Source organism: Actinomadura sp. B10D3, from assembly GCF_039871695.1.
Classification (GTDB): domain Bacteria; phylum Actinomycetota; class Actinomycetes; order Streptosporangiales; family Streptosporangiaceae; genus Spirillospora; species Spirillospora madurae.
On the sequence record NZ_JBDPLY010000002.1, the window covers coordinates 108161 to 334811 of the forward strand.

Here is a 226651-nt window from a genome sequence, read left to right on the forward strand (position 1 = left end):
CCGCCAAGCCCGACACCCCGTCCCCCGACGACCTCGCTCCTGTGGGGGGACGACCCCCCGCACCCCCCGGAAAAGAATGGTTCCCGGACGCGGCATCGGTCATCACCGAGTTCGAGCCGATCGTGGACGCGGGCGACTTCATGCGGTTCGGCCGCGACATCCTCGTCCAGCGCAGCCACGTCACCAACCGCTTCGGCATCGAGTGGGTGCGGCGGCTCCTCGGCGGCGAGTTCCGGGTGCACGAGGTCGCGTTCATGGACGACCACCCGATGCACCTGAACGCCACGTTCGTCCCGCTCCGCCCCGGCCGGGTGCTGATCAACCCCGAGCGGGTGCCGGAGCTGCCGGAGATGTTCGCCGGCTGGGACGTGCTGGTCTGCCCCGAGCCCGCCATCCCCGCCGACCAGACGATGTACTTCTGCAGCCGCTGGATCGCGATGAACACCCTGATGCTCGACCAGGACCGCATCTTCGTCGAGGCGCAGGAGACCGAGCTGCTGCGGCTGCTGGAGAAGGAGGGCTTCACCCCCATCCCCGTCCCGTTCCGGACGGTCAACACCTTCGGCGGCGGCTTCCACTGCGCCACCCTCGACGTCCGCCGCCGCGGCGGGCTCGACGACTACTTCTCCTGACAGCCGATCGAGGTCCCGTATGACGTACGACGCGCGGGCGGGCGACGAGCGTCCGCTCCTCCTGCTGGTCGCGAGCAGCTACTGGGTGTACCGCCGGTACATCCTGGAGTCGGTGTCGGCGCGCTACCGGCTCTGGCTGCTGAACCCGTCCCACGTCACCTGGGAGGACCCCTACATCGTCGGGCACACCGTCGTCGACTGCCTCGACCTGGACAAGCTGACGGCGGCGGCGCGCGAGGTGGCCCGCGAGCACGAGGTCGCCGGGGTGTTCTGCTACGACGAGGTCTACATCGAGACGTCCGCGCACCTCAGCGCGGCGCTCGGCTTCCCCGTGCTCGACCCGGACGCGGTGGCGCTGTGCCGCGACAAGGCCGCCACCAGGGCGGCGCTGGCGAAGGCCGGGTACCCCCAGCCCGCGTCCCGCGCCGTGTCGTCGCTTGAGGAGGCCCGCGCGTTCGCGGACGGGATCGGCTACCCGATCATCGTCAAGCCGCGGAACCTCGGCGGCAGCCTCGGCCTCAGCAAGGTCGAGCGGCCGGAGGACCTGGACACCGCGTTCGCCCTCACCGACGGCACGCGGATGGGCGGCATCCGCCAGTTCGACGACTACGTCATCGTCGAGGAGTTCATCGAAGGCCCGGAGATCTCCGTCGAGTGCGTGCTGTTCAAGGGGGAGTGCACGCCGCTGATCGTGGCGCACAAGGTCCTCGGCGGCAGCGGCGCCCTGGCGTTCGAGGAGATCGGCCATGACGTCGACGCCAACGACCCGCTGCTGTTCGACGCGGGCTTCCACGCGATGCTGACCGGGGTGCACGCCGCGGCCGGGTTCACCGACGGGGTCACCCACATCGAGTTCAAGCTGGCACCGAACGGCACCAGGCACGTCATCGAGATCAACGTCCGGCTGGGCGGCGGGATGATCCCGTACCTCGGGCTGCTGACCTCCGGCGTCGACGCCCCCCTCGCCGCGGCCGACGTGGCGGTCGGGCGGGCCCCGGCGCCCACGTTCCCGAAGGAGCGCAAGGCCGCGTCGATCCGGTTCGCCTATCCCCCGTACGACATGGAGGTCACCTCGGCGACCGCGCACACGGAGCTGATGCGCCCGCCGATCGCCGAGGTCGAGGTCGGGACACAGCCGGGCGCACGCGTGCGGCTCCCCCCGCACGGCCTCGCCCGCACCGGCTACGTCATCGCGATCGCGAACACGCTGAAGGAGACCCGCGCCGCGATCCCGGACGCCGGGCGGTACTTCACGTTCGAGGGCACCCCGCTGGAGCCGGCGCCATGACCTCCTCCAGCGAGCACCCGACGTCCGGCGAGCACCCGACGATCCTCGCCACGCTGCGGGAGATGAGCGGGACGGTCCGGATCCTCGTCCTCGGCAACCTGGTCATCAACCTGGCCGCGTTCCTCAACGCGTTCCTCGTGCTGTTCCTGAAGGACGAGGGCTTCAGCGCGTGGGAGAGCGGCGTGGTGCTGACCGCGCTGATGGTCGGCCGGATCTCCGGATCGGCCGCCGGCGGCGCCGCCGCCGACCGGTTCGGCTACCGGCGCGCCATCATCGGCGCGATGGCCGGCACCGCCGTGCTGACGGCGGCGCTCGTGCACGTCCCGAACGTCTGGGTCGGCGCGCTGGTCGCCGGGGGAGCGGGCCTCACCGCGCAGGCGTACCGTCCCGCCGCACTGGCGTGGGTCGTGGAGCTGACGCCGAAGGACCGCCAGGTCATCGTCTTCTCGGTGCTGCGGCTGACGTTCAACGTCGGCACCACGGTCGGCCCGGTCGGCGCCGCGCTGCTGCTGACCTACTCCTCCTACGACGCGCTGTTCTACGTGGACGCGGCGACGTCGCTGGCGTTCGGCGTGATCGCCTACGTGGCGCTGCGCTCGAACCCGGAGCCGGAGCGCCGGTCCGGCGACTCCGGCAAGGGGGAGCGGGCCGGGTACCGGCAGGTGTTCGCCGACCGGCGGTTCATGCTCGTCGTACTCGGCCTGTTCGTCACGGCGATCGCCTACATCCAGAGCTCCGCCGCACTGCCGCTGTACGTCACCGGCTCCGGCCACACCGAGAAGGTGTACGCGGCGCTGCTCACGGTCAACGGGTTCATGGTGATCACGCTCGAGGTGCTGCTGTCGAAGTGGACGCAGCGGCTCCCGATCGGGCTGCCGATGGCGCTCGGCATGGCGCTGCTCGGGATCGGCCACCTCGCCTACACCGGGCCGTCCCCGGTGGCCATGCTCGTGTTCGCGACCGTGGTGTGGACGGCCGGGGAGATCGTCGCGGCGCCGTCGATGATGGCCTACCCGGGGCTCGTCGCGCCGCCCGCCCTGCGGGCCCGCTACATCGCGGCGGCGACCGTCCCGCAGCACGTCGGCTACGCCATCGGCCCCATGATCGGCATCGCCGCGTGGCACGCGTGGGGCTCGGGCGTATGGGTGCTGACCGGGTCGATCGCGCTGGCCGGGGCCGTCCTAGTGCTGGCCGGGACGGGCATGTCGCTGCGCCGCGCCCAGGAGGCGCCCGAGGAGGCGCCCGCGATGGCGGCGACCCAACCGACGGATCAATCGACATGAAGGTGAAGAACATGGATAAGCCCGTCGTGGCCGTCGTCCGGCCGTTCAGCTCCTCGGCGCTGCTCGCGCCCGCGCTGCGCGAGGCCGGTTTCAGCCCGGTCGCCGTCATGGACTACGACGGCCCGGCCCTGGCCCCGATGCAGTCGGCCTACGACCCGTCCGCCTACGACGCGGTGATCAACCACCACGGCGACGTGGACGAGACGATCGCCCGGCTCGGCGCGCTGCGGCCGATCGCGATCTTCCATGGCGCGGAGGCGGCGCTCGAACTGGCGCAGCGCTGCACCGACGCGCTCGCGCCGGAGTTCTCCAACGACCCCGCGCTGATGGACGCCCGCCGCCACAAGTACCTCATGCACCAGGCCGTCGCCGCGGCCGGGCTGCCCGTCCCCCGGCAGACCTGCACGTCCGACCCGGACGAGGTCGCCGCGTGGATCGAGCGCGAGGGCCTCGCCGGCGCGGACCTCGTCATCAAGCCGCCGGCGAGCGCGGGCACGGTCGGAGTGAGCCGCGCCCCGGCCGGGCAGGGCTGGCGCGAGCTGTTCGCCGGCATGATCGGCACGCACGACAAGCTCGGCGTGCTCGCCGACCAAGTGCTCGTCCAGGAGCAGATGACCGGCACCGAGTACGCGATCGACACGATCAGCCATCAGGGCCGGCACTCCATCACCGACATGATCAAGTACCGGCGGGTGCCGTTCGGCGAGGGCATCGCGGTCTACGACAGCGTCGAGTGGCTGCCCTACGACCGGGACGCCTACGGCGAGCTGATCGACTACGGGCTCGCCGCGCTGGACGCGGTCGGGCTGCGCAACTGGGCCGCGCACACCGAGATCATGATGACGCCGGACGGGCCGCGGCTGCTGGAGGTCAACGCGCGGCTGTCCGGGGCGGGCAACCCCGCGGTCACCCACATCGCGACCGGGGAGAGCCAGGTGACCCGGACGATCGACCTGGTCCGCGGGGGCGGGCCGCAGATGCCGCCCGGCTACACGCTGCGCACGAACGTCATGGCCGTGTTCCTGATGTCGCACTCGACGGGGATCGTGCGGAACGCCGAGATCTACGACCAGGCCCGCGACCTGCCGAGCTACCACTCGCCCGTGGCCGTGGCGCGCACCGGCGACCACGTGCACGCCAGCACCGACATCTTCGCGAGCATGACGATGGGCTACATCATCCTCGCCCACGAGGACCTGGAGCAGATCCACGCCGACCGCGAGGCCATCCGGAAGATCGAGAAGGACCTGATCGTCGACACGGACGGGGCCGAGTGATGGTCACCGCGAAGTACATCGACGCCTGCGCGGGCCCCCTCCGCGACGTCATGTCGGACGTCGAGCTGCCGCCCGTGTTCGCGGACGCCTGGGGCAAGTACCTGCTGTCGCGCCCGCTCTTCTCGTCCGAGGCCCGGACGCGGCGGGCCGCCGACGACCTCGCCGGGCTGTTCACGGTGATGGCGTCCCTGCCCGACCGGCTGTTCGGCGGCGACCGCCGCGCGTTCTGCGCCGCCATCGGCGCGGACCCGCGGCGCACCGAGCTGATGACGCGGTTCGACGGCGACCCGATCCTGTACGGGCGGGCCGACCTGTACGACGACGGGTCCCAGTACCGGCTGCTGGAGTTCAACATCGGCAGCGAGCTGGGCGGCGTCGACATCAGCGAGACCAACCGGAGCCTGCTCGCCCACAAGGAGTTCGGCGCGTTCGCCGAGGAGCACGGGCTCTCGACCGTCGACACCCCCGGGGAGATCGCGCGCCACTTCGTCCGGGCGACTGGGAAGGAGGCGCCCGTCGTCGCCACGCTGGAGGCGATCGGCGGCATGGCGGCGTACGACGGGCTCCACCGGTCGTTCCAGGACTCGATGAAGCGGTACGGCATCGAGCTGTTCATGGGCGAGGTGGACCAGGTCCAGGAGAAGGGCGGACGCCTATACATGCACGGCCGTCCCATCGACCTGATCCTGCGGTACTTCTCCGCCCACCAGGTGGCACGGGACCCGCGCAACGACGAGCCCGCCGAGACGATCATGCGCGCCCACGAGGACGGCAAGGTCGTCCTCTGGACTCCCCTGACGGCGTCGATGTTCTCCTACAAGAGCTGCCTGCCGCTGGTCTCCGACCCGGACATGCGGGCGGAGCTGTCACCGGCCGAGAACGCGCTGATCGACCGGATCCTGCCGTGGACGCGCACCCTCGGCCCCGACCTGGTCGACCAGGTGCACGCCGAGCGGGACCAGCTGATCCTGAAGCCGGTCGCCGGGCTGTCGGGCCGCGGCATCCGCGCCGGCTGGGACCAGACCGACCGCGAATGGGCCGAAACGGTCGCCGAGTGCCTGCGCGGGGACTACATCGTGCAGCGCCGCGTCGTCCCGGTCACCGAACCGGTGGTGGACGTGGAGACCGGCGCGGTCGAGGACTGGCTCGCGGTCTGGGGGCTCTTCGTCTTCCCGGACGGATACGGCGGCGCGTTCTGCCGGGCCGTCCCATCGTCCGGCGGAGCATCCGTCGTCAACCTCGGCACGAAAGGAGCCCGCGTCAGCTCGGCCTTCCACTACTGAGGGCGGCCTGGTTAGCATCACGCTGCCCACCTCGAAGGAGAGGACCCCCCGCCATGCACAGACGTCTCCTCGGCGTGCTCGCCGCCGCGTTCCTCGGCGCCGCGGCGGTCACCGCCGGACCGTCCACCGCGTCGGCCGCTCCCGCCCAGGCCGCTCCCGCCCAGGCCGCTCCCGCCCAGGCCAGGGCCGACGTCGACTTCACCGGGATCGTCGCCCTCAGCAACTGCTCGGGCTCCCTCGTGCGCGTCCCCGGCGCCGCCGACAGCGACCCGGCGCTGGTGCTCACGAACGGGCACTGCTACGAGGGCGGCATGCCCGGCGCCGGCCAGGTGATCACCAACCGGGCGTCCCAGCGCACGTTCACGCTGCTCGATCCGAGTGGCAGCGGGTCGCTCGGCACCCTGCGCGCGACGACGATGGTGTACGCGACCATGACCGACACCGATGTGGCCCTGTACAAGCTGAACACCAGCTACGCGAACATCCAGCAGTCGTACGGCGTCCCCGCGCTCGAACTGTCGCTGGAGCGGCCGGCGGCCGGGATCGACCTGCGCGTCGTCTCCGGCTACTGGAGGCGCATCTACTCCTGCCGCCTCGACGGCTTCGCCCACCGCGTCCGCGAGGCCGACTGGACGTGGAAGGACTCGCTGCGCTACACGCCCGAGTGCGACACGATCGGCGGGACGTCGGGATCACCGGTCGTCGACGCCGCGTCCGGCAAGGTCGTCGGCGCCAACAACACCATGAACGAGAACGGTGAGCGCTGCACCCTGAACAACCCGTGCGAGGTCGACGAGGCGGGGAACATCACGGTGCACGAGGGCATCGGATACGGCCAGCAGACCGACATCCTGGCCGCCTGCATCGCCCCCGGCAGCGTGATCGACTACGACCGTCCGGGCTGCCTCGTTCCACGCGGCTGACGCCCCTTCCCCTGCAAGGCCCGCGGCCCGGCCGGCCGCGGGCCTTTGCTGTGAGGGAACTAACCACGGCATGTAGTACTACAGCTCGTAGTATGTCTGACAGGATGTAGTACTACAGCTTGTAGTAGTGAGCCGGAGAGGCACGCGCCATGGACTCGGTCGACATCGCACGGTGGCAGTTCGGGATCACCACCGTCTACCACTTCCTGTTCGTCCCGCTGACGATCGGGCTGTCCGCGCTCGTCGCGGTGCTGGAGACGGCGTGGCTGCGCACGGGCAAGACCGCTTACCTGCGGGCCACCAAGTTCTGGGGCAAGCTCTTCCTGATCAACTTCGCGATGGGGATCGTCACCGGCATCGTGCAGGAGTTCCAGTTCGGCATGAACTGGAGTGACTACTCCCGGTTCGTCGGCGACATCTTCGGGGCGCCGCTCGCCATCGAGGGCCTGCTCGCCTTCTTCGTCGAGTCGACCTTCCTCGGCCTGTGGATCTTCGGCTGGGACCGGCTGCCGAAGCGCATCCACAACGCCTGCATCTGGATCGTGCACGTCGGGACGCTGCTGTCCGCGTACTTCATCCTCGCCGCCAACTCCTGGATGCAGCACCCCGTCGGATACCGGGTCGACTCGGAGACCGGACGCGCCGTCCTCACCGACTTCTGGGCCGTCCTGACCAACTCGACCCAGCTCGTCGCCTTCCCGCACACCATCACCGCCGCCTTCGTCACCGGCGGCATGTTCATGGCGGGCGTCTCCGCCTGGCACCTCGCCCGCCGCAAGAACGTCGAGGTGTTCCGGCCGTCGCTGAAGCTCGCGCTCGCCGTCACCGCGGTCGCCTCGATCGGCGTCGCCGTCTCCGGCGATCTCCAGGGCAAGGTCATGACCGAGCAGCAGCCGATGAAGATGGCCGCGGCCGAGGCCCTGTACGAGACCGAGCGGCCCGCCTCCTTCTCGATCTTCACGGTCGGGACGCTGGACGGCGACGAGGAGGTCTTCGGGATCAAGGTCCCGCGCGTCCTGTCGTTCCTCGCCACCGGCACCCTCGACGGCGAGGTCACGGGCATCAACGACGTCCAGGCCGCCGAGGAGGCCCGGTACGGGCCCGGCGACTACCGGCCGCTCGTCCCGGTCATCTACTGGAACTTCCGGATCATGGTCGGGGCCGGGATGCTCACCGCGCTCGTGTCCCTGGCCGGGCTGTGGCTGCTGCGGCGCGGGCGGCTGCCGTCCAGCCCCTGGGTGTACCGGATCGGGATGCTGTCGCTGGCGCTCCCCTTCATCGGCAACTCCGCCGGATGGATCTTCACCGAGATGGGTCGGCAACCGTGGTCGGTGTTCGGCCTGATGAAGACGTCCGCGAGCGTCTCGCCCGGCGTGACGCCGTCGTCGATGCTCATCTCGGTCATCTCGCTGACCGCGCTGTACAGCGTCCTGCTCGTCATCGAGACGGGCCTGATGCTCAAGTACGCCAAGGCCGGGCCGCCCTCGGAGACCGAGGTGCTGCCTCCGCCGCCCGACGACCCCGACTCCGATTCCGACTCCGAGCGCTCGCTCGCGTTCGCCTACTGAGGGCCGGCCATGGAACTCACGACCGTCTGGTTCATCGTCATCGCCTTCCTGTGGACGAGCTACTTCTTCCTGGAAGGGTTCGACTTCGGCGTCGGCATGCTGCTGCCCGTCCTCGGCCGGGACGACGTCGAGCGCCGCGTCGTCATCAACACCATCGGCCCGGTGTGGGACGGCAACGAGGTGTGGTTCATCGTCGCCGGCGCCGCCACCTTCGCCGCGTTCCCCGAGTGGTACGCCACCCTGTTCAGCGGCTTCTACCTGCCCCTCCTCGCCATCCTGCTCGCGCTGATCATCCGCGGCGTCGCGTTCGAGTACCGCGGCAAGCGCGACGAGGCCCGCTGGCGCTCCCGCTGGGACAAGGCGATCTTCTGGGGCAGCCTCGTGCCCGCGTTCCTGTGGGGCGTCGCGTTCGCGAACATGGTGCGCGGCGTGCCGCTGGACGCCGACCACGAGTACGCCGGCACGCTCGCCGACCTGCTCGGCCCCTACGCGCTGCTCGGCGGGCTCACCACGACGATCCTCTTCGTCCTGCACGGGGCGGTGTTCCTCGCGCTGAAGACGTCCGGGGGCATCCGCTTCCGGGCCCGCCGCATCGCGGGCTTCACCGCCGTCGCCGCCCTCGTCGCCGGCGGGGGCTTCCTCCTGGTCACCCAGCTCCAGTACGGCAAGCCGGTGACGTGGCTGACCGCCGCGGGCGCCGCCGCCGGGCTGCTCCTCGCCGCCGCCGCCAACCGGCGCGGCCGGGAGGGCTGGGCGTTCATCGGCACCGGCGCCGCCATCGTGCTCGCGGTCGCGACCCTGTTCACCTCGCTGTTCCCGGACGTGCTGCCGTCCACCCTGGACACCGGCTCGCTGACCACCGTGAACGCCGCCTCGTCGGACTACACGCTGACGATCATGACGTGGGTCGCGGCCGTGTTCACCCCGATCGTGATGATCTACCAGGGCTGGACGTACTGGGTGTTCCGCAAGCGGATCAGCACGTCCCACATCCCCGTGAAGCCGCCGGAGCGGGCCGCATGAAGCCCCTCGACCCCCGGCTGCTGCGGTACGCGCGGACGACGCGGCTCTTCCTGCTGGCGTCCGTGGCGCTCGGCACCGCCACCGCCGGCCTGATCATCGCGCAGGCGACCCTGCTCGCCGCCATGCTCACGCGCGCCTTCCTGCACGGCGCCTCGCTCGCCGACCTGCGCACCCCGCTGCTGCTCCTGCTCGCCGTCGTGCTGGCGCGGGCGCTGGTCGCGTGGCTGGCCGAGGTCGCGGCGCACCGCTCGTCCGCCGCCGTGAAGTCCGAGCTGCGGCGCCGGCTGCTCGCGCACGCCCTCGGCCTCGGCCCGCGCTGGCTGTCCGGCGAGCGCAGCGGCGAGCTCGCCACCCTCGCCACCCGCGGGATCGACGCCCTCGACGACTACTTCTCCCGGTACCTGCCGCAGCTCGTCCTCGCGGTGATCGTGCCGGTCGCCGTCGGCACGCGGATCCTGCTGGGCGACTGGCTGTCGGCCGTGACGATCGCGGCGACGCTGCCGCTCATCCCCGTCTTCGCGATCCTGGTCGGGCTCACCACGCAGCGGAAGATGGACCGGCAGTGGCGGACGCTGTCGATCCTGTCCGCCCACTTCCTGGACGTCGTCGCCGGGCTGCCCACGCTGAAGATCTTCGGCCGCGCCCGCGCCCAGGCCGGCCGGATCCGCGAGATCACCGACCGCCACCGGCGCGCCACCATGTCGACCCTGCGGATCGCGTTCCTGTCGGGCCTCGTCCTGGAGCTGCTGTCCACCCTCTCGGTCGCCCTCGTCGCCGTCTCGATCGGGCTGCGGCTGGTCGAGGGCGGGCTGGGCCTGGAGACGGCGCTGCTCGTCCTGATCCTGGCGCCGGAGGCGTACCTGCCCCTCCGCCAGGTCGGCGCGCAGTACCACGCCAGCGTCGAGGGCCTCACCGCCGCCTCGCGCGTCTTCGAGGTCCTCGAAACGCCGCTGCCCGCGTCCGGGACGCGTTCGGACGTCCCCGACCTGGCCCGCGCGACGCTCCGTCTGGAGGGCGTGACGGTCACCTACCCCGACCGCGACGCCCCCGCCCTCGACGACTTCTCCCTGACCGTTCACCCAGGGGAGACGGTCGCGCTGGTGGGGCCCAGCGGCGCGGGCAAGTCGACCGTCCTGTCGGTGCTGCTGGGCTTCGTCCGGCCGGTCTCAGGTCGCGTCCTGGTCGACTGGGACGACCTCGCCACGTTCTCGCCGGACGCCTGGCGCGCGCAGATCGCCTGGGTCCCGCAGCACCCGTACCTGTTCGCCGGCTCGGTCGCCGCGAACATCCGCCTGGGCCGTCCGGACGCGTCCGACGCCGAGATCCGGGCCGCGGCGGAGGCCGCGAACGCCCTCTCCTTCATCGAGGCGCTGCCGTCCGGGTTCGACACGCGGCTCGGCGACCGCGGCACCGGCCTCTCCGCGGGCCAGCGCCAGCGCATCGCCCTGGCCCGCGCCTTCCTCCGCGACGCCCCGCTCCTCCTGCTGGACGAACCGACCTCGAGCCTGGACGGCGAGAGCGAGGCCGCCGTGATCGACGCCGTAGCCCGCCTGGCGACGTCCCGCACGGTGATCCTCGTCGCCCACCGCCCCACCCTGCTCCCCCTGGCCGACCGCGTGATCCCCCTAACCCCCGCGGAGGTCACAACATGACCCCCCACAACCCTCACACCTTCCGGCGGGGTGGGAGTGCCGATGATTCACGTGAAACCTTGCCGAGCGTTCCGGAGCACGGGGCGGTGAGGGGCAGGTCGGAGAGCGGCGGCGGGATGGTGGTCTTGCGGCTGATCGCGTTCGCGCGGCCGGCTCGGGGGCGGCTGGTGCTCGCCGTGCTGTTCGGCGTTCTGGCGCTGGGGAGCGGGGTCGGGCTCATGGCGACCTCGGCATGGCTCATCTCGCGTGCCGCGCAGCATCCGCCGGTGCTCATGCTGATGGTCGCGATCGTGGCCGTGCGCGCGTTCGGCCTGGGGCGAGGCGTGTTCCGCTACGTCGAGCGGCTCGTCGGGCATGACGCGACGTTCCGCATCCTCGCCGACCTGCGTGCCCGGGTGTACGAGCGGCTGGAGCGCCTGGCACCGGGAGGGCTCCCCGCCTTCCGCGGCGGCGACCTGCTGAACAGGCTCGTCGCGGACGTGGACGCCGTCCAGGACCTCTTCCTCCGCGTCCTGCTGCCCTGCACGGTCGCCGCGGTCGTCGGCGGCGCGTCCGTGGGCGTCGCCTGGGCGCTGCTGCCGTCGGCGGGGATCGTCCTGCTGCTGGCGCTGGTGGTCGCGGGTCTCGCGGCGCCATGGTTGTCGGCAGTCGTCTCCCGCCGGGCCGAGCGCCGCACGACCGACCTGCGGGGCGAACTCACCTCCCACGTCGTCGACACGCTGCAGGGCGCGCCCGAACTCATCGCCTACGGGGCCGCCCCCGACCAGCTAGCCAAGGCGGCGCGGCTCGATCACGACTTCACCCGTGCGACGGCCCGTTCCGCGACGACCACCGGGGCAGGGGCCGCCATCTCCGCCCTCGCCGGCGGTCTCGCCGTCTGGGGGAACCTCGCCGCCGGTGTCCCGGCCGTTCGTTCGGGGGCGTTGGACGGCGTCCTGCTCGCGGTCATCGTCCTGCTGCCGCTGGCCGCGTTCGAGGTCGTGGCCGGGCTGCCGCTGGCCGCGCAGTACATGGAGCGGGTCCGGCGTTCGGCGGCACGGATCTTCGCCGTCCTGGACAGCCCACCCCCGGTGCGGGACCCGGACGATCCCGCGCCGCTGCCGGCGGCGCCGTACACCCTCTCGGTGGAGAACCTCCGAGCGCGGTGGACGCCCGACGGCCCGTACGCCCTCGACGGCATCTCGCTCGACCTGACGCCGGGCCGCCGCTGCGCGATCGTCGGCCCGAGCGGGTCGGGCAAGACGACGCTCACGTCCGTCCTGCTCCGCTTCCTGGAACCCGCCGGCGGGCGGGCGTCCCTCAACGGTGTGGACCTGCGCGCGCTCGCCGGCGACGACGTCCGCCGGGTCATCGGCCTCTGCGCCCAGGACGCCCACCTGTTCGACTCCACGATCGGTGAGAACATCCGGCTGGCACGTCCCGCCGCCACCGACGGCGAGATCCGCGACGTCCTGCGCCGCGCCCGGATCCTCGACTGGGTCGAGTCCCTCCCGCGCGGCCTCGACACCCATGTCGGCGAGCACGGCGCCCAGGTCTCGGGCGGCCAGCGCCGGCGCATCGCCCTGGCCCGCGCCCTGCTCGCCGACCCGCCGGTATTGCTTCTGGACGAGCCCGCCGAGCACCTGGACATCGCGACCGCCGACGCGCTCACCGCCGACCTGCTCACCGCCACGGAGGGCCGCACCACGCTGCTCGTCACCCACCGCCTCGCGGGGCTGGACGCCGTCGACGAGGTCATCGTGCTGGACGGCGGACGCGCCGCCGACCGCGGCACCCACGCCGCCCTGCTCTCCCGCCCCGGCCCCTACCGCGCCCTCTGGGAGCGCGAGCAGGCCGCCGTCCCGGCCCCCGAATTTAGGTAGGTAAAATCAACAGAGATCAGGTAAACCGATCTCGGGAGCAATTCGTCGCGCCATTTTCTTGGATTTATCGAGAACAATTCTGAACCGCCCGCCATCTCACCCAGTACAGGATCCGATCGATGGGAACGGGGGTTCCACAGATGAAGATTCTCGTGCGCGCGGTGCTCGCCATCGCCGCCACGGTCCTGGCCGTCGGCACGAGTTCGGGGGCCATGCAGGCCGCCAACGCCGACGGCCCGAACACCGACCCGGCGGTGGCACGGGCCATCGCCGCCCAGCCGTGGGTGGAGCTCGGGCCCGGCGACAGCGACTACCGCATCGCCTCGGCCCGCTGCTTCCTGGTGCAGCTCGGCTACTACAACGACTGCACGCCGACGTCCGCCGGAGAGGGCTGGCCCGAGAACCTCGGGCCCGCGGTGAAGAAGTACCAGGCCGCGCGCGACCTGCCCCAGACGGGGAAACTCGACGCGGAGACCTGGGGCGCGCTCCGCAACGACAACGGTGAGGTCGGCCAGGGCAACGGCCGCCGACACCAGATCAAGGGCATCCAGTACGCGATGAAGGTCCTGCAGGACCGCTCCCTCGTCGCGGACGGGTACTACGGTCCGGCGACCGTGAAGGCCGTCACCGCCTTCCAGAAGCGCAAGGAGATCGACGCCGACGGCATCTTCGGCCCGATCACCTTCCGCGCCGCGTTCGCCAAGGGCGCCGAGGCCCGGCGCACGCCCGGGCGGTGACCCACCGGCGGCCGCCCCGCGACCCCTCCGGGTCGTGGGGCGGCCGCCGCCTTCCCGCACTGAATACCCTTTCGAGTGATCAGCTCGGCGCGCTCATTTCACGTTCGAGCGCGTCGCGAATGTGGTGTGCGAGTGATCGGGGAGCCTGCGCGTGAGCCAGGTGGCCCTGCCCGGCAATGCGAACGATCCGCGCCTGAGGCATCGCCTTTGAAAATTGCGCGAACGCCGTTCCGTAAGGCGCCTTCCCTTCGTTGTCCTCGCCGAGGAGCAGGGTGACCGGGACGTCCAGCGCCGCGTAGGCGTCCATGGCGGGACGGTGATCGTTGATCGCGGCGAGTTCGGCCGCCGAGGGGCCGGCCAGCGGGCGCAGGACGTCCCACGCCGGGCTCGCCCGGAGTTCGGCGACGTAGCCGGGGGTGAATCCGGAGACCAGGAGGTTCACGACCTCTACGGCCCGGTCCAGATCCCCCTGGTCGACGGCCTCGCGCAGCGGCCCCACCGCCTCCGGGGCGAAGGGGTGGGCCACCGGCTCGTACAGGATGAGCGAGCGCAGATCCGTACGGCCGGCGGCCGCCTCCAGCGCGATCAGCGCCCCGTAACTCCAGCCGAACAGATGCACGTCCTCGCCGAGCACGTCCAGGACGTGCCGGAGGTCGTCCACCTCGGTCCGCACCGAGTACCCGGGCCCGAGAGGCCCGCTCGGCACCCGGCCGCGGCGGTTGAGCACGACGACCGGGTTGGGGAGGTCGATGTGCTCGACGACCGGGCGCCATCCGGCCGCGTCGGCCATGACGCCGGGCAGCAGGACGAGCGGTGGGCCCTCACCGTCGCGGACCTCGGCGGCGAGAACGGTGCCCTCACGGTTGAACTGCATTGGACGCACTGTCGATCCTTCGTGACTGGTCAGAGTGTCGAGACGAACCCGGGCAGGAGACCGAGCACCGGGATGGCGATGAGCGTGCACACGGTCATGGAGACCACGTTGCCGATGAACGGATGGAAGTCGGGCGGCAGCCGCCTGGAGATCAGCGCGGCCAGCGGCGGCCCGGCGACCGCGCCGAACACCGCCCCGAAGACGACCGCCTCGACGGTCGCGCCATAGGTGAGGACCACCGCCGGCGCCACCGACACGACCGGGACGAAGGTCGGGTACCAGCCGAAGGCGGCCCATCGGCGCTGGTAGAGCAGGACGGCCAGGGTGCCCGCCAGCACCTGGGCGGTGAGCATCGCGGGCAGCAGCCCGTGTCCGCTCCCGTACACCGGGGTCAGCGGGTTGAGCAGGTAGGTCGCGAGCGTCCCGCCGATCAGGCCGATGGCGGCGATCTCGTTGCCGTAGAACTGGGCCTCGGTGAAGTCGGCGAGCACGCGCCGGACCACCCAGACACCGCCGCGCTCGTCCGGCTCGGGCGCCGGGGGCTCGGCGGGTTCGGCGCTCTGCTCGGCCGAGAGCGGGCGAGGCATCCACGGCAGGTGCCGGCAGATCAGGAACGCCAGGAGCGCTCCGACCCACATGCCCGTGACGTTCCCGATGACGGTGGGCAGGTGCAGTGGGTGGCAGAAGTAGTTCGCCATGGCCAGCGCCACCGGCGTCGTCAGCGCGGCTCCGAGCACCGCCCCGGTGGCGGCCACCGACCATCCCGCGCCGTAGACGAGCACCACGACCGGAGGAACCGACACGAACGGGACGAAGGTGGGCTGCCACTGGCCGGTCGCCGGGATCGTCCAGCCCCAGGCGAGGTCGGACAGCAGCAGGCCGAACGCGGCGGAGCCCAGCAGCCACGGCCACAGCCCGGTGCCGTAGCTGATCGGGAAGCCCGCCCACCGGCGGCCCCGCCGCCAGGCCGCGTGCGCGAGCCAGCCGCCCGCGATCATCCCGAGCCCGCCGATCGCGGACTTGAAGAACTCGGCCTCGGTGGCGTCCCCGATCCACCAGCGCAGGAACTGCGGGACGTTCGCGTACATCTCGTCCTGCCATGCCGTGTAACCGGGCAGGACGTGCGGCAGCCCGTCCTCGGCGCGCGTGAGGAGGACGGCGAGCACCGCGGTCACCGAGACCAGGACGGCGCCGCCCGCCCATCTCCCGACCGCCGGATGTGCGGCGCGGGGGAACACGGCCGGTGAGGTCTTCGTCGTGTAGCTCATGACGGACTCCTCACCGCGGGAAGGCATCGCCGCCGCGGTAGCCGAGCAGCGGATCGTAGAGGTCGGTGCGCCGGTCGCGGACGAGGTCGTTGAGGTCGTTCCAGATCGGCGCCGACCGCGCCGCCACGACGTCCAGGTCCGCGTAGACGGTCGTCTCGTCCTCGGCCGGGGCGACGGAACCGATCGGCCAGCCGTTGGTCCCCGTGATGAGGGAGCACCCGAGGAACCTGCCGCCCCGTTCCTCGCCCACCCGGTTCGCCGCCACGATCGGGAGGCTGTTCACGTGCGACGCGCTCATCGTCAGGTAGGAGGCCATGCACCGGCCCGCCTCGTCGAACAGCGGGGGCGGCGTCCACACCCAGTTGTTCACGCTGCAGACGACGTCCGCGCCCTGGGTGGCGAGCAGCCGCGGCACCTCGGGGAACCAGACGTCCCAGCAGATCAGCAGCCCGATCCGGCCGATCCGGGTCGGGAACACCGGGAAGCCGAGGTCGCCGGGCTCGAAGATCAGCTTCTCCCGGTTCCACAGGTGGGTCTTGCGGTAGGTACCGACCACCCCGTCCGGGCCGGTCAGCACCGCGGTGTCGTACAGCCGGACGCCGTCGCGCTCGGCCAGGCCGCCCACGATGTGCAGGCCGCGCTCGCGGGCGACCTCCGTCCACGCCCGCGTGGTGGGCCCGTCCGGGACGGGCTCCGCGTGCGCGTAGGCCTCCTCGCGGGTGGCGAACCCGTATCCGGTGTTGGCGAGCTCCGGGAGCACGATCAGCGTGGCTCCGCGGTCGGCGGCCTCGTTGATCAGTTCGAGGCTCCGCTGGACGTTCTTCTCCTTGTTCTCCAGGCCGACCTGGGGGTCGAACTGGACGGCGGCCGCGGTGACCGGACTGACAGCGGACATGAGTGCTCCTTCAGGGGTGGGATGCGGTGGGGGTCGTCTGGTTCGCGCCCGCCAGGCGGTCCGCTACGGCGAGCAGCAGGCGCTCGGCGCCCGGCCCGGCGATCAGCTGGAGGCCGGTGGGCAGCCCGTCCACCTGTGCGGCGGGCAGGCTGACGGCGGGCAGCCCGAGCACGCTCCATGGGCTGGTGAGCGACAGCAGTGCGGCTCGGACGTCGATCGGCGTCCCGTCCAGGGACACGCTCCGGGCGTCCAGTGGCGGAGGGAGGATCGGGACGGTGGGCATGGCGAGAAGGTCATGGCGTTCCAGGAGCGCCGCCACCGCGACGTCGACCCGATCCCGGATCGCCCGAGCCGCTTCGGCGTCCTCCTCGGTGATCCGCCCGGCGGCGCGCAGGCGGGCGAGAACCTCCTCTCCGTAGAGCTCCGGTGCGGCGGCCAGCCGCCCGGCGTGGATCGCGTGGACCTCACGGCCCTGGATCATCTGGTAGGCCCAGCGCAGTCGCGCGATGTCGGGGACGGCCACGTCCCGCACGGGCAGCGGTTCCAGCATCGCGCGGGCCGCCTCGGTGACCCGCGGGTCGGCCGAATGGAGCGCGCCGGGCGCCACCCACCCGACGCGGCAGCCGGAGATGTCCGGCTCTGGACCGTCCTGACCTGCCAGGACGTTCCAGAGCAGCAGGCAGTCCCCGGCCGTGCGCGCCATCGGGCCGACCGTGTCCAGGGAGGGCGCCACCGGGAAGACGCCACCGGACGGCACGGCGCCGTGGGTGGGTTTGAGCCCGACGATCCCGCAGCAGGCGGCGGGGATGCGCACCGAGCCCCCGGTGTCGGTGCCCACCGCGAGCGGCACGATCCCGGCGGCCACCGCGGCGCCGGACCCGCTGCTGGAACCGCCGGGGACGCGTTCCCGCCGGTACGGGTTGCGGGTCGGCCCGTCCGCCGACCGGTCCCCGGTGGGGCCGAACGCGAACTCGTGCGTCGCCGCCTTCCCGACGATGATCGCGCCGGACGCGCGGAGCCGGCGCACGCACTCCGCGTCGTGCCCGGGCACCCGGCCGGCGTGGTGCCGCGACCCCATGGCGGTGCGCAGGCCGGCGGTGTCCACGACGTCCTTGACCGCGACCGGGATGCCGTGCAGGGGCCCGCGGTCCACTCCCGCGGACAGCTCGCGTCCCGCGCGCTCCGCCGCCGCCCGCGCCCCGGACGCGTCGACCGCGGCGAACGCGTTGAGCCCCGGGTCGAGCCTGGCCGCCTCGGCCAGCGACCGCTCCACCAGAGCGGCCGGGGAGAGGGTCCCGGCGCGCAGCGCACCGGCCAGCTCGGTCACGGTGCGCCGGGCGAACCAGCCCGCGTCCGGCGGCGGCCCGATCATGCCCGACCCGCCGCGTCGGCCCGTCCTGTCACGACTTCCTCTTTCCCAAACGTTTGGGCGTTGACCTCCGGCTGACCCAAACGATTGGGTCAAACGTTTGAGTTGTATAAAAGGCACCAGAGGGTCGCCCTGTCAAGGGGTGACGGCGACGGAGAGGCAGGACGGGTGGCCCGAACCGACCGGCAGCGGCCCGCGACACTGCGCACCATCGCGCAGGCGGCGGGGGTCGACGTCTCGACCGTCTCCCGCGTCCTCAACGGCTCCGCGGAGGACGCGCAGCGCGCCGCGTCCCGCGAGACCGCCGACGAGATCCGGCGGTGGGCGGCCCGGCTGAACTACCGGCCGAACCCGCACGCCACCAGCCTGCGCACCGCGCGCAGCAACCTCGTCGGCGTCCTGGTCCCCCGGCTGTCCGACATGGTGCTCGCCACGATCTACGAGGGCGTCGAGGACGCCGCCGCCCGGCACGGCCTGACGACCTTCGTGATGAACAGCCACGACCGGCCGGAGCAGCAGCGCGTGCGCACCGAGCTGGCGCTGTCCCGCCGCGTCGACGGGCTGGTCTTCGGCGACGCGCACACCGACGCCGCGTTCCTGGACGAGATCGCCGAGCGCCGGATCCCGTTCGTGCTCGTCAGCCGGCACGCCGGCCGGCACCCCGCCGTCACCTGCGACGACCACCTCGGCGGCCGGCTGGTCGCCGAGCACCTCCTCGGCCTCGGCCACCGCCGGGTGGGCGTCATCGCCGGCGAGCCCTTCGCCAGCACCGGCGCCGACCGCACAGCCGGCTTCGTCGACCGCTACCGCGAGGCGGGCCTCCCGGTGCCCGGCTCCCACGTCGTCCACTCCCGGTTCGACGCCGCCGGCGGCCGCGACGCCGCCGAGACGCTCCTGCGCCTCGAACCCCGGCCCACGGCCATCTTCGCCGTGAACGACTTCTCGGCCATCGGCGCGCTGGGCGTCCTGCGCGACCACGGCCTCCGGCCCGGCAAGGACATCGCCGTCGCCGGATACAACGACACCCCGCTGGCCGCGGAACTGCCCATCCCGCTGACCAGCGTCCGCTCGCCCATGCGGCAGATGGGCGCCCGGGCCCTCGACCTGCTCGTCGACCTGCTGGCCGGCCGGGCGCCCGAATCCGAGCGGCTCCGCCCGGAGCTGTCCATCCGGGCGTCCACCGACCCCGCAAGGCTCTCCAAGATGATCGAGGAATTCTGACGCCTCGTGAAAACCGTGAAAGGCCTCTGGCCTGAACCGGGAAGGATCTCTACGCTGCCGGGGTCGCAGACGAACCCTGGAGGGCCGCCCTCATGCCCGAGCTCCCCGCCTCCTCGATCGATCGCAGGACGTTCTTCGGCGTGACCGCGGGTGCCGCCGCGGCGTCCACCCTGCTGACCCCGACCGCGACCGCGGCGCACGCGGACGCCCCGGCACCCGGCCGCCACCGGCACCGCCGCGTCCGCTTCGGCGTGAACTACGTCCCGAGCAAGAACTGGTGGTTCTCCTGGTCGGACTGGGACCGGTCATCGATCGCGGCCGACCTGGACGACATCGCGTCCCTGGGCATGGACCACATCCGCATCATGCTGGTCTGGTCGGAACTGCACCCGAACTCCACCTACGTCCGCGGCGAGCACCTCGACCGTCTCGAAGAACTCCTCGACCTCGCCGACCGCCGCCACCTCGACGTCGAGGTGACCGTCTTCAACGGCGCGGTCAGCGGCGTCCTGTTCGTCCCGCCGTTCCTCATCAGCAACAGCGACGGCACGACCAAGAACGTCCTCACCGACCCCGGAGTGATCGAGCGGGAGCAATGGCTCCTCGGGCAGATCGCCGAACGCATCGGCCGGCACCGCAGGTTCATGGGATTCGACCTCTCCAACGAGATCCACTGGTTCGGCAAACCGCTGGGCATGGCGGTCACTCCGGCCCAGGGCGACGCCTGGCACACCGCCCTCTTCGACACCTGCGAAAAGGTCGCGCCGGGCAAGATCCACGTCTCCGGAATCGACCACTGGCCGTGGCAGAACAACGACTACTGGAGCCGTCACGGACTCGCGACCTCCGGAACGATGACCGCCAACCACACCTGGGCGGGCTGGACGCAGGTCATCCAGCGCTACGGGTCGCTCTCCACATCGTCCACGCACTATTCCGAGTTCTTCGTCGAACTCATCAAGGCCTTCCACACCGACCTGAAGCGAAAGGTGTGGATCGAGGAGACCGGCGTCTCCACCGTCTGGATGGACGCCGCCGACATCCCGCCCTGGACCGAAAGGTCGATCCGCGCGATGGCCGACTGCCCGGACCTCTTCGGCATCACCTGGTGGGACTCGCACGACCTCAATCCGAAGCTCAGCGGCTACGTCAACCTCGAATACGACCTCGGCCTGTTCACCAACGACCGGAAACTGAAGCCGATCGGCAAGACCATCCGCAAACTCATCGCCGAATACGACGCCCGCCCACCTGCCCCGGCCCCGCGCGAGACCGCCCTCGTCCTGCCCGACGACATGATCCCGGCGGCCGACTTCACCACCTTCTTCGACCCGTTCATGAAACTCGTCGACGAGGGAAGGCGCCCGGCCGTCGTCCTGCAGAGCCGCACCCAGGACACCGCCTACCTGGCAGCCCGCGGCATCACCACCCTGATCACTCTCGACCAGGTGCGAACGTGACCAGTGCCGGCAGTACCGTCAACGCCGGAAGGCCTTTGACGACCGGGAGCCAAGATGATCGCCCGAACATGGCGCGCGACCGCAACCCCCGAGGGGGCGGACGCCTACCGCGAGCACTTCGCCGACGCAGTGCTCCCAGCACTCCGCCGGGTTGACGGCCACCGAGGCGCCTACCTGTTCCGCCGGGACGCGGACGGCCAGATAGAACTGGAAGTCATGACCCTGTGGGACTCCCTCGAAGCCATTCAGGGCTTCGCCGGAGCCGACATATCAACAGCCGTAGTAGAGCCAGAGGCACAAGCCGTCCTCCTGACCTACGACAGAACGGTCATTCACCGAACGGTCGCGCTGAGCACCCTCGAAAACAGCTAACAAATCCCAGCGCGCCCCCTTGCCCCAGCGGATGGCTGGGCGTGCTGCTCAAAGCGTGGAGGTGCTTCCGGTCTCCGCGTGGAACTCTTCGATGCCGAGGACCCGCAGCAGGTCCACGCGCTCGCGGGTCTCGGCGTTCGCCGGGGTGAGCACCAGCAACTGCTGACGCTGGTCGGGGGTGACCAGGGTTTCGCAGTCCATGAGGAGACGGCCCACGCGCGGATGCAGGATGGTCTTGCGGTCGGCACGGCGGACCGCCACCTCGTGCTCGGCCCACAGCCTTCGGAAGTCGGCGCTCGCGTCCTGCAACCGCTCGACCAGCCCGGCCACCACGGGATCACCGGACCGGCGCCCGGCGACGGCGCGCAGGTCGGCCACGATCTGGCGGCCGTAGTGCTCCCGCTCCTCGGGCGGGCAGCCGGCACGCGCGGCAGCCTCGGTGAACCAGCGGTACACGGTGTACCGCCGGTCGCCGGAGAAGACCGTGTGGTCACCCGCCAGCAGGACCGACATCCGGTTCTGCGCGAGGACCTCCCCCAGGTCGGACAGCACCATGGCCGGGGTGTCGCCGAGCAGGTCGAGCATGCGCACCAGACCGGCACGGGCCAGCCGGGCCACCTCGTCGGCCGGCGGGGGCCGGTGCCCGGCCAGATGGAACAGGTGGTCGCGCTCGTCGTCGGTCAGCCGCAGCGCCCGGGCCAGCGCACCGAGCAGCTGCGTGGACGGCTGGCTGCTGCGTCCCTGTTCGAGGCGCACCACATAGTCCACCGACATGCCGGCGAGCATCGCCACCTCTTCCCGGCGCAGACCGGCGGTGCGGCGCCGGGGACCGTCGGCCAGCCCCACCTCGGCCGGACGGATCGCCTTGCGGCGGCGGCGCAGGAAGTCGGCGAGCTGCTCACGTTCCATGACCCCATGGTCCCTCCGGCCGCCGGACTTATACAGGGAGCGGCTCTCCCACGATGAACGCTCCGCTTTCGCCCGTCCCGTCCGGAACGCAGGGTGGAGGCGCGACATCCAGAAGAGGAGAACCTCATGCAGACAAGAACTCTGGGACGTACCGGGCCGACCGTTTCCAGGCTCGGCCTGGGCGCGATGGCCATGTCAGGCGCCTACGGCGAGGCCGACCGGACGGAGAGCATCGCCACCGTGCACGCCGCCCTCGACGCCGGAGTCACGCTGATCGACACGGCCGACTTCTACGCCATGGGCCACAACGAGTTGCTCCTCGCCGAGGCCCTCCGCGGCCGGAACCGTGACGACTACAAGCTCAGCGTCAAGTTCGGCATGCTGCGCGGCCCCGGACCCGAATTCGGCGGGCACGACGGCCGTCCCGAGGCGGTGAAGAACTTCCTGGCCTACTCGCTGACACGGCTGGGCACCGACTACATCGACACCTACCGTCCCGCCCGGCTGGACCCGGCGGTGCCGATCGAGGAGACGGTCGGCGCGATCAAGGACATGATCGACGCCGGGCACGTGCGGCACCTCGGCCTCTCGGAGGTCGACGCGGAGACGATCCGCCGCGCGCACGCCGTCCACCCCGTCGCCGACCTGCAGATCGAGTACTCGGTGATCTCCCGCGCCGTGGAGGCCGACGTCCTGCCCACGCTGCGGGAACTCGGCATCGGCCTGACGGCGTACGGCGTCCTCGGCCGCGGCCTCATCTCCGGTCACTGGTCCGCCGGCCGCACCGCCGGCCCCGGAGACAGCCGCGCCTTCGGCCCGCGGTTCTCCGGCGGCAACGTCGAGCACAACCTCGCCCTCGTGGACGCCCTGCGCCGGGTCGCCGAAGCCAAGGGATGCACCGTCGCCCAACTGGTCATCGCCTGGGTGGCCGCGCAGGGCGATGACATCGTCCCGCTGGTCGGCGCCCGCACCCGCGAGCGCCTGACCGAGGCCCTGCCCGCGGCGGACCTGGCCCTCACCGCAGACGACCTCACCGACATCGAAAAGGCCGTCCCACCAGGCGCCGCCCGAGGCGACCGCTACCCGTCCGCCTTCATGCGAGACCTGGGCGTAGGCAACTGACCGCCCGACCGCCCCCGTCCAACCTCCGGACGGGGCGTTCTCCACGGCACAGCCGTCACGGCACGTGATGTTCTCGGATGTCTTTCGCTGCCAGGACCAATCACATTCCGGTGCCGATCCCGAGCGTAAATCTGAGATTTTATCGCGACCGCTTCAAAATCGCCGATAGCCCTGGTCACGCCGCCCGGGCAGGTCGATGACGGGCGACGACGATGATCTTGTAAGCTGTCCGGCGACCTGCTCAAGCGATGAAGGATGCCAATGTCGGGCGTTTCTGCCGCCACAACCCCGCACGGAGACGTACTACAGGAGATCGCGCGTCTAGGGGGTGCGATCAGCGAAAATTTCGAGCCGGAGGACTGGCGGGAGGACACACCACTGGGAGAGCGCCTCATCCCGTCGCCGATTCAGGCGATCCTGTCAGTTGAATGGCCGGAAGAGCACGTCCTGGTCACCGAGGAGGACGAGTACGAGGTCACGTTCCCCCAACTCGTCGACGGGGATCCTGTGGCGGAAGATCGCGCCTTCTTCATCATCGCTTTCAATGAGACGACACAGTACTACTGGGTCATCGATCTCGATGACGAGCGTCCGGACGACCCATGGGTGCATGAGATAGATCATGACCTGTATGGCGACGACCGCAGATTCAAAAATCCCGAGCGGTTGTCGCGGATGCTCGCCACTCTCACCACCACCACCTGATCCGCTAGTTGGTCTTGCCGGGTAAGGAGATCTGCCGGGCAACGTGCCCGTTGCCCGGCAGATGCGCCACCGGGCTGCTCTGCGCTGGTCAGGCTGCCCCACCTGGTTCAGAGTGACGCTGGCACCTGGCGCTAGAGGACGGTGGGGCTCCGGCGCTCCAGCAGGACGACGTCGCGCCACCGGCCGTGGAGGCGGCCGATCCGTCGGCGGGTGCCCACCGTGCGGAATCCCGCTTTGGCACGCAGGCGGAGACTGGGCGTGTTCTTGGCGACCCGCTGACCTAGGCCTCCTCACCGATCACCTCGCGACCGACCGCCAGTCCTTGTTGATCACCTTGCTATCGGGCACGCAACGGGCACGGCGCCTCGCCCCCAACCAGTGCATCGGTCACTGAGTCCGATCACCCTCAACGCCCCGCGCGCTGCGGCCTGGGTACCTACGACGGAAGTCGGGCGTGTGGCACAGCATCGGCAAGCGCGTGGGGATGGGAGGGTTATCGGAGCATCGCAGCAGGTTGTCTAGTCGATCTTGTGGCGATTGGATCCGGATTCTGTTATGATCGGCTACCGCCAACGCTGATGACTGGACAGTACCCTTTCATCAGTCGCACCTAAGGCCGCTCGCACGACGAGTTCGACACAAGGTGCAAGGTGACGTCCGGAGCCGTCTTGAAGCAGGCATTCATGCTTGCTCGACTGCCTTCTCACTTCGCCGGAAGGATCATCCATTGAAACTTCGTATCGGTCGTGTCCTCGCAGGAACGATGGCACTCGCTGCCGCCGCCATCATGGCCACCGGCGGCACCGCTTCCGCTGACGAACCACCCGGCGGCATCGTTTGGGATCACAAGTGGTCCGCAACGGGTATCAGAGTCTACGTCGAAGAACACGGCGACATCGTCTCTATATGCGACTCATCGGCGAATGGTCACTCAGCCAAGGCCTATGTCAGTGCCTATTATGGGGGCCACCATAATCCGTCCCAAGAATATTTCATGAAGGCCGCGAATGGCTATGGAAGCTGCAAGACACACCGAGCCAGTGAGGGCGGGGTCTACAATTTGCCCGAGGGGGCAGCTTGGGAGATTGCCATCAACTACGATGGCGACGGGGACGGCAATTACGCACAGAGAAGATTCATAAATGACCATTGATTGAGGAAGTGAGCCTTGCCCAGGGGATTTCATCCCTTGGGCGCCTAGGAGCCGGTGAAAGTTTTTCGTCACAGACTCTTAGTAACCTCTTCGTCATTTACTTTCGTGGCTGCACCCACCGGGCTGAGCAGTTCTGTGCCATCTGGACTTGTCTGACCACCGCCACCCTAAGCCGAATCGCGCTGCTGGGCGCCCTCACTCGGCCCACCAACCGGCGACTCCGACTTTAACCGCACGGCACCAACCATCACGCGCTCTTGGCCAAGAAGCCGCATCCTTATCAGTTCGTTCCACTCCAAGGTCATCACCTCGCGCGGCCGTCCTGACCTTCTGATGAGCACTGATCATGTTCGGCCGCGTCTGCTGGTGTTGCCGTCACGGCTGCCGTCACTGCCGTCATCCACAAGCCGTGCATATGCCTGTGGATCGGCGTAGCCGCACAGACGAACGGACCTGTCCGGAGGGTACTCCCGCGCGAACGGCGCGTACCCCGTGACAGACAGATTCGCGCGGGAGTGCCCTCCGGGTCCAGGAGGGGTCTGGGGAACCACGGGGTTCCCCAGTAGCGCACGCTCAACCAATCTTCCGGCAATCTCCCCCGACGCCTCCAACGGCGGTCGACCAGAGTCACACCCTGGCCCTCGTCGCCGAACTGGTCGAGCAGACTCACGCCCTGGCCCTCGTCGCCGAACCGGCTAGAGAGGCTTCGGCGTCAGCTCGTCAGGGCGGCGGCGCGACCTTGTGGTGAGCGGTTGGAGCGGGGCCGGCGGGCGTGGCGCGGCGCGGTCCGGCGCGGCCGTCCGGTGACCGGCGCCCACGCCGCACGCTCCGGGCGGCCTGGCGCGGGGCCGCGCAGCGGCCTGAGGCGCCGCCGCCACTTGATCTAAAACAGCCAAATTCGGCAAGGATCATGGCTGGTCCGGCGTCGGGCGTCAGTGATGGCCGCGTAGCCGTGCCTGGCCTACGGGGTGCCAGTCCCAGAGGCGTTCTGCTCCGCGTTGGTCGACCAGGGTCACGGTGTCGATGGTGACGTGGCGGGTTGGAAGCTCTCGGCCGAGTGCGGTGATGAGTGGTCCGGCTGGTTGGTCGGTCTCGCTGTAGGCGATGGTCATGTGCGGAGTCCAGGTGTCGGGCCCCTCGGTTCTGCCTTCGCTGCCGGTGACTTTGAGGGTGGCCTCTTGGACAGCCTCGCGGATCCTGACCAAGAGGTCTGCGGGCTGGACGGCAACGGCGATCGCTTCGGGGTGGTAGAGGATCCGGCCGAGCGTCACGTTGGTTGGTGTGATCTTGGTGAGGAGACCCTGTGCTATGGCGCGCATGTCTTGCTGCTGGGTGTCGCTGATCTCGTGGGTAGGTCCGGCGACGTGGGCAGTGATGTGCAGCCACTCGGCGGGGGTCATGTGCAGGCCGGAGAGGTTGGCAAGTCGATCTTGTGCGGTCTGGACGAGTTCCTGTGCTTCGGGATGGTCGCCCATGAGGATGTGCCAGTAGAGCGTGCCCTGACCTGGTCCTGGTTCCGCGCGGTTCCGCCATCGGTCGGCCATGTGCGCGGGTAGCGGACTCATGGGCTCTCCATATCTTCATCATCGGTCAGGGCGGCAGCGTTGAAGTCTCGGATCTGCTGTTTGAGCTGGGCGACAAGCGGACTGCCATGGAAGCGCGGTCCGTTAAGTCGGCGGTCTAGGTCTGCGAGGTAGCGAGTGACGGTCGTAAGGCGCATTCCGGGGTCCAGCGTCAGAAGCTTGGTCAGTTCCTCGGCGGTGCCCTCCAGGTCACCGTTCAGGAGGTGGGCGACTCCGGTTCCTACGCGTATCTGAGCCCAGTTCGCGGGCGAGATCAGGGCGCCTGCGGCCCATGCGCTATCTGCCATCCCGGCGGCTTGTAGCGCGCCGTCGAGGTCACCGGTTCGCATAGCCACCGACAGAGCGAACAAGGCTTGGCGCTCGATCGGGAACGACCACACCGAGTGATCAGAGGGGGTGTCGTGGGTGGCCTCGGCGGATTGCTCGGCGCGGGTCACTGCCTCGCGTGCCCTGTTCTTGTCCCCGAGCAGAACGGCGGCATTCGCTTCGTACCAGGCAAGTTGTGTCTTCATGGGATTGGGAGAGCTGGCCTCAAAGCCTTGCCGGGCGAGGTCGGCTGCCTCGATGAAGCGGTTCTGCCAGCATGCCGTCTTGGCCTGGGCGTACCACGCGAACGACTCGCTTGCTCCGGCCTCCTGGGCCAGGATGAGCGCGGCGGCGGCATACTCCTCGGCGGCGGCGTCGAGGTCGACGTCTCCGAGGATCACAGCAGCGTGGGCAAGTAGGTCTGAATCGATCTTGATCAGCTCCCGCGTGTGGCGGGGCCGGTGGCGTCCGCCCTCCAAGAGCTGCTGAGGTTCCCCCGTAGCACGGACAGCTGGGGTGAGATGGGTCAGGTGCTCGCGCTCTAGCCGTGGCACTGCGCCGGAAAGACATCGACCTCAAGGCCGGCACCGTGCGGGTTGAGCGGACCCTCGTCGAGGTGACTGGCAGGCCGCTCCACTTCGGACCGCCAAAGACTGCGGCGGGCGTCCGGACGCATCCCATTCCGGCAATCGTCCTCCCCGAGCTGAGAGAGCACGTCAAGAAGTTCGCCCAGGACGGCGATGAGGGGCTCATCTTCGTCGGCGGTAAGGGGGCGCTGCTCCGGCGGGCGAACTTCCGGCGCAATTGGGTGCGAGCCTTGGACAAGGCGGGGCTCAAGGACGTGCGGTTTCACGACCTCCGCCACACCGGGAACACCCTTGCCGCCATCGCTGGGGCGACGCTCCCAGAGCTCAAAGAACGCATGGGCCATGCCAGCGACCGCGCGGCCACGATCTATCTCCACGCGACGGACGAGCGGCACCGGGAGATCGCCGACACCCTGAGGGCGATGGCCAAGGCTGAACTCAAGGGAAAGAAGCGATCGGGCACGCAACGGGCACGAAAGCAAAAGAAGAGATCGTGAGAGGCGAGAGCCCAGGTCGGAACATGGCTTCTGACCTGGGCGTTTTGCCTGGTGGAGCCTAGGGGATTCGAACCCCTGACACCCGGCTTGCAAAGCCGGTGCTCTACCAACTGAGCTAAGGCCCCTTGTCTTCTGTTGTTTGACCTGCGGTGACACCGGACCGGCGCAACCGGTGACGATCGTACACCGTCGGAGCAGCACAGGCTTTCCGGACGGGGGCGGCCGGTAGGGCACCGGCGCGCGACTACGGCTCTGGAGGTCTGATGCAAGCCGAGGTCATCCCGTTCACCCCGTCCCGGATCACGCTCACCAGTATCGGGGGCAGCAGACCAGCGCGGTGGTTCATTGTGGGATGCCGCCGATGATGTCGCGGGCGCCCTTGCGGTTCAGGACCCCGGCGACGTACGCGCCGAGCTCGAACGCTCGGTCGCGGGTGTCCCACTCGTGGGCGTGGGCGAAGTTCGCGCCTTCCCCGGTGAACACCATGCCCTACAGGGACAGTTGCCCATCCTCCGTGGTGTGGCAGTGCCCGGCGATCGGGGAATTGCAGTGCCCTTGGAGTCCGTGCAGCATCGCCCGTTCGGCCGTCACGTGGATGCGGGTCTCGGCGTGGTCGATGAGCTGCAGGAGCTTGACCATGCCTTCGTCGGACTTTCGGCACTGCACGCCGATGACGCCGGCGCCGACGGCCGGGCACATCTGGTCCCTGTCCAGGACCTGCCCGACCCGGTGACCCATCCCGACCTGGTGCACGCCGCCGCACGACAGCACCAGTCCTTCCAGGTCGGACTCGTCCAGGCGGGCGATGCGGGGGACGACGTTGCCGCGGAACCGCTCGACTTGCAGGTCGGGCCGGTGACGGAGGATCTGAGCCTTGCGACGGACGGAGGAGGTACCGAGGCGGGCAGCGGACGGGAGGTCGTCGATGTGGGCGTACTTGGAGCCCTCGCGCCAGACGATGCAGTCGCGGACGTCGTCGCGCTGCAGGTAGGCGGCGAACACCAGCCCGGACGGCAGCGGCACGTCCCCGGGGACGTCTTTCATGCAGTGCATCGCGGCGTCGATCTCGCCGATGGTGAGGGCCTTGTCGATCTCCTTCATGAACAGGCCCTTGCCGCCCAGCTCGGACAGGTCGCCCTTGTGCCGGTCACCTGAGGTGATGATCTCGACCAGTTCGATGCGCAGGCCGGGCACGGCAAGGCGGAGGTCGGAGATGACGCGGTTGGCGTAGGCGCGGGCCAGGTGCGACTTGCGGCACCCGAGGCGCAGCGGCCGGTCCGGCAGGTTCCGGGTGAAGTCGCCGAACCATGCGGGCACCCGCGCTGGGCCTCGGCGCTCCTCCACCGGGCTCCCTACCCGGGGTGGTGGGGGGTCGGGGTATCGGTGGTGGGGAGGATGAGGTCGGGGAGGGACGCCACGCTGGGGAGGATGTGGGTGGCGCCGGCGTCGAGGAGGCGGTCGTGGTCGTGGGCGCCGGTGAGGACGCCCGCGACGATGGACGCGCCGGAGCGGCGGCCGGTGACCATGTCGTTGGCGGTGTCGCCGCAGACGGCGATGTGGCGGACGTCGTCCACGCCGAGGCGAAGGGCGGCGGTCAGGACGAGGTCGGGCCAGGGGCGGCCGCGGGGGACGTCGGCGGGGCAGAGCGTCAGGTCGACGCGGTCCCACCAGTCGAGGGCGTCGAGGATGCGGGCCTGGGTGCTGCGGCCGAAGCCGGTGAGCAGGCACACGCGCACGCCGGCGCCGCGGATGCGTCGCAGGGCCTCATCGGCGCCGGGTACGGGTTTGAGGCCGTGCCGGTCGACGAGCTGGTCGTAGGACCGCTCGAACGCCAGGTTCGCGGCCTGGGCGCGGGGTTCGTCGAAGAGCGCGCGGAAGATGGCGATCTTCGAGCCGCCGCGGGAGTCGCGGAAGCGGGTGAGGGCACGGTCGTAGGCCGCCGTGCCGGAGACGATCCCCAGGGTGGCGATCGCCTCGGCGAAGGCGGATTCGACCGTGTCGCCGTCCGCGACGGTGGTCCCGGCGAGATCGAGGCAGGCGACGGTGATCGGCTCTGCTTCGTTCACGCCGGGGCCGGTCGCCGGCGGATCAGTTGTCGGACGACGTGGCCTCGGTCCACAGGTCCAGCTCGGCGCGGTCCTGCTGGAGCTTGCGCCAGACAGCGAAGCCACCGAGTGCGACAACGGCGAGGACGAGCAGCTTCTTCACGGTGGGACCCCTTCACCTCGACTATCAAGTCAATCCCGGGAAATGCGGAACGATGTCTGCTTCCCCCGGCCCTCCGCAGCCTAGCAACCGATGCCGGGCGATCATCACCCACTCGCCGTCATCGGACCAGCAGTCCCAAAGAAGCTGTCACGTTTTCGCCATCTCGCCGGGACGCCGGGACGGTCGCATAATCCGTGGTGACGACCCTTCGGGAGTGCCGATGGCAGAGGATGACTTCCGGCGTTGGGAACGCGAGTTCGACATGGGTGTGCCGGACGAGCGGGCGACGGGAGGCCGCGGGCTGGTGCTCGCCGCGGGCGCGACGGCCACGGGCTGCGCCGCAATGATCGCGCTGGGCGAGGTGGTCCTCGGCGTCTCGGGGCTCGTGCTGTCGTCGATCATCCTGCTGCTGTGGCGCATCGGGATGTGATCCGCCATCATCGCGGCATGGATCTGCGCGGAGCGAACGCCCTGGTGACCGGCGCGACCGGCGGTATCGGCCAGGCCCTGGCGAAAGCGCTGGCCGATCGCGGTGCACGGCTCGTCCTGACGGGCCGCCGGGCGGACGTCCTGGAACCGCTCGCGGAACGGCTCGGCGCCCGCGCGATCGTCGCCGACCTGGCCGATCGTGCCACGGCCGAGTCGCTGCTGGACGAGGCCGGGCGCGTGGACGTACTGGTCGCGAACGCGGCGCTGCCCGCGTCCGGGCTGCTGGCGGAGTACTCGATCGCGCAGATCGACCGGGTACTGGACGTGAACCTGCGGGCGCCGGTCGTGATGGCGAAGCTCGCGGCCGACCAGATGGCCGATCGTGGCCGCGGGCATCTGGTCTTCGTGTCATCGCTGTCCGGCAAGACCGCGTCCGGGAACGCGTCCTTGTACAACGCGACGAAGTTCGGGATGCGGGGGTTCGCGCTCGCGCTGCGGGAGGACATGCGCCCGCACGGCGTCGGCGTCTCGACCGTCTTCCCCGGTTTCATCCGGGACGCCGGGATGTTCGCCGAGGCGGGCGTGACCCTGCCCAAGGGGATCGGTACGCGCACGCCCCGAGATGTGGCGCGGGCGACCGTCCGGGCCATCGAGCGGAACATCGCGGAGGTCGATGTCGCGCCGCTCGGGCTGCGGCTCGGCGCCCGGATCGGCGGGGTCGCGCCCGTCCTGTCGGCTGCGGTGCAGCGGCGGGCGGGCGGTCACCGGGTCTCGCGAAACCTCGCGAACGGTCAGCGCCACAAGCGGTAGCGACAAATCAGGATCTTCCGGCGATAATCCGGGCGGGCCCGCTTGATCAGCGGGCCGAGCCGGCGCAGCGTCCGGGCCGCATCCCGCCCGCCGCGTGCGCCTCCGGCGCGCGAGGAGGGTCTGCGCATGTGGACGGGCAGGACGATCGTGATCGGGACGGCGGCCGCGGCCGTCCTGTCGATGGCGGCGGCTCCCGCGCGGGCGGCCGACCCCGCGGACGCGACAGTGGTGCCGGTCCAGGTCACCGGTGATCCCGCCAAGCGGTTCAACCTGGTCGTGCTGGGGGACGGCTACACGGCGGCGGACATGCCGAAATTCCGCACCCACCTCGCCGAGCATCTGAACGACCTGTGGACGATCGAGCCGTTCAAGTCGTACCGCAGCTACATCAACGTGTACGCGGTCGAAATCCCCTCGGGGGAATCGGGGGTGAGCTGCGACCCGGCGCTGTCCTCACCGCGTCGGAAAACCCCGCTGAGCATGGCGTTCTGGAGCGGTTGCCAAGACGACGGCATTCAGCGTCTCCTCGTCATGGACTCCAACGCGGCCAAGACGTACGCGGACCTCGTCCAGGGGACGACGGCGGAAAACCGGCAGATCCTCGCGCTCGCCAACAGCGACACCTACGGCGGCGCGGGCGGCGCCTATGCGACGGCGTCCGGCGGAAACGCGATGTCCGCTCTCATCGCTCCGCACGAACTCGGCCATTCTCTGGGCGGGCTGGACGACGAGTACGACTACTACCAGCGGGGCGTGCCCGGCGGGACGTACACCGGCCCTGAGCCCGAGTCCATCCACCACACGCTGCTGACAGAGCGCGAAATGAAGGCGCAGAAGGCGAAATGGTGGCGGTGGCTCGGTGAACGGAGCGAGGCCGGCGGCACCATCGGACGGTACGAGGGCGGGCTCTACTCCAGTAAGGGCGTGTGGAGGCCGAGCCAGCACTCGATGATGAAATCGCTCGGCTATTACTACGACCAGGTCGCGCGTGAACGTATGACCCAGCGGGTGTCAGCCAAGGTGAATCTCGTCCAGGCGCACACGCCAACGGACGCCCCTGTGGGCGACGACCGTGTTCTCTGGGTAGAGACGATGCACCCGTCCGGCCACCAACTGTCTCGTTCCTGGACGGTCGATGGGAAGACGGTGGCGCGGGGCGCGAACCTCGATCTGTCGAAGCTGCACCTGAAGAAGGGCACGCACACGGTCAAGGTCACGGTCACCGACCCGACCAGTTTCGTCCGAGACCCGGCCATCAGGTCGTCGGCGGCTCTCACGCAGGTTCGCTCTTGGACGGTCGACACTGGCCTGAGCACGCAGCCCGCCACCGTCCCCGTCGATATCAGTTCGTCCACTCCGACCGACAAGCCCGTTGGGGGCGAGTCCGTCGTGTATGTGGAAACCACCCACCCTGACCAGAGCGTGCCGAAGGTGCGCTGGGAGCTCGACGGGCGACCTGTGCGCGGCGGCGACCGGGACATCGATCTCGGACGGTTCCGCCTGGCCAAGGGCACCCACACGCTGGTCGCCCGCGTCGGAACCAAGAGCCTCACCTGGACGATCGACGCACAGAAACCGACGGTGACCTACGAGCTGTCCAAGGCAGCACAGAGCTCGCTTCGCCCTGGACGCACGCCCGAGTATGTCTTCAACGGTCCCTTCACCATGCGGCTCACCGGCTCGGACGATCGCCCAGGCGTCGTCGTGTCCGAATTCCGCGTGGACGGTGACGGCTGGTTCAACTACTTCGGCTGGCCGACCGACTCGTCCGCCCCCTGGCTCTTCACCGAGAACGGCACGGTCATCGACAGCCTGACCTACGGCAAGCTGGGCAAGGGCCGGCACACCATCGAGTACCGCGCGATCGACCCGTCCGGCAACACGGCCAAGCCCGGCAAGTTCATCGTCACCCTCCGCTGACCCCGCACGCAGGACACCACCACTGCACCGCCCCCAACATCCGCGACGCCCAGGTGACGCCGCAGCCGGCTGAAGTCAGCGGTCGGCGGCTGGTTCGGGGGTGGGGGTGGCGTCGTGCGCCGGAGGCGGGGCGGTCGGGGAGCGCCGGGCGGTGGCGAAGATGGAGCCGCCGAGGATCAGCACGAAGGACGCGATGATCGTCCCGGTGAGGGGCTCGCCGAGGAAAACGACGCCGGCGGCCACCGCGACGGCCGGGTTCACGTAGGTGAACACCATGCCCCGGGACGTGCCGACCTCCCGGATCAGCTCGAAGAAGACGATGAACGCCAGCGCCGTGCACACCAGGCCGAGCGCGATCAGCGCCGCCACGACGCGTCCGCTCGGCATGGTCTCCGGCCACGTGGCGATCGCGGGGCCGGTGTAGACGAGCGCGGCGATCGCCAGCGAGAACGCGGCCATGTGGAGGCTCGGGAGCTCGTGCAGCCGCCGGGTGGCGATCATCGGGGCGATCGAGTACCCGAGCGCGACCAGCATGACCTCGCCGACCGCCCAGGCGCTGCCGCCGCCGAGATGCGGTCCCGCCAGGACGCCGACGCCGGCCAGCCCGATCAGCAGCCCGGCCCAGCGCACCGGTCCCAGCCGCTCCGCGTCGCCGGTGAGCCGCGCGAGCACCACCCCGATGATCGGGACGGCGGCGATCAGCAGACCGGTCATGGAGCTGGTCAGCCGGTTCTCCGCGTCCGACAGCAGCGCCCACGGGCCGAGGATCTCCACCGCGGTGAACGCCAGCAGCGCAAGCCAGTGCCGGCGGACCACGGCGAGCCGCCCCGACCTGACCACCAGCGGCAGCAGGATCAGCGCGCCGAGCGCCGTCCGTGCGAACACCACCATGGGGACCGAGACGCTCTCGACCGCCACCTTGATCAACAGATAGGGAATGCCCCACAGCACGCTCATCAGCGCGAACAGCACCCAGCCACGGCGACTCAACCCGACCTCCGATCCCGCACGGACGTTCAGGATGCGGGACGCCGGGTCAGGCTGTCTTGAACGGAGTTGCGGTAAATGCCCGGAGTGACGCCCACCACGCGGCGGAACCAGCGGGTGAGATGGGCCTGGTCGGCGAACCCGGCGAGCGTCGCCGCGTCGGCCGGTCTGTGCCCCGAGTCCAGCAGAGTCCGCGCGCGGGCCACCCGATGCTGGGCGAGCCATGCGTACGGCGGCATGCCCATCGCGTCCCGGAAGGCGCGCAGCAACTGGTAGCGCGAGAGGTCCAGGTCGGCGGCGACCTCGGCGAGGGTCGGCGGGGCGATCATCTCGTCGGAAAGCCGGGCCGCTACCACCTGCGCTATGCGTGCCGCTTCGGCCCGGCGGTGGCCGGGAGGCGGCTTGGGACGGGACGTCGCATGCCGCCGGACCAGGGCACCGAGCACCCCGAGCAGCCGCGACTCGCCTTCGAGCGGGTCTTCTCCCGTCCTCAGCGCCCGGTGGGCCAGCCGGAGGGACTCACCGAGCCGCGGGTCATCGATGATCGGTTCCCGGAAGTGCGGCGTCGCCTCGACTCCGGCGGTCGTCGCGGCCCCCAGCAGATCGGCTCCGGGATAGAGGCAGAGGTAGGCGAACCCGTCGGGATGCGCCGGACCACCGGTGTGCGCCTCGCCGGGCTCGACCACCACGATGCTGCCGGTCCCTGAGTAGACCTTCTCACCCCGGTACCGCATCGTCTCCGTACCGTCGACGGTCACGCCGATGGCGTACTCGTCGTGGGCGTGCAGCGCGTAGTGCCGGCGTCCGATCCGGGCCGTCAGCAGGTCGAGCGGTGCCCCCTGGACGCCGTCGACTCGTGTCCACAGCGTCCGGTCGCCCCGCCGCGGACCGGCCTCACGCGGAGAAGACGTGCCGAATCCGCCAGCGGTCCTCGTCACGTCCAAGCTCCACGACGGCCACGCCTTCGGCGCCGGTGACCCGCATCCGGTAGACCCTGCCCTCCTGGGCGGTCCCGTAGGTCTTCAGCACCTCGTCCACCGCGTAGCGCGCCCCTCGCCACTCGTACGCGGTGAGCCGCCCCGCCCGGTCGTGCTCCGTGCGAACCGGCTCGTTCAGCAACTGCCCCATGGCGGGAGCGTAGCACGCATTCGAACTGGTGTTCGCAGGTGAGGGCACCTTTTACCTTCTGCTCAACCCTGGCCCGAACCCGCGAAACCCGCGGCCCCGTCGGCGGTTTCGCCCCCTCCGGCCCTCCGCCGCAGAGCCGAATCAAGCGCGTCATACACAAACCAACAGACAACCCCCGACCCCTCATCCTCCGCTCCAAGCTGACCGATCAACACACCCACGAACACCTGAGGGGCCCTCGCCCGGCATATCGCCTTGCCCCACCGCTACCACCCTCGACACCGCGTCGCTGTCCATCGCACAGGGCTGCGCCCAGCCACGCCTCGCTCCGGGAGGACGACGGGCGAGGTCCCCTACGCGATACGCGTGCGGCGAGCACTCGCGACCTCGTCGCTTCTTCCCCGTGCGCCGCGCTGCCGGCCGATGGTTCCTGTCGGACCACCGGACGCGGTTATGGGAGGGCCTCGGCAGGGAGTCGACCGAGCACACTCGCGCTGGGTGGGCGCCCGCCCCCGGCGCCGGATCCAGCGCGCCACTGACCACGATCGCGTCGAACGCGGCGAAGAACCGTGGGCTGGCGACGGGGGTGGGGGTAGGGAAGGATCGCGGGTGATCAAAGGAGAAATCGTGATCAATGGTGCGCATGTCATCCTCTACAGCAACGATGCCGAGGCGTGCGACGACGTCCGGGCCACGTTGGACGAGCTCACCGGCAAGGGCGTCAAGGTGGCCGCGCCCATCAGCGACCAGGGGTGGGGACTGCTCGCGGCGATCGAACTGCCGAGCGGAGCGGAGTTGCCGATCTATCAGCCGCGGCACCCGCTGGCGAAGGACCTGTAGGGCACGTCATCCACAGGCTGTGGGCAACCTTCGCACACACCTCCCTCATCGTCGTACAGGGCGATCCAGAGGCCGCGTCCACAAGCGGATCCCCAGAACAGCGGGGGTTTCCACGGTGCTGACGCGACATCGATCGCCGTTGTGTCCATCATGCCGGGGGTGCCATGCACATCCACAGAATCCACAACCTGTGGATAACTCTCGTGCACAACCTGGGTACGACGGCCCGGCTCCGCGTCCACCATTCTTCCCCAGGTCGCCCCCAACCGTGAGTCAGGTTATCCACGTCGTGGAAAAGCCTCTGACCTGCAACTAGGCCACTCCTGAGGCGGTGCGCCCCACAGCCCGTTCACAGCCTGTGGGCGGATCCCCTCCACACCCTCACCGGGTCGGTGGACAGCGTTGCCCACAGCAATCCCCAGCCGCGTCCCCAACAGAGGCACAGGTGGGGACGCTTCGGATGCCGGGCCGGAACCGTGGTGCCGCCGCTCCGATCCCGCCTCACTCGGCTGGTTCACCTGCCTGTTCTGACGCGCTTTCCAGGTCGGTCAAGCGGTGGAGGTCGTCCTCCAGGCCGGTCGGGTCGAGGAGATCGACCGCGCGGGCCTGCGCCGCGAGTACGCGTGCGCGCGACCAGTCCTCCAGCTGGACGGCCGCGTCCGCGCGCAGGACGAGGGCCTTCAGGCGTTCGGCCGGCGTCAGCGGCTCGTCGGAGGCCAGCAGGTGATCAAGGACCCTGGCCGCGGCCCGCCACGAAACGCTTCATACAGTGCGTCGACGTCCGTTGTGATGACGTAGCACATGTTCATGGACGCCGCCGGATCGTGCTTCTTCCAGCCGAAGAACTGCAGCTCGATGTCACCGCGGCGAACCTCCAGGTCGGCACGTGACGCCCGTCCACCTGGCCCGTCCCGCCTAAGCGCAGCCTGGGGCCAGCCTGCCCGTGAATGCTCAGCCAGGTCTCGGCGACTCTCAGGCCGGTCGGCCGGGTCGGGAGATGCTGTCGACTTCGATAAGTCCGTCATCCTTGCGGTCGCCGTGTTTCCACAGGCAGAGGTGCCATCCGTGGACAAGTCAAGCCCCCACGCACCGTCCCAACCTGATCAGCGCGCACCCATCCAGGAGTTGCCGCACCGCTTGCTATCCGCAGGTCCAGCCGGAAGCCCGGATCGTCCGGTCCCGGCGCTCCGAGTTCGCATCCGCGAGTGGCGGCCGCCGTCCAGCAGACGACGAAACCGTTCACCGCCCGAACCTAAGGATGCGTCCTTCCAGGGCGCTTGACCGGGAAGGTGGAGAATGATGTGAGGGTGATCGCAGCGACTGCCACCGCTTACAGCGATCACGGGCGGGACAGAGACGTGGAAGTGTTCGCCTCTGTTGGGGCCATCCTCCGCTGAGCCACTTCCGTCGCGAGTTATCCACAGGTTGTGGAAAGAGCGGCAAGGAGGTCAGGCGGCGAGCGCCCGGGGGAATCTGGTCGCGCCTGAACGGTGACGCCCTTCCGCCCCCTCTTCGACCTGATTCTGAGCTGGAAACGCACGGTAAATGCCTTGGCCCTGGGACGTCCGCTCCGGGCAGACTTTGCGGATGCCCACCCGCACCCTTTGGCGTCCGGTCGGCCCGGCCGAATTGGAGCTCCTGCGCGCCTCGGACTGGAGGGCGTGGCCGTCGCGTCTTCCAGACCAACCGATCTTCTACCCCGTCCTCAACGAGGAGTACGCGATCAAGATCGCACGCGACTGGAACGTGCCCGCCCATGGCTCCGGTTACGTGACACGATTCGAGGTGGACGCCGCCTTCGCCGCCCGCTACCCGATCCGCCAGGTCGGCGGCCGAACCATCCTGGAACTGTGGGTGCCTGCGGAGGAACTCGAAGAGTTCAACGAGCACATCGTCGGCCGCATCGAGGTGATCCACGAGTTCCACGCCCAGCCTCCGGCCTGACGATTCGAGTTATCCACAACCTGTGGAGAAACCCCCTGCTTCTATGGATAACCCTCTGTGATCTGTCCGCTCAAGGCGGCTTCTGTGGACCGCGAACGGATGACGCTCCCGAGGGCACGGAGGCGGTGAGCGCCCTTCCTGCCTGATGGGACGCCGTGAGGTAGCCACCAGAGACCTCCTCGACTCGCGCAGCGTTCGGATGGCCGTATCGATGGCCAGCGAGCGGCGGTCCCCCAATCTCGGGTGCGCAACCACGCCTCTACCAAGCACCGAGTCCCACTACTCGACCGATCCGAGCGAGCCTTCGAATCCGCCGTTGCAAGATCAACGAAGATCCGGCGAAAGTGCCGTCTGGCCGCTGACTGCGTTCCGTGCAGGCCGTGGCCGCAAGATCACCCACACCGACAGCCAGCAGCCACATCTCAGCAGGCGACCACCTTCTGAACATCGACCTGACCTGTCCACACCTGGGGACTGTCTCCCAGATCCGTCAGTGGGATCGTAGTGATCGTGATCGAGTCCTAGACGGTCGGCCGAGGTGGTGCTGAGGATCCTTCGGGCGAGCGTGCAATGGTGATGCTGTTCGAAGCGGAGGCGTGATCCCGGTGAACACGCTGGAGATCCTGAGGCCCACGGAGCGAGCGGCGGTTTCGTCCTGCCCAACGGGCAACATGGCGAGTACTCAACGGACACCGCGCCGAGCGAGCCTGACGGTTCGCATGGTCGGGCAGCGCCATTGCTTAAGCCGGTCAACGCATCGTTCGGCCGCCATGCGCGCTCGTGTGTTCGGCTGCGCGGACCGGTACGGCCGCGCGGGCAACGGGCCGCCTCCTTCGCTCGCCTACCACCGCCGAGGCGGTGCGACGCGCTGTCGGTGGCGATGGTGGCGGTCCCCAGAATGGGCCGGCAACCGCCGAGGGCGCCCCAGACCTGTCGGTACCGTCGGGGGGTGCCTGCCGTGCGCTCCCGGCAGGCACCGGCGCGGGCCGCCAACTGGTGGCTTGCTGACACCGCCGTAGCCTGCGGCGTCCACTCGCAGGCCGGAGTTACGAAAGCCGCCGAGCGGGACCGACGGCACTGCGGCCATGGAGGCCCGGCTGGCGTTACCACGGTGCGCTGGCCGCCCCCACCAGGCGCTGGCGGCCGCGGGTCGCCGCCGTCCGCTGGCCTCGGGCGAGGGACTCGTGGCGGCGGTCAGCCTGACTGACTCATGCACCGGCTTCAGTGGGTGGTGCTCTTCTGCGCTTGCCGCCGATGCGGAGCGCCGCGACGACCTGCCCGCGGCGTCCCCGCCCGTCTGCGAAGCGTGCCGGTGTCTTGACGTGGGCTTCGCGGCGTCCAGGCCGTGATGGGACCTGCGGCGCAGCCAGCGAGACTTCGGGACGCCCTCTGGCGTCTTGTACCGCCAGCGGCGCCTTCCCTGGGGGCACATGGTGTGCGCGTGCGGCCTCGTCGCGGACGATGGGTGACCCGGTCAGCGGGCTGCGGGATCGCAGCCTGAACGCCGCGTCCGGCGAAGGAGTCTGTGGATCACGCGGGAGGGTGGACGTCTTGGGGCTGATTCACCAACACCGCACATCCCTCGCCTACTGCCCAGTCCCGTCGATCAGCGGTCCTTGCCGCGACGGCGACGGTCAGCGGTCCATGACAAGTCCGCTCCGCTATGACCCTGTGAGCCCCTGTCCCAGGCCCGCATGTCACGACGGTTCTCGCGCGCCTCCTCCATCATCGCCGTACCGTCTCGGAACCGATGCCCCCGCTTTTTGAGACGCCGGTCGAAAATAGCCGCGAACAAGAGCAACAGAGCGATGAAGCCGACAATCACCATCCACCACATGCAGTCATACTCCTTCATCACGCTCAACCCGAGAAGGAACAACTGCACAGAACTTTGGATCACCACAAGAGCCGGCCAACGCACCGGGTGCGCGACGACACGGTGACCTGGGTTCCACGTCACCGCCCCGGGCGGGTCCGGGGACGTCCCAACCTATGATCAGCTGGCTCGGTGCCCGTCCTGCCGGGCGGCTCGCGCTGCGCCCCGCCGTGCCGCCGCCCCGGTGTCGTCGCGCAATCTGTGGCGAAACAGAGAGATGACTGCCGCGTGCCATTCGGCTCCCCTGACCTGCCGAACCTCACCTCCGGCTGATCTGCTCGGGGTCGGAGATCCGGCCGGAGGCGAGTTCGTGGTTCGTCAGGCGGGACCGAGGAGGTCCCATCGGTTGCCGGCAATGTCGAGGAAGACGACGACCCGTCCGTAGGCCTCTGTGCGGGGCTCGGTGACGAAGTTGACTCCGGCGGCCGTCATGCGTTCGTAGGCGGCATCGAAGTCGTCCGTTTGGAGAAAGAATCCGACGCGGCCGGCCACCTGGTTTCCGACGGCACCGGCTTGACGTTCACCGTCCGCACGGGCCAGCAAGATGCCGGTTTCGGCGCCCGGCGGCCGGACGACGACCCAGCGTTTCGGACGGCCGTCGTTGGTCAGTGATGGCGAGTCCTCGACCAGGTCGAAGCCCAGGGACGTGGTGAAGAATTCGATGGCTTGATCGTAGTCGTCCACAACGATCGTGATCAGGCTGAGCCGCACTGCATGAGAGTAGCGCCGCTGCCGAGGGGCGCATGGCTCAGCAGCGGCACGCACCCGTGACCGCCGTCAGCCGGATGTGGACCCATCCCGGCCGCCGTCCACCAAGCCCGGGGCTCGGCAGAGTAGCCGGGGAACTGTTCGGCAACTCGGAAAGCTAGGGCCGTTGCCGTCACGGTTGCCGTCAAAAGACCCCCACCGGTACCCGGTGGGGGTCTTTGATCTGGTGGGCCTAGGTGGACTTGAACCACCGGCCTCATCCTTATCAGGGATGCGCTCTAACCGACTGAGCTATAGGCCCGGGGTGTGCCGCCGCCCCTGGCGGCGCAACGAGAGGTTACCCCATCTGGGCGGGCAACCGGAAATCGTTTCGGGGCGGCGGCGGGTGCGGGTTACTCGGCCTCCTTGAGGGTGACCTCGATGCCGCCGACGAGGTCGGCGGCGAGGTTGTAGATGACGGAGCCGACCGTGGAGAGGGCGGTGATGAGCAGGACGTTCAGGGCGCCGACGAGGACGGTGTAGCCGAAGACGCGGAAGAAGGAGAACCAGTTGCCGGCGTCGACGCTGCTGCTGGTCTCGCCCTGCTCCTTGGTGAGGCTGTTGATCGTGTCGCTGATGGCGTCGAAGACGCCGAGGCCGGACAGGATCGCGTACAGGACGATGACGGCGACGAGGAGGACGACGAAGCAGACCAGCGACATGACGAAGCTGAACTTCATCACCGACCAGGGCTCCAGGCGGGAGAGCTGCAGCTGGGCCTTGCGGGCGGGCTTGCCGTTGGACGCCTTCGCGGGCGTGCTGTTCGCCGGGGTGACGGACGTGGACGGGCGGTCCTTCAGGACGGTGCCGGCGAAGCCGCGGATGCCGCCGCCTCCGGAGTTGGAGCGCGACGACGAGTCGGCGCCCGCCGATTTGAACGGCTTCGAAGGCTTGTCCGTACGTCCTGTCGAGACCGATCCGGACGGCTCGGCGGGTTTGGCCCAGCCCGCCGGGCCGGAGGCGGACGCCGCCGGCGTGGAGGCCGCAGGCTTGGACGCGGCGGGCGGGGCCGGTGAGGAGGGTGCGGACGCGGTCCTCGGCTTGCCGTCCTTGGGCGGTTCGGCGGTGTCCTTGACCGGGGCGATCTCGGGCGTGTCCGGTTCGTCGCCGAGGTGGGCGAGGTCGGTCCTGGTCTCCTCGGCCCCGGAACCGGCCTTGTCGGACTCGATGTCGACCTTCGTCTCGTCCCGTGAGGACTTGGCGGACGCGGCGGCGACCGTCCGGCCCGGCTTCGCGGCCGGTTTGGCGCCGGAGGGTTTCGCCCCCGGCTTGGAACCGCCCGGCTTGCCTGACGCGGGTTTCGCCGCCGGCTTGCCGGCGGACGGCTTCTGCTTCGAGTCGGCCTGCTTGGCGGGTGCCTCGTCCTTCTCGCCCGTGCCGGGCCCGTCCTGGTCGTTGCCGGGCTCGGTGCTCACGTGTCCTCCTGGCCTAGCGGCTCGGTGACGATGCTGGATGCGTCACTCACCGTCGGTCCCTTCCGCGTCGTCCGAGTCCTCCATGGACTCTACGTTCCTCGCGATGGCCACCACGCTGTCACCGTCCGCGAGGTTCATCAGGCGGACGCCCATGGTCTGCCTGCCGGACTGCTTGATCTCGGCGGCGGTGGTCCTGATGACGCCGCCGTTCGACGTCATCGCGAACACCTCGTCGTCCGGGCCCACCATCAAGGCCCCTACCAACATGCCCCGCGATTCCACGATCTTAGCGGTGAGGACCCCCTTACCCCCACGCCCTTGGAGGGGGTATTGGTCCGCGCGGGTGCGCTTGGCGTAGCCGCCTTCGGTGGCCACCAGGACGTCGTCCGAGGCGTCGGTCACGACCAGCATGTTGAGGACCTCCTGGTCCTCGTCGAACCGCATGCCGATGACGCCGGACGTGGCGCGCCCCATCGGCCGCAGCGACTCGTCGTCGGCGCGGAACCGGATCGCCTGGGCGCCGGTGGAGACCATCAGCAGGTTGTCGTCGGACGAGACGAGCCGCGCCGCGATCACCTCGTCGTCGTCGACCAGGTTGATCGCGATGATGCCGCCGGTGCGGGGCGAGTCGAAGTCGCGCAGGGCGGTCTTCTTGACGCGGCCCTTCTTCGTGCCGAGGACGAGGTAGGGGGCGACGTCGTAGTCGCGCAGGTCCATCACCTGGGCGATGTGCTCGTCCGGCTGGAAGGCGAGCAGGTTCGCGACGTGCTGGCCGCGCGAGTCGCGTCCGGCGTCGGGCAGTTCGTACGCCTTCGCGCGGTAGACCCGGCCCTTGTTGGTGAAGAACAGGATCCAGTGGTGCGTCGTGGTGACGAAGAACTGGTCGACGATGTCGTCCTGCTTCAGCTGCGCGCCGCGGACGCCCTTGCCGCCGCGCCGCTGCGCCCGGTACAGGTCGGTCTTGGTGCGCTTGGCGTAGCCGCCGCGGGTGATCGTGACGACGACGTCCTCTTCGGCGATGAGGTCCTCGTAGGACACGTCGCCGTCGAACGGGATGATCTCGGTGCGCCGCTCGTCGCCGTACTTCTCGACGATGGGGGCGAGTTCGTCGCCGACGATCCGCCGCTGCCGCTCGGGCGAGGCGAGGATGTCGTTGTAGTCGGCGATCTCCGCCATGAGCTTGTCGTACTCGTCGGTGATCTGCTGGCGCTCCAGGGCGGCGAGCTTGCGCAGCTGCATGTCGAGGATGGCCTGCGCCTGGATCTCGTCGATCTCCAGCAGCGACATCAGGCCCTGCTGCGCCTCCGACGCCGACGGCGACCGCCGGATCAGCGCGATGACCTCGTCGATCCGGTCGAGGGCCTTCAACAGGGCGCGCAGGATGTGGGCGCGCTCCTCGGCCTTGCGGAGCAGGAACCGGGTGCGGCGGACGATGACGTCGATCTGGTGCGCGACCCAATGCCGGACGAACTGGTCGATGCGCAGGGTGCGCGGCACGCCGTCGACCAGCGCGAGCATGTTCGCGCCGAACGTCTCCTGCAGCTGGGTGTGCTTGTACAGGTTGTTCAGGACGACCTTGGCGACGGCGTCCCGCTTGAGGACGATGACGAGGCGCTGCCCCGTCCGGCCGGAGGTCTCGTCGCGGACGTCGGCGATGCCGTCGAGCTTGCCGTCCTTCACCCCGTCGGCGATCTTGAGGGCGAGGTTGTCCGGGTTGACCTGGTAGGGCAGCTCGGTGACGACGAGGCAGGTGCGGCCCTGGATCTCCTCGACCTCGACGACGGCGCGCATGGTGATCGAGCCGCGGCCGGTGCGGTAGGCCTCCTCGATGCCCTTGCGGCCGACGATGAGGCCGGCGGTCGGGAAGTCTGGGCCCTTGATCCGCTCGATCAGCGCTTCGAGCAGTTCCTCGTCGGACGCGCCGTAGTTGTCCAGGTACCAGCGGACGCCGTCGACGACCTCGCGCAGGTTGTGCGGCGGGATGTTCGTCGCCATCCCCACCGCGATGCCGGCGGACCCGTTGACCAGCAGGTTCGGGTACCGGGACGGCAGGACGTCCGGCTCCTGCGAGCGGCCGTCGTAGTTGGGGGAGAAGTCGACGGTCTCCTTGTCGATGTCGCGCAGCAGCTCCATCGCCAGCGGCGCCATGCGGCACTCGGTGTACCGCATGGCCGCGGCGGGGTCGTTGCCGCGCGAGCCGAAGTTGCCGTTGGGGTCGACCAGCGGGTACCGCATCGACCAGTGCTGCGCGAGCCGGACGAGCGCGTCGTAGATGGCGGAGTCGCCGTGCGGGTGGTAGTTCCCCATGACGTCGCCGACGACGCGGGCGCACTTGAAGTAGCCGCGGTCGGGACGGTAGCCGCCGTCGTACATCGCGTACAGGACGCGGCGGTGCACGGGTTTGAGGCCGTCGCGCACCTCTGGCAGCGCGCGCGCGACGATGACCGACATCGCGTAGTCGAGATAGCTCTTCTGCATCTCGACCTGGATGTCGACCGGTTCGATGCGCTCGCCCGGGTGTCCGCCCTCTGCGGTCACGTCCGTCACTCTCAAGACCTCTTCTGCTCGGTGGGAACGAAGTACTTCCGCCTGCGGGAGTCAGGCCGCTGGGAGCCCGGCCCAGGCGGGTACCTCAGATGTCGAGGAAGCGCACGTCCTTGGCGTTGCGCTGGATGAACTCCCGGCGGGGCTCGACCTCCTCGCCCATGAGCACGCTGAACAGCTCGTCCGCCTGCGCGGCGTCGTCCAGCTGGACCTGCAGCAGGACCCGGTTGTCGGGGTCCATGGTGGTGTCCCACAGCTCGTTGGCGTTCATCTCGCCGAGGCCCTTGAAGCGCTGCACCAGGTCGCGGGGGCGGGGGTCGCGCTTCCCGGCGGCGATGCCGGCCTCGATGATCGCGTCGCGCTCGGCGTCGGAGAAGGCGTAGTCGGCCTCGTTGCCCCGGACGTCCCACTTGATCTTGTAGAGCGGGGGCTGGGACAGGTAGACGTGCCCGGCCTCGATCAGCGGCTTCATGAACCGGAACAGAAGCGTCATCAGCAGCGTGTTGATGTGGTGGCCGTCCACATCGGCGTCCGACATCAGGATGATCTTGTGGTAGCGGAGCTTGGTGATGTCGAACTCGTCGTGCACGCCGGTGCCGAGCGCCGTGATGATCGCCTGCACCTCGTTGTTCTTGAGGATCTTGTCGATCCGCGCCTTCTCCACGTTGAGGATCTTGCCGCGGATCGGGAGGATCGCCTGGAAGTGCGGGTTGCGGCCGCCCTTCGCGGAGCCGCCCGCGGAGTCGCCCTCGACGATGTACAGCTCGGACTTGGCGGGGTCGGTGGACTGGCAGTCCGACAGCTTGCCGGGCAGCGACGTGGACTCCAGCAGGCTCTTGCGGCGGGTCAGGTCGCGCGCCTGCCGCGCCGCGACCCGCGCCCGCGCCGCCTGCGACGCCTTGTTGATGATCTCCTTGGCCTCGCCGGGGTTCTCCTCGAACCAGTCGCGCAGGTAGACGTTGCAGGCCCGCTGCACGAACGACTTGGCCTCGGTGTTGCCGAGCTTGGTCTTGGTCTGCCCCTCGAACTGCGGGTCGGCCAGCTTGATCGAGATGATCGCGGTGAGGCCCTCGCGGACGTCCTCGCCGGTGAGGTTGTCGTCCTTCTCGCGCAGCAGGCCCTTGTCGCGGGCGTACCGGTTGACGATCGTGGTGAGCGCCGCGCGGAAGCCCTCCTCGTGGGTGCCGCCCTCCGCCGTGTTGATCGTGTTGGCGAAGGTGTGCACGGACTCGGCGTACGACGAGTTCCACTGCATCGCGATCTCGACCGACATGCCGGTCGTGTCATCGTTGAAGTAGACGACCGACTCGTGCGCGGCGTCCTTGCGCGCGTTGAGGTAGCGGACGAAGTCCTCGATACCGCCCTCGTAGTGGTACCGGACGACGTGCGGCTCGCCGTTGACGTGGTCGGGACGCTCGTCCCGCAGCGTGATGGACAGGCCGCGGTTGAGGAACGCCATCTCCTGCATGCGGCGGGAGAGGGTCTCGAAGTTCCACTCGGTCGTCTCGAAGATCTCCGGGTCGGGCCAGAACCGGATGAGGGTGCCGGTCTCGGAGGTCTCCTCGCCCTTCTGGAGCTCGGTCTCGGGCCCCTGCCAGGTGTAGGACTGGCGCCAGAAGTGGCCGTCGGTGCGGACCTCCGCCTCCAGCCGGGTGGACAGCGCGTTCACCACGGCCGAGCCCACCCCGTGCAGGCCGCCCGAGACCGCGTAGGACTTGCCGTCGAACTTGCCGCCCGCGTGCAGCGTGGTCAGCACCAGCTCGATGGCCGGGCGTTTCTCCACAGGGTGCTCGCCGACCGGGATGCCGCGGCCGTTGTCGTCCACGCTGACGCCGCCGTCGGCCATCAGGGTGACCACGATGTTGTCGGCGTAGCCGGCGAGGGCCTCGTCGACCGCGTTGTCCACGATCTCGTAGACGAGGTGGTGCAGGCCGCGCTCACCGGTCGAGCCGATGTACATGCCCGGGCGCTTGCGAACCGCCTCAAGCCCTTCAAGGACAGTGATCGAACTAGCGTCGTACGCCAAAGGAGATCCTCCTGCCGGGGATGTTCGCCGCTCCGCGCCCGAGGGAGGCGCGGTGTGCCCCGTAACACACATGAGGGCACCCGGTTGTGCTCTGTTCGTTGTGGTCAGAGCCCCGGGCGCCCCAAGGCGGCGCTGCATCCTGAACCCACATTCATTCTACCGGGTCGGCCGACGAAACGTGGCACTCCCGAGCGCTGTGTGCGCGTGTGGCGGCCCAGTGGCCCTGGAGCCACATCCCCCCATTCGCCCCGGGGGGATCTCTGGCCTACGTGGCGCTCGCCGCTGAACTGGGCGACTCACCCGCCGAACAGATGTTCCCACCCGCCACTCCCGGCTCAGCGGGCGCGCCAGGCGCCCGTCCGGCGCGGCCCGGAGGCCGGGCCCACCACCTTCACCCGCCGGACGGTGCCGTGGCCGAGCTCCTCGTTCAGCCGCCGGACGAGCGTGGACGACAGCAGGCGGAGCTGCGTCGCCCACGTCGTCGAGTCGGCGGCGATCGTCAGCTCGCCGTCCTCGAAGCGGTCCGGGCGGGTGTGCTCGGCCAGTTCGGCGCCCACGATGGCCGCCCAGTTGCCGAACACGCCGCCGACGGCCGCCCGCTGCTCCCACCCGCGCGACGCCAGCAGGTCGCGGATCGCGCTGCCGAACGGCTTCGGGTCGCCGCCGCGGCCGGGCTCCCGGACGCGGACGACCCGCCCGCCGCCCTTGCGCTTCTGGCCGGGGACCGTGCCGCGCTTCAGGGCGTCCGCCTTCGCCTGGGCGAGCGCCTCGCGTGCGAGCTCGATCCCCGACTTGGCGGGAACCGCCCCGTCTCCGGCGGAGTTGTGCACATCCTGTGGATCGTTCACGCGCTCGCCCCCTTGTGGTCCCGGACGACCTGGCCGTCGGAGACGTTATACGAGGCCCCCGTCAATTCGGTGGGGACGTCGGCGGGGACGGCCGCCGTGATGAGCACCTGCTCCGCCGGCGCGACCATCTCGGCCAGCCGGCTCCGGCGGCCCGTGTCGAGCTCGGCGAACACGTCGTCCAGGATCAGCACCGGGTCGTCGCCGTCCGCGCGGAGCAGGTCGAACGCCGCCAGCCGCAGGCCGAGCGCGAACGACCACGACTCGCCGTGGCTGGCGTAGCCGCGCGCCGGGAGCTCCCCCAGGCGCAGGACCAGCTCGTCCCGGTGCGGGCCGACGAGGCTCACGCCGCGCTCCAGCTCCTGCTTCCGGGACTCGCCGACCGCCGCCAGCATCTGCTCGGCCAGTCGTCCACGGTCTGTGGACAACTCCACGTCACCGAGCGAGCTCTTGTAGAAGACGTCGGCCGCGCCACTGTGCGGCGCGAGCTCCTCGTAGGCCCGCCCGATCAGCGGACGGAGCGCGGCGACGAGATCCAGCCTCGCGGCCAGAAGCTCCGATCCCGTCCGCGCCAGATGCGAATCCCACACGTCCAGGGTCGCGAGCACCTCCGGACCGGGGGAGCGCCTGTGCGCGGCCGCCGACTTCAGCAGGGCGTTGCGCTGCTTCAGAACGCGGTCGTAGTCCGATCGCACACCGGCGAACCGCGGAGCCCGCGCGGTCAGCAGCTCGTCCATGAACCGGCGCCGCTCCCCCGGATCGCCCTTCACGAGCGCGAGGTCCTCCGGGGCGAACAGCACGGTCCGCAGCATCCCCAGGATCTCCCGCGGCCTGGGGACGGGGGACCGGTTGAGCCGCGCCCGGTTCGCCTTGCCCGGGTTGATCTCGAGCTCGATCAGCGCCTTGCGGTCGTCCTTCACCACCCCGGCCCGGACGATCGCGCGCGGCGCCCCGTGCCGGACGAGCGGCGCGTCCGTCGCGGCCCGGTGGCTGCCGTGCGAGGCAACGTACCCGACGGCCTCGACCAGGTTCGTCTTGCCCTGACCGTTCGGCCCCACGAACGCCGTGACCCCCGGCTCCAGCGCGACCTCGGCGGCCGGGTAGGACCGGAAGTCCTGCAACGAAAGGTGGGCGACATGCACGACACCCGAGCGTAGAGCCTCCCGCCCGCCCCGGGGCACACCCCGCGGACCCGCGGCCGGGCCGCCCTGTTCCCGGGGCGCTCGTCAGTCCCCGCGCCAGTAGCCGTCCCGGCCGCCTTCGCCTTCGTCGGGGAGGTCCAGCATCTTCCGGATCCTCGCCTGCCGGTCGGCGTCGCTCTCCTCGTCCGCGACCGCGGCCCGGCCGCTCTGCCACTGCACGAGACCGATGCATACGACGATCATCAGCCAGCAGACGGCGATGATGCCTCCGAAGTAGAGAAACCCGGTCATCGCGCCTCCTGGCGGCCGCCCGACGCAGTATTCAGCCCCTCGAAGCTACCGAGGGGCTCTGACAGCACTCAAGTGCCCGCCGCCGCGCGCCGGCCGCCGTCAGACCTTCGGGGGCTTGACGTCGACGCCGGGGGAGTTCCCGTCGCCGGTGGACTCGACGGCGTGGCCGCCGAACTGCTTGCGGAGGGCGGCGACGACCCGCATGGCGGGGGAGTCGTCCTGGCGGGAGGCGAAGCGGGCGAACAGGGAGGCGCTGATGGCGGGCAGCGGGACGGCGTGCTCCACCGCGGCCTGGACCGTCCAGCGGCCCTCGCCGGAGTCGTTCGCGTAGCCGCGCAGGTCGTCCAGCTCGGGGTCGTCGGCCAGCGCGCGGTTCAGCAGGTCGAGCAGCCACGACCGGATGACCGTCCCCTCCTGCCAGCTCAGGAACGTCTCCGGCACCCTGGTGACCAGCGGGCTCGCCTCGATCAGCTCGTAGCCCTCGCCGAACGCCTGCATCATCGCGTACTCGATGCCGTTGTGGACCATCTTCACGAAGTGGCCCGCCCCGATCTCGCCGGAGTGGACGAAGCCGTACTCCCCCTCCGGCTTGAGCGTCTCGAAGATCGGCATCAGCCGCTTCACGTTCTCCTCGTCGCCGCCGACCATGAGCGCGTAGCCGTTCTCCAGCCCCCACACCCCGCCGCTCACACCGCAGTCGACGAACCCGATGCCCTTGGCGGCGAGCTCCTCGCCGTGCCGCTGGTCGTCCACATAGTGTGAATTGCCGCCGTCGACGACGAGGTCGCCCGGCTCCAGGACCTCCCCCAGCCTGTGGACGGTGTCCGCGGTCGGCTTGCCCGCGGGCACCATCACCCACACGGCGCGCGGCGCCGCCAGCCGTCCGACCAGCTCCTCGACCGAGCCGACGTCGGTCACCTCCGGGTCGCGGTCGTAGCCGACGACCGTGTGGCCGCCGCGGCGCAGCCGCTCGGCCATGTTGCCGCCCATCTTGCCGAGGCCGATGATCCCGAGCTCCATGGAACGCTCACTCTCCCCTGTGCGTAACCGCCTGTGCATGACCGCGGGGTCGCGGCTCCCCCGCGGATCCATCGTCCCCGGCGTGCCCCGGGGCATGCCCCGGGGCCTGATCCTTATCCGGACAGCCGGACGGGCATGATCAGGTAACGGTAGTTCGGGTTCTCCCCGTCCTGCGGCGGCTTGCCGGTCAGGACGGCCGGCTTCGTCGGCGTCGTGAACGACAGCCGCGCGACGTCCGAGCCGATCGCGGAGAGCCCGTCCAGGAGGAACGCGGGGTTGAACGCGATGTCGATGTCCTCGCCCTCCAGGGACGCCTCCAGGGCCTCCACGGCCTGCGCCTCGTCCCCGGTGCCCGCCTCCAGCACGACCTCGCCCTGGCTGAACGAGAGCCGGACGGGCGTGTTCCGCTCGGCGACCAGCGAGACGCGCTTCACGGCCTCGATGAACTGGGCCGTCTGGACCTCGGCGAGGCCCGCGTACTCGCTCGGCAGCAGCGACCGGTACTTCACGAAGTCGCCGTCCAGCAGACGGGACGTGGTGCGGCGGCCGCCGCCCTCGAAGCCGATCATGCCCTCGCCGGTGCCGCCCGTCCCGCCGAGCGCGATCGACACCTCCGCGCCCGCCGTCAGCGACTTGGCGGTGTCGGCGAGCGTCCGGGCGGGGACGAGCGCGACGGCGGAGAAGTCGGGCCGCTCCGGCTTCCAGTGCAGCTCGCGGACCGCGAGGCGGTAGCGGTCCGTGGACGCCAGCGTGACCGTCTCGCCCTCGATCTCCACCCGGACACCGGTCAGCATGGGGATCGTGTCGTCCTTGCCCGCCGCGATCGCCACCTGGGAGACGGCCGCGGCGAACTCGTCGCTGCCCACCGACCCCGCGGCCGGCGGCATCTCCGGCAGCGTCGGGTAGTCCTCCACAGGCATGGTGAGAAGTGTGAACTTCGCGCTGCCGCAGCGGAGCATCACCTTCGCGCCGTCCGTCGTCACCTCCACAGGGTGGGGAGGAAGGCTGCGGGAGATCTCGGCGAGGAGCCGTCCGGACACCAGCGCCGTCCCGGCCTCCTCCACATCGATGTCCGTGGACACCTGCGCCGAGACCTCGTAGTCGAACGCGGACAGCTTCAGGCGATCGCCGATGTCCTCACCCCCGGCCACGATGTGCATGCCCGCGAGGACCGGCACCGGGGGACGGACGGGGAGCGTGCGCGCGGTCCAGGCGACGGCGTCGGCCAGGGCGTCTCTGTCGATGCGGAACTTCAAAGGGACCCGCCTCCTGCAGGTGTCGGACAAGGCTGAGCTGATCTTGGCTGGGCCGGGGCGCTCGGGGCGCGTTGTCCCCAGGCCCTGACTTGAGGTGGATCTTTTCTTGGATAGAGAAGTAGTGCAGTACCAGTAATAGGGGCCGTGGATAGTGTGGACAGAGGCCATCGTTGCAGGTGAGAGCGCGTTTCTCTGTCCACGGGCGCTGTGCATGGGGCGTGGACGGCGCGGCGGCGGCTGGGGACGGCGGAATCGTCCCCACAGCTCGTCCTCATGTCATCCCCCGGTTATCCACGAGTTCTCCACGGGTCTTCCGCCGGTTCGCCGCCCGTTCGCCGCAGCTGGGGACAGAGGGACGCGGATCCCCGGGTTCCCTTCCGGACCGTCCCCAGGCCATCCCCAGCTCGTCCACCGGTTGTCCCCAGCGGGGCGGGGGCCCGTGCACAGCGGGTCCACATCCGTCCACTCTTCATCCTCAGCTTCTCCAGGGGTTGCCCACAGGGTTATCCGCGAAAATCCCCAGAGTTTTCCACAACTTGTGAGTAGCGGCGGGGGTCTTCGGGGTAGGCGTGCACTTTGTCGGTTCTTTGCCATGCACCGGCTGTGGACGAGGCGGCCGGCGCCGGTCCACAGGGTGTGCACGGGGCTGTCCACAGTGTGTACGAGCGGGCGCGGTCAGCGCTTGCGGGCCTGGTGCTTGATGCGCCCCGTGAGCTCCGTGACCTGGTTGTATATGGCACGGCGCTCGGCCATCAGCGACCGGATCTTGCGTTCGGCGTGCATGACCGTCGTGTGGTCCCGTCCCCCGAACTGCTGCCCGATCTTGGGGAGGGACAGGTCCGTCAGCTCCCGGCACAGGTACATCGCGATCTGCCGGGCGGTGACGAGCATCCGCGACCGGGACGGCCCGCACAGGTCCTCGATCGTCGTCCCGAAGTACTCCACCGTCTGCGCCATGATCATCGCCGCGGTGATCTCGGGGCCGGAGTCGTTCGGGATGAGGTCCTTCAGCACGATCTCGGCGAGCTTCATGTCGACCGACTGCCGGTTCAGGCTCGCGAACGCGGTCACCCGGATCAGCGCGCCCTCCAGCTCGCGGATGTTCGTCGCGATCTGCGAGGCGATGAACTCCAGCACGTCGGGCGGCGCGGCGAGGCCCTCCTGCCGCGCCTTCTTCTGCAGGATCGCGATCCGGGTCTCCAGCTCGGGCGGCTGGACGTCGGTCGTCAGGCCCCACTCGAACCGGTTGCGGAGCCGGTCCTCCAGCGTCACCAGCTCCTTGGGCGGGCGGTCGCTGGAGATCACGATCTGCTTGCTCGCGTTGTGCAGGGTGTTGAACGTGTGGAAGAACTCCTCCTGCGTCTGCTCCTTGCCCTCAAGGAACTGGATGTCGTCGACGAGGAGGATGTCCACGTCCCGGTAGCGGCGGCGGAACCCGTCGGCCTTGCCGTCCCGGATCGAGTTGATGAAGTCGTTCGTGAACTCCTCGGAGCTCACGTAGCGGACGCGCGCTCCGTTGAAGAGGCTCTGCGCGTAATGGCCGATGGCGTGCAGCAGGTGCGTCTTGCCCAGCCCGGAGTCGCCGTAGACGAACAGCGGGTTGTAGGCCTTCGCCGGCTGCTCCGCCACCGCGACCGCCGCGGCGTGCGCGAACCTGTTGGACGAGCCGATGACGAACGTCTCGAACGTGTACTTCGGGTTCAGGCGCGCGTGCTCGGACGCAGCGGGCTGCGGGGCGGGCGCGGGGGCGGGAGCCCTCGGGTCGGAGTTGCGGGGGTCGGAGCCTTCCTCGTCCCGGAACGCACTCTCGTCCCGGAACGCACTCTCGCCCCGGTAGGGCTCCTCACCGCGATACTGCTGCTCGCCGCCGGGGTAGGGCGGCTCCCCGTTCTGGAACGTGTCCTCGGCGTGGCCGAGTGGGGGGTCGAGCGGGGCCTCTCGGTTCTGCTGCTCCGCGTGGCCGCCGGGACGCAGCGGGCCGAGCGTGCGGTCGTTCAGATGGGAATGCGGCGGGCGTCCTGGCGGCTCGCCGCCGAAACCCTCCTGCCCCCCGTAACTCGGGTAGCCGCGTCCTTCATACGGCGCCGGGCCGCGTCCGCCGGGCCCCGCGCCGTATGCGGGCGGACGGGACGCCGGCGGATACGTTCCACGGTCTTCGTCCTGAGCCTGTGGATAACCTCCGGGCGAACCGGGGTTGTGCGTCTGGGGCCGGTAACCCTGATCGCCGTACGGCTGCTCCGGGTACGGGCGCTCAGGGCGCTCTGTATAGGAGGACGGCTCGCCGTACTGCTGTTCCCCATAGGACTGGTCCGTGTACGGACGTTCCCGGTCGCGATCGTCGTGCTGCCGTTCCCCATAAGACGGTGCGGGCTCGTGCCCACCGAGCCCTGGACCCGGCCCCGGAATCGGCGCGGAAAGCGGCTCGCCCGGCCCCGGACGATTACCCAACGGCGGTTCAGGCTGGACGGTCACCGCGACACGAATTTCCCTGCCCAGCTCATGGGAGAGCGCCTGCGTGATGAGGTTGCGGAGGCGAGTCTCCAGCGCGTCCTTGGCGAACTCGTTCGGTGCGGCGAGCAGCGCCGTCCCCTCTACGAGCGCCAGCGGGCGGACCATGGGCAGCCATGCACGATAGCTCGGCGACAGATCGCTCTCGGAAAGCGCCGTGAGGGTGCGGGCCCAGACCGATTGGAGATCCTGACCGTCCATGCGCAACGTCCCCTCCCGACAACTCCGCCGAACGGAGTACCTGACTGCCCGGCTTCCCCGCGGGATGCGGCACGCCTCGCAGGGCACTGCCGCGACGCGGAAGACTTACTCTCTCACGAGTTGTCCACAGAGTTGTCCACATGCTGTGCATAGGCGTGGGGCACCCTGTGCAAAACCCGTGAGACGGGTTCCGGGGAACAAAGGTCGACAAGGTCCCGGCCGATTTCCGGCCGGTGCGGGGTGGTTCTCGAACGGGGGCTTCGTGGGGCTGAACACCGACATCAGATCGTCGATCTCGTCGAAGAAGCGTCGGCTCGCCCGGACGACCTTAACCCCTGCCGGTCCCACTCGCAACACGGTCCCCACGCCCCCCGCGCGCCCGGCGGCGGCCGCCTCCGTTTGACCGGCCACCCCGCCAGCCCGTAACGTGCTGAGGTCGAGTCGCATCGACGGAGATGCCGCGTGCCCGCCGGCAGCCCCACAGGAAGCTCGGGTGGGCCCCCGCTGCGGGGGACCGGACGCGGCCCTCGGTGCGAGACATCGCGCTTCACCACCTTCAAGCCGAACGACCGCAGCACTGGAGCCTCAAGTGAGCAAGCGTACTTTCCAGCCGAACAACCGCCGCCGCCACAAGAAGCACGGCTTCCGGCTGCGCATGCGCACGCGCGCGGGCCGCGCCATCCTGTCGAGCCGGCGTGGCAAGGGCCGCGCCCGCATCGCGGTCTGACCGACCCTCACTGTGCTGCCGTCCGGTAACCGGATGCGGCGGCGGGACGACTTCACGTTGGCCGTCCGGCGCGGTCGCCGCGCCGGACGGCCAACTGCCGTGGTCCACCTGCTACGCCCGGACGAGGCCCCGGCAGCGGCCGAGCCGCCGCTGGTCGGGTTCATCGTGGCGCGCACCGTCGGCAACGCCGTCGTCCGCAACAGGGTCCGGCGCCGGCTCCGCCACCTCATGCGGCCGCACCTCGACCGGCTCCCACCGGGTAGCCTGCTCGTAGTGCGCGCCAACCCCCGCGCGGGAGAGGCGCGCCCAGACGAACTGGCCGCGGATCTGGAGTCGGCACTCGACCGGCTGCTGCGGCCCGCGTCCAAGGGGCGAAGATGAGGAGTCGGCAGGGGACGCAGGTCCCCGCGCAGCACCAGGCGGGCCGTCCGGGCCTCGCCGCGGCCGTGCTGATCCTTCTCGTCCGCGCCTACCGCCGCTTCTTGAGTCCCCTGCTCGGGCAGCAGTGCCGCTTCCAGCCCAGCTGCAGCGCGTACGGCCTGGAGTCCCTCCAGGTGCACGGGGCGCTGCGCGGCACATGGCTGACGGCCCGCCGGATCGCGCGATGCCACCCCTTCCACCCCGGGGGGTACGACCCGGTGCCGCCGAAGAAGACCTCACGCACGAACCCCTCCGGGGCGTCCGGAGGAGCCGGCCCCCGGACGCGATCCGCGGCGGCACCCCCGAACTCCGGCCGCGCGGAGAGCGGCCCCGCCCTAGCAGAGCCCAAGGAGCTGCCCGGTGCTTGACTGGTTGTACGAGATCGTCGCCCAGCTGATCGTGTGGATTCACACGGGGCTGAGCACCGTCGTCCCCAAGGACAGTGGATGGGCCTGGGGCGGTTCGATCATCCTGCTGACCGTCCTGCTGCGGCTGGTCATGGTCCCGCTCTTCGTGAAGCAGATCCATGCCTCGCGCAAGATGCAGGAGCTGAACCCCAAGGTCCAGGCGCTGCGCAAGAAGTACAAGAACGACAAGCAGCGCCTCAACCAGGAGGTCATGAAGCTCTACCAGGAGAACGGCGCCAACCCGCTGTCGGGCTGCCTGCCGCTCCTGGTGCAGATGCCCGTCTTCATCGGCCTCTTCCAGACGCTGAAGAAGATCTCCGACGCCAAGCCCGGCGAGGGTGTCTTCGGGATGTCGGCCGACCTCGTGTCGAGCGCGCAGCACGCCAGCATCTTCGGCGCGCACATCCCCGACACGTTTCTCAACGCCTGGGGCTCCGACCCCAAGTCCTGGACGGCGATCGTCATCACCGGCATCGCCGTGGTGATCAGCTCCTGCACGACGTTCTTCACCGTCCGGGCCAGCATGAAGCGGCAGCCCGTCACCGACGACGCCAACCCGATGATGCAGGCGCAGAAGATGATGGTCTTCATGGCGCCGCTGTTCGGACTGTTCGGCCTCGGCTTCCCGCTGGGCGTCCTCATGTACTGGGTCACGTCCAACAGCTGGACGCTCGCGCAGCAGCACTACATCTACAAGAAGTACCCGCCGCTCACCACGGACGAGAGCGCGGCCACGGCCAAGACCGGCACGAAGACGGCCGGCACGAAGACCGGCGGCGCCAAGGCGGGCGGCGCGAAGACCGGCGCCAAGGCGTCCGCGGCCAAGAACGGCCAGGCGTCGTCCGGCACGAAGGCGAGGCTGAAGAAGGAGCCGGAGCCCGAGGCCGAGGAGTCGAAGCCGAAGGTCGTCCGCAACCAGCCGACCCGCAAGTCGCGCAGCAAGCGCAGCGGCACCCAGAAGCGCTAGTTTGAACTCCGAGCACGTGGCCGAGAAGGAGACCCCGTTGAGCCAGACCGACACGACCGAGGTCGACGTCCAGGCGCTCGAACAGGAAGGCGAGATCGCCGCCGACTACATCGAGGGCCTGCTGGACATCGGTGACTACGACGGCGACATCGACATGGACGTCGAGGGCGAGCGCGCGATCGTCGCCGTCGTGGGCGCGTCCCTGGACGAGCTGGTCGGCAAGCGCGGCGAGGTCCTGGAGGCCCTGCAGGAGCTGACCCGGCTGGCCGTCCACCGCCAGACGGGCAACCGCACCCGCCTGATGCTCGACATCGGCGGCTACCGCGAGCGCCGCCGCGCCGAGCTCACCAAGCTCGGCACCGACGTCGCCGACGAGGTCAGGCAGGCCGGCGAGTCGAAGCCGCTCGCCCCGATGACCCCGTTCGAACGCAAGATCGTCCACGACGCGGTCGCCGCCGCCGGCCTCCGCAGCGAGTCCGAGGGCGAAGAACCCGACCGTTACGTGGTCGTCTACCCCGCCTGAAGTTCTCGGCTCGCTCGCCAGAGCCATCCACGAACGGCCCCGGTGCCCACCGGGGCCGTTTTCGTCGGTGGGCGCCGCTGCCCTACGGCGGGGGTGTTCGCGTCGCATGTCGGCCACACCCTGTGGATAACTGTGGCAAGGGGAGGGCCCCGCGTCCTGGCCGACGCGGGGCCCTTGGGAGCCCGGTGTGCACCGCCGCCCAAGGCACACCGGGCGGGTTCGATGCTCGGCGTTACCGCCGTACGGTCCGCCGCCACCTGCGACGCTGCGGAATGCGGTCACCGGAGTCCACGACGGACGTGCTGTTCTCCTCCGCCGGATTCTGAGCGTGCGCGGGGTCCTGCGAGTACGCCGGGTCCTGGGCGACGTGGCCGTGCGTCGCCGCTTCGTCCGCTGGATGTTCGATCACACGTTCGACCCGCTCGCTCGGACGGTTCAGGGGCGGCGGGTCCTCGATGATGTGCTCTTCCCGCACGACCATCCCCGGCTCGTCCCCGTAGGCGGGGTCGGCGCCGACCACTCGCCCGGCCCGGCGCCGGGGACGCGTGTATTTGATGGTGAAGCCCATGCTCACCAGCCCCACCAGGATCAGGATCCAGCCGACCATGTGGATGTCGAGGCCGCTGAGGTCGACGCGGATGGCGAACGCGAGGATCGCGCCGAGGGCGATGAATGCGAGGCTGACTCCGATTCCCATGTGTCGGAGCTCCTTCCGGGGGGGGACGGTCGGGCGACACAACCCCTCTACCCGGCGCTCGCTGAATATGCGGAGGGGTCATGTGGTTCTTGCCATAACGCAAGGGTCGTCCAACCTCGCGCGCCCGACCCGTCCACAGGGACGTTGCGCGTGCACGACCCCACCGGTTTTGTGGAACGATTCGTCTGGTGGGGATTGCACGTGAGGTTTTCGGTGACGCGCTGCCCGTCGCGGAGCGCTACGCGGCGTTCCTCGCAGAGGCCGGGGTCGAACGCGGCCTCATCGGGCCGCGCGAGGTCGACCGGCTGTGGGAGCGTCATCTGATCAACTGCGCGGTGGTCTCCGAGGCGGTCCCGCAGGACGCGGAGGTCGTCGACATCGGCTCGGGCGCTGGTCTCCCCGGCATCGTGCTCGCGATCGTCCGGCCCGACCTGCGGATCACCCTGCTGGAACCGCTCCTGCGACGCACCACGTTCCTGACCGAATGCGTCGAGATGCTCGACCTGCGGAACGTCGCGGTGCGGCGGGCGCGGGCCGAGGACGTGACCGACGAGTTCTCGGTGGACGTGGCGACGGCGCGGGCGGTCGCCCCCTTGGAACGGCTGGCGAAATGGGCGCTTCCACTGCTGCGTCCGGATGGTGAACTGCTCGCGCTCAAGGGCGAACGGGCGGCGGCCGAACTGGACGACGCGCAGCCCGTCTTGAAACGGTTCGGGGCGCGCTCTACGGAACTGCTTCAAGTCGGGCGCGGTATGGTCGATCCGCCGACAACACTCGTCCGTGTGGTCGCCGGCCGAGGAGAGGTTGTCGGGCGACGACAGCGCGCCCCCCGGCGTGCCAAAGGGTCGAGGAAGAGGTCTTCATGAGCACGGGACCAGGACTGGGCCGGCCTGACCGCGCCGATGAATCCCCCGACGAACAGCCGTCCGGCCTGGGCGGACCCGGCGAAGCCGAAGGGGCGCAGCCGCCCGCCACCGGCGAGCCGCAGGGAGACCCCGGCACGCCGGCGGGCACCATGCCCTCCGGACACGCGATGTGGGGAAACACGACGTCCGGTACCGCGGAGAACGTCGGCTATGTGCCGACGAACACCGGCGCGAAGCCGCCGCCGGGTCCGCGCAAGGGACCAGATCAGGGGGAGTCAGAACTCGTGCGAGAGGCGCTCAGGGACGCCAAGGTTTCACATGAAACAACCGTCACCGCGCTCAAGGCGATGTCGGGCCGCAGGGAACGGGAGTGGCCGCGCCCGGACAGGTGCCGGGTCATCACCATCGCCAACCAGAAAGGCGGGGTGGGCAAGACCACCAGTTCGGTGAACCTGGCCGCGTCGCTCGCCATGCATGGTGCGCAGGTGCTTGTGGTCGACCTCGACCCGCAGGGCAATGCGTCCACCGCCCTCGGTGTCGAGCACCACGCGGAAGTCCCTTCCATATACGACGTGCTGATCGAGGACATGGCGCTGGACGACATCGTCGTCCCGGCCCCGGAGATCCCGAACCTGTACTGCGCGCCCGCGACCCTCAACCTCGCCGGCGCGGAGATCGAACTCGTCTCCAAGGTGGCCCGCGAGTCGCGCCTCCGGCGTGCGCTCGACGCCTACGAGACCGAAAAGTTCGACTACGTCCTGATCGACTGCCCGCCGTCGCTCGGCCTGCTCACGGTGAACGCCCTCGTCGGCGGCGACGAGCTGCTCATCCCGATCCAGTGCGAGTACTACGCGCTGGAGGGCCTCGGGCAGCTGATCCGGACGGTCGACCTCGTCAAGGCGCACCTCAACCAGAAGCTGAGGGTGTCGACGATCCTTCTCACGATGTACGACGCCCGGACGCGGCTCGCCGCCCAGGTGGCCGACGACGTCCGCAACCACTTCGGGGACGTCGTCCTCAACACGGTGATCCCCCGCAGTGTCCGGGTGTCGGAGGCGCCCAGCTACGGACAGTCCGTCATGACCTACGATCCCGGTTCGAGCGGCGCCCTCGCCTACAGCGAGGCCGCCTCGGAGATGGCCCACGGAGGAGCTGTTCAGTGAGCCAGCAGCGACGCGGACTGGGTAAGGGACTCGGCGCCCTCATTCCCACCGCCCCGCCCCCGCCGACGCCAGCCGAGCCTGGCAGCGCAGGCGAGCCGGGTTTCCCCGGCGGCACCGTGCCGAACGGCACGGCCGCCTCCGATCCGGCCCTCCAACCGGTCGCCGGCGCCCATTTCGCGGAGCTGCCCGTTCGCTCCATCACGGTCAACCCCCGCCAGCCACGCGAGCACTTCGACGAGCAGGCCCTGGAGGAGCTCGCCGAGTCGATCAGCATCGTCGGCCTCCTGCAGCCGATCGTCGTCCGCCGGTCGACGTCGGAGGAGCACGACTACGAGCTGATCATGGGCGAGCGCCGGTGGCGCGCGTCCCAGCAGGCCGGGCTGGACGTCATCCCGGCGATCGTCCGTGACACCGGCGACAACGAACTCCTCCGCGACGCGCTGATGGAGAACCTCCACCGGCAGCAGCTCAACCCCCTTGAGGAGGCCGCCGCGTACCAGCAGCTGCTCCAGGACTTCGGTGCGACGCACGAGCAACTCGCCGGACGGATCGGCCGGTCGCGCCCGCACATCAGCAACACGCTCCGGCTCCTGAACCTGCCGCCCGCGGTGCAACGCCGGGTGGCGGCCGGCGTGCTGTCCGCCGGTCACGCCCGCGCCCTGCTGTCTTTGGACAGCGTGGAGGCGCAGGAGCATCTGGCGCAGCGGATCGTCCAGGAGGGGCTGTCCGTCCGCGCCCTCGAAGAGATGATCGCGCTCCGCGAGGTCGAGGACGAGCCCAAGGCTCCGCGGCAGGGACGCCGGAAGAAGCCCGTCGCCCCCGGCCTCCAGCAGCTCGCCGACCGGCTCTCCGACCGCTACGACACGAAGGTCCGCGTCGACATGGGCCGCAACAAGGGCAAGATCGTGGTCGAGTTCGCCACCCTGGAGGACTTGGACCGCATCATCAAGTCCATGGCCCCCGACGAGGACGGCATGGACGACTCCTAGCCTTCACCCACCCACCCGCGCCCCGGAAGCCACCGCCTCCGGGGCGCTTGTGTGTGCCGCCGCTCCCCCAATGTTCAACCGGCCCCAGCTCGCACCCCCCACGTTTCACGTGAAACGAACGAGAACCGACCGACACAACCCGGCGAGGTAACCGACGGCCCCGCAAATCGGCAGCCGGCCTCCGACCGCTACGGCCGATCAGGCTCCCCAGACCCCCCTTCGAAGCCGCCAAGCGGACTGGTCCGGCGGGAGTCAACCGCACGCGCCGCGGGTGAACTCCATGATCACCTCCACTGTCGACGGATCGATCCCGGCCGTAAGTCCTGATCCATTCCAGGCCTTCCGAGGCGGCCGAAACCGCCGTCCGGACCAGGCGGGGCTCCCCTTGTTCACCCCTGGCGCCGTGGACGCCGTGGACGCCGTGGACGGCGAGGGCGCCGAGGGCGCCCCACACAAGGCGAGCACGCCGACGTCGACCCTTGGTAGAACAACTCGAGCGCGACGGAGTCAGCCGGCCCCGGCCATCATCAGGCCCTGCCGCCCATGCTCATCACCGTCGCCGACCGCACCACCCCGCCGCGCTGCTGCTGGGCCCGCCCGACGGCGGGATGACGCTCGACCCCGGCTCGGACCGGCTGCCGCTGCCGCTGAAGCGGCTGCGCGGCACGCGGTCGGTACCGGTCCGCTGGCCGCCGGCGCGCTCGGCAAGATCGCCACCGATGTGTGGCCATCGGCTGGGCCGCCGTCATCGCCGTCGGGCTCGTCCTCACCTCCCGCACGCGGTGGCCCGGCTGCGTAGCGCTGGCACGCCGACAGGCCGATCGCGCGGCGGACCGCGCGGGTCAAGACCGGGTTCCGGTGGCCGTCCGTCCGGCTGACGCCGGCCGGAACCCGCGCCAACTTTGCCAGGCTCGCCCGGTGGGGCCGCCCGGCACGAGATGTCGATTCTCAGTCGCGGCGCGGGCGCAAAGCTCCCGCTCCCGTCATCCTTCACCCAGTCGGCGTATCGTCCGCTTTCGGTGCGCGACCGCGGCGCGGGCCCCGGGAGCGGATGTGCGATCGCCGAGCTGGCGACACCATCCCTCCGACGACCGCCACCCGTCATCCTGGTCGCTTGGAGGACCGCGTCGGGTGAGCACTCGCGGAGACTCCAAGCCTCCGCACACCCGGCTGCTCGCTACATGGCGAATCGCCATTAAGGGCCGGCCGCGTAGGGGGGACGCTCCGTGCCGGTGTCGTGCTGCATGACCATTCGCCCCTCGGCGCCGTCGGACACGATCTCGACGCTTACCACAGAGCGCGCGGATCTCGGGGCAAGGTCTTCGGGCGGCCCTGAAGACGCGTCGCCTCCGCCCGTACTCCGTCGGCAGTGCGGCGATGTTGTCCTCGTCGAGGTTGGCGTCGATAGGGCGCAGCCGAGCATGGTGGCCTTGGCACGTGTCCGGCTGGCCTCCAAGCGCGAAGTGCCGCGAGGTGCAGGGTGTTGCTCGCGCTGGCGGCGGGACGCGCGCGGCAGCGTCGCCCAACGAGGGGCGCTTCGCCACCCGGCGACGGTGCCCACCAGGGTGGCCACGCCGCGGTTTCACGTGAAACGTGGCCTCCGACCGATACTGCAACACCAGGAAGTGCCGCAGGCTCACCGTCTCAGGCGTCTGACATCCACCTGGCCTCTGGGGGCGTTGGCCGCCGGCGCGCAGGGCGGCGCGGCGGCTTAGAAGCCGTCGCGGCCGGGTGGAGCGCCCGGAACGGAGGACGGGCCGACGCGGAGGCGGCTCTCCCTTGCGCAGCCACGGCCATTCGGCGCGGCCTACCGACCGGCGCGGCCGTGTCCGCACTCGTGTTGCTGAACTTGACCCCCCCTCCATACCTGCGGTGTTGTTGGCGGCGCGGGCGTCGTAGGCATTGAGGGAGTCCCCCATCTCACCCGCGGCGAGTTCTCGGCTCGGCCGCGAATGTGGCTAGGACGTCTGCCGCACCACCAGCGGGTGACTCGATTTGTGCGTGGTCAAATCGACGGCTGCTCGTCTTGTACCCGCCGGTGGCGAAGCACTGGCCAGAGGTCGCCCACACGGAACGCCGCCTGGGGAGTCGCCGTGCCCGTCGGATCGTCCTGGGAGCGCCGGTCGACGACACCAGCGCCAGCGACGTGACGGCACCTCGCCGCCGAGCAGCAGCCGCGCGACTGCGTGCTCGCCTACGACCCCCACAGGCCCGGCAGGCCGGTCCCCGGGCATCCGCAGCAGGATCCAGGCCTCGCAGGGCCTGACGCCGTCCAGGGGAGCCGCGAGGGGGAGTCGGCACCTGTGGGGCACGCGACAGTCCTGGAGTGTAGGCAGGAGGCTTATCTGCGGCAGCGACCGTCGACCATGTCAGCTATGGACCAAGTGGGACGGCTCAGACACCCCCCGGTCGTTTCACGTGAAACGGCCTCCGTTCGAAGTCGCGAGTGCGACATCGCCGTGACCCTCCGCTGCTCGCGCCCACGCGGCCCGCTCACGGCGACTTGTTCGCAGGCTGCCACGAAGGTGTTCAGGTAGTTGCTCGACGTGTGTTCATCGTTTCGGCACCGACCCTCCACCGCCTGCTGGAGCGCCGCCGGGGCCGCGATCGCTGGCGCAGGGGTACGCCGCCACAGCCCGGGCCGTCGTCGCGTCGACGGGTCAACAACTCCGGTCACCGTCGGCGCCGCTGGCGACTCGGCCGTCGGGTAGTTGTCGTCGCCATTGGCAGCCGCCCGGCCTGGCTGGGGCGATCGTCGCTGAGATGGTGTCGATGCCTGGCTGGTCCTTGCCTCCTAGCGGGCGTCCTCGTCGAGCGTGTCGCGCGGCAGTACGCCGGGGAGGGCGGGATGTCACCCCGGGCTGCGGCAGCCGGCTGTCGTTCGACTTCGGGATGCCGACTACGGGCCGCGTTGGTGGGCGGGCCGCCGTCATCGAGGGCGTCGTCCAACTCCGTTGACCATGTCAGCCCTGCAACCCAGCAGCACGGAGCCAGACACCCTCTTTGTGGTTTCACGTGAAACGGAGCCTCCGGTTGAAGCTATGAATCGGCATCCGCTTGACCTTGGACTGGTCATCCGCCGCTCATGTGGCTGCAATGAGGGCCTCACTTCCGCTGCCTCGCCCCCGTGGGTGGCGCATGCGTGACTCGGGAATCGGTGCCGGAGACCAGCCTTCGAGTGACGCCGTGAAGCCACCAACCACTTTGGCGCGAGGACGACTAAGCCTTCTCCCACCACAGGTAGCCCCCGCCGTCGACGGTCTGGACGTGGCCACGTATCGGGGTGCCGTTGCATAGGGCATCGGCGGTTTCCGCGAGCATCGCCGTGACACTGGGCGACCAGGCGCCGTTCTCGGCGCCGCCGGTGCGCTCGAACCACCGCACACAGCCGTACTCCGGCCCCTCCCGCAGGTCGACGAACAGGTCTCCGGACGACGACCCGTCGACGATTGGCAGCCAGACGGGCAGAAACGCGAGTGTGCACGGCGCCCCGGCGGGCCGGCGCAGATGCTCCTCAACGTAGTCGGCGTGTGCTTCGGCATCGCTTCGGCCGTCGGCAGGCTCGATCGGGTCTTCGCCCTCTGCGGCGAAACCGTCGGCGTCGTAGTCCGAAAAGCCGTCGAGCACAGCACGGTTCCAGTGTTCGACCCACGAGTCCCGGCTACGCAGCGCGTCTTCGGCGGAGGCGGGGCTGAACCAGGGTGGAATCACGATCGCGCCGACGGTGTCGGCGAAGCCGTTCTGCAGCCGCACCAGGCAACGAGGTCGGACGGCAGGCTCCCACCCATGGCGGACCGCGCGGCGGCGACGGCGTCGTGGGAGGCGGGCGGCGCGATCTGGGCCGCTTCCTCCGGAAAGTTCGACTCCAACCACTTGGTGATCCGACCCCAGGCCCAGGCGACATTCTGAGAAACCCGCAGCACTGTACTGGATACGGTATGTGACCAACACGACTGAACGGTCAAGGGCGATAGCGGGCCGGCCATCCCAAGGCGGGCGAGAACTGAGTGAAGCGAGTGGTGTGACAGTAGGGCGTGACCACTGAGCACAGGCATTCCCGCTCTGTAGGTCCCGGGGAACTTCCTGCACTCTTGTCGTGCTCAGCGCTTCAAGGCGTCTCGCACCCACCCAGTAGGGAGCGTGGGTGCGGTCGGTGAGCCTGGGGGCGTGGTGGTGTCGCGGACCGGATGGTCGAGCACGTGCCCAGTGCGAATGAACTCAGTGACACTGCCAGGTGAAACGGGCCTTGTCGAACCTCTGGGCGGCGAGGTCCTGGGCGGTGGCCAGCCAGTAGAGGACGCCCGCGTCACCCCACATCATGCCGGCGTCGTCGTCCCCGGCGAACTGAGCCAGGAGCTCCCAACGCGACGCCTCGGCCAGGATGTCGTCCAGATGGGGATTGTCGGGGGTGAAGTCGTCGACGTCCCACTCCGGGGAGAAGTCGGCGACCTCATACTCGACCTCGCCTTGGACATTGCCGGGCAGGCCGCCTATTTGATGTTTGTGGGTAAAGCACAGGTCCCGCACGGCGTCGTTGAACTCGGCGTACATCGGGTCGGTGTCCAGCGTCTCGGGGGCGATGCAAAGCGGCTCATACATCTCGAAGGTCTCGATCAGTGGCAGGGCAACGGCTGGTTCGGCGCGGAGCGGCACCTGCTTGTAGGGCTCCAGCGGACTCGGTGTCCGGCATGGCTGTACGGGTGTTCCCGCAGGGATGTTCAGGACCCGTGATCCGGGCTGGGACTCCGGTTCCGACGGATGAACCCAGCTCTGGTAGTTGTCGGCCTGCCCGTCGAAGTAGAAGAAGAGCAATGTGCCGCTCGCGGGCAGCGCCCCCGTCTGGGTGGTCGACAGTGGACCGCAGTCGAGTGCCGCAACGAAGGACAGCGGGCCGTGACCTTCCCACATCGGCCAATCAGAGGTCTCCGGAAGCTTCGGTTCGCCGCCTAGGAAGCCGACCTGTTCGTCTCCGGGTTGAGCGGCCGAAAGGATCTGGCCGGACGGTCGCAGGAGGGAGCAGTATCGGTCCGCAAGATCGGCGGGGAGCCGTTCCCGGGCCAACCGGCTGATCTCCGGGAGGCTGATCATCATGCGGCGGAAGTATGCCAAACCGGAGTGACAGAGGCTGGGGTGGAGCTTTTGGCCCCGTGTCGATCGAGGCCGCCCCCTCAGTCCCGCACCGCCACTCGCGACACCGGTTTGACGGCGGGTGCCGCCGACCCGCCGTCAAACCAACGTCCAGGGCGTCCGGCCGGTGTCCCGGCACGGCGGCTCTTGGCACGCCGACTCCCGGTACCGGGGCGCGGTACGGCCGCCGCCGGGCGGAGCCGCGGCATAGGGGCTTGGCATGGCGGAAGGGGTGCGGTGTGGCGGTGCGCGTGGCTCCGGTGCTGGTGCTGCGTGCCGCGCCTTCCGCGGCGCTACGCGCGTTACCGAGACGCCGGGCTGGGGGTGCCGCCAGCCCAGGGTCGAACCAACAAACACCTGGCATTCGTCCGGCGGCTCTGCTCGTGTGCTTGCGGGTGCGGCATGGCGGGTGCGGTGCGGCAGCGCCGCCAGTTCGCGTCGAACCGATGCCGCGGCCGGTGGCTCGGCGCGGTGGCTCTTGGGACGCCGACTTCCGGTGTGGCGGGCGCGAGGCGGGGCCCGGGACGGGAGCGTGGCACGGCGGGAGGGGTGCGGTGGTGCGCTTGGCTCCAGTGCTGACGCTTCACGAAGCGCCTCCCTTGTGCGCCAGTTCGGAGGTCGGCGGCGAGGCGGCGGCCTGGCGTGCCGGCCGGCCCCCGCGCGGTGGTCGCCGGGGCTGGGCGAGCGGGCTCGATGGTTGGCCGTAGTAGTTGGACGTCTGGCGAGACAGGCAGGTGGTTTGTGCGGGGTCGGGGGATGCGCTGGGCGGGCTTGGTTGCCGCTGCCTGGCTTCGTGGTGTGCCGACGGCAGCTTCGGTTAGGTCGCCGCTGTTCTGCCTGTGAGGTGCGCGTGGGGTTGTTAGGGGAGGTGGGCCTGGAGGAGGGATTCGCAGACTTCGCCCAGGTCCAGGTCGGCGGCGCTGATGGCTCGGGGGAGGAGGCTTGTCTCGGTCATGCCGGGGGCCACGTTGACCTCCAGGAAGTGGACCTCGCCGTCCTCGGAGACGATCAGGTCGGTGCGGGACAGGTCGCGGAGGCCCAGGGCGCGGTGGGCGGTGACGGCGGCGGCGGTCGCGCGGGTGGACGCCTCGGGGGTGAGGCGGGCGGGGGTGACGAACTCGGTGTCGCCGGCGTCGTAGCGGGCCGTGTAGTCGTAGACGCCGCCGGGGGCGACGATCTCGACGGCGGGGAGGGCGGTGGGGGTGCCGTCGCGGTCGATGACGCTGACGGACACCTCGGTGCCCGCGATGTGGCGCTCGACGAGGGCGGCGTCGCCGTAGGCGAAGCAGCCGACCATGGCGGCCGACAGGCCGGACGCCTCATGCACGACGGACGCGCCGAGCGCCGAGCCGCCGCGGGTGGGCTTCACGAACAGGGGGAGGCCGAGGCTGCCGACGATCTTGTCCATGACCGACGTGGCGCCGAGGTCGTGGAAGACCTCCTTCGGCAGGGCGACGGAGTCGGGTGTCCGCAGGCCGGCACGGCGCACGACGGACTTGGCCGTCGGCTTGTCCCAGGCGACGCGACATGCGTCGGGGCGGGCGCCGACGTAGGGGACGTCGAGCAGTTCGAGCACGTCGCGGATGGAACCGTCCTCCCCCGCTGCGCCATGCAGGACGGGGAACACGACGTCCGGTGGGTCGTCCGTCAGGGCGTCCAGCAGTGTCGCGTCCGCGTCGCGGAGTTCGACGGGGATGTCGCGGGCGCGGAGGGCATCCGCGACACGGCGCCCGGACCGGAGCGACACCTCTCGCTCGTAGGACAGTCCCCCGGCGAGGACGACGACATGTCCGAGTTCCAATGCAGGTGCCCCTCGTTTCACGTGAAACGGTCAGACGACGTCTGGTCCGGGTGTGTGGACGCCGGTGGAGCTGTCGCCGACCGCGCCGCCGAAGGTGTTCCGGAGCTGGATCTCCTGCTCCACCACGCCGGCGAGTCGGCGGACGCCCTCGCGGATCCGGTGGGGTTCCGGGAAGCAGTAGGACAGGCGCATGTGCCGGTGCCCGGTGCCGTCCGCGTAGAAGCCGGTGCCGGGGACGTAGGCGACGCGCTCGGCGATCGCCCGCGGCGCCATCGCCTTGGCGTCGAGGCCTTCCGGGAGTGTCACCCAGACGAAGAAGCCGCCCGCCGGACGCGTCCACGTGCAACCGTCCGGCATCAGCTGGTCGAGGGACTCCAGCATCGCGTCGCGGCGGGCCCGGTACAGCTCGCGGAAGTCCTTGATCTGCTCGCGCCACGGCTGGGTGGCGAGGTACTCGCGGACGGCGAGCTGGGAGAAGTTCGAGGGGCACAGGATCGCCGACTCGGCGGCCAGTACGAGCTTGGCCCGCACCGCGTGGGGCGCCAGCACCCAGCCGACGCGCAGGCCGGACGCGATGGTCTTGGAGAACGACCCGAGGTAGATGACGCGTTCCGCGTCGTCCGCGCGGAGGGCCCGCATCGGCTCGCCGTCGAAGCCGAGGAGGCCGTAGGGGTTGTCCTCGATGACGAGCACGTCGTACTCGGCGCAGATTTCGAGCACCTGGGCGCGCCGGGCCGTCGTGAGCGTGACGCCCGCGGGGTTCTGGAACGTCGGGACGGTGTAGAGGAACTTGACCCGCCGGCCTTCCCGACGCAGCCGCGCCAGGGTCTCCCGGAGCGCTGAGGGGATGAGGCCGCCCTCGTCCAGCGGTACGTGCACGACGTCGGCCTGGTAGGCGGCGAACGTCCCGAGCGCGCCGACGTAGGACGGGGCCTCGGCGAGGATGACGTCCCCGGGATCGATGAAGATCTTCGTGATGAGGTCGAGCGCCTGCTGGGCGCCGACCGTGACGACGACGTCCTCCGCGGACGCGTGCACGCCCTCCAGGGACATGACCTCGCAGATGTGCTCGCGGAGCAGTTCGTCGCCCTGGGCGGAGCCGTACTGGAGCACCTCGGCGCCCTTGCCGGCGACGAGCTCACCGACCATCTGGCCGACGGCGTCGAGGGGGAGCGCCGACACGTACGGCGCTCCGCCGGCCAGGGAGACCACCTCGGGACGGGCGACCATCGCGAACAGAGCCCGGATCTCGGACGGCACCATGCCGGCGGCACGGGCGGCGTAGCGATCGGCGTAGGCATCTGAACGCGAGTGCTGTTCCACGAGGCACCTCCGAGGTGGAAATGGCTTCCCTGCAAACTACGCCATGGTCATCGCGGCGCCGCCCGCGGGTGTGGCGTGCCGCGAGGTTGGGAAAACTCCTGTCCGATACGATGCCCGCGGGTCCCGGATGGTTGCCGGGAACTTCCGCCGCCACGGGTTCCAGGCCCGACGGGCGAGGATCGCAGCAGGGGGTGCCGACCCGGTGTCGCGTCGTCTCGTCAACATCACGCTGGACAATCTCGGTGATCTGCCGCACCGCTGTCGCGGGTGCGTGTTCTGGGAACTCGACCCGGTGAGCCGGGAGCGGGCGCAGGACAGCGGGGACGCCGGTCTGGAGAAGGAGGCGTGGATCTCCTCGACGCTCCTGGAATGGGGCAGCTGCGGAAAGATCGTGTACGTGGACAACGTGCCGGCGGGGTTCGTGATGTACGCGCCGCCGCTGTACGTGCCGCGCTCGGTGGCGTTCCCGACGAGCCCGGTCAGCGCGGACGCGGTGCTGCTGATGACCGCGCACATCCTGCCGGAGTTCGCGGGCGGCGGCCTCGGCCGGATGCTCGTCCAGGGCGTCGCGAAGGACCTGACGCGCCGGACGGTGAAGGCGATCGAGGCGTTCGGCGACCTCAAGGGCGAGGAGGGCGGGTGCATGGTGCCCGCCGACTACCTGCTGTCGGTCGGGTTCAAGACCGTCCGGCCGCACCACCGGTATCCGCGGCTGCGCCTTGAGTTGAAGTCGGCCCTGTCGTGGCGTGAGGACGTCGAGGTGGCGCTCGAACGACTCCTGGGCTCCATGACTCCCGAAGGAGCGCTGCGGCCGGTCTGAGGTGATCTGAGCCGGTTTGAACGACGTGTGGCCCGCACTCCGGTGGGAGTGCGGGCCACACGCTTCTTCGCGCTCGCCGCGGGAGGCGGGAGGCGGCTCAGATGAAGTCGGCGAGGTCCTTCAGCAGGGCGGCCTTCGGCTTGGCGCCCATGATCTGCTTGACGACCTCACCGCCCTTGTAGATGTTCATCGTCGGGATCTGCAGGACACCGTACTTCTGCGGCACCTGCGGGTTATCGTCGATGTTCAGCTTGACGATGTCGATCTTGTCGCCGTGCTCCCTGGAGATCTCCTCCAGGATCGGCGCCACCATCCGGCACGGGCCGCACCATTCCGCCCAGAAGTCGACGAGGACCGGCTTGTCGCTCTCGAGGACCTCGGTCGCGAAGTCGGCGTCGGTCACGGCTTTCATGTTTCTCCCTCTGCTCTCGCGCGGGCGGGACCCTTCCCCGCCCGCGATGCGGCTCGTCCGTCCGGTGGTGGTGGCATGGCCGGGAAGGGCGGGGGCCCCGCCCTGCCTCGCGGTGGTGGGTCAGGCCTGCGGGACGGTCTCGGCGGCGTCCTGGTCCTGGAGCCAGCGTTCGGCGTCGATGGCGGCCGCGCAGCCGCTGCCCGCCGCGGTGATCGCCTGGCGGTAGATGTGGTCGACCACGTCGCCGCAGGCGAAGACGCCGGGGATCTTGGTCTTCGTCGTCGGGGCGTCGACCAGCAGGTAGCCGTCGGTGTCGGTCTCCAGCTGCCCGGCGAACAGGTCGCTGCGCGGGTCGTGGCCGATCGCGATGAACAGGCCCGTGATCTCCAGTTCCGACTCTGCGCCGGACTTGGTGTTGCGGACGGTCACCCCGGTGACGCGGTCGTCGCCGTGGATCGCCGTCACCTCGCTGTCCCACAGGAACTTGATCTTCTCGTTGGCGAAGGCCCGATCCTGCATGATCTTGGACGCGCGCAGCTCGTCCCGACGGTGGATCACCGTCACGGAGCGGGCGAACTTGGTCAGGAAGATCGCCTCTTCAATTGCGGTGTCGCCGCCGCCGACGACGGCGATGTCCTGCTCGCGGAAGAAGAAGCCGTCACAGGTCGCGCACCAGGAGACGCCGCGTCCGGAGAGCCGCTTCTCGTCCGGCAGGCCCAGCTCACGGTAGCCGGAGCCGGTCGCGACGATCACCGTCCGGGCGAGGTAGGTCTCGTCCCCGACCTTGACGACCTTGGGGTCGGCGGTCAGGTCCACCTCGGTCACGTCGTCGGTGACGAGCTCGGCACCGAACCGCTCGGCCTGCTTGCGGAGGTTGTCCATGAGGTCAGGACCCATGATCCCGTCGGGGAACCCGGGGAAGTTCTCCACGTCGGTGGTGTTCATCAGCGCACCGCCGGCCGTCACCGAACCCTCGAAGACCAGCGGCTTCAGGTCGCCGCGAGCCGCGTAGACGGCGGCCGTGTAGCCCGCGGGACCGGACCCGATGATGATGACGTTACGGACGTCGCTCACAGTTCTTGCCTCTCCTCGTTGGCCGCCGGTGCCGCACGTCCGGCCTACCAGTCGCGTCAACCGATCCTAGGGCCCGAGGATTCCCGGCACGCGGAGACCGGCCGCCCACCGGGTCCGTCCGGCGGGGATCAGGGCTGCTCTAGGGTGTGGCTCATGGCACGCATCCTGCTTCTCCACTCGATGTACGGGCTGCGGCCCGCGGTGCACCAGGCGGCCGACCGGCTCCGCGCGGCGGGGCACGAGGTGCACGTCCCCGACCTCTACGACGGACGCGTCGTCGACGACGCCGAGGCCGGGATCGAGATCAAGGAGGAGATCGGACGGGACGAGCTGCTGCGGCGCGGTGTCGCGGCCGCGGCGCCCCTGACGGGCGACGGCGGGCTCGTCTACGCGGGGTTCTCGCTCGGCGGCTCCATCGCCCAGAACCTCGCGTTCGCCGACGAGAAGGCCGGCGGGCTGCTGCTGATGCACGGCACGTCCGACATCGCGGAGGGCGCGTCCACCGACATCCCGGTGCAGCTGCACGTCGCCGACCCCGACACGTGGGAGCCCGTCGACTGGCTGAACGCCTGGTACCTGCAGATGCGCAAGGCGGGCGCGGACGTGGAGGTCTTCCGCTACCGGGGCGCCGGGCACCTGTTCACCGACCCGGACCTGCCCGACCACGACGCCGACGCCGCCGAACGCGCCTGGACGATCGCCCTGGACTTCCTGGCCTCCCTCTGAACGGCCCCATCCGCAACGTCCGGATCCTTCGGTGTGACCGGCGGGCGTGCCTTGCTGCGAGGAAGGCCATGGACGACGGTCGGGGCGTCCATGGCCTTCGGATATGTGTAGAAGCCTGCGTCAGGCGTTGGTGAGCTTCTTCAACAGGTGGTGATTCTGGGCGGTGCAGTTCGGACCGACGACCCAGATGTTGTGCTTTCCGGGCTCGTCGCCCTTCACGGCGATGACGATCGCCGGTTTCCCGTCGTACTTCGCCTGGTCGACCAGCTGGAGCGACCGCTTGTTGGTGACGCTCGTGACGCATCCCCGGAGACGGGCGTCGGGGGGTGCGGCGCTCGCGCGGAGTTCCTGCTCGCCACTGACGACCCGGCCCACCTGGTCACCGAGGGTTCCGGGACGGTAGTCGGTGCCGCTGTGCGCGACCTTGAACGCCGGCTCCGGAGCCGCCAGCCTCGGGTTCATCCCCGACGGGGCCTCGCCCGAGGTGCGGTCCTGGGCCGGGGCCTGGGCCGCGCCGTCGCTGCCGTTCGCACCGTCGAGCGCGATCTTGCCGACGGTCGCTCCGCCGCCGACCACGATCACCGCCGCCGCGGCCGCCGACAGTATCCGCCAATGCCGCCTTCCGCGCCGTTGCTCCAGGCTCACCACGGTGGCGGTGTGCATCGATTCCGCCGCGATGGCGGTGTCGATGCGTTCGGCCAGCTCGGCGGGCATGGACGGCACGGGTGCCTCCGCCAGGATCCGGGAGACGTCCGCAAGGTCGGCGGACAGCTCACGGCACTCGGCGCAGGTGTCGAGGTGCGCGTTGACGGAGGCGGCTTCGTCGTCTTCGAGTAGTCCCTCGGCCAGGTCGGCCAAGACGTCGTAGTCAAGGTGTGCGGGGTTCACTTGGGCATGCCACCTCCTTCCACACCTCCGACGTTTTTGCGTTCCCGTCGGTTCCGGTGGTGCACGAGAAGGGGGGCGAGCCTGGCGCGACCCCGTGCGCACCGGCTCTTGATCGTTCCGGGCGGGACCTCCATCACCTGCGCGGCGTCGTCGACGGAGTAGCCCATCATGTCGACGAGGACGAGCGCGGCGCGCTGCTCGAACGGCAGCTGCTCCAGGGCGGTGTGGACGTCGAGGGACACGCCGTGCGCGTCGGTCGGGTCCGGCATCTTGGGCGCGACGGCGTCGAAGGTCGCGTCGTCGCCCATCGGCGTCGCCGGGCGGACGGACTTGCGCCTGATGCGGTCGAGGCAGGCGTTGACGACGATGCGGTGCAGCCAGGTGGTGACGGCCGCGTCGCCGCGGAACCGTCCGGCCGCGCGGAACGCCGACAGGCAGGCGTCCTGCAGCGCGTCCGCGGCCTCCTCCGGGTCGCCGAGCGTCCGCAGCGCGACCGCCCACATCCGGTCGCGGTGCCGGTGGACGAGTTCGGCGAAGGCGTGCGGGTCCCCCTGGGCGTGCCGGGCGAGGAGCTCCTTGTCGGGCACCTCGTCGACGCGACGCATGCTCACCGACGTCATGAGCGACCGCTTTCTCGTTCGGGACGCCAGGCCGGCGCCGGACGTCCTCGACCGGCTGCTGAGGTAGGCACCAAGGATTCCTGGGGACGAGGGGACAAAGTGCTCACAGGCACGATACAGACATGCGCCGGTCCACGTCACAGCTCATGTGACGGGCGGGGAGAGGGGGTCAGCCCGCCTGGCCGTAGACGGTGATCTCGCCGAGCCGTCCCCGGAACTTGCCGCCGGGAAGCTCGGTGAACCACACGAGCACGTACCGGCCGGTGGCCTGCGGGTTCGCGGTGATGGTCAGCTCGCCGCCGTTGGGGGCCTGCTCGCCGACGCGCTGCAGGGCGGTCGGGGTCTGGGAGTCGCCGACCCGGACCTGGAGCGTCCCGCCGCTGACCGGAGAGTGGATCTTGACGTTGGCGACCTTGACGGGCTTGCCCATGTCGAGCAGGACGCCGAGGCCCTTGGACAGCCTGCCGAAGTCGGTGCTGGTGTATCCCTGCGTCTCCCACGCGCCGCCGGGCTTGCCGTCGATCAGCGTGGACAGGTTCTTGCCGATGTTGTCGTCGCCGTTGCCCGCGGGGGCGCGGAGCTCGGCGGGCTCGATGTTCTGCGGGGTGAGCTTCACGACGGACGGCGCGGCCGGAGCGCTCGTCTTGCCTTTGTCGGTGACGCCGCCGTCCTTGGGGTCGCCGTCGCCGCCGCTGCTGGACAGCGCCCAGGCGCCGAGACCGACGATGACGGTCAGCGCGGCCGCCGCGACGCCGAGCAGGGCCCGGTTGGCGGGACGTTTCGATGCGGCATGCCCGTGCGCCGGGCTCGTCCGGGTGGACGTGGCGGGCGGAGGAGGAGGGGCTGCGTGCCGCTGGGAACGGGACCGCGGCGGCGGGACGTGCGAGGACGCCTGGGTCTCGGGCGCGGGCGGCCGGTGCGGTTGCGTCGTCGCCGCCGTCGAGGGGGTGGCGGGGCGCCGGGGCGGGGTGGTCCGCGGGGGCGTGGGGGATGCGTGGCCGAGGCCCGCGAACAGCGGCAGCGGGGTGCGCGGGACGCCGCGCAGCGCCTTGGCGAGGTCGGCGGGGGCGGCGAGCGGCTCGGCGGTGCCGATGCCGAGGCAGCGGCAGACGATCGCGTCGATCGCGTGGGAGATGCCGGCCTGGACCTGGCGAGGCGCGTGCGGGACGCCGTCGGCGGCGGGCGCGGCGGGCAGGCCGGAGCCGTCCTCGTCGCCGGGCCAGTGGGCGGTGAGCGCCGCGTACAGCATCCGGCCGAGGCCGCGGACGTCCTCGGCGGCGGGGTCGTCGGACTGCCGGTCGCCGAGGACGGCGTCGATCGCGACGCCGAGGAGCTTGACGGTGCCGCCGGTCGTCCAGACGAGGTCGCGGGGGGTGAGGCAGAGGTGGGAGAGCCCGGCGGCGTGTGCGGCGGAGATCGCCTCGGACGCCTCGTACAGCAGGGTCGCGGCGCGGCCCGGCTCCAGCGGGGCCTTGCCGAGCATGCCCTCCAGCGTCTCGCCGGCGACCCATTCGCTGACGATGTAGGCGCTCTCGCCGGAGTCGTCGGCGTCGAACACCTGGGTGAGGCGGGGGTCGGTGAGCCGGCTGGCGGACCGTGCGGAGGTGACGGCCTCGGCGATCCGGGGGAATTCGGGGTCGAAGGTACGGACGGCGACCGCCCGCGCAAGGATCTCGTCGATCGCCTTCCAGAGCGACGATCCGCCCGAGTCGCTGATGCGCTTCTCAAGCCTGTAGCGGCCGGCGAGACGGGTGCCGGGCTCGATGACTGACGTGCTCACGGCAACGTCCTGCACAGGTGGTCAGATCCCATGTTCGTGGCGTGGCAGCTTACGCCTCCGACCCTCCTCTTTGCGTTCCCCAGGGTGTCGCCCCGCAAGCCGTAGTCCCCCACATGGTAGTGGTTACTCGCATCGGTGGCCCGTCTTATCGCCGCGCGTCCTTTTACTTTGCTCGACCCGGCAGGCGCCGGGCGAACGTGGCCAGCGTGGTCTGGATCTCCTCGACCCGCATCAGCCTGGCGAAGAACACGTAGAGCAGCCCGCCGCCTACGGAACCGGCGACGAGGGTGGCGAGTGCCGGGAGCAGCGTGTCGGTGCCGGCCAGCGCGTCGGCGACGGTGTGGGCGGCGTAGGCGAACCCGACGAGCGGCCAGATCGCGACGAGGAGCTTCAGGTGGCCGCCGACGATGCGGCGGCCGTCGATGCCGCCGAGCTTGCGCCGCAGCACCAGCCAGCAGGTGATCGTCCCGACCAGGTTGGTGATCGCGAACCCGCCGGCGATGCCGGTGACGATCCATTTCACGTCGAGGACGTTGTAGGCGGTGAACGCCATCACGATGTTGGACGTGGTGACGACGAGGCCGACGAGCGCGGGCGTGCGGGTGTCGCCGTGGGCGTAGAAGACGCGCAGCATGAGCTGGTAGACGGAGAACGGCACGAGCGCGATCGCGAACATCTGCATGACCCGCGCGATCACCAGGGCGTCGTCGGAGGTGGTGTTGCCGTGCGCGAACAGCACCGTGGTGATCTCCGGGCCGAGCACCAGCATCAGCGCCGCCGCGGGCATGATGATCACGGAGGAGAGCCGCAGGCCGCTGGAGAACGCGGCGCGGACGTCGGCGGTCTTGCCCTCGGCGGCGAACCGGCTCATCCGCGGCAGCAGCGCGGTGATCACCGACACCCCGACGATCGCGTAGGGGAGCTGGAAGAGCTGGTAGGCGTTGAAGTAGGGGGTGTAGCCGTAGCCCTCGCCGAGGCCCTCGTCGACGGCGAGGTTCCCGGCCCGGTTCGCGAGGGCGGTGACGACGGCGAGCGCGGCCTGGGTGGCGATGACGTACAGCAGCGTCCAGCCGGCCATCTTGCCGACCTCGCCGATCTCGCCGCGGCGGAAGTCCAGCCGGGGCCGCCACCGGAACCCGACGCGGCGCAGTGACGGCCACAGCGCGACCGTCTGCAGGACGATCCCGCCGGTCGTGCCGACCGACAGCAGCAGCATCTGCCCGTCGGAGATCGAGGACGGGTCGACGCGGCCGGTGGTGATCGCGAGGAAGGCGCCGCCGATGGCGATCACGACGATGTTGTTCAGGACCGGCGCCCACATCGGCGCGCCGAAGCTGCCGCGCGTGTTGAGGATCGCGCCGGCGAACGCGCCGACGCCGTAGAAGAACAGCTGCGGCAGGAAGAACCGGGCGAACAGGACGGCGACCTCGCGCTGGTCACCGGTGTAGCTGCCCGCGAGGGCGCTGATGAACAGCGGCGCGAGCAGCACCGACACGACGGTGAGGGCGCCGAGGCCGATCACCGCGAGGGTGAACACGCGCTGCTCGTACTGCTCGCCGTAGACCTGGTCGCGCTGCTTCGCCCGGACCAGCAGCGGGACGATGACGCTGGTCAGGATGCCGCCGAGCAGCAGGTCGTAGATCTGGTTGGGGATCGTGTTGGCGGTGTTGTAGGCGTTGGCGAGCAGGCCGGTGCCGAGCGCCGCGACGATGACGGCGGTGCGCAGGAAGCCGGTGACGCGGGACGCGAGGGTGCCCACCGCCATGATCGCGCCGGAGCGCAGGATGCCGGACGCGCCCTTCCCGGACCCGCCGGACCCGCCGGACCCGCCGGGACCGGGCGTATCGACGATCGTGGTGTCGGCGACGGGGGAGCCGCCTGCGGGGAGGGGCAGGTCAATCGCCGTCTCGGCGGCGGTGCTCGCCGCGCCGGGCGGCCTGCCCGTCGGCGGCGGGCTCGGGTATCCCTGCGGTGGCTGGGGGTTCTGGTACGGCCGGCCCGGCCGCCCCTGGTCCGGTGGGCGCGGCGGCGGGGGCCCCTGGGGGGGAGGAGGTCCCTGGGGCGGGGGGCCCTGCGGCGGGCCCTGCGGGGGTCCCTGGGGAGGGCGGGGCCTCTGGGGATGGCCCTGACCCGGATACCCCGGGGAGTTCGGCGGCGGGTATCCCGGCCCCTGAGAGCCCGGAACCGGGGAACCCGTCCCCTGGTTCCCCTGGCCCTGCCGATCCCATTCCGGTCGGTCCGTCACCGGCTGCCTCCGCTTTCCGGCGGCGCCTCGCTCTGAGGGCCCGCACTCCGACGCCCACGAAGAGTACGGCAAGTCCGCCGCCCGTGATGAGCAGGGCGATGCGCCCGTAGCCGGTGACGGTGACCGTGATGGTCTCGCCGCTGCCGTACGTCCGCCCGCGCGACTCCGGGATCTGCAGTTCCAGGTTGACCTTGAAGTTGCCGTTGCCGGCGGCCTGCGCCGGGATCCACCGCTGGGCGCGGTCGCCCGGCTGCAGCTCGATCAGCGCCTCGTCGGGGTTCAGCCCTCCGAGCCGGAGCTTCGCGGCGTTCTCCGAGGTCACGACGAGCCTGACCGCCACCGCCTGGTCGGGCAGCGTGTTCTCGATGAGGACCGGCAGCCGGCCCGAGCTGCCGCCCATCAGCACGCGCTTGTTCTTGGTGGTGACGACGCGGACCTTGCCCATGTCGTCCTTCAGCTCGGTCTCCAGCTGGTTGCGGGCCCGCTTGGCGCGTCCCGGGGAGGACCGCCACGCCACCGACTCCAGGCGCAGCAAGGCCCGTTCGTAGGAGATCTTGATCGGGCCGGTCATGACGGCGCGGAACGCCGCCGCCCGTTCCGCGATCGCCTGGGTGTGGTCGAGGTGGGCGTCGCCGAGCTCGTAGCGCTGGTAAGGGTCCGGGTAGCCGTTGAAGACGCGCTGCTGCGGCGCGGCCGACTCGATCTTCCGCAGCGGCACCTCGCGCAGCCAGGACGCGCCCTTGGTGTAGCTCAGCAGGCTCTTCGCGAGCCCGTCGGCGGGGTTCCAGTGCCGGTCGGGGGCGACGACGACGGTGCGCTGGGCGTTCGGCGCCTCCCCCGCGATCACCGCCGTCTCGGCGAGGAAGCGCTGCTCGCCGAGCAGGGCCCCGGACGCCGTCCGCGGCCCGTCGCTGACGATCTGGTTCATCGTCTGGTCGAAGATGAGCGTCTTCTTGACGCCCAGGTGGGTCTGGAGCGCGCTGGCCGCGTTCGGCTGCGTGCCGTTCGCCGGGTTCTGGAACTGCGAGCTGTTCATCAGGAACGCCCCGCCGTCCTTCAGCGCGTACTTGGCGAGCTGGTCGAGCGTGCCGGGGCCGCCGGCGCCCCCGGCCGGCCAGGCGACGTGCGCCTCGGGCGCCCGCCCGAGGATCTGCGCCACCAGCCCGGTGTTGCGCTGGTCGAACGCGATGCCGATGTCGCGGGTCGTCTTGCGGCGGACGAGGGCGGTGACGTCGGGGTCGCCGTACGGGAGGACGAAGTAGGGGTCGCCCTTGGCGGCGTTCTTCAGGGCCGTCAGCCATTCCGCCGCGACCGCGCTCTTCTCCTTGCGCGTGGCCTTCTTCGCGCCGGGCGCCCGGACGTAGTAGTGGCCGGACGCCATCCGCTGCACGTCGTCCAGCAGCGCGGGGTCGATCGCCCAGGTGAGGGGGGTGCCGGTGGCGGCCGCGGCGTCGACGATCCGGCGGAGCCGGCCGCCGGGCGCCAGGTCCTTGCTGAGCCGGTCGTCGATGAAGGTCTGGTCGTTGGTGCGGTGCATCCGGTCGATGAGCGGCACGATCCAGCCGACCGCCACCGGCTTGAAGCGGCGCTGCTTCGGCATGAGGGTCAGGAAGGTCGTGATGCCGCCGACGACCTGCTGGGCGGAGTTCAGCACCTCGACGCCCACCGGGTAGACGCCGGGGGTGCCGACGGGCGGGCGCAGCCCGAGCTGCTTGGTGCCGGTGCGGAACGTCCAGTTCTGTTTCGCGCCGGGCGCGGCCGCCTGCGCGAGCGGCTGCTGCGGGCCGACGTTGGGCAGCGAGCTCGGCTGGCCCTTCGCGATCTGGTCGAGCTGGATGCGGCTGGTGACGGGCTGCGCGCTGTACCGCAGCCGCAGGGTGAGGCCGGCCAGCTGGCCCTCGGTGCGGTTCTTGGCCGCCCCGGAAATCTCGATCTTGGAGTTCTCGCCGAGGGTCTTGGGGGTGACCTTCGTCAGCGCCAGCCCCACCTGCGCGCGGGCGAGCGCCTGCGCCCGGTTCGGCGGCCGGGCCCCGGACGGGTGCGCCAGGGCGGCGGGCGCCGCCATCGCGAGACAGGGCAGCAGAGCGGCCAGCGCCGCCACGCGTTGGACCGTCCTCACGCCGCGCCCGCTCTCACTCCGCGTCCGCCCGGGGGCCGTCCGGCACCGTGCAGGCTTCGGGACGGCGGGCATGGTTTTCCCGCACCACGGCGTCGAGTCTAGATGCAGTGCCCCGCGCGCCGGGCCCCGCCGACCGGTTCGCGGGAAGGCTCAAGTGGCCGCGCGGTCGAGGTTCGGGGCGCGCGCGGGCGGCGGGGAGAGGAGGTCGGCGGGCTTGGCGTGGCAGAGCGCGAACAGGGTGCCGGCCCGGATGCCGAGCGCGGTGGACGCCTCGCCCGTCGCGGTGTAGACGACGTCGTCGGCGGGCAGCCGGTCGGTGAGGCGGTGGTCGATCAGCAGGGTCACCGAGTCCGGTAGGAGCAGCGGGCAGACGAGGCCCGCCGCGTACTCGGTGACGGCGTTGACGACGTCGGCGTGCGCGGGGCGGGCGGTGCGGGCCCCGGCGGCGCGCCGCACGGCCTCCGCGGAGGGCCGCCGCCCGGCCGGGACGAGCACGCCGGTCAGGAACGGCCGGCCGCGGGCGTCCTCGCAGGAGTAGACGCGCGTCACCAGGCACCGGTCCGCCGGGAGGCCGAGCGCCTTCGGCAGTTCGTCCGCGTTGCTCATCGCGACGGGGAGCCGCACGATCTCGTGCACGGCCTCCCATTCGAGCAGCGCGCGGTGGATGACGAGAGCGTCCTTCATGTTCGGCTCCATCCCGCGGGGTGGCTCCCCGCTCACACCTGGAACGTGGTTCGCTGTGTCCCCGTGCTTCGCACTCTGCGGGGGGAACCCCCACATACCCGAAACGACCGACCTAACCCGCGTCATACATCACGTAAAACCCTCACGATGCGCCTCATCCGCAGGTGCGGCGGACCGTGGCCTTTCGGATCCCGCTACCGTTGTCGTGCGGGGGGCTCACCGGGTCGCGCAGGCGTCATCGGGGTGTCCGCAACGTAACCCGGGGATCGCGGCATGGGAAGGGCTCCGTCCTCCTTCGGCCCCCGAAAGTACTCCCGCCCGACCCCCCGAAGATCGCCAGAAAGTCCTTTGTCAGCCCGTCAACCAAGGAAATACGCTCGATGGCCGTGCCTGACCAGAACGTGACCCCAGAGTCCTCGCGCCGCACCGCGATCGCCGAGCTGCTGCGCGGGATCGCGCCCGTGGCCGACGACCTCGGCGCCCGGTTCGCCGCGGCCGGTCACGAGCTGGCACTGGTCGGCGGGCCCGTCCGGGACGCGCTGCTCGGCCGTCCCACCAAGGACGTCGACCTGACCACCGACGCGCCGCCCGAGCGCACCCTGGAGATCATCCGCGGCTGGGCGGACGCGCACTGGACGATCGGCATCGAGTTCGGCACCATCGGCCTCCGCAAGGACGGCGTCGAACTGGAGATCACCACCTACCGCAGCGAGTCCTACGACCCGAAGTCCCGCAAGCCGGAGGTCGCGTACGGGACGTCCCTCGTGGAGGACCTGCGCCGCCGCGACTTCGCCGTGAACGCGATGGCGGCGCGGCTGCCCGGGCAAGAGTTCGTCGACCCGTTCGGCGGCCTCACCGACCTGAAGCGCAAGGTGCTGCGGACGCCCGGCCTCCCCGAGGACTCCTTCGGCGACGACCCGCTGCGGATGATGCGCGCCGCCCGCTTCGCCGCGCAGCTCGGCTTCACCGTCGCCCCGGACGTCGTCCGCGCGATGAAGGACATGGCCGCCCGCATCGAGATCGTCTCGGCCGAGCGCGTGCGGGACGAGCTGTCCAAGCTGCTGTGCGGCGAGTACCCGCGGCAGGGCCTGGCGCTGCTCGTCGACACGGGCCTCGCCGCGCACGTCCTGCCCGAGCTGCCGAAGCTGCGCCTGGAGATCGACGAGCACCACCGGCACAAGGACGTCTACGAGCACTCGCTGATCGTCCTGGAGCAGGCGATCGCCCAGGAGGAGGACGGCCCCGACCTCATCCTGCGGCTGGCGGCGCTGCTGCACGACATCGGCAAGCCGAAGACGCGCCGGTTCGAGCCGGGCGGGCGGGTGTCGTTCCACCACCACGAGGTCGTCGGCGCGAAGATGGCCCGCAAGCGGCTCACCGCGCTGCGCTACCCGAAGGACGTCATCAACGACGTCTCCCGCCTCGTCGAACTGCACCTGCGGTTCCACGGCTACGGCACCGGCGAGTGGACGGACTCGGCCGTCCGCCGCTACGTCCGCGACGCCGGGCCGCTGCTCAGCCGCCTGCACAAGCTGACGCGCGCCGACTGCACGACGCGCAACAAGCGCAAGGCCGACCGCCTGCGCCGCACCTACGACGACCTGGAGGCGCGGATCGAGCGCCTGGCGCAGGAAGAGGAGCTGGCCGCGATCCGCCCGGAGATCGACGGCAACGAGATCCAGGAGATCCTCGGTATCACCCCCGGCCCGCTCGTCGGGCGCGCCTACCGCTTCCTCCTCGACCTCCGCCTCGACCGCGGCCTCATCGGCAAGGACGCCGCCGCCGACGCCCTGCGCGCCTGGGCCGCCGAGGAGGGCATCACGACCGGCGGCGACGCGTGATCCCGCTCCAGCTGGGGCGGATGAGCCCCCGCGAGGCCGAGCGGATCGCGGAGTTCGACCGCGAGCACATCTGGCATCCGTACGCCCCGATGCCCGCGCCGGTGCCCGCCCTGCCCGTCGTGTCGGCGGACGGGGTGCGGCTCACCCTCGCGGACGGGACCGAGCTGATCGACGGCATGTCGTCCTGGTGGGCGGCCGTGCACGGCTACAACCACCCGAGGCTGAACGCCGCCGTCACCGGGCAGCTCGGGAAGATGGCACACGTGATGTTCGGCGGGCTCACGCACCCGCCGGCCGTCCGGCTCGCCGAGCGGCTCGTGGAGATCACCCCGGAGCCGCTGACCAAGGTGTTCTTCGCCGACTCCGGCTCGGTGGCCGTCGAGGTCGCGATCAAGATGGCGCTGCAGTACTGGCGGTCGCAGGGGCGGCCGGAGCGCCGCAGGCTCCTCACCGTCCGGGGCGGCTACCACGGCGACACGTTCGGCGACATGGCCGTCTGCGACCCGGTGAACGGGATGCACCACCTGTTCAGCGACGTCCTCGCCCGGCACGTGTTCGCGCCGCCGCCCCCGCTCGGGTACTCGGCCGACCCCGACGAGGCGTACCTGGACGAGCTGTCCCGGCTGGCGGCCGAGCACGCGGGCGAACTCGCCGGGATCATCGCCGAGCCGATCGTCCAGGGCGCCGGCGGCATGCGGTTCTACGCCCCCGAGTACCTGAGCGCCCTCCGCGACATCGCCGACGAGCACGGCCTGCTGCTGATCCTGGACGAGATCGCCACCGGATTCGGCCGGACGGGTGAGCTGTGGGGCTGCGACCACGCCGAGGTCGTCCCCGACGTCATGTGCCTCGGCAAGGCCCTGACCGGCGGATACATGACCATGGCCGCGACGCTGTGCACCGACCGCGTCGCGCACGGCATCACGTCCGGCGAGGCGGGCGCCCTCATGCACGGGCCCACGTACATGGCCAACCCGCTGGCCGCCGCCGTGGCGTCCGCGTCCATCGACCTGCTGATGTCGCGCGACTGGCGGGACGAGGTCGACACCATCGAGGCGCTCCTGACCAGCGAACTCGACGGCGCCGCCGCGTTCCCGGGGGTGGCGGACGTCCGCGTCCTCGGTGCGATCGGGGTGGTGGAGGCGCGGGAGCCGGTGGACGTCGCGTCCGTCCAGGAGATCGCCATGGCGCAGGGCGTCTGGCTCCGCCCCTTCGGCAAGCTGATCTACACGATGCCGCCCTACGTCTGCACCGAGGACGAGGTCCTGCACATCGCCGCCGCGCTCCACGCGATCGCCGAATCGCTCTGAGTCAGCGCAGGGCATGGGCCGGCCGGCGCACCCGGGACGCGGCCGTCCGGTAGGCGACGGCGCCCGCGGCGTAGGCGGCGATCACCGCGATGAGGGTGACGGTGGCGCGGCCGTCCTGGGGCAGCCACGTGGCGGCGGCAGCGGCCGCCGCGGCGAACGTCGCGTTGAACAGCATGTCGTAGACGGCGAACACCCGGCCCCGGTAGGCGTCCTCGATGCCCTCCTGCAACGTCGTGTCGACGCACAGCTTCACGCCCTGTGACACCACGCCGAGCAGGAAGGCGCCCACCGCCCACGGACGCTCCGCGAACGACGTCCCCAGAAGCAGAAGGCTCAGCGCCGCCGCGGCGAGCAGCCACGCCACCCACGCCTGCTTGCTGATCCGCCGCACCACCGGCGGCGTGATCAGCGCCGCCGCGAAGTACCCGGCGCCGGACACGCCCAGCATCAGCGCGAACGTCTCCAGCCCCCGGTCGGGGTCGTCGGCGAAGTGGTTCCGGCACAGCAGCAGCGTCATGATCAGGACGACGCCGTACAGGAACCGGTGGAACGAGATCGCGCCGAGCGCCAGCGCCGCCTGGGGCCGCCGCGCGATGTGCCGCGCCCCGTCCGCCAGGCCGTGCAGGACGCCGCCGAGCGCCTCCACGATCCGCGGCAGCTCCGCCCGCGGCGCCCCCGGCAGGGCGTCCTCGGCCGGGTGCGGACCGAGCAGCCGCCTCGGCAGCGTCGTCGCCGTCGCCCCCGCCAGCAGGAACAGCGCCGCCGCGACCACGAGGATGGACGCCGTCCCGTCATGCCCGGAGCCGAACAGCCGCCGCAGCAGGTAGCCGGCGCCCGCACCGGCGAACGCGACGACCGTCCCGGACGTCACCGTGAACGCGTTCGCCGTCACCAGCTGGTCGCGCCGCACCACATGCGGCAGCGCCGCGGACAGCGCCGCGAGGAAGAACCGGTTGACCCCCAGCACGACGAGGACGCCGAGGAAGAACCCCAGCCCGTCCTGCCCCGCAGCGACGAGGGCCGCGACAAGAAGCACCAGGACAGCGCGGAGCACGGGCGTCCACACGAGGATCTGCCGCCGCTGCCACCGGTCGATGAACACGCCCGCGAACGGTCCGAGCGCCGAGTAGGGCAGCAACGTCACCGCGAACGCCGCCGCGGCCTTCGTGGCCGTCGTCTGCCGCTCCGGCGAGAAGAACACGTACCCGGCCAGCGCCACCTGGAAGACGCCATCGCTCAGCTGCGAAGCGAGCCGAGTCCCGTAGAGCCGCCGGAAGTCCCGCCCCCGCAAGATTCCCCGCAACTCACCCGCTTCCACGCGATCACTGTACGTCCTCCCCCAACCCCCCGAACCCCGCCAGACCCGGAGCGGGAGGCGGGCGCATCGACCTCAGCCACCGGCGCGACCACGCGACGACCTCAATGGTTGCGATCGCGTCCGAAGGCAGGGGCGAGCGGAGCGAGACCCTGATCGCGCAGCGAGCCGCAAGGCGAGTCGTCGCTTACTGCAAAGACAACACCGTGTAGTCGTAGGCCATGGTCGTGGGGAGGAACACGGCGCCGTGGACGCGGGAGGAGCGGAAGAGGGTGTGGGAGCGGTCGAGGAGGGGGATGATCGCGGCGTCCTCCATGATCTTCTGGTCGGCCTGCTGCCAGTAGCCGGCGGCGTGCTCGGCGTCGGGGGCGGTGAGGGCGGCGTCGATGAGGGCGTTGACCTGCGGGTTGTCGTAGCCGCCGTAGTTGGTGGAGTTCTGCCCGTAGGTGCGGCCGTCGAAGAGCGGCTGGACGGTGGTGCGGCCGTTGTTGCCGTACCAGTCGGGGACCCAGCCGGGGGCGGCGATGTCCCAGGCGCCTTCGCGGGCGCGGGCCGGGGTGGAGAGCGTGCCGGAGTAGAAGGAGCCGCCCGAGTCGGCGGTGAGTTTCGTCTTGACCCCGCAGGCGGCGAGGTTCTCGGCGATCGACTGGGCGATCAGCTTGTGGACGCTGTTCGTCCGGTACGGGAACTTCAGTTCGAGCCCGGAGTACCGCGTCTTGCCGAGCAGTTCGCGGCATTTGGCCGGGTCGCCGGACTCGCCGGGGGTCGGGTAGTGGTTCAGGGCGGCGTATCCGGCGTTTCCGGGCGGGATCACCGTGTGCAGCGGCTTCGCCACCGAGGGCCCGCCGACGATCTTGATGAGGGCGCTGCGGTCGATGGCGTACTCCAGGGCCTGCCGGACGGCCCGGTCGCCGAGCGCGCCGCCGTTGTTGGGGCTGCGCATGTTGAAGACGAGGTAGGGGCTGTTGTTCGGGGTCTCCCTGATCGCGAAGCGCGGGTCGTCCCGCAGATCGGGGATGGCGGACGTCGGGACGGGCTGGTCCCACGCGAGGTCGGCGACGCCCTGCTCGATCTGCTGCTGGACGGCCTCCGGCGAGTCCTGCCCGAGCGTGATCCGGATCTTGGCGACATGGCGCTCGCGGAGGGGGTCGCTCGCCGCGCGCCAGGCCGGGTTGTGGGAGAGCACGTACGAGAGCCCCGGACGGTACTCGGTGATCTGGTACGGGCCGTTGGAGATCGTGTGCTGCCGGAACTCGGCGCTGTCCGGGACGTACGCGTCGTACTCCTTCGGCGCGGCGGCGGTGAACGGCAGCGACAGCAGGTTGAGGAAGTCGCTGGCGGGGCGCTTCAGCGTGAAGACGAGCGTCCTGTCGTCTTTGGCGCGGACGCCTTCGATGTCGTGGTCGCGCTGGTAGGCGGCGATCGCCGTGGCGCTCTTCGCGTCGACGGAGCCGAAGCCGCGGCAGAACTCGTCCATCCCCTTGAGCGTGGAGAGGTAGTAGCCCTTGCCGGACGACGGCGACGCCGGGTTGCAGAGCCGTTCGAAGCCGCGGACGAAGTCGGACGCGGTGACCGGGCGCGGCGGGCTCGCGTTCCACTGGACGCCGTCGCGGAGCCGGACCGTGTACGTGCGGCGGTCCTTGGAGATGTCGCCGTTCTCGCGCGTGGGGATGCGCACGGCGACATCGGGCCGGACGGGGATCGTCTCCTGGAAGTCGTTGGACGCGCGCGTCCCGAACAGCGTCCGGGCGAAGGTGCGCGCGAGCCCGTACGCGCCGACGCTGGACACCGACGCGGGGTCGAGGTGCTCGACGTCGGACGAGCCGATGACCCGGAGCGTGCCGCCCTGTCGGGAGGCGCCGTCCGCGGAGGCGTCGTCACCCCCTCCCGCGCACCCGGCGATGCCCATCACCAGGCCCGTCAGCCCCACCGACACCTTGAAGATCTCGCGTGCCATCACGTTCCCCACCTCGAAGACTCGGCACTTGGCGCGCAGTAACCGGCGGTGTCACAGTAGGGCCAGAGCGTGACAAAGGGCCGGTACATCACCGTTTTCTCTACAGAAGTAAGGACGCCCTGACAGTGGGATGTCCACTGCCAGGGCGTCCTTTGGGAACTTTGTGATCAGACTCTCAGGGCTTAGCGGCCCACGTCGCCGCGGATGAACCTTTCGACCGCCTCGTGCGCCTGGTCGTCGTTGTACTGCTCGGGCGGCGACTTCATGAAGTAGGAGCTGGCCGACAGGATCGGGCCGCCGATGCCGCGGTCCTTGGCGATCTTGGCGGCGCGGACCGCGTCGATGATGACGCCGGCGGAGTTCGGGGAGTCCCAGACCTCCAGCTTGTACTCCAGGTTGAGGGGCGTGTCGCCGAACGACTTGCCCTCCAGCCGCACGTACGCCCACTTGCGGTCGTCCAGCCACGGCACGTGGTCGGACGGTCCGATGTGCACGTCGGCCTTGGCCATCTCGTGCGGGATCTGCGAGGTGACCGACTGCGTCTTGGAGATCTTCTTGGACTGGAGCCGCTTGCGCTCCAGCATGTTCATGAAGTCCATGTTGCCGCCGAAGTTGAGCTGGTACGTGCGCAGCAGCTCGACACCGCGGTCCTCGAACAGCCGGGCCATCACGCGGTGCGTGATCGTCGCGCCGACCTGCGACTTGATGTCGTCGCCGACGATCGGGACGCCCGCGTCGGTGAACTTCTGCGCCCACTCGGGGTCGCTGGCGATGAACACCGGCAGCGCGTTCACGAACGCGACCTTGGCGTCGATCGCGCACTGAGCGTAGTAGCGGTCGGCCTCCTCGGAGCCCACCGGCAGGTACGACACCAGGACGTCCACCTCGGCGTCCTTCAGCGCCTGCACCACGTCGACCGGCTTGGCGTCGGACTCCTCGACCATGTCCAGGTAGTACTCGCCGAGCCCGTCGAGGGTTTGCCCGCGCTGTACGGTCACCCCGGTCGGCGGCACGTCGGCGAACTTGATGGTGTTGTTCTCACTGGCGTGAATGGCCTCGGACAGGTCCATCCCGACCTTCTTGGCGTCCACGTCGAACGCCGCCACGAACTCGACGTCGCCCACGTGGTAGTCGCCGAACTGGACGTGCATCAGGCCGGGGACTCGCGTGTCGGGGGCCGCGTCCTTGTAGAACTCGACACCCTGGACGAGCGAAGAGGCGCAGTTGCCCACACCCACGATGGCTACGCGCACCGAACCCATCCGGTTGCTCCTTCTCTGTTGCGGAACATGTGGTGTTTCACCCGCCCCCGAAGGCGCCGGGCCGCTGCTCAGCGGCCCTCGTCCCGAGGCATGTCCTGATCAATTCGCTTAGCTGACTGTGCTTGCTGTTCCTGCTCGGCACGCTCGCGCCCGATGAGCTCGTTGAGCCAACGGACCTCGCGCTCCACCGACTCCAGCCCGTGGTTCTGCAGCTCCAGGGTGTAGGAGTCGACCCGCTCGCGCGTCCGCGCCAGGGCGGCGCGGACGCTCTCCAGACGCTCCTCCAGCCGGCTGCGCCGGCCTTCGAGGATCCGCAGCCGGACGTCGGCGCGGGTGTGCGAGAAGAAGGCGAAGTGCACGCCGAACCCCTCGTCCTCCCACGACGCCGGACCGGCCTCGGTCAGGAGCTGCTGGAGGCGCTCCTTGCCGTCGGCGGTGAGCTTGTAAACGATCTTCGACCGGCGGCTCTGCAGTGCCAGTGGCGGGTTCGGCTCCTCCGGCCGGTCCTCCATGATCAGCCCGTTGGCGAGCAGCTGCTTGAGGCACGGGTAGAGCGAGCCGTACGAGAACGCGCGGAACATGCCCAGCAGGGCGTTGAGCCGCTTGCGCAGCTCGTAGCCGTGCATCGGGGACTCGTGCAGCAGCCCGAGCACGGCGAGCTCCAGCACGCCCGCGCCCTTCTTGGCAGCCATCCCGGTCCCTCTTCCGCAGAGCCGATGTCTCGATCCGATGTATCGAGCGAATGTATCGGCTCGATACATCGACAAGATACGTAGCCCAGCCCGTCCTCGCAAGTGGCGATCTACCTGGGACGGCCCGGCGGAGGCCTCCGTCCCGCCTCCCGAATGCGGCGATTTCAGGGTGTATGTGGCGCAAATATGTCAAAGTTGCGCAAGGCGCTATCGGCCACGTCGTACGTACTCAGGACCGGGGACCCGATCCCCGAGCGAGAGACGAGGAAGGAGGATTCGCCTACTCCGGGGGCGTTGACCGGCCGAAACGCACCTTCGCCGTGCACGCGCTCCCCCCGCTCACCAGCCCGCACAGTACTCTTCGGACGGCGCACGAGTCGCAACAAGGCCGGGGAGCCACCCCCGGCCCTCGGCAACACCCGTTGTCCCCTGTTGATGAGGTCGCGTGAGTAATCCAAGCCAGCCCCGACCGGAACCCGGGTCGCAGAGGCCGGGCGGGCAGCAGAACCCCCGTCCCGGCGACTCCGGCGACCCCGGTATTCCGGGTGCCCACCGTGAACCCGCCGGGTCGAACCCCGCGGGTCCGTCCGGCACGCCCCAGAACCCTGTCCCGCCCGGCCCGTCGGAGAGCCCCGGCTTCATGGCCGGCTCCTCCGGCCCCGCCGCGTCGCCGGGACCGCTCGGCGGTACCGCGCCAAATCCCGCGATCCCGTCCCCGCCGTCCAGGGGCCGCCACGCGGCGCAGCCCCCCGCGGAGCCGAGCCCGATGGGCGGCCAGGACCCCTTGAGCGCCCCACCCGGCGGCGCGCCCGCCCAGGGCCCGCTCGGCGGCCCGGGCGGCTCGGGCCCGATGGGCGGCCAGGACCCGCTGGGCGGCCCTGGCGCCGGTCCTGCCGCTGGCGGGCGAGGGCAGTTCGGTGGTCCCGGTGGCTCGGGGCCCATGGGGGGCGCGGGTGGTCGGGAGCCGCTGGCCGGTCCGCCCGGCGGTGTGCCTGATCAAGGTGCTTTCGGTGCCCCTGGTGCTCAAGGCGCGCCCGGTGGTCAGAGGGCGCTGGGCCCGGGCGGGGCTGCTCCGTCCGGTCCCGGCGGTTCTGGGGCGCCTGTGCCTTCGAACGGGCCCGGGATGGGCAATGCGCCCGGAGGACCGGGTAACCCGCCTAACGGTCTTGGCATGGGGGGCGTTCCGGGTGGGCCCGGGGCGTTCGGTGCGGCCGGCGGCGGTATGCCCGGGGCCGGGCCAGGGATGGGCGCCCCGGCGGGGTTCGGCTCCGAGCCGAAGCCCGGGGTGAAGGAGAAGCTCGGCGGGCTCGGGAAGATCGGGCAGGACCTCGGGTCGAAGGTGACCGCGAAGTTCCGTGGTGGAGGGGTGCGCGCGGCCAACCGGTCGACCGGCAGTGGAGGCCCCGGCGGACCCGCAGGGCCTGGCGGTCCTGGCGGTCCAGGGAGACCTGGCGGGCCGGGTGGGCCTGGACCGCAGGGTCCGCCCGGGAAGAAGGGGTTCCTCGGGCATCTGCGGTCCCGGGAGACGGGGTGGCGGCGGTTCATCCCGTCCTGGAAGATCGTGGCCGGGGTCTGCGGGCTCGGCATCGCGGCGTTCGTCACGCTGATCTGGGTGGCGTACGCGAACACGCCGACGCCCAAGGAGCCGACGGTCGCGGGCGTCGAGGACCAGGCGTCGATCTTCTACTACACCGACGGCACCGAGATCGGACGGATCGGTAAGAAGCGGCAGAGCGTCGAGCTGAGCAAGGTGCCGCCGCACGTCCAGAACGCCGTGCTCGCGGCGGAGAACCGGAGCTTCCGCACCGACCCCGGGTTCTCGATCAAGGGCACGACGCGGGCGGTGTGGGACAACCTGACCGGCGGGTCGGGCGGTGGGTCCACGATCACCCAGCAGCTCGCGAAGAACTACTACTCCGACCCGAACAACCGGACGGTCAGCCGGAAGTTCCAGGAGCTGTTCATCTCGCTGAAGCTGGAGGACGAGCACTCCAAGGACGAGATCCTCAAGCTCTACCTGAACACCATCTACTTCGGCCGCGACACCTACGGCATCCAGGCGGCGTCCCGCGAGTACTTCGGGACGGACGTGTGGAAGCTCCGGCCGGACCAGGCGGCCCTCCTCGGCGGCATCATCCAGAACCCGAACCGGGACCCGGGCGCCAAGGCCAACAAGGCGTGGGTGACCGCGAGGTACCAGTACACGCTCAAGGGCATGGTCGCGATGGGCAAGCTCAGCGAGGCCGACGCCGCCAAGTACTCGCAGCGCCTGCCGAAGATCAGCAGGGCCGGCACCAGCGACCAGCTCTACGGCGGCCAGCGCGGCTACATGCTGATGCGGGCCAAGGAGGAGCTCCGCCGGCTGAAGATCGCCGACAAGGAGCTGACGACCAAGGGCCTGCGCGTCTACACGACGTTCGACCGCAAGAAGATGAAGATGGCCCAGCGGGCGGCCGAGCGCACCGTCCCCCAGGTGAACCCGAAGAAGCTGGCGAAGAAGAAGATCCGCGTCGGCCTCGTCTCGGTGAACACCGCGAACGGGGAGGTCGTCGCGTTCTACGGCGGTCCCGACTACCTGGACCAGGCCTTCAACAACGTGTGGCAGGGCTCGGCGCAGGCGGGGTCGGCGATGAAGCCGTACGTCCTCGCGACGGCGCTGAAGCAGAACTACAGCCTGAAGAGCCTTGTGGAGGGACGGTCGAAGACGCCGATCGACCCGGAGGGCAACGTGGTGTCGAAGGACGACCCGAACGCGGTGATCGTCCCGAACAGCCATGACGTGGGCCCGGCGATCAACCTGGTCAAGGCGACGCAGGACTCGGTGAACACCGCGTTCATCCAGCTGATGGGCAAGGTGGGCATCGAGGAGGTCGTCAAGACCGAGACCGACGCCGGCATCGCGCCCGACCTGCTGAAGCCGCACGAGTGCTGCCTGAACCTGGCGCTCGGCGTCAACAACATCCGCCCGATCGAGCAGGCGGCGGGGTACGCGGTGTTCGCCAACGGCGGCGTGTACCACCAGCCGCACGTGATCCGCACGGTGAAGGCGTCCGACAACAAGACGGTCCGGCTCAAGCCGAACTGGGAGAAGCGCCGCGTCTTCAGCCCGAAGGTCGCCGCGGACGCGACGTACGCCATGCAGCAGGTCATCCGGGGCGGTACCGCGACGGCGGCGGCGCTGCCGGACGGTCGCCAGGCCGCGGGCAAGACCGGCACGACCGACCGGAACGTCTCGTCGTGGTTCGTCGGGTACGTCCCGCAGATCTCGACGGCGGTGACGATCTTCAACGACTCGGTGGGACCGGACGGGAAGAAGAAGTCGGTGATCCTGCCGGGGATCGGCGAGGTGGAGGGCGGCACGATCCCCGCCCGCATCTGGCGGTCCTACATGGCGAACGCCGTGAAGGGCATGGATCCCCAGGCGTTCCCGCCGCCGGCGTGGGGCGGGATCGTGCAGAAGTGGGCGAAGCCGCCGGAGAAGAAGAAGGACAAGCGGCCGCCGTGGTGCGACAGCCCGATCGGCCAGTTCGACCCGCGCTGCCAGGGCGGCAACGGCGGCGGTCCGGGCGGTCCCGGCGGCGGCAACCTGCCGCCCTGCCAGTCGCCGTTCCAGAACGGCAACTGCGACCCGAACAAGCCGCCGAGCAACCCGCCGCCGCGGTGGTGGTGCCAGGCGCACCAGGGCGACCCGGCGTGCCGGAAGAAGCGGGGCGGTCGCGAGGCCGAGACCGAGAGCCTGCGTCCGCTGTCCCTGTTGTCGAGACCGCCGGAATGAACCGGCGGACCCTCCCGAGCCGAACCGTCCAGTGGAGATTGGGGGTGTGACATGGAGCATCTTCGCGAATTGCCGCACGCCAGCGGCCATGACCGTGTGCGTCCGTCCGCTCTGGGGGAGGCGAGCCTCGCCTCATCGCCCCCCGCGGCTCCGGGGGCACAGTACGCTCGGACGACGCACAGCCGTCCCCCAGTTGATGAGGCCGCGTGAGTAACCCAAGCCGATACGGACCGGATTACGGAGAGAGCCCCGGCCGGAGGGGCGCCCCCCGCCCCGGCTCATCCGGCATGCCCGCGGGCGGGCAGCGCGGCGGGTCGGCGGGCTCGCCGCCGCCGGGTCGCACGCCGGCGCGCCCCGGCGCCAGGCCGGGCGGGCGCGGCGGCCCCGCGCGGGCCGCCGGCGCCCGCCGCCGCGGCGCGCCCTCGGCGATGCGTTCCGGTGGCGCGGGCCGTCCTGCCAAGCGTCCCGGCGGCCCCGGTGGCCCTGGAGGCCCCGGCGGCCCGCCCGGTCCCGGCGGGCCCGGCGGCGGCCGCGGTGGCGGTGGCGGGGACGACGGTTTCTGGGGCGACGACGACGGCGGCCGCAGGGGGCTGAAGAGGAAGAAGCGCCCCGACGGCGAGGCCAAGACCGGCTGGCGGCGGTACGTCCCGAACTGGAAGATCGTGGTCGCCGTCATCAGCGTGATGATCCTCGGCCTGGCCACGCTCACCGTCGTCGCGTACGCCAACACCCCGCTCCCGACCCAGGCGCAGCAGGCGGCGCTGCAGAAGGAGTCGAGGATCACCTACAGCGACGGGTCGACGCTCGCCCGGATCGGCACGCACCGCGATCCCGTCCCGCTCAAGGAGATCCCGAAGTTCGTCCAGGACGCGGTGCTCGCTGCCGAGGACCGCGGCTTCTGGCACGAGCCCGGCATCTCCCCGGCCGGCATCGTCGGCGCGGTCTACCGGGCCGGGACCGGCGGCGGTGTCGCGGGCGCCTCGACGATCACCCAGCAGCTGGCCCGGAACTACTGGGCGAACCTCAGCCAGGACCGCACGGCCAGCCGCAAGATCAAGGAGATCTTCATCTCCATCCGCATGGGCAAGGAGATGGAGAAGAGCGAGGTCCTGGAGCTGTACCTCAACACGGTCGCGTTCGGGCGCCACTCGTACGGCATCCAGGCGGCGTCCCGCGCCTACTTCCGCAAGCCCGTCAACAAGATCAACGAGTCGGAAGCGGCGATGCTCGCCGCGATGATCCAGCAGCCGTACTACTTCCGCACCCGCGGCCCGGAGTCGCACCCGGCCAAGAAGGCTCTGGTCGACCGCTGGAACTACGTCCTCGACGGGATGGTGGAGGAGGGCTGGCTCGACCAGTCCAAGCGCGCGGCGGCGAAGTTCCCGCTGACGCAGGAGGACTGGAGCGACGCCCCGGACGACCCCAACGTCGGCTACCTCCAGGACCGTGTGATCGCCGAGCTCAACGCGCTCGGCATCGACCAGCGGATGCTGGACCAGGGCGGCCTGCAGATCAAGACCACGTTCGACAAGCGCTTGCAGCAGTACACCAACAAGGCCGTCAGGCAGATCAAGAAGGAGAACCGGCTCGGCAACGACATCAAGTTCGGGCTCGCCGCGGTCAACCCGGCGACCGGTGGCGTGGTGGCCGCCTACGGCGGTCCCAACTACCAGAAGTCGCAGTTCGACAACTCCTTCCAGGGCAAGGTGCAGCCGGGCTCGTCGTTCAAGCCGATCGTGCTCGCCACGGCGCTCGACCAGGGCATCAGCCTGAAGACGACGATGGACGGCAGCTACAAGCGGAACATCGCCGGCGCGACCTTCACCAACGACGCCCGTTCCGAGAACGGCGTCTACAACCTCAAGCAGATGACGGCGATGTCGATCAACACGGCGTACGTCGAGCTGGGGCAGAAGGTGCAGCTGGGCAACGTCGTGGACATGGCCAAGAAGATGGGCATCCCCGCCGACACCCCGAGCCTCAAGGACGACATCACGTCCCTGCCGCTCGGCGTCATCGACACCACCCCGGTCACGATGGCGTCGGTCTACTCGACCTTCGCGGCGGGCGGCAAGCACCGCGACGCCCATGTCATCGAGGAGATCAAGCGGAGCGACGGCCAGCCGATCGTGAGCAGCAAGACCCACAAGGTCGTGGACAAGAACCCCTGGGGCAAGAAGGTCACGACGGCGTTCTCCGAGGGCGTCGCGGCGGACGCCACGTCCGCGATGCAGGCGGTCGTCCAGTCCGGTACCGGTACCCGCGCGGGCCTCGGCTCCCGTCCGGTCGCCGGCAAGACCGGTACGACGGACGAGAACAAGTCGGCCTGGTTCGTCGGCTACACGCCGGAGCTGGCGACGTCGGTGGCCATGTGGCGCGAGGACAAGAAGCAGCAGCGCAAGTCGCTGATCGGTGTCGGCGGCTACAACCAGGTCTACGGTGGTACGGTCCCGGCCGAGCTGTTCAAGACCTTCATGCTGAAGGCCCTGGAGGGCAAGGACGTCACCCAGTTCCCGCCGCCGGTCAACGGCGGCGAGATCGCCCCCTGGGCGAAGGCGCGGCCGCAGCCGACCACGTCGCCGACGCCGACGCCGTCCAACACGCCGACCTGCCAGCCCGGCCAGCAGCAGCCGGGCCAGCAGCAGCCCGGCCAGCAGCAGCCGGGGTGCGAGCCGCAGCAGCCGGGACCGTCGAGCACGCCGACGATCAACCCGCCCGGTCAGGACCAGCCGTGCAACCAGTACAACATGCCACTCGGCTGCAACCCGGACATCCCGCCCAACGGCGACAAGTCCTGGTGGTGTGCTAAACCCGAGCACCGGGACCACCCGGCCTGCCGGAACGAGAACGACAACCAGAACGGCACCTAGCCGCGGCGTCGACGGGACGGCCCGGAGCCTTCGACGGCTCCGGGCCGTCCCGTTTCGCTCACGGAAAACGGTCCGTGTTGATCGCCCCCGGGGCGGGACCAATAGTCTTGCTGTCCATGTCGTCGTCTATCGAAAAGGTCGCGATGTCCGCCGACGGCGATCCGGCGGAGGGGCCGGGCCGGCTGAAGCGGCTCGTCCCGGTGCTGGCGGGCCTCACCGTCCTGGTCTGCCTGCTCGGCCGGCTGCAGAAGCAGCCGTGCGCGTCGGTGCGGTTCGACTTCCTGAAGACGACGACGAACGCCTGCTACACCGACATCTATCCGCTCTACTACGTGCGCGGGCTCGCCGACGGGAAGGTCCCGTACTTCGACACGCTCACCGGCTCCGACATTCACTACGTCGAGTACCCGGTGCTGAGCGGCGGTTTCATGCAGCTGGTCGCGTGGCTGGTGAAGCCGTTCGGCGTGGACGAACGCGGGATGGCGTTCTTCAACGTCACCGCGCTCCTCCTCGCCGTCCTCGCGGTCGTCACCGTCCTCGCCACCGCCTACGTCGCCGGACGGCGCTCGCTGCGGGTCGGGCTGATGGTGGCGCTGTCCCCCGCGCTGCTCCTCACCGCGTACATCAACTGGGATCTGCTCGCGGTGGCGCTGTCGGCGCTGGCGCTGGCCGCGTGGTCGGCGCGCCGCCCGGCCCTCGCGGGAGGCCTGCTGGGGCTGGCGATCGCGGCGAAGTTCTACCCGCTGCTGTTCCTCGGCCCGCTCGTGCTGCTGTGCGTCAGGGCGGGGCAGTGGCGTGCGATGGGACGGATGCTCGCCGGCACCGCCGCCGGCTGGCTCGCCGCCAACCTCCCCGTGATGCTCTTCGCGTGGGACGGCTGGAAGGAGTTCTACACCTTCAGCCAGGAGCGCGGCATCGACTGGGGCTCGATCTTCTTCGTCCTCCAGAACCACGGGCTGGAGAAGCCCGCGACCGACACCGACCAGCTCAACCTCCTCGGGACGGGAACGTTCCTCGTCCTCGCCGCCGGGATCGCCGTCCTCGCGCTGACCGCGCCGCGCCGGCCGCGCCTGCCGCAACTGATGTTCCTCGTGCTCGTCGCGTTCATGCTGCCGAACAAGGTCTGGTCGCCGCAGTACGTGCTGTGGCTGCTGCCGCTGGCGGTGCTGGCGCGGCCCAAGCTGCCCGCGTTCGTCGTCTGGCAGCTCGGCGAGATCACCTACTTCTTCGGCATCTGGTGGTTCCTGCTGTCGGTGTCCGGGCAGACGCCGGGCGCCGACCTGTCCGGGACGGTGTCGGCGGTGCTGAGCCTGGACGCGCCGGAGGGCGGCATCAGCCAGGACGTCTACTCGCTGGCGCTGCTCGCCCGGTTCACGACCGTGCTCCTGCTGGCGGCGCTGGTGGTGTGGGACATCCTGCGTCCGTCCAGTGACGCCGTCCGGTCGGACGGGGTGGACGATCCCGCCGGCGGCGTGCTCGACGGGGCGGTCGACCTGGTCTCCCTGGGACGCTGGCGCGGCGCCCACCACGCCGGCGTCCCGGTGACACCCTGACTCAGGCGCGCAGCGCCTCGATGAACCACTCGAACGCCGGCGTCAGCGTCGGCGGGACGGGCCAGCCGTTGATCACGGCGAGCAGCTGCCAGTACCGCTCCGCCCGCCGGTCGTTGCCGACCTCCATGCGGGCGAGCAGCTCGCGGCGGAAGGCGGCGCCGTCGGTCGCGCCGGACGCGCCGGCGTAGGCGCGGGCCAGCTCGTCCACGATGGGGCGGGCCTCGTCCGAGCCGGGCGCGATCCCGTCGGCGATGGCCTGGCCTGCCTTCTCCGCGGTCAGGTCGGCGAGGTGCTTCGGGTCGTCCGGGACGGTCTGCCGTCCCATCTCGGCGGCCTGGAACTCGGCCATCCGCCGCACCGACGCCCGGAAACCGGGGTCGCCGACCAGTTCGGCCAGCTCCACCCAGGCGTCGACCTGCTCGGGCTCGGGGTCGTCCGGCAGGTTCGGCAGGGCGGCCCGCATCTTCTCCGCGAAGCCGGGATGGACGTCGAGACCGGCGAACGACGCGTCGATGAAGTCGGTGATGATGCGCCGCCGCTCCTCGTCGGACAGCCGGGCCAGCTTGTGCATGAGTTCGATCTCCTCAGGGTCAGATCCACGTTTCGCCACCGCCCGCAGCACGGCCCGGCGCAGCCGGAGCGTGCGGATCTGCACGTCCAGCGCCTCCGCGTGCGCCGCCGCGACCTCCCCGACGCCGACCTCCCGGTCCAGCACGCGCCGGACGGTGCCGAGGTCGACGCCGAGGTCGCGCAGCGTCCGCACGAGGTCGAGGCGCGCGGCGGCGTCCGCGTCGTACAGCCGGTAGCCGGCGCCGGTGCGGCGGGTGGGCGGCAGGACACCCGCGTCGGAGTAGAACCGGATCGTCCGCACCGAGAGCCCGGTGCGCCGTGCCAGCTCCCCGATCGTGTACACGGTGTCGCCTTCAATGCCCTCCACCCTGGGGCCTCCAGCCACTGGAGACTCAAACCCGGATTCATCATGCCTTCGGAAGCGGCGCCGGGCCCGCATGGCGGAGGCCCGCCCGGCTGGAACGCCGGACGGGCCTCGGGGCGTGCGGGTCAGCCGGCGTGCTCGGGGTCGGCGACGGCCGGGGTGGTGCCTTCGCGGCGGGCGCGGCGGACGTCCTGGACGAACTCGCGCGAGAACATCGCGGACAGGGTGGCGATCCCGCCACGGTGGACGCGGATCTCCCCGTGCCGGATCTCGCCGGTGACGCGGACGGTCCGGCCGCCGCCGTTCTCGCCGGTCCAGTCCTTGACCCGGCCGCGGCCGGTGTAGCGCAGGTCCCAGTGGTCGATGCCGGCGTCCTGCGGGACGAGCAGCTTCACCATCGCGTGGTCGAGATCGACCTCGACCTCGATGTCGCCGTCCGGGATGCGCGGCGAGCGCAGGTCGAGGACGACCATGCCGCGGCGGGCGCGCACCTCGAAGCGGCGGTCGTCCGTCCAGTGGCCGAGCTTCTTGACGGTCTCGTAGTGGGCCTGGACGCGGGTGGTGGTGGGCGTGGTGTTCATCTCTGTGTTCCTTCCGGAATCGGGCAACTACCTCGCTCCTAGAGTTGCTCTCAGATTGAGCATCTCTATATTCGAGAGAATACGGAACGGCGAGAGACGGTGTCAAGGTCGGGGAAAGGGTGCTGCTCAGCGCGTCATGGACGGGACCGCGCCGGGTGTCCGAGCGACGATCGCCGGGGCGCTCCGGTGGTCATGGCCGGAATGTGCCCATGTTGGGGGATTTCGCAGCGAAGGTCGGGGAAATGATCGCCGCGGGCGGGTCGTCCCGGACCCCGCGCACCGCAGGAACGCACGACACTCCCGGGAGATGACGTGGACGCGAACCAAGCACTGACCGAGCTGCTCGCGGGACGGCTGGAACCGGGCGTCTACCAGTGGCGGACGCCGCCGGTGCCGGGCGCGGTCGGCGACACGAGCTGGATCGACCGGGCCGAGGAGGCCGGCTGGCGCGGCTTCTACCTCGACGGGCGCCGCGCGCGGACGGAGGAGTCGTTCCTGCGCCTGTGCGGCGGCGTGTTCGAACTGCCCGAAGGGGCAGGAGTCGGCTGGGACGACCTCGGCGAGTACCTCAAGGACCTGTCCTGGACGCCGGCGAAGCACGGCTACATGGTGCTGTACGAGTCGTGGGCCGAACTGGCCGACACGGACCCGGCCTCGCTGCGCGCCGTCCTGGACGTCTTCGCCGGGGTGGTGAAGGCCTGGCGGGACACCCCCACCCCCATGACCGTGCTGATGTCGAGCGTCGGTGTAGAGGTGGCGGGCGTTCCCCGGCTCGTCTAAAGGGTGATCAGTACGTGCTGCTGGTCGCGGCTCCGCTGCCCACGATCATCGCCCAGAGACCGATGTAGAAGATCCAGAAGATGACCCATCCCGCGGACACGATGTAGCCGAGGATGAGCCCGGCGACGGCCATGCCGTGGCCGCCCTCGCGCGTCCGCTTAATTTGATTCAGCGAGATGTGCCCGAAGATGACCGCCAGGATCGACGTCAGTCCGCAGGCGAAGAAGCCGATGAGCCCGCAGACCAGTGACGCGGTCGCCATCCCGTTGGTCGGCGCGGCGGCCGGCACGGACGCTCCGTAGTAGTGGTGCTGAACCGCGGGCTGCTGTGAGTAGGACTGGGCGTAGGGGTCCTGCGCTCCGTAGCCGTAGGGGTCGTAAGGGGGCTGTGCCATGAGCATCCCGATCGGTCTGCGCGCCCGCCGCCAGAGTGAACACGCGTGCGCTGAGGGCTGGGTTCCGGATTATGCCAGTGTGACGCGACCTTCGGATTTTGTCGTCCGGCTTGACCTACACGGTTTCGTCACGACCCGTTAGATGCCGTGCGCGGCAGGCTGGTTCCCGGCCCGCGACGAAGATCCATCCGTCGCCCTGGTCAGATCTTCGACCGCAGCCACGCGATGTCGTCGGCCTGGCCGGCCGCGGGCGTCTCCACCACGACCGGGGCGCCCGCCGCCCGGACGACGCCGAGGATCAGCTCGGGGTCGATGCTCCCGCTGCCGAGGTTGGCGTGCCGGTCGGCGCCCGACCCGAACGCGTCCCGGCTGTCGTTGCAGTGCACCAGGTCGATGCGGCCGGTTATGGCCTTGATCCGGTCGACGGCGTCGACGAGCTCCTCCCCCGCCGCGTGCGCGTGGCACGTGTCGAGACAGAAACCGATCTTGCCGTCCAGCCCCGGAACCCCGGACAGCACCTCCCACAGCCGGGCGATCCGGTCGAACTTGCGCGCCATGGCGTTGCCGCCGCCCGCGGTGTTCTCGATGTAGACCGGAATCGGACACTCGACGCGCTCGAACACCTTGCGCCAGTTCTCGAAGCCGGTCTCCGGGTCGTCGTCCTTCAGGACGTGCCCGCCGTGCACGATCAACGCCTTCGCACCGATCGACGCCGCCGCCTCCAGCTGCTGCGTGAGGTTCTTGCGGCTCGGGATCCGGATCCGGTTGTTGGACGTCGCCACATTGATCGTGTACGGAGCGTGCACGTACACGTCCACACCGGAACCCGCCAGCGCCTCGACGCCCTCCGGCAGGACGGGCTTCTTCCACCCCTGCGGATCGCCCAGGAAGAACTGGACGACGTCGGCGCCGACCGCGCGCGCGTTGTCGAGCGGGTTGGTCTGGTCGACATGGGCTCCGATGCGCATGCCCACGAGCCTAGCCGCGCGCTGCGACAGCGCGGGCGGGCTCCGCCGTCAGAGCGAGAACCCGCCGTTGCTCAGCGCGAACCCGGCGCCGATGAACGAGGCGATCATCCCGATCACGTTCAGCCAGCGCTCGTTCGTCGTCGCCGACACCATCTGGGAGTACAGGGCCAGCGGCAGGCCGATCGTGCCCAGCACCGCGCCGAAGAAGTGCGTGTCCGGGATCCACCCGAGGACCAGGGCCGCGAGCCCGATGATGATCGACGCCAGCGCGAGCACGACCTGCATCCGATGCGGCTGTGACTCGGCCTGCGCGCGGGCGGCGGACGGCCGCGAGCCGGTCGCCTCCTGTGGCATGGACTCCTCCTCGTCAGCTCATGGCTCCCGCGCCTGGGGCAGATGGTGTGCGCGGGACCGCACGGACCGTGTGGGTAAAGAAATGCCCAGCCGAGCGGAAGATCAACCGGCGGGGGCGCGCGATAAATGTCGGCGGCACCCGGTACGGTCGAACATGGATTCGAGAACACCGGGCTCGGGTCCGTCCGGGGGAGGAGCAGGAGGTGCACACCGTGACGAAATCGGAGTTGGGGCTCATCGGCGACGCGGAGCTCGTCGAGGAGCTCTCGCAGCTGACGACCCAGGCCGCCCGCATGCGCGCCCGCATGGCCGACATCATGGCCGAACTCGAACGCCGCCGCTGCGCCCGCCGACCACCCCACCCGACCCCCACCCGATGACCCGAGCGTCGGCTCGAGTTGCTTGTGGGGGGCGACCCCCCACGCCCCCCGGGAAGGCGGTACGAGCCGGATCGCTGCGTTCCGCTGCGCTCCACTCCGCGAACCGGCTCGAGTTGCTTGTGGGGGGCGACCCCCCACGCCCCCGGGAAGGCGGTACGAGCCGGATCGCTGCGTTCCGCTGCGCTCCACTCCGCGAACCGGCTCGTACGCTGCTGAGTGTTGGTAGCCTGTACCGGTCTCGCGGCAGGTGCGCCCGGCGATCCGGGGTCCGACACCGCCGCGGGAGACGCAACAGCCCTCCTGTCACGGAGAGACCGTGACCGCATCAGTCCAGAGGAGGTAGGGACACAGCATGCGTCGTTACGAACTCATGGCAATTCTCGACCCCGCCATCGACGAGCGCACCGCCAACACGGCGCTCGACCCGTTCCTGAAGGTCGTCAAGGACGGCGGCGGCAGCGTGGAGAAGGTCGACGTCTGGGGCCGCCGGCGCCTGGCGTACGACATCCAGAAGAAGTCCGAAGGCATCTACGCGGTGGTCGACCTGTCGGCTGAGCCTGCCACGGTCAAGGAGCTCGACCGGCAGCTCAACCTGAGCGAGTCGATCCTCCGTACCAAGGTCATCCGCCCCGAGGTCCACTGAGCCTGGCTCAGCCCTCTCAGCAGCCGGAGCGAGCCCCATGGCAGGCGACACCGTAATCACGATCGTCGGGAACCTCGTCGAGGACCCGAATCTGCGTTTCACGCCGAGCGGCCAGGCGGTCGCGTCCTTCCGCATCGCCTCGACGCCGCGGTTCTTCGACCGCCAGTCGGGCGACTGGAAGGACGGCGAGGCGCTGTTCCTGACCTGCAACGTCTGGCGGCAGGCCGCCGAGAACGTGGCCGAGACCCTGCAGCGCGGCATGCGGGTGATCGTGCAGGGACGCCTCAAGCAGCGCTCCTACGAGACCCGCGAGGGTGAGAAGCGCACCGTCTTCGAGATCGAGGTCGACGAGGTCGGCCCGTCGCTGCGCAACGCCACCGCCAAGGTCAACAAGACCCAGCGGCAGGGCGGGAGCGGCGGTGGCTTCGGCGGCGGAGGCGGCGGCCAGGGCGGCGGCGGTTTCGGCGGCGGCGGCCAGCAGGGCGGCGGCTTCGGCGGCGGCCAGCAGGGCGGCGCGCCGGCCGACGACCCGTGGGCCACCGGCGGCGGCGGGGGCGGCGGAGGCTTCTCCGACGACCCGCCCTTCTAACAGATCAAGTACACGTCCATTCCCGCGTGAGCGGGGCTCTCCCAAAGGAGCACCACGATGGCGAAGCCACCTCCCCGCAAGCCGAAGAAGAAGGTTTGCGTTTTCTGCCAGGAGAAGATCTCCTACGTCGACTACAAGGACACGGGCCTGCTGCGGAAGTTCATCTCCGACCGCGGCAAGATCCGTGCCCGGCGGGTGACCGGCAACTGCACCCAGCACCAGCGCGATGTCGCCACGGCGATCAAGAACGCTCGCGAGATGGCGCTGCTGCCGTACACCAGCACCGCGCGCTGAGGCAGGAGGAACGATCATGAAGCTCATCCTGACCCAGCAGGTCTCCGGGCTCGGCGAGCCCGGTGACGTCATCGACGTCCGCGACGGCTACGGCCGCAACTACCTCGTCCCCCGCGGGTTCGCGATCAGGTGGACCCGGGGCGCCGAGAAGGAGATCGAGTCCATCAAGAAGGCGCGTTCGGCTCGCGAGATCGCGACCGTCGAGCACGCCAAGGAGGTCGCCGACCAGCTCGGTGGGCTGCGCGTCACGCTGCGCACCCGCACCGGCAGCAACGGTCGCCTCTTCGGCGCCGTGACGGCCGCCGACATCGCCGATGCCGTCCGCGCCGCCAACGGCCCCGACCTGGACCGCCGCCGCATCGAGATCGGCAACCCGATCAAGACCGTCGGCACCCACCGTGTCAGCGTCCGCCTGCACAGCGACGTCAACGCCACGATCGACGTCAACGTCCTCGAAGCCTGACACAGCTCCACCGACGGCCCCCGCCCACCCGGCCGGGGGCCGTCGCCATGCCCAGGCCCCCACACCCCCGCCACACGCGCCCACTTCTCGCCGACCCATGCTCGTTCCGGGCCACCTCGCGCCGCCGCATGTCATTCACCCGCGTCGCGTCCCGCCCGCGCTTCGTGCGGCCCCTGGGCGGGTCCTGCGCTTCACGTCGAGGTGTTCGGCGGGCGGGACTCGTACGGGTTATTGGTCCGTTCCGCTGCTTGTGCTTCCGTCGTGGGTTGCGTTGTGGGGCTTTGTCTGGTGCGCAAGTGGCGGGGACGGGGGTGTGGGGTGGGGTGCTGTTGGGCGGCGGGTTGTCCTGGGTTGGGGTGGACGGGGGCTTGCGGGGCCTTCGGGGTGGGTGGGGTGGATGTTATGGCCATGGTTTCGCGTGAAACGTCCGTGAATCGCCCTGTGTTTGGGTGGTCAACTTTGGGGCGATTACGTTCCGTGATCACATTATCGCGGAATGAAAGGGGACGGTGGTGAACGCGCATTCGGGGGAGGGCGCGAGCGACCGGGAAGGGGCGGCCTGGCGCGTGACGCGCCGGTCGCTCATCGGGGGTGCGGTGGGAGCGGGGCTGCTGGAGATGCTGTCCTGGGGGACGTCCCACCACAATGTGGCCATGGCGGACGAACGTCTCGCCCGGCCGTCGGCCGGCGACCAGGTCATGTTCAGGGCCGAGGCCCCGCACGTGTACACGCGTGCGCAGTGGAACGCGAGGCCGCCTCGGCGTCCGGCGAGGATCCTCGGCCGGGCGCCGGACCGCATCATCGTGCACCACACGGCCACGGCGAACTCCAAGTCCGGTTCGCTCGCGCACGCGTTCGGCCTGTCGCGGGCCATCCAGAACATGCACATGGACAGCAACGGCTGGGACGACACCGGCCAGCAGCTCACCATCAGCCGCGGCGGCATCGTGATGGAGGGGCGGAACCGGAGCCTGAAAACCGTCCGGGCGGGGAGGCTCGCGGTCGGCGCGCAGGTCCTGCACCACAACGAGCACACGATCGGCATCGAGAACGAGGGCACGTACATGACGAAGGCGGTTCCGGACCGCCTGTGGAGTTCGCTGGTGGAGGTGTGCGTGTGGCTGTGCCAGCAGTACAGCCTCGACCCGTCCAGCGCCATCATCGGGCACCGCGACCTCAACAACACCTCGTGCCCGGGGGACGTCCTCTACGCGCGGCTGCCCGAGTTGCGCAAGGCGGTGGCGGCTCGCCTGGGGAGTTCGGCGGCGAAGGCGGCCGACGGCTCGGGTTCGGTCCTGCAGATCCTGCCGCCGCTCGGCAACCTGGGCTGAGCGGTCACGTCTCGGGGGTCGTGTAGCGGGTGCGGCGGCGGGCGATCTCCGGGTCGATGCCCTCGACGAGCGACCAGATGCCCGCGACCCGTTCCACCAGGGTCTCCGGGGGCAGGCCGGCCAGGCCCTCCGCCGCCAGGTCGTCGATCGCCTGAGTCAGCCGGGCCATCCGCTCGCCGTGTGTGGAACACATGTTCGAATGGTAGCGAGTGCGATGGCCGGTGCGGGTGTGATTCCGCGATTTCAGCGGACCGCGCCGGTGACCATCCAGCGGTCGCCGCGGGCGCGGAGGCCGAGGGTGAGCATGCGGGTCAGCATCCACAGGCCGATCGCCGTCCACAGCCCGACGAGGCCCGCGTCCACCCGGTAGAGGACGATCGCCGCGGGCATGAAGACGACGGTCGCGAGCAGCGTCGTCATGGCGAGGTAGGGGCCGTCGCCGGCGCCGATCAGGATGCCGTCCAGGACGAACACCACCCCGGCGACCGGTTGCAGGACCGCGACGAGCAGCAGGGACGCGAGCAGGAGGTTCCGGACGTCGTCGTCGGACGTGAAGAGGTTCGGCAGCCATGGCCGCACCGCGAGGATCGCCAGCCCGAACACGATGCCGCACCCGATGCCCCACCCCACCATCCGGCGGGTGACGGCGCGGGTGCCCGCGATGTCGGACGCGCCCAGGTAGCGTCCCGTGATGGCCTGCCCGGCGATCGCGATGGCGTCGAGCGCGAACGCCATGAGCGTCCAGACCTGGAAGCCGACCTGGTAGGCGGCGATCTCCGGGTCTCCCATCCGGGCCGCGATCGACGTCCCGACGATGAGGACGATGCGCAGCGCGGCCGTCCGGACGAGGAGGCCGAAGCCCGCGGTGGCCGACGTCCACAACCCGTCCAGGTCGGGACGGACGGGGGCGCCGTGCTCGCGCGCGCCGCGCAGCACCACGGCCACGTAGACGGCGGCGCTGCCGGTCTGGGCGAGGACGGTCCCCCATGCGGAGCCGGCGATCCCCCAGTCCAGGACGAGCACGAACAGCGCGTTGAGCAGCAGGTTCAGTGAGAAGCCGCCGATCGACACGACGAGCGGGGTGCGCGTGTCCTGGAGGCCGCGGAGTACGCCCGTCCCGGCGAACACGAGCAGCATCCCCGGGATGCCGAACAGGCTGATCTTCAGGTACGTCTCGGCGTGCGGCGCGACGCCGGGGGACGCGCCGAACGCGTCGACGATCCAGGAGACCAGCGGCCAGCCGGCCACGACCAGGGCCGCGCCGATGGCCAGCGCGAGCCACAGGCCGTCGATGCCCTGCCTGATCGCGGCCCGCATGTCCCCCGCGCCGACCTGGCGCGCCACCCCGGCGGTCGTGCCGTAGGCGAGGAAGACGCAGACGTAGACGATGGTGGTCAGGGCTTGCCCGGCGACGCCCAGGCCGCCGAGCTGGGCGGTGCCGAGATGCCCGACGATCGCCGAGTCGGACAGGAGGAAGAGCGGTTCGGCGACGAGCGCGCCAAAGGCCGGCACGGCCAGGCGCAGGATCTCGCGGTCGTGCGGGGTCGCGAGCCGGCGGGAGGGGGTCATCGCGCCGAGCGTACCAGGCTGTAACGTTCGTACGAAATTCAAGCCTTACATCGGGACGATCGGCCGACTTTCTTTCCCACACACCCGGTGGATGACGTTCTCGCAGTTCAACGGGATGCCGTTACCGTCGTCCACGACGAATCCACAAAGTTGTCCACAGGTCGTGCACAACCGATGCGGCGTGTCTGCACAGGGAGTCCACAGGGTTGTCCACAGGCTGCTTTGCCCGCGGCGGCGCGGGGTCGGGAGAATGTCGGACGCGTCAGGTAGACGTGAGGTGAACGGGTCGGCGACGGGGCGGACGGCGACCACGAGAATGGGGGTGCGGCGGTGAGCGTGGCGGACATCGGCCCGCAGGACCACGATTTCGAGCGCACCCCTCCCCACGACATCTCGGCGGAACAGGGCGTCCTCGGCGGCATGCTGCTCTCCCCGGACGCGATCGCCGAGGTCGTCGAGCTGCTGCGCACCCCCGACTTCTACCGTCCCGCGCACCAGATCATCTACGACGTCATCCTCGACCTGTACGGCCGCGGCGACCCGGCCGACGCCGTCACCGTCGCCGGCGAGCTCACCAAGAACGGCGAGATCGGCCGCATCGGCGGCGCCCCCTACCTGCACACGCTGATCTCCCTGGTGCCGACCGCGGCCAACGCCGGGTACTACGCGAAGATCGTCCACGAGCGGGCGATCCTGCGCCGCCTGGTCGAGACCGGCACCCGCATCGTCCAGATGGGCTACGCCGCCGACGGCGCCGACGCCGACGAGGTCCTCGACCGCGCCCAGGCCGAGGTCTTCGCGATCGCCGAGAAGCGCGCCGGCGAAGACTACGTCGCCCTGTCGGAGATCATGCCGGGCGCATTGGACGAGATCGAGGCGATCGGCAGCCGCGGCGGCCAGATGGTCGGCTGCCCCACCGGCTTCGCCGACCTCGACGCCCTCACCAACGGCCTCCACCCCGGGCAGATGATCGTGGTCGCCGCGCGGCCCGCGATGGGGAAGGCCCTGAGCCTCGACGTCGCGCTCCCGACCCCGTCCGGGTGGACGACCATGGGAGAGGTGTCGGTCGGCGACCACCTGATCGGCGCCGACGGCAGGCCGACCCGCGTCGTCGCCGCGACCGAGGTCATGCACGGCCGTCCCTGCTACGAGATCGAGTTCTCGGACGGCGAGGTCATCGTCGCCGACGCCGAGCACCAGTGGCGGACCACGAGGTCCGGCGCCGCCTCGCCTCGCTGGGGCGACTTCTCCGGCCGGACGGCGTCTCCCGCGCGCGCCCTCGCCGGCCGGTGCGGCACACCCGGCCGCGTCCCGACGGCGGTCCGGCATGGCGACACCGCGCGCTGGGACGAGTTCGTCCAGCGCTTCCGCGGACAAGCCCGGGGGCACGCACCGACGCCCGGTCGGCGCCGCCTTCCGGGCAAGCACGGCACGGCCACCTCCGCGGACGAGCCCGTTCCCCCGCTCACCGGGGGCCCGCGGATCCGGACGACCGACCAGATCCACGCGACGCTCCGGCACGAGGGGCGTCCGGCCCACACCGTCGAGGTCGCCGCCGCCTTCGACCTGCCCGAGGCCGACCTGCCCGTCGCCCCGTACGTCCTCGGCGTGTGGCTCGGGGCCGGAGACGAGGACGAGGCCCGCATCACCTGCCTCGACGGCGAGGTCATCGCCCGGGTCGAGGCGGCCGGTCAACACGTCGTCGCGGAACCGATCCCCGGCTGCCACCTCCTGCCCGGCCTGCGTGAACGGCTCGCCGGCCTCGGCCTCCTGGACGGCGCGCACATCCCGGCGGCGTACCTGCGGGCGTCCGCGGCCCAGCGCCGGGCGCTGCTCGCCGGGATCCTCGACGTCGCCGGCCACCTGTCCGGTGACGGGCGCGTCGACGCGGTCTTCTCCAGCGCCCGGCTCGCCGGCGAGGTGCGCGAGCTCGTCCTCAGCCTCGGCCACCCCGCCGAGCTGACCGCCGACCCGGCCGGGGAGCCCCTGTCCGAGCCGATGCACCAGGTCGGCTTCACGCCGCGCGAGCCGGTGTTCCGGCTGGCGCGGAAGGCGGCCCGGCAGCGCGGCATCGTCCACCCGGGCGCGCCGGTGCGGCACATCGTGGACGTGCGGCCGGTCGAGAGCGTGCCCGTCCGCTGCGTGCAGGTCGACAACGCCGACCACCTGTACCTGGCGGGCCGTTCCTGCATCCCCACGCACAACTCGACGCTCGCCCTCGACTTCGCCCGCGCCGCGTCCATCAAGCACGGCCTGACCTCGGCGTTCTTCAGCCTGGAGATGGGGCGCAACGAGATCACGATGCGGCTGCTGTCCGCCGAGGCGCGGGTGGCGCTGCACGCGATGCGCTCCGGCACCATGCAGGACGAGGACTGGACGCGCCTCGCCCGCCGCATGAGCGAGGTGGCCGAGGCGCCGCTGTTCATCGACGACTCGCCGAACATGTCCATGATGGAGATCCGCGCGAAGTGCCGCCGTCTCAAGCAGCAGCACGACCTGCGGCTCGTCATCATTGACTACCTGCAGCTGATGACGTCCGGCAAGCGGGTGGAGAGCCGCCAGGTCGAGGTCTCGGAGTTCTCCCGGTCGCTGAAGCTGCTCGCGAAGGAACTGGGCGTCCCGGTCATCGCGCTGTCACAGCTCAACCGAGGCCCCGAGCAGCGAACCGACAAAAAGCCCATGGTGTCCGACCTGCGCGAATCGGGGTGTGTTACGTCCTCCACCCGGATCATGCGCGCGGACACCAACGAAGAAGTCACCATAGGTGATCTGGTCGCGGACGGTTCCCGGGATATTCCCGTGTGGGCTCTCGATGAACGATTGAAGTACGTGCCGCGCACCATGACGCACGCGTTCTCCAGCGGACGCAAAGAAGTGTTCCGCGTGCGGCTGGCCTCTGGCAAGGAGGTCGAGGCGACGGCCAACCATCCATTTCTCACCTACGCCGGCTGGACGGCTCTCAGCGACCTGAAGCCGGGGTCCCGTGTCGCCGCGTCCAGGCATGTGCCGCCTCCTCTCCAGCAGGAGAGCTGGCCTGAAGACCGCGTTGTCCTGCTTGCACACCTCATCGGGGACGGTTCTTTCGTCAAGCGTCAGCCGATTCGCTATGCCAGTAGAGACGAAGCCTGCTTGCAGGCTGTCACCCGTGCGGCTGAGCATTTCGGTATCAGCGCGGTCCGGGACGAGTATGAGGCCGCACGCGTCACGACGCTCCGTCTACCGGCGCCCTACCGGCTGACTCATGGTCGGCGAAACCCGATCGCGGAGTGGCTCGACGAGTTGGGTCTGTTCGGGCTGCGTTCGCATGAGAAATTCGTCCCGGGGCAGGTGTTCAGCCTCCCCAAGGAGCAGGTGGCGCTTTTTCTCGCGCATCTCTGGGCCACTGACGGCTGCGTTCACTGGGACGCTGAGCGGGAGCAGTGCCGGCTCTACTACGCCTCAACGAGCAAGCCCCTTGTTGATGATGTGTCGCGACTGCTTCTGCGGTTCGGCATCCTGTCCCGTATCAAGACGGTGAGGAAGGGCAATTACCGGCCCGGCTACCAGCTCCATATCTACGGTGCGGAGAATCAGCTCGCGTTCTTCAGTGCGGTCCAGGTGCCCGGGGAGCGTGGACTCAAGGCGGTGTCCGCCCTGCGAAGCTTGCAGGGAAAACGGCCGAACACGAACCTCGACACCATCCCACGTGATGTTTGGGACGACGTCAGGACGATACTCGTGGATCGGGGCATGAGCCATCGCGAGTTCTCCGCGGCCATAGGGACGCAGTTCTGCGGCAGCGCCTTGTGGAAGCGTTCGCCGAGCCGGGCGCGCCTCGGCCGGGTGGCGACGGTTCTCGACTGCTCCGATCTGGAGTTGTTGAGCGTCAACGACGTCTTCTGGGATGAGATCGTCGAGATCGAAAGTATCGGCGAGCAAGAGGTCTACGACGCGACGGTGATGGGCCTTCATAATTTTGTTGCGAACGGAATAGCCCTGCACAACAGCATCGAGCAGGACGCGGACATGGTGATCCTGCTGCATCGCGAGGACGCCTACGAGAAGGAGTCGCCGCGCGCCGGTGAGGCCGATCTGATCGTGGCCAAGCACCGCAACGGCCCGACCGCCACCGTCACGGTCGCCTTCCAGGGCCACTACAGCCGCTTCGTCGACATGGCCCAGTAGCCCCTCCCACCAGCTCACTCCCCGCCCACCAGCTCACCCCCACCCACCACGCACGCCGCCCCGCTGGCGATCGTTGCGGGCGGCGGGGGTGGCCGGGGGCGGTCATCGCGGGGTGAACCGGGGTGGGGCGGGAAGACGTACGTCGGGGTGAGGGCCGCGGGGGCGGGGCTCGCCTTCTCACGGGTGGTGGCGGGCCTTCGGGTCTCGTGGTCCTTTGCGGGCGGGGGCGAGCGGGCGACCCTGCCTCGGCGGGGGACGGGTGATGCGGCATGTGGCTGCGGGAGCACGGGCCTACGGCGCCGGGTGACGGTGCGAGGCTGCTGGTCGGGATGGCGAGCGGGGCGGTGTCGGGGCTCGCGGTCGGCGGGCTGATGGCGTGGCAGGACCTGCTGGCGGGGCACGGGACGTACGGGTGGGCGGTGTTCGCCGTGTACGCGGCGGTCACCGGTGAGCTGCTCGGCGGGTTCGTGGGGCGGCGGCCGTCCGGGCCGGCGGTGTCGGCGGCGGGCGGGCTGCTGCTCGGGCTGCTCGGCTGGGCGTTCTGGTGGCTGACGGTGGATCCCCTGATCCAGGGGACGGCGCCGACGTGGTCGATCGCGGCGGCCACGGCCGTGTATCCGGAGCTGGTCGGCTCCCTGTTGCAGGGGACGATGGCCGGGCTGCTCTTCCACGCCGCCGTGCGGCGCTTCGCTGATCGGCCCGCCAGGGAGAGGCCGCGGTCGCCGCGGGTGGTGATCGTCGGGGGCGGGTTCGGCGGTGTCGGGGCCGCGCGCCGGTTCGAGCGGCTGAACCTGCGGGGGCATCGGATCGACGTGACGCTGGTCAGCGACTCCAACCACCTGCTGTTCACGCCGATGCTGGCGGAGGTCGCCTCGGGCGGGCTGGAGGAGCGGCACATCACCTCGCCGGTGCGCGCGGCCGTGGCGCACACGCGGTTCCGGCACGGGCGGGTGGCCGAGGTGGACGCGGCGCGGCGGGTCGTCCGGCTGGAGGCGGGCGAGGCGCTGCCGTACGACCATCTGGTACTGGCCGTCGGGTCGGTTCCCCATTTCCCGGATTCGCCGGGCGTGGCGGAGAACGCGTTCACGTTGAAGTCGCTGCCGGATGCGGTGCGGCTGCGGGACCGGGTGCTGATGCTTCTGGAGCGCGCTGACCAGGAGGAAGATCCCGCTGAGCGGGCCCGGCTGCTGACGTTCGTGGTGGCGGGCGGCGGGTTCGCCGGGACGGAGATCGTCGCCGAGCTGTACGACCTGACCCATGACGTGCTGCATTTCTATCCCGGCATCGATCCGGGCGAGCCGCGTTTCGTGCTCGTCCACTCGGGGGCCCGCGTCCTGCCTGAGCTGTCGGATCGGCTCGGGGAGTACGCGCAGGGGAAGTTGAGGGCGCGCGGGATCGAGTTCCGCCTCGGTGTCCGGGTGGCCGCCGCGGGTGCCCGGGACGTGCGGCTCAGCGATGGGGCGGTGATCCCGGCGGGGACGTTCGTGTGGACGGCGGGCAACCGGCCGAGCCCGCTCGCCGGCGCCGGGCCGGTGCCCGTGGACCGGACGCTGCGGGCGTTCGGGCTGGACGGGGTCTGGGCGATCGGCGACTGCGCGCGGATCCCGGCGCCGGACGGTTCGCCGTACCCGCCGACCGCCCAGCACGCGGCGCGGGAGGGGCGGGCCGTGGCCGACAACATCGCGGCGGTGCTGAAGGGGCGCAGGCCGGCGCCGTTCCGTTTCCGGACGCTGGGCGTGTTCGTCGCGCTCGGCCATCGCACCGCGGCCGGGCAGATCCGCGGGCGGCCGTTCTCCGGGTTGAGCGCCTGGCTGCTGTGGCGCGGCATCTACCTGGCCAAGCTGCCCGGCATCGACCGCCGGGTCCGGGTCCTGCTCGACTGGGGGCTCGACCTGGTGTTCCCCCGCGACATCGTGGTCACCGGCCCGTCCGCCGAGGCGCCGGTGCCCGCACGGGGCGTCCGGTGACGGCCCGCGCCGGCCTGGCGGCGGTCCCCGCGCCGGGCGTGCTGCGGGGCGCGTGGACGGGCGGTGCCGCGGGGCTCGCCGGAGGTCTGGTGCTCGGGGCGGCGATGCGGTCGCTCGGCATGCTGCCGGCCGTCGCGGTGCTCGCCGGGTCGGGGTCGCCGGGCGTCGGGTTCGCGCTGCACATGGCGATCTCGGTGCTGGTCGGCGCCGGGTTCGGGCTGCTGGCGGTGCGGCAGCGGATCCGGTCGAGCGAGCTGGTGTTCTGGGGGCTGGCGTACGGGGTGTTCTGGTGGTTCCTCGGGACGCTGACGCTGCTGCCGCTGCTGACCGGCGTCCCGATGACGTGGAGCCTCGCGAGCGCGCAGGCGGCGATGCCGAGCCTGCTCGGCCACCTGTACTACGGCGGGATCACCGCGGTCGGGTTCGCGCTGCTGCACCCGGACGGCCGGTTCGCGGTCAAGGACCATCTGCGGCCGAGGCCGCTGCTGCGCGGGCTGATCGCCGCCGGGATCGTCGCGGGCGTCCTCGCCCTGGCGTTCGGGGGGCGGGTCGGCTGGCTTCCCGCCGTGGCCGTGGTCATGGGCGCCGGCTACCCGCTGGTGTTCACCGGACGTCCCGAGGGGACGGGCCCGGCGCTCGTCCGCGGCACCGCGTACGGGTTCCTGTGGTGGGTCGCGGCCGACCTGACGCTGGTGCCGCTGGTGCAGGACGGCGCGCTCGGCTGGTCCCAGGCGGCGGTGGCGGAGGAGGCGGCGAGGCTGCCGGCGTACCTGCTGGCCGGTGCGGGCATCGCGGCCGTCTTCGGCTGGCTCGGGGCGCTCGCCCGCGGCCTGTTCGTGGACGACGTCCGGCTCCTGCCCCGCGGCGCCGGGACGCGCGGGCTGCGGGCCGTCGGCTACGGCGCGCTGGCGGGGCTCGCCGGCGGTGTCGTGTTCGGCGTGCTGTGGGGGAGCGTGGACGCGCTGCCGACCGTCGCCCGGCTGGTGGGGGCGCGCGGCGCCGGGGCCGGCTGGGTCGTGCATCTCGTGATCGCGCAGGTCATCGGGGTGTCGTACGCGCTGTTCTTCCGCGGACGGAGCTACGACCTCGTGTCCGGGGTCGGCTGGGGGCTGTCGTACGGGTTCCTCTGGTGGGTGCTCGGGGCGCTGACGCTGCTGCCCGTCCTGCTGGGCCAGCCGCCGAGGTGGGAGGCCGCGGCGATCGCGGCGGCGTTCGCGAGCCTGATCGGGCACCTCGCCTACGGCGCCGGGCTCGGCACCGTGTACGCGTGGCTGGAGCATCGGGAGAACCCGTGGTGGGTGGCGCGCAGCGACGTCGAGGCCGTCCGCGCGACCGCCCGGCGGGAGCAGGTGCTCGGCTCGGCGCCCGCGCTGTGGACGCTGACCGTCCTGATCGCGCTGGCCGTCCCGGTGATGGTGGCCTGACGCCTACTCCGCGCGGACGCGGGACTCGGCGCGCCGTTCGAGGATGGCCAGGGTCTCCTGGCACCAGCGGGCGTTCTCGCGCTCGAACGCCATGCCGCGCATCAGCGTGAGGTAGGGGCCGATGCGTTCGGCGGTGGCGAGGTGCTCCTCCTCGGTGCGGCCGTTCAGGAACCGGGCGCGGATCCGCTCGAAGCGGGCGATCTTCGATTCGGCCCAGGTCAGCTTTTCGCGGAGGGCGGCCATGACGGCCTGGACGTCTCCCGCGTCCACCGCCTGGACCTGCACCATCAGCTCCTCGCGGATGGCGCCCGGGCGGGGCGGTCTCGCGGTGAACTCGTGCAGCGCGCGGCGGCCGGCGTCGGTGAGGGAGAAGAGGCGCTTGTTGGGGCGGCGTTCCTGCTGGACGACGCGCGCGCGGATCAGGCCTTCGGCCGCCATCCTGTCCAGTTCCCGGTAGAGCTGCTGGGGAGTCGCCATCCAGAAGTTGGCCACTCCGGCGTCGAAGCTCTTCGAGAGGTCGTATCCGGAGGCCTCGCCCTCCAGGAGCGTGGCCAGGACCGCGTTCCGCAACGACATGTGCCCGAGCGTACTGCCCGCAGGTGGACATCACGGCCATTAATCGCGTGTGCTCTGGGGGGCGCCCCCCACACCCTCCGGGTATGTGTATGTGACCGTCCACACGGCACAGATCGCTGGCGATCTGCCCTGCTCAAAGATACTGTTATTCGCACCTATTCAACTTGTTTAATATGGGGGTGTGCGCGCATGCATCCGTTCCGGCGGGCCGTGGAAGCCGGTGACATTTCGGCGGTCGAGGGACTGTTCGCCGACGACGCGGTGTTCACCAGCCCGGTGGTGTTCAAGCCGTACCACGGCAAGGCGATCACGGCGGCGATCGTCCGCGGCGCCGCGCGGGTGTTCCAGGACATCCACTACGTGCGGGAGATCGTCAGCCCGGACGGCCGCGACCTCGCCCTCATGTTCAAGGCGACCGTGAACGGCCGCCAGGTGCACGGCTGCGACTTCCTGCACCTCGACGAGAGCGGCCTCATCGACGACCTCACCGTCATGGTGCGGCCCCTGTCGGCGGCGACCGAGGTGGCCCAGGCCATGGGCGCCGAGTTCGAGCAGATCCAGCGCGAGGCCGCGCAGACCCCGGTCACCGAGCCGCAGTAGGGCGCGCTACTCGCCGGTGGTGCCGTCGACGGCCTCGCGCAGCAGGTCCGCGTGGCCGTTGTGGCGCGCGTACTCCTCGATCATGTGGAGGTACACCCAGCGGAGCGTCAGCGTGCCGCCGTCCCGGCCGGAGAACTCCTCGTCCAGCGAACGCCCCGCCGCCGTCGCGCGCGCCAGCTCGACCTCGCGGGCGTAGGTGGCGAAGTCGGCCTCGGCGCCGTCCGGGTCGCCGAGGTCGAAATCGCCGTCCGGATGCTCCTCGTCGCAGTAAAGGTCCACTGCCGAGGTGTCTTTTCCGAACCTGTTGCGGAACCACCATCGCTCGTTCTCGGCGAGGTGGCGCACGAGGCCCAGCAGGCTCAGGCTCGTGCTCGGCAACGGCTTGGCCGCGAGTTGTTCGCCGTTCAGCCCGGCGCATTTGAGCAGGAGGGTGCGCCGGTGAAAGTCGAGAAAGGCTTCGAGGGACGTCGATTCGTCGGCTGCGGCGGGGAAACCGCCGCGCTCCACTTCGGGAGCCGTCCAGATCATGCAGCGATCCTCGTCCTATGAGGGCTCTTACTCAACGGAATTAACGCTCGGGCGGGACGCGAGCATGCGGGTTCCGTGCGTGCGGAAGTCACGCCAGCGGGCGTTCAGGCCCTGGCCCTGGAGAGAGCGGCTGCGGCCGTCGCGGGGCGGCAGCATCGTCCAGATGCCGAACCCGATCTGGACGCGGTCCGGGACGAACGTGCCGGGGGTCTCGTACACGGTGTGCCCATCGACGCGCCAGGTCGCGGTCGACGCGCTCCGGTCGAGCGTGATCTCGCACGTCCGGAGCCGGGTGAAGTCGTCGTCGAAGTCCTGGTACGGCGACTTGGCGACGTGGTAGAACGGCCGGTCCGCTCCCCAGGCGCCGAGCTGCTCGTGCAGCGCCAGCACGCGCGTGGACGTGCCGCAGACGGCGAACACGCGCTTGCTCACGTCGAAGTCGAAGACGTGGAAGGCGGCCATGCCCAGGCGGTAGTCCCCGGGGTCGCCGCCGACGTTCTCGACCGCGAGGTCGACGGCGAACGTCGCGGGCCGGTCCGGGGGCACGTCGAACGAACGCGTCGAGAACACGAGGTACTTCGCGCTGTCGGCGGGCTGGAACGTGTCGTCCGACACCGAGAAGCGCGGGATCGCCACCCGCACCTCGCCACCGCCGACCACCGTCTCCGCGCCCGGGTCGATCGCGACGTGCACCCCGCCCTCCGGACGCGGCAGGTGCACCGGGCCCCAGAACGCGGCGTCGAGCTCCGGTCCCCCGAGCCCGCCGTACGTGACGAATCCGTTCCGGACCTCGACGGACATGCGATCGGTCGTCATGATCGTTCCCCCTTCGGTTACCCTCTCAACGGACAGACCCCCGGTGGCATGCAGATGTGACGCCGCGCCCGGCGTCCGGAACGGGTCCGCGGCATATGGACGAGAGCGACCGGCTGGCGGCGCGGTTCGAGGAGCACCGGCCCCGGCTGCGGGCCGTCGCCTACCGGCTGCTCGGCTCCGGGAGCGAGGCCGACGACGCCGTCCAGGAGGCGTGGATCCGGCTCAGCCGCTCCGACGCCGCCGCGATCGGCAACCTCGAGGCCTGGCTGGTCACCACGGTCGGCCGCGTCGCGCTGAACATGCTCCGCGCGCGCAGGACGCGCCGCGAGGAGCCGCTCGGCGCCCACCTGCCCGACCCGGTCTTCGGCCGCGTGGACGGCCCCGACCCGGAGCGCGAGGCCCTCCTCGCCGATTCCGTCGGGGTCGCGCTGCTCGTCGTCCTGGAGACCCTTACCCCGGCGGAGCGGCTCTCCTACGTCCTGCACGACATGTTCTCCGTCCCGTTCGACGAGATCGCCGGGATCATCGGCCGGTCGCCCGACGCGGCGCGCCAGCTGGCCAGCCGCGGCCGCCGCCGCATCCGCGACGCCGGGACGGCACCCGGCACCGGCGCGGCCGCTCAGGAGGAGGTCGTCAGGGCCTTCCTCGCGGCGGCGCGGGAGGGCGACCTCGGCGCCCTCGTCGCCGTCCTCGACCCCGGCGTGGTGGTGCGCGAGGACGGCGGCACCGGCACGCTCGTCGAGGTCCGCGGCGCCGAGAACGTCGCCCGCAGGGCGCGGAGCGTCACGCGGCTCGGCCTCGACGCGTGGCCCGCGCTCGTCAACGGCGGCGTCGGCTGGGTGTCCGAACTCGGCGGGGAGCCCTTCGCGGTCGCCGCCGTCATCACGCGGGACGGGCGCATCGCGGCGATGGACATCCTTCGCGACCCGGAACGACTCGCCCGCCTCGACCTCGCGAGCCTCCGGCCGCGCCCGTGACGGCCCTCGGATGGTCCTGAGCCCGCGACCGCGCCTACGCTGCGGGTATGCCTGGAGAGGACCGTCCGGCCCGGGTCGAGGACGTGCACGACCTGGGCATGCCCCATGTCACGGTCGAGCGCGCGTCGGGCGGCAACCCCGTCTACCAGGTCGGGGGCAAGTCGTTCGTGTTCTTCCGCAACCCCCGTCCCGACGCGGTCGACCCCGAGACCGGCGAGCGCTACCCGGACGTGATCGTGTTCTGGGTGCCGTCGGAGTCCGACAAGCAGGCGCTGGTCCAGGACGAGGCGTCCCCGTTCTTCACGACGCCGCATTTCAACGGCCACCGCTCGGTGCTGCTGCGGGGAAGCCGGATCGGTGAGCTCACCCTGCGGGAACTCACCGAGGTCGTCCAGGACGCGTGGCTCTCCAGGGCGTCGCGGCGGCGGGCCGAGGCATGGCTGCGCGAACATCCCGCCCCGCAGGGCTAGCCCCGAATTTCAGCGGGCCGGGCGGTCGAAGATGAGTTCGCGCCCGTCCTCCTCGTCCCACTGCTCGCCGATGAAGGTGAAGCCCTGGCCGGCGATCGTGGCGAGGGACGCCTGGTTGTCGGGGCTGATCGTGGCGCGGACGGTGGTGACGGACGGGTCGGCGGCGGCGCGTTCCTGGAGGGCGGCGAGCATCGCGCGGGCGTAGCCCTTGCGGCGGTGGGCCGGGTCGACGGAGTAGGCGATCGTGACCGTGCCGTTCTCGGGCGCTCCGTGGAATCCGGCGTGGCCGACGACGTGGCCGTCCGGTTCCGCGACGGCGGCGCGCACGATCCACGGGGCGTGGGACGGGTCGCGCGCGATCTGGTCCAGGCGGAAGCACCAGAGCGACTTCGCCTCGTCGGTGGTGAAGTAGTCGGTGAGGGCGACGCCGGCGGCGGTGCTCGCCTTCGCGAGGTCTCCGTCCAGCAGTGCCGTCATCGCGGCGGGCGGCAGTTCGACGAGCCGGAGAACGGGTGGCACAGGCGCCTCCTTGAGCGGGGGGCGCCAAGCCTATGGCCGGGTTTCCGGTGGTCGCGACCGGTTTATCCGGCCTTCGCGTGGTGGTCGGCGAGGCGGGTGAGCAGTGCGGTGAACTGCTCGCGTTCCGCCGAGGACAGCGGGGCGAGGAGGTCGTCCTGGATGCCGGCGAGCACCTCGTCCAGCTCGCGGAGGTGGCGGGCGCCGTCCGCGGTGAGCGTGATGACGTTGCGGCGCCGGTCGGACGGGTCGGGGGAGCGGTCGACCAGGCCCTTGGCGGCGAGCTCGTTCAGCGCGGCGACGACGTCGCTGCGGTCGATGCCGGTGGTGCGGCCGAGGGCGGCCTGGCTGGACGGGCCGTACTCGTGGAGGGCGGCGAGCAGCCGGTAGTGGTAGCCGCGGGCGCCGGCGGCGGCGAAACCCGCGCCGACCAGGCGGTGGCTCTGCGCGGCGACCAGGTTGATCAGCCAGCTCGCGGCGTGCCGGAGGCGCGCGGGCGTCCGCGCTTCGGCCGTCATCATGGCGTCCACTCTAGCGGGTTGTTGGCGTCGCCAACGGTATGTAATGTTGGTGGAGCCAATATTGGTGTCGCCAATGAATGGAGTCCGTCATGGACGATCGTCAGCAGCTCTCCGCGCTGGTCAGCCGCCTTGGGCGGTGGCTGGACGACAAGAGTCCGGGCGACGGGCGCGCCCTCTTCACCGAGGACGCGGAGGCGCACACCCTCGGCGGCGTCTCCCAGGGGGTGGACGCCCTCGTCGCGCAGGCTCGCCGCAACCACCAGGTGCCGACCCAGCACTTCATCACCGATCCGCTGGTCGACGTGGACGGCGACCGCGCCGAGGTCAGCGCGAACCTGCTCGTCGTCTTCGCCCACGAGGGCGGGCCGCGCCTGCTGGGCGAGCGCTACGAGCTGGAGGCCGCGCGGACGCGGGACGGCTGGCGCATCTCCCGCGTCCAGGCCCGCGCCGTCTGGGACGTGGAGCTCGCCTAAGGCGAGGTGAGCTCGTCCGAGAGGGCCTTCAGGCGGACGCGGGCCTCGGTGTCGTAGGCCTGGGCGTCGGCGCGCGCTTCCCGGAGGCCGTTGAAGAACCGGCCGGACACCTCGTCCAGGGCCGGGTCCGTGACGAGGCGGTGGGTCGCCCGCACCCCCTCCTCCAGGGTGCTGATGGGCGTGGAGACCATCTTGGTCGGCATGTAGGTGGCCGGGTGCAGGGCGTTCGCGGTGACGCCCGTCCCGGCGAGCTCCCCGGCGAGGTCGATCGTGAAGAGGATCTGGGCGAGCTTGCTCTGGCGGTACGCCCGCATCCCGCTGTACCCGCGGGTGATCATGACGTCGTCGAAGTCGATCGCCTCCTGGCCGAGGCTGCTGACGTTGACGATCCGGGCCGGCGCGGACGCGACGAGGGCCGGCAGCAGCAGCCGGGTGAGCAGGTAGCCGGACAGGTAGTTCACCTGGAACGTCAGCTCGTGGCCGTCCGCGCTCTCCTGGCGCGGGCCGTCGTTGCCGATGCCGGCGTTGTTGACGAGCACGTCCAGGCGCGGGTGGTCGGCGCGGACGGCCTCGGCCAGGGCGCGGGTCTCGGCGAGCGACGCGAGGTCGGCCCGGTACCAGGAGGCGCGGCCGCCGATCTCCTGGAGGGTCGCCTTGCCGCGCTGGTCGTCCCGTCCGTGGACGAGGACCGTGGCGCCTTCGGCGGCGAGTTCGGCGGCCATGGCGCGACCGAGGCCGTCGGTCGCGCCCGTGATGAGGATGGTCTGCTGGCCGATGGGACGCATGGTTCCCATGGTGCTCGACGCCCGCGCCCGCTGACAGGGGCGGCCGGGCTCCGGCTAGGCGCGGTCCAGGAAGTCCCGGACGAGCTTGGTGAACTCGTCGGGGCGCTCCGCCATCGCCACGTGCCCGGTGTCGAGCTCGGCGTACTCGCTGCCGCGGATGGCCGCGTGCAGCTCCCGGTGGTTCTCGACCGGGATCACCTGGTCGCGCGTTGCACCGACGACCAGGGTGGGCGCCGCGATCCTGGGCAGCAGCGCCCGGATGTCGAGCCGCCGGACGAGGTCGACGTGGCGCAGCACCCCGTCCGTGGGCCGCATGAACGCGGTCGCCTGCTCGACCGCCTCGTGCCCGATCTGGTTGAGGAACTGGCGGCTGTAGGAGGTCATCGTGGCGAACCGCCCGAAGGTTCCGGCGTCGCCGCCGAGGGCCGCCCAGGTGGTCATGTACTGCTGCACGTACTCGTCGCCCGCGTGGGTCAGGCCCGCGACGGGGACCAGCCGCCGGACGAGGTCCGGGCGCAGCGCCGCCGCGGCGGCCGCGGTCGGGGCGCCGAGCGAGAAGCCGACGATGTCGGCGGGGCCCGTCCCCGCGTCCTCGATCACCGCGTTGACCTGGGCGGCGAGCGCCTCGATGGTCAGCGGGGAGCCGTCGTCCTCGGCCGGGTCGCTGCCCGCGAGGTCGGGCAGCACGACGGTGCGGTGGCCGGTGAAGCGGTCGAGCAGGGCGTCCCACATGATCGAGCCGGGCCCGGCGCCGTGCACCAGGACGAGAGCGGGCCCCTGACCCTCGACGCGGTAGGGGATGTGCGCGTTTCCAACGGTGAGCTTCGGCATGGCCGGTCGTCCTTTCACGTCGTTCCGTACGTCTCCGACGCTGCCAGCGCTCGGCCGCCAAGAGGAGTGGACCGCTTTGGCTAGGACAACCGATCCCAGTCTCAGCCCTACGGACATACCGGGAGGACCGGGAATCATGGGGGTATGGAGATGGACCGGAAGGAGCTCGCCGACTTCCTCCGCCGTTCCCGGGAGCGGCTCCGCCCTCAGGAGGTCGGGCTGACGGCGGGCCCGCGGCGCCGCACCCCGGGGCTGCGCCGCGAGGAGGTGTCGCAGCTCGCGGGCATGTCCGCGGACTACTACATGCGCCTGGAACAGGCCCGGAGCCCACAGCCGTCCACCCAGCTCCTGGGCGCCCTGGCCCGCGCGCTGCGGCTGACCGCGGACGAGCGCGACCATCTGTACGTCCTCGCCGGGCACCGCCCGCCCGGCGGACCGTTCGAGGGCGACCACGTCCGGCCGGGCCTGCTGTACCTGCTGGACCGGCTGCACGAGACGCCCGCGCAGCTCGTCGGCGACCTCGGCGATCTGCTGGCGCAGAACGCGCTCGCCGAGGCCCTCTTCGGATGCGTGTGCACGGTCGAGGGCGCCGACCGGAACATCGTGTGGCGGTGGTTCACCGACCCGTTCGTCCGGGAGGCGTACCCGGAGGAGGAGCACGAGCCGCACGGCCGCCGGCTCGTCGCCCACCTGCGCGCCGCCGTCGCCCGCCGCGGCCCCGACCCTGTGGCGTCCGCCCTGGTGGGACGGCTGCACGCGGCCGGCGCGGAGTTCACCCGGCTGTGGAACCTGCACGAGGTCGCCGTCCAGCGGAGCTGCCGGATGAAGGTGCAGCACCCGGAGATCGGCCTCATCGCGGTCGACATGGAGGCCCTGCTGACCCCTTCCGAAGACCAGCGCCTCTTCGTCTACACCCCGCCGCCGGGAACGGGCAGCATCGACGCCCTCGAACTCCTGCGCGTCGTCGGCCCGGATACCGCCCACCGCAGCCACGTCTGACCTGGCCCCGGGCGTCAGTGGGGGGTCAGCCGCCAGAGGGACGTCGTTTCGGCGGCTCGGGCGGCGTGGAGGGGGTCGTCGGGGTCGGTGGCCCGCGGATGGCGCGGCCTGGTGTCGAGCCTGCCGGCGACCTTCAGGCCGGACACCTCGAACAGCGCAAGGAGCTCGTCCCGCGTCCGGAGGCCCAGGTGCTCGGCGAGGTCGGACAGGATGAGCCAGCCCTCGCCGCCCGGTTCGAGATGGCCGGGCAACCCGGACAGGAAGCCGCGCAGCATCCGGCCACCCGGGTCGTAGACGGCGTGTTCGAGGGGTGAGCTCGGCTTCGCCGGCACCCAGGGCGGATTGCAGACGATAAGCCCGGCGCGTCCGTCCGGGAACAGGTCGGCCTGGACGACTCGCACGTCCACCTTCAGGCGGTCGAGGTTCTCCCGGGCGCAGGTGAGCGCACGCGGGTCCTGGTCGGTGGCGACGACGTGGCCGACACCGCGGCGCGCCAGGACGGCCGCCAGGACGCCCGTTCCGGTCCCCACGTCGAAGGCCGTGGTCGCCGCCGGCAGCGGCGCCTCGGCGACCAGGTCCACGTACTCGCCTCTGACCGGGGAGAAGACCCCGTAATGCGGGTGTATGCGGTCGCCGCCCAGCGCGGGGATCGGGACGCCCTTGTGGCGCCATTCGTGGGCGCCGATCAGCCCGAGCAGTTCGCGCAGCGAGGTGACGTAGGGCTGGTCGTCCGGGCCGTAGGCCTCCGTACAGGCGTCCTGCACATCTGGTGCACGGCGCAGCGGAATGACGTGGTCAGGATCGAACGGTATGAGCACCATGCCGAGCGTCCGCGCGCGCTGGGCGCGGGCCTGCCGGTAGAGGTGGAACGCCTGTACCTGGGACGGTTCCGGCTTGTTGCGCCGCCTGCGCGGCGGACGGTCGATCCGGCGCGCCATCGCCGTGAGCAGTTGGCGCGCGTTCTGGAAGTCGCCGCGCCACAGCAGCGCGGTGCCTTCGCAAGCCAGACGGTACGCGTCGTCCGCGCGCGTCTCGTCGCCGGCGACCACCACGCGCTGGGGCGGCGGCGCGCCGCTCTCCGATCGCCAGCGGATGCGATGGTCCCGGCCGCCCTCCCGCCAGGAGATCACGTCCACGGCAGTACCGTAGCGGTGTGCGTCTACCTGGGCCATTGCACGTCCTGAACGAGGGCCTCGCCTTCCTCCTGGAGATCGCGGCCATCGCCGCCCTCGCGTGGTGGGGTTTCACGACCGGTGAGAACGTCCTGGTCGGCGCCGTCCTCGGGGTCGGGGCACCGGTGGCGGCGATGGTCCTCTGGGGCCTGTTCGCGGCGCCGCGCGCTCGGTTCACGGTCGCGCTGCCGTTCGTCCTTCTCGTGAAGGCCGCCGTGTTCGGCGCCGGCGCGCTGGCCCTGTACGGCGTCGGCCACCCGGCCGCGGCGGTCGGCTTCGCCGTGGTCGCGCTCCTCAACACCGCGCTGGCGGCCGTGGACCGCGAGGCCCATTTCCGCGCGGCAGGGTGAGGCGGCTACGCGGCGGTCTTCGTCGTGATGTCGCCGTTGTCGGTGCGCAGGTCGAGCAGGTAGGGGGCGGACGCGTCGTTCGGGACGTCGATGTCCCGGTCGCCGTTGCCGGTGTGCGAGGTCACGCGGTACCGGCCCGCGGGGACGGTGACCTTGATTTCGCCGTTGTCCGTCTCAGCGCGGAGGTTCTGGGCCTTGACGGGCGTGAGGTGCACATCGCCGTTGTCCGTCTTCACGTCGATGCCGGTGCCCTTGAGCCCGCGACCCTCGATCGCGCCGTTGTCCGTCCTCGCCTTGACCGGCCCGCCGACCTCGCGCAGGTGGATCGAGCCGGAATCGGCCGACACGTTCACCGCGCCCACCCGCGACAGGTGGATGGACCCGCTGTACGCCTTGCCGGACACCGGGAGGCCCGCCGGGAGGTCCACCGTGTAGCGCACCGAGCAGCGTGAGCCACAGCCGCGCAGCTTCAGCACACCGTTCTCGACCCGGTACGACAGGCCTTCAGGCCGATCACCCCGGTACTTGACGGACCGGCGCAGGGACGCCTTGGACGACCCGCCGTTCAGGGTCACCCGCCCCGATCCGATGTCCAGCTCCACCGAAGTGATCTTGCCCTGCAACGTCGCGCCGTCCTCGAAGGTGGTGGACGCGAAGGCCACATCGCATGCGCTGAGCGCGATCACGCTGGCTCCGGCCAGGGCGAGGGCGGAAAGTCGGCGGTGCACGGGAGACCTCCTGGTCGGTGCGGGTTGATCGCTGCCGAGCCTAAGAAGGCGGGTCCCGGATGGCCGTCACGCCAGGGAGCCGGCTTCGTCCTCATCCCCAAGGGGTTGATCATGATTCCCGGAGTAGTACGAACGGGTGGACGGCCGGCCGGTGGGGTACTGCGCCGGCCGTCCGGGCGCCGTGCGTCAGGCCGGGACCTTGTCGAGGAAACCGGTCACGCGGTCGAAGCGGCCGTCGTCGCCGAAGGTCGCCACGTCGAACCCGACCGCGATCGCCTCGCCGCCCTCGGGGCCGAGCTCCCAGGTGAAGCGGGCCACGTTGTGGTGGGCGTCCACGGCCCCCGCGGGACGGAACACCAGCCCGGGGAACTGCTGCTGCGCGGCACCGACGAACGCGTCGATCGCGTCGCGTCCCTCGGCCACGCCGAGCGGGTCGACGTAGACGGGGTTCTCCGTCCACAGCTCGTCGATCGCGGCGCGCCGCGCGGCCGGGTCGGTCTCGTTCCAGATGGCCAGGTAGCGTTCGACCCGCTGCTGAACGTCGCTCATCATGACTCCCGTTTCTCGATCGTCCGGGACGGTCCGTCCCTGCGCCCACCACGGTGCCAACGGGACGGCCGGAGATCGATTACCTGGGACGTCATCGTGCACCATCAGGAACGCGGCGCGGACGGCCGGATCCTCGCCCGGGTCGGCCACACCCGCCTCCAAGGGAACCGGAGCCGGGGTAAGTGGACGCTCAGAACGTCCGCAACGATGATGTCGGATTTTCGCCAGTGAACCGGCCCGACCATCGGTGATGCTGGAGCAATGCACGAGGACGTGGAAAGGTGCGTACGGGCCGTCCAGTCGAAGGACGCCCGTTTCGACGGCTGGTTCTTCACCGGGGTGGTGACCACCGGCATCTACTGCCGGCCCAGTTGCCCCGTCGTCCCGCCCAAGCGGGAGAACATGCGCTTCTACCCGAGCGCGGCCGCCGCCCAGCAGGCGGGGTTCCGTGCCTGCAAGCGGTGCAGGCCCGACACATCCCCGGGCTCCCCCGAATGGAACCACCGGGCGGACGTCGTCGCGCGGGCGATGCGCCTCATCGCCGACGGCGTCGTCGACCGCGAAGGCGTCCCCGGGCTCGCCGCACGGCTCGGCTACAGCGACCGCCAGATCGAACGTCAACTCAACGCGGAACTGGGCGCCGGTCCGCTCGCCCTGGCGCGGGCCCAGCGCGCGCAGACGGCTCGGCTCCTCATAGAGACGACGCCCCTCCCGATGGGGGACGTCGCGTTCGCCTCGGGGTTCTCCAGCATCCGCTCCTTCAACGACACGGTCCGCGAGGTGTTCGCGCTCACGCCGACCGCTCTGCGGGACCGGGTCGCGAAGGGCCAGCCGCCCGCCGGTTCGGGGACGCTCTCGCTGCGCCTTCCCTTCCGCGCGCCGCTCTGCCCCGACAACCTCTTCGGGCACCTCGCGGCCACCGGCGTCCCGGGCGTCGAGGAATGGCGGGACGGCGCGTTCCGCCGCACCCTGCGCCTGCCGCACGGCCACGGCATCGCCGCCCTCAGCCCCCGTCCCGACCACGTCGCCTGCACGCTCCGCCTCAGCGACCTGCGCGACCTCACCATCGCGATCAGCCGCTGCCGGTGGATGCTCGACCTGGACGCCGACCCCGTCGCCGTGGACGACCTGCTCCGCGCCGACCCCGCCCTGGCGCCGCTGGTGGGCAAGGCGCCCGGACGGCGCGTCCCGCGCACCGTCGACGCCGCGGAGTTCGCGGTCCGGGCCGTCCTCGGGCAGCAGGTGTCGACGGCCGCGGCCCGCACCCACGCGGCGCGCCTGGTCACCGCCCACGGCGAGCCCGTGGACGACCCGGACGGCGGGCTCACGCACCTCTTCCCGACCCCGGCCGCCCTGGCCGAGCTGGACCCGGAATCCCTCGCCTTCCCGAGGACGCGCCGCACCACCATCACGACCCTCGTCGACGCGCTCGCCAGCGGAGAGATCGACCTCGGTGTGGGGAGCGACTGGGATGAGGCCCGCGCGCGCTTGTCCGCCCTGCCCGGCTTCGGTCCGTGGACCGTCGAGACCATCGCGATGCGCGCACTCGGCGACCCGGACGCCTTCATCCCCGGCGACCTCGGAATCCGCGCCGCCGCCAAGACGCTCGACCTCCCCGCCACACCGGCGGCCCTTACGCGCCGCGCCGCCCGATGGCGCCCGTGGCGGGCCTATGCCGTCCAATACCTGTGGGCCACGGGCGACCACGCCATCAACCTGCTTCCCGCGAGCTGAAGGAACCTCTGTGGAACGAACACATGTCGTCATCGACAGCCCTGTCGGTCCGCTCACGCTGGTCGAGACCGACGGCGCTTTGTCCGGCCTCTACATGGAGATGCAGCGGCACCGCCCGCCGGCCGAAACCTTCGGTGCGCCGGGCGATCCCGAGAGCGAACCGTTCGCGACCGTCGCCGAACAGCTCGCCGCGTACTTCGCGGGCGAACTGACCGCGTTCGACACGCCGCTCCGCCTCCACGGCACGCCGTTCCAGCAGCGCGTCTGGGACGCCCTCCAGGAGATCCCCTACGGCGAGACCACCACGTACGGCGAACTCGCCGTGGAGATCGGCAGCCCCTCGGCGTCCCGCGCGGTCGGCCTCGCCAACGGGCGCAACCCGGTCGGCGTCATCGTCCCGTGCCACCGCGTCGTCGGCTCCACCGGCTCCCTCACCGGCTACGGAGGCGGCCTCGACCGCAAGCGCTACCTCCTCGACTTCGAGCGCAAGAACCGCGCTACCGAGGACGCCCTGTTCTGACGCGCCGCGGCACCCCCGCGAGCCGGCCACCGGCGCAGCCGTGCTCGCGAGACGCGTGCGTTTCCCTCGTGCGAGGGAATGTCAGAGGCGCGGGTTACCGTGCGGAACATGGCCGTCCAACCCCGGAAAGGCTGATCGAGGTGGAGTTCCGAATCGACCGCCAGACGTTCGCCGACGCGGTGGCGTGGGCGGCGCGGACCCTCCCGGCGCGCCCCGCCCTCCCCATCCTCGCGGGCATGCTCATCGAGGTCACCCGCGAGGGCGAGCTGACCGTCGCGGGGTTCGACTACGAGGTGTCCGCCCACGCCCGGGAGGACGCCGCCGTCGCCGAGCCGGGCCGCGCCCTGGTCCCCGGCCGGCTGCTGGCCGACATCGTCCGGAACCTCCCGCAGGAGCCCGTGGACGTCGTCATGAAGGGCACCGAGGTGGTCGTGCGCTGCGGCCCCGCCGAGTTCGGCCTCCAGACGCTCCCCGTCGAGGACTACCCCACCCTCCCCGACCCGCCCGCCCGCGCCGGGACCCTCCCCGGCGACCTGTTCGCCACCGCCGTCGCCCAGGTCACCCCGGCCGCCGGGCGCGACGACACGCTCCCCATGCTCACCGGCGTCCGGATCGACATCGAGGGCGACACGATGTGGCTCGCCTGCACCGACCGGTACCGCATCGCCGCCCGCGAGCTGACCTGGTCCCCCGACGACCCCGGCTTCACCGCCGGCGTCGTCGTCCCCGCCCGCACCCTCGCCGACACCGCCAAGGCGATCCGGCGCGGCGCGGAGGTCGCCATCGACCTCGGCGGCACCGCCGACACACTCATCGGCATCGCGGGCGGCGGCCGGAGCATGACCAGCCGCCTCCTCGACGACCAGTACATCAACTACCGGTCCCGCCTCACCGGCACCTGGACGTCCGTCGCCGAGGTCCGCGTCGCCCCGTTCGTCGAGGCCATCAAGCGCGCCGCCCTCGTCACCGAGCGCGGCACCCCGATCCGGCTGGCGTTCACCGACGGCGAGGTCCGCCTCCGCGCCGCCACCGGCGACTCCGCCCGCGCCAACGAGAGCGTCGCCGCCGACCTCACCGGCGACGACATCGATATCGCGTTCGCCCCCCAGTACCTCCTGGACGGCCTCGCCGGCATCGACACCGAGACCGCCCGCCTCGAATGCGCCGGCCCCACCAAGGCCGCCCTCCTCACCGGCATCCCCGACAAGAAGGACGACGAGCCGGAGCCGGCCGAGTCCGACACGGGCTACCGCTACCTGGCCATGCCCGTCCGCCTCACGTCCTGAGCCGAGCGGGCGGCCTCCAGGCCGGTCAGTGCATCGAGCGTTCGTCCGGCGGTGAGGCGTCCTCTGGCCCCGGTCCCTCCCTGGGCGAGCGCGGTTCCCTCGGCCGGGGGACTGGGATGGCGCCCCTGGGGGATCACTGGCCCGACCGGTCCGCGCGACCGTGGTGATCGCTTGCATGGGAGGGCTTTCATGGCGATCACGGATGACGGGCGGGTGCACGGGCGGATCACCGCGGCCGCGCTGTGCTGGTCGGCGGTGGCGGCAGGGCTGGGGCTGTGGTGGGTGCTGTGGCCGTCGGCGTATCTGCTCGGGCGAGGGGACGCGGAGTCTCCCCCGCTGGCCTTCGACATCGCGGCGCGTCCCGGGGCGATCGGGCTGCTCGCGCTCGGCGGGCTGGGCGTCGTGGTCGCTCTCACTCTGCGGGGTCGGCGGCGCGTCGAAACGTTGCGCCGGCCTCTTCTCGCCGTCACGGCCGGATACGCGGTGCTGGGCTTCGTCCTTCCCGGCTACGTCGCGATGGTCGTCGTCGCCTACGCCTTCGCCTTCTCGCTACCGGTCGTCCTGCTGGCGGCGCTGCTGGCGCGCGCCCTGCGGCTCGGCCGGGCGGGAACGTCGGTGCTGGTAGGCGTCCCGGTAGCCGCCGGGATCGGGTTCGCCGCCTACATCGTGGCCTACAAGGGCGCCTACTGGGCCGTGTTCACCGTGGTCGGCGGCGTCATCTGGGCGGCCTGCACCGTGACCGCGTTCCGGACCGGCAAGCGGCGCTGCGCCGGCTGCGGCCGGCCCGGCGCCGCCTGGACGCGGCCGGAGTCCGCGGCGCGCTGGGGGCGCACGGTGACGATCGCCGCCGCGCTCATGCCCCTGCCCTACGGGCTCGCCAGGCTGACGTGGCTGACGCCGTGGCGCATCGCGTTCCCCGAGGACGCCGGCTGGGGGATCTGGATCACCGGCATGCTCCTCGGCTGCGCGTCCGAGGGAGGAGCGATCCTGACCCGCGGGCTCATCCGCCCCTGGGGGGAGGTGTGGCCGCGATGGGTTCCTGTGGTGCACGGCCGCCCGATCCCGGTCGCCGTCCCCACCTCCGCGGCGCTGACGGCCTCCGCCGTGCTGACCCTGTTCACCGTCTACGTGGTCACCGAGATCCCTCAAGGGGAGGGAGGATGGCTCTTCAGCCTGGCGTTCATACCGATCGGCCTGTGGGGCCCGCTGCTGGCCGCCGCGGCGCTCGCCTACTACTACCGTCGGCGCGGCGCCTGCACCCACTGCCCGCAAGAGCCCGCCACACCGATCGGGCGCGGCGCTTCCGCGGAGGTCGCTTTGTGAGTGGGCACCCGGCGCGCGACATCAAAGGTCGAGGACGGCCAAGGTGAAGCGGACCTCGGAGTCTGTCGCGTTGCCGTAGGAGTGGGGGCGGTCGCCGACGAAGACAGCGGCGGCCCCCTGCTCGACGAGGTCCGTCCGGCCGTCCACACCGAGGGTCAGCGTGCCTTTCTGGACGTACACGATCTCCTTGGTGCCGGGGACGTGGGCGTCGCTCTCGCGCGTCTCGCCGGGCTGGAGGACCCAGTCCCACAGCTCCAGCGACGGCCTCGGGTCGCTTCCGGCCAGCAGCGTGCCCGTGCCGCCGTGCTCGCCCTGCCACAGGACGACGTGCCGCTCCGGCCGGAACAGCCGCACCGGCGGCTCCTCCTCGACCTGCACCAGGCGCGTCAGCGGCACCCCCAGGGCGTCCGAGATCCGGATGAGCGTCCCGAGGTTCGGGTTGCCGCGCCCCTGCTCCAGGCCGACCAGCACGCCCTTGCTGACCCCGGCGCGCCCGGCCAGCTCGTCCAGGCTCCATCCGTGCCCGGCCCGCAGCGCCCGTACCGTCCGCGCCACGGCCTCGCCGATCGCCTCCTGCTCGCTCAAACGCCCTCCAGCCGTCGGTCCGCGCGCTCAGTTTCTCGTACCGCGCGATGATCGGAGCATGGACGACTGCGTCTTCTGCGGAATCGTCGCCGGCCGGCTGCCGTCCTACCGGGTCGCCGAGGACGAGCACGCCGTCGCCTTCCTCGACATCGCCCCCGCGAATCCGGGGCACACCCTGGTCGTGCCACGCGTGCACGCCCGGACCATCTGGGACATCAGCCAGGCCGTCCACGGCCAGGTGGCGCATATGGTGCACAAGGTCGCCGCCCTGCTCAGGACGGCTCTGGAGCCGGACGGTCTGAACATCGTCCAGGCGAACGGTGAAGCCGCCTGGCAGGAGGTCTTCCACTTCCATGTGCACCTCGTCCCGCGGAGGCATGGGGACGACCTGCGCCTGATGTGGGATCCGGCACCGGCCGAACCGCACGACCTGGACGAGGTCCTCCAACGGCTCAGCCGGGCGGCCGGCCCTGGGCCGCATCACGAGCGGTCGGTATAGTGGAACGTCGATGTCATTAAAGTGACCGCCCGGAGGGTGAGGAATGCTGGAGCGGGTCGTCGTGGACGAGGCCGTGCGGGAACTCCGTCCCGATTTCGCCGTGCTCGTCACGGTCGCCGAGGGGATGGAGAACGGGCCCGGTGACCGGGCGAGCGAGGAGTGGCTGGCCGCCGCCGCGCGGAAAGCGGACGCGGGGGACCCGCATGTCGAGGCGTGGCGCGAGGCCTACCGCGCGTTCGGAGCCAAACCCCAGCGGACGCGGCCCTCCGTGGACGCGCTGCTCCGCCGCGCCGACGCGCTCCCGTCCATCAACCGGGTCGTGGACGCCTACAACGCGGTCAGCGTCGAGTACGCGCTGCCCATCGGCGGCGAGGACCTCGACGCGTACCAGGGGGCGCCGCGCCTGGTCCGCGCCACGGGCGACGAGCCGTTCGCCGTCATCGCCGGCGGCGAGCCCGCCGTCGAGCACCCGAACCCGGGTGAGGTCGTCTGGCGGGACGACGCTGGCGTCACGTGCAGGCGCTGGAACTGGCGGCAGTGCGTCCGGACCCGGCTGACCGAGACCACCAAGAACGGGCTCTTCCTCCTCGAACGCCTTGAGCCGTATCCGCTCGACCGGCTGGACGAGGCGGGCGCCCGGCTCGCGGAGCTGCTCCGGACGGTCTCCCCCGGCGTGCGGATCGAGACGCGACTGATCGGCGGGCGGTGATGGTCACGGTCCTCGCGCTGAGCGCCGCGCTCGCCTACGGGGTGGCCGACTTCCTCGGCGGGGCGGTGACGCGGAAGGCGGCCGCGATCAGGGTCCTCAGCTGGTGCGTCCCGATCGGGTTGGGGGTCGTGCTGGTGTCCGCGCTCCTCAGCGGTGGCAGCCCCAGCCCGGGGCCGATGACCTGGGGGTTCGTCGCGGGGCTGTGCGGCGGCGCCGGGCTGATGACCTTCTACCGGGCGCTCGCCCGCGGTCCGATGAGCGTGGTGGCGCCGGTGTCCGCGCTGGCCGCGGCGATCCTCCCGGTCGCCGTGGGCGTCGCCAAGGGCGAGCGGCTGGACGCGTCCGTCCTGCTCGGCGTCCTGCTGTGCCTCGTCGCGATCGGGCTGGTCAGCATGGAGGCGGACGGGCGGAAGGCCGCCGCGCCGGTCGCGGACGGGTGGCGTCGCCTGCTCGACTCGGGCCCCATCATGGCCGGCGTGTCCGGTATGTGCTTCGGCATCTTCTTCGTCCTGCTGAAGGAGGCGGGGGACGGCACGGGGCTCTGGCCGATCGTCGGAGCGCGGGTCGGCAACCTGGTGATCGTCCTGGTGGCGCTGCTGGTCCTGGCGACCCGCGGGGGTGCGGGGCCGCGGGTCTCCGGGCGGACGCTGATCGGGTTGGCGCTGCTCTCCGGCGTCCTGGACGCGGGCGCGAACGTCCTGTACTTCCTGGCGGTCAACCAGGGTCTGCTCAGCCTGGCGGCCGTCCTGACGTCGCTCTACCCGGCGATCACCGTCCTGCTGGCGCGGATCGCCTACAGCGAACGGCTCCGCACCGTCCAGCGCGTAGGGATGGCGGTCGCGCTCGCCGGCGTGGCCCTGGTCACAGCAGGCTGAGGAACCGAGCCCGTGAGCCCCCGCACGATTCTTTCCGCCTTGGCAACTCGTCTCTTGCCATATTGGAAACTCCGCGGCTAGAGTTTCCGCCATGGAAACTAACGGGGAGGCGTCCCTGCCGACGCCGGAGCAGGCCCGTGCGGCCCTCGCCGACACCGACGACGTCCGGACGTCCGTCGCGGCGCTGTCCGCCACTCCGTGGCCGACCTGGTTCGTCGCGACGATCACGGCGATGTTCGTCGTACTGCCGATCACCTTCGGCGGTGCGCTGGCCGAGCCCGACTGGCTGATGCCGCAGGGGGCGTGGCTGGCCGCCATGGTAGGGGCCGAGGCGGTGTTCGTCGGATTCTTCGCCGTCGCGGCCAGGAACTGGCGCGCCAAGACGGGCGTGGCGCTACGTCTCGACGTCCTGCCCAAGCGCGCCACTCTGCCGGCGCTCATCGGGTCACCGCTGCTCATCGTGGGCTCCGGTTACGCGTTCAAGTACACCGATCAGCCGCTCTGGCTGTTCGCCACCTCCGCCTTGGGTGCCGCGCTGTCCATCGGCTTTCACCTCTGGTTCGTCCGTCTGCACCGGAAGGCGTCGTGAGCACGAGCACGACCGACCCGATGGACGGCTTCAACGCCACCATCCACGCACCCAATCGGCTGCGCATCTGTGCCCTGCTGGACACCGCGGGCGAGGCGGAGTTCGGCGTGGTGCAGGAACAGCTCGGCGTGTCGGCGTCCGTGCTCAGCAAGCACGTCACCGTGCTCATGGACGCCGGCTACGTCCAGCAGCGCAAAGCGGTCCGCGACACCCGCCAGCGGGTGTGGCTCTCCCTGACCCGCGAGGGACGCGAGGCATACCGAGCCCACCACGCCGCCCTGCGCGCCATCGTCGGCCCCTGAAGAACAGCCGCGACGGTATGCCGGCTGCTGTGGAGTAGCCGGCATACCGCGGTCTTCTGCCGTTCGGGGTCAGGCCCGGTGGCGTCCGCGCCAGTGGTTGTGCAGCTTCAACGCCAGGCCGGTCGCCGCGATGCCGGCGCTGACCGGCAGCCACACTGCCGGCGCGAGCCAGACCAGCGCCGCCACCGTGACCCCGAGGAGGAGGCAGACCGCCGTGGCGATCGCATGCTGCGGGATGAAGACGCCGGGGCCACGCCTGCGGCCGCAAGGCGGGTTGGGTGTACTGGTCACCTGGTGTCCTTCCGATGGGGGGATGCTGCTGACGCCAGGCTCCGGCGGGGGACTGTTCAGTTCCGAGACAGGATTGGTTCCTGTTCGTCGTGCCTGCTCACCGCAGGTGGTGTGTGCTGGTTTCTGCCATGGATCCGAACACTTCGGCGGAGGTTGCGTGGAGATCGACCCCGAACAGATCGGTACCGCCGAACAGCTGGTGGAGCAGCTCGGAGAGCTGTACCGGCGGGGTGGGTGGAGCATTCACCGGCTGGCCGAGGCGTCGGGGCTGAGTACGGGGACGGTGCAGGCGATCGTCACCGGCGCTAGGGGATTGCCGCAGACCGGCACGTTGAAGGCGTTCGTCACCGCCTGCGGGCAGCAGGCCGCTCCGTGGGTGGCGGCGCGAGGTCGTGCGGTCAAAGCGGCCAAGGAGTTTCGCGCGCGGGTGCGGGTTGTGAACGTGCCACGGGTGGAGTCCACATTCGTCGGACGTGCCGAGGAGTTGGAAGAACTCACCCGGGCACTGACCCAACCCCCTGTGGCGCACGTCGTGCACGGGCTGGGCGGTGTCGGCAAGTCGACACTGGTTGCGCAGTGGGCACGTACTCACCTGGACGCCGTCGAGGTGGCGTGGTGGATCACCGCCGACTCTCCTGCCGCAATGGAGACGGGACTCGCAGGGTTGGCGGTAGCGGTGGATCCCGGGCTCGCCGGGCAGCCGATGGAAGCACTGGCGGCGCACGCGGTGAGCTGGCTGGCCGCCACTCAAGGCTGGCTACTCGTCCTGGACAACGTCACCGACCCCCGTGATGTGGCACCGCTGCTGAATAGAGATCTGCCGGGGAAGGTGGTGATGACCAGTCGGCTGGCCGAGGGCTGGCACCGCTTGGGTGCCACCGTGATCCAACTGGATGTGCTCCCCGAGAACCAGGCGATCGACCTGCTCACCGCCATCGCCGCCGGGACCGACGAAGCAGCGGACAAAGGTCTGGCCGGGGCTGCAGATCTGGTGACGGAGCTGGGGTGTTTGCCGCTGGCCGTCGAGCAGGCTGCCGCCTACCTGCATCAGACGCGCCTGACGCCCGTCCGCTACCTGGAAATGCTCCGTGACAACCCGTCGGTGATGTACGACCAGACCGGCGCCGGAGCCGATGGCGAACGCAGCATCGCCCGGATCTGGCGCATCAGCCTCGACACCCTTGCCCACACCCCGATGGCCGGACGACTACTGCGGACCATGGCCTGGTGGGCTCCCGAGGCCATTCCTCGTACCTTGTTCGACCCGGCCGGAGACGCGGCGGAAGTCACCACCGCGCTGGGAGACCTGGCCGCCTACAGCATGATCACCCTTTTCGGGGACTCGGTGGTCGTGCATCGCCTCGTCCAGGCCGTCGCCCGCACCCCCGATGCCGCCGACCCGCACCGGCAGGCCCCCGACATCGACGCCGCCCGGGACGAAGCGACTCGACTACTCCACGAGGTGATCCCTGCCGACCATCGGGCCCCTGCAGACTGGCCGCAGTGGCGCGCTCTTCTGCCCCACATCGACGTCCTCGCCAGTCACGCCTCACCCGCCACCAGCACTACGACCACTGCTCGGCTGCTCAACAACACCGGTCTGTTTCTGAGCGACCAAGGCGACGGCAAACGCGCCGTTACCTACCATGAGCAAGCACTCGCCACCTTCGAACGCCTGCTCGGCACCGACCATGTCAACACATTGGTCTCCGGCAACAGCCTTGCCAGGGCCTACGAGGCGGAAGGGCGATTGGAGCGTGCCCTCTCGCTGTTCAAGCGAGTTCTCTCAGACTGTGAGCGGATCCTCGGGCCCGACGACGGCAACACCCTGGCCACGCGCAACGACCTGGCCAGGGTCTACATGCTGAACGGGGACGTGGCGCGCGCTCTCCCACTGTTCAGGCGGGTTCTCTCAGACTTCGAGCAGAGCCTCGGGCCTGACCACCGCGACACCCTGACCGCAGGCCACAACCTGGCCAAGGCCTACATGGCGGCCGGAAACTTCGCCCGCGCGCTCCCCTTGTCGAGACATGTCCTCGCGCGCTTCGAGCAGATCCTCGGACCCGACGAGCCCGATACGCTGACCGCGCGCTACACCCTGGCCCACATACACCAATCGTTTGGGGATCTGGCTAGCGCCATTCCCCTCTTCGAACAGAACCTCGCCGCTCAGGAGCGGGTCCTAGGGCCTGACCACCCCACCACCCTCGGCTCCCGCAACAGCCTCGCCCGCAGCTACTTGATGGTCGGGGATCTAACCCGTGCCATCCCTCTCTTCGAAGAGACCCTCAAGGCTCGGGAGCGGGTGCTTGGCCACGACCATCCCCACACTCTCGGCTCCCGCGGCAACCTGGCCCACGCCTACGAGAGCGACGGCCGTCTAGGAAGCGCGATCCGCCTGTACAAGCTCAACCTCGCCGACTGCGAGCGAGTGCTCGGCACCGATCACGTGCTCACCAGAACCATGCGAGAGCGCCTCAACGAAGCCGGGGAGTAGTAGACCGTCCCAAAACACCAAATGCGGGACCCACAGGCCCCGCACTCGGTAGGGATGGCGGTGGTGGTGGGATTCGAACCCACGGAAGCTTGCACTTCACACGCTTTCGAGGCGTGCGCCCTCGTCCACTAGGCGACACCACCGCGGAAGAGCCTACCCGACTCTGCGGTGCGTGAAGAACTCGATCAGCAGGGCGGCGCACTCGGCGGACATCACCTCGGCGATCACTTCGGGGCGGTGGTTGAGGCGGCGGTCGCGGACGACGTCCCACAGGGAGCCCACCGCGCCCGCCTTCGGGTCCACGGCCCCGTAGACGACGCGGTCGAGCCGTGCCTGGACGGACGCGCCCGCGCACATCGTGCACGGTTCCAGCGTCACGACCAGGGTGCATCCCGCCAGGCGCCAGCCGCCGAGGGACGCCGCGGCGCGCCGCATGGCGACGATCTCGGCGTGGCCGGTGGGGTCGGCGGTGCGCTCGCGCTCGTTGCGCCCGGTTCCGATGATCTCGCCGGACGCGTCCAGGACGACGGCGCCGACCGGGATCTCGCCTTCCGCGGCGGCTCGGCGTGCCTCGTCCAGGGCCCGCCGCATGGCCGGGTGGTAGGCATCGACGGCGGGATCAGTCACGGAGGCGGTCGAACTCCTCGCCGAAGCCGGCCTGCTCGGCGACGGCGAGGAGGGCGTCGCCGGGGAGGGCGCGCTCGCCGAGGTCGCTGAGGCGCTCCGGGGGGAGCCCGAGGTCTTCGAGGAGGGAGGCGTCGCCTGCGGAGTCGCCGTCGGGCACCTCGCCGACGAGTTGCTGGAACAGCGCGCCGAGGCCGTCCTCGCGGACGGTGGAGACGAAGGCGCGGGGCTCGTCCTCCCGGTCGAGCCGGACGACGGCGAACCAGTCGTCGTCCTGCTCGATGAGCAGCACGACCGGGTCGCCGTAGGACTCGACGGCGGCCTCCCGCATCAGGTCGGCGACGTCGTCGACGTGCTCCGCCTCGGCGAGCACGGCCTCGGTGCCGACCCAGCCCTGCGGTGTCTGTGCGAAGACGGCGGCGAAGTATGACACGTGCTCATTGTGACCCACGGGGTTGGCCCCGACACACCCCAGCGTCAAGGAATCCGGCATCGGGTGCCCGGACGCGCTTATGAATAAACTTCGGGTTTTGTCCGGTGGCGGCCGGTCCACCGCCTTCCCGCGCGCCACAGAAGTTCGCATACTGCTCAGCGGTCACCTTCCTCGGAGGAATGCCATGGGCGCGGACGAACTGACCCGGCGCGGGTTTCTGGCGGGCACGGCGGGCGCCGCGGCGGTCATCGCGACCGGCGCCGCCGGCGGGTCGTCCACGCAGGCCCACGCGGCGGCCCTGGCGGCGGCGAAGCGGGCACCCGTCGCCGAGCTTCCCGATCCGGACGAGTCAGGCATCGACCACATCGTCGTCGTGATGATGGAGAACCGGTCGTTCGACCACTACATGGGCTGGGTGCCCGGTGCCGACGGGCGCCAGGCCGGGCTCACCTTCACCGACGCCGACGGCAACGAGCACAGCACCCACCATCTGAAGGTGCCGTGGGGATGCGGCTTCCAGGATCCCGACCACTCGTATGACGGCGGACGCGTCGAGTACAACGGCGGCGCGTGCGACGGCTGGCTGCGCGCCGGCGACAACGACGTGTTCTCCATCGGCTACTACGAGGGCCCCGACCTCGGCTTCCACGGCCATGCCGCCCTCGACTGGACGGTCTGCGACCGCTACTTCCCCGCCATCATGTCGTCCACGTTCCCCAACCGGATCTTCCAGCACGCGGCGCAGACCGACCGGATCTCCAACGGGCTGACGATCTCGGAGACCGCCACCATCTGGGACCGGCTGAAGGCGAAGGACGTCCCGTGCCGGTACTACTTCAGCGACGTCCCGTTCACCGCGCTGTGGGGGCTCCGGCACCTCGACATCAGCCGGAACATCGCCGAGTTCCGCGCGGACGCCCGGCACGGCCGGCTGCCCGCGGTCAGCTTCGTCGAGCCGGCCTTCCTCGGCGAGATCTTCCTGCCCGGCATGTCGGAGGACGAGCACCCGCTCGCCGACATCCGGTTCGGCCAGGCGTTCCTGAACGAGGTGTACACCGCGCTCGTCTCCTCGCCGAACTGGCCCCGCACGCTTCTGGTGATCAACTACGACGAGTGGGGCGGGTTCTTCGACCACGTCGCTCCGCCGTCCGGGCCCGACCCGCGGCCCGACCTCGGCACCGCGCTGCGCGGCTTCCGCGTCCCCTGCCTGCTGATCTCCCCGCGGGCGCGGCGCGGCGCGGTCGCGCACGAGGTGTACGACCACACGTCCGTGCTGAAGGCGATCGAGTGGCGCTGGGGCCTGGAGCCGCTGACGGTGCGGGACGCCGCCGCGCGCAACATCGCCGAGGTGCTGGACTTCGAGAACCCGCCCGACACGCACGCGCCCCGCTACGACGCCAAGCGGCCGATCAGCCTCGGCTGCCTCGACCCCGGGCACGGCCACACGGGCGACGACTGGGCGGACCTCGCCGGCTACGCCCGCCGCAACGGCTTCCCCGGCTGACCTCTCAGGAGACGGTGTCGAGGGCGCGCTCGAAGGCGTGCGCGAAACCGATGCGGCCGGCGATGCTGAGCAGCATCTCGTCGGGGTAGAGCTCCAGGTCGCCGGAGATCGCGCCGAGCTCCATCTCGTCCAGCCCCAGGTCGGCGAAGATCGACATGTCGCCGACGGGGAGGACCTGGTCGAGCTCCTCGTCGTCGGGGACCGGGATGTCCAGATAGTCGAGGACCTGGCGGGCCAGCGGCCAGTCGACCGACGCCGTGACGTCCGACAGGAACACCATCACGTCGTCCCCGAGCAGGCGGATCGCGACGAAGAAGTCGTCGCCGACCGAGACCAGCCCCACCGTGCCGCCGAGGCTCGGCTGCTGCCGCAGGGCATGGATCAGCCCCGCGAGGTCCTCGGTCAGCGCGACCGGGAGGACGTCGGCCTCCCAGCTCTCGTCTTCCCGGTACACCACGACGGCGAAGTCCGTCGCGTCCACATCCGTCATTTCCACCCCACCGGCGCGTCTCCTGCCAGGGCATGGTCGCAGATGCGAGGCGCACTCGCGTGCCCCACCACCAAACTCGCCGCCGCACCCGGCTGTGAAACCGGAAGTCAGCGCTGCAACCCCTACCCAGCGGGACGAACCTACTCGACTCCCGTCAGTGCAGGCGGAAGGTGCGGCGGCGCAGCGCCGCGTGGATCCGGGCGCGGCGGGACCGGTGCGGCGTCACCCGGCGGCGCAGCTCACGGGCCTCGGCCAGCTCGCGCAGGAAGACGGCCCTGCGGCGGAGATGCTCGCGCACCTGCTCGGGGGAGATGTCGCCCTGCGGGCCGGGACGCTCCGCGGCGTCCTCCTCCCCTGTGACATCGGTCACCGGGGGCCGGGGGGACGGGGAGGTCGGGTCGGGAGGCGGCGCGGGGGCCGCGGATTCGGGAGACGGGGAGGCCTGCGAGGCACCGGCGGCGGGCTCGGGAGGCGGCACCGCGGGTGCGGGCGGATCGGGCACGGACCCCCGGGCACCCTCCGCGCCGTCCGGCTGGTGATCCCTCTCGCTGTTCATACCGCCATACTGCCCAGCTCAACGGCGTCCTATCCAGTCGCGGAAGGCGTCGGCGCGGCGTGGGCTACGGTGAGCCCATGCAGACCCTCGCCGTCGACCACCCGCTCGTCGCGCACAAGCTCACCACGCTGCGGGACGTCCAAACGGACTCCCCCACCTTCCGCCGCCTGGCCGACGAGCTGGTCACCCTGCTCGCCTACGAGGCCACCCGCGACGTCCGGGTCGTCGACGCCACCGTGCAGACCCCGCTCGTGGCCGCGCACGGCGTCCAGCTCGCCAGCCCGAAGCCGCTCGTCGTGCCGATCCTGCGCGCGGGCCTCGGGATGCTGGACGGGATGACGCGGCTGCTGCCGACCGCCGAGGTCGGGTTCCTCGGCATGATCCGGGACGAGGGCACCCTGCAGGCCCAGACGTACGCGACGCGGCTGCCGGACGACCTGTCCGGGCGCCAGTGCTACGTCCTCGACCCGATGCTCGCGACCGGCGGGACGCTCGCCGCCGCCATCCGGCTGCTGTTCGACCGCGGCGCGGACGACGTCACGGCGATCTGCCTGCTCGCCGCCCCCGAGGGCCTGAAGTTCCTGGAGCAGGCGTTCGCCGACATCTCGGCGCCGATCAAGGTGGTGACCGCCGCGGTCGACTCCCACCTCAACGACCAGGGCTTCATCATGCCGGGCCTCGGCGACGCGGGGGACCGGCTCTACGGCGTCGTGTGACCGCCCCGCCCCGTCCCCGGGGCCGATCGCGCTCAAACCCCGTGCGACCTGCGATGTTCGTTCCGGACGGCAGGGGGTAGCAACCCCCTACGGGACGCCTGGCGCGTTCCCCTCCGCCGTCCCGGCACGGGGGACCGGGCGGCGCGAGCGACCTCAAGGACACGACATGGCTCACCACGAGGACGGCAACCTGCCGCGCTACGCCGCGATCGGCGAGCGGCTCGCCGAGGAGTTCGACGGGGTGCACGGCGCCGACACGGTGGACCGGTACGTCGACGCCGCGCGCTACGGCGCCGAGGAGGTCATCGGCTCCGCGCCGCCCGAGCTGGTGGAGCGGATCGCGCGGCGGCACCTGGAGGTGCTCGCGACGGTCGCGGCCGAGAAGCGGCGCCGGACGAGCCGCACGTCGCACGGCAACACGTCCTAGCCGGAGACGCCTCCCTGCGCTGCGTCCGGCCCGGCGCGTGCCGTGTCCAACGCGCTGCTGGGCGTGCTTTGCCGGTCGTGGCGGCTGTGCGAAACTGAACCGGGGTCCGTGGGTCAACGCTCCGGGAGGCAGCCGTGCCCGCAAAGAAGTACATGACGTGGGCCGCTGCGGCCTTCGTCGCGTTCTACGTCATCAAGCAGCCGGACGGCGCGGCCCAGTCGGTGGAGAACGCGGCCAACGGCCTCGCGTCCGCCGCCGGTTCGCTGGCCACCTTCGTCAACGCGCTCGCCTGAGGCCGGCATGAGGCTCGTCACTCCCGGCGACTCCGCGCCGGCATCGGTCAACAAGTACTTGCTCCCCCACGAGAACCAGGTCATCACCGTCCGGCGGCACCCGGCCATCCTGATGGTCCCGGTCGGGCTCCTGCTCGGCGGGCTGATCATCGCGGGCGTGCTGACCAACACGGTCGCCAGCGACGCGGGCACCGCCATCAGCTGGATCTGGTGGGGCTGGCTGATCCTGCTCGCCTGGTTCGTCTGGCGCGTGGCGGAGTGGTCCGTCGACTACTTCGTCATCACCAACCAGCGGATGCTGCTCACCACCGGCCTGATCACGCGCAAGGTCGCGATGATGCCGCTGGCCAAGGTCACCGACATGAGCTTCAAGCGGACGATCGCGGGCCGCATGCTCGGCTATGGCGAGTTCATTCTGGAGTCCGCCGGCCAGGACCAGGCCCTCACCAACGTCGACTTCCTGCCCTATCCCGAGCAGCTGTACCTCGAAGTCTGCGAAATGATCTTCCCGAACAAGAACCCGGCGCCGGAGGAGAAGACGCTGCCCCCGCCCCCGCCGCCGCGCCGTCCCAAGGAGCCGAAGGAACCCGAGGAGCCCGAGGACGTCCCGACCGCGCCGCTGCCGAAGGACGGCTCCGGTTCCGAGGCCTGACCCGAAACTTACTCGGCAGTAATGCCCGGAAAACGCGGTGGACTGGTCAATATCGGCGGTGCCGGGGGTTCCCTGCGGCCGGTCGGGATACCGTCGACGAATGACAGTCGTCGCGACGGCGGGACGATCGGCCGGCCGAAACCGGCGCACCCTGACCTTTCCCCGGTGCGCGCGCGGCGACCTGGGACGGCCGCCCGGCCGGTCCCGACTTCTGCCGCATCATTGCTCTCGATGTGCGTTTACCCGCGATGTGCAATCATGTCGGCACCCCAGCCGCCTGTTTACTTCCGCTAAGTGAGTCCACATGCCGGGTCCAGGCAACGTCGGAGAACGCGTCCGCAACCTGCGGCTGACCAGACGCTTGTCGCAGGCGCAGCTCGCCGGTCACGACCTTTCCGACAGCTATATCTCCCTGATCGAGTCGGGAAAGCGCACACCGACGCCGACCGTCCTGCGGATGCTGGCCGAGCGCCTCGGCTGCACCCCCGAGTACCTCGCCGAGGGGGTCGAGCCGGAGCAGCGCGCCCACCTGGAGGTCCGGGAGCGGCACGCGCACCTCGCGCTGCTGCGCGGCGACCCCGCGACGGCCGAGGCCGGGTTCGAGGAGGTGATCGCCCGCAGCGACGACCCCGACCTGACCGCCCGCGCCCGCTGGGGCCGCGCCCGCGCCCTGGAGGAGATGGGCCGCACCGACCGGGCGATCGCGCTGTTCGAGGAGCTGCGCGAGCAGGCCGAACGCGACCCGGGCCGGGCGAGCTGGCTGCCCCCCGTGATCGCGCTCGCCCGGAGCTACCACACCGTCGGCGACCTGGGGCAGGCGATCGCGCTCGGTGAGCGCGCCCTCGAACGGCTGGACCAGCTCGGCCTGCACGCGGGCCACGAGTACACCGAGGCCGGACGCATCCTGCTGCTCGCGTACGTCGACCGCTCCGACCCCGTCCGCGCCCACGAGCTGGGACGGCGCCTCCTCGGCCCGGGCGGCTCCGCCGACACCGAGCCGGTGAGCGGCCACTACCAGCGGGCGAGCATGCGCGCCCTGGACGAGGGGACGGTCGGCGACTCCCTGTACCTCGCGGACCAGGCCCTGTCGGCGCGCACCGACACCACCCCCACGCAGGCCCGCGCGCGTCTCGCCCTCGCCGGGGCCAAGGCGCTGCTGCGGGGCGTCATGCCGTTCTCCGCCGACGCGCCCGCCGACGTCGCGCCGCCCGGTGAGTTCGGCTTCGAGCGCCCGCGCACGGAGGGCACGCGCGAGGCGGCGCAGGAGGCTCTCGAACTGCTGCGGGAGACGGAGTGCCTTGAGGGCGCGGAGGCGACGGAACGGACCATCGCCCAGGCGCGCGCGCTCGTCCTGACCGGCGACCTGGACGACGCCATCGCCACGCTCGAACAGTTCCTCGACACCGGCCTGGCCCTGTCCGCCCCGACGAGCAGCCACACCGTGGCCCCGGAGCCCGGCACCGACCCGGCCGTGCGGTCCCAGAAGACCGTCCTGGCCAGGCTCGTCCTGGCTCGTGCGCGTGTCGCGCAGGGCGACGGCCCGGCCGCCCGGGTCGTCCTGCGGGCCGCATCGGAGCAACTGGCCACCATGCCCGCGGGCCGTCCCGCCGCGCACCTGTACCGCGAGCTGGGCGAGCTGTACGAGCTCGTCCAGGACACCGAGCAGGCCGCCACCGCCTACCGGCACGCCCTCGAAGCCGCCGGCCTCTCCACCTTCCGCTCGGCCTCCGACGCGAAGGCGCACGTCTGACCGTCCCGCACGTCCGTTATGTCGGACTTGCAGGCGGCGGTGCAGTGGGGGCACCGCGTCCCGAGCGGGCCCGCGCGGACGGTTCACGCGCCCGGTTCGCGGGGGGTCGGGGGCGGCGTCAGCCCCCGAGACAACGGCGCCCAACCGGCCCAGCGCAGCGACCCGCGTGACGTGCGCGGACACGATCACATATCTGATCGCACATCTCGCTCTGCTCCGGAACCGGCCCCCAGGCCGCCGCTCTTGAAAACGCAAAAAAACTTCTCATTCGGCTGGTCGCGGTCCGGGGGATCGCCTGCGAACTTTCGGCGGGGCTCCGGGATGGCCGAGGTGCCGAGGCCCCGGACGGTCTTCTTGGTCAGCAGCAGCTGACGCATCGCGACTCAACTCGAGGTGACAGTCAATGAACCTGACGATGATCTCCACGGTCCCGCCGCAGCCCGGTCCGCCTCCGGAGGAGAGGCCGTTCCCCCACCCGCGGTCGAGGTCCGCAGCCGCTGATCTGATCTGACCGCGACTCGCGGTCTGACCTTGCTGGCCCTCGCACCTTGGTGCGGGGGCCAGCTCTCTTTCGCCCATCGGTCCGGGGTGGGATGCGTCGTAGCCGCTCCGGTCTGGACAGCCAGCGCGCTCTCGGAGACGCCGCCCGGGCCGCTTCGGACCGGCACCGAGGCGCGTCCTGCGCGGCCGGTTCAGCGACACCGCACCCGAGCCCCGACAGGTGTACCGCGCCGGCGCCGCTGGACTGGGCCGGGATGCTGCTCGCGCAGGAGACCCCGCCGCGGATCGCGCTGGAGCTGGCGGGTTTCTGCGACTCCAGCGCCAGGCGGAATAAAACCGGTTGGCCGGGTGTCCTATCATCGAAACATGGGATGACTGGCTGACTGGAGGTTTCGATGACGCTGCGCACGGCCCGCCGGTCGTCGCTGGTCGACCAGGTGATCGACCAGCTGAGGGACGAGATCGCCGGCGGCGGCTGGCCGGTGGGCGCCAAGATCCCGCCGGAGCCGGTGCTGTCGGAGACGCTCGGGGTCGGGCGCAACACCGTCCGGGAGGCGGTACGGGCCCTCACCCACGCCGGCCTCCTCGAAAGCCGCCAGGGCGACGGGACGTACGTGCGCGCGACGAGCGAGCTGTCCGGGGCCGTCCGGCGGCGCCTGGAGACGGCGGAGCTCGTCGAGATCCTGGAGGTCCGGCGCGGGCTGGAGGTGGAGGCGGCCAGGCTCGCCGCCACCCGCCGCACCGACGCCGACATCGCCGCCATCGCGGTCGCCCTCGCGCGCCGCGACGCGGCCTGGGCGGCGGGCGAGCACGCGGCCTTCGTCGAGGCGGACCTCGCCTTCCACACCGCGCTCGTCGAAGCCACCCACAACCGTGTCCTGACCGACCTCTACCACGACTTCAGCGCCGCGCTCCGGGCCAGCATCGGCGCGGCCGGCACCCTCCTGGAGCACTCCGACGTCCCGCACGGCCCCATCGCCGCCGCCATCGAGGCGGGCGACGCCGACGCCGCGACCCGGGCCACCCATGCCTGCCTGGACCAGATCCTCGCCTCCACGTCGGCGTCGGGACGCCGTCCTGTGGGCGCGCAGGAGCACTGATGAGCTGACGACGCGCCAGACCCTCCTACGCGCACGAACCGCCACGTCGTTCACCCAGGGCGAGGCAGGCGTGGCTGGGCTGCCCAGGCCGGTACGGACGAAGACCCACTGACGACAGAGATCGGGCGAGGCTCCCTCATGGGGGCTCACCGTCCGCCGAGTGTTGACGAACAGGTGACATGAACAGCTCTCAGACGACCCCCGTTCCCCGCGCCGTGGCCGTGTGGTCGCTCGCCGGCCTGGTGCTGCTGACGGTCAACCTGCGCGCCGCGATCACCGGGATCCCCCCGGTGCTCGGCGAGTTGCAGGAGCAGTTCGGGCTGTCCGGCGCCGAGGTCGGGATCCTGACCACGCTGCCGGTGCTGTGCCTGGGGGTGTTCGCGGCCGTGGCGCCGGCGGCGGCGCGGCTGGCCGGCACCGAGACCGCCATCGCCGGCTCCCTCGTGATGATCACCACGGGCATCGTCCTGCGGGTGGTGCAGTCGCCGGTGTCACTGTTCGTCGGAACGGTCCTGGCCGGGGCGGGGATCGCCATGGGCAACGTCCTCCTGCCCGCCGTGATCAAGCGGGCGTTCCCGTCCCGGGTGGGCTCGCTGACCGGGCTCGCGATGATGCTGATGGCGGCCAGCGGCGCGGTCGCGGCCGGGCTCGCGGTGCCGCTGGGCGAGGCGGGCGGCTGGCGGCTCGCCCTCGCCGTCTGGGCCGTCCCGTCGCTGGTCGCGACCCTGGTGTGGGGGCCGCTCGCGGTCAAGCGGCGCCGCGCCCCGGCCGCGCCGGCCAATACCTCCTGCGCGGGAGGCTCCCTGCTCCGCTCCGCGGTGGCCTGGTACGTCGCCGCGTTCATGGGGCTGGTGTCGCTGATGTTCTACGTGCTGATGTCGTGGCTGCCGGAGATCATGCGGGACGCCGGGTATCCGCCCGCGGCCGCCGGGATGATGGTCTCCACCATGATGATCGTCGGGATCCCGCTCGGCTTCGTGGTCCCGGTGTTCGCCGCGCGGCTGCGCGACCAGCGTCCCCTCGTCGTCGCGGTCATCGCCACTATGGTGGCGGGCCTCGCCGGCCTGCTGCTCGTCCCCTCCGCCGGCTGGGTGTGGGTGGCGGTCCTCGGCGTCGGCACGGGCAGCGCGTTCCCGCTGGCCTACACGCTGCTCAGCCTGCGGTCGCCGGGCCCGACCACCGCCGCGCAGCTGTCCGGGATGGCGCAGACGGGCGGCTACGTCCTCGCCGCCACCGGACCGCTCGCGGTCGGCGTCCTCCACGGCGCCACGGGTGGCTGGGACGTCCCGCTCGTCCTGCTGCTGGTCCTGCTCGTGCCGGAGCTGCTCGTCGGGCTGCTGGCGGCGCGGCCCGGGCTCGTCCGCCCGTCCGGGCCGGACGCTCCGCTGGTCGAGCCGAAGGAGCTCACCGCGGCCGCGCCCGCCGGCGCGCGCTGATCAGGTCAGGTCGACGGCGTCCAGGTCGAGGACGCGCGCGTGCAGGACGAGGCGCTGGTGCAGCGCCGCCCGGAGCGCCCGGTGCAGGCCGTCCTCCAGGTAGAGCTCGCCCTGCCACTGGACCACGTGCGGGAACAGGTCGCCGTAGAACGTGGAGTCCTTGGACAGCAGCGACTGGAGGTCCATCTCCCGCTTCGTGCTGACGAGCTGGTCGAGGCGGACCTGGCGAGGCGGGATCTTGGCCCAGTCCCGGGACGAGAGACCGTGGTCCGGATAGGGCCTTCCGTCACCTACCGCCTTGAAGATCACCCTACGAGTTTACGGCGTCGTCCTCGGGCCCGAGAAGGCAACGCAACAACACGCGTCACTCGGCTTGCCAGAGTTGGTAAACCAGTTACGCGGCAGCTCAACCGGCCGTTGACTAAGTACGGAACTTGACCCGTGGGTCATGGCCGCTGTGCGAATCCTCAGGCTTCGTCCCTCCAGACGTAGGCGCCGGGCAGCAGCTCCGCGATCGGGACGGTGCTCAGCGCGTCACCGGCGGCGACGATGACCCCGATGGACGGGAAGTAGTCGAAGAGGACCTGCCGGCAGCGCCCGCAGGGCGGCATCACGCCGCGGTCGCCGTCGCCGACCGCGACGATCGTGTCGAGCCGATGGGCGCCCTGGCCGGCGGCGGTGCCGATGACGGCCAGTTCCGCGCACGGGCCGCCGGTGAAGTGGTACACGTTCATTGCGGTGACGATCCGCCCGTCCCGAGCGCGGGCGGCGGCGGCCACCGTGTGCGCGTCGCCGCGGGCGTGCCCGGACGCGACACGCGCCGCCGCCTCCACGAGTTCATGATCAACGGTCGTCGGCATCGCCGCAGCGTACGGCGCGTCGGGCTGCCGATTCGTCGTTTTTTCGTTGTCATTCAGCCATATCCCGCTCCAGCCATACGAGATACAGTCATCTCGTGAAGAACGTGGATGGCATCGATCGTCAGTTGCTCGAACTTCTTCAGCGGGACGCCACCCGGTCCTATGCCGCCCTCGGCACGGCCGTCGGCCTGTCGGCGGGCGCCGTCCACCAACGGGTACGCAAGATGCGCGAGCGGGGGATCATCCGCAGGACGAGCGTGGACGTCGAGCCGGCCGCCCTCGGCCAGGGCGTGCTCGCCTTCGTCATGATCGACTCGTCGGTCTGGATGGGCGAGCGCGCCGCCGACTTCGCCGCCCTCCCGGAGGTGCAGGAGGCCCACGTCGTCGCGGGAAAGGCATCCGTCCTGGTCAAGGTGCGCACGTCCACGACGAGCAGGCTCCAGGACGTCCTACGCCGCCTCTACGACATCCAGGGCGTCAACGGCACCCACGCAACAGTCGTCCTGGAAACCTTCTTCGAACGCCCGGTCTCCCCCAACACCCCGTAGAAGCACGAGATGGGCCCGGATCCCGGCCGGCGTGGGCGGAGAATGCGGATCCGAACCAACCACCGTCCGTAGCCAGGCGCCCGCAAACGACCCCGAACGGCGCCCAACTGAGACTGAGCCGAAAGGTGAACCGACATTGGTGACCGTGGGCCGTTTCCTATGTCGTTCGAAGGTGGGCTTGTTAGCAGTGATCCTGTCTCACTCATCCTCGGAGGAGGTGAAACGGCAGGTGAGCACATGAGGAGTGTCGGCTATTACAACCTCGGTGTGTCGTCCGGGACGGCTCGTATCTCAGCACGGAAGGCGTCGAAGCCGGTGCCGTGGAGCATGCCGAATCCCTCGACGTCCAAGAGGCCGGGCTCCTTGCGCCACCAGTAGTACACGTCCGACTCATCGCCGTGAACGCTGGGTGCCGCGTGGACATGGGCGACGCAGCGCCCTTCCGGCTCCCGTGACGGGGACCAGCGTCGGCCTCGCGACGGCCGGCGTGCTCCACCAGATCCTCAGGTGGGGCTTCGCTGTACCTGCGGGTGAGTGTCCGCTCCGTCCGCCGGCTGAGCGGACGGAGGCTGGAAGCACTGAGGGCGGCGCCCGTGTGGGAGCCGCCCTCGGAAGTTGTGCCTGGTGAGGCGTGGCGGAGGATGCGAGATTCGAACTCGCGAGCGCTTGCACGCAACACGCTTTCCAAGCGTGCGCCCTAGGCCACTAGGCGAATCCTCCACGGGAAAGCCTACCGGTTCTCGGGCAGTGACCTGACCTCAATTACGGCGGAGACCGGGATCGGGCCGTACACGTGCGGGAAGAGCTCGTCCCCGGCGGGTTCGTACCGGACGGGGGCCTCCAGGCGGGACACGTCCACGGTCAGCAGGACCAGGTCTTCGCTGGGGACGTCGCCGTAGAAGCGGCCCAGGACGCCGTTCACCTGCGCCATGTCGGACGAGCAGTGGATGAAGCCCTCCTCGTCCAGCGTCCGGCCCAGCGTCGACATCGAGTAGGACACACCGGTGGCGCGGGCGGATTCCCAGTGGGTTCGTTCGGCGATGTGCAGGAGCGTGTCGCGGGGTGAGGCGGCCATGGGGCGGAGACTACGCGGGAAGCATGGCAATCCGGGGCGGGGGATGCCATAGACTGTGAGAGGACCCCTCGCATGGCGTCATCCTGTGAACCTCCCCAGGGCCGGAAGGCAGCAAGGATAAGCAGGCTCTGGCGGGTGTGCGGGGGGTCCCTTGGTTTGACGGCGACCGGTTCACGGCGACACTGCGCATCCGACGCTCTGCTTCTCTAGGGAGGGCGGACCCCCGATGAGTCTGGCTCTGTACCGCAAGTACCGGCCAGCGACGTTCGCCGAGCTGAAGGGGCAGGAGCACGTCGCCGAGCCCCTGCGGCAGGCGCTGCGCAACGGCCGGATCAACCACGCGTACCTGTTCAGCGGTCCGCGCGGCTGCGGCAAGACGTCCAGCGCCCGCATCCTCGCCCGCTCGCTGAACTGCGAGCAGGGCCCCACCCCCGACCCGTGCGGCAAGTGCGACTCGTGCGTCGCGCTCGGGCCGTCCGGGACGGGGCACATCGACGTGATCGAGATCGACGCCGCGTCCCACGGCGGCGTCGACGACGCCCGCGACCTGCGGGAGCGGGCCTTCTTCGCCCCGGTGTCGGCGCGCTTCAAGGTGTACATCATCGACGAGGCGCACATGGTCACCCGGGAGGGCTTCAACGCGCTGCTGAAGCTCGTCGAGGAGCCGCCGCCGCACCTGAAGTTCGTGTTCGCGACGACCGAGCCGGAGAAGGTCATCGGGACGATCCGGTCCCGGACGCACCACTACCCGTTCCGGCTGATCCCGCCCGGTGTGCTGCAGGAGCTCGTCGAGGAGATCCTGCAGAGCGAGGACGTCCCGTACGAGCCCTCCGCGCTGCCCCTGGCCGTGCGGGCGGGCGCCGGATCGGCGCGCGACACGCTGTCGATCCTGGACCAGCTCCTCGCCGGGTCCGACGAGAAGGGCATCACGTACGCGCGGGCCGTCTCGCTGCTCGGCTACACCGACTCGGCGCTGCTGGACGAGGTCATCGCGGCCTTCGCGGCCGGCGATGGCGCCGCGGTGTTCGCCGCGATCGACCGCGTGATCGAGAGCGGGCAGGACCCGCGCCGCTTCGCCGCCGACCTGCTCGAACGCGTCCGCGACCTGGTGATCCTGTCGAACGTCCCCGAGGCGGGCGGGACGGGGCTGCTGAACGTCCCGCCGGACGAGCTGGAGCAGATGCGGCGCCAGGCGTCCTCGATGGGGCCGGGGGAGCTGACGCGCGCCGCCGACCTGCTGCACACCGGCCTTACGGAGATGCGCGGTGCGACGTCGCCGCGCCTGCTGCTGGAACTGATCTGCGCGCGGATCCTGCTGCCCGCGGCCTACGAGGACGAGGCGTCCCTGCACGCCCGCCTGGACCGCCTCGAACGCCAGGCCTCCCAGGGCGGTTTCGGTGCCGGGCCAGGGGCCGGTTCGCAGGCGGCCGGGGGTTATTCGCTTCCTGCTCCGGGGGGCGATCCCGCGTCTGGCGGCAACCCTCGTCCCAGCGGGGCGCCGCCGCAGGCGCAAGGTGGCCCGATACAAACGGGTGTAGATCACTCCCCGCCCTCCCAGGGGGGCGACCCCACTTCCAGTGTCGACCCCCGCTCCGCCTCGGCGCCCGCAGAACAAGGTTCTGTGGATAACCGCGGTGCCGCGCCCCGCGCCGGGGCGCCCGGCGCCGGCGCCGGCGCCGCCGCGACCGCGAACTCGCCCGCCTCGGCTCCCGCTCCTGCCCCCGGCGGAGGGGTGGATTTCGGGGCCGTTCAGCGGCTGTGGCCGGACGTCGTCGAGGCCGTCAAGCAGAAGAGCCGCGCCACCTGGATGGTCATCATGTCCGGGGTGCAGCCGGTGTCGCTGGACGGGAAGGTCCTCACGCTCGGCTTCGACGCGGAGGGACGCCGCCTGGGGTTCGTCAACGGCGGGCGCGACGCCGTCCTCCGTGAGGTGTTCAAGGAGCGGATGGGCGTCGACTGGCGGATCGAGACCGTCGTCGGCGGGGCGCCGGCCGGTCCCCCATCGGGGAGGCCGGGCCCTAGCAGCGGGTTCGGTGGGGCGGCGACACCGAACCCGGCACCGCAGCCGCGGTCCCCGGCCCGGCCGGCCGCGCAGCCGTCCGCACCGGCGCCCGAGAGGTCCGACAGGTACGAGAGCGCGCCCGAACCGCCGCCCCCGCCGCCCCCGCCGCCGGACGAGCCTCCGCCGCCCCCCGATCCCGGTCCGCTGGACGAGAGCGACGAGGTCGACCCCGAGGGCGACGCCGACGCCGACGGGATCGAGGCCGAGATGAACGGGATGGCGCTCATCGAGCGCGAGCTCGGCGGCCGGATCATCCGTGAGATCGACAACTCCTGAAAGGCAACTCCGGGAAAAGGGGACCGGGGGACCGTCCGCCCCACGTACCGCATCCTGCCCCGAACCCGTAGTCTCGTGGGACGGACGTCCGGTGGCTGGCGGAGCGCCAGAGAGCAGGCCCTCGGGGGCCGGAAGAGGGAGTGCACCGTGGAACCCGGTGGTCAGCTGAACATGCAGGAACTGCTCCAGCAGGCGCAGGCCATGCAGGAGCAGCTTTTCAACGCGCAGCGCGAGCTTGCGGAGGCCGAGGTGACGGGGACCGCCGGGGGCGGGCTCGTCACCGCGACGGTCAACGGGCAGGGCGAGGTCACCGGCCTGTCGATCGACCCGAAGGCCATCGACCCGGCCGACCCGGCCGACACGGCGGAGACCATCGCCGACCTGGTGCTCGCCGCGATCCGCGACGCCGGTCGCGAGGCCCAGGAGCTCCAGCAGGAGAAGATGGGACCGCTCGCCCAGGGCCTCGGCGGCCTCCCCGGCGGGGGCGGCCTGCCCGGTGGCGGTGGCGGCGGGGGCCTGCCCGGCGGTTTCCCGGGCCTCGGCGGCGGTCAGGGCGCCTGAGCGCAGCGACCTAGGAAAGGAGGGGTCCGTTGTACGAAGGGGTGGTTCAGAACCTCATCGACGAGCTGGGCAGGCTGCCCGGCGTCGGCCCCAAGAGCGCGCAGCGGATCGCCTTCCACCTCCTCGCCGCCGATCCCGCCGACGTCGAGCGTCTCGGGAAGGCGCTCAAGGAGGTCAAGGACAAGGTCCGCTTCTGCAAGACGTGCGGAAACGTCGCGGAAGAAGAGGAATGCCGGATCTGTCGTGACGCGCGCCGCGACCCCCACATCATCTGCGTGGTGGAGGAGTCCAAGGACGTCGTCGCGATCGAGAAGACCCGCGAGTTCCGCGGCACCTACCACGTACTCGGCGGCGCGATCAGCCCGATCGAGGGCGTCGGCCCCGACGACCTGCGCATCCGCGAGCTGATGCAGCGCCTCGCGGACGGGACGGTGACCGAGCTGATCCTCGCCACCGACCCCAACCTGGAGGGCGAGGCGACGGCGACGTACCTTGCCCGGCTCGTCAAACCCATGGGCATCACCGTCACCCGTCTGGCCAGCGGCCTGCCGGTGGGTGGCGACCTTGAGTACGCCGACGAGGTGACGCTTGGCCGCGCATTCGAAGGACGGAGGCTGCTCGATGTCTGACACCAACAGCCCGCAGGACTGGAACGCCCTCGCCGAACGCGTGGCGTGCCACGTCGACAACTACCTCAACGGCCTGGAGGCGGTCGCCCGCGGCGACGGCGGGAAGCACACCATCCCGCTGCTCCTCCTGGAGGTGTCGCAGGTCATCCTGGCCGGCGCGCAGCTCGGCGCCAGCGCCGACGTGATCCTTCCGGACAACTGGGAGCCCGAGGTCGGCGACGACCCGGACCTCGACGCCGTCCGGCAGGGCCTCCGCGAGCGGCTCCAGGCGCTGGACGAGTACGTCGAGGTCTTCGACCCGTACAAGGACACCGAGCCCACCGCGTACCGCCTGTCGGACGACCTGGTCGACGTCGCCAGCGACCTCGTCCACGGGCTCCGCCACTACAACCAGGACCGCCCCCTGGAGGCCCTCTGGTGGTGGCAGTACTCCTACTTCAACCACTGGGGCAACCACGCCGGCGCCGCGCTGCGGGCCCTGCACGCCTTCGTGGCGAACTCCCGCCTGGACGTCTCCCCAGAGGTCGCGACCGCCTAGCCGAACCGCCCAGCCGACCTGCTCAGCCGAACCGCCCTAGCCGAACCGCCCTAGCCGACCGCCCTAGCCAACCGCCCTAGCCGGACGTGCCCGGGTTCACGGACGCGCCCAGCGTCCAGGCGATCAGCTCGGCCGCCTTCTCGGCGTCCGGGCCGATCTCCCCGCCCGGCTCGGACGCCCACGCGTAGAGGCGCAGGTCGCCGTCCCAGGCGACGGCCGCGTCCTGTCCCCGGTACGCCACCTGCAGGACCGCTCCGTCCTCGTCCGGCCGCGTCGCGGACACCTGCGGAGCGCGCCGCCGTAACGCCGCGTACAGCGAATGAAGCGGACCTCTGCGCACCCGCGGCAGCTCGTCGAACGCGCCCATCGGCTCTCCCCTCGGCTCGGACATCCCGGCGTACGTGCCCGCGAGCACGGGCACGGCGGACCGCCGGCGGACGGCACGACCCGCGGCACACCGCCCACCCCGCCGATACATAGACGCTTTGCCCTACTTCTGGGTGGTCCGCCAAGAGGGCCGGAAATCGGTGACATCTCCCACCCCGCCCACCTTTCGAGCCGCCCCCGAGCAGGCCACGGGTGTCAGAGGACGGTATGGCGCAGGCGTCGCGAGACGACCAGCTCGGTGGCGACGCCGAGGCCGGCGCGGACCAGCAGGAACGCCGCGAGGCCCCACACGTCCCACAGCAGCGCGGCGATGACCGGCCCGAGGGCCTCCCCGACCGACAGCGCCGTGTCGAGGGTCGCGACGACCCGGCCGGCCCGCGGCCCCGCGCGGCGCGCCGCCTGGGCCAGCAGGCTCCCCCACGGCGGCCGGAACGCGGCGCGGCCCGCGACGTCCACGAGACGGCCGCTCAGCAGCCCCGCGGCGGTCGGGAAGACCAGGTACAGCAGGGAGGACAGCGTGTTGGCGAGCGTGCGCGCCCCCGTGAGCGGCATCGCGCCGAACCGGTCGGCGGCCAGGCCGGCGAGCGGGCCGACGATGAGCAGCACCAGCACGGACGCGGAGTAGATCGCCCCGATCTGCCCGGGGCTCAGGCCCGCGACCTCGGCGGCGAGCACGGGGAAGAGCCCGTGGGTCATGTGGGCGGTCATCCCGGCGAGCAGGCCCAGCGCGCACAGCAGCCGCAGGCGGCCGTCGCGGAACACCCGCAGCTCCGGGTCGGGTCGGCTCCGTCCCGGCGGCGGGTCCTTCACCAGCCGGACGGCGACCGGTTCCTCGGGCGCCGGAGGGTCCTCGGGTCGCGGTTCCGGACGCGGAACCCAGCGCCACACCACGAGGACCGGGACGAGGGAGATCGCCCCGACGAAGCCCCACAGTAACCGGAAGTCGTTGCCGCTCAGGGCCAGGAGGAGCCCGCCGAGCGCCCCCGCCGACACGGCGCCCAGGTCCTTCGCGCCGAACGAGATCGAGAAGGCCCGGCCGAGTTTCCGCGTGCCGGAGCCGGCCACCACGCTGATGGACGCCGGATCCCGCGCCGCCGACGCCGCCCCCTGGACCAGCCGCACCAGGTAGAGGGAGGCGGGCGTGGCGGCGGTGAACAGCAGGATCGACGCGACGAGGCGCACCGTCACCGCCGTGAGGTAGCCGCGGCGGGCGCCCCACCGGTCCACCGTCCAGCCCATGATGGGCTTGACGATCAGCTCGACCAGCGGCTTCAACGCGACGAGGACGCCGATCTCCGCCAGCGACATGCCCAGCTGCCGGGCGTAGAGCGGCATCGCGAAGATCACCACGCCGAAGGCCAGCCGGGTGGTGAAACCCTCCACGACGACGGCCTGCAACGCGCGGGCGGGCGGGGAGCCGCCCGTCCGGAAGACCCTCGGCACGCTCATGGCGCGTGTCCCCGGGACGCGATCGCGAGGGCGGCGTCGGCGACCCAGCCGGCGGCGTCCGGTACCCCGCGGAAGCCGGGGAAGGTGTTGACGTCGACGATCACGGGGCCGTGCGCGCAGGTCACGACATCGATGCCCCAGCAGGTCAGCCCGCACGCCTCGGCCGTCCGCAGGCCCAGCCGCACGAGCGCCGGGTCCGGGTCGGGGACGGGGACGCGTGGCACGTCCAGGCAGCCGGGCTCGACGTGGACCCGCAGCACGGCGGCCCGGTCGCCCACGCCGCACACCTTGTAGTCGAAGCCGGGCCCGTCGACGACGTCCTGGACGAGCCAGGGTCCGCCGCCCGCCGGGTGCTCCCCCGGGTGAAGGGCCCCGGCGCCCCGCCCCAGGCGGCCGCGCAGCGGTTTCACGAACCGGGGCCTTCCCGACGTACGGAGCAGGTCCGCCACCGCGCCGGCGTCGGCCGCCACCGTCGTCGGGGGGACCGGCAGCCCCGCCCGTTCGAGCAGGGCCAGCGTCCGGATCTTGTCGATGGCCCGCAACGTCGCGGGGAGGGCGTTGAGGCAGGCGCCGCCCGCGTCGGCCACGGCCCCCGCCGCGCACAGCACCGCCGGGTCGCCGCCCTTGATGAGGTGGACGTCGGCCTCCGGCAGGTCCGAGGGCTCCCACGGGGCGGTCGCGTCGAAGGACGTGAGGCTCCCGCCGCGCGCGCTCAGGGCGGCACCGAGCGGGCGCAGCAGCGGGTTGCGGCCCGCGTCCGACCCGGCCTCGACCAGGACGCAGACCCGCGGCCCGCTCACCGGGTCACCGTCGCTGGACGGCGGTCGCTCCGGCCGGGCACGCCGGGCGGGAACGGTGCCGACGGCGGGAACCACGGGCCGCCGTCGGCGTACCGGAAGTCGTGGTAGCGGTCGGCGACCGCGGCGGCGAACCCGTCGTCGGCGCCCAGACCGCACACGCCGGTCAGCACCGCGGGCGCGCCCCGCTCGTCCAGCAGCCGGCGCAGCCGGCGCGCCGACGCGTCGGCCGACAGCACCGCCCCGTCGCCGTACCCGTACAGGAGGACGGCGGCGATGCCGAGCACGAAGGGGGCCAGGCCGCGCGGGGCGGTGCGGCCGAGGAGGGCGACCGGCCCCAGCAGCCGGTCGCCGGGCGCGAGCTTGCGGATCGGGTCGCGGGCCACCCGGACGACGGGGTCGGCGAGTTCGGTGTTGCCGTAGCGGGCGAGCACGTCGGCCACGGGGGCGTGCACGTCGTCGACGGGGTCCGGGGCGTGCCCCGGGCACAGGCACGGGTGGGCGGCGAGGACGGCGCGCCGCGCCGCGAGCAGCGCGCCGGTCACGACGGGCCGGACGAACGGGTCGAGGATCGCCGTGTCGATGGTGCGGTGGCCGCGCAGCCAGCCGAGGTAGGCGGTGAAGGCGTGGCCGGTGTTGAAGACGAACAGCTTCTCGCGCAGCCGCGCGCCGAACTGGCAGGTGGCGTGCACGCCCGGCAGTGCGGGCGGCGCCAGGCGCAGCGGGAGGGCGTCGACGTCCAGCCGCCGGGCGGCGTCGCCGACGAACTCCGGCACCCCCGGTTCGTGCCAGCTGCCGCGGCTCACGGCCACCCGGGCGACCGCCCCGGCGACCCCGAGCGGGGGCAGCGTCGTCCCGCCGGCCTCCGCGGTGCCGGCGAGCGCTCCGCGGACCCGGCGGGCGCAGTCGGCGTTCCCCACCACCCACACGTCCAGCGGCCGGTCCCGGCGGGCGGCGAGCCCGGGGACCAGGTGCCGCGCGACCTCGGCGACCTTTCCCTCGCCCACGCTGAGCACGATCAGGTCCGCGTCCGCGACCGCCCGGTCCAGGTCAGCCGTGCCCACCGCCGCGGCGGCGACGCCGCGGACCTCCTCGGGCGGCTCCCCGGTCACGCGCACCCGCCAGCCGCCGGCCGACCGGATGCGGCGGGCGGTCTCACGGGTCCGGCAGCCGAGCAGGATCTCGTGCCCCGCCTCCAGGAACAAGGGGACCAGGTACCCGCAGCCCAGCTTCCCGGAACCGACGATCACTACGCGCATGACTGTGCCCCCCTTCCAGGTGGCCGAGCAGGTGGTCGAAGACGAGGCCGGCGGCGCCGGGGACGCCCTTGAACCCCGGGAAGGCGTTGACATCGACGATCACCGGCCCGTCCGTGCCGCCGATCATGTCGACGCCGTAGGCGCACAGCCCGAACACGCGCCCCGCGCCGAGCGCCAGGTCCGCCATCGCGGCGTCCGGGCGCAGCGGGCGGCCCAGCTTCTCGGCGAGCGACCGGGCCGGCCAGCGGCGCAGCGTCCCGTGGACGTGCGGCCCGACCACGAACAGCTTGCGGTCCCAGCCGTCGCCCGGGATCCGGTCCTGGACGAGCCAGGGCCCCCGGCCGCCGGCCGGGAAGGCGTCCCCCTGATCGAGGAGCGTCACTCCCTCGCCGCGACTGCCCAGCGGCGTCTTCACCACCACCGGCCGGCCGGCGGCGATGCCCGCCACGGCCCGCGGGTCGTCGACGATCCGCGCCGGCGGCACCGGGAGGCCGGCCGCGGCGAGCCGCCGCCAGGTCTCCACCCGGTCGGCGACCGTCGCCGTGGCGGCCGGTGCGTTGCACCAGACGGCCCCCGGCGGGGCGCTCGCCCGCGCCGACGCAGCCGTATCCGGATGGACCGACCGCAGGATGACCAGGTCGGCTCGGGCGAAGACGGCGCCTGGCAGGTCCGGCGCGTCCTGCCAGGTCTCGATGTGAGCGCCCAGCGCGCGGAACTCCGCGAGCACCTTCCAGACGATGGAGTGGCGCGTCGGCTTCTTGCCGTGGACCAGGACGATCCGCACCCCGGTTCTGATCGTGGTCAAGGTGGAACCACCTCCGCGAGACGGGACTGGACGAGGTCGGCGACCGCGTCGGGGGCCTCCGCGATCCCCGTGTAGTTCGGGAAGTCGTTGACGTCGACGACCAGCGGCCCGCCGGGGGACGGCAGCACGTCCACGCCGTACAGCTCCAGCCCGAAGGCGTCACGGCAGGCGAGGGCCAGCGCCCGCAGCTCTTCGGTGACCGGCACGGGCACCGGCTCGTCCCACCGTCCCGGCGCGATCAGCGGCGAGGGCCGCCGCACCGCCCACACCTGCGTGCCCGCCCCGTACAGCTTGACGTCGACCCCCGCGACGTCGACGTAGTGCTGGGCGAGGACCATGCCGTCGGGCCAGGGCAGCCGCTCCAGATCGCGCGGGGAGTCCACCCGGACGATCCCGTCGCCGTTGTCGCCGTAGGGCGGCTTCAGCAGCAGCGGCCACGCCGCGGCGGGAAGGCCCGCCAGCGAGGCGGGCCGGTCGGTGAGGAACGTCCGCGGGGTGGGCACCCCGGCGCGGGCGAGCAGCAGTGCGGCGTGCGGTTTGTCGCGCACCGCCTGGATCGCCTCCCAGCGGTTGACCGTGCGGGCACCGTCGAGCTGCGCGCGGTACAGCAGCGACAGCGCGAACGGGTGCCGGGTGCGCGGCACCACGAGATCACCCGGCCGCGGCGCCGGCGGGACCCGCCGTCCGCCCCGCACCGTGCCGCCGTCCGCCCGCACCTCGGTGACGAGCCGGTCCGCCGGGGCCGCCGCGACCGGCACCCCGCGACCGCGCAGCGCGTCGACCAGGGCGCGCGGCATGAGCTGGCCCAGATAACGCGAGTCGGTGAGCACCAGCACGCGGTTCATCGACCACCCCTCTCAGCGGCTCACGTGAAGGCGGGCTGAAGACGGACCGTCCGGGGCGGGTCCTCCGCCCGAACGCCAGGCAAAGAAGGAAAGTCCAACACTCAGCCTGTGCCACCCATGTGAAACCAGCGTGAAAGGAGCGTGAGCATGTTCTCATGCTTTACTGATCAGTGACCTGACCAGAAAAGAGAAGGGTATGCAGGGCGTGCTGTTCAACCGCACCGGTACCCCATGCCGCGGAGCGTTTTGATCACGTCGGGCCCGAGTTTGCGCCGCAACCGTCCGATGTAGACCGGCACGACGTTCGAACACGGTCCGACGGCGGGGCCCCAGACATGGTCGAGGATCTGCTCCTGCGAGACCACCTGCCGCGGGTGCCGCAGCAGCAGGTCGAGCAGGGCGAACTCCTTCGCGCTGAGATCCACCGTGCGCCCGTCCGGCGTCCGCGCCCGGCGGGTGCGCAGGTCGAGCGTCAACCCGTCGACGCCGAGGGCGGCGGGCGCCGCCCTCGCCGTCTGCGTGCTGCGGAGCCGCAGCCGGATGCGCGCCAGCAGCTCATCGAACCGGAACGGCTTGGTCATGTAGTCGTCCGCGCCGCCGTCCAGGCCGGCGACGGTGTCACCGACCGTGGCGCGCGACGTCAAGATGATCACGGGAAGCGGGGACCGCGCCGCGCGGATCCGCCGGAGGACGTCGAAGCCGTCGCGGCCCGGAAGCCCGATGGTGAGCACGAGAAGGTCGTACTCGCCGGACAGGGCGTGGCTGAGTGCCGCATCGCCGTCGGCGACGACGGTCGGGTGAAAGCCATGGGTGCGCAGTCCCTTGTGGAGGAACCGGGCGATGCGTTCATCGTTCTCGGAAATCAAGATTCTGTTCATGGCCGTCTCCCCGTCTCGGTTCGGCGTCGCTCCTCACCAAGGAGAGCGACCATGGTTTACCCCTGCACCCGGGTTCGATTCCCTCGGCAACGTCGATTTCGTTTTGCCGCGCCTTTTGTGCTGTTCATTGCCCGGGTATGGCCCGGACGGGTCATAGGGTTGCCCTTTTCCTTGCCGTGAAGGAGCATGATCGGATGCGGTTCTCGATCAATATTCCGAACTTCGGTGACTTCGCCGATCCGCGGACGGTGGCGCGGGTCGCGGGGTTCTGCAGGATCGTCCGGAGGCTGAACGACCACCTCGACGCCGACGCAGACCATGTCGGCGTCCAGGTCATCGGGGTCGAGCCCGGCCGGACGGCCATGCCCCAGTGGCGGCGGCTGGCCGAGGCGCTCGCGCCTGAGCGGGCGGCCGTGTAGCGGCCCCGGCCCGGCGACGCGGAGTTACCTGGTCGTGATCCACCGGTGCGGGCTCTGTAGACTCGTCGTCCGGAACGCCTGACCCCGATCCGAGGAGCGCCCGCTCGTGGCTCTTGTCGTACAGAAGTACGGTGGCTCCTCCGTCGCCGACGCCGATGGCGTCAAGCGGGTCGCCCAGCGCATCGTCGCAACGAAGAAGGCGGGCAACGACGTGGTCGTCGTGGTCTCCGCCATGGGCGACACGACGGATGATCTCATCGATATGGCCAAGCAGGTCAGCCCGCTCCCGCCGGGGCGCGAGCTGGACATGCTGCTCACCGCGGGCGAGCGCATCTCGATGGCCCTGCTCGCCATGGCCATCGCGAACCTGGGCCACGAGGCCCGCTCGTTCACCGGCTCCCAGGCGGGCGTCATCACCGACGGCTCGCACGGCAAAGCCAAGATCATCGACGTGACGCCGGGCCGGATCCGGACCGCGCTGGACGAGGGCTCGATCTGCATCGTGGCCGGGTTCCAGGGCGTCTCCCAGGGCACCAAGGACATCACCACGCTCGGCCGCGGCGGGTCCGACACCACCGCCGTGGCGCTCGCCGCGGCGCTGGACGCCGACGTCTGCGAGATCTACTCCGACGTCGACGGCGTCTTCACCGCCGACCCGCGCATCGTGCCCGCCGCCCGCAAGATCCCGAAGATCTCCTACGAGGAGATGCTGGAGATGGCGGCGAGCGGCGCGAAGATCCTGCATCTGCGCTGCGTGGAGTACGCGCGCCGGTACAACATCCCGATCCATGTGCGCTCCTCCTTCAGTCAGAAGGAGGGCACGTGGGTCGTCGACAGCAGTGAGATCGAGGGACAGGACATGGAGCAGGCGATCATCTCCGGCGTCGCGCACGACCGGAGCGAAGCCAAGATCACCGTGGTCGGGGTGCCGGACAAGGTCGGCGAGGCCGCCACGATCTTCACGGTGCTGTCCGACGCCGAGATCAACATCGACATGATCGTGCAGAACGTGTCGGCGGCGTCCACCGGGCGGACCGACATCTCGTTCACGCTGCCGTCGACCGACGGGCAGAGCGCGCTGACCGCGCTGAACAAGGTCAAGGAGCGGATCGGGTTCGAGTCGCTGCGCTACGACGACCGGATCGGCAAGGTGTCGCTGATCGGCGCCGGGATGCGCTCGCACCCGGGCGTCACCGCGACGCTGTTCGGCGCGATCGCCGAGGCCGGGGTGAACATCGAGATGATCTCCACCTCGGAGATCCGGATCTCCGTCGTCGTCGCGCAGGACGACATCGACACCGCGGTCGCCGCCGCGCACCACGCCTTCGACCTCGACTCCGACCAGGTCGAGGCCGTCGTCTACGGCGGTACCGGCCGCTGACGTCCTCGCGGGGCCGCGCGGGCGATCGCGCCCCGCGCGGCCTTTTGCGTCGCCCGACTCAGACCCTCGTCCGCGCCGGTGGGACCATCCCGTCCGGGAACCGGTCGCGGATCGCGGTAGTTCTGAGGATGTGAGTGCGACGATGGACTCGGATTCCGGACGTCCGGCCCTCGCGGTCGTGGGCGCGACCGGGGCGGTCGGATCGGTGATGCGCCACCTGCTGTCCACCCGCCGTGACGTGTACGGGGAGATCCGGCTCGTGGCGTCGGAACGTTCCGCCGGGCGGCCGCTCCAGGTGCGCGGCGAGGACGTGCCGGTGGCCCCGCTGACCCCCGAGGTCTTCGACGGCGTCGGCGTGGCGATGTTCGCCGTGCCGGACGCGGTCGCCGCCGAGTGGGCGCCGGTCGCGGCGGCCCGCGGCGCCGTCGCGGTCGACGGCTCCCGGGCGTTCCGGACGCGACCGGACGTGCCGCTCGTCGTCCCCGAGGTGAACCCGGAGCGGGTGCGGGACCGCCCGCGCGGCATCGTCGCCGGGCCCGGCTGCGCGACGCTGTCGATGATCGTGGCGATCGGCGCGCTGCACCGGCGGTACGGGCTGAAGGAGCTGGTCATCGCGTCCTACCAGGCGGCGTCCGGGGCCGGCCGGGCCGGCACCGACACCCTGTACGGGCAGCTGGAGAAGGTCGGCGGCGACCGGGCACTCGGCAACCGGGCGGGCGACATCCGCGGCGTCGTCGGCGAGCTCGGCCCGTTCCCCGCGCCGCTCGCGATGAACGTCGTGCCGTGGACGGGGACGCACGCCGACGGCGGCTGGACGTCCGACGAGGTCGGCCTGCGCGACGAGACACGCAAGATCCTCGGCCTGCCGGGGCTGCGGGTCGCGGCGACCTGCGTCCGCGTCCCGGTGATCACCGGTCACTCGATGGCCGTGCACGCGGTGTTCGAGGAGCGGACCGGGCGGCGGGAGGCGCAGGACGTCCTCGCCCGCTCGGCCGGGGTCGTGCTGTGCGACAACCCGGACACGCGCGAGTTCCCGACCCCCTCCGACGTCGCCGGCACCGACCCGACCTGGGCCGGGCGCGTCCGCCGTTCCCTGGACGACCCGTACGCGCTCGACCTGTTCCTCAGCGGCGACAACCTGCGCAAGGGCGCCGCGCTCAACACCGCCCAGACCGCCGAGCTGATCGCCGCGGAACTCACCGGCTGAGCGGGGGTGGCGCGGTGCCGGTCCGGTCTGGGTATACCGTTCCCGGACGCGGGGTTGCGCCGTGCGGCGGTTCGTGGCATGAGCGGGACGTCGCACTCGGGCTTTAGGGTGGCATGCGTGACCGAGACGAAGGCCGTGAAGTCCGAGCAGACGCGCGCCCTGATCGTCGAGACGGCGCTGCGCCTGTTCCGGGAGCGCGGGTACGAGGCGACGACGATGCGGGCGATCGCCAAGGAGGCGGGCGTCTCGGTCGGCAACGCCTACTACTACTTCGGCTCCAAGGAAGAGCTGATCCAGGCCTACTACGACGAGCTGCAGGACGATCACGTCGCGGCCTGCCGGGCCGTCCTGGACTCCGAGACCGCCTTCGCGGCCCGGCTGCTGGGCGTGCTGAAGGCGCGGGTCGACACGATGGTCCCGTACCACGAGTTCGCCGGGAAGTTCTTCAAGTTCGCCGCCGAGCCGACCAGCCCGCTCAACCCGTTCAGCGCCGAGTCGGGCCCGGCCCGCGACTCGGCGGTGGCGATCTACCGCGAGGTCGTCGAGGGCTCCGACCTGAAGATCGACAAGGAGTTCCGGGCCGAGCTGCCCGAGCTGCTGTGGATCTACTCGATGGGCATCGTCCTGTACTGGGTGCACGACAGCTCGCCCGGCTGCCGCAAGACCTACCTGCTCGTCGAGCGGACGGTCCCGCTGGTCAACCGGATGGTGTCGATGTCGCGCCTGCCCGGGTTCAAGTCGGTGACCCGCGAGCTGGTGGGCATCATCCGCGAGGTCCGCGCGTGAACCCGGGGCGGGCGGCGCGACCGCCCGCCCCGACGGCTCACGACATGCCGAGGTGCTTCCGGGCGAAGCCGATCTCGGCGGCCATCTGCTTGATGCGCTCCTCGACGACGAGGGAGCCGTGGCCCGCGTCGTAGCGGTACACCTCGTGCGGGCGGCCCAGCTCGGCGAGCCGCGCCAGGTAGTTGTCGATCTGCCGGATGGGGCAGCGCGGGTCGTTCTCCCCGGCGAGGACCAGCACCGGCGCCGTGACCCGCTCGACGTAGGTGATGGGGGACGATTCGCGGTACCGCTCCGGGACCTCCTCCGGCGAGCCGCCGAACAGCGACCGGTCGAACGCCTGGAGCCCCTCCATCTCGTCCTCGTATGCGGCGACGTAGTCGGCGACGGGGACGGCGGCGACCGCGACGCTCCAGTCGTCCGGCCGCGTGCCGATGCCGAGCAGGGTGAGGAACCCGCCCCACGACCCACCGGTCAGGACGAGCCGCTCCGGGTCGGCGAGCCCCGACCCGACCGCCCAGTCGCGGACGGCCGTGACGTCCTCCAGCTCGGTGAGGCCGACGCGCCCCTCGATGGCGTCGCGCCACTGCGACCCGTAGCCGGTCGAGCCCCGGTAGTTGACGCGCACGACCGCGAACCCGTGGTCGACCCAGGCGGCGGCCGTCGGGACGAACGAGTCGTCGTCCTGCGCGGTCGGCCCGCCGTGGACGTCGAAGACGGTCGGGTGGGGGCGGTCCCCCTCCGGCTTGCTGACCAGCGCGTGGATCCGGCCGCCCGGCCCGTCCACCCACACGTCCTCGACCGGGACGGACGGCGGCGCCGGCGGCCCCGGAGGCGTGAGGACGACCGCGCCGGACGTGGAGCGGATCACCGGCGGCTCGGCGGCCGACGACCAGATGTACTCGACGGTCCCGTCCGGCCGCACGGCCGCCCCGCCGATCACGCCGCGCGGCGTGTCGATCCTGGTCAGCGTCGCGTCCACCAGGTCGTAGCGGTACAGCTCGTCGCGCGCCTCGTGCGAGTGGGAGACCAGCAGCGCCGTCCCGTCGGGGTACCAGTCCGCGCCGATCTCGCCGGGCAGGTCGAGGACGATCTCCCGCTCGGTGCCGGCGACCGGGTCCCAGACGAGCATCTCCTCCCGGCCGCGCCGCTCGTGGTTGACCAGGAGCCGCGCGTCGCCCTCGACCGGGGCGAACCCGGCGCCGTAGACGCCCTTGCCGGGGCCGTCCCAGAGGTCGGCGACCGCCGTGCCGTCGGGACGCAGCACGCGCAGCGCCATGTGGCGGCTGTCGCCGTGCTCGCTGTGCCCGATCGCGATCAGGGACCCGTCCCGGGAGAGGTCGGCGACGTGCGCGTCCTCCGCGTGGTGGTAGAGCACCTCCGGCGCCGAGCCGGGCCGGCAGAGGTGGACGGTGTTGCCCTCGTCGGTCGTCCGCCCGATGACGGCGAGACCGCCGCGGCCGAGGGCCACCCCGGACGGGTACGACGGCTCCAGATCGGGCACCGCCGGAGCGCTCCCGGTCTCGCCGAACGGGACGCGCCGCCACACGCCGAACTCGTCCCCGTCGGTGTCGGCGAACCACCACACCGACTCGCCGGACGGGTCGATGGTCCCGATCCAGGTGCCGTTGGGGCGATCGGTCACCTGGCGTTGCTCGCCCGTGTCGCGGTCCCAGGTGTAGATCTCCCACGTCCCGGTCGCGTTCGACCGGTAGATGCTGCGGCTCGGGGCGTCCCGCGCCCATCGGGGCAGGCTCATCCGCGCGGCCCGGAAACGCGCCTTCCAGCGCTCGTCGTCGACCATCCCCCCAGTATCGCCGAGCCGCCGACCCCGGCTCGGCCGATCGGCCGGGACGCCCGCGGCCGCCGCCGGTCAGGGCGCGGGGGCGCCGGCCACGAAGGTGCGTTCCTGGGGGGACGCCACGAGCTCCACCGTGGTGCCGGGGCGGAGCTCCTCGCCGAGGACGGTGGTGATCGCGTCGGTGAGGCCCGCGGCCAGTTTCGCGCTGAACTCGGCGGCCTCGGGACGGTCGAAGGCGGCGGCGCGGACGCCCATCACCAGCGAGACGGTCGTGTCCACGGCCTTGCCGCCCTGGGCGAGGCGGCCGGCGGGGACGCCGGACAGGTGGACGGTCGCCAGCTCGCGGGCCCATTCGCCGTAGGCTCCGACGATCGCCTCGGTCAGCCCGGTGATGAGCGCGGACTCGTGGCCCGCCAGCCTGTCTTCGGAAAGGTGGACGGTCAGGTGCGGCACAGCGGTCCCCGTTCTCTTTGACCTCAAAGGCTTTAATTTCAAAGGCAATGTAACCTCCGGAGGTGCCGATGTCCACCCCCTCGGGCGGTCCGGCCGTCGACGAGGCCGTCCGCACGCTGCTGCTGCTCATGCCGCGGATCGTCGGCCGCGTCAAGCGCCTGCCCATCCCCGCGGCGCTCCAGGGCTTCGACCTGGCGCCGCGCCATCTCGCGCTGCTGGCGCACCTGGAGTACGACGGCCCGGTCACCGTCAGCGAGCTCGCCGCCCGGCTGGAGGTCGCCCCGACCACCGTCAGCCTCATGGTGAGCGACCTGGCGAAGCTCGGCGTGCTGGAGCGCACCGCCGACCCCGCCGACCGACGCCGCCGCATCGTCGCCATCGCCCCCGCCTTCGCCGCGCCGATCGCGGAATGGCTCTCCGGCAGCGCCTCCGCCTGGGAGCGCGTCATGCGCGACCTCGCCCCGGCCGAACGCGCCACGGTCGTCGGCGCGCTGCGCGCCTACGAGGCGGCGTTGGAAGAGGGCCTCACCGACCGTTCATAACGGTGGCTCGCGCGGAGGAGCCGGGGCTCAGGGGGTGGCGAGGCGGGCCAGGAGCTGGTCGATGGCGGTGCGGACCTGGCGGTCCATGGCCCGCGCGAAGCCGGCCTCGACGGTGACCTGGGCGCCGGGCCGCAGCCGCGCGAGGGTCTCGGTGAGCTCGCCGAGATGCCGGTCGTCGATCTCGCGGTCGTCGAGGCGCCCGACGACGTGCGTGGCGATGAGCCGGACGAACATCGCGGCGAGGTCGTCCATGCTGCGCTGCAGCTCCTGCCCGGCCGACAGGACGGCGTCCAGCGGCACTCCGGCCCGGACGAGCGTCACCGTCGCGTCGAGCTGGCGGCGGCTCCAGTGGGTGACGCGGTCGCCGTCCACCGCGATGTGGCCGAGCGCGACGGCCCGCTCGACGGCGTCCGGGCCGACCCCGCCGGGGAACAGCGCCGCGAGCTCGTCCAGCGTCATCGTGACCGGGACCTCGGTGGACCACGGGGTCGTGACGGCCTGCTCGACGCCGAGGACGGTGCCGATGTCGCGGCCCTGCTCCCACGCCGAGAGCAGCTCGCGGATGCCCTCCAGGGTGTGACCGCGCTCCAGCAGGTTCGCGATCATGCGGAGGCGGGCGAGATGGTGCTCGGAGTACAGCCCGATGCGCCCCTCGCGGCGGGGCGGGGGCAGCAGCTTGCGCTCCTGGTAGTAGCGGAGCGTCCGTACCGGGACGCCGGCGGCCTTCGCGAGTTCGCCGATGCGGTACTCGCGGCCGTCGGCACGGGGATGGGCACCCTGGTCGTCCGTCGGCTCCTCGCTCACGGTCGCCAAGCATAGTTCGCGGCGGCGCGCCACCGGGCGGTGCCGGTGGCGCGGTCGCTAGGTGACGCGGCGGACGGTCATGGTCCGGCGTTGTCGGCGCCGGGGCGCTTCCTTGCCGGCCTGGGACGCGTCGGCGGCGATCAGGTCGCGGAGCGTGCGCGGGACGATGTCCTCGCGGCGGTCGGTGAACGGTGAACGCATGGTCCCTCCGGTGGGTCAGGCCGCCGCGGTCAGCTCGGGGTAGGCCGCGGAGACGGTGGTCAGCGCCCAGCGCATGCGGGCGACGTAGGTCTCGGGGTGGTCGCCGGCCTCCTGGGCGACGGCGGCCACGCAGGCGGTGCGGTCCTCGCCGTAGGCGCCGAACCGGTCGTGGATGGCGCTGCGGACCTGCTCGGCGGAGGGGTGGTCGGACTGCTGCAGCCGGGAGGTGAAGAGGATCTCGGCGAGGTCGGCTGCGGTCATCGAGGTGAAGTTCGGCGTGTTCGACATCGGAGTGCCTTCTTCCTGCGGGAGGGTTCCTCGTCGTCCCTTCTGCTGATTACGACTCTGCCCGCCGGGCGAACTCATCGCCATAGGGGAAAACCCCTAACCGGGGTGGAGTAATCCCCCCGTCGCCTCAGGGTCCGGGCCCGGGCCGACCCTCGGTCGAGCGCGGCGGGCGCCTCCTACAGAGCCTAGGTGCGGTGGGCAAATTCGGGCCGCCCGCGCTGCGGGACATTTCGGAGTTAAGCGGCGAATCTCCCTACGCGCCGGTAACATGCGTCTACCGCATCCACGTGGACCGCGAAGGGGACGCGCCATGCAGCCCGACCTGGACACGTTTCTCGCCGACCGCCTCCACGAGATCACCGCCGAGGTCGTCGGCGAGATCACCGCGCGCGTCCCCGCGTACGGGCACCTGCGGGCGGGCGAGATCCGGCCCCTCGTCCGGGACGCCCTCGCCGTCTACAGCGGCGCGCGGGAGGCCGGCTCGGTGATCGAGGTGTTCCGCGACCTCGGCGCGAGCGAGGCGCGGGCCGGGCAGGACGTCCGCCACTTCGAGTCCGCCCTGCGCATGGGCGCCCGCGTCCTCGTCCGCCGGACGGCCGGCGCCGCCGCCCGCCTCTACCCGCCGACGGCGGAGTTCGTCGCGATCATGGAGACCGCCTTCACCGCCGAGGACGAGCTGGTCGGCGCCGCCGTCGAGGGCCACCATCGGGCGCGGCGGCCGCACGTCGCGCGCCGCCTCTACAGCCTCCTCAGCGAGAACTGACGCCCTCCCGCGCCGGGCGCGGCTCACCGAGGCGGCGGAACACCGGTTCGGGACGGGGAAGCCGCTGCCCCGCGCACTGCCGCCGGACGCGTTCGGCCGCGTCGGGCAGGAACGGCTCCAGCAGGTCGCCGACCGTCCGGCAGGCGCTCACCAGCCCGGCCAGGACGGCGCCGAGCCGCGGGTCACCGGCCTTCGCCAGCTCCCAGGGCCGCACCCGGTTGATGTGGCGGTTGGCCTCGTCGACGATCCGCCACACCGCGGCGGTGGCCCGGCGGAAGTCGGCGTCGTCCAGTGCCGCGTCGATCTCGCCGGGCGCCTCCCGGCAGACGGCCTCCAGCTCGTCCGCCTCGGCGGCGGGGACCTCCCCGCCCCGGTACCGGTGGACCATCGAGACGACCCGGTGGACGAGGTTGCCCAGGCCGTTGGCCAGCTCGTCGTCCGCCCGCGCGATCAGCCGCTCGGCGGTGAAGTCGGCGTCGCCCACCCTCGGCACCTCGCGCAGCAGCCACCAGCGGACGGCGTCCACGCCGAACTCGCGGACGAGGCCGACCGGGTCGACCGTGACGTCCCCCGACTTGCTGATCTTCCGTCCCCCGGCCGTGAGGTACCCGTGCACCAGGATCTCGTCCGGCACGGGCAGCCCGGCGGACAGCAGCATCGCCGGCCAGTACACGGCGTGGAACCGCAGGACGCCCTTGCCGACCAGGTGGACGCGGCGCCCGCCCCCGGTCCACCAGCGCCGGTAGCCCGCGCCGTCGCGCCCGTAGTCGAGTGCCGTGACGTAGTTGCCGAGCGCGTCCCACCACACGTAGATGACCTGCGACGGGTCGTCGGGCACCGGAATGCCCCAGCCGCGGGCGCGCTCGGTGGAGCGCGAGACGGAGAAGTCCTCCAGCCCGCCCGCGATGAACGAGAGGACCTCGTTGCGCCGCTCGGCGGGCTCGATGCGGAGCCTGCCGCTGCTGACCAGGTCGTGCAGCCGGCCGGTGTAGCGCGACAGGCGGAAGAACCAGTTCTCTTCGGAAACCTGCTCCGGGACCGTCCCGTGTTCGGGGCAGCGCCCGTCCGCCAGTTCGCCTTCGCCGTAGAACTGCTCGCAGCCGACGCAGTACAGGCCTTCGTAGTGCCGCCGGTACAGGTCCCCGGACGCGGCGCACGCCCGCCACAGCCGCTCGACCCCGGCCCGGTGCCGGGGGTCCCGGCTGGTGCGGATCGCGTCGTCGACCGACAGCGAGAGCGGGCCCACCAGCCCGATGAACTCCTCGGCCAGCGCGTCCACGAACTCCTGGACGCCGATGCCGGCGGCCTCGGCGGCGAGGACGTTCTTCAGCGAGTTGTCGTCCGTCCCGGCCTGGAACCGCACCTCGCCGCGCCGGCGCAGATGCCGTGCGAGGACGTCCGCCTGCACGAGTTCCAGCGCGAATCCGAGATGGGGACGGGCGTTGACGTAGGGGATGGTCGTGGTGATGTAGACACCCATGGGGCTCCTCCATGTGAGACCGGAGCCCCGAAACGAGAAGAGGCCCCGCGAACAGGGCCTCGAACAGCGTCCAGAGTCAGCGGCCCCGCGAGCGGGGCATCATGGCCTGACCGGTGAACGTCGTCATGGGCACAGTGTACCGATTTCGCACCCGACCGGTTCCGGCCGAACCTTGCCAGTGTTCGTTGGCGAGATGAGAATCGGGCGCATGAGGAAACTGAGCATGGCCCTCGGCGGCGCCGTCCTGTCCGGTGCGCTGGTCCTCGGCGCGGCTCCCGCGCAGGCGGCGCAGGAACCGGACGCGGGACAGATCCCCCAGGACGTCATCGAGCGGCTGCCCGCACCGCTCCGGGCGGCCGCCGAGTCCCCCGGCAGCATCGGCTGGGACGACAGGGGGCCCTACATCGTCTGGGGCAACCTGTCGTGCCGCATCCACCTCTTCGTCCCCGAGGAATGGGGATGGGCCTGGGGCACGGGACCCTGCTGGTTCTGACCGGTCATTCCCCGAGGGCGGCGGTGAGATCGTCCAGGTGCCGGGAGACCGGGCCCGCGGTGAGGACGCCGCTGCCCGCCCCCGCCAGCTCGCCGGCGGCGCTGACCCTCGACTGCCAAGCAGAGCAAAGGCACAGCAGCGCGATCGAAGCGAAAGGCCCGGCAGCCAGAAAGGCTGCCGGGGCTTTGGTCGAAGCTCTGATCAGCCGCAGTGCTCCCGTTCGGAGTACCACGTCTGTTTGCCCTTGGCCTTGTCTCGGGCATAACCGCCCCAGGCGACGCACCTGCCTGGGCCCCCTCCATAAACCGGACCGGCGTAGTACTTGTAGTCGCCGGAGTCAATGGCGGGCCATACACCGTCGAAAAGGTATGCCTCTGTGTCGGTCTTGGTGCCGACGAAGTCGGTCTTCCAGGTGACCACGCAGTTGACCTTGCCGTCGTACATCAGGTAGATGACGGCGCCACCCAGGGTGTGGCGGTCGATCACGCGGAAGCCATTGCCGCACGCAGCTGTCGGTGTCGATGCAGCGCTCGCTGCGGTGGGTGCGGCGATGGAGCCGGCGACGATCGCTGCGCTGGTCAATGCCAGCACGGCTGCCTTGCTGAACTTGCGCACGGAATTCTTCACCCATCGTTGAGGGATGCGAACTTGAGACTCTTCTATCTGTCCGGGCATCCGTTTTCCTGGCAACCGCTTTGAGAGTTTAATTTGGCGTTCGCCGCGGCGGAGGTGCCGTGCCAGGACATCCGCCGGCACGAACCCCCACTGGGGACGTGTGTTGACGTGCAGAATGGGCGTGGTGGTGTAGACACCCATGGGGCTCCTCCACGTGAGACCGGAGCTCTGAAATGAAAAGAGGTCCCGTAAACAGGGCCTCCGGCAGCGTCCAGTGTCAGGTGCCGTGCTGGTTTGGCGGGGCTGGTTCTGGTCGGTCAGGTTCTTAGGGCGGTGGTGAGGTCGTTCAGGTGATGGGAGACCGGGCCCGTGGTGAGGACGCCGCTGCCTGCCCCTGCCAGTTCGCCGGCGGCGGGTGCCAGTTCGGTATGTGCGCGTTGCATCATCGTGTGGTCGCCGACGGCGATGGCGGCCTGGGCGGTCAGGGTCCACAGGGCCTCGAAGAGCAGGTCGCGCGGCGGTTCGGGGACGTCCCGCACGGCCTCGGCGGCCTCGTCCGGCCGGTCCCGCGCCAGCAGGAGGAGGGGACGGGCCCAGGGCTCGTAAGGCCCCCAGTCCCCCGGGCAGGTCTGGGCGGGCCGCCGGTGCTGGACGCGCAGGCAGAGGAGCGCGAGCGACAGAAGGCCGTCCTCCAGGCCGGGCATCCCGCAGCCCCGCATGTGCTCGGCCGCGTTCCGGTAGGCGGCCTCCGCCTCGGCCATCGGGGCACCGGACGCGGCGAGCCGCAACGCCCGATACCAGGTGGTGAACACGCCGACGAGCGGGCGCTCGTGCCGTTCGGCCAGCCGGTCGGCGGCGTCCGCGTGCGCGTCGGCCCCGGTGAAGTCGCCGAGCGCGCAGCGGGCCTGGAGCCGGACGAGCCGTCCGAGGACCTCGTAGTTCACCAGGTCGTTGCGCGCCGACAGGTCCACCAGCTCGGCACCGATCCCGTCCCGCCGCGCCGCCCGCCCCGCCCGGTCGAACGCCTGCATGAACGCGCCGTTGAGCGCGAACGCCAGTAGTGCGGGATCGTCCAGGCCGCGGGCGAGGCGCTCGGCTTCCCGGGCCGCCGCCCGGCCGCGATCGGACAGGGCGCCGCGCGACTCCAGCGCGATCGTGGCCAGCAGCCGCGCCCGCGCGGCCTCGTACTCGTGCGGCAGCCGGGCCAGGCACCGCTCGGCCGCCGCGACGACCTCGGCGGCCTGGCGCGGATCGTCCGACCGGGTCCAGATCGCCGGGACGTCGTAGGCGCCGATCACCCGGGCGGTCAGCTCGGCGTCGCCCAGCTCCTCGGCCGCCGTGATCGCCGCCATGCGCTGCTCGCGGGCCGCCACCAGGCCTCCGGCGCCGGTCACCGCCAGGTTCCGCAGGATGCCGACCGTCGATTCCAGCCGCGCCCGCGCGCTGGACGAGACGCTCCGGTCGTACGCCTCCGCCGCCTGCGCCCACACTCGCGAGGCCGCGTCGTGTCCAAGTTCCAGGTGGTCGGCCTGGCGGAGGATGTCTTCCTCCAGGCGACGCAACATCGGGCTGGGGTCGAGGCCGAGGTGCTCTACCAGGAGGCTCCGTGCTCGGCGGAGCACCGCCAGCGCATCGCCCTGACGGCCCGTGCGGTACAGGGCGAGCGCCAGGAGGCGCCACGCGTCCTCCCGCCAGGGGTGCTCGGCGACATGGGCATCGAGGTCCGGGATCGCCTCGGCCGCCTGCCCCAGGGCCATGAGCGCGCCGGCCCTCCGCTCGACGGCGTGCAGCCGCAGCTCGGCGAGCCGGGAGCGCTCGGCGTGCGCCCACGGCTCGCCGGCGAACTCGGCGTAGGCGGGGCCGCGCCACCAGCCCAGCGCCTCGTCCAGCTCCTTGACCTGCTCGGACGGCGGGCGCGTCGCGGTGGCGGCCTGCTCGAAGCGCCAGGCGTCCACCCCGTCCGGGGCGGGGCGCAGCGCGTACCCCGGTCCTTCGGTGACGAGGAGCCTGGACGGCGTTCTTGGTGGACGATCGGGCTCCAGCACGCGCCGCAGCGCCGCCACGAAGGTGCGCACCGCCCCGACCGCGTCCGACGGGGGGTCGGCCCACAGATCGTCCACGATCCGGGACACCGGCACGACGCGTCCCCGCGCGACGATCAGCCGGGCCAGGACGGCGCGGTGCCGCGGCCCCTTCAGGGCGATCGCGCTCCCGGACCCGTCCCAGGCGGTCACCGGCCCCAGCACCCCGAACAGGACCTCCACGCCGACCACGGTATAGCGCTCATCGGATGCTCATCCGCCCCCGGCACGCTGAGGCCATGCCTACGATCTCTGGATTCGACTACATACGCGTCCCCGTCGCCGAGGGCGTCTCCCTGAACGCGGCAGTCGGCGGCTCGGGCTCCCCGATCGTCCTGCTGCACGGCTTCCCGCAGACCCACCTGATGTGGCGGCACGTCGCCGCGGACCTCGCCGCCGACCACACCGTCATCGCGCCCGACCTGCGCGGATACGGCGACAGCGGCAAGCCGTCCGACGGCTACTCCAAGCGCACCATGGCCGCCGACGTCGTCGCCCTCGCCCGCGCGCTCGGCCATGACCGGTTCGCCCTCGCGGGCCACGACCGCGGCGCCCTCGTCGCCTTCCGCGCGGGCCTCGACCACCCCGCCACGATCACGCACCTGGCCTGCCTGGACGTCCTGCCGACGCTGGACATGTGGGACGTCCTGCACGGCACCACAGCCGCGGCCGGGTTCCACCTCTACCTGATGGCCCAGCCGCCCGGCCTGCCCGAACGGCTGATCGCCGGGGAGCCGGACGCGTTCTTCGGGCACTTCCTCGACCTGTGGGGAAACGACCCGTCCGCGATCCCGCCCGACATCCGCGCCGCCTACCTGGACGCCTGCCGCGCCGCGATCCCCTCGATCGTCGCCGACTACCGGGCGTCCGCGGGCGTCGACGTCGAGCACGACACCGCCGACCGCGACGCGCGCAACCGGCTGCGGATGCCCGTCACCGTGCTGCAGCAGGACTGGGGCGCCGTGCTCGGCTACGACGCCGAGGCGCTGTGGAGCGCCTGGGCGTCCGACCTCCGGCACGCCACCGTGAACTTCGGCCACTTCATGGCGGAGGAGGCACCGGCCGACATCGCGAAGGAGCTCCGGGACCTGCTGTCCCGCTAGGGAACCGCCGTGCCGGGGCGGTCTACCACCAGGGCGGACCGCCCTGCGTCGCCGCCCACACCCACAGGTAGAGGAGGAAACCGGACACCGCCAGCCCGAGCATCATCTCCCAGTTGGGCGGTGCGTGCCGTCCTGCCCTGCGGGCCATACCGTCCCCCGATCATCCGGCGTCATCCCGGGACGTAGCCGGACGATCTCCCCCTTAATCCCCGTGAACGGCAAACAGCGTCAACGCAGGTAAGCCTGGAAGCCCTTCGCCAGCGAGTCGGCCATGCGCTGCCGGAACGGGCCGCTGGTCATCTTCGCCGCGTCACCCGGGTTCATCATGTTGCCGCACTCGATGAACGCGACCGGCACCGTGGACAGGTTCAGCCCGCCGAGGTCGTCGCGCCGGTCCAGGCCGTTCTTGCCGAGGTAGGTGGAGAAGGGGATGCCCGTCCCGGACCGGAAGCCGTCCCGGATCGCCACGCCCAGCGTGCGGGACGGGGTGACGATCGGCGCGTTCTTCCCCACCGGCAGCGGCGTGATGACGTGGAAGCCGTGCCCGGACGGCGCCGAGCCGTCCGCGTGGATCGACAGGGTCGCGTCGGCGCGCAGCCGGTTGGCGATCGCCGCCCGCTCGGTGATGCACGGCCCGACGCCCTCGTCGTTCTTGCGCGTCAGCGTCACCTTGGCGCCCTCGGCCCGCAGCACCTTCGCCAGCCGGTTCGCCAGATCCCAGGTGAAGGCGTGCTCGGGATACCCGCCGGTGGTCCTCGTCCCGGTCGTGTTGCAGGGCTTGTAGCCGTTCCCGACGAAGACCTTCCTGTTGATCTGCTCGGGGTGGTCGGCGTTGGCCCCGTTGTGCCCGGGATCGAGCACGATCACCTTGCCCCTCAGCGCCGAGCCGCTGGTGGGACTGCCGTTACCGGTGGCCGTCGGCGGCGGTGCGCTGCCGGCCGGCGGGCCGTCGTCGGACGAATCGGTGCAGGCGGCCAGCAGGCTCAGGGCCACCCCCGCGATCACGGAAGCGCACGCGAATTTCCGCACAGGCCCGTCCCCCCAGAAAGAGCCCTGTCGCCGACCCTGACAGTCTGCACCGCCAGGACCAGGCCAAACGCGACGTGACCCGACAAGTCGTCGGGACGCACGGAGGCGGGCGGGCCTGCCCGCCCGCCTCCGTTGCCGATCAGCCCTTGGTGAACTGGGCGATGGCGCCGAGCACCAGGGGGTCGGCGAGGAAGCCGATGTGGGTCTGGCAGGCCACGTAGTGGTTGTTCGCGCCGGTGAGGCGCGTGCTGGTGTAGGGGATGATGATGCCGTCGCAGGGCGAGTACCAGGTCGCGTACTGCGTGCTCCCGGGCGTCTCGTCACCCGCGGTGATCTGCCGGATGAACGACGAGCCGGGCAGCATCTGGCGGCACGTCGCGTAGATGGTGCAGGCGCTGGCGAAGGTGGTCCCGTGGTTGGCGCCGGCGATGGACGCCAGGTGCGCGACGTTGGAGTTGCCGTTCAGCACCTTCAGGTAGTACTGGCTGACCAGGCCGCCCATGGAGTGGTTGACGATGTCGACCTGGGACGCGCCGGTCCGCGACTTGACCTGGTTCACGTACGACGCGAGCCCCGCCGCGTTCTGCGTGTTGTCGCCGTAGGAGTTGTACTCGTACGCGAACAGCTGGTCACTGCTGTAGCCGGCGGCACGGAACACCGACATGGCGGTCACCCAGTTGGACGCGCTGCCCGTGTACCCGTGCACGAACACCACGGGCCGCGGCCCCGCCGCGTGAGCCGGCGCCAGGCCGGACCCGAACGCCGCCAGCGCCGCGCACAGCGCGATGAGCGATCCGAGGAGCCTTCTCATGAATCCTCCAGGGGTGGGACGAACCAACCCCCGGAGTGTCAACCCACGCCAAAGGCCCCCACATCGGCGAAATCACCAGCCTCCGCGGAAGGCTCAGGCGGACTCGTCGAGAAGGTGCTCGTTCCACACGGCCGCCGCCCGCTCGTGGGAGTCGACTCCGGCGAAGAAGGCGTCGGCCAGCGCGGCGTAGTCCGGCTCTTCGACGCCCGTGACGTCGATGAACTTGGGCCGGTAGACCGCGAACCCCTGCGGCGACGACCGCGGCAGGTACGGAACGGCCATCGTGAGCGCCTGCCGCTCGGTGCCGTACTCGACGGCGTCGACGATCAGCGCGTCGACCTTTCCCCTGTCGAGGTGAAGGTAGGCGTCGACGACGAGTGCCGCGCGGATCCGGCCGTCCCGTCCCTCCTCCAGAGCGGCCTGGCCGGCTCGTGCGGCATCGCCGACGTCGTCGAAGACGAGCCGGTCCATTCCCTGGCCGCCGTCCGCGTCCACGTACCCGAGCATGGGGATCAGCGTCTCCCCGTCGGCGACGCTCCAGACGCCGTGAGCGGCGTAGAACCCGGCCAGCCGTGCGATCTCGTGCATGGCGCGCCAGCGTACCGGTCGCCCCGCCCCTCGATCCGCGGAGTCGAGGACGTCAGGCGCGGAGGTGGGGGAGGTGGCGGTCCAGGTGGCGGGGGAGCCACCGGTTGGCCTCGCCCATCAGGACCATCAGGGCGGGGACGAGGACGAGCCGGACGATCGTCGCGATCAGGGCGGCGCTGGAGATGACCCGTCCGGTGAAGTCGAGCGCGCGTTCGACAGAACTGACCGAACGATCTAAATCTGACCATGCGGTCAAAAAGTGACGCGGGTCCGGCCCTCACCCGCACCCAGAGGGCCCGCCGCGACGACATCGTCGGCGCGGCCATCGCGATCATCAACCGCGACGGCTACGCGGCCGCCTCGATCGACAAGATCGCGCGGGAGGCGGAGACGTCCAAGAGCACCGTCCTGTACCACTTCAAGACCAAGGAGGCGATCAACGAGGCCCTGGTCGGCGCGCTGTTCGAGGACGGCGCGTCCGCCATGGCGCCGCACATCACCGGGGCCGAGACGTACGTGGAGAAGCTGCGCGCCTATCTGACGTCCAACCTCCGCTACATCGCCGGCCACGCGGCCCACGTCAGCGCGGTGCACCGGATCCTGGAGAACACCGACCTCCGGCCTCCAGGGGACGACCCGGTCGCCTGGCTGGCCCGATTCCTCGCCGACGGTCAAGAGGCGGGAGAGTTCGGCGCCTTCGACCCGCATGTCCTGGCCCTGTCGATCCGTGCCGTCATCGACAACGCCTCCTTCTACTTCACGGCCCATCCCGACCTCGACTTCGACCACTACATCGGCGAGATCACCCGGCTGTTCGACAGGGCGGTGCGGTCATGACCGGGGTCTCGGACCGGCCCGCGGCCAGGACGGCGTTCCGCGGCATCAAGCTGCTGGTCGGCTGCTACCTCGCGATCAGCCTCGGGGCGATCGCCGTCCTCGGCGTCCTCCACGGCCACCCGTCGGTCGCGCCGGAGGAGGCCTGGGTCCACGCCGTCATCGTGGCCGTCACCGCGACGCTGATGATGGCGTCCTCCGTCCAGGCCGCCCAGGGCAGCGCCTCGGCCTACCGCCGCCTCCGCATCGCCTCGGCGGTCATGCTCGCCGCGATCGTCGTCATCACCGCCATCCCGGGTGACTTCCCCCTCTGGATGAAGCTCGAAGGCGTCCTCTGCGGCGTGCTCCTCTGCGGCGTGGTCGTCATCGCCAACCGCAGACCGCTGCGGGACGCCTTCAGCGGTTGATCGCGGTCTGGACGCGCGGAGCGTCGAGGAGGGCCGCGAGGCGGGCGGCGCTGTCGGTGCCGCCCGCGGCGAGGATCGTCCCGTCCTGGTCGGTCACGACGGCGAACGGCGGCCACGGAACGCCGTTGGCGTCGAAGACGTCGGGGTCGATCACGAGCGGGAGGTCGACGCCGTGCGCGGCGAGATGGGCGCGGGTCTCCTCCGGCGGCCCCGCGCTCACCAGGACGACCCGCATCCGCCCCGCGACCTCGGTGAACTCGGGGAGCATGGCGGTGCAGAGGCCGCACGACGGTGAGATGAGCGCGAACAGCGTCGGGCCGTCGGTGACCGTCTCAGGCCCGGCCGCCAGCTTGAAGCGGGTGCCCTCGCGCGGGGCGGGAGGCGTCTCGACGGGCGGGAACAGGCGCGGCATGGCCGCGACCAGGGCGAGGGCGAGCACCGACAGGGGAGGCTGGACGACGGAGAAGCCGGCCGGTCCCGCGACCACGGCCGCGACGGACAGGAGCAGCAGCAGGCCCGTCCGCGCAAGGCTCGCCGGACCCACCGGTGTCGGACGGTTCGCGCCGAAACACCCGCATTCGACGCTCATCCCCCGCCGCAGGACGGAGACCATCGCCGTCAGGAACGCGCCGAACAGCAGCGCCGCGAGGAGCGCGCCCCAGCGCCGCGTGACGGGGACCGCGAGAAGCAGCGCCGCGCCCGTCTCGGCGGCGAGGACCAGGACCGCGGCCGGGGTCGCGACACGATCCGGCAGAATCCGGTAGCCGGCGATCACCCGTCCGAAGGCGCCGGCATCACGGACCTTGCCCGCCACCGCCGCCCCCAGGACGACGATCAGTACCGGCCAGGCCGCCGCGAGCACGGTCATGACGCCCCCGGTTCCGCAGGGACCAGGTCGTCGCCGAGCTGGTACGCGGACGCCTGCAGCCGGTACAGATCGGCGTACAGGCCCCCGAGCCGCAGCAGCTCGGCATGGCTCCCGTGCTCGACGACGCGGCCGTGGTCGAGGACGTAGATCCGGTCGGCGAAGCGCACGCTGGCGAGCCGGTGGGTGATGAGGACGACCGTGCGTCCCGCCGCGTGGTTCCGGATCCGCTCGAACAGGGCGTGCTCGGCGCGGGCGTCCAGCGCGGACGTCGGCTCGTCGAAGATGACCAGGTCGGCGTCCCGGTAGAAGCCGCGGGCGGCGGCGATGCGCTGCCACTGCCCGCCCGACAGGTCGTGACCGCCCCGGAAACGGCGGTCGAGCAGCGCGTCGTACCCGGCGGGCAGCTCCCCGACCACCGCGTCCGCGCCCGCCGCCGCGACCGCGTCCGCGAGCCGGTCCGCGTCGGCGGGACGTCCCATCACGATGTTCTCCCGGACGGTCAGCGGCCACCGGGTGTGGTCCTGGGCGATCACCGAGACCCGCTGCCGCAGCGCCTCGCCGTCGATGCCCGCGAGGTCGGTCTCGTCCCAGCAAATCGTCCCGGCGTCCGGGCGGTAGAGGCCCGCGAGCAGCTTGGCCAGGGTCGTCTTGCCCGACCCGTTCTCGCCGACGAGCGCGATCACCTCGCCCCGCGCGACCGTGACGCTGACCTCCGACAGCGCGGGCGCGTCCGCCTCCGGGTAGGTGAACGAGACGCGGTCGGCGGTCAGCCGGTGGAACCCGGCGGGCGGCGCCCCGCCGGACGGCGGCGGCACCCGGTGCTCGGCCAGCTCGCAGAACTCCAGGTAGTCGCCGAAGTACAGGCCCGCCTCGTACAGCCGGTTGACGCTCTGGACGAGCGCCGTCAGCGACGTCTGCCCCGCCCTGATCGCGAGGACGGCCGCGCCCGCGACCGACAGCGGGATCACCCCGGCCGACAGCATGACGCCCAGCGCGCAATACGCGCCGATGTTCGCGACGCCGGTCAGCAGGTCCCCCGCCGCCTTGGTGCGGGTCTGGTCGCGGGCGACGTCCAACTGGACGCGCTGTTCGAGATCGGCGACCCGGTCGTACTGGCCCAGCAGGAACCCGCGCAGCGTGAACGCCCGCACCTCGGCGGCGGGCAGCCGCTCGGCCATCAGGTCCGACAGCATGAACTTGCGCCGCCGCGCCGTCGACAGCCGGTGGAACGCCGCGTACCGCAGCCGCGCCACGCGCAGCGCCGCCCAGCCCGCCGGGACCGCCGTGACGAGCAGCAGCGGGGCCAGCGCGGGATGCAGCAGCCCGAGCGCCACCGCGGGCGCCGCCACCCCGACCGCCCCGGTCGTCGCGGTGACCGTCATCTCCACCACGGTCGCCGAGTCGGGGACGCCGCTGTCGCGCGCCCGCCGCATCGCGTTGTGGAACTCGTGGTCGTCGAACGCGGTCAGCTCGACCCGGGTCGTCAGCTCGAACAGCCGCGTCTCCGCGGCCCGCTCGACCTGCGGTTTCAGCCGGGCCTGCGCCCAGCCCGCCGCGGTCGTCAGCGCGCCGCGCAGCCCGGCCGCCGCCGCGACCAGCGCGAGCGACGGCAGCGCCGCCCGCACCTTGCCGGGCGTCGGTCCGCCGGCGAACAGCGAGGCCAGCACCTCGGACGTGGCGAGCAGCCCGAACGCCGTGAACACCCCGGCCAGCACGTTGCCGCCCAGCGCCACCGCGGTGTCCCGGCGGTTCGCCCGCCACGCCAGCCGCAGCGCGGCGGCGACGAGCGCGGGCAACTGCCGGACCATCGTCCCGAGGCCGGCGGACATCAGCTCCGCGTCGTGGGCCTCCCAGTAGCGGGTCTCCAGCCCTGTCTCGTCGACCTCGTCCGTGGTGGGACGGCGCGGCCGGCGCGGCACCCTCAGCCGCATCCGGTCGATCCCCGCACCGATGACCTGCGCCGGGACGGCCCGCGTTTCATGATCACTGAGCCAAGGTAGATCATCACGGAACGGATGTAAATGCCTGGAACAGGGAAGAGTTTCGTGGCTGGACAGAATGGACAACATCTGCTCATAATGCGTTCGTCATGATCATCCGATACTCGCGAAGGCGGTTGTACCGGATGGTCCGGTGCGGGAAATGGCGCCCACAAAGTGCCGTTTCCCGGCGCAAGTCCCCTCGCCGGCCGCCACGAGCGGCCAGGAAGGAGCCCACCATGTCCGTGCTCGCGATCGAGCCCCGCGACGCCGGCATCCTCGACATCGAGGACCTCGACGTCGACTTCGAGATGGAGCTGACGGAGCTGCTCCACGGGCCGCAGGCCTGTGTGAACACCTGCAAGAAGACGGTGTGCTCCACGTTCCCCTGCTGTCCGTCGATCGTCTGACACACCCCTGAAGCGCGCCGGCCCCCGCGATCCGCGGTGGTCGCGGCGGCCTGCGCTCCTGCGCCGGAGAAAGGCCGCCGGCCCGTCCGGCTGCCTTTCTCCGGTCATATCCAAGTCGACGACACGACGGGGGAGACGAATGGCGACGTCCGGTCCCGACAGTGTGAACACGGCCGTTTTCGATGTGCTGGGGCATCTGGCCGGCATTGCCCACGAGATTGGTAGGGAAGTAGTCGCGGACGATACGTGGGTCAGCGTGCACGACCCCCGCTTCGACATTCCCGCCCAGGGCTGGAAGCTGCACGTCTCGGCACGTCCCGGCACCCTGGCCGCGACGCTCGACCGGGTGCTCCCCGTCCTGCTCGGCACCGCCTGCGACTTCAAAGCCGCCCGCTCCGCGGCCGTCCTCGGCGACCTGAACTCGGGCGACGGGGACGCCGGCGCGGTCGGCAAGGCCGTCACCGTCTACCCGGCACAGGACGAGGTCACCGCCCTCGGGCACGCCCTCGCCGAGGCCCTCGCCGGGATGGCGGGCCCGCGCATCGTCAGCGACCGCCGCGTCCGCCCCGACGCCCCCGTGTACTACCGGTACGCCCCGTTCCTTCCGCAGTACAAGGTGGACGAGAACGGCGAGTTCTCGCTGATCGTCGTCGGCCCGTCCGGCGAGACCCTCCCCGGCGCCGCGGGAGCCGAGTTCACCTGCCCGCCCTGGGCGACCGACCCCTTCCGCGGTGCCCCTTCCGAGGTGGAGGGGGCGGCGGTTGCGGCCGCGGCCGCTGCGGCGGTGACGAAACCCGGCCGCATGATCGGCGGCCGCTACCGGGTGACGTCCGGCGTGATGCGCGGCCCGCGCGGCAGCGTCTACCGAGCCGAGGCCCCGGACGGACGCCCCGTCATCGTCAAGGAGACCCGCGCCTACGTCGGCGAACGCCCCGAGGGCTTCGACCTGCGCATGTACCTCCGCAACGAGCTGCGCATCCTCCGCGCCCTGACCGGCGTCCCGGGCGTTCCCGAGCCCCTCGACCACTTCCGGCACGGCGAGGACGAATACCTCGTCATGACCGACGCCGGCACCACCGACCTCAACCGCCACGTCGCCGAGTCCGGCGTGTACAGGGACGGCGACCTGACCGCCCTGGCGTCCCGGATCCTGGAGGTCCTGGACGCGGTGCACGAGCGCGGCGTGGTCGTCCGCGACCTGTCGCCGAAGAACATCGTCGTGGAGGACGGCCGCTGCACGCTCATCGACTTCGGCACCAGCGGCTACGAGGACCTGCAGATGCCCGGCTGGAGCCGCGGCTTCAGCGTCCCGGACCAGCGCACCGGACGTCCGTCCACCCCTGCCGACGACTACTTCTCCCTGGGCGCGACCCTCTTCTACGCGGCGACCGGACTGAACCCCGTCATCATCGACTCTGACCTCGTGCGCGGGGTGGAACGCACCCTCCAGTGCCTGTCCCGGATCTTCCCGGAACCTACGGGTACCGTCGCCCTCATACCGCGCCTGCTCAGCCTGGACCCGACAGAACGAACGTCCGCCGCCGAGTCGCTCCGCACCGGCGGTGAGGCGCCGGCCCCGCGTTCGTACGCACCGCCGGTACACCTGACCGACGACCTCCTGTCCGCGGTTCTCGCACACACCACCCGCGAGGTCGTGGGCTACGCGGAACGCCTGATGGAGGGCCCGGCCGACGCCCGCCGCTCCGCACCCCCGGTGACCAACGTCTACGCAGGCTCCGCGGGCGTGGGCATGGAGCTGCTCCAACACCCCGAGGGCCGCGCCATGGGCCTCGACCTGGCGCGCTGGACGGCCACGAACCTGCCTCCCGCGGACCTCCTCCCGTCCCTGTACTTCGGCCTAACAGGAACGGCCATCTTCCTGACCACTGCGGGCGTGCCTTCCCCCGTGCGAGCGAAGCTGACCGGCGAAGAACGCGCCGACCAGGCCCACGGCTTGGCAGGCATAGGCACCGGACACCTTCTCCTGGCCTCCCTCGACCCAGACGGCGACCACCTCGCAACGGCCACCGAATGCGCCCGCCGCCTGCTGTCCGGCGACTTCACCGAGCCGGACGCCCTCCCCGAACAACTCCTGGCCTTCGAGCCGTCCGGCGTGGGCCTGGACGTGGACACCGCCTACGCCCACGGCGCCGCGGGCATAGCCGACTTCCTCCTGTCCCACCACCTGGCCACCGGCGACACCGCCTCCGGCGAAGGCGCCCGCGAACGCTTCACCGCCCTGGCCAAGTCAGCCGAAGCCCTGACCGAAGAACTGGCCTCCCCGTCCGGACGTCCCATGGGCGCATCCTGGTGCCAGGGCATGTCAGGCGTAGCAACGGCCCTCCTCCACGCGGCCTCGGCCTACAACGACGACACCTACCTGTCGCTGACCACCCGAATAGCCGACGCCTGCATGCAAGTAGCTCCTCGCGCTTGGGTGACATCCCAGTGCTGCGGCCTAGCAGGCATAGGCGAAGCCCTGATCGACGTGGCAGTCGCCACCGATGACAACACCTACTGGCACCACGCAGAGCAAATAGCCGAACTCATGCTCATCCGAGCCGGCGGCCCCCACGAAGCCCCCACCTTCCCAGGCAACGACCTGGACACCCAAGCCTTCACCTGGGCCACAGGCACAGCAGGCGTCCTAACCTTCCTACGCCGCCTAACAACCCGAACCAGCCCCCGCCTATGGCACCCCAACGAAGCCGCAAGAGATTAGGCCCGGGCCTCTCCGAAGGGCGGCGTCACACCCGAACGACCAGCTAAGCACCGCGACATCCGACAGGCGGCGCCGAGGAGCAGACCGAACGCAACCTCAGACCCGCCCACGCGCCCCCACGGCACAGACACCTCCACCGTGGCGGACAGGTGGCGACGCATCCTGGAGGCTGACGGGGTCCAGGACACCCTGGACCCCGTCATGCTCGCTAACAGCTGCCACCGGGCACTTCCGGCTGATCACCGGGTGCCGCGTCCCGCGCACCTCTGGAACTGTCTAGTCATGTCCGAAGGCGCCGCTCCTGCGATCCGCCACGAGCAGCCGGTGTGCGGTCAGCCGCAATGACCCCATTCAACTGACCCGCCCGACGCATTGCCATAGGCGCCTTGGTACATGATGCAACGGCCCTTGCCATACACCTTTACCGGACCAGCATACGTGCTGTAGTTACCGCTATCCTCGTCGCTCGCGCCAGCATCATTCTGAATGTCAACTGCGACGAACTTGCTGTTCGGTTGATCCTTCCAAGTGACGGCGCAGTTGTAGGTGCCGTTCCACATCAGATAGACGGTGGCCGCACCCAGATCAGTCGAGCTGATCACACGGTACGAGCCACCACCGCACGCCGCGATCGGAGACGACGCCGCCATGGCGGGATTGCTGATGGCCACGGACCCTGCGAGGGCAGCCGCGCTGACCATGGCCAGCGCCGCACCTTTCTTGATTTTCCGCATAGGAAACTCCCTCTCTGACATTGGTGGACCGGCCGTACGCCGCTGCGTCTGACCGACTCATGAAACCGTCCGGTCGCCGGGCACCGCGGCAACATCAATCGACTGATCTGTGCGTTGCCCTAGCGAATAACTTTGAGGCCGCGTCGCCAGAGTGGCGAGGCACCACCGGTGGATGATCGGACGATGTTCACCGCGACCGTGTACGCACCGACCAGCGTGTGCTCAAGATAGGGCTCGTCGAGCTGAACCCGAAGTTCCACCTGAAGGCCGCCACTTCCTGGTCAAGGAATGCCCGAAGGACAAGGAGTACCGCCGCTTCAAGCTCAGCACCCAAATCATCGAGGCCGGCCGCCCCGTGGCGTGCTCTTCGCGTGACTCGTCACCGAGATCGCCGGCCCCAGCCTGGTCCACCCCGCTGACCTGATCAGAAGCCCGTCCGCCGAGCGGCGTGACTCATGACAGATGTGTCCGCGTGGTGACTCCTCCCGGGCCGGAGCCGACCACGCCCCCCGAGACGAATGGGAGCCGCAATGGCGATGCCGTCAGAGAGCACCGATGCCGTCATGGGAGTAGACGCCCACCGCGACAGCCACAGTGCGTCACTGGTCAACCCGGTCGGCGGCGAGCTGCCCGCGCAGGCCGGCAGATCATCGAACCCGACCGGGCCAACGCCTCCAACACCTTCCAGGCGGTAAGGACGAGCCCTGGACGCCCGCCGCGCCGCCCGCGAGGCATGCTGACCATCAAGGGGAACAGGTCGTGATCGTGGCCACCAGCCGGGCCCGGATGTCAGCGGCCGAGATCTGCGGCCACGCCCGCCGGCACTGGGGCCTCGAGAACCTCGGGCACCGGGCCCGCGACACCATCTGGTGCGAGGACGACCAGCAGGCCTACCTCGGCAACGACCCCCGGGCGATGGCCACCCTGCGCAACCTGGCCCTCGGCATCAGGTTGTGAATCTGGGCGATGCCGTAGATCGATCGGGAAACACGAAATCCCTCGGTCGGGCAGGATTGCCGCCCGCCTCAAAGTGGGTCGACCAGAAGAGCAATGAAGGCGAGGGCAAACCCGGAGCCCACGACGACGCATGCGATCAGCACCCAGCCCATCCCGGTGGCATGCGCGCCGAACTCGCCCCTCTTGTGTTTGATCGCCATCATGCCTCCGACCATGATGAGGCCAAGTACGCACCCGCCTGCGGCGAACCAAGTCAACCAGCGAAGCAATATCCCTGCCGTTTCGGCGACTTTGGTCGTTCCTTTCGCGTGGCCGCGCGGTAGAGCGGAGTCGGGCTTGTGAGTGAGAAAATACTTGTCCGACTTCTTTGGGGCCTTAGGAGGCTCAAGTATTTGACTTTCTCTCTTCTTCTCCCCGCCTGCGCACTTGAGTCTTTCCTCTTTGGATGACCTATGATGGCAGTATCCCTCGTCCTCGATGTCGACCTCGGGCCACTGGCGACTGTTGCTGGTGTTGCAGTGCCCATCTTCGTGCTCATCGCTCAGGGCCAGGCAGATCTCGAAGCCGTATTTCTTGCTGCGTTTGTAGTTCTTGATGCCTTTGACGTAGCACTTGTCGTTCTCGCCGGCGCGGATCTGGAGCGGCTTGCCGTCGGTTGCGCGTACTACTTCTCCGTTGAGGGTGACTCTTCCGCGTACGAGGTGCCCGTCGGGTTCGATGTCGCACACTTCGACGCGGCCGGTTTTGGGATCCCACTTGAATGATCCGCCGGGGTCGCGGTCGACGGTTTTCATGGCCTTCTTGTCGCCCCAGTCGATGTCGATGGCGGCTATCGCCGCCACGAGGCCGATGGTGGTCGCCCGGCCGGGTGCCTCGGCGGCCGGGGCCCTGCCGCCTGCGGGCTGTACAGGATCGCCGGGACTCGGGTCGACGGTTCGGGATAGTTCTGTCATTCCGGCCGCCTCTGAGGTGGGGCGGACGGGGGTGTGAAGAAGGCCGATGGCGACGAAGGCGCCCAGCACGAGAAACGCAGCGGGCAGGACGGCTACGCGCCGCCGCGGGCCCACTCGGCCCTGGCGGCGTTGTCCGCCTCTCGCATGGTGGAGCCGGCGCTTCATCACCCGGCGGCTCCGGCGAGTTTCTAAACGATGGAACATGCCGGATCGACGTAGGCCACATGCCGCAGCAGGTCGACCGTTCACGTGAACATCACATCGAGCATGTGCGGCCTCCGAGGTGATGCGCAAAGAGTTTCTGGCAGCCCGTTCGCGAGGTGCGGGGACGCTGCCCGGCGAGCCCCTGGCCCGTATGTCCGGTATGGTTGGCCATGTCCGTTGCTTGAGTGATTGATGGGACCCTTCTGCACCGGGGTCGCCCGCCGGTCCGAGCTGGACCGGCGAGATGAGTCACTCCCGAAAGCACCTTGTTGTTACGTGTCCGGGAAATAGCACGATCGTCAACGGTTGGTTTCCAAAAAAATTCGGGCGCGACACAGGTCAAACACACAAGACCGGCTCGCGGCCCACCACCAGCCCGAAGCTGCCGCACCAAGGTCACCCCGAACTGGGAGATGATGACCGTCCTTCAGCGCCCTTCCCCTGACTTGGGCTGGCCGGCTTCTCCCGTCCCGTGCGGTTCTCCGCCTCCTCGCGAACGCCCGCAGCGTCAACGAGATCGCCCTGCCCGGGGCCGGGTGATGGGTGACAACGTCTTCGCCGCACGCGCGCCCGAGACCAGTCGCAAGAAGTCCGAAACCGTCGCGTGACGGTGGCTCCCCGTTCGGCTCCCCACGGACCTCAAAGATCGAAAAAGGGCCCCGGACGATCGCCGAGACCCTCTCTCACCTGGTACTTCAGTGTCGGGGTGGCGGGATTCGAACCCACGACCTCTTCGTTCCCGACCATCTCCTGGTCGTCAACTCAAGCGTGGTCTCCGACCTGGCTCGGACTCCGCTCGCGCTCCCGACCACGCTAGCTAGCATGCCAACTGGCAAGGTCGTCCGTTCGTCCTCAAGAGTGCCGGTCACGAACGCAGCCCGGCCCGGTCCAGCCTGGCTATGAACGACGTCTTGCGCTTGTGGCGGATCCGGAGGTCTGCCAGGTAGCCGGCGAAGCCGTCTTCGTCACCTGATCGCCGGTACGCCTCACCGAGTCGGGCGATCGTCTTGACCGCCTTGCTGTAGCGGTACTTGTCGCCGGTCATCGCCAACCGCAGCTCGATCAGGTCCTGGTAGGGCGCGATCAGGTCGGCGGGGTGCCCGATCTCCCAGAGCTCGATCAGCCGGAACCACTGCGACTCGTGCAGATCGTTCGGGTGGGCGACCGCGAGGTGCCATGCCTCGTACAGAAGGTTCTCATCGATCAAGACGTTGAGTAGTTCGGTGACGTAGCGGTGGTCGACCTGTGCCCGGCCGCGGATCACGCTCAGCGCCGGGTCGCGCAGGTCGGGCCATTGGTCGGCGCGTTCGGCGGTCTTGCGGAGCGCTACGTAGTCGATGTGCATCGTCCGGTGCTCCAGTGCGGTCTGGGCGCAATGCGATGGCCTCGTCACGGCGGCCGTGGTCCAACAGCAGATCCACCAGCCGGTTGCGCAGCTCGTCGGCCTGGTGGCCCGCTCCGTCACGCGCCAGCCCCTCGCGGGCCCACCGTTCTGCGTCACCGTCCCGTCCGGCCGCCCGCAAGGCGTTCACGATCTCGGTGTAGCGGTAGGTGCCGCGCAGGTCCTCGGCCAGCACGGCGACATGCGCGTCCACATCGCCCGAGACCGCCGCCAGTTGCTCCCGCAGGTCCCGCACGCCTACGGTCACCGCCCATGAGTCCGGATCATCGGTGGCACGACGCTCCTTCACGAGGCGGGCGAGTTCGCTCAGGCCTCGTTCCCCCAGCGCGTCCTTGAACTCCGCCAGCCGGATGTCCGGCCAGCCCGGCCCGTCCAGTCGCGTCCTCACCAGCCAAGCAGCCAGCCGCTTGACATCCGGCGGCGCCGCCGTGCACGCCTGGGCGTACAGGAACATCAGCTCGCGCAATCGGTCGCCCACGATCCCCGACGAGTCGTCCAGATACAGCAACGCCGAGGTGACTCGCTCCACCGCCCGGCGCGCCAAGGGAACCGCCTGAGCCGCCGCCTCGCGTCTGATCAGGTGGTCGATCTCCGCTGCCACCTCGTCGGCCTGCGCCGCGTACTCCCGGCGTCCCCGATAAGGGTCCCGCCGGCGGTCCCACCGCAATCCGTCGATCAACCGCCGCACCTCGTTGACCTGCGTGTCCGTCACAGAGCCATTCAAGCCGAACGGCGGAACCCGCTGAGCGCCGACATCCCGCGCAGCCAGGCATCCGAGCCGAGGAACGGCGCCACCCATTGATCGTCGGGTCGAGCGAAACCTCACATCCCTCAGCCCGGCCTCACTACCCTGACCAGGGTGACAAGCCTGAGCGATGCCGAACTGGACGCCCTGGTTGAGCAGGCCATCGTCGACGCTTACGACGAGCACGAGCAACACGCCGCGTTCCATTGCCTGCTGGAAGAGCATTTGATCGTGCCCTTCCAGACCACTGTCCTGGGCGTCGAGGTGACCGTCACGAAGATCGATCTTTCGCCTGGTGGTGAGATCGTTGGGATCTGCACCCGAGCCAAGCACCGGCAGGCCATCGGGATCCTAGATCTGCCGCTTCCAACGCCACGCCCGGCGGGCGCCGAATGGATCGACGCCTACCGACACTGGACCTGCTGACGACGAGCGAAGATGAGCGAATACCAGTACTACGAGTTCCTGGCCGTCGACCAGCCCCTGGACGAGAAGCAGCAGGCCGAAGTCCGCACTCTTTCCACTCGGGCACGGATCACCGCCACCAGTTTCACCAACGAATACCACTGGGGCGATTTCCGGGGTAGTCCGCGGACGATGATGCGGCGCTACTACGACGCCCACCTGTACGTCACCAACTGGGGCACCCACCAGGTGATGCTCCGCCTTCCCCGCACGCTGCTCCCCCTCAAGGTCGCCGAGCGGTACTGCATCGACCCCTACGTCACCGCCGAAGTTTCCGGAAAGCACCTCATCCTCGACCTGACCAGCCAGGACGAAGGCGGCGACTGGATCGAGGGCGCCGACGACTCCCTGTCGGCGATCATCGGAGTCCGTACCGAACTCGCCGCCGGAGACCTGCGCCCGCTCTACCTTGCCTGGCTCGCGGCCTACGGAACCTGGGAACGCGACGAAGACGCCTTCGACCAGGACGAGGACGACGAACTCGAACCACCGGTACCCGCAGGGCTGCGTTCCCTGACCGCTCCCCAGCGCGCTCTCGCCGACTTCCTCCGTCTCGACTCCGACCTCCTCCAAGTCGCCGCCCAGACGAGCCCGCCCCTGACCGAGACCAAGGACGACCCCGGCCGGCTCGCCAAGTGGATCGAAGAACTGCCCCCGAAGGAGGGGAAGGCTCTCCTCCTCCGAGTCGCGCAGGGCCAGGGGCCCCAGGTCCAGATGGAGCTACTCCGCCGTTTCCGCGGCGAACCCGATGCCGCAAGCGCGGACGGTCCCCGCCGCACGGTGGCCGAGTTGCTGGACACCGCCGCCGCACTCCGCCACGAGCGCGAACGCAAAGCCGAGGCGGCACGTGCAGAGCAGGAGGCCCGCCGCGAGCAACAGCGCGCGGCGGCCCGCGAGAAGAGACTCGACGCCATCGCCCGCGACCCGGAGATCACCTGGGCACGCGTCGACGAACTGATCGACGCCCGCAAACCGTCCGACTACGACGTGGCCGTCGAACTCCTCAAGGACCTGCGGGCCATCGCCGACCGCGACGGCCTCCGCCAGGAGTTCACCGCGCGGCTCACGCACCTGCGCGGAAAGCACCACCGGAAAACGGGCCTCATCGCCCGCTTCGACCGCGCCGCCCTTCTCGCGGCACGGTCATGACCATCACGCCGCCGTCGTGGACACGCTGGCGTCCTGTCCCGGGCGGGCTAGCTTGCTAGCGTGACCACGGCATCGGGTCTCGACATAGAGACTGGATCGCCTCTTGACCCGGTGCCAAGGTGGCGGGGGCGCGGCCTTGCCGGCCTAGACGAGTAGTTCCGAAGTGATCAGTGGTCGAATGCGATCAGTGATCGGGTGATGGGCTGGCCGGTGTGGTGGTTGTGCCAGATGGCGGCCGCCATGGCCAGGATGCGCTGGGCGACCCGGGTGGCGACGCCTTCGACGGTCCGGCCGCCGTGGTGTTCCAGGTCGAGCTGGCCCTTGAGGGTGTCGTTGACCGACTCGATCAGCTGACGTACCGGTTTGAGCAGGTGTTCGCCCGGTCTGGACTGCTCGTTGCGCATCGAGGGGCGCAGCAGCTGGACGCCTTGTGCGGCCAGCTCGTCCTCGAACCATCGAGCTTTGAAACCCTTGTCGGCGATCAGCAGCAGGCCCGGCCGGTCGGCCACCAGCTCGGCATCGACCTCCAGCATCGCCGCCAGCACCTCCCGCTCGTCCAGCTTGGGATCGGCCAGCGCCCACATGATCGGCATCCCGGCCGGAGCGCACACCAGATACAGCCGCAGCCCCCAGAAGAACCTCGAATGCGAGGCGCAGTAGCCATAGCCGGCCCAGCCGGCCAGTTCCGACCGCTTGACCGTGGGCCGGGACCGGCCGCACTCCACCGGGGTCGAGTCGGCGATCCACACATTGTCCAGCCAGAAGTCGGTGTCGGCCGCCAGCATCCGGATGGCTCGCTTGACCAGTGGCAACGCCGATCTGAGCCGCTTGTTGTAGCCGGGCCGTTGCGGCAGATACGGAAACATCCCCGCCAGATGGGAGGCGACGAACCTCAGCCACCGGGCCTCGGACCTGCAACCCAGCAGGGCCGCACCTACAACCACGGAACCCTCAGCGGCTACACCGCCGGCCGCTGCCGCTGCGACTACTGCCGAGGCGCCTTCTCCCTCTACCGAGCCGCCCGCCGCGCGAAAGGCAAGGACAACCCTCGGCCGCGCCGCGTCCGTGAAACCGACGGCCACATCCCCAACGACTGGTTCCGCCGCAACATCTGGAACCCCGCACTGGCCGCCGCCGGCCTCAACTTCAAACCCACCATGCGCGACCTACGCCACGCCCACGCCTCCTGGCTACTCAACGGCGGCGCCGACCTCCAGGTGGTCAAGGAACGCCTAGGCCATGCCTCCATCGCCACAACCGAGCGCTACCTACACACCCTCCCCGACGCCGACGAAACAGCCCTAGAAGCCCTAGCCAGAACCCGCAACCGCTCCACCAGGTCGATAACCGACGGAGGTTAGCGAGAAGGGTCGGAACCCCGGCTCTTCTCGCGCAGACCTCATCGAGGCGAAGCAGGGCAGCCACGCGATTACCGAGGCGGGCCCGAGCTGTTTCGGCGGTGGAGTCGAGCGAAAGTTCCACCGTGCACGTACGCGCCGGACGTTGTTACAGCTCGGGTCCCGTTACGCCCAGTACATCGGCTGGGTGGTGCAGGAGACCGGCGACGACATGGCGCGTTGTGGTGGACCCAGCGCGCCGTCGACCTCGCCGACGCCGGCGACGATCAGCATCTCGCCGCCTACTCGCTGGTCCGGCGCGCGCTCGGCACGCTTACCGCGGCGACCCCGGCGAACGATCGAGCTGGTCCGGCAGGCGCAGAGCACCCGCGCGACGGCGGCGAGGCGGCCGCAATACTGAAAAAGACTGTCCACCAGTTCGGCAAGGAACGGATCTTCCGCGCCACCACGTCCATCCAGCCCGGCCAGGCTCACCCGGCAGAGCTTTTAACGCCGTATGCAACAGCGTGGTTCTTCTGGCCATCATAGCGCATAACTTGACCGTCCTCCCAAAAAGGCCGATAGACCGACCTCGCTTCATTATCGATGAATTAAACGAGGCTAAAGGCTGCTTTCGAAAAGGCCTGGTCAGCGCCTTCCGATGGCATAATCTCTGATCGAGTCGATCACAAATCGCGACCAATTCACCTCTCTGATTGGTCCGACTTCGTGCAGGGCGATCCGGTCCAACTTCATCCACACTCGCGCAGCAGTCCACTCGGTGAAGCGGCGGTGGACCGTCTGCCAGGACGCTCCGAACACCGGCGGCAACTGCCGCCAGGTACAGCCGGTAGTGGCCACGAACACGATCGCCGCGAGTACTTCACGGTCCCCATACCTGGGTCGTCCACCACCTTGTGGACGCGTCGGGGACGGCGGTATCACCCGCTGGAGCGACTCCCACAATTCGTCCGGAACCAAGCGCTCCACCATCGACACGGTCGACCTCTACTAGCTTCACCAAATGAGACGGCACGTTGGGTCAGCAAGTTTATGGGTCATGGAGCTTCGACGTGACGCGTCCTGGCTGCGGCTGCGAAGCCATGCACTGTGCATTGACAGTGAGTCCAATATGCCCTGGCCTGTTCAAGGGCATATGCACGTGCATATGCACGCGGCGGAGTGCTTTCACTAAGGGTAGTCGTCAATGAGAGGGAAGCCGCCGTGGTGGCGGCTCGTGTGCATCTCACCCGCAGATATGGCCTAGCTGTTTTGTCTCAACTGGACACCCTGTCACTGGTTGTAACTCGGACAGAGAGGGATATTTATCGCTTCCGTCCACAAGGCCGACCCAAAATCGGGTGGGAAAGTTCTCCAGCTGACAGATTAGCTGACAGATTAGCTGACAGATCGCCTCGTAGACTCCTCAACGTCGCGCCAAGAGGTTTGGCTCATGCGGCAGATCGATCCCTACGTCGAAAGCGAGGCACAGTTCGATGTCGCCAAAAAGAAATTCATCATGCGAGTCAATTTGGCTGGCGATCATCCTGCTTTCCGCTGCATTTGTCGCCGGTGGAGTCGCTGTCCTGACTCGACTTCACGGAGGTGACGAGCCTGACGTGCTGGCGGTCACAACATTCTTCATGGCAGGAGCGATGGGAATGGCGGCACGCAATTTCCTCCGCTGATACTCCAACCCCCCTGGTGATCTCGATGTGATCGAGACACAGACGAGAGACGGCCACCGCGGCGATCGTGTGTGAACCATTCGGTCGGCGGTGGCCGTGCCGTCTCCCAGTGCGCGACATGGACACAGGGGAGCAGACCCTGGTCCCGGTCGGCGAGCTCGCCGCGCACCTTGCCCAGAGATGCGGCCCGTCGGAATAACCGTACGGCGCCTACCCGTTCGAGGGCCGTACTCAGGCCAAGGTCTTGGGAACGGACGCCTTCGACCCGCACCCCAGAATGCCTTGCGCCTGATCAGGAATTCGGGTCAATCGTTTTTATGGCTATCGTATCGCCCGATACCTGCTGATCGCTTCTTCGTATTGCATACTTCAGTTGGCCCCATCAGGCCATGAACTTGCGACAAGCGTTTCTTCGGGATGTGGTTCGGGTAGGGGCGTCGGTGGCTTCTATCCAGGAGGTTCGCATGAAGGCGACCGGTCGGCTCGGCAAAACGCCTGCTGAGCGCGGTGACACGACCTCGACGACCGGCTCCCCTGATATTCTCACTCTCAGTGATGGTGCATTCGCGGTCATCGGTGTCGACATTACCGAAGAGCTTGGGTCGAATCCGCTGAAAGACGCCCGGTGTGCACCGAACGAACGCATCGTTCGAATCACACGCACCACTCTCATCGCCGCGAAGAAGGACATCCCGGACGAATGATGCATCAACCGCCTGCGTGGGCACTGGACGGCAGCGAGCGGCTCACCCTGGAGGGCTTCCTGGAGTCGTTCGGTGAGGCCTGGGTACGCACTGAGCGGCGTTTCCTCAAGTTGGAGTGCTGGCAGTCATACCGTGAGGCAGACGGTGTCCGATCGCAGGAGGCCTTCCAGGCGGGCGACGCCGCGCTGGCCCGCCGCCTTCTGGAGGAAGAGGCGATGGGGGACCAGCCTCTTCGCGATGAGGTGAGGTCCCGGAACCTGCAGTTCACCCGGGTTCGGCTGCTCTCCTACCCGCTCACCGACTACCTTCACTACGAAATGATCAACTATGAGGTGCGGAGCCGGCTGGGAGAAGACATCGAGTTCTTCGTGCCGCCGTCTCCCGTGGAGAGCTATTTCGACTTCCTGTTGTTCGACTCCCACACCGCCCTCATCCACGACTACGGACCTGGCCCGGTCGGCCACCAGACCGGCGGCTGGCTCACTCATCACCAAGAGACGCTGCACGCCCTGGCGGACATCGCCGACGACTTGCGTACCCGGGGCGAGCAGATGCGGCCACTGGAAGGCATTCCGGACACATCCCGCGCCTAACATGGCGGTGCCATGACAGGCAGAATGAGGCGCGTCCTCCCCACGGGTCTCGCGATCAGCGCGGGGCTCCTCATCGTGGTCCTCTGCGTCCTCGTCCCGGTTCTTCTCCTGCTTCAGTTGGAGGACGACGAGTTGGCGCGCTGGTCGGACGTCGGCGAGGCGGTCAGTCCGGTCGCGGTCTTCTTCTCCGGTGCCGCCTTCCTGGGTATCACCGCCGCGCTCCTGATGCAGGGCCGTGAGCTGCGAAACCAGCGTGAAGAGTTGAGGATCGCCCAGGAAGAGCAGCTACGCAGCAGCGAACTCGCGATGCGCGAGCTGCACACCGACCTGATCAAGATGGCCATTGAGGACAGCGAGCTTCTCTCGGTCTGGCCAGCCCCCGCACCCGGTGAGCAAACGACCCGCAAGGACCACTACTGCAACCTGATCCTCAATCTCCAGAAGGTCGCCTACGAGACTCACACGATCGAGCTCTCAGAACTGCGCAATGCCCTGCGGTTCCTCATGACCAGCCCGGACATGCGCGCCTTCTGGACCCGAAGCCGCCAATCCCGCGTCTCCATCACCGACGGCGACCACGCTGAGGACACCTTCACGGCCGAGGTAGACGCGGCGTACACCGACACCATCGCTCCGTAGGGTTTGCCCGGCGGATACTCGCCCTGCCTTACAACGTGCCGAGCCGGCCTCCTGGATGACTATGCCGCCCGAGTTCCCCCCACTATGCAAAATGGGGCCTCCACCAACTTGCGCAACATCTCTTGCGCTGCGTTCGAGCGGCCTCCGATGGGCTCACCCGCCGCCTGGAGCCTCAGAGGTCGTAATGACCTCGGCGAATCTCATCGACGAGCAGCGTGAACGCCGGACGCGTCATCGTCACGTCGCGTCCGGCAGGGCGCTTGGAGTCGCGCACGGCGATGACGTCGGCCTTGGCGGCGAGTTCAACGCACTCGTTGCCCGTCGCGGTGCTCTTGGAGGCTTTGCGCCATACGACGGAGGAAGGGTCTGCGGAGGGGGTCATACGGTCAGGGTATCTACAGCTCTGCGGCGATTGCGGTGATGAGAGCTGCACTCTGGTCCTCGCCAAGGGCAGCGTCCCAGATGGCATCGAAGGCGGCGTTGCATCGGGCCACGTGGTCTGCACCTTCGATGTAGACGTTGCCGTAGATGCCTTCGGAGTAGCCGATGTCGGGGTCCAGCGGGTCGGAGTAGCTGAGGATGACGAAAGAACCCTCGACCCCGGCGCGGGCGCCGACCGTGTATGGCAGGGCGCGGAGGTCAACGTTGGGACGCTGGGCGACTCGGGTGAGTTCGACGAGTTGGTCACGCATCACCTGTGGGCCGCCGATGAGTTGCCGGAACGCCGATTCAGCGAGCACAGCCTTGAGTGAGGGTGCATCTGGACGGCTGAGCAGTGTCTTGCGTGCCATGCGTGCGTGGAGTCGCTTGTTCACCTCATCCGGGGCGTTGGGGACACCTGCGGAGATGATGGCCCGTGCGTAGTCCTCCGTCTGGAGCAGGCCAGGGATGAGCTGTACGTGGTAGGTGCGGATCTCTGATGCTTCATCTTCCAGGCTGACGTATCCGCCGGTGAAGACGCCGGAGTAAGCGGTCCACCATCCGCGCCGGCCAGCATCGCGTGCCAGTTGGACGAGGGCGGCATGCACGGAGTCTTCGGTGCCGTAGAGGTCGAGGATGCGGCCCACGTCCGCCGCTGTGGCCCTGGTCTTCCCGGCCTCGATCCGGCCGAGCTTGAACCGGTTCCAGCCGAGTGCTGCGGCCGCCTGGTCGAGCGTCATCTCGGCGCGTTCGCGGTGGGCTCTGAGTTCGCGGGCCAGCCTGCGGCCGCGAGCGGTCAGGCTGTGGGGTGCCGGTGCCATGGCCTCAGTCTGCCGGAAATCAGTAGCTCTGTGCACAGATTCAACAACACAAAGCAAGAAAGATCATGCACAGTGCATTGACGCTTGGCTCGGAGCGTGGTCAGATGCTGCCGAGTAAGCAGCGAAAGCACGAACTCGAGCGGACCACCGCACGCACAAGACAGCCGCGCGACCGGACAACGGATTGGAGCCCCTGGCCGGCCGCGCGGCCTCCATCCCCCGTGACGGGAGACCAGATGAGAATAGCCCCAAGGAGGCCCACGCCCTCCGGTCCCAACGACCCGACTGGCTCCTTGCACGTGGTCGAGACGCATCCCGACCAGGCGTCCACCGCGACGGAGGCGGACGCAGTCAGAGCCGTCCGCGATACCGTAACTCTTCGGAGCAACGCCCCTGTCCTCATCACACGAAGGACGGCACCAAGCGAGACCGATCAGTTGTGGTGCATCGATGTGTCGGGCCGTGAAGAGGCGATTCCGCTGGTACGCCGCTGGGTTCGGTTGCTGCTCGCCGAAGAGCCCGAACTGGCCGAGGCGTTCGAGTTGATCGTCAGTGAGTACGGCACCAATGCGCTTTGGCACTCGGCCAGTGGCGCACCCGGTGGCCGCATCAGAGTCGAACTGCTCATCGGCAACCGGCAGACGCTCCTCACGGTGCTGGACGACGGCCCTGTCCCCGTCCGCATTGATGAGGAAGCCGACCCCGCCGAGCATGGACGTGGATTGATACTCGCCGACGCGTACGCCGACGAGACCGGTCAGGACGACTGCGCCGACGGTCACGCCGCCTGGGCCCTGATCAACCGCTGAGACCAGGACACGCGCTACACCCCCTGGTGCGCGTCCTTCGCCGACCGTCCTGGTCGGCCAGTCGTGCGGTCGGTGGCCTGTTCCCCCGGAATCCACCGGCCGCACGACGCCCCATTCGGCCGTCCTGGCCATCCATCACCTGACGAGCCTGTCGCGCTCGCTCTGGAGGTGACGTTGTGACTTACCGTGAGTACGCTGCCCGGCCCAGCGGTCTCCCCGATGCTGCCGCCGTGTGGAACCCCGGCCTGGCAGGGGAACTCGATCTCGACCAGGCGGTGGAAGCCCTGCGGCGACGGTACCCCGGCATGTGCATCTACTGGGGCGAGTACACCAGCTCCCTCTGGGCCTTGCTGCCAGATCGGCTGGTCGAGGCGAAGAACGCCTCTGATCTCGCTCGACGGATCGACTCGTTCTTCGAGTGCTTGGCTCTCCGGAGCGTTGGAAGCCTCCACGTCCAGCACGAGGTATCACCACCTCGGGCGCTCGACGGCACCTGGGACACGCCGAGAAGGAAGGCGCCTCCCGCAAGGGGTCAGTTCTGGCCTGCCCCCGGAGCCACGCCGCCGGAGCAGCCTCCTCGGCTGGCTTCTGGTCGGTTGCCGCCGGATCATGCGAGGCCCACCGCACCTGGCGCCTCCCGTCCGCTGAAGCGACACCGATGGCAGTGTCAACGGCGCCCTCTTGCTCGTGATTGTCTGCAGCCATGAGGCGCCGCGAGGTTCGAGCCGGAGGAAGAGGGCCGCGGCTGTGAGGGGCGGTGCCTTCGCAGTCGCCGACGAAGCACTGTCAATCCCCTGAAAGCGTGGAGACGGTGTTATGCCACTTCGGCCCTGAGCTGGGCCGTTGAAGCTTCCCGTGCTTCTGTCATCCGCTGCTCGAACGTGATCGGGGCGAGCCCGTCGTTGGCGCTGTGCCTCCTGCTGGTGTTGTAGAAGTCGGCGATCCAGGTCGAGATCTTGATGCGGGCCTCGGCACGGGTGGTGAAGTGGTGACGGTGCACGAACTCGCCCGCGCGGCAGACTCCTATGACCGAACAGCTCGCGAACCCTACGGGCGCCAATCACCCCCCACGCCCTACGGCACGAACCTCCGTACGGTTGCGCGAGTTCTGGCTCTGTCCCAGATCGGAGGATCGCACAGTCATCGCCCGAGCCTCGCCAGCGTCCTCTCCCAACTGATCGTGCAGCTCGCTGCCCTCATCGAAGCGATCGCGGAGCATCGGCAATCGCAGCAACGCTTCGCCCAAGCGGCTGCAGCCCGCAAGGCTGCTGCCGAACTCGTCGGACTCCACCAACCGACCACATGGCCAACTACCCCGACGTTGTTCCGAATGCCGGCGAACGACACACCCGAGCACAACGCTGCGCGGCTCGCTGCCGACGGGTTCCCCTTGCCCTTCCCTCAGTTGCAGGCAGACCGCCCCTACCGATCCACCAGACCTGCGGCCGCGCCGCCGGCACGCACCACTCGCCGCCCATCGCAGTAGCGACCAGAGAAGTTGGCGCCACACCGCTAGTGGTCGTGGCGTAACGATCGACGCCGCTGCATGCTAACGGAGCGTAAACAAGCGTAACGATACGCAGATGTGTGCCGGTGCGGCGTTCGAGACAACGAGCCCGCGCACCCTCATCCCACCACACAAGGAAGGCGAAGCCATGACCGACCACAGCCCCCGCACGTGCCCCAACGCCACAAGGAGTGACCCACATGACCGACGAAACGAAGGCTCCCCCGACCGCTCGTAACGACGAAGAGACCACGCGCCTCGCGACCAACTTGTACGAACATGTCCGCCAGCTCAACTACGCCACAGCGGGCCCGCCGAGCCTCACTCTCCCCGGCACTGCGTACACCATCCTCGGCAACCTCAGCGCAGCAACCTACGGCCTCGATCAGGTCCTCGACCAGATCCATCGCTTCTTCCTCCGGGAGTTGCAGGCCGACCGTCTCGGCCACGACCAGGACGGAGAGCTCGCCGACGTGCTGAGCCGCCACGGCCAAGCTCTCGGCGAGGCCAGACAGCACACCCGAGTTCTCTGCGCGGCCCTCAGCGATGCCCAATCGGCCATCAACGCAGTCCACTCCCGCGCCACCCGCGGACGCGAAACGCCCCCAACCATCGGAGGCAAAACCTACGTGGACGAGGCCGGAGTGGCGGCGGCGGCCAACGACTTCCCCAGACCGATCATCGATCCGACACTCCTCCCGCCACCTCCCACCGGCGAACGAAAGCGCTTGATCCGCACTCGCCGCCCGAGCACTCCGGAGGCTTGAGCATGGAACCGATGACCCCGGAGGAGTTCGCCGCCCTGCCCACCACAACAACCATCGAAACCGCCGCCCGAGCCCTCGGCCTAGGCCGAACCCGCGCCTACCAGCTCGCCCGCGAGGATCGCTTCCCCTGCAAAGTTATCCGCATAGGCGCCACCTACCGAGTAGTCACCGCAGACCTACACCGCCTGCTTGCCGCCACCGAGGGATAGCCAGCGGGACAGTACGGTCGACAGGCCAGCAAGTAGCGACAATTTGGTGTTGACACTGCAGGGGCTGTCCTAGCTGTGGCCAGCCCCTGCAGTGCTCACTGGTGAACGCATCGCCGGGCGCCCCATCACGCTCGTCACCAGCCCTTCGGCCTTCCCACGCACACCTCCGCGATCAAGGTGTTGCGATGACCGGTTTGAGCCAGCCCGATGCGCCAGTTTCCGGTACGTCGCCCGCCGAGCCGACGTCGGGCGTGATGGCATCCGTCGGTTCGGTGGTCGGCTCCTATGACGACGCCATGGCTGAAGCCCTGAATGGCGGCTTCAAGCCGCGCTGATCCGCCAACAGACATGGCGCACCCGTGACCAGGTCGAATACTCGTCGAATGGATCGGCTGGTACCCACCGCCGTCTGCACTCCGCTGTCGGCGACGTACCACCTGCCGAATACGAGCTCACACTACGGTCCCATCACCCCCCAGCGCCAACCGCCCGCCGGTAATTCGGACTTCACAAACCGGTACGGCTCGACAACCGAAAGAGAGCGACAGGGGCGCTAACTCGACACGCCCTGGGGTGCCACTGTGTCCGCTCTTTACAGACAGCGCATCCTCAAGAGTTCAACGACCTAGAGAACTTGTGGTCAAATGGTAGAGGATGTGCTGCTGTGGCGCCGGGGCGGCGCTGCGCCCTGGGGAGGGCGACCTGCACAACGGGTGGGGGCAAGATCGTGAAGCAGGGCCACGCGAGCAGCGTAAGGCAGGTTGGCGCCTTTGCCTGGGTGCCGGGGGGGCCGGGGATCGGCAAGGTCGGGGAGATGGATGCGGGACGCGTCCGCGTTGACTACTTCGAGTCGCCGGCTGCGATGATCGCACAGTCGCAGTGGGTGGCGGACCACCTGGTTCAACGGGTCCTTCTGAAGCGCGAGGAGCGCATCTGGTGGAAAAGTCCGGATGGCCTATGGAACGCAGGTCGAGTAATACAGGCAGAGCCCGCCCAGCGTTCTTACTTCGTGCGATTCCCCAATGTGGACTACGACCTACCTGTTCCTGAGGAAGATCTCCACGTGCGGTGGGATCGACCTGTGTTGGACCCCGCAGCGGATCTGACAGTCCGCGGCGGCAGTACGGCGCCGTACCGGGACGCAAGGCTCCCGATCCTTAGAAACCTCGTCCGGCAGCGCGGCGCTTGCGCCGGCATGAGCACGTTCCTGTCGTCGACGGTGGAGATCTTTCCGCACCAGGTGAACGCCGCGCTCACGGTCCTCTCCGACCCGGTCCAGCGGTACCTCCTGGCCGATGAGGTCGGCCTCGGGAAGACGATCGAGGCCGGGTATGTCGTGCGCCAAATCCTCATCGACAAGCCCGAAGCGTCCGTGGTGGTGGTCTCTCCGGCTGCTCTTCGTCGTCAGTGGGTGTCCGAACTCAAGAACAAGTTCCACACAGAGGACTTCCCTGATGCAACGATCGTCGTCAGCAGTCACGAAAATCCCGAAAAGTGGGCTAGCTACAGGCAGGCTGACCTCGTCGTCGTGGATGAGGCTCACGCCCTGGTGCAGGTAGGCCCAGATGAGACGCCTTACAAGGAGTTGCGCGAACTCGCGCACTCGGCCCATCGGCTGCTGCTGCTGTCCGCCACCCCCGTGACGTCCGGATACCTGACGAACCTCGGGCTGCTTCATCTGCTCGACAAAGAACTCTACTCGTGGGAGCGGCGCCAGGACTTCGAGGACCGCTATCGCATGCGCGAGGCTCTGGCCGACTCTGTCTACTCCCTGAACCCGGAGTACACGTACGTCATCCGGGACTCCATCGAGGACATCCAAGCACAAGTTCCCGCTAGTGATGTCCGTCTGGCCAAGCTCGCGGACGAGGTCCTCAGCATGCTCGACGAGGAGGACGAGCTGATCAACCCCGATGCGCAAGATGAGTTTGCCCGTCGGGTCATTGAGTTGCGTGCTCACATCAGTGAGACGTACCGGATCCACCGCCGAGTGATTCGAAACCGGCGTGAGGCGGTGCTACGAGAGGGCAGCGGCCCGGACGCCGAGGCACTTCCCTATGAGGTGCGCGGCCGCCGGCGACCTGAACTCATCCACTCGCCATCGGCGGTTGCAGAGGCCGGGGATGCATTCGTGATGCGCTGGTGGAGCGCGGTGCGCGAGCACCTGGAGAACGAGAGGATGAGCAATCAACTCTCGCAGTTCGCCATGCCCTTGGCGATTCTCACATCGCGGGCACCTGCGCTTCCCTACGACACCATCGATGCGCTCCGGTGGCGAGTGCAGGGCGACGCCTATGCTGGCGAACGTGCGGGGCTCTCACGGCAGGAGAGGGAACTACTCCTCGGCGTGCCAGTGGTTGCGTGTGAGAAGGCCGTGCTGGCTGAAGCGGAGAAAGACTGGCCTGCGGGCGCCGAGCCGAGCGAGGAGAACCTGAAGCACGTCATCCGAGCACTTCTTCCCGTGCTGCGCAAGGCAAAGCGCGCCGTCGTCTTCTGTGGCCCCGGCCGACTGGCTGACGCGCTCGCAGGCAGGTTGCGCCGTGACTTCCCGAAGGTAGTGACCGCTCAGCACACGCGTACGCTGGGCGCGGCCAAAGCGGCAAGCGAGATTTCTCGGTGGGCCGCCCCCACGCCCGCGCAGGCGGCGCTCCTGGCCGACGACACAGCCGAAGATGGCCTGAACTTGCAGGCAGCCGACTGCGTCGTCCATCTGAGGCTTCCCTGGTCGCCCAACCAACTGGAACAGCGTCTAGGCCGCGTTGACCGTTACCCGGGCCCGGCTTTGCTCGGAGCCGCCGGTCCCGCGCCCCAGATCCGGCTGGCCGAGGAACAGGGCCCTGACGGTTCCTTTACTGAGGCATGGGCCACTCTGCTCGGGGAGGCCTACAAGGTCTTCGACGGTTCCGTCTCCACCCTCCAGGACGCTATAGCCCAGTCGCTCATGAGTGTATGGACCGGGGCAGTTGAGGAAGGGCCGGAAGGGCTGACGGCGCAGAAGCAGGACGTGCTTGCCCAACTTGGCAAGGAACGCGACGAGATCCGCAAGATGGATCTCTTGGAATCCATCCACGTGTCGTCGCAGCGTCTGCGCAGCGTTCCGGCCGCGCTGACTGATGTCGAGCGTGACTGGTCCGAGACAGAAGAGGCGCTCCTTGCGTACACAGACGGCGAAGGAGGAGGGATCAAACTGCATTCCCTCGTTCGCACCATCGCGGGATCCCCGGCGCGGCGTTTTCTGATCAACAACGGGTCAAGCCGTCCGCTTCTCGCTCCTCGCCACTGGGAACGGATCAAGAACCGTATCCCGAAGGATGAGATCGCTCATGCGATGTTCAACCGGTCGCGAGCGCTGCGCAGTCGGGACGCACGGCTGTTCCGCATCGGCAATCCCCTGGTGGATATGCTGTCTGATGCCGTCCTCAATGACAGTCTCGGGCAGAGTGCCGCCTTCCGGCGGATCGACCCGGGGATGCCGCCGGGGCACGAACCGCAGCCGTACTTCGGGTTCGATTTCCTCATCCAGGCGGACACCTCTGCCGCGCTGAAGCATGTCCAAGACAGCGCGGACGCAGCAAGGGCTCTGCGTCGCCAGGCGGATCGGATCTTCCCTCCTGTAATCAGGCGCGTCTGGATCGAGGCCGGCACGAATGCGCCCGTGACCATCGAGGGCCAGTTGGCCTTTTTGAATCGTCGCTACGACAAGAGCAAGGGTGACCGCAACTACAACAGTCAGCGCGTCTCGGAGTTGTTTGAGGTGTTCGGAGGTCAGGAGCATGCGGCCACGTACGTCCGTGACGCACAGCAGGCAGCGCTGAGGTTTTTGCACCAACACACGGATCTCGCAGCAGTTTGCCAGGACGCCCAGCAGAAGGCGCTGGAAGTTTCCACCGTTTTGCACTCGCAGGCCCAGGCTCGGCAGGCGGCTGGCCGACTGCTGCGCGACACTGAAAGCCTGGTCACCGATGCGAAAGTGCTGACTTCTCTCGCCGAGGGGCTGTCGCAGCCGGTTGTCGGGGTCGTGGCGGCCGCCTGCCTGATCCGCCGCGGGTTGGAACTGGCCTACTGATGTCTGACGACGCATGGGTGAGCGCTCAGCACCTACTCAACCAATGGCCCGAGGTGAAACAGGACATACTGGCCAAAGGTGCCCTGCGCCGTCTGAGAGATGCCCTGGCTGGGATGGCCAACGGAGGCACAGGCTGGCTGGACATCGTCTCGCTGACTCGGCAACTGCTTTTGCACCACCAGGCACTGGGACGGACAGGCCGGTTGTCGGTGCCGTTGCGAGAGGGGCTACCCAACGTCGATCAGTGGCGAGCAGGCGGTTGCGACGTGGTGGTCCACGGGAGCCGGGTGCTGGTGCGGGGCCAGGAGTGGGCCCCGGGCGAAGGCGCCGAACCTGCGCACGAGGCGGGTCTTGCGCAGGTCCGTGAGGCGATCCTGGGCAAGGACTCCAGTCTGACCCGAGATCTGCAAGCTGCGTCGGCCGATCCATTTTGGACGGACGCTCTCGACTACGAGTACTACCTTTCCAGAGGGCAGCGTCAAGCAGCCCGCGCGGTAGCTCTGATGCCGCCGGGTGAAACCCTTCTCGTCTGCCTGCCCACTGGCCACGGCAAGACACCGGTAGCGCTCGCCGGCGCCATGCTGGCCAGCCGACGCAGTGGCGTATCCGTGATGGTTGTGCCCACCGTGGTCCTGGCTATCGACATGGAGCGGCGTGTCCGTGAGTTGCTGAGCAGACGTGATCCTGGTGCTCTGCACAAGCGGTACGCCTACTTCGGGGAGTTGGGCGAGGCCGAAAAGGAGCAGATGCGATCGGACATCTCAGTTGGACGGCAGGCACTGGTGATCGCTTCGCCGGAAGCCGTGGTCGCCGGCCTGAGTAAAGCCCTGCGCGACGCTGCCCAGGACGGGCATCTGAACTACGTCATCCTGGACGAGGCGCACCTCGTCGAGCAGTGGGGCAACGAGTTCCGTTCAGGGTTTCAGAGTCTCGCCGCCCCGCATCGGGCTTGGCGCAGGGGCGCACCCCCGGGGCGTACCCCAAGGACAGTCGCGATGAGTGCCACGCTCACCGAGCAACAGGTGACAACGCTGCGTGACCTGTTTGGTTCCGGTGAAGGCACCCAGGTGGTTTGGTCTTCCGAGTTGCGCAGCGAACCCGCCTACTTCTTGGATGCCTTCGACTCGGAAGAGGCGCGTTCCCAAGCAGTGCTCCGGGCTGTTGCACGCCTTCCGAAACCGATGGTGCTGTATGCAACCCAGAAGCAGCGCGCCGCCGAGTGGGTTAACACTCTGCGCGCTGCAGGGATGCAGCGTGTCGCCGTGGTGCACGGAGACATCAACGATGCGGGGCGTCGTCGTGCGCTTGAGGGCTGGTCGGGCCGCACGAGCCATGGCGCTGTCGCGACCGAGTACGACGTCGTCGTCGGCACCTCCGCCTTCGGGTTGGGCGTTGACCTCGACGACGTCCGCAGTGTCGTGCACGCCTGCGTGCCCGAGACGGTGGACCGCTACTACCAGGAGGTCGGACGCGGCGGCCGCGACGGCAGTCCCTCGATCGCCTACCTGGCGTCCGCCCCGGGCGACCGATTCACAGCTCAGTCCCTGAACGAGCAGAAGATCCTCATGGCGGACACTGCGTGGGGACGGTGGCGGGCGATGTTCACCAAGGGGCATCACCTGCACGGGAACCGCTACTCGCTCGACTTGACCGTGCGGCCACCGCGGATGTCCGTGGGGTACGCCACGCACAAGGACTGGAACGTTCGCCTACTCAACATGATGGATCGCATCGGGCTGATCCGGATCTTCCCCCCAACACCCCCGATGCACGAGCCCGGCGAAGATGCTGTGGACTGGCAGGCGCGGATTAAAGAGTTCTACGAAACCGCTCGGGACCGGATCGAGATTGAATTGGTGGAGGGGCAGACCAACAATCCAGAGCACTTCCGCGTCGCCTACGAGCGCATCCGCTCGAGTGTCAAGAATGCCCAGCGCAACTCTCTGCTCGTGATGTTTACGGTCTTGGATCACGAGCGGTGCATTGCTGACACCCTGGCCGAGTATTACTCGATCGCGGGAAATAGCGGTGGGCGCCACTACACCATGGCAGCCTGTCGTGGCTGTCCTGCGTGTAGGCGTCAAGGACTTCCGCCTGAAGGAGCGGCGTCTCACTATCGCAGGCCGTTCTCGCCGGATCCGGCCGCTGTCGAGTGGGCCCCGTCCGACAGCCCTCTGGCCCACCTGCATCCTCAAACCTCGCACCTCAGCATCTATTGGCAGGATCCTGCGCAGCGCGCGGAGAACTTGCTGCCTGTGCTGGTGAAACTGGCACGGTCGGGTGTTTCTCATTTCGCCGGACCTGGCCTTAGCGCGGAACTGGCCCGGCAGATACAGGAACAGGCGCCAGGTCATCCGGTGCTCGTCGATAACGACAGCAGCCTGGTGAGCGGTGGCACGCCGGCCACCCTCGCCTGGGTTGCCGACGAGGCGACATCGCTCCTCGAAGAAGAACTCCGGTACCGGCTTGAGGATGGGGACCCTGTCTACCTCCTGATCCCCCGGCAGGTGGAGGACCCGACCAGGCCAGGAGTCCCCTTTGTGACCACTCATCCGTCGTTGAACATCCAGCACGTGAGAAGCGAGTTCAGGTAATGGCATTGCTCAACACGCCCGTACCGTATCCCGGAGAAATCTGGGCCGTCGTGCGCTTCCTGGCCTCGCAGTCCGGGCCGGTGGCCTACGACACGCTCCGCACCTTCCTCGAGCCGCACAACCGCGAATCGACGAAGCCCACCACAGTTCACTACGCCCTTGCCGCCCTGCGGTCACTTGGGCTCGCCGAGGAAAGCGGTGACGGTCAAGGCTGGGTCCTGGCGGGTGACCTTGCGGCGCTTTCTTGGGACGACTATGCCGCCTTCCAACGTGCACTGCGGTCCGCTGTGCTAGGGCTGCGCGGGCACCGACCGGCCGAGACTGCTGACGACCTGCGGCGGGCTCTGGTATGGAGCCTGACCCGCGATCCGTTCTCGGAGTCCTTCAATTGGACCGTGGTGGACAGTCGACACCAAAGGGACGCGCCTGACGGAGAGTTGGTCTTTGTGAACGACACTCGGTGGCCACCCTTCATGGCCTGGGCGACCTCCCTCGGCTTGGGAGCCCCGGCACCGCACATCGCCCAACGCTACATTCCGGACTGCACGCGGGCCGTGCAACAGGTATTGGAAGAGCATCTTCCGCCGGGGGTTCCTGCTGATGCCGTGGGTGTCCTGCGCCTGTTGCGGGAACACCTTCCCGTCCTTCCGGGGGGAGCCATCTCCAACAATCTGGGCTATGGTCTTGCGGACGAACGGACTGCCGGCGCGGCAGTCTCCTTCGCTCTGATGCGAGGCAAGTACGAGAAGTGGCTCGTCTTGAGTAGTGACTCGGACGCGCAGCAACCGATAAGGGTGCAGGACCCCGAGCAGTCGTCCATGCGCCTTTGCTCCTCCATCGCCCGACAGGAGGCTGCCCATGTCTGACTTCCATCGCTACGTCTGCTGGGACGTGGAGAACGTGCTTTCCACGATCCAGACGGAAGCGGTTGTCGCCTCGCCTGCCGTCTTCCTCTCCACGCATACGCGGCTGGGCATCCAGCGTTGCCGGATCAATGGTCGGTCGTTTAACAGCACGGGTGAGAGCGTCACTGAAGAGGATGTCCGGGACGACTTCCTAAACCGGCGCACGAACACCGGGACGTTGCTGCTGCCGGTGGTCGGTGAATCTGGATCCGGAAAGTCCCATCTGGTGCGTTGGGTCAAAGAGAAGATCGAGCACTTCGATGACCGAAAGATTATCTACCTCGAGAAGTCCAAGACAAGTCTGCGACATGTTATCGAATCCCTCCTTGAGGGAGTTGATGACGAAGAGATCGAACAGATCCGCAAGGATATCCGGCAGGTTACCGGGACTTTCACCACTGCCTCGTTGGCGCGCCGTCTCATTAGCCAGTTGAGTGTAACTCTTGCTGACCTCGGCAAAGACTCGGTCCCTGGGAAGAAAAGGCAACTCGTCGGGCCGAGAGGGATCTCCCTGCTCCTGCAGGATCCGCTTCTGCAGGAGCAGATGCTGGAGCCCGGCAACTTTATCCCCCAGTTCGCCGAGCATTTCCTCTGCGACCGAGAGTCCGGTGAAGAGCGTCCTCCACGTTTCTCTCTGGACGACCTCCCCTTGAGCCCAGATGCCATCACCGGCGACATGGCAGCTCCTACGCGACAAATCTTCGGCATGCTGATGTCCAGACCTGAACTCCAGGTACTGGCTGTTGAGTTGCTCAACGCGCACTGGGACAAGGCCGTCCAGGAACTGTCGTCACTGGGAGGCGGACGTCTTCTGGGAGCGATGAAGAAAGTACGTGAGATCTACGCTCGCCAGGGCAAGGAGATCGTCCTCCTGGTAGAAGATTTCGCCCTCATCCAAGGTGTCCAGGGCGACCTGCTTGACGCGATCACCGAAACCTCAGAGCGGTACGGGAAGACGGTCCTCGCGCCCATGCGGACCCTCATGGCGATCACGAGCGGATACTTTCATGACCTTCCAGAAACCGCAGCGACCAGGATAGGCACGTCAACCGGAGGATTCGTCTACAACCTGGACATTGTCCTGGGAGAAGGCAAGACGGGAACAGAAGATATCGCCACTTTCGTGGCGAAGTACCTCAACGCTGCCCGGGTGGGGCGTGAAGCACTGGAGCGTGCCGACGGCGACGTGATCCCTAATGGGTGCGAAGACTGCACCGTAAGTACCCTGTGTCACAGTTCTTTCGGTGCATCCGCCGACGGGTTCGGCCTCTACCCTTTCAATCGTGCGGCTCTGACCCGTGTCGTTCACAGTGTGGCTCCGCAGGAAAACCCCAACGCATTCGTCCCGCGCGCCGTTCTGGGCAACGGAGTCATCCCGATCCTTAACGACGCCAAGAGGTCGATCGAGAAGGGTGAATTCCCGAGCGCCTTTTTCCAGGACAACTACAAGTCCGTAAGGGGCGTCGACAAGGCACTACCCAACAGCGTCAGTGAGGAGGTCGATGCACGTGACCACCTGGACGCCAAGCGCCGACGCAAAGCACTGGAGTTCTGGGCTGATGCCCCAGACCAACTCGTTAATCTGCCGCAGGGCATTGGTGAGGCATTCGCTTTGCCGGAGTTGGACCTAGACGGTCAAGGCGCCGGCCCTGTCGACTCCTTGACCGCGGGAGAGACGTCCGAGCCTGCGATCACCCCCATCGATTCGCCAAAGACTCCGACAGTTCCCCCCGCTCTCCAGCGCAAACTCCAAGTGGTGGAAGAGTGGGCGGCTAGTGGTTCCCGCCTCATCACCGAGGTGGCAAGCATCGTCCGCACCATGGTCTCCCGATCGGTTCTTTACAGGGAGGACTGGCTCACGCCTCCAATCAAGCCGATTGGAGTCAGCGATGCGGAAGGGGCCGGATGGACCAACAAGGCCAACACAGTCTCGATCGACGACGCCAGCGCTGAGAAACTTAGCAAGGGCGCAGCGATCATCCTGAAGCGAAATCCCTCAAACGGTGAGTTCTTCAAGAGCCTGATCCGGGTTAACGCTCAGGACGTCGACGGGATGCGACCCCAAGACGTGGTCAGACTCGCCAGCACGGCCGAGACGCACCGAGCGGACTTGCGTAAACGGGTGGCGCTCAACGCTGAACATTCCGATGAAGACCTGGTAGCTGGACTACGCGTATCTCTCCTCGGGGCAGCCTTTGCCGGGCAGATTGTCCCAGGTATGCCGATCGAGGCCCTGTATATCGCCGCCTTCGAGAAGGGGCAGGGGTGGGCGCGTGCGGATAACTCGTCGCGCACCGAGACATGGGCGAAGCGGCTTGAGGCGCACTTGCAGCATCGCGCTGGGCTTGTGGAAGCTCTGCTGAGTTCTCTGGGGCTGGGCCAGGGCGCGGGTGCTGTCCACGTCCTTGACGGGGCACGTGCCGTTGCCCTCGTGAGGAAGGCCGCGCAGGAGTGGGACCTGTCGAGTGTTGAACTGCCGATGTGGGCCAGGGAGGCCGCACTTCCGTTTCGCTCCGGATTGGATTCCGCGGTACGCGGTCAACTGCAGGAGCTGGCCACTCTAATCCACGAGATCCGAGAACACTTCCCCAAGTCGAGCGGTCCCGGTGACCGTCTCGTCCTACAGGTGTCCACGGCTCTGCAGATGGCCAATGCTCAAGGCCTCACTGGACCACAGGGGCCTGAGTTGGAGATGCGGGCTGCAGCCGTCGAAGAAGCCGACTGGAATTCGGTGTCCGTGCTGGAGAAAGAACTGTCCCGCGTCACCGACAACCTCCAAGACCAGTCGACCGAAAGCCTTCTGGCTGTGGTTGCCGTGCCACGGTCAACGCATCTGCGGGAGATGCGCGACTACCTGAATACCGCCGACGCCTTGCTTGACACGGCCCTCGCGGCAGCGCGGATGCAGAACCAGAACGCCGTCAGCGATGCCGCGGACCAGTTGGCAGGACTGCTCGTGGAGTGGCAGCAGGCCGTAGATGACTCCACATCCCGGATGGAGGCAGGCATATGAGCAACGTGACGGTTCTGGAAAAATCGCAGGAGTTGCAGAACACGGTCCGCAGCATTGCCGAAAGCCAAAAGGAGCGAGACGACCAGGAGCGGGTCCTCCGCCGTATCGATGAGGTGCGGACAGCGTTGCAGGCAGCGATGGTGCAGCAGCGGACCGCGGTGCTGCTACACGAGCGCACCGGTCTAACTCTGGATGTGTCCGGGTTCGACACTGCACGAGCCAAACTCGCATCGAAATCGCGCGGCGGTCTGCCCGGAGACCGGGCTTTCGTTGATGCCAGGCGCGCCTTGGAGGCGTTCACCAGCGAGTTGAGTACCTCCCTCAGGCAGCTTTGGAAGTCGTGGGCCACCGCACGCATTCAGGAGGTCTCTCCTGCTCGCTTCGCCACCCTCAACCCCGATGAGCGGCGGGAGGCGAGTGGACTTTATGACTCGATGAAGGCCAAGGCAAACCGCCCCAAGGTCGACAGCGCTAGCATCCTGGCGTTCTGCAGCGATCACGACACGCTCTTGGCACTCCTTCAGCATGCGCCGACCGATACGCCAGAAGGCCTCCTCGAACTCATCAACCGGCTTGATGCAGGCGGAGTCACTCTCCGAGAACTCACGGACGCGGACATCGCGCTGCTGCGAGCGTATGACCAGGATAATTGGTACACCGTTACTCGGAAGGCGAACTGATTACCTGTGGCACCAACAACACCGCACCGCGCTATTCTGGGCAAGGCACTTAATGCCTTGGAGGAGCGGGAGTTGCCCCTTCTTGAGTGGGGCGTCACCGACGGTGCACTCTCGGAAGAAGAAGTTGCTGACGCTCTGTGGCCGGTACTAGATGACGAGGACGCGGCGTCCTTGTTCTCTGACGCCGACCAGTTGAAGGACGCGCTGATCAACCAGCAACTTCTCTTCTACGTTCCCTTCGGTGGAGCCGGACGATATCGGACGAGGTTTGCCGAGGGGGTTCGTCTGACTGCCTCTCTGCGGCAGATATTCGCCCCTTGGCCGGGGACGGCATTGCAGGCCGACTGGTGGGAGAAAGGCAGGCCTCTGGTCGCCGACTACCGCCTGCACGTGTCCGAACGCCGCTATCCGACGCGTAACATCTCAGCCGCACAGGCGATTGCCGAGATGGAAGCCACACCGGGATGGACTGAGAAGCATTCCACGGTGGCCGGCGTGCTGATCGGTTCATACGCACTCTCACGCTTCCAGGTCGACGCCACCAAGGCAGTCACCAGTTCCTTGGCTAACGGGGGTTCGCGTGGCGTCGTGGTCGGTGCCGGTACGGGTAGCGGCAAGACCCTCGCGTTCTACCTCCCCGCCTTCGCCGCAATGGCCAACCACAGGGGCTCGGGGGTACATACTCTCGCACTGTATCCGCGCATCGAACTGCTGCGCGACCAGTTGCGTGAAGCGATCAAGAACGCCCTTGAACTGCGGCGGCGAGGTCTGCCAAGTCCCCGAATCGGTGTGCTCTACGGGCGTACACCGTACCGAGGCAATGATGTAACACATGGAACCTATGAGTGGCCCGCCGCACAGGGAGGGGCCCGTGTCTGTCCCTATCTGACCTGTCCGACAGGGGACGGCGGCGCCATGCTCTGGTCCGACAACGACAGGGTTCGCAACGTGGAGACGTTGCGGTGCTCGGTGTGTCAGAGGGAGATACCTCGCGACGTCATGGCTCTCACCCGAGAGTCGATCAAGAAGATTCCGCCCAAGCTGCTTTTCACCACAACGGAGATGCTCAACCGTAACAGTGCTGGGTCGAAGTTGAGCAAGACTCTCGGCTGGACGGGGTACGGTCCCCGCGTCGTCCTGCTTGACGAGGTGCACACATACTCCGATTCCACAGGTGCCCAAACAGCCCTGCTGCTGCGCCGTTGGCGTCACGCACGCCGTGGCCCCGTCGCCTTTGTCGGGCTCAGCGCCACCCTGCGCCAGGCCGACCGCTTCATGGCGGAACTCGTCGGACTACCCGCGGAAAGCGTCACACTCATTGAGCCACACAGCAGGGACATGGAATCGGAGGGCCGCGAGTATCACCTCGCGCTGCGCGGTGATCCTTTGTCGGGCACGAGCCTTCTGTCCACCACGATCCAGACGGCGATGCTCCACGGACGTCTGCTCGACAGGAATCGTCCAGCAGGAACGACGTTGCACGGCACCAAGGGATTCCTCTTTACCGACGACCTAGACGTCACCAACCGCCTGTATGACGACTTGCGAGACGCGGAGGGTGGGCAGTACGGGAAGAGTCGTAGAAAGCAGGGCGCCGCGGTTCTTGCGGCTCTGCGTTCCATGGACCTGCCGGCGGAAGAGGAGCGTTTCCTCGCGGGCCAGTCCTGGAACCTCCCGGAGTTGATCGGGCACAACCTCAGTTCTGATCTGAGCCAGCGTCCTTTGACGATCGGCAGGACCACCTCCCAGGATGCAGGCGTCGACGGGGACGCCGACCTCGTCGTCGCGACGGCCTCTCTCGAAGTCGGTTTTAACGATCCCGACGTCGGGCTGATAGTCCAGCACAAGGCACCTCGCGATCCAGCTTCCTTCCTGCAGCGCCGGGGCCGTGCCGGCCGTGAGAGGGGCACGCGCCCGCTCACGATCGTCGCACTGTCCGACTTCGGGCGAGACCGGCTGGCCTACCAGGCCTACGTGTCTCTCTTTGCTCCCGAGGTAACTCCCCGGACCCTGCCCGTGCACAACCGCCACATCATCAAGATCCAAGGTGCTCAAGCCTTCATTGATTGGCTCGGCAGCCGACTGCGTAACCGGCGGCTCTGGGTTAGTGCCCGAACGCTGGCTACAGGGGACACGTGCCCCGACTATGACGATGAGCAGTTGCCCGACGCCCGCAGCGCGATCATTGGGGACCTGGAGAGACTCCTCGAGGGGGACGAGACTCTCCTTCGTGCACTGGCCGAACATCTACGAGGAGCGCTGCGCCTGAGCCCCGACGAAGTGCAGGCCTTGTTGTGGGAGCAGCCCCGGTCCTTGCTGTTGGCAGTCGCTCCGACCCTCTTGCGGCGTCTTAGCGTCGGCAAATCGCCAATCCATCAGGATCCTGGCACGGACGACCGGCGGGCTTTTCTCCCAGAGTTCGTCACGACTTCCCTCTTTGCTCCGCTGAATCTTCCGGAGGTGAGCTTTGCGCTTCCCTTCGCCACGTCCGACGACGAGGAGAAACTCCCCGTTGGCCGGGCACTGCGTGAAGCTGTGCCTGGCCGTGTCAGCCGCCGCTTCGGCTATCGAGATGATCGCCACCGTACCTGGCTCGATGTTCCCACCGGGGTCGATGATGCAGTGATCGATTTGAGTGAGATTCTCGACGCGGCGGACCGGCAGGGCCGTTGGGACACCGGCCGCGCGGATGTGAAGACGGTCGAGGTCACTCGCCCGCGCCGCATCAATCTTGCACAGCCAGACAAGGTGATTGCGACTTCCTCGCAAGGAAACCCCTTGTGGGCAACCCAATTCATGGACAACCCTGCGGGTGCTCCGGTTGCAGCGGACGTACCCAAGGTGCCTGAGTGGCGTGATCGGGTTTTGTCAGTCGGGTTCGCTACTCACGCTTCAGGCAACCCCATCGAAGTGCGCCGCATGACCTATGGTGCTGTGGCTGAAATGATCACGGGCAGGCCCGCTAAGCGGCACAAGGTAAAAGTCAGCTACGCCCTCGAAGGAATGAGAGCGGCCATGGGCTTTACCTCATCCGTCGACGCTGTCCGGATTCAGGTCAATACCCTGGAGACCTCTGAGCCGGGCGTGGTGGAGCATCTGAACTCTCCCCAGTGGCGTTCGAAGGCCTTTATGAACACCGTCCTGGAGGACCAGCGGATCGCCGATGCAACTAACTCGTTCCAGCGCGGATGGTTGTCATTGGTTTACCTCTCCGCATTCGCACTCGAGGGACTGGAGGGCACCAAGCCTGAGACGATTCACGCGCGACTGGCGCAGGGCGCATGGCGGGCTAGCATCCCGAAGGTCATCCCGCTGCTGTATAGGCAGGACCCCTCCGCCTCGCCTACGGACGCCGGCAGTCCTAGCGACCGCGTCATCAGCAATCTGCAGGAACTCAGCAAGAACCCCGATGTCGTAGCTGTACTGGACGACGCTGGCTCACTGCTGTTCGGCGAGAACCTTCAGGACCGTACGGCTGGCCTCGCACGTCGTGCCTACAGGGACACCTTGGCCGCCGCGATCCTTGAGGCGGTGACCCGCGCCTGTCCCGACGCACGCGAACAGGACCTGATACTCGACGTGGTGCCGGGTTCCGGATCAACGCCAGATCACATCTGGATCAGCGAGACGTCCGAGGGCGGGCTCGGAGTGGTCGAGAAGTTGGCGGAGACCTACGGGCGCGATCCTGCCCGCTTCTGGAGCCTGGTGAGCGCGGCTCTGCGTCCCAACAGTTTTGAGCAGACCGACACCCGGCTCACGAATCTGCTCCGTCATGTGGTGGAGGCCGCACCGGACGGCGAGTTGGCGCAGGCGATGAGCGAGATGCGGGCTGCGACGTCGGCTCAGGACAGCCGGGATGCACTCCAGCGCATACGTTCGGCCTGGAACGAACTGGATGGTGCGCCGCGGCACGGTGATGTCGCCTCCCTCGCGATGCGCCTGCTTCGCCGCGGCTCCGACAGCCTGACCGATGCGACGGCCCTTGCCCTGGTGCAGGCTTGGGATCAGTTGGAAGAAACAACCGGGATCGAGGTCGACTCCCGGGTCATTGCCTACGCTGTGGGCGCGTCCAAAATCCAGTTGCCTCGCAAGATCAGCCCGGACCAGGCCTTCAGCATCCTGTGGCCCCGGGGAGACCAGGCACGGAACTACCACCTGGACTCCTACCAGCCATACCGTGCGGTAGACAACCCGCAGATCTTGGACCGGCTACTAGCAGCCGCCGTGCACACGCAAGCATGGCCGCGCCTGGATGTCACATCGCCTGACTGGCAGACCAGGTATGCCCAGGCGCTCTCGTTGCATCCTGCAGTCGAAGTGGTCGTTCCCTTGGACCGGCCCGATCTGCTCCGCCGTGTGCTGCTGAACATCCCCGCCCTGCGTGTGGACCGCGGAGATCTCAAACTGTTCGGGGAGGTGGCCCAGGTGTACAGGGACAGCCGTGACGTCGTCGTGAAGGCCATCATCAAGGAGGCTGAGCAGTGACTGTCCCGGCTCGTACACTCCGCACCAATGCCCGCAGCGCCCTGCGTGCGGACTCACTAATTCGGACAGCACTGCTGGCTCAATTGTCGGCGCCCGGTGGGGAAGTTTGGCTGGTGTCTGCATGGGTCAGCGATGTGGACCTGGTCGATAACGCTGATGGCGCCTTCGACTACCTTCTGGGTGAAGATGCCCCACTGCAGTGCAGGCTCTCCGAGTTGCTGCTGATGTTGGCGAAGAGTGGCACCGCTGTGCGCGTGGTTACACAGGGCGCACCTGCGAACGCGCCCTTCCTGGAACGCCTCACCTTGGGCCGTGACGAGAGTACGGACCTGGAGGTGTTTCTGGATCAGGTGGTTCACGAGAAGACCCTGGTGGGCCCGGAGTGGATGTTCGAGGGCTCCATGAATTTCACGCGCAACGGCCTTGCCAGAAACAAAGAAAAGATCACCTACTCGTTGGATGATCCGGCCGCGGCGCAGGCAATAGTGGACTATCGGCATGAATGGACGGCACGTGGCGTCTGAGGAAGAAGTGGCGGAACGGGCGGGCGGTACGCAGGAGTTCGTGGATCACTTTCTTCATACGGATCGCAACGACGCTGGCAAATACCCGAGCGGCATCGCGCTCCTTCGGGAGGCCGCCATCAATTACCGTAAGTCGCCGATGGTATTGCCATGGCTGAATGAGAGGACTCAGCGCATGGCCTACTATGTGATCCCTCGTCGGCGCGAACACTTGAGTTCTGTACGTGACCTCCTAGTTGCGTTTGTTGGGCCCTCATTTGCGAAATACGGCTACGACACACCCGCCGCGCTCGACAGGCCGCACGAGACTGCGATCCTTGAGCGCTATGGGGCAGGAAGCACCTTCGTCGTCCAGGCGACCACCGACACCGTTGAGAGGAAGCGCCTGCGGACTGCTCTGGAACGCATGGTGAAGATGGTGGAGCGGAGTCCCGCGCGGTCATGGTCCCCACCCAAGCCTTTGGGGCGTCTTCTGGCGGATTTCGAGGCAGCCCTCCTCAGCGGTGCACCACAGACCGCCAAGGCTCTTCTTCAGCAGCTCGACCGCCAGGGCGGCCTCTCGCCGACCAATGTCAAACATCTGGAGATCAGACTTCTAACTGCCCAGGGAAGAGCAAACGAGGTCCTGGCACTGCGCGGGCTGCGCGAAGTGCTGCTTCAGGACCCGCCGGTTCCGGTGAAGGATATGGTGCTATCGGCTCTCTACACGGCGTACGTTGAACCTGCGCTTGCTGAAGGTGACCTGTTTTGTGCCGTAGACGCACTGCAGGCGCCCGACAGCCAATTCTCGTTGCTGGCTGATGGAGACCTACTGGCTCTCAGCGAGCAGGCCGTCACGGTATTGCTCGTCGGCATGCACGGACGAGGCGATGGGGCAGAACTAGCCCGAAGTATCGCGCTGCTCGACGCCGAGGGCCGCGGGGATATCGTTCCTGAGGCGCTGGCCTCGTATCGCCACCAGTCGGTGCACGCAGACACCGTGACAGCGGAGTTGGCTGAACTCGAGTCGGTAGTCACAACGGAGCCCGAGCCCGAAGAGACGACGGGCGAGCTACCGCTCAACACATGGGCAGACATAGTCAAGGCGGTCGCTCAGGGCGACAAGACTGCCTTCGAACTTTGTCGCGGAATGGACGTCCGCCGAAGCGACATCTCGATCCAGTTGGAGGCGGTGTCTGACACGGAAATGGCAGACGTCTTCGCTGACCTCACCGATCCCGAGTACGAAGCCGTGTGGCAGTATGCACTCGGGCCCTTCCTGCAGGAAATCACCCGCTCAGAGACCTTCTATCCGCAGGCGCTGACCACGGTAATGCGAAGCATCGTGAACCAGCGCTGCGACCCTGCGAACCTCGCTGTCCTCGACCTGCTTCTGGAACTGTTTCTCCGTACCGCCCCGAACACTCAGGAGTACACCGAGTTCCTGGAACAAATGAGCATCGGATTCGACCAGTGGGTGGCACCGGAGACTGCCGGACAAGCCCTCGACTTTGTCGACCGACTGGCGGCTTTCGCTTCCCCTGCGCCAGAGGTCCGTTCTCAGACGGCCCAGATGCTGCTAGCTCCTCTGCGCGCCCACGCGCGGCGCCTCGATGAGGCATACCTCTGCACTGCCCATTCCCTCAGTGATGAACTCGGCCTGAGCTTGGAATGGCCAGAGCGGACCTCATCGGAAAGCGCCGACGATAAGCCCATTGTAGGGGCGGCGCAGATCCTCATTTATGGCTTGGACGAAGGTGTACTTCAGCGCGTCCAGAAGCGCATTATCCAACGGTTCCCCCAGGTCGAGGTAGTGCTCTCGGCAGAGAAGGTCGCATCTCGGCGCCTCAAAGAGGCGGCACGCAATTCAGACTTCAGTCTAATGATCACACAGTGCGCCGCACATGCGGCGACCCACTGCATTGGACAGTATGCCAAGAAAGTCGTGTATCCCCGAGGTGCAGGTTCTGCATCCGTAACTCACGCAGCCATCAGTGCTCTGGACGACTTGGCAATCCGGCAGCAGAACCTTTCTTCGCGGCGACGGCGCTAAGGCCCAGCGCAGCCCTGGTGAATTCACAGTGAATCCGAAATCGCGCCCAGTTAAGGATTGCTCAAGTATGGGTGTTTCGCATTCTAAGTCATAGGAAAACCCTGCGAATGCTCTTCTGCTGCTATCGCTGCTCCAGCAACCCTGCGAAAACTTCCATCTCCTGCCATTTTGCGAAACCGCCGCACGTTGAAGCGCTCAATAAAGGATCAGAAGAGCGGGGCCTGGTCGACCATGACGAGGAGGCCCTTGGTCAGCCACTTCACGTCGTTGGGGGTGTTCTGCAGGCCGTTCCACTTTCGCTCATCGTCCCTGCCGAAGTGCCAGCTTCCCTCGGTCCAGGCCGCTACGACCTTGATGTTCCTTAGCTTCTCGAGGATGTGGTGACGGTCGAGCTCTTCGGCCGGCTCGTCCTCGGTGAGCTTGTCCATCACGTAACCCATGGCTTGGATGCCGACGCCGTGAGTTAGCCGCGACGTGCGGGGCGGCTTGCTCCAAGCGTCCGGGAAGACGTCCCTGACCAGGCCCCAGAACGTGTTGAGGTGGAGCAGCATGCGTTCGACGTCTCCGCCGCCTTGCTCGTCGCGGTACTGGTAGAGCGCCCCCTCGTACATGCTGTTCTCGATCATCTTCAGGACGCTGTTGTCCTTGATGTAGCCGTCCGGCGAGGTGGGGGTCGCGATCGCCTTGTAGAACGGGCCGGCGCCGGTCCCGTTGAGACGGGTCATGAGCACCGCTGGCAACTGGCGGCGGGCGTATGCCGGCGGCAGGTGGCCTCTGGTGTTGGGGAGCAGTTCGTGGATCAGGCCCTTGGGCAGGGGCTTGGTGTTGTTGACCAGGATGAACTGGGCTCGCTGCTCAGCCTCGTTGTCGGCGATGAAGCCTACGGCCGCGACGGGAAATGTGTCGATCTCTGCTTCCCTGATGGCAGCACTGCGCTGCTGGCCGTCCACCAGCCAAGCGGGTTTCTGGTCCTCGGGAAGGTCCTCGTCCACGGGTATGACGAGTTCTCCGGGCACCGAGTAGCCCTCCCCTGTCTCAGGGGTTGTCCCGGCCTCGAACTTCACCCTGCTGTCGAATGCCAGCACGATCGCGTTCGGCAACATCGCCGAGGGTGACTCAAGATAGCGCTTGATCGCTCTGATGTGGTTGGCTACCTCCGGGCGCTGGTAGCCGTGGAGTTCCTCCTGGTCATCACGTCGGATTCGAGACACAGCCGCGAACTCATGCAGGCGCTTGCCGTCAACCGCGAAGCAGTAGATGCGGCGATCACCCTGCCGGACCTCCAGCGCCGGAAGACGAAGCGTGTGCTGGTCGGTCATTGGTTCTCCTGACTAGGCGCACGGCCGATGTGCTGAATCTTAGCGGCGAAGACCGCAAGGTTGTGGAAGCCGCGGCTCTTGTTCCGTTCCGTGCCTCGGAATACGGCTATCTCAATGCCAAGCTTGCTGCACAGTCCACAGTTGCATGTCTTCCATGGTTTCTCTTGAAGAAGGATCTCATACTTGGGGATACGAGACTTCTTGGCGCCCTTCTTAGGATCCAGCTTGTCGCCTTCAACCAGTTGCTCATAGTCGCGGAGGGCGTTCAGTACCTTCTCTAGGGAGGCTCTAGCGCCACCTTCGTCGTAGGCTCGCAGTAGGCGAAGTGTCTCGCGCTCGAGGCGCTTGGCTTCGGCTTGTGATACCTCGCCAGCTAGCACCTTTCGCTTCAGGGACGGGTTTCCGTCGACCTGAGGCACCCGGATTGCCATGTACGCGCCATCAGCGGTGTGGTAGTTGTTCTTGTCGTCCATGAACGACTGGCGAAACGGCGATGTGCTGTCGAAACTGGTTACCCCGAGAGTGGCGAACTTTTCGATGGTACCGACCCGAGTGATCCCCAACAGATGCAACTCTGCGTTCTGCCGTACCTTATCTATCTCGTAGAGACAGTCCAAGATGTCGTCGGTCCGCAAGGGCACCATTCCTCCGAGTGCTATGCGCCGGTAGCCCATCTCTTCGAGTTGGTGGACGCTGTCAGCGTAGCTGGCGGGGCTCCACCCCTGGGCAGCGCCCACCGGAACGATGGGATGCTTTCGCTTCTCCACCTCATCGAGAAAATCGCGCGCGTACTTAAGTGTGATCCTGCGGCGTTCAGCCCACTTTGGTGCGACGGTGGATTCTGTGGCGTGCCGGTCGTAGTGAAAGATCACATGGTCAACGCTAACGCCTTCATCAAATCCGCAGCGTTCATAGAAATCCACGACATCGGGCACGCTGTACGGCGGCTCGATTTCGTCAATATAGTTGAAGGCGCCACAATCGCCCAGCGTGGTGACGCCATCCGGCAGCCTGAAGTATTTCTGTACGCCCAGCCTATGAAGCCGTTCCCGCTGCGGCATCGTGTACTTCCCGGATCCCCTCACCGAGCCGTCCACGATAGCTTTGCTGACCAGGATCCCGTGGTAAGGGCGCTTCGCCAGGACCTCATGCGCATAGCGGTCGTCGCGCTGCCGTACACGGTACGGAGAATATTCCTCATTGCGGAAGTCGAAGGTCGGGCTGACCTGGTCTTGGCTATCTGGGAAGAAAAACCTCAAAGGAGTTCCCTGCGTGCGCTCTGGTACAGACGGATCAGGTAGTTGGAAAGCTCTTGGACATGCTTCCCCACATTCTCAATCTCGTTCCAGCGATGCCCAAGGCCCTCCCAGGTCCCAGTAGTCCAGTGACAGTGCGGAGCGATGAGTTCGAGGTGTTGGCGAATCTGCTCGTATGCATCATCGCGTTGAGGGTCAATAGTACCGAGGATGCGATCCATTAGGCGACCCATTGCCTTGATTCCAGCACCATGCATCAATCGGCTTTTTTCCGGTGGTTTGCCCCATGCTTCGGGGAAAGTGTCCCGGACTGCCGTCCAGTAGATGATCAAAGCCTGAATGATTCCGTCGTAATCCGTTTCGCCGCGACCGATGTCGCGATACGGAAACAGGCAGCCGGAAGGGGAGGTGAGGCTTTCTTGGATCATGTCAACGACGCCAGTGTCGGTAACTACCGCACCTGGCTGGCGGCTTCCGGCACTCGAGGCTCGTTTGATCATCCCGTAAAAGGGAGATTTTTTGTCGGTGTTCAGCACATCGCACAGGCTCGATGGAGCCTTACGTACCGCCAGGCGGGCCGGTAGGGGGCTGTCCACTTCGGGTAGCAATTCGGTGACCAAGCCGCGAGGAAGTGGGCGCGTATTATTGATGCGCACAAACTGATCGCGCTGCAAACTCACTGTATCGGCGACAAACGCCGTAACTGGGACAGGCAAGTCTCTGCGTTTAGCTCGCGCCAAGGCCAACGCGCGTTGCTGTCCATCGACGATCCAGGCGGGCTTCGGCTTGCCCTCCCTCGGCAGGGGAAGGAACAACCGGCCAGTGTCGGAGGCGCCATCATCTGGGAGCCGGTTGCCGCCGCGGGTGGCTTTGAAACGAACGTCAGGCGAGAGCGCCATGATGATCGGGTTAGGGAAGATCGGCAGCGGGCTGTCCAGATACTCGACGATCTCCTGGATGTGCTTGCGCACCTGGGGGCGCTGATAGCCGATCAGCTTGCCTGCCTCATCGCGGCTCACGCGGGAGATGTCGGCGAACTCGAGGACCTGCTCGGCCTTCAACATGAAGATGTAGAGCGGGTAGTCCTTGACCTGGATGATCCGAAGGGCTCGCACCTCGATGGAAGGCTCGCTTCTGGGCATGGACATCAGGACCAGTCCTTGAGCGCGTCTTCCTGCATGATCTTCTGGAACAGCCCCTTGAAGCGGGCCTGTTCGCAAGACCGCCCAGAACTGCGTAGGCAGCGCAGCAGTTTGGTCGCAGAGACGGGCCCTGCTTCCTCTGCCATGGCTGCGCGAATGAAAGCGAACACCTCATCGTCGCTAAGCCTGGCACCCGGAGCCCGGGAGATTACTGGGGGAGCCGACTCCCTCAGTTCCTTCATCAGGGCGGCCAGCGTCGGCCGCGTGAACGGCTTTTGCTGCTTTCTGGCCATCTCCAGTACGTGGCGGGCAGCCCGTGCATGCAAGGAGAGCAGGCTCCCACCTACTGCGGGCTGGACCGCCGCAGAGACAGGGACGATGAAGTTCTCCAGGCCCGGGTAGCGGTGGCCCGGCCCGATGATGACGAAGTTGTCCGGATCGACTAGCTTCTCGGCCGCCCGCTGAAGATCGCGGGCGCACGGCCTCAGATAGGCGTCCGACATGACGGCAATGACGGCAGCGTCAGGGTTGCTGGCGGCGAGGTCGGTGAACGTCCGAGGAGCACCGGGGGCAGGGCCGGTCCACTCGGCCAAGGCTCCCCACCACCTGCGGGCATCGTCGGTTGTGGAGGCGACAGAGTCCTTCTGTCCGAAGGCGAAGGTGGCCGCATATGCGGCGATGGACGCGTCCTCCGGCATCAGCCCGTATCCGGCGGAGCAAACCCACATCGAAGCAGAGGGGCCAACCACTGCTCCAAGTTGTTTCGCTACCTGCCAATACTCGCCGGCGTACAGGTCGGCTGCGCGGGTGGTCGCTGCTCCGGCGGCGAGGCGGCGGATCCAGTCGTGGCAACGCGCTTGTGTGTCCTGGTTCTGAGGAAGTTCGCGTGCCCGGAGCGTGGAGGAAAGCGAGCCTCGCTTGCGGTTAGCGCAGGTGACGACCAGGTGGACAGACCGTTCGCCTGGAGTGCTCGTGTTGTCGCCCATCGCCTATGCTTCGCCGGCTCGGCGGGTCCAGGACACCGCTGCGTAGGCGGCATGGTTGTGGATGCTCTCGTCGTTGAGCGCCCGAATCCGGTACGCGGCGATGGTGTCCAGCGTCCTCAAAACCTGGGCGACGTTGCGGACCATGTCCTCGACGAAGACAGGATGGTCATAGGCCGCCATGGTCACGTGGCGCTCGTCCGGCCTCTTGAGGACGGCGTAGACGGGCGAGGACGCCGCCTTCTCCGCGATGTCGATCAGGTCGTCAAACCAGAGACCGCCTTGTGAATCGGTCGGCTCAACCACGATCGTGATGTGGCCACGCTGGTTGTGAGCGCCCCGATCACTGATGGCCTTGCTGCATGGGCAGACACTGGTCACAGGTACCGTGACGGCCATCGTGACCCGGCTTTCCTCGGGGGCGCTGACGGCGGCCAGTGAGCAAGCATAGTCAACAAAGCCGCGCGCCCCGGTCACTGGGGCAGACCGCTCAAGGAAGTAGGGGAAGTCGAGGCTGACACGCGCTGTGGGACTGGACATACGTTGCCGCAGGTCCTCGGCGAGGGTGGCGATGCTGCTGAGGCTGAGTTGCTCACGAGCCTCGTGCAGCACCTCAATGAAGCGGCTGAGATGCGCTCCTTTGACTTCTGGGCCGAGGCTGACCGACATGGCGGCGGTGCCGACGGTCTCACGCTTGGCGCCCTGGCCGTCGGCGACCAGGACGGGATAACGAAGCCCTTCCACGCCGACCTCGTCAAGCGGGACACCACGCGAGTCCGGCGTGGCCTGAACGTCCTGCAGAATCACTCTTCCCCCCGGTAGACGCAGCCGGAAGTGCAGGTTTCACGCACCATGACGGCCGAGAGCGGCAACTTGTCGACCAGCCTGTCCCAAATCCACTTAGCAAGCACCTCACTGGTCGGGTTCTCCAGCCCCGGCACCTCGTTAAGGTAGTAGTGGTCGAGTCGTGCGACCAGTGGCTTGGCGGCGGCCTTGATCTCCGCGAAGTCCATCAGCCACCCCATGGCCGGGTCGACTTCGCCGCTTACGTGCACCTCGAAGCGGTAGCTGTGGCCATGCAGTCGAGCGCACTTGTGGCCGTCGGGCACGTTCGGCAGCCGGTGGGCAGCCTCGAACGTGAACTCGCGGAAGATGTCCATCAACGGATTCCCAGGGTCTTGTGGGTCTGGACGCTCAACTGCCACTGCGGATTGGCGAGGCAGTAGTCGATCGCCGCCTGTGTGTTGGCGACGAGGTCAGGACCGTCCATCGGCTGCAGGAGCAGCCGGTCGAAAGCAAGGTGTTCAAAGCGTTCGGGCTCGGCCCCGACCTGGGGATAGACCAGCTTCAGATCATTTCCCGAGGTCAGCACGATCTCGGTGCCGGCTTTGGGGCTGACACAGATCCAGTCGAGACCCTCCGGGGCGGGGCGTGTTCCGTTGGTCTCGATTGCGACCTCGAACCCTTCGGTGTGCAGGGCGTCCACAGCCTCGCGGTCCAACTGCAGGAGTGGCTCGCCGCCTGTGCAGACCACATAAGGACGACTGCGCGGGTGTGCGCGTCCCTGCCAGGTCTTGGCGACGGCAGCTGCGAGATCGACGGCTGTCTGGAACCGGCCGCCGCCTGGGCCGTCGGTTCCGACGAAGTCAGTGTCACAGAACTGGCATATCGCCCGATGGCGGTCCTTCTCGCGGCCGGTCCACAGATTGCAGCTGGTAAATCGGCAGAACACGGAAGGACGCCCCGCGTGGCTCCCTTCGCCCTGAAGCGTGTAGAAGATCTCTTTGACTCGGTACATAGGGCCCGTCAAGCCTTCGCTGACGTGAAGGAGGGGTCCGCAAGGCCGAGTTCGGCGAAGCCCCGGCTGCGAAGGAGGCACGAGTCGCACGTCTCGCAGGCGCGGCCGTCGACGGGGTCGTAGCAGCTGTGCGTCCAGCCGTAGTCCACGCCGAGGGACAGACCTCGCTCGATGGTCTGAGCTTTGGTCAGATCGATCAGTGGGGTGTGGATCTTGAGCTTCTGAGTGCCTTCGACGCCGGCCTTGGTGGCGAGGTTCGCCATGCGTTCGTACGCCTCGATGTACTCCGGTCGGCAGTCGGGGTAGCCGCTGTAGTCCATGGCGTTGACACCGATGAACACATCCGATGAGCCCAGGGTCTCGGCCCAGGCGAGCGCGAACGACAGGAAGACGGTGTTACGCGCAGGCACGTAAGTGATCGGGATCTCCTCGCCCAACTCGTCCGCATTGGCGTGGTGAGGGACATCCAGGGATTCATCAGTGAGTGCCGAGCCACCGAAGACGGCAAGATTGATGTCAGCGATCACGTGGTCGGTAGCGCCCAGTTCGCGAGCCACCTTCTTCGCTGCGTCGAGCTCCTCGGTGTGCCGCTGTCCATACCGGAAGCTGAGGGCGTATGTCTCGTATCCCTCATCCCGGGCGATCGCCAGCACGGTGGTCGAATCGAGGCCACCACTCAGCAGGACCACTGCCCTGCGCTTGTCCGTGCTCACCTGTCGCTCCCCCATCCTGCGCACTGCGCGGAAACTGCAGCCTCATAGCTAACCGGTCGAGTGTAGTTACGTGCGCGGGACGGCCGCAATTCGCCATGCGCTTGAGGTCTCGCATGTCTCTTACGTACGAAGTCCCGTCGCTGACCGCTGTAGGCGAGTCGGGATGTAGCGACGCGGCGACCCTCTGAAACTGCATCGATGGCTGTGGTGAGCCGAGAGCACTTAATGCAACGGTGCGAGTGCAGATGAGGGGCGCAAGCCGGCGATCAGCATCCCAGGCTGATGGGGCCGAGGTGATGCGGGGCCCTCGGCAGGCCGGACTCGACTGCAACCTCAGCGTTCAGGAGTCTGCTGAGCAAGTCCCGAACGGTGGAGGGATGCCTGGGTGAGTGGGGGCAGACGACAGGCGGAGGGGCTGAGGATATGAACCTGCGGTGGGTGGAGGGGGTCCGGTCGGTGCTGGTGCGGGGCGGACGGTGTCCGTGGGTGGCGGCGGGGTTCGCGGACGAATGACGGACAAAAGATCTTGAGGCCGGTCTCCTTAGGGGAGAACCGGCCTCTGACCTGGCGGTTTCTGTCGGGGTGGCGGGATTTGAACCCACGACCTCTTCGTCCCGAACGAAGCGCGCTGCCAAGCTGCGCTACACCCCGGTGGTGGCTGCCCGGGAGTCGTACGTTCTCCCGGCGCCTAGTCCACCTTAGCGGATGCCGAGGGGTGCTGCGTCCCTATTTACGGGCTGTGAAGCCGGTCACCGCGCCGGAGTGGGTGAGCTCTACCGAGGTCAGGCCGGCGGTGGTCAGCCAGGTGCGGAGGTCGGTGGCTGTGCCTGGGTTGCCGAAGGTGCCTTGGCGTTGGAGGACGCGTATGAGGCGGTCGCGGCCGGCGCCTTGGACGATGGTTGTGCCGCGGAGCCAGCCGCCTGGGCGTAGGACGCGGGCCAGTTCGCGTACTGCGGCCCCGGGGTCTGGGAGGCAGTGGAGGCCGTTGTAGGTGAGGCAGGCGTCGAAGGTCTGGTCGGCGAAGGGGAGGGCGTAGATGTCGGCCTGGAGGAGGGTCGTTGTCTTGCGGCGGGCTCGGGTGAGCATTGTGCGGGAGAGGTCGGCGGCCACGTGGTGGGGGTTGCTGTTGACCGCTATGCCGTCGCCGCAGGGGATGTCGAGGGTGAGGGCGGACGGGTCCTGGGCGGCGATGGACGCGTGGAGGTGGTCGATGTCGTAGTTCCAGAGGACGCGGGCTCCGACGCGGGAGAGGACGCGGTTCTGGACGGCGAAGTCGTACCAGAAGGCGGTGAAGGAGGCGGTCTTCCAGCTCACCGGCGGGGGACGAGGGTGAGGAGGGACGCTTCGGGCGGGCAGCAGAAGCGCATGGGGGCCTTCGGGGACGTGCCGAGGCCGGCGGAGACGTGCAGCCAGGAGCCGCGGTGCTGGTGGAGGCCCTTCACGCGGGGGCGGTCGATGCCGCAGTTGGTGGCGAGGGCGCCGTAGAAGGGGACGCAGACCTGGCCGCCGTGGGTGTGGCCGGCGAGGAGGAGGTCGTAGCCGTCGGCGGTGAAGCGGTCGAGGTTGCGGGGTTCGGGGGAGTGCATGACGCCGATGTGGACGTCGGCCTGCGGGTCGACCGGGCCGGCGACCTTGTCGTAGCGGTCGCGG

General features: G+C 69.6%; 218 protein-coding genes, 5 tRNA genes, 1 other RNA gene and 3 pseudogenes (2 of these 227 cut by a window edge). 110 read left to right on the plus strand and 117 right to left on the minus strand.

Features of this window, described 5'->3' with window-relative positions:
- The 11 genes from ABGB11_RS03700 to ABGB11_RS03750 all read left to right on the plus strand — a co-directional run.
- Positions 1–632, plus strand: the 3' portion of a protein-coding gene (locus ABGB11_RS03700) for a hypothetical protein (RefSeq protein WP_347628781.1). Its footprint begins 511 nt before the window's first position; only the last 632 of its 1143 coding nucleotides appear in the window; its start codon lies beyond the left edge, outside the window; the stop codon is at positions 630–632.
- A 19-nt stretch (positions 633–651) separates the two neighbouring features.
- A complete protein-coding gene (locus ABGB11_RS03705) occupies positions 652–1920 on the plus strand; it encodes an ATP-grasp domain-containing protein (RefSeq protein WP_347628783.1) in 1269 nt (422 codons plus the stop codon).
- Positions 1917–3203, plus strand: a complete 1287-nt coding sequence (locus tag ABGB11_RS03710; protein ID WP_347628785.1) for an MFS transporter — start codon at positions 1917–1919, stop codon at positions 3201–3203. The genes ABGB11_RS03705 and ABGB11_RS03710 overlap by 4 nt, the downstream gene beginning before the upstream one ends.
- A gap of 11 nt (positions 3204–3214) precedes the next feature.
- Positions 3215–4480, plus strand: a complete 1266-nt coding sequence (locus ABGB11_RS03715; RefSeq protein ID WP_347628787.1) for an ATP-grasp domain-containing protein — start codon at positions 3215–3217, stop codon at positions 4478–4480.
- Positions 4480–5763 (plus strand): hypothetical protein, encoded by a 1284-nt coding sequence (locus ABGB11_RS03720; protein WP_347628789.1) that lies wholly within the window; start codon positions 4480–4482, stop codon positions 5761–5763. Before ABGB11_RS03715 ends, ABGB11_RS03720 begins: the two co-directional genes overlap by 1 nt.
- Positions 5764–5816: 53 nt before the next feature.
- Positions 5817–6686, plus strand: a complete 870-nt coding sequence (locus tag ABGB11_RS03725; RefSeq protein WP_347628791.1) for a serine protease — start codon at positions 5817–5819, stop codon at positions 6684–6686.
- A 149-nt stretch (positions 6687–6835) separates the two neighbouring features.
- Positions 6836–8254: a cytochrome ubiquinol oxidase subunit I gene (locus tag ABGB11_RS03730; RefSeq protein WP_347628793.1), complete on the plus strand. Its 1419-nt coding sequence runs from the start codon at positions 6836–6838 to the stop codon at positions 8252–8254.
- 9 nt (positions 8255–8263) lie between these two features.
- Positions 8264–9277: a cytochrome d ubiquinol oxidase subunit II gene (gene cydB, locus ABGB11_RS03735; protein WP_347628795.1), complete on the plus strand. Its 1014-nt coding sequence runs from the start codon at positions 8264–8266 to the stop codon at positions 9275–9277.
- Positions 9274–10929, plus strand: a complete 1656-nt coding sequence (cydD, locus tag ABGB11_RS03740) for a thiol reductant ABC exporter subunit CydD (RefSeq protein WP_347628797.1) — start codon at positions 9274–9276, stop codon at positions 10927–10929. Before cydB ends, cydD begins: the two co-directional genes overlap by 4 nt.
- Before the next feature lie 86 nt (positions 10930–11015).
- The gene (gene cydC, locus ABGB11_RS03745) at positions 11016–12791 is read left to right on the plus strand and encodes a thiol reductant ABC exporter subunit CydC (protein ID WP_347628799.1); all 1776 of its coding nucleotides are present in this window, start codon (positions 11016–11018) and stop codon (positions 12789–12791) included.
- 140 nt (positions 12792–12931) lie between these two features.
- Positions 12932–13528, plus strand: a complete 597-nt coding sequence (locus tag ABGB11_RS03750) for a peptidoglycan-binding protein (RefSeq protein ID WP_347628801.1) — start codon at positions 12932–12934, stop codon at positions 13526–13528.
- Between the two features lie 79 nt (positions 13529–13607).
- Here the strand turns inward: ABGB11_RS03750 and ABGB11_RS03755 are convergent, their stop codons facing one another.
- From ABGB11_RS03755 to ABGB11_RS03770, 4 genes are read right to left on the minus strand one after another with little or no spacing between them, the layout of a single operon-like run.
- A complete protein-coding gene (locus tag ABGB11_RS03755) occupies positions 13608–14402 on the minus strand; it encodes an alpha/beta hydrolase (RefSeq protein WP_347628803.1) in 795 nt (264 codons plus the stop codon).
- A gap of 29 nt (positions 14403–14431) precedes the next feature.
- A complete protein-coding gene (locus ABGB11_RS03760) occupies positions 14432–15670 on the minus strand; it encodes a hypothetical protein (RefSeq protein ID WP_347628805.1) in 1239 nt (412 codons plus the stop codon).
- Between the two features lie 10 nt (positions 15671–15680).
- Complete coding sequence (locus ABGB11_RS03765; protein WP_347628807.1) at positions 15681–16565, minus strand: nitrilase family protein; 885 nt, start codon at positions 16563–16565, stop codon at positions 15681–15683.
- Positions 16566–16575: 10 nt separating this feature from the next.
- Positions 16576–17937 (minus strand): amidase, encoded by a 1362-nt coding sequence (locus ABGB11_RS03770; RefSeq protein WP_347628809.1) that lies wholly within the window; start codon positions 17935–17937, stop codon positions 16576–16578.
- Between the two features lie 165 nt (positions 17938–18102).
- Here ABGB11_RS03770 and ABGB11_RS03775 point away from each other — a divergent pair, with 165 nt between their 5' ends.
- The 3 genes from ABGB11_RS03775 to ABGB11_RS03785 all read left to right on the plus strand — a co-directional run bounded on the left by ABGB11_RS03775 (position 18103) and on the right by ABGB11_RS03785 (position 20987).
- Positions 18103–19155 carry a substrate-binding domain-containing protein gene (locus ABGB11_RS03775; protein ID WP_347628811.1) on the plus strand — a complete coding sequence of 351 codons (1053 nt, stop codon included), beginning with the start codon at positions 18103–18105 and terminating at the stop codon, positions 19153–19155.
- Positions 19156–19247: 92 nt separating this feature from the next.
- Positions 19248–20615 (plus strand): cellulase family glycosylhydrolase, encoded by a 1368-nt coding sequence (locus ABGB11_RS03780; protein ID WP_347628813.1) that lies wholly within the window; start codon positions 19248–19250, stop codon positions 20613–20615.
- 54 nt (positions 20616–20669) lie between these two features.
- Entirely contained in the window at positions 20670–20987 is a 318-nt protein-coding gene (locus ABGB11_RS03785; protein WP_347628815.1) for an antibiotic biosynthesis monooxygenase, read from the plus strand.
- Between the two features lie 48 nt (positions 20988–21035).
- On the opposite strand, the gene ABGB11_RS03790 is transcribed toward ABGB11_RS03785, so the two are convergent.
- The gene (locus tag ABGB11_RS03790; protein WP_347628817.1) at positions 21036–21896 is read right to left on the minus strand and encodes a helix-turn-helix transcriptional regulator; all 861 of its coding nucleotides are present in this window, start codon (positions 21894–21896) and stop codon (positions 21036–21038) included.
- 126 nt (positions 21897–22022) lie between these two features.
- On the opposite strand from ABGB11_RS03790, the gene ABGB11_RS03795 reads away from it, so the two are divergent.
- Positions 22023–23018, plus strand: coding sequence for an aldo/keto reductase (locus ABGB11_RS03795; protein WP_347628819.1), 996 nt, complete (start codon positions 22023–22025; stop codon positions 23016–23018).
- Between the two features lie 261 nt (positions 23019–23279).
- Positions 23280–23723 carry a hypothetical protein gene (locus tag ABGB11_RS03800; protein ID WP_347628821.1) on the plus strand — a complete coding sequence of 148 codons (444 nt, stop codon included), beginning with the start codon at positions 23280–23282 and terminating at the stop codon, positions 23721–23723.
- A gap of 131 nt (positions 23724–23854) precedes the next feature.
- Here ABGB11_RS03800 and ABGB11_RS03805 read toward each other — a convergent pair.
- Positions 23855–23956, minus strand: a pseudogene (locus ABGB11_RS03805) (ArsR family transcriptional regulator); the annotation flags it as partial.
- A gap of 494 nt (positions 23957–24450) precedes the next feature.
- Here ABGB11_RS03805 and ABGB11_RS03810 point away from each other — a divergent pair.
- On the plus strand, positions 24451–24876 hold the full coding sequence (locus tag ABGB11_RS03810; protein ID WP_347628823.1) for a hypothetical protein: 426 nt from the start codon (positions 24451–24453) through the stop codon (positions 24874–24876).
- Between the two features lie 932 nt (positions 24877–25808).
- Here ABGB11_RS03810 and ABGB11_RS03815 read toward each other — a convergent pair.
- A complete protein-coding gene (locus tag ABGB11_RS03815; RefSeq protein ID WP_347628825.1) occupies positions 25809–26441 on the minus strand; it encodes a 2'-5' RNA ligase family protein in 633 nt (210 codons plus the stop codon).
- Complete coding sequence (locus ABGB11_RS03820; RefSeq protein WP_347628827.1) at positions 26438–27166, minus strand: hypothetical protein; 729 nt, start codon at positions 27164–27166, stop codon at positions 26438–26440. Before ABGB11_RS03820 ends, ABGB11_RS03815 begins: the two co-directional genes overlap by 4 nt.
- 146 nt (positions 27167–27312) lie before the next feature.
- Here ABGB11_RS03820 and ABGB11_RS03825 point away from each other — a divergent pair, with 146 nt between their 5' ends.
- Entirely contained in the window at positions 27313–27849 is a 537-nt protein-coding gene (locus ABGB11_RS03825; RefSeq protein WP_347628828.1) for a site-specific integrase, read from the plus strand.
- A gap of 49 nt (positions 27850–27898) precedes the next feature.
- On the opposite strand, the gene ABGB11_RS03830 is transcribed toward ABGB11_RS03825, so the two are convergent.
- The 5 genes from ABGB11_RS03830 to ABGB11_RS03850 form a co-directional block, all read right to left on the minus strand.
- Positions 27899–27974: transfer RNA gene (locus ABGB11_RS03830), tRNA-Ala, on the minus strand.
- Positions 27975–28191: 217 nt separating this feature from the next.
- Positions 28192–28335, minus strand: a complete 144-nt coding sequence (locus tag ABGB11_RS03835) for a hypothetical protein (RefSeq protein WP_347628830.1) — start codon at positions 28333–28335, stop codon at positions 28192–28194.
- A 3-nt stretch (positions 28336–28338) separates the two neighbouring features.
- Positions 28339–29193, minus strand: coding sequence for a hydroxymethylbilane synthase (hemC, locus tag ABGB11_RS03840; protein ID WP_347628832.1), 855 nt, complete (start codon positions 29191–29193; stop codon positions 28339–28341).
- A gap of 8 nt (positions 29194–29201) precedes the next feature.
- Positions 29202–29915: an HAD-IA family hydrolase gene (locus ABGB11_RS03845; protein WP_347628834.1), complete on the minus strand. Its 714-nt coding sequence runs from the start codon at positions 29913–29915 to the stop codon at positions 29202–29204.
- 22 nt (positions 29916–29937) lie between these two features.
- Complete coding sequence (locus ABGB11_RS03850; protein ID WP_021592723.1) at positions 29938–30057, minus strand: DLW-39 family protein; 120 nt, start codon at positions 30055–30057, stop codon at positions 29938–29940.
- Positions 30058–30277: 220 nt separating this feature from the next.
- Between ABGB11_RS03850 and ABGB11_RS03855 the strand changes: the two genes are divergently transcribed.
- From ABGB11_RS03855 to ABGB11_RS03865, 3 genes are all read left to right on the plus strand, one after another.
- Entirely contained in the window at positions 30278–30487 is a 210-nt protein-coding gene (locus ABGB11_RS03855) for a hypothetical protein (RefSeq protein ID WP_347628837.1), read from the plus strand.
- 17 nt (positions 30488–30504) lie between these two features.
- Positions 30505–31296, plus strand: coding sequence for an SDR family NAD(P)-dependent oxidoreductase (locus ABGB11_RS03860; RefSeq protein WP_347628839.1), 792 nt, complete (start codon positions 30505–30507; stop codon positions 31294–31296).
- A gap of 126 nt (positions 31297–31422) precedes the next feature.
- Complete coding sequence (locus tag ABGB11_RS03865; RefSeq protein WP_347628841.1) at positions 31423–33216, plus strand: M64 family metallopeptidase; 1794 nt, start codon at positions 31423–31425, stop codon at positions 33214–33216.
- 75 nt (positions 33217–33291) lie between these two features.
- Here ABGB11_RS03865 and ABGB11_RS03870 read toward each other — a convergent pair whose 3' ends face one another.
- Genes ABGB11_RS03870 through ABGB11_RS03880 form a run of 3 tightly spaced genes read right to left on the minus strand, consistent with a single transcriptional unit; the run spans position 33292 to position 35331 of the window.
- Positions 33292–34206 (minus strand): DMT family transporter, encoded by a 915-nt coding sequence (locus ABGB11_RS03870; RefSeq protein WP_347628843.1) that lies wholly within the window; start codon positions 34204–34206, stop codon positions 33292–33294.
- Between the two features lie 26 nt (positions 34207–34232).
- On the minus strand, positions 34233–35141 hold the full coding sequence (locus ABGB11_RS03875) for an AraC family transcriptional regulator (RefSeq protein WP_347628845.1): 909 nt from the start codon (positions 35139–35141) through the stop codon (positions 34233–34235).
- Complete coding sequence (locus tag ABGB11_RS03880; RefSeq protein WP_347628847.1) at positions 35098–35331, minus strand: hypothetical protein; 234 nt, start codon at positions 35329–35331, stop codon at positions 35098–35100. The genes ABGB11_RS03875 and ABGB11_RS03880 overlap by 44 nt, the downstream gene beginning before the upstream one ends.
- 627 nt (positions 35332–35958) lie before the next feature.
- On the opposite strand from ABGB11_RS03880, the gene ABGB11_RS03885 reads away from it, so the two are divergent.
- Positions 35959–36171, plus strand: a complete 213-nt coding sequence (locus ABGB11_RS03885; RefSeq protein WP_347628849.1) for a VOC family protein — start codon at positions 35959–35961, stop codon at positions 36169–36171.
- 1587 nt (positions 36172–37758) lie between these two features.
- Positions 37759–38115 (plus strand): ADP-ribosylation/crystallin J1, encoded by a 357-nt coding sequence (locus tag ABGB11_RS03890; RefSeq protein ID WP_347628851.1) that lies wholly within the window; start codon positions 37759–37761, stop codon positions 38113–38115.
- A gap of 1606 nt (positions 38116–39721) precedes the next feature.
- Here ABGB11_RS03890 and ABGB11_RS03895 read toward each other — a convergent pair.
- The 12 genes from ABGB11_RS03895 to dnaA form a co-directional block, all read right to left on the minus strand.
- Positions 39722–39970 carry a hypothetical protein gene (locus ABGB11_RS03895; RefSeq protein ID WP_347628853.1) on the minus strand — a complete coding sequence of 83 codons (249 nt, stop codon included), beginning with the start codon at positions 39968–39970 and terminating at the stop codon, positions 39722–39724.
- Positions 39971–40309: 339 nt separating this feature from the next.
- Complete coding sequence (locus tag ABGB11_RS03900; RefSeq protein WP_347628855.1) at positions 40310–40702, minus strand: VOC family protein; 393 nt, start codon at positions 40700–40702, stop codon at positions 40310–40312.
- A gap of 221 nt (positions 40703–40923) precedes the next feature.
- Positions 40924–41000, minus strand: a tRNA-Ile gene (locus ABGB11_RS03905).
- A gap of 91 nt (positions 41001–41091) precedes the next feature.
- Positions 41092–42153, minus strand: coding sequence for a DUF3566 domain-containing protein (locus ABGB11_RS03910; RefSeq protein ID WP_347628857.1), 1062 nt, complete (start codon positions 42151–42153; stop codon positions 41092–41094).
- 42 nt (positions 42154–42195) lie between these two features.
- Positions 42196–44700 carry a DNA gyrase subunit A gene (gyrA, locus tag ABGB11_RS03915; RefSeq protein ID WP_347628859.1) on the minus strand — a complete coding sequence of 835 codons (2505 nt, stop codon included), beginning with the start codon at positions 44698–44700 and terminating at the stop codon, positions 42196–42198.
- An 85-nt stretch (positions 44701–44785) separates the two neighbouring features.
- Positions 44786–46723, minus strand: coding sequence for a DNA topoisomerase (ATP-hydrolyzing) subunit B (gene gyrB, locus ABGB11_RS03920; protein ID WP_347628861.1), 1938 nt, complete (start codon positions 46721–46723; stop codon positions 44786–44788).
- Between the two features lie 335 nt (positions 46724–47058).
- On the minus strand, positions 47059–47571 hold the full coding sequence (locus ABGB11_RS03925; protein WP_347628863.1) for a DciA family protein: 513 nt from the start codon (positions 47569–47571) through the stop codon (positions 47059–47061).
- Entirely contained in the window at positions 47568–48710 is a 1143-nt protein-coding gene (gene recF, locus ABGB11_RS03930) for a DNA replication/repair protein RecF (protein ID WP_347628865.1), read from the minus strand. Before recF ends, ABGB11_RS03925 begins: the two co-directional genes overlap by 4 nt.
- An 84-nt stretch (positions 48711–48794) precedes the next feature.
- Positions 48795–49001, minus strand: coding sequence for a hypothetical protein (locus tag ABGB11_RS03935; RefSeq protein ID WP_347628867.1), 207 nt, complete (start codon positions 48999–49001; stop codon positions 48795–48797).
- Positions 49002–49100: 99 nt separating this feature from the next.
- Positions 49101–50021, minus strand: a complete 921-nt coding sequence (gnd, locus tag ABGB11_RS03940; RefSeq protein ID WP_347628869.1) for a phosphogluconate dehydrogenase (NAD(+)-dependent, decarboxylating) — start codon at positions 50019–50021, stop codon at positions 49101–49103.
- A gap of 113 nt (positions 50022–50134) precedes the next feature.
- Complete coding sequence (gene dnaN / locus ABGB11_RS03945; protein WP_250359356.1) at positions 50135–51277, minus strand: DNA polymerase III subunit beta; 1143 nt, start codon at positions 51275–51277, stop codon at positions 50135–50137.
- Positions 51278–51952: 675 nt separating this feature from the next.
- The gene (gene dnaA, locus ABGB11_RS03950) at positions 51953–53986 is read right to left on the minus strand and encodes a chromosomal replication initiator protein DnaA (RefSeq protein WP_347628872.1); all 2034 of its coding nucleotides are present in this window, start codon (positions 53984–53986) and stop codon (positions 51953–51955) included.
- 589 nt (positions 53987–54575) lie between these two features.
- Between dnaA and rpmH the strand changes: the two genes are divergently transcribed.
- Genes rpmH through ABGB11_RS03975 form a run of 5 tightly spaced genes read left to right on the plus strand, consistent with a single transcriptional unit; the run spans position 54576 to position 57030 of the window.
- Positions 54576–54713: a 50S ribosomal protein L34 gene (gene rpmH / locus ABGB11_RS03955; protein WP_021592695.1), complete on the plus strand. Its 138-nt coding sequence runs from the start codon at positions 54576–54578 to the stop codon at positions 54711–54713.
- Positions 54714–54746: 33 nt separating this feature from the next.
- On the plus strand, positions 54747–55094 hold the full coding sequence (gene rnpA / locus ABGB11_RS03960) for a ribonuclease P protein component (protein WP_347628875.1): 348 nt from the start codon (positions 54747–54749) through the stop codon (positions 55092–55094).
- Positions 55091–55501 carry a membrane protein insertion efficiency factor YidD gene (gene yidD, locus ABGB11_RS03965; RefSeq protein WP_347628877.1) on the plus strand — a complete coding sequence of 137 codons (411 nt, stop codon included), beginning with the start codon at positions 55091–55093 and terminating at the stop codon, positions 55499–55501. The genes rnpA and yidD overlap by 4 nt, the downstream gene beginning before the upstream one ends.
- Positions 55494–56507, plus strand: coding sequence for a membrane protein insertase YidC (gene yidC, locus ABGB11_RS03970; RefSeq protein WP_347628879.1), 1014 nt, complete (start codon positions 55494–55496; stop codon positions 56505–56507). Before yidD ends, yidC begins: the two co-directional genes overlap by 8 nt.
- 37 nt (positions 56508–56544) lie before the next feature.
- Positions 56545–57030: a R3H domain-containing nucleic acid-binding protein gene (locus tag ABGB11_RS03975; protein ID WP_347628881.1), complete on the plus strand. Its 486-nt coding sequence runs from the start codon at positions 56545–56547 to the stop codon at positions 57028–57030.
- 232 nt (positions 57031–57262) lie between these two features.
- Here ABGB11_RS03975 and ABGB11_RS03980 read toward each other — a convergent pair whose 3' ends face one another.
- Positions 57263–57727 carry a DUF6458 family protein gene (locus ABGB11_RS03980; protein WP_347628883.1) on the minus strand — a complete coding sequence of 155 codons (465 nt, stop codon included), beginning with the start codon at positions 57725–57727 and terminating at the stop codon, positions 57263–57265.
- A 188-nt stretch (positions 57728–57915) separates the two neighbouring features.
- Here ABGB11_RS03980 and rsmG point away from each other — a divergent pair, with 188 nt between their 5' ends.
- The 3 genes from rsmG to ABGB11_RS03995 all read left to right on the plus strand — a co-directional run bounded on the left by rsmG (position 57916) and on the right by ABGB11_RS03995 (position 60745).
- Positions 57916–58593, plus strand: a complete 678-nt coding sequence (rsmG, locus tag ABGB11_RS03985) for a 16S rRNA (guanine(527)-N(7))-methyltransferase RsmG (RefSeq protein ID WP_347628885.1) — start codon at positions 57916–57918, stop codon at positions 58591–58593.
- 347 nt (positions 58594–58940) lie between these two features.
- Complete coding sequence (locus ABGB11_RS03990; protein ID WP_347629641.1) at positions 58941–59756, plus strand: ParA family protein; 816 nt, start codon at positions 58941–58943, stop codon at positions 59754–59756.
- Complete coding sequence (locus ABGB11_RS03995) at positions 59753–60745, plus strand: ParB/RepB/Spo0J family partition protein (protein ID WP_347628887.1); 993 nt, start codon at positions 59753–59755, stop codon at positions 60743–60745. Before ABGB11_RS03990 ends, ABGB11_RS03995 begins: the two co-directional genes overlap by 4 nt.
- A 3219-nt stretch (positions 60746–63964) precedes the next feature.
- Here the strand turns inward: ABGB11_RS03995 and ABGB11_RS04000 are convergent.
- From ABGB11_RS04000 to ABGB11_RS04015, 4 genes are all read right to left on the minus strand, one after another.
- The gene (locus ABGB11_RS04000; RefSeq protein WP_347628889.1) at positions 63965–64498 is read right to left on the minus strand and encodes a hypothetical protein; all 534 of its coding nucleotides are present in this window, start codon (positions 64496–64498) and stop codon (positions 63965–63967) included.
- 465 nt (positions 64499–64963) lie between these two features.
- A complete protein-coding gene (locus ABGB11_RS04005; protein WP_347628891.1) occupies positions 64964–65836 on the minus strand; it encodes a YwqG family protein in 873 nt (290 codons plus the stop codon).
- Between the two features lie 895 nt (positions 65837–66731).
- Positions 66732–67673 (minus strand): D-alanine--D-alanine ligase, encoded by a 942-nt coding sequence (locus ABGB11_RS04010; protein ID WP_347628893.1) that lies wholly within the window; start codon positions 67671–67673, stop codon positions 66732–66734.
- A gap of 30 nt (positions 67674–67703) precedes the next feature.
- On the minus strand, positions 67704–68936 hold the full coding sequence (locus tag ABGB11_RS04015; RefSeq protein WP_347629644.1) for a PLP-dependent aminotransferase family protein: 1233 nt from the start codon (positions 68934–68936) through the stop codon (positions 67704–67706).
- Between the two features lie 262 nt (positions 68937–69198).
- Here ABGB11_RS04015 and ABGB11_RS04020 point away from each other — a divergent pair, with 262 nt between their 5' ends.
- A complete protein-coding gene (locus tag ABGB11_RS04020) occupies positions 69199–69816 on the plus strand; it encodes a hypothetical protein (protein ID WP_021598158.1) in 618 nt (205 codons plus the stop codon).
- 97 nt (positions 69817–69913) lie between these two features.
- Here ABGB11_RS04020 and trxA read toward each other — a convergent pair whose 3' ends face one another.
- Together trxA and trxB are read right to left on the minus strand one after the other, a co-directional pair.
- Positions 69914–70228, minus strand: a complete 315-nt coding sequence (trxA, locus tag ABGB11_RS04025) for a thioredoxin (protein WP_347628896.1) — start codon at positions 70226–70228, stop codon at positions 69914–69916.
- Between the two features lie 120 nt (positions 70229–70348).
- Positions 70349–71302 carry a thioredoxin-disulfide reductase gene (gene trxB / locus ABGB11_RS04030; RefSeq protein WP_347628898.1) on the minus strand — a complete coding sequence of 318 codons (954 nt, stop codon included), beginning with the start codon at positions 71300–71302 and terminating at the stop codon, positions 70349–70351.
- Between the two features lie 153 nt (positions 71303–71455).
- Between trxB and ABGB11_RS04035 the strand changes: the two genes are divergently transcribed.
- Positions 71456–72028: a dienelactone hydrolase family protein gene (locus ABGB11_RS04035; RefSeq protein WP_347628900.1), complete on the plus strand. Its 573-nt coding sequence runs from the start codon at positions 71456–71458 to the stop codon at positions 72026–72028.
- Between the two features lie 120 nt (positions 72029–72148).
- On the opposite strand, the gene ABGB11_RS04040 is transcribed toward ABGB11_RS04035, so the two are convergent.
- The 6 genes from ABGB11_RS04040 to ABGB11_RS04065 form a co-directional block, all read right to left on the minus strand.
- Complete coding sequence (locus tag ABGB11_RS04040) at positions 72149–72916, minus strand: zf-HC2 domain-containing protein (RefSeq protein WP_347628902.1); 768 nt, start codon at positions 72914–72916, stop codon at positions 72149–72151.
- Complete coding sequence (gene sigM / locus ABGB11_RS04045; RefSeq protein WP_024936615.1) at positions 72913–73536, minus strand: RNA polymerase sigma factor SigM; 624 nt, start codon at positions 73534–73536, stop codon at positions 72913–72915. Before sigM ends, ABGB11_RS04040 begins: the two co-directional genes overlap by 4 nt.
- 169 nt (positions 73537–73705) lie before the next feature.
- Entirely contained in the window at positions 73706–75316 is a 1611-nt protein-coding gene (locus ABGB11_RS04050; RefSeq protein WP_347628904.1) for a protein kinase family protein, read from the minus strand.
- A gap of 163 nt (positions 75317–75479) precedes the next feature.
- On the minus strand, positions 75480–77216 hold the full coding sequence (murJ, locus tag ABGB11_RS04055; protein WP_347629646.1) for a murein biosynthesis integral membrane protein MurJ: 1737 nt from the start codon (positions 77214–77216) through the stop codon (positions 75480–75482).
- On the minus strand, positions 77212–79662 hold the full coding sequence (locus ABGB11_RS04060; RefSeq protein WP_347628906.1) for a DUF6049 family protein: 2451 nt from the start codon (positions 79660–79662) through the stop codon (positions 77212–77214). The genes murJ and ABGB11_RS04060 overlap by 5 nt, the downstream gene beginning before the upstream one ends.
- 168 nt (positions 79663–79830) lie before the next feature.
- Positions 79831–80364, minus strand: coding sequence for a YbaK/EbsC family protein (locus ABGB11_RS04065; RefSeq protein ID WP_347628908.1), 534 nt, complete (start codon positions 80362–80364; stop codon positions 79831–79833).
- Positions 80365–80744: 380 nt separating this feature from the next.
- On the opposite strand from ABGB11_RS04065, the gene ABGB11_RS04070 reads away from it, so the two are divergent.
- Together ABGB11_RS04070 and ABGB11_RS04075 are read left to right on the plus strand one after the other, a co-directional pair.
- Positions 80745–82205, plus strand: coding sequence for a CCA tRNA nucleotidyltransferase (locus ABGB11_RS04070; RefSeq protein WP_347628910.1), 1461 nt, complete (start codon positions 80745–80747; stop codon positions 82203–82205).
- Between the two features lie 20 nt (positions 82206–82225).
- Positions 82226–83515: an adenosylmethionine--8-amino-7-oxononanoate transaminase gene (locus ABGB11_RS04075; RefSeq protein ID WP_347628912.1), complete on the plus strand. Its 1290-nt coding sequence runs from the start codon at positions 82226–82228 to the stop codon at positions 83513–83515.
- A gap of 1 nt (position 83516) precedes the next feature.
- Here ABGB11_RS04075 and ABGB11_RS04080 read toward each other — a convergent pair whose 3' ends face one another.
- From ABGB11_RS04080 to ABGB11_RS04095, 4 genes are all read right to left on the minus strand, one after another.
- Positions 83517–84833, minus strand: coding sequence for an MFS transporter (locus tag ABGB11_RS04080; protein WP_347628914.1), 1317 nt, complete (start codon positions 84831–84833; stop codon positions 83517–83519).
- 184 nt (positions 84834–85017) lie between these two features.
- Positions 85018–86787 carry an ABC transporter substrate-binding protein gene (locus ABGB11_RS04085; RefSeq protein ID WP_347628916.1) on the minus strand — a complete coding sequence of 590 codons (1770 nt, stop codon included), beginning with the start codon at positions 86785–86787 and terminating at the stop codon, positions 85018–85020.
- 182 nt (positions 86788–86969) lie between these two features.
- On the minus strand, positions 86970–88049 hold the full coding sequence (locus tag ABGB11_RS04090) for an inositol-3-phosphate synthase (RefSeq protein WP_347628918.1): 1080 nt from the start codon (positions 88047–88049) through the stop codon (positions 86970–86972).
- A 68-nt stretch (positions 88050–88117) separates the two neighbouring features.
- Positions 88118–88741, minus strand: coding sequence for a PadR family transcriptional regulator (locus ABGB11_RS04095; protein ID WP_021596997.1), 624 nt, complete (start codon positions 88739–88741; stop codon positions 88118–88120).
- Positions 88742–89912: 1171 nt separating this feature from the next.
- Here ABGB11_RS04095 and ABGB11_RS04100 point away from each other — a divergent pair.
- The 3 genes from ABGB11_RS04100 (at position 89913) to ABGB11_RS04110 (ending at position 96939) form a co-directional block, all read left to right on the plus strand.
- A complete protein-coding gene (locus ABGB11_RS04100) occupies positions 89913–92516 on the plus strand; it encodes a transglycosylase domain-containing protein (protein ID WP_347628921.1) in 2604 nt (867 codons plus the stop codon).
- Between the two features lie 287 nt (positions 92517–92803).
- The gene (locus ABGB11_RS04105; protein ID WP_347628923.1) at positions 92804–95386 is read left to right on the plus strand and encodes a transglycosylase domain-containing protein; all 2583 of its coding nucleotides are present in this window, start codon (positions 92804–92806) and stop codon (positions 95384–95386) included.
- A 116-nt stretch (positions 95387–95502) separates the two neighbouring features.
- A complete protein-coding gene (locus ABGB11_RS04110; protein WP_347628925.1) occupies positions 95503–96939 on the plus strand; it encodes a glycosyltransferase 87 family protein in 1437 nt (478 codons plus the stop codon).
- 1 nt (position 96940) lies between these two features.
- Here ABGB11_RS04110 and ABGB11_RS04115 read toward each other — a convergent pair whose 3' ends face one another.
- Together ABGB11_RS04115 and ABGB11_RS04120 are read right to left on the minus strand one after the other, a co-directional pair.
- Complete coding sequence (locus ABGB11_RS04115) at positions 96941–97876, minus strand: MerR family transcriptional regulator (protein WP_347628927.1); 936 nt, start codon at positions 97874–97876, stop codon at positions 96941–96943.
- A gap of 122 nt (positions 97877–97998) precedes the next feature.
- On the minus strand, positions 97999–98454 hold the full coding sequence (locus ABGB11_RS04120) for a hypothetical protein (RefSeq protein ID WP_347628929.1): 456 nt from the start codon (positions 98452–98454) through the stop codon (positions 97999–98001).
- 312 nt (positions 98455–98766) lie between these two features.
- On the opposite strand from ABGB11_RS04120, the gene ABGB11_RS04125 reads away from it, so the two are divergent.
- Entirely contained in the window at positions 98767–99234 is a 468-nt protein-coding gene (locus ABGB11_RS04125) for a barstar family protein (RefSeq protein ID WP_347628931.1), read from the plus strand.
- A gap of 7 nt (positions 99235–99241) precedes the next feature.
- On the opposite strand, the gene ABGB11_RS04130 is transcribed toward ABGB11_RS04125, so the two are convergent.
- The 3 genes from ABGB11_RS04130 to ABGB11_RS04140 form a co-directional block, all read right to left on the minus strand.
- Positions 99242–99628, minus strand: coding sequence for a DUF4190 domain-containing protein (locus tag ABGB11_RS04130; protein WP_347628933.1), 387 nt, complete (start codon positions 99626–99628; stop codon positions 99242–99244).
- 200 nt (positions 99629–99828) lie between these two features.
- Complete coding sequence (locus ABGB11_RS04135; RefSeq protein WP_347628935.1) at positions 99829–100596, minus strand: deoxyribonuclease IV; 768 nt, start codon at positions 100594–100596, stop codon at positions 99829–99831.
- 48 nt (positions 100597–100644) lie between these two features.
- Positions 100645–100950: a hypothetical protein gene (locus ABGB11_RS04140; protein ID WP_347628937.1), complete on the minus strand. Its 306-nt coding sequence runs from the start codon at positions 100948–100950 to the stop codon at positions 100645–100647.
- Positions 100951–101162: 212 nt separating this feature from the next.
- Here ABGB11_RS04140 and ABGB11_RS04145 point away from each other — a divergent pair, with 212 nt between their 5' ends.
- The 6 genes from ABGB11_RS04145 (at position 101163) to ABGB11_RS04170 (ending at position 104650) form a co-directional block, all read left to right on the plus strand.
- Complete coding sequence (locus ABGB11_RS04145; protein WP_347628939.1) at positions 101163–101330, plus strand: hypothetical protein; 168 nt, start codon at positions 101163–101165, stop codon at positions 101328–101330.
- Between the two features lie 352 nt (positions 101331–101682).
- Positions 101683–101973, plus strand: coding sequence for a 30S ribosomal protein S6 (gene rpsF, locus ABGB11_RS04150; protein ID WP_067450635.1), 291 nt, complete (start codon positions 101683–101685; stop codon positions 101971–101973).
- 37 nt (positions 101974–102010) lie between these two features.
- Positions 102011–102562 (plus strand): single-stranded DNA-binding protein, encoded by a 552-nt coding sequence (locus tag ABGB11_RS04155; RefSeq protein ID WP_347628942.1) that lies wholly within the window; start codon positions 102011–102013, stop codon positions 102560–102562.
- 57 nt (positions 102563–102619) lie between these two features.
- The gene (gene rpsR, locus ABGB11_RS04160; RefSeq protein ID WP_019631633.1) at positions 102620–102856 is read left to right on the plus strand and encodes a 30S ribosomal protein S18; all 237 of its coding nucleotides are present in this window, start codon (positions 102620–102622) and stop codon (positions 102854–102856) included.
- Between the two features lie 16 nt (positions 102857–102872).
- Positions 102873–103319: a 50S ribosomal protein L9 gene (rplI, locus tag ABGB11_RS04165; protein ID WP_347628945.1), complete on the plus strand. Its 447-nt coding sequence runs from the start codon at positions 102873–102875 to the stop codon at positions 103317–103319.
- 512 nt (positions 103320–103831) lie between these two features.
- On the plus strand, positions 103832–104650 hold the full coding sequence (locus tag ABGB11_RS04170; protein WP_347628947.1) for a peptidoglycan recognition family protein: 819 nt from the start codon (positions 103832–103834) through the stop codon (positions 104648–104650).
- Positions 104651–104654: 4 nt separating this feature from the next.
- Here ABGB11_RS04170 and ABGB11_RS04175 read toward each other — a convergent pair whose 3' ends face one another.
- Positions 104655–104843: a hypothetical protein gene (locus ABGB11_RS04175; protein ID WP_052357975.1), complete on the minus strand. Its 189-nt coding sequence runs from the start codon at positions 104841–104843 to the stop codon at positions 104655–104657.
- Between the two features lie 50 nt (positions 104844–104893).
- The gene (locus tag ABGB11_RS04180) at positions 104894–106219 is read right to left on the minus strand and encodes an MATE family efflux transporter (RefSeq protein WP_347628950.1); all 1326 of its coding nucleotides are present in this window, start codon (positions 106217–106219) and stop codon (positions 104894–104896) included.
- Positions 106220–106549: 330 nt separating this feature from the next.
- On the opposite strand from ABGB11_RS04180, the gene ABGB11_RS04185 reads away from it, so the two are divergent.
- From ABGB11_RS04185 to ABGB11_RS04195, 3 genes are all read left to right on the plus strand, one after another.
- A complete protein-coding gene (locus ABGB11_RS04185; RefSeq protein ID WP_347628952.1) occupies positions 106550–110383 on the plus strand; it encodes a replicative DNA helicase in 3834 nt (1277 codons plus the stop codon).
- Positions 110384–110652: 269 nt separating this feature from the next.
- Positions 110653–112350: an NAD(P)/FAD-dependent oxidoreductase gene (locus ABGB11_RS04190; protein WP_347628954.1), complete on the plus strand. Its 1698-nt coding sequence runs from the start codon at positions 110653–110655 to the stop codon at positions 112348–112350.
- Positions 112347–113774: a hypothetical protein gene (locus ABGB11_RS04195; RefSeq protein ID WP_347628956.1), complete on the plus strand. Its 1428-nt coding sequence runs from the start codon at positions 112347–112349 to the stop codon at positions 113772–113774. The genes ABGB11_RS04190 and ABGB11_RS04195 overlap by 4 nt, the downstream gene beginning before the upstream one ends.
- A 3-nt stretch (positions 113775–113777) precedes the next feature.
- Here the strand turns inward: ABGB11_RS04195 and ABGB11_RS04200 are convergent, their stop codons facing one another.
- On the minus strand, positions 113778–114350 hold the full coding sequence (locus ABGB11_RS04200; protein WP_347628958.1) for a PadR family transcriptional regulator: 573 nt from the start codon (positions 114348–114350) through the stop codon (positions 113778–113780).
- Between the two features lie 189 nt (positions 114351–114539).
- Between ABGB11_RS04200 and ABGB11_RS04205 the strand changes: the two genes are divergently transcribed.
- A complete protein-coding gene (locus ABGB11_RS04205; protein ID WP_347628960.1) occupies positions 114540–114950 on the plus strand; it encodes a nuclear transport factor 2 family protein in 411 nt (136 codons plus the stop codon).
- Positions 114951–114956: 6 nt separating this feature from the next.
- Here ABGB11_RS04205 and ABGB11_RS04210 read toward each other — a convergent pair whose 3' ends face one another.
- On the minus strand, positions 114957–115478 hold the full coding sequence (locus ABGB11_RS04210; RefSeq protein WP_347628962.1) for a DinB family protein: 522 nt from the start codon (positions 115476–115478) through the stop codon (positions 114957–114959).
- 27 nt (positions 115479–115505) lie between these two features.
- Positions 115506–116294 (minus strand): DUF6081 family protein, encoded by a 789-nt coding sequence (locus ABGB11_RS04215; protein ID WP_347628964.1) that lies wholly within the window; start codon positions 116292–116294, stop codon positions 115506–115508.
- 95 nt (positions 116295–116389) lie between these two features.
- On the opposite strand from ABGB11_RS04215, the gene ABGB11_RS04220 reads away from it, so the two are divergent.
- Both ABGB11_RS04220 and ABGB11_RS04225 read left to right on the plus strand, forming a co-directional pair.
- Complete coding sequence (locus ABGB11_RS04220) at positions 116390–117271, plus strand: sigma-70 family RNA polymerase sigma factor (protein ID WP_347628966.1); 882 nt, start codon at positions 116390–116392, stop codon at positions 117269–117271.
- Positions 117272–117318: 47 nt separating this feature from the next.
- The gene (locus ABGB11_RS04225; protein WP_347628968.1) at positions 117319–117741 is read left to right on the plus strand and encodes an MmcQ/YjbR family DNA-binding protein; all 423 of its coding nucleotides are present in this window, start codon (positions 117319–117321) and stop codon (positions 117739–117741) included.
- Positions 117742–117750: 9 nt separating this feature from the next.
- On the opposite strand, the gene ABGB11_RS04230 is transcribed toward ABGB11_RS04225, so the two are convergent.
- On the minus strand, positions 117751–118260 hold the full coding sequence (locus ABGB11_RS04230; protein ID WP_347628970.1) for a GNAT family protein: 510 nt from the start codon (positions 118258–118260) through the stop codon (positions 117751–117753).
- A 62-nt stretch (positions 118261–118322) separates the two neighbouring features.
- Positions 118323–118778, minus strand: a complete 456-nt coding sequence (locus ABGB11_RS04235; protein ID WP_347628972.1) for a MarR family transcriptional regulator — start codon at positions 118776–118778, stop codon at positions 118323–118325.
- Between the two features lie 89 nt (positions 118779–118867).
- Between ABGB11_RS04235 and ABGB11_RS04240 the strand changes: the two genes are divergently transcribed.
- Complete coding sequence (locus tag ABGB11_RS04240; protein WP_347628974.1) at positions 118868–119251, plus strand: nuclear transport factor 2 family protein; 384 nt, start codon at positions 118868–118870, stop codon at positions 119249–119251.
- Here the strand turns inward: ABGB11_RS04240 and ABGB11_RS04245 are convergent.
- Positions 119248–120036: an SDR family NAD(P)-dependent oxidoreductase gene (locus tag ABGB11_RS04245; RefSeq protein ID WP_347628976.1), complete on the minus strand. Its 789-nt coding sequence runs from the start codon at positions 120034–120036 to the stop codon at positions 119248–119250. The genes ABGB11_RS04240 and ABGB11_RS04245 overlap by 4 nt on opposite strands.
- Before the next feature lie 54 nt (positions 120037–120090).
- Positions 120091–120867, minus strand: coding sequence for an alpha/beta hydrolase (locus tag ABGB11_RS04250; RefSeq protein ID WP_347628978.1), 777 nt, complete (start codon positions 120865–120867; stop codon positions 120091–120093).
- 144 nt (positions 120868–121011) lie between these two features.
- Here ABGB11_RS04250 and ABGB11_RS04255 point away from each other — a divergent pair, with 144 nt between their 5' ends.
- Positions 121012–121866 carry a helix-turn-helix transcriptional regulator gene (locus ABGB11_RS04255; protein ID WP_347628980.1) on the plus strand — a complete coding sequence of 285 codons (855 nt, stop codon included), beginning with the start codon at positions 121012–121014 and terminating at the stop codon, positions 121864–121866.
- Positions 121867–121880: 14 nt separating this feature from the next.
- On the opposite strand, the gene ABGB11_RS04260 is transcribed toward ABGB11_RS04255, so the two are convergent.
- Complete coding sequence (locus tag ABGB11_RS04260; RefSeq protein WP_347628982.1) at positions 121881–123002, minus strand: class I SAM-dependent methyltransferase; 1122 nt, start codon at positions 123000–123002, stop codon at positions 121881–121883.
- Between the two features lie 17 nt (positions 123003–123019).
- Here ABGB11_RS04260 and ABGB11_RS04265 point away from each other — a divergent pair, with 17 nt between their 5' ends.
- Entirely contained in the window at positions 123020–123388 is a 369-nt protein-coding gene (locus tag ABGB11_RS04265) for a YrdB family protein (RefSeq protein ID WP_347628984.1), read from the plus strand.
- A 5-nt stretch (positions 123389–123393) separates the two neighbouring features.
- On the opposite strand, the gene ABGB11_RS04270 is transcribed toward ABGB11_RS04265, so the two are convergent.
- Together ABGB11_RS04270 and ABGB11_RS04275 are read right to left on the minus strand one after the other, a co-directional pair.
- Entirely contained in the window at positions 123394–124116 is a 723-nt protein-coding gene (locus ABGB11_RS04270; RefSeq protein WP_347628986.1) for a DUF4097 family beta strand repeat-containing protein, read from the minus strand.
- Positions 124117–124302: 186 nt separating this feature from the next.
- Positions 124303–124815: a nuclear transport factor 2 family protein gene (locus tag ABGB11_RS04275; protein ID WP_347628988.1), complete on the minus strand. Its 513-nt coding sequence runs from the start codon at positions 124813–124815 to the stop codon at positions 124303–124305.
- A gap of 111 nt (positions 124816–124926) precedes the next feature.
- Here ABGB11_RS04275 and ABGB11_RS04280 point away from each other — a divergent pair, with 111 nt between their 5' ends.
- The 4 genes from ABGB11_RS04280 (at position 124927) to ABGB11_RS04295 (ending at position 129528) form a co-directional block, all read left to right on the plus strand.
- The gene (locus tag ABGB11_RS04280; RefSeq protein WP_347628990.1) at positions 124927–126399 is read left to right on the plus strand and encodes an AlkA N-terminal domain-containing protein; all 1473 of its coding nucleotides are present in this window, start codon (positions 124927–124929) and stop codon (positions 126397–126399) included.
- 10 nt (positions 126400–126409) lie between these two features.
- Entirely contained in the window at positions 126410–126919 is a 510-nt protein-coding gene (locus tag ABGB11_RS04285) for a methylated-DNA--[protein]-cysteine S-methyltransferase (protein WP_347628992.1), read from the plus strand.
- Positions 126920–127059: 140 nt separating this feature from the next.
- Positions 127060–128205, plus strand: a complete 1146-nt coding sequence (gene dnaN / locus ABGB11_RS04290) for a DNA polymerase III subunit beta (protein ID WP_347628994.1) — start codon at positions 127060–127062, stop codon at positions 128203–128205.
- A 189-nt stretch (positions 128206–128394) separates the two neighbouring features.
- A complete protein-coding gene (locus ABGB11_RS04295; protein WP_347628996.1) occupies positions 128395–129528 on the plus strand; it encodes a hypothetical protein in 1134 nt (377 codons plus the stop codon).
- 21 nt (positions 129529–129549) lie between these two features.
- On the opposite strand, the gene ABGB11_RS04300 is transcribed toward ABGB11_RS04295, so the two are convergent.
- On the minus strand, positions 129550–130113 hold the full coding sequence (locus ABGB11_RS04300; protein WP_347628998.1) for an XRE family transcriptional regulator: 564 nt from the start codon (positions 130111–130113) through the stop codon (positions 129550–129552).
- Positions 130114–130171: 58 nt separating this feature from the next.
- On the opposite strand from ABGB11_RS04300, the gene ABGB11_RS04305 reads away from it, so the two are divergent.
- The 5 genes from ABGB11_RS04305 to ABGB11_RS04325 all read left to right on the plus strand — a co-directional run bounded on the left by ABGB11_RS04305 (position 130172) and on the right by ABGB11_RS04325 (position 133087).
- Entirely contained in the window at positions 130172–130612 is a 441-nt protein-coding gene (locus ABGB11_RS04305) for an HIT family protein (RefSeq protein ID WP_347629000.1), read from the plus strand.
- 43 nt (positions 130613–130655) lie between these two features.
- Positions 130656–131321: a phenylalanine--tRNA ligase beta subunit-related protein gene (locus tag ABGB11_RS04310; protein ID WP_347629002.1), complete on the plus strand. Its 666-nt coding sequence runs from the start codon at positions 130656–130658 to the stop codon at positions 131319–131321.
- Complete coding sequence (locus tag ABGB11_RS04315) at positions 131321–132196, plus strand: DMT family transporter (RefSeq protein ID WP_347629648.1); 876 nt, start codon at positions 131321–131323, stop codon at positions 132194–132196. The genes ABGB11_RS04310 and ABGB11_RS04315 overlap by 1 nt, the downstream gene beginning before the upstream one ends.
- Before the next feature lie 91 nt (positions 132197–132287).
- Positions 132288–132785, plus strand: a complete 498-nt coding sequence (locus ABGB11_RS04320) for a hypothetical protein (RefSeq protein ID WP_347629004.1) — start codon at positions 132288–132290, stop codon at positions 132783–132785.
- Positions 132786–132805: 20 nt separating this feature from the next.
- Positions 132806–133087, plus strand: a complete 282-nt coding sequence (locus tag ABGB11_RS04325; protein ID WP_075024309.1) for a transcriptional regulator — start codon at positions 132806–132808, stop codon at positions 133085–133087.
- Positions 133088–133156: 69 nt separating this feature from the next.
- Here the strand turns inward: ABGB11_RS04325 and ABGB11_RS04330 are convergent, their stop codons facing one another.
- Entirely contained in the window at positions 133157–133378 is a 222-nt protein-coding gene (locus ABGB11_RS04330) for a hypothetical protein (protein WP_347629006.1), read from the minus strand.
- Positions 133379–133535: 157 nt separating this feature from the next.
- Here ABGB11_RS04330 and ABGB11_RS04335 point away from each other — a divergent pair, with 157 nt between their 5' ends.
- Positions 133536–135875, plus strand: a complete 2340-nt coding sequence (locus ABGB11_RS04335) for a tetratricopeptide repeat protein (RefSeq protein WP_347629008.1) — start codon at positions 133536–133538, stop codon at positions 135873–135875.
- A 55-nt stretch (positions 135876–135930) separates the two neighbouring features.
- Here ABGB11_RS04335 and ABGB11_RS04340 read toward each other — a convergent pair.
- The 3 genes from ABGB11_RS04340 to ABGB11_RS04350 form a co-directional block, all read right to left on the minus strand.
- Positions 135931–136018 (minus strand) — tRNA-Ser (locus ABGB11_RS04340).
- A 10-nt stretch (positions 136019–136028) separates the two neighbouring features.
- Entirely contained in the window at positions 136029–136466 is a 438-nt protein-coding gene (tadA, locus tag ABGB11_RS04345) for a tRNA adenosine(34) deaminase TadA (protein ID WP_347629650.1), read from the minus strand.
- Positions 136467–136494: 28 nt separating this feature from the next.
- On the minus strand, positions 136495–136932 hold the full coding sequence (locus ABGB11_RS04350) for a hypothetical protein (RefSeq protein ID WP_347629010.1): 438 nt from the start codon (positions 136930–136932) through the stop codon (positions 136495–136497).
- A 184-nt stretch (positions 136933–137116) separates the two neighbouring features.
- Here ABGB11_RS04350 and ABGB11_RS04355 point away from each other — a divergent pair, with 184 nt between their 5' ends.
- On the plus strand, positions 137117–138436 hold the full coding sequence (locus ABGB11_RS04355; RefSeq protein ID WP_347629012.1) for an alkaline phosphatase family protein: 1320 nt from the start codon (positions 137117–137119) through the stop codon (positions 138434–138436).
- 4 nt (positions 138437–138440) lie between these two features.
- Here the strand turns inward: ABGB11_RS04355 and ABGB11_RS04360 are convergent, their stop codons facing one another.
- Both ABGB11_RS04360 and ABGB11_RS04365 read right to left on the minus strand, forming a co-directional pair.
- Positions 138441–138926 carry a tRNA adenosine deaminase-associated protein gene (locus tag ABGB11_RS04360; RefSeq protein ID WP_021594658.1) on the minus strand — a complete coding sequence of 162 codons (486 nt, stop codon included), beginning with the start codon at positions 138924–138926 and terminating at the stop codon, positions 138441–138443.
- A gap of 154 nt (positions 138927–139080) precedes the next feature.
- Positions 139081–139482, minus strand: a complete 402-nt coding sequence (locus tag ABGB11_RS04365; protein ID WP_347629014.1) for a hypothetical protein — start codon at positions 139480–139482, stop codon at positions 139081–139083.
- A gap of 77 nt (positions 139483–139559) precedes the next feature.
- On the opposite strand from ABGB11_RS04365, the gene upp reads away from it, so the two are divergent.
- The 5 genes and pseudogenes from upp (at position 139560) to ABGB11_RS04390 (ending at position 143320) form a co-directional block, all read left to right on the plus strand.
- Positions 139560–140198: a uracil phosphoribosyltransferase gene (gene upp, locus ABGB11_RS04370; protein ID WP_347629016.1), complete on the plus strand. Its 639-nt coding sequence runs from the start codon at positions 139560–139562 to the stop codon at positions 140196–140198.
- 166 nt (positions 140199–140364) lie between these two features.
- Complete coding sequence (locus ABGB11_RS04375) at positions 140365–140625, plus strand: hypothetical protein (protein WP_021594661.1); 261 nt, start codon at positions 140365–140367, stop codon at positions 140623–140625.
- 134 nt (positions 140626–140759) lie between these two features.
- On the plus strand, positions 140760–140918 hold the full coding sequence (locus ABGB11_RS04380; RefSeq protein WP_347629018.1) for a hypothetical protein: 159 nt from the start codon (positions 140760–140762) through the stop codon (positions 140916–140918).
- Positions 140919–140925: 7 nt separating this feature from the next.
- A pseudogene (locus ABGB11_RS04385) lies at positions 140926–141435 on the plus strand (PH domain-containing protein); the annotation flags it as partial.
- Positions 141436–141874: 439 nt separating this feature from the next.
- A complete protein-coding gene (locus tag ABGB11_RS04390; RefSeq protein WP_347629020.1) occupies positions 141875–143320 on the plus strand; it encodes a helix-turn-helix domain-containing protein in 1446 nt (481 codons plus the stop codon).
- Positions 143321–143505: 185 nt separating this feature from the next.
- Here the strand turns inward: ABGB11_RS04390 and ABGB11_RS04395 are convergent, their stop codons facing one another.
- Positions 143506–143697, minus strand: a complete 192-nt coding sequence (locus ABGB11_RS04395) for a hypothetical protein (RefSeq protein WP_347629022.1) — start codon at positions 143695–143697, stop codon at positions 143506–143508.
- Between the two features lie 519 nt (positions 143698–144216).
- Between ABGB11_RS04395 and ABGB11_RS04400 the strand changes: the two genes are divergently transcribed.
- Both ABGB11_RS04400 and ABGB11_RS04405 read left to right on the plus strand, forming a co-directional pair.
- Positions 144217–144921, plus strand: a complete 705-nt coding sequence (locus tag ABGB11_RS04400) for a FadR/GntR family transcriptional regulator (protein WP_347629024.1) — start codon at positions 144217–144219, stop codon at positions 144919–144921.
- 179 nt (positions 144922–145100) lie between these two features.
- Positions 145101–146357 (plus strand): MFS transporter, encoded by a 1257-nt coding sequence (locus tag ABGB11_RS04405; RefSeq protein ID WP_347629026.1) that lies wholly within the window; start codon positions 145101–145103, stop codon positions 146355–146357.
- On the opposite strand, the gene ABGB11_RS04410 is transcribed toward ABGB11_RS04405, so the two are convergent.
- Together ABGB11_RS04410 and ABGB11_RS04415 are read right to left on the minus strand one after the other, a co-directional pair.
- Positions 146358–146666, minus strand: coding sequence for a type II toxin-antitoxin system VapB family antitoxin (locus ABGB11_RS04410; RefSeq protein ID WP_021598851.1), 309 nt, complete (start codon positions 146664–146666; stop codon positions 146358–146360).
- 158 nt (positions 146667–146824) lie between these two features.
- Entirely contained in the window at positions 146825–147217 is a 393-nt protein-coding gene (locus ABGB11_RS04415) for a hypothetical protein (protein WP_347629028.1), read from the minus strand.
- Between the two features lie 95 nt (positions 147218–147312).
- Here ABGB11_RS04415 and ABGB11_RS04420 point away from each other — a divergent pair, with 95 nt between their 5' ends.
- Positions 147313–147765, plus strand: a complete 453-nt coding sequence (locus tag ABGB11_RS04420; RefSeq protein ID WP_347629030.1) for an Lrp/AsnC family transcriptional regulator — start codon at positions 147313–147315, stop codon at positions 147763–147765.
- A gap of 254 nt (positions 147766–148019) precedes the next feature.
- On the opposite strand, the gene ABGB11_RS04425 is transcribed toward ABGB11_RS04420, so the two are convergent.
- From ABGB11_RS04425 to ABGB11_RS04435, 3 genes are all read right to left on the minus strand, one after another.
- Positions 148020–148148 carry a hypothetical protein gene (locus ABGB11_RS04425; RefSeq protein ID WP_347629032.1) on the minus strand — a complete coding sequence of 43 codons (129 nt, stop codon included), beginning with the start codon at positions 148146–148148 and terminating at the stop codon, positions 148020–148022.
- 249 nt (positions 148149–148397) lie between these two features.
- Positions 148398–148485 (minus strand) — tRNA-Ser (locus ABGB11_RS04430).
- Positions 148486–148495: 10 nt separating this feature from the next.
- Positions 148496–148840, minus strand: a complete 345-nt coding sequence (locus ABGB11_RS04435; RefSeq protein WP_347629034.1) for a DUF952 domain-containing protein — start codon at positions 148838–148840, stop codon at positions 148496–148498.
- 59 nt (positions 148841–148899) lie between these two features.
- Here ABGB11_RS04435 and ffs point away from each other — a divergent pair.
- The 5 genes from ffs to ABGB11_RS04460 all read left to right on the plus strand — a co-directional run bounded on the left by ffs (position 148900) and on the right by ABGB11_RS04460 (position 152906).
- Positions 148900–148995: signal recognition particle sRNA small type (ffs, locus tag ABGB11_RS04440), an RNA gene on the plus strand.
- Between the two features lie 71 nt (positions 148996–149066).
- Positions 149067–151178, plus strand: a complete 2112-nt coding sequence (locus tag ABGB11_RS04445) for a DNA polymerase III subunit gamma and tau (protein WP_347629036.1) — start codon at positions 149067–149069, stop codon at positions 151176–151178.
- Positions 151179–151325: 147 nt separating this feature from the next.
- A complete protein-coding gene (locus ABGB11_RS04450) occupies positions 151326–151739 on the plus strand; it encodes a YbaB/EbfC family nucleoid-associated protein (RefSeq protein WP_347629038.1) in 414 nt (137 codons plus the stop codon).
- Between the two features lie 29 nt (positions 151740–151768).
- A complete protein-coding gene (recR, locus tag ABGB11_RS04455; protein ID WP_021598842.1) occupies positions 151769–152368 on the plus strand; it encodes a recombination mediator RecR in 600 nt (199 codons plus the stop codon).
- The gene (locus ABGB11_RS04460) at positions 152361–152906 is read left to right on the plus strand and encodes a DUF5063 domain-containing protein (RefSeq protein WP_021598841.1); all 546 of its coding nucleotides are present in this window, start codon (positions 152361–152363) and stop codon (positions 152904–152906) included. The genes recR and ABGB11_RS04460 overlap by 8 nt, the downstream gene beginning before the upstream one ends.
- 76 nt (positions 152907–152982) lie before the next feature.
- On the opposite strand, the gene ABGB11_RS04465 is transcribed toward ABGB11_RS04460, so the two are convergent.
- From ABGB11_RS04465 to ABGB11_RS04495, 7 genes are all read right to left on the minus strand, one after another.
- A complete protein-coding gene (locus ABGB11_RS04465; RefSeq protein WP_347629041.1) occupies positions 152983–153273 on the minus strand; it encodes a hypothetical protein in 291 nt (96 codons plus the stop codon).
- A gap of 215 nt (positions 153274–153488) precedes the next feature.
- Positions 153489–154742 carry an MFS transporter gene (locus ABGB11_RS04470; protein WP_347629043.1) on the minus strand — a complete coding sequence of 418 codons (1254 nt, stop codon included), beginning with the start codon at positions 154740–154742 and terminating at the stop codon, positions 153489–153491.
- Positions 154739–155542 carry a hypothetical protein gene (locus ABGB11_RS04475; protein ID WP_347629045.1) on the minus strand — a complete coding sequence of 268 codons (804 nt, stop codon included), beginning with the start codon at positions 155540–155542 and terminating at the stop codon, positions 154739–154741. The genes ABGB11_RS04470 and ABGB11_RS04475 overlap by 4 nt, the downstream gene beginning before the upstream one ends.
- Positions 155539–156798 (minus strand): hypothetical protein, encoded by a 1260-nt coding sequence (locus ABGB11_RS04480; RefSeq protein WP_347629047.1) that lies wholly within the window; start codon positions 156796–156798, stop codon positions 155539–155541. Before ABGB11_RS04480 ends, ABGB11_RS04475 begins: the two co-directional genes overlap by 4 nt.
- Positions 156695–157603 (minus strand): hypothetical protein, encoded by a 909-nt coding sequence (locus tag ABGB11_RS04485; RefSeq protein ID WP_347629049.1) that lies wholly within the window; start codon positions 157601–157603, stop codon positions 156695–156697. The genes ABGB11_RS04480 and ABGB11_RS04485 overlap by 104 nt, the downstream gene beginning before the upstream one ends.
- Entirely contained in the window at positions 157600–158448 is an 849-nt protein-coding gene (locus ABGB11_RS04490; protein ID WP_347629051.1) for a hypothetical protein, read from the minus strand. The genes ABGB11_RS04485 and ABGB11_RS04490 overlap by 4 nt, the downstream gene beginning before the upstream one ends.
- 212 nt (positions 158449–158660) lie before the next feature.
- Positions 158661–159326, minus strand: coding sequence for a response regulator transcription factor (locus tag ABGB11_RS04495; protein WP_347629053.1), 666 nt, complete (start codon positions 159324–159326; stop codon positions 158661–158663).
- Positions 159327–159520: 194 nt separating this feature from the next.
- Between ABGB11_RS04495 and ABGB11_RS04500 the strand changes: the two genes are divergently transcribed.
- From ABGB11_RS04500 to ABGB11_RS04515, 4 genes are all read left to right on the plus strand, one after another.
- Positions 159521–159745: a hypothetical protein gene (locus ABGB11_RS04500; RefSeq protein WP_347629055.1), complete on the plus strand. Its 225-nt coding sequence runs from the start codon at positions 159521–159523 to the stop codon at positions 159743–159745.
- A 106-nt stretch (positions 159746–159851) separates the two neighbouring features.
- Positions 159852–161126, plus strand: coding sequence for an aspartate kinase (locus ABGB11_RS04505; RefSeq protein WP_024934438.1), 1275 nt, complete (start codon positions 159852–159854; stop codon positions 161124–161126).
- 142 nt (positions 161127–161268) lie between these two features.
- Complete coding sequence (locus tag ABGB11_RS04510; protein ID WP_347629057.1) at positions 161269–162333, plus strand: aspartate-semialdehyde dehydrogenase; 1065 nt, start codon at positions 161269–161271, stop codon at positions 162331–162333.
- A gap of 117 nt (positions 162334–162450) precedes the next feature.
- A complete protein-coding gene (locus ABGB11_RS04515) occupies positions 162451–163119 on the plus strand; it encodes a TetR family transcriptional regulator (protein WP_347629059.1) in 669 nt (222 codons plus the stop codon).
- A 37-nt stretch (positions 163120–163156) separates the two neighbouring features.
- On the opposite strand, the gene ABGB11_RS04520 is transcribed toward ABGB11_RS04515, so the two are convergent.
- Positions 163157–164920, minus strand: coding sequence for a prolyl oligopeptidase family serine peptidase (locus tag ABGB11_RS04520; protein WP_347629061.1), 1764 nt, complete (start codon positions 164918–164920; stop codon positions 163157–163159).
- Between the two features lie 69 nt (positions 164921–164989).
- The gene (locus ABGB11_RS04525; RefSeq protein WP_347629063.1) at positions 164990–165370 is read right to left on the minus strand and encodes a hypothetical protein; all 381 of its coding nucleotides are present in this window, start codon (positions 165368–165370) and stop codon (positions 164990–164992) included.
- A 68-nt stretch (positions 165371–165438) separates the two neighbouring features.
- Here ABGB11_RS04525 and ABGB11_RS04530 point away from each other — a divergent pair, with 68 nt between their 5' ends.
- On the plus strand, positions 165439–165912 hold the full coding sequence (locus ABGB11_RS04530; protein ID WP_347629064.1) for a helix-turn-helix domain-containing protein: 474 nt from the start codon (positions 165439–165441) through the stop codon (positions 165910–165912).
- A gap of 27 nt (positions 165913–165939) precedes the next feature.
- On the opposite strand, the gene ABGB11_RS04535 is transcribed toward ABGB11_RS04530, so the two are convergent.
- From ABGB11_RS04535 to ABGB11_RS04545, 3 genes are read right to left on the minus strand one after another with little or no spacing between them, the layout of a single operon-like run.
- Complete coding sequence (locus ABGB11_RS04535) at positions 165940–166716, minus strand: MerR family transcriptional regulator (RefSeq protein WP_347629065.1); 777 nt, start codon at positions 166714–166716, stop codon at positions 165940–165942.
- 57 nt (positions 166717–166773) lie between these two features.
- On the minus strand, positions 166774–166917 hold the full coding sequence (locus ABGB11_RS04540) for a hypothetical protein (protein ID WP_347629066.1): 144 nt from the start codon (positions 166915–166917) through the stop codon (positions 166774–166776).
- 15 nt (positions 166918–166932) lie between these two features.
- The gene (locus tag ABGB11_RS04545; RefSeq protein ID WP_347629068.1) at positions 166933–167205 is read right to left on the minus strand and encodes a hypothetical protein; all 273 of its coding nucleotides are present in this window, start codon (positions 167203–167205) and stop codon (positions 166933–166935) included.
- 310 nt (positions 167206–167515) lie between these two features.
- Between ABGB11_RS04545 and ABGB11_RS04550 the strand changes: the two genes are divergently transcribed.
- Positions 167516–167968, plus strand: coding sequence for a hypothetical protein (locus ABGB11_RS04550; protein WP_347629070.1), 453 nt, complete (start codon positions 167516–167518; stop codon positions 167966–167968).
- Here the strand turns inward: ABGB11_RS04550 and ABGB11_RS04555 are convergent.
- Positions 167955–169448: a methionine--tRNA ligase gene (locus ABGB11_RS04555; RefSeq protein ID WP_347629072.1), complete on the minus strand. Its 1494-nt coding sequence runs from the start codon at positions 169446–169448 to the stop codon at positions 167955–167957. The genes ABGB11_RS04550 and ABGB11_RS04555 overlap by 14 nt on opposite strands.
- 208 nt (positions 169449–169656) lie before the next feature.
- On the opposite strand from ABGB11_RS04555, the gene ABGB11_RS04560 reads away from it, so the two are divergent.
- The gene (locus tag ABGB11_RS04560) at positions 169657–169941 is read left to right on the plus strand and encodes a hypothetical protein (RefSeq protein ID WP_347629074.1); all 285 of its coding nucleotides are present in this window, start codon (positions 169657–169659) and stop codon (positions 169939–169941) included.
- A gap of 201 nt (positions 169942–170142) precedes the next feature.
- Here the strand turns inward: ABGB11_RS04560 and ABGB11_RS04565 are convergent, their stop codons facing one another.
- Together ABGB11_RS04565 and ABGB11_RS04570 are read right to left on the minus strand one after the other, a co-directional pair.
- Positions 170143–170757: a hypothetical protein gene (locus tag ABGB11_RS04565; protein ID WP_347629076.1), complete on the minus strand. Its 615-nt coding sequence runs from the start codon at positions 170755–170757 to the stop codon at positions 170143–170145.
- Positions 170758–170873: 116 nt separating this feature from the next.
- A complete protein-coding gene (locus ABGB11_RS04570; RefSeq protein ID WP_347629078.1) occupies positions 170874–172820 on the minus strand; it encodes a BTAD domain-containing putative transcriptional regulator in 1947 nt (648 codons plus the stop codon).
- Between the two features lie 56 nt (positions 172821–172876).
- Between ABGB11_RS04570 and ABGB11_RS04575 the strand changes: the two genes are divergently transcribed.
- Entirely contained in the window at positions 172877–173740 is an 864-nt protein-coding gene (locus ABGB11_RS04575) for an alpha/beta hydrolase (protein WP_347629080.1), read from the plus strand.
- Positions 173741–173762: 22 nt separating this feature from the next.
- Here the strand turns inward: ABGB11_RS04575 and ABGB11_RS04580 are convergent, their stop codons facing one another.
- The 4 genes from ABGB11_RS04580 to ABGB11_RS04595 form a co-directional block, all read right to left on the minus strand.
- Positions 173763–173888 (minus strand): hypothetical protein, encoded by a 126-nt coding sequence (locus ABGB11_RS04580; protein WP_347629082.1) that lies wholly within the window; start codon positions 173886–173888, stop codon positions 173763–173765.
- An 80-nt stretch (positions 173889–173968) separates the two neighbouring features.
- Positions 173969–174745, minus strand: a complete 777-nt coding sequence (locus tag ABGB11_RS04585; protein WP_347629083.1) for an N-acetylmuramoyl-L-alanine amidase — start codon at positions 174743–174745, stop codon at positions 173969–173971.
- 163 nt (positions 174746–174908) lie between these two features.
- Positions 174909–175580, minus strand: a complete 672-nt coding sequence (locus tag ABGB11_RS04590) for an alpha/beta fold hydrolase (RefSeq protein WP_347629085.1) — start codon at positions 175578–175580, stop codon at positions 174909–174911.
- Positions 175581–175673: 93 nt separating this feature from the next.
- A complete protein-coding gene (locus ABGB11_RS04595) occupies positions 175674–176168 on the minus strand; it encodes a hypothetical protein (protein WP_347629087.1) in 495 nt (164 codons plus the stop codon).
- Between the two features lie 73 nt (positions 176169–176241).
- Between ABGB11_RS04595 and ABGB11_RS04600 the strand changes: the two genes are divergently transcribed.
- Genes ABGB11_RS04600 through ABGB11_RS04610 form a run of 3 tightly spaced genes read left to right on the plus strand, consistent with a single transcriptional unit; the run spans position 176242 to position 177409 of the window.
- Positions 176242–176406, plus strand: coding sequence for a hypothetical protein (locus ABGB11_RS04600; protein ID WP_347629089.1), 165 nt, complete (start codon positions 176242–176244; stop codon positions 176404–176406).
- A gap of 8 nt (positions 176407–176414) precedes the next feature.
- The gene (locus tag ABGB11_RS04605; RefSeq protein ID WP_347629091.1) at positions 176415–177005 is read left to right on the plus strand and encodes a TetR/AcrR family transcriptional regulator; all 591 of its coding nucleotides are present in this window, start codon (positions 176415–176417) and stop codon (positions 177003–177005) included.
- Positions 177002–177409 carry a hypothetical protein gene (locus tag ABGB11_RS04610; protein WP_347629093.1) on the plus strand — a complete coding sequence of 136 codons (408 nt, stop codon included), beginning with the start codon at positions 177002–177004 and terminating at the stop codon, positions 177407–177409. Before ABGB11_RS04605 ends, ABGB11_RS04610 begins: the two co-directional genes overlap by 4 nt.
- On the opposite strand, the gene ABGB11_RS04615 is transcribed toward ABGB11_RS04610, so the two are convergent.
- Both ABGB11_RS04615 and ABGB11_RS04620 read right to left on the minus strand, forming a co-directional pair.
- Positions 177399–178277 carry a MauE/DoxX family redox-associated membrane protein gene (locus tag ABGB11_RS04615; protein ID WP_347629095.1) on the minus strand — a complete coding sequence of 293 codons (879 nt, stop codon included), beginning with the start codon at positions 178275–178277 and terminating at the stop codon, positions 177399–177401. The genes ABGB11_RS04610 and ABGB11_RS04615 overlap by 11 nt on opposite strands.
- Positions 178274–180208 carry an ABC transporter ATP-binding protein gene (locus ABGB11_RS04620; protein ID WP_347629097.1) on the minus strand — a complete coding sequence of 645 codons (1935 nt, stop codon included), beginning with the start codon at positions 180206–180208 and terminating at the stop codon, positions 178274–178276. Before ABGB11_RS04620 ends, ABGB11_RS04615 begins: the two co-directional genes overlap by 4 nt.
- A 287-nt stretch (positions 180209–180495) precedes the next feature.
- Here ABGB11_RS04620 and ABGB11_RS04625 point away from each other — a divergent pair, with 287 nt between their 5' ends.
- The gene (locus ABGB11_RS04625; protein ID WP_347629099.1) at positions 180496–180666 is read left to right on the plus strand and encodes an SflA family class IV lanthipeptide; all 171 of its coding nucleotides are present in this window, start codon (positions 180496–180498) and stop codon (positions 180664–180666) included.
- A 139-nt stretch (positions 180667–180805) separates the two neighbouring features.
- Positions 180806–183388, plus strand: a complete 2583-nt coding sequence (gene lanL / locus ABGB11_RS04630) for a class IV lanthionine synthetase LanL (RefSeq protein ID WP_347629101.1) — start codon at positions 180806–180808, stop codon at positions 183386–183388.
- Positions 183389–183720: 332 nt separating this feature from the next.
- On the opposite strand, the gene ABGB11_RS04635 is transcribed toward lanL, so the two are convergent.
- Positions 183721–184122 (minus strand): hypothetical protein, encoded by a 402-nt coding sequence (locus tag ABGB11_RS04635; RefSeq protein ID WP_347629103.1) that lies wholly within the window; start codon positions 184120–184122, stop codon positions 183721–183723.
- A gap of 759 nt (positions 184123–184881) precedes the next feature.
- On the opposite strand from ABGB11_RS04635, the gene ABGB11_RS04640 reads away from it, so the two are divergent.
- Complete coding sequence (locus tag ABGB11_RS04640; protein ID WP_347629105.1) at positions 184882–185079, plus strand: hypothetical protein; 198 nt, start codon at positions 184882–184884, stop codon at positions 185077–185079.
- A gap of 68 nt (positions 185080–185147) precedes the next feature.
- On the opposite strand, the gene ABGB11_RS04645 is transcribed toward ABGB11_RS04640, so the two are convergent.
- The 3 genes from ABGB11_RS04645 to ABGB11_RS04655 all read right to left on the minus strand — a co-directional run bounded on the left by ABGB11_RS04645 (position 185148) and on the right by ABGB11_RS04655 (position 188350).
- On the minus strand, positions 185148–185921 hold the full coding sequence (locus ABGB11_RS04645; RefSeq protein WP_347629107.1) for a hypothetical protein: 774 nt from the start codon (positions 185919–185921) through the stop codon (positions 185148–185150).
- A 1180-nt stretch (positions 185922–187101) separates the two neighbouring features.
- Positions 187102–187443, minus strand: a complete 342-nt coding sequence (locus ABGB11_RS04650; protein WP_347629109.1) for a hypothetical protein — start codon at positions 187441–187443, stop codon at positions 187102–187104.
- Positions 187433–188350: a hypothetical protein gene (locus ABGB11_RS04655; RefSeq protein ID WP_347629111.1), complete on the minus strand. Its 918-nt coding sequence runs from the start codon at positions 188348–188350 to the stop codon at positions 187433–187435. Before ABGB11_RS04655 ends, ABGB11_RS04650 begins: the two co-directional genes overlap by 11 nt.
- Before the next feature lie 147 nt (positions 188351–188497).
- On the opposite strand from ABGB11_RS04655, the gene ABGB11_RS04660 reads away from it, so the two are divergent.
- Both ABGB11_RS04660 and ABGB11_RS04665 read left to right on the plus strand, forming a co-directional pair.
- Positions 188498–188809 (plus strand): calcium-binding protein, encoded by a 312-nt coding sequence (locus tag ABGB11_RS04660; protein WP_347629113.1) that lies wholly within the window; start codon positions 188498–188500, stop codon positions 188807–188809.
- 12 nt (positions 188810–188821) lie between these two features.
- Complete coding sequence (locus ABGB11_RS04665) at positions 188822–189997, plus strand: hypothetical protein (protein ID WP_347629115.1); 1176 nt, start codon at positions 188822–188824, stop codon at positions 189995–189997.
- Positions 189998–190164: 167 nt separating this feature from the next.
- Here the strand turns inward: ABGB11_RS04665 and ABGB11_RS04670 are convergent, their stop codons facing one another.
- Entirely contained in the window at positions 190165–190941 is a 777-nt protein-coding gene (locus ABGB11_RS04670) for an IS982 family transposase (protein ID WP_347629117.1), read from the minus strand.
- Between ABGB11_RS04670 and ABGB11_RS04675 the strand changes: the two genes are divergently transcribed.
- A complete protein-coding gene (locus ABGB11_RS04675) occupies positions 190873–191358 on the plus strand; it encodes a tyrosine-type recombinase/integrase (protein ID WP_347629119.1) in 486 nt (161 codons plus the stop codon). The two genes, ABGB11_RS04670 and ABGB11_RS04675, sit on opposite strands and share 69 nt — an antisense overlap.
- Before the next feature lie 162 nt (positions 191359–191520).
- On the opposite strand, the gene ABGB11_RS04680 is transcribed toward ABGB11_RS04675, so the two are convergent.
- Complete coding sequence (locus ABGB11_RS04680) at positions 191521–191829, minus strand: hypothetical protein (RefSeq protein WP_347629121.1); 309 nt, start codon at positions 191827–191829, stop codon at positions 191521–191523.
- A 180-nt stretch (positions 191830–192009) separates the two neighbouring features.
- Positions 192010–192333 (minus strand): annotated as a pseudogene (locus ABGB11_RS04685) (transposase); the annotation flags it as partial.
- 1153 nt (positions 192334–193486) lie between these two features.
- Between ABGB11_RS04685 and ABGB11_RS04690 the strand changes: the two are divergent.
- From ABGB11_RS04690 to ABGB11_RS04700, 3 genes are all read left to right on the plus strand, one after another.
- Complete coding sequence (locus ABGB11_RS04690; RefSeq protein ID WP_250372825.1) at positions 193487–193726, plus strand: hypothetical protein; 240 nt, start codon at positions 193487–193489, stop codon at positions 193724–193726.
- Complete coding sequence (locus ABGB11_RS04695; RefSeq protein WP_347629123.1) at positions 193723–194319, plus strand: DUF6879 family protein; 597 nt, start codon at positions 193723–193725, stop codon at positions 194317–194319. Before ABGB11_RS04690 ends, ABGB11_RS04695 begins: the two co-directional genes overlap by 4 nt.
- Before the next feature lie 117 nt (positions 194320–194436).
- Positions 194437–194958 (plus strand): DUF6082 family protein, encoded by a 522-nt coding sequence (locus ABGB11_RS04700; protein WP_347629125.1) that lies wholly within the window; start codon positions 194437–194439, stop codon positions 194956–194958.
- A gap of 172 nt (positions 194959–195130) precedes the next feature.
- On the opposite strand, the gene ABGB11_RS04705 is transcribed toward ABGB11_RS04700, so the two are convergent.
- Both ABGB11_RS04705 and ABGB11_RS04710 read right to left on the minus strand, forming a co-directional pair.
- Complete coding sequence (locus ABGB11_RS04705) at positions 195131–195340, minus strand: DUF397 domain-containing protein (RefSeq protein WP_347629127.1); 210 nt, start codon at positions 195338–195340, stop codon at positions 195131–195133.
- A 13-nt stretch (positions 195341–195353) separates the two neighbouring features.
- Positions 195354–196199 carry a helix-turn-helix transcriptional regulator gene (locus ABGB11_RS04710; RefSeq protein ID WP_250372829.1) on the minus strand — a complete coding sequence of 282 codons (846 nt, stop codon included), beginning with the start codon at positions 196197–196199 and terminating at the stop codon, positions 195354–195356.
- A gap of 299 nt (positions 196200–196498) precedes the next feature.
- Here ABGB11_RS04710 and ABGB11_RS04715 point away from each other — a divergent pair, with 299 nt between their 5' ends.
- Positions 196499–197008, plus strand: a complete 510-nt coding sequence (locus tag ABGB11_RS04715; RefSeq protein WP_250373925.1) for an ATP-binding protein — start codon at positions 196499–196501, stop codon at positions 197006–197008.
- An 814-nt stretch (positions 197009–197822) separates the two neighbouring features.
- On the opposite strand, the gene ABGB11_RS04720 is transcribed toward ABGB11_RS04715, so the two are convergent.
- The gene (locus tag ABGB11_RS04720) at positions 197823–198008 is read right to left on the minus strand and encodes an IS3 family transposase (protein WP_347629130.1); all 186 of its coding nucleotides are present in this window, start codon (positions 198006–198008) and stop codon (positions 197823–197825) included.
- A gap of 707 nt (positions 198009–198715) precedes the next feature.
- On the opposite strand from ABGB11_RS04720, the gene ABGB11_RS04725 reads away from it, so the two are divergent.
- From ABGB11_RS04725 to dpdD, 11 genes are all read left to right on the plus strand, one after another.
- Positions 198716–199282: a hypothetical protein gene (locus tag ABGB11_RS04725; protein ID WP_347629132.1), complete on the plus strand. Its 567-nt coding sequence runs from the start codon at positions 198716–198718 to the stop codon at positions 199280–199282.
- Positions 199283–199293: 11 nt separating this feature from the next.
- Positions 199294–199491, plus strand: coding sequence for a DNA-binding protein (locus ABGB11_RS04730; protein ID WP_347629134.1), 198 nt, complete (start codon positions 199294–199296; stop codon positions 199489–199491).
- A gap of 185 nt (positions 199492–199676) precedes the next feature.
- Complete coding sequence (locus tag ABGB11_RS04735; protein ID WP_347629136.1) at positions 199677–199826, plus strand: hypothetical protein; 150 nt, start codon at positions 199677–199679, stop codon at positions 199824–199826.
- A gap of 392 nt (positions 199827–200218) precedes the next feature.
- Positions 200219–203557: a protein DpdE gene (gene dpdE / locus ABGB11_RS04740; protein ID WP_347629138.1), complete on the plus strand. Its 3339-nt coding sequence runs from the start codon at positions 200219–200221 to the stop codon at positions 203555–203557.
- Complete coding sequence (gene dpdF, locus ABGB11_RS04745) at positions 203557–206151, plus strand: protein DpdF (RefSeq protein ID WP_347629140.1); 2595 nt, start codon at positions 203557–203559, stop codon at positions 206149–206151. Before dpdE ends, dpdF begins: the two co-directional genes overlap by 1 nt.
- Positions 206151–207017, plus strand: a complete 867-nt coding sequence (dpdG, locus tag ABGB11_RS04750) for a protein DpdG (protein ID WP_347629142.1) — start codon at positions 206151–206153, stop codon at positions 207015–207017. Before dpdF ends, dpdG begins: the two co-directional genes overlap by 1 nt.
- Positions 207010–210069: a protein DpdH gene (gene dpdH / locus ABGB11_RS04755; RefSeq protein ID WP_347629144.1), complete on the plus strand. Its 3060-nt coding sequence runs from the start codon at positions 207010–207012 to the stop codon at positions 210067–210069. The genes dpdG and dpdH overlap by 8 nt, the downstream gene beginning before the upstream one ends.
- Positions 210066–210749: a hypothetical protein gene (locus tag ABGB11_RS04760; RefSeq protein WP_347629146.1), complete on the plus strand. Its 684-nt coding sequence runs from the start codon at positions 210066–210068 to the stop codon at positions 210747–210749. The genes dpdH and ABGB11_RS04760 overlap by 4 nt, the downstream gene beginning before the upstream one ends.
- 6 nt (positions 210750–210755) lie before the next feature.
- The gene (gene dpdJ, locus ABGB11_RS04765) at positions 210756–215234 is read left to right on the plus strand and encodes a protein DpdJ (RefSeq protein WP_347629148.1); all 4479 of its coding nucleotides are present in this window, start codon (positions 210756–210758) and stop codon (positions 215232–215234) included.
- On the plus strand, positions 215231–215758 hold the full coding sequence (gene dpdK / locus ABGB11_RS04770; protein ID WP_347629150.1) for a phospholipase D-like domain-containing protein DpdK: 528 nt from the start codon (positions 215231–215233) through the stop codon (positions 215756–215758). Before dpdJ ends, dpdK begins: the two co-directional genes overlap by 4 nt.
- Positions 215748–217790 (plus strand): protein DpdD, encoded by a 2043-nt coding sequence (gene dpdD / locus ABGB11_RS04775; protein WP_347629152.1) that lies wholly within the window; start codon positions 215748–215750, stop codon positions 217788–217790. The genes dpdK and dpdD overlap by 11 nt, the downstream gene beginning before the upstream one ends.
- A 206-nt stretch (positions 217791–217996) precedes the next feature.
- Here dpdD and dbpB (ABGB11_RS04780) read toward each other — a convergent pair whose 3' ends face one another.
- The 11 genes from dbpB (ABGB11_RS04780) to ABGB11_RS04830 all read right to left on the minus strand — a co-directional run.
- Positions 217997–219109 (minus strand): DGQHR domain-containing protein DpdB, encoded by a 1113-nt coding sequence (gene dbpB / locus ABGB11_RS04780; protein ID WP_347629154.1) that lies wholly within the window; start codon positions 219107–219109, stop codon positions 217997–217999.
- A complete protein-coding gene (dpdA, locus tag ABGB11_RS04785; protein WP_347629156.1) occupies positions 219106–220368 on the minus strand; it encodes a tRNA-guanine transglycosylase DpdA in 1263 nt (420 codons plus the stop codon). Before dpdA ends, dbpB (ABGB11_RS04780) begins: the two co-directional genes overlap by 4 nt.
- Entirely contained in the window at positions 220365–221513 is a 1149-nt protein-coding gene (gene dbpB, locus ABGB11_RS04790) for a DGQHR domain-containing protein DpdB (RefSeq protein WP_347629158.1), read from the minus strand. The genes dpdA and dbpB (ABGB11_RS04790) overlap by 4 nt, the downstream gene beginning before the upstream one ends.
- The gene (locus tag ABGB11_RS04795; protein ID WP_347629160.1) at positions 221513–222493 is read right to left on the minus strand and encodes a hypothetical protein; all 981 of its coding nucleotides are present in this window, start codon (positions 222491–222493) and stop codon (positions 221513–221515) included. The genes dbpB (ABGB11_RS04790) and ABGB11_RS04795 overlap by 1 nt, the downstream gene beginning before the upstream one ends.
- A 3-nt stretch (positions 222494–222496) precedes the next feature.
- Positions 222497–223297, minus strand: a complete 801-nt coding sequence (gene folE2 / locus ABGB11_RS04800; RefSeq protein ID WP_347629162.1) for a GTP cyclohydrolase FolE2 — start codon at positions 223295–223297, stop codon at positions 222497–222499.
- The gene (queD, locus tag ABGB11_RS04805; RefSeq protein WP_347629164.1) at positions 223294–223650 is read right to left on the minus strand and encodes a 6-carboxytetrahydropterin synthase QueD; all 357 of its coding nucleotides are present in this window, start codon (positions 223648–223650) and stop codon (positions 223294–223296) included. The genes folE2 and queD overlap by 4 nt, the downstream gene beginning before the upstream one ends.
- A complete protein-coding gene (queE, locus tag ABGB11_RS04810; protein ID WP_347629166.1) occupies positions 223650–224288 on the minus strand; it encodes a 7-carboxy-7-deazaguanine synthase in 639 nt (212 codons plus the stop codon). The genes queD and queE overlap by 1 nt, the downstream gene beginning before the upstream one ends.
- Before the next feature lie 8 nt (positions 224289–224296).
- The gene (gene queC, locus ABGB11_RS04815; RefSeq protein WP_240809590.1) at positions 224297–225001 is read right to left on the minus strand and encodes a 7-cyano-7-deazaguanine synthase QueC; all 705 of its coding nucleotides are present in this window, start codon (positions 224999–225001) and stop codon (positions 224297–224299) included.
- Positions 225002–225578: 577 nt separating this feature from the next.
- Positions 225579–225652, minus strand: a tRNA-Pro gene (locus ABGB11_RS04820).
- Positions 225653–225727: 75 nt separating this feature from the next.
- The gene (locus ABGB11_RS04825; protein ID WP_347629169.1) at positions 225728–226315 is read right to left on the minus strand and encodes a class I SAM-dependent methyltransferase; all 588 of its coding nucleotides are present in this window, start codon (positions 226313–226315) and stop codon (positions 225728–225730) included.
- Positions 226312–226651 carry the end of a metallophosphoesterase gene (locus tag ABGB11_RS04830; RefSeq protein ID WP_347629171.1) on the minus strand. The gene runs 560 nt beyond the window's last position, so only the last 340 of its 900 coding nucleotides appear in the window; its start codon lies beyond the right edge, outside the window; it ends in the stop codon at positions 226312–226314. The genes ABGB11_RS04825 and ABGB11_RS04830 overlap by 4 nt, the downstream gene beginning before the upstream one ends.

Bases quoted from the DNA above. Each gene is read 5' to 3' on its own strand.
- ABGB11_RS04575 (WP_347629080.1), top strand. From the start codon at position 172,877: ATGCCTACGATCTCTGGATTCGACTACATACGCGTCCCCGTCGCCGAG.
- ABGB11_RS04595 (WP_347629087.1), bottom strand. From the start codon at position 176,168: ATGCACGAGATCGCACGGCTGGCCGGGTTCTACGCCGCTCACGGCGTC.
- ABGB11_RS04280 (WP_347628990.1), top strand. From the start codon at position 124,927: ATGCACGAGGACGTGGAAAGGTGCGTACGGGCCGTCCAGTCGAAGGAC.
- ABGB11_RS03790 (WP_347628817.1), bottom strand. From the start codon at position 21,896: ATGGAACGTGAGCAGCTCGCCGACTTCCTGCGCCGCCGCCGCAAGGCG.
- ABGB11_RS03785 (WP_347628815.1), top strand. From the start codon at position 20,670: ATGATCGCCCGAACATGGCGCGCGACCGCAACCCCCGAGGGGGCGGAC.
- ABGB11_RS04435 (WP_347629034.1), bottom strand. From the start codon at position 148,840: ATGGCCGCCTCACCCCGCGACACGCTCCTGCACATCGCCGAACGAACC.
- ABGB11_RS04130 (WP_347628933.1), bottom strand. From the start codon at position 99,628: ATGGCACAGCCCCCTTACGACCCCTACGGCTACGGAGCGCAGGACCCC.
- ABGB11_RS04690 (WP_250372825.1), top strand. From the start codon at position 193,487: ATGAAGGCGACCGGTCGGCTCGGCAAAACGCCTGCTGAGCGCGGTGAC.
- ABGB11_RS04665 (WP_347629115.1), top strand. From the start codon at position 188,822: ATGAGCGAATACCAGTACTACGAGTTCCTGGCCGTCGACCAGCCCCTG.
- rpsR (WP_019631633.1), top strand. From the start codon at position 102,620: ATGGCGAAGCCACCTCCCCGCAAGCCGAAGAAGAAGGTTTGCGTTTTC.
- ABGB11_RS04390 (WP_347629020.1), top strand. From the start codon at position 141,875: ATGCCGGGTCCAGGCAACGTCGGAGAACGCGTCCGCAACCTGCGGCTG.
- dpdG (WP_347629142.1), top strand. From the start codon at position 206,151: ATGGCATTGCTCAACACGCCCGTACCGTATCCCGGAGAAATCTGGGCC.
- lanL (WP_347629101.1), top strand. From the start codon at position 180,806: ATGGCGACGTCCGGTCCCGACAGTGTGAACACGGCCGTTTTCGATGTG.
- ABGB11_RS04360 (WP_021594658.1), bottom strand. From the start codon at position 138,926: ATGACGGATGTGGACGCGACGGACTTCGCCGTCGTGGTGTACCGGGAA.
- tadA (WP_347629650.1), bottom strand. From the start codon at position 136,466: ATGCGGCGGGCCCTGGACGAGGCACGCCGAGCCGCCGCGGAAGGCGAG.
- ABGB11_RS04175 (WP_052357975.1), bottom strand. From the start codon at position 104,843: ATGTGTTCCACACACGGCGAGCGGATGGCCCGGCTGACTCAGGCGATC.
- ABGB11_RS04155 (WP_347628942.1), top strand. From the start codon at position 102,011: ATGGCAGGCGACACCGTAATCACGATCGTCGGGAACCTCGTCGAGGAC.
- ABGB11_RS04415 (WP_347629028.1), bottom strand. From the start codon at position 147,217: ATGCCGACGACCGTTGATCATGAACTCGTGGAGGCGGCGGCGCGTGTC.
- ABGB11_RS03935 (WP_347628867.1), bottom strand. From the start codon at position 49,001: ATGACCGGGTTTCTCTACTTCGGAGGCATCATCGCCGTCTGCTGGCTG.
- ABGB11_RS04200 (WP_347628958.1), bottom strand. From the start codon at position 114,350: ATGTCGTTGCGGAACGCGGTCCTGGCCACGCTCCTGGAGGGCGAGGCC.
- dpdH (WP_347629144.1), top strand. From the start codon at position 207,010: ATGTCTGACTTCCATCGCTACGTCTGCTGGGACGTGGAGAACGTGCTT.
- ABGB11_RS04590 (WP_347629085.1), bottom strand. From the start codon at position 175,580: ATGAGAAGGCTCCTCGGATCGCTCATCGCGCTGTGCGCGGCGCTGGCG.
- ABGB11_RS04675 (WP_347629119.1), top strand. From the start codon at position 190,873: ATGGGAGGCGACGAACCTCAGCCACCGGGCCTCGGACCTGCAACCCAG.
- ABGB11_RS03795 (WP_347628819.1), top strand. From the start codon at position 22,023: ATGCAGACAAGAACTCTGGGACGTACCGGGCCGACCGTTTCCAGGCTC.
- ABGB11_RS04190 (WP_347628954.1), top strand. From the start codon at position 110,653: ATGTGGCTGCGGGAGCACGGGCCTACGGCGCCGGGTGACGGTGCGAGG.
- ABGB11_RS04565 (WP_347629076.1), bottom strand. From the start codon at position 170,757: ATGGGTGTCTACACCACCACGCCCATTCTGCACGTCAACACACGTCCC.
- ABGB11_RS04615 (WP_347629095.1), bottom strand. From the start codon at position 178,277: ATGACCGTGCTCGCGGCGGCCTGGCCGGTACTGATCGTCGTCCTGGGG.
- ABGB11_RS03760 (WP_347628805.1), bottom strand. From the start codon at position 15,670: ATGAGCTACACGACGAAGACCTCACCGGCCGTGTTCCCCCGCGCCGCA.
- ABGB11_RS03765 (WP_347628807.1), bottom strand. From the start codon at position 16,565: ATGTCCGCTGTCAGTCCGGTCACCGCGGCCGCCGTCCAGTTCGACCCC.
- ABGB11_RS04445 (WP_347629036.1), top strand. From the start codon at position 149,067: ATGAGTCTGGCTCTGTACCGCAAGTACCGGCCAGCGACGTTCGCCGAG.
- ABGB11_RS04730 (WP_347629134.1), top strand. From the start codon at position 199,294: ATGACCCCGGAGGAGTTCGCCGCCCTGCCCACCACAACAACCATCGAA.
- ABGB11_RS04210 (WP_347628962.1), bottom strand. From the start codon at position 115,478: ATGATCTGGACGGCTCCCGAAGTGGAGCGCGGCGGTTTCCCCGCCGCA.
- rplI (WP_347628945.1), top strand. From the start codon at position 102,873: ATGAAGCTCATCCTGACCCAGCAGGTCTCCGGGCTCGGCGAGCCCGGT.
- yidD (WP_347628877.1), top strand. From the start codon at position 55,091: ATGAGGAGTCGGCAGGGGACGCAGGTCCCCGCGCAGCACCAGGCGGGC.
- ABGB11_RS03720 (WP_347628789.1), top strand. From the start codon at position 4,480: ATGGTCACCGCGAAGTACATCGACGCCTGCGCGGGCCCCCTCCGCGAC.
- ABGB11_RS04400 (WP_347629024.1), top strand. From the start codon at position 144,217: ATGACGCTGCGCACGGCCCGCCGGTCGTCGCTGGTCGACCAGGTGATC.
- ABGB11_RS04395 (WP_347629022.1), bottom strand. From the start codon at position 143,697: ATGCGTCAGCTGCTGCTGACCAAGAAGACCGTCCGGGGCCTCGGCACC.
- ABGB11_RS04220 (WP_347628966.1), top strand. From the start codon at position 116,390: ATGGACGAGAGCGACCGGCTGGCGGCGCGGTTCGAGGAGCACCGGCCC.
- upp (WP_347629016.1), top strand. From the start codon at position 139,560: ATGCAGACCCTCGCCGTCGACCACCCGCTCGTCGCGCACAAGCTCACC.
- ABGB11_RS04240 (WP_347628974.1), top strand. From the start codon at position 118,868: ATGGACGATCGTCAGCAGCTCTCCGCGCTGGTCAGCCGCCTTGGGCGG.
- ABGB11_RS04530 (WP_347629064.1), top strand. From the start codon at position 165,439: ATGTCCACCCCCTCGGGCGGTCCGGCCGTCGACGAGGCCGTCCGCACG.
- ABGB11_RS03855 (WP_347628837.1), top strand. From the start codon at position 30,278: ATGGCAGAGGATGACTTCCGGCGTTGGGAACGCGAGTTCGACATGGGT.
- ABGB11_RS03770 (WP_347628809.1), bottom strand. From the start codon at position 17,937: ATGATCGGGCCGCCGCCGGACGCGGGCTGGTTCGCCCGGCGCACCGTG.
- ABGB11_RS03800 (WP_347628821.1), top strand. From the start codon at position 23,280: ATGTCGGGCGTTTCTGCCGCCACAACCCCGCACGGAGACGTACTACAG.
- ABGB11_RS04135 (WP_347628935.1), bottom strand. From the start codon at position 100,596: ATGCGCATCGGAGCCCATGTCGACCAGACCAACCCGCTCGACAACGCG.
- ABGB11_RS04555 (WP_347629072.1), bottom strand. From the start codon at position 169,448: ATGGGTGTCTACATCACCACGACCATCCCCTACGTCAACGCCCGTCCC.
- ABGB11_RS04480 (WP_347629047.1), bottom strand. From the start codon at position 156,798: ATGCGCGTAGTGATCGTCGGTTCCGGGAAGCTGGGCTGCGGGTACCTG.
- ABGB11_RS03990 (WP_347629641.1), top strand. From the start codon at position 58,941: ATGTCGGGCCGCAGGGAACGGGAGTGGCCGCGCCCGGACAGGTGCCGG.
- ABGB11_RS03815 (WP_347628825.1), bottom strand. From the start codon at position 26,441: ATGAGTCCGCTACCCGCGCACATGGCCGACCGATGGCGGAACCGCGCG.
- ABGB11_RS04490 (WP_347629051.1), bottom strand. From the start codon at position 158,448: ATGAACCGCGTGCTGGTGCTCACCGACTCGCGTTATCTGGGCCAGCTC.
- ABGB11_RS04005 (WP_347628891.1), bottom strand. From the start codon at position 65,836: ATGATGATCAGCCTCCCGGAGATCAGCCGGTTGGCCCGGGAACGGCTC.
- ABGB11_RS04095 (WP_021596997.1), bottom strand. From the start codon at position 88,741: ATGGCTGCCAAGAAGGGCGCGGGCGTGCTGGAGCTCGCCGTGCTCGGG.
- ABGB11_RS04035 (WP_347628900.1), top strand. From the start codon at position 71,456: ATGGCACGCATCCTGCTTCTCCACTCGATGTACGGGCTGCGGCCCGCG.
- ABGB11_RS04320 (WP_347629004.1), top strand. From the start codon at position 132,288: ATGGAAACTAACGGGGAGGCGTCCCTGCCGACGCCGGAGCAGGCCCGT.
- ABGB11_RS04520 (WP_347629061.1), bottom strand. From the start codon at position 164,920: ATGGTCGACGACGAGCGCTGGAAGGCGCGTTTCCGGGCCGCGCGGATG.
- ABGB11_RS04620 (WP_347629097.1), bottom strand. From the start codon at position 180,208: ATGCGGCTGAGGGTGCCGCGCCGGCCGCGCCGTCCCACCACGGACGAG.
- rpsF (WP_067450635.1), top strand. From the start codon at position 101,683: ATGCGTCGTTACGAACTCATGGCAATTCTCGACCCCGCCATCGACGAG.
- ABGB11_RS04795 (WP_347629160.1), bottom strand. From the start codon at position 222,493: ATGGGCGACAACACGAGCACTCCAGGCGAACGGTCTGTCCACCTGGTC.
- ABGB11_RS04365 (WP_347629014.1), bottom strand. From the start codon at position 139,482: ATGAACAGCGAGAGGGATCACCAGCCGGACGGCGCGGAGGGTGCCCGG.
- ABGB11_RS04625 (WP_347629099.1), top strand. From the start codon at position 180,496: ATGTCCGTGCTCGCGATCGAGCCCCGCGACGCCGGCATCCTCGACATC.
- cydD (WP_347628797.1), top strand. From the start codon at position 9,274: ATGAAGCCCCTCGACCCCCGGCTGCTGCGGTACGCGCGGACGACGCGG.
- ABGB11_RS04255 (WP_347628980.1), top strand. From the start codon at position 121,012: ATGGAGATGGACCGGAAGGAGCTCGCCGACTTCCTCCGCCGTTCCCGG.
- ABGB11_RS04760 (WP_347629146.1), top strand. From the start codon at position 210,066: ATGAGCAACGTGACGGTTCTGGAAAAATCGCAGGAGTTGCAGAACACG.
- ABGB11_RS04100 (WP_347628921.1), top strand. From the start codon at position 89,913: ATGGGGGGCGTTCCGGGTGGGCCCGGGGCGTTCGGTGCGGCCGGCGGC.
- ABGB11_RS04085 (WP_347628916.1), bottom strand. From the start codon at position 86,787: ATGGCACGCGAGATCTTCAAGGTGTCGGTGGGGCTGACGGGCCTGGTG.
- ABGB11_RS03750 (WP_347628801.1), top strand. From the start codon at position 12,932: ATGAAGATTCTCGTGCGCGCGGTGCTCGCCATCGCCGCCACGGTCCTG.
- ABGB11_RS04705 (WP_347629127.1), bottom strand. From the start codon at position 195,340: ATGACCCCCTCCGCAGACCCTTCCTCCGTCGTATGGCGCAAAGCCTCC.
- dnaA (WP_347628872.1), bottom strand. From the start codon at position 53,986: ATGGACGGTCAGGATCTCCAATCGGTCTGGGCCCGCACCCTCACGGCG.
- ABGB11_RS04205 (WP_347628960.1), top strand. From the start codon at position 114,540: ATGCATCCGTTCCGGCGGGCCGTGGAAGCCGGTGACATTTCGGCGGTC.
- ABGB11_RS04180 (WP_347628950.1), bottom strand. From the start codon at position 106,219: ATGACCCCCTCCCGCCGGCTCGCGACCCCGCACGACCGCGAGATCCTG.
- ABGB11_RS04495 (WP_347629053.1), bottom strand. From the start codon at position 159,326: ATGAACAGAATCTTGATTTCCGAGAACGATGAACGCATCGCCCGGTTC.
- ABGB11_RS04075 (WP_347628912.1), top strand. From the start codon at position 82,226: ATGAGCCCCCGCGAGGCCGAGCGGATCGCGGAGTTCGACCGCGAGCAC.
- ABGB11_RS04735 (WP_347629136.1), top strand. From the start codon at position 199,677: ATGACCGGTTTGAGCCAGCCCGATGCGCCAGTTTCCGGTACGTCGCCC.
- ABGB11_RS04635 (WP_347629103.1), bottom strand. From the start codon at position 184,122: ATGCGGAAAATCAAGAAAGGTGCGGCGCTGGCCATGGTCAGCGCGGCT.
- ABGB11_RS04065 (WP_347628908.1), bottom strand. From the start codon at position 80,364: ATGAAGGACGCTCTCGTCATCCACCGCGCGCTGCTCGAATGGGAGGCC.
- ABGB11_RS04500 (WP_347629055.1), top strand. From the start codon at position 159,521: ATGCGGTTCTCGATCAATATTCCGAACTTCGGTGACTTCGCCGATCCG.
- ABGB11_RS04315 (WP_347629648.1), top strand. From the start codon at position 131,321: ATGGTCACGGTCCTCGCGCTGAGCGCCGCGCTCGCCTACGGGGTGGCC.
- ABGB11_RS04460 (WP_021598841.1), top strand. From the start codon at position 152,361: ATGTCTGACACCAACAGCCCGCAGGACTGGAACGCCCTCGCCGAACGC.
- ABGB11_RS03725 (WP_347628791.1), top strand. From the start codon at position 5,817: ATGCACAGACGTCTCCTCGGCGTGCTCGCCGCCGCGTTCCTCGGCGCC.
- ABGB11_RS03705 (WP_347628783.1), top strand. From the start codon at position 652: ATGACGTACGACGCGCGGGCGGGCGACGAGCGTCCGCTCCTCCTGCTG.
- ABGB11_RS04605 (WP_347629091.1), top strand. From the start codon at position 176,415: ATGCGGTCAAAAAGTGACGCGGGTCCGGCCCTCACCCGCACCCAGAGG.
- ABGB11_RS04355 (WP_347629012.1), top strand. From the start codon at position 137,117: ATGGGCGCGGACGAACTGACCCGGCGCGGGTTTCTGGCGGGCACGGCG.
- ABGB11_RS04105 (WP_347628923.1), top strand. From the start codon at position 92,804: ATGCCCGCGGGCGGGCAGCGCGGCGGGTCGGCGGGCTCGCCGCCGCCG.
- ABGB11_RS04710 (WP_250372829.1), bottom strand. From the start codon at position 196,199: ATGGCACCGGCACCCCACAGCCTGACCGCTCGCGGCCGCAGGCTGGCC.
- queD (WP_347629164.1), bottom strand. From the start codon at position 223,650: ATGGACATCTTCCGCGAGTTCACGTTCGAGGCTGCCCACCGGCTGCCG.
- ABGB11_RS04110 (WP_347628925.1), top strand. From the start codon at position 95,503: ATGTCGTCGTCTATCGAAAAGGTCGCGATGTCCGCCGACGGCGATCCG.
- ABGB11_RS04235 (WP_347628972.1), bottom strand. From the start codon at position 118,778: ATGATGACGGCCGAAGCGCGGACGCCCGCGCGCCTCCGGCACGCCGCG.
- ABGB11_RS04295 (WP_347628996.1), top strand. From the start codon at position 128,395: ATGGCGATCACGGATGACGGGCGGGTGCACGGGCGGATCACCGCGGCC.
- ABGB11_RS04310 (WP_347629002.1), top strand. From the start codon at position 130,656: ATGCTGGAGCGGGTCGTCGTGGACGAGGCCGTGCGGGAACTCCGTCCC.
- ABGB11_RS04225 (WP_347628968.1), top strand. From the start codon at position 117,319: ATGCCTGGAGAGGACCGTCCGGCCCGGGTCGAGGACGTGCACGACCTG.
- rnpA (WP_347628875.1), top strand. From the start codon at position 54,747: ATGCGGCGGCGGGACGACTTCACGTTGGCCGTCCGGCGCGGTCGCCGC.
- ABGB11_RS04375 (WP_021594661.1), top strand. From the start codon at position 140,365: ATGGCTCACCACGAGGACGGCAACCTGCCGCGCTACGCCGCGATCGGC.
- queE (WP_347629166.1), bottom strand. From the start codon at position 224,288: ATGTACCGAGTCAAAGAGATCTTCTACACGCTTCAGGGCGAAGGGAGC.
- sigM (WP_024936615.1), bottom strand. From the start codon at position 73,536: ATGACGTCGGTGAGCATGCGTCGCGTCGACGAGGTGCCCGACAAGGAG.
- ABGB11_RS03860 (WP_347628839.1), top strand. From the start codon at position 30,505: ATGGATCTGCGCGGAGCGAACGCCCTGGTGACCGGCGCGACCGGCGGT.
- ABGB11_RS04510 (WP_347629057.1), top strand. From the start codon at position 161,269: ATGGACTCGGATTCCGGACGTCCGGCCCTCGCGGTCGTGGGCGCGACC.
- ABGB11_RS04140 (WP_347628937.1), bottom strand. From the start codon at position 100,950: ATGCCACAGGAGGCGACCGGCTCGCGGCCGTCCGCCGCCCGCGCGCAG.
- ABGB11_RS03710 (WP_347628785.1), top strand. From the start codon at position 1,917: ATGACCTCCTCCAGCGAGCACCCGACGTCCGGCGAGCACCCGACGATC.
- cydB (WP_347628795.1), top strand. From the start codon at position 8,264: ATGGAACTCACGACCGTCTGGTTCATCGTCATCGCCTTCCTGTGGACG.
- ABGB11_RS04560 (WP_347629074.1), top strand. From the start codon at position 169,657: ATGAGGAAACTGAGCATGGCCCTCGGCGGCGCCGTCCTGTCCGGTGCG.
- ABGB11_RS04245 (WP_347628976.1), bottom strand. From the start codon at position 120,036: ATGCGTCCCATCGGCCAGCAGACCATCCTCATCACGGGCGCGACCGAC.
- ABGB11_RS04070 (WP_347628910.1), top strand. From the start codon at position 80,745: ATGGCCGTGCCTGACCAGAACGTGACCCCAGAGTCCTCGCGCCGCACC.
- dbpB (WP_347629158.1), bottom strand. From the start codon at position 221,513: ATGTCCATGCCCAGAAGCGAGCCTTCCATCGAGGTGCGAGCCCTTCGG.
- ABGB11_RS04540 (WP_347629066.1), bottom strand. From the start codon at position 166,917: ATGCGTTCACCGTTCACCGACCGCCGCGAGGACATCGTCCCGCGCACG.
- ABGB11_RS04610 (WP_347629093.1), top strand. From the start codon at position 177,002: ATGACCGGGGTCTCGGACCGGCCCGCGGCCAGGACGGCGTTCCGCGGC.
- ABGB11_RS04545 (WP_347629068.1), bottom strand. From the start codon at position 167,205: ATGTCGAACACGCCGAACTTCACCTCGATGACCGCAGCCGACCTCGCC.
- ABGB11_RS03890 (WP_347628851.1), top strand. From the start codon at position 37,759: ATGCCCACCCGCACCCTTTGGCGTCCGGTCGGCCCGGCCGAATTGGAG.
- ABGB11_RS04550 (WP_347629070.1), top strand. From the start codon at position 167,516: ATGCAGCCCGACCTGGACACGTTTCTCGCCGACCGCCTCCACGAGATC.
- ABGB11_RS04580 (WP_347629082.1), bottom strand. From the start codon at position 173,888: ATGGCCCGCAGGGCAGGACGGCACGCACCGCCCAACTGGGAGATGATG.
- ABGB11_RS04305 (WP_347629000.1), top strand. From the start codon at position 130,172: ATGGACGACTGCGTCTTCTGCGGAATCGTCGCCGGCCGGCTGCCGTCC.
- ABGB11_RS03780 (WP_347628813.1), top strand. From the start codon at position 19,248: ATGCCCGAGCTCCCCGCCTCCTCGATCGATCGCAGGACGTTCTTCGGC.
- ABGB11_RS04250 (WP_347628978.1), bottom strand. From the start codon at position 120,867: ATGCCGAAGCTCACCGTTGGAAACGCGCACATCCCCTACCGCGTCGAG.
- ABGB11_RS03880 (WP_347628847.1), bottom strand. From the start codon at position 35,331: ATGGGGCAGTTGCTGAACGAGCCGGTTCGCACGGAGCACGACCGGGCG.
- ABGB11_RS03715 (WP_347628787.1), top strand. From the start codon at position 3,215: ATGGATAAGCCCGTCGTGGCCGTCGTCCGGCCGTTCAGCTCCTCGGCG.
- ABGB11_RS03730 (WP_347628793.1), top strand. From the start codon at position 6,836: ATGGACTCGGTCGACATCGCACGGTGGCAGTTCGGGATCACCACCGTC.
- ABGB11_RS03755 (WP_347628803.1), bottom strand. From the start codon at position 14,402: ATGCAGTTCAACCGTGAGGGCACCGTTCTCGCCGCCGAGGTCCGCGAC.
- ABGB11_RS04695 (WP_347629123.1), top strand. From the start codon at position 193,723: ATGATGCATCAACCGCCTGCGTGGGCACTGGACGGCAGCGAGCGGCTC.
- dbpB (WP_347629154.1), bottom strand. From the start codon at position 219,109: ATGACCGACCAGCACACGCTTCGTCTTCCGGCGCTGGAGGTCCGGCAG.
- ABGB11_RS04090 (WP_347628918.1), bottom strand. From the start codon at position 88,049: ATGGGTTCGGTGCGCGTAGCCATCGTGGGTGTGGGCAACTGCGCCTCT.
- ABGB11_RS04405 (WP_347629026.1), top strand. From the start codon at position 145,101: ATGAACAGCTCTCAGACGACCCCCGTTCCCCGCGCCGTGGCCGTGTGG.
- ABGB11_RS04325 (WP_075024309.1), top strand. From the start codon at position 132,806: ATGGACGGCTTCAACGCCACCATCCACGCACCCAATCGGCTGCGCATC.
- ABGB11_RS03980 (WP_347628883.1), bottom strand. From the start codon at position 57,727: ATGGGAATCGGAGTCAGCCTCGCATTCATCGCCCTCGGCGCGATCCTC.
- trxA (WP_347628896.1), bottom strand. From the start codon at position 70,228: ATGAAAGCCGTGACCGACGCCGACTTCGCGACCGAGGTCCTCGAGAGC.
- ABGB11_RS04725 (WP_347629132.1), top strand. From the start codon at position 198,716: ATGACCGACGAAACGAAGGCTCCCCCGACCGCTCGTAACGACGAAGAG.
- ABGB11_RS04120 (WP_347628929.1), bottom strand. From the start codon at position 98,454: ATGAACACCACGCCCACCACCACCCGCGTCCAGGCCCACTACGAGACC.
- ABGB11_RS03895 (WP_347628853.1), bottom strand. From the start codon at position 39,970: ATGAAGGAGTATGACTGCATGTGGTGGATGGTGATTGTCGGCTTCATC.
- dpdF (WP_347629140.1), top strand. From the start codon at position 203,557: ATGTCTGACGACGCATGGGTGAGCGCTCAGCACCTACTCAACCAATGG.
- ABGB11_RS04215 (WP_347628964.1), bottom strand. From the start codon at position 116,294: ATGACGACCGATCGCATGTCCGTCGAGGTCCGGAACGGATTCGTCACG.
- ABGB11_RS04015 (WP_347629644.1), bottom strand. From the start codon at position 68,936: ATGGTGCCGTCCGAGATCCGGGCTCTGTTCGCGATGGTCGCCCGTCCC.
- ABGB11_RS04465 (WP_347629041.1), bottom strand. From the start codon at position 153,273: ATGGGCGCGTTCGACGAGCTGCCGCGGGTGCGCAGAGGTCCGCTTCAT.
- ABGB11_RS03865 (WP_347628841.1), top strand. From the start codon at position 31,423: ATGTGGACGGGCAGGACGATCGTGATCGGGACGGCGGCCGCGGCCGTC.
- gnd (WP_347628869.1), bottom strand. From the start codon at position 50,021: ATGGAGCTCGGGATCATCGGCCTCGGCAAGATGGGCGGCAACATGGCC.
- ABGB11_RS03835 (WP_347628830.1), bottom strand. From the start codon at position 28,335: ATGGTGTTCACCGGGGAAGGCGCGAACTTCGCCCACGCCCACGAGTGG.
- ABGB11_RS04470 (WP_347629043.1), bottom strand. From the start codon at position 154,742: ATGAGCGTGCCGAGGGTCTTCCGGACGGGCGGCTCCCCGCCCGCCCGC.